Below are 224562 nucleotides of genomic sequence, written 5' to 3' on the forward strand. Positions count from 1 at the left end.
GGCTTGTAGACCCCTGGCACCCTAGATATAGTGTCCTCCGTCCGGTCAACAACGCCGGCGCGGCGCCCAGCCAAGGCGTCGCCACCCAACAAGAATTGCCAACCGAGAGGAAGCGAATGCAAACTGCCCTGAACACCCCATCGACCCCGCGTGCCGTTCCCTCCACGCCACCCCAACAGCAGCGAGACACGGCCGGCTCCCCCGCCGGCCAGAACCTTGCGCACTACCAGATCATCCGCCGCAACGGCGCCGTCGTTCCCTTCGAGCCGAACAAGATCGCCATCGCGATGATGAAGGCCTTCCTGGCCGTGCACGGCACCCAGGGCGCGGCTTCGGCCAGCGTGCGCGAGACGGTCGACGTGCTCACGCAAGGCGTGATCCGCGCCATGGTGCGTTCGCGTCCGGGCGGCGGCACCTTCCACATCGAAGACGTGCAGGACCAGGTCGAGCTCGGCCTGATGCGCGGCGGCCATCATGAGATCGCACGCGCCTACGTGCTGTACCGCGAACGCCGCACGCAGGAGCGTTCCAAGCAGGTCGAGCAGGAAGCGCCGGCCACGCCGACGCTGCACGTGCTGGACAACGGCGAACGCGTCGCGCTGGACCTGAACCAGCTCAAGGGCCTGATCGAATCGGCCTGCGAGAACCTGGGCGACAGCATCACCGCCCAGCCGATCGTCGCCGAGACGATGCGCAACCTCTACGACGGCGTGCCGCTCGACGAGGTGTACAAGGCCTCGATCCTGGCGGCCCGCACGCTGATCGAGAAAGACCCCGACTACACCTTCGCCACCGCGCGCCTCCTGCTGCACACGATCTTCAAGGAGATCGTCGGCCGCGAAGTGATGCCGGTGGACCGCGCCACCGCCTACGCCGACTACTTCCCGCAGTTCATCAAGAAGGGCGTGGAGAACGACCTGCTCGACGAGAAGCTGCTGCAGTACGACCTGCCCCGCCTGGGTGCGGCCCTGAAGGCCGAGCGCGACAACCAGTTCGACTACCTGGGCCTGCAGACGCTGTACGACCGCTACTTCCTGCACGTGCGCAAGACCCGCATCGAACTGCCGCAGGCTTTCTTCATGCGCGTGGCCATGGGCCTGTCGCTCGGCGAAATCGACCGCGAAGCGCGCGCCATCGAGTTCTACGAAGTGCTGTCGTCGTTCGATTTCATGTCCAGCACGCCGACGCTCTTCAACGCCGGCACGCTGCGCTCGCAGCTCTCGAGCTGCTACCTCACCACCGTGCCCGACGACCTGGACGGCATCTACGAATCGATCAAGGAAAACGCGCTGCTCTCCAAGTTCGCGGGCGGCCTGGGCAACGACTGGACCCGCGTGCGCGCGCTCGGCAGCCACATCAAGGGCACGAACGGCGAATCGCAGGGCGTGGTGCCGTTCCTGAAGGTGGTGAACGACACGGCCGTGGCCGTGAACCAGGGCGGCAAGCGCAAGGGCGCCGTCTGCACGTACCTGGAATCGTGGCACCTGGACATCGAGGAGTTCCTGGAACTGCGCAAGAACACCGGCGACGACCGCCGCCGCACGCACGACATGAACACGGCCAACTGGATCCCCGACCTCTTCATGCGCCGAGTGATGGAAAAGGGCACCTGGACGCTGTTCTCGCCCTCCAACGTGCCTGACCTGCACGACCTGTTCGGCGCCGACTTCGAAAAGGCCTACGTGGCCTACGAAGAGAAGGCCGCCCGCGGCGACATCAAGCCCAGCCGCACCGTCCAGGCGTCGGACCTCTGGCGCAAGATGCTCACGATGCTGTTTGAGACCGGCCATCCCTGGATCACGTTCAAGGACGCCTGCAACGTGCGCTCGCCGCAGCAGCACGCCGGCGTCGTGCACTCGTCGAACCTCTGCACCGAGATCACGCTGAACACCAGCGACACCGAAACGGCCGTCTGCAACCTGGGTTCGGTGAACCTGCTGCAGCATCTGAAGGATGGCAAGGTCGACCAGGAGAAGCTCAAGCGGACGATCTCCACCGCGATGCGCATGCTCGACAACGTGATCGACATCAACTACTACGCCGTGAAGAAGGCGCGCGACTCGAACCTGCGCCACCGTCCGGTGGGCCTGGGCCTCATGGGCTTCCAGGACGCGCTGTACGAACTGCGCATTCCCTACGCCTCGCAGGAAGCCGTGCAGTTCGCCGACGAGTCGATGGAAGCCATCTGCTACCACGCCTACTGGGCATCGACCGAGCTCGCCAAGGAACGCGGCAAATACTCCAGCTACAAGGGCTCGCTGTGGGACAAGGGCATCTTGCCGATCGACACGCTCGACCTGCTGGAGCAGGCACGCGGCGGCTACGTCGAAGTGGACCGCTCGGCCACGCTCGACTGGGACGCGCTGCGTTCCAAGATCAAAGCCGACGGCATGCGCAATTCGAACTGCGTGGCCATCGCACCGACGGCGACCATCTCGAACATCATCGGCGTGGACGCCTCGATCGAGCCGTGCTTCGGCAACCTCTCGGTCAAGTCGAACCTGTCGGGCGAGTTCACCGTGATCAACCACTACCTGGTGCGTGACCTGAAGCGCCTGGGCCTGTGGGACGACGTGATGGTGATGGACCTGAAGCACTTCGACGGATCGCTGCGTCCCATCGACCGCGTGCCGCAGGACGTGAAGGCGCTCTACGCCACCGCGTTCGAAGTGGAAACCACGTGGCTCGTCGAAGCCGCTTCGCGTCGCCAGAAGTGGATCGACCAGGCGCAGTCGCTCAACATCTACATGGCCGGCGCATCGGGCAAGAAGCTGGACGACACCTACAAGCTCGCATGGCTGCGCGGCTTGAAGACGACCTACTACCTGCGCACGCAGAGCGCGACGCACGCAGAAAAGTCGACGGTGCAATCGGGCCGTCTCAACGCGGTGTCGTCGGGCAACGACGCACCCTCGGGCATGAGCGCACTCGAAGCCGCCGCTGCTGCAGCGAAGGCACAGATGAGCGCGATGCCCGCCACCGACATCGCGTTCTGCGGTGTGGACGATCCGACCTGCGAAGCGTGCCAGTGACAACCGGTGCAACGCGCCGATGCTCGCGACAAGACAGAGTCAGTTGAGTCAGTGAGGTGCATGCGAAAGTCGTGCGACGTTCAAGCAATGAAGCCATTGACTGACATCGCGCGATGCATGCGAGCAACATAACAACCACATAAATGGAGCGCGATGTGAACGAGCACTTTGCAACTCACATCGTTACTCCGATAATTTGAGCATTGGATTTTTCTATGTTGACCTGGGACGAAGAAGTCAAGCCCTCCTTACCAAAGGATATGCAACAAGGATTGCAGCACCACAACGCATCGACCAGCGGCTTGCCCGCAGGCCGTTCGGTGGACGCTCCGACTTCGTCGATTGCACAACCCGCATCGTCTGCCGCGCGCACGCTCGATGACGGCGCCGCCGCACCGCTGCGTCAGGTTGCTCCCGCTTCGGTTCCCGTCGTGGCGCAACGCGTCAAGGCCTCCGACAAGCGCATCATCAACGGCCAGACCGACGTCAACCAGCTGGTGCCGTTCAAGTACAAGTGGGCCTGGGAAAAGTACCTCGCCACCTGCGCCAACCACTGGATGCCGCAGGAAGTGAACATGACGCGCGACATCGCGTTGTGGAAAGACCCGAATGGCCTGACCGAAGACGAACGCCGCATCGTCAAGCGCAACCTCGGCTTCTTCGTGACCGCCGATTCGCTGGCCGCCAACAACATCGTGCTGGGCACCTACCGCCACATCACGGCCCCCGAGTGCCGCCAGTTCCTGCTGCGCCAGGCGTTCGAGGAAGCGATCCACACGCACGCGTACCAGTACATCGTCGAGTCGCTCGGCCTGGACGAGAGCGAGATCTTCAACGCGTACAACGAAGTGCAGTCGATCCGCGAGAAGGACCAGTTCCTGCTCCCGTTCATCGAGGCCATCAGCGATCCGCACTTCAAGACCGGCACGCACGAGACCGACCAGACGCTGCTCAAGTCGCTCATCGTGTTCGCCTGCCTGATGGAAGGCCTCTTCTTCTACGTCGGCTTCACGCAGATCCTTGCGCTCGGCCGCCAGAACAAGATGACCGGCGCCGCCGAGCAGTACCAGTACATCCTGCGCGACGAGTCGATGCACTGCAATTTCGGCATCGACCTGATCAACCAGCTCAAGCTCGAGAATCCCGGCCTCTGGACCCCCGAGTTCAAGGCCGAGATCAAGGACCTCTTCATGAAGGCCGTCGAGCTCGAATACAAATACGCCGAAGACACCATGCCGCGCGGCGTGCTCGGCATGAACGCCTCCATGTTCAAGGGCTACCTGCGGTACATCGCCAACCGGCGCGCACAGCAGATCGGCCTCGAAACGCTCTTCCCGAACGAAGAAAACCCGTTCCCCTGGATGAGCGAAATGATTGACCTGAAGAAAGAGCGCAACTTTTTCGAAACCCGCGTGATCGAGTACCAGTCGGGTGGTGCGCTCTCCTGGGATTGAATCTTTCCGATAAGAATTAATGAATTCAAGAATTGCCTTTGCCACCGATCGCGCCAAAGAGCGCGGCATGGACGAGGGCTCAGGTGTTCATGGTGCTGGGGCTCAGATTCCAACGCCATGAATCGCTTCACGCTCCCAACGTGCGTGGAGTGCTTCAATAGGTTGATTTTTTCAACTTGATCAAGGAGAAATAGAAATGGCAACTGCAAAGAAAGCGCCGGCTAAGAAAGCCGCTGCAAAGAAGGCTCCGGCAAAGAAGGTCGCGGCCAAGAAGGCTCCGGCAAAGAAGGTAGCAGCGAAGAAGGCTCCGGCCAAGAAGGTTGCTGCTAAGAAGGTCGCCGCCAAGAAGGCTCCTGCCAAGAAGGTAGCAGCGAAGAAGGCAGCACCGGCCAAGAAGGCTGCTGCGAAGAAGGCTCCGGCGAAGAAGGCCGCTGCCAAGAAGGCGCCTGCGAAGAAGGCTGCGGCGAAGAAGGCTCCTGCCAAGAAGGCAGCTGCCAAGAAGGCCCCTGCAAAGAAGGCCGCCGCCAAGAAGGCTCCTGCGAAAAAGGCTGCGGCCAAGAAAGCCGCGAAAAAGCCCGCTGCCAAGCCTGCCGCTGCTGCCAAGAAGCCTGCTGCGAAGAAGGCTGCCAAGGCACCCGCCAAGGCTGCTGTAGCACCTGCCCCTGCCGCGCAAACGACGCTGAATCCCCAGGCAGCCTGGCCGTTTCCCACGGCCAGCAAGCCCTGAGCTTCAAAGCGCCCTTGACGGCAAAAAACCCGGCACCTCACGGTGTCGGGTTTTTTTATGGGCGCTCGAAAAAGCGGCTTCTTAGAGGCCCAGCGCCTTGCGGTCGACCTGGTAGTTCTGCGGTCCGCGCTGCGCGATCTTGAGCGCGCCGATGCGATTGCCCAGCGCTGCGCATTGCGCGAGCGGCCATTCCTTTTCCAGACCGAACAACAGCGCGCCGCGCCATGCGTCGCCGCAACCCGTGGGCTCGACCACGGCGGTGGGCGTCACGCCCGGCACATGCTCGCGCTCGCCATCGGTCCAGACCTCGCAGCCCTCGGCCGCCAGCGTGACCACCAGGCCGCGCACGCGCTTGGAGATCTCGGCCAGGCTCCAGCCGGTGCGCTGCGACAGCATCTTTCCTTCGTAGTCGTTGACCACGACCCAGCTCGCGAGCTCGACGAAGTGCTTGAGCGCATCGCCGTCGAACATCGGCAGGCCCTGACCCGGATCGAACACGAACGGAATGCCGGCGGCGGCGAATTGCTCGGCGTGCTGCAGCATCGCCTCGCGGCCATCGGGCGCGATGATGCCGACCTTGATGTCGTCCCGCGCGGCCACCTTGGTGATGTGCGCCTGCTGCATCGCGCCGGGATGGAACGCGGTGATCTGGTTGTTGTCGACGTCGTTCATGATCATCGCCTGCGCGGTGAAGGTGTCGTCGAGCTGGCGCACGAACTCGGTGTCGATGCCCAGCGAGCGCATGCGTTCCAGGTAGTCGGCGCCGTCGCTGCCGAGCGTGGCCATCGGCAGCGCCGTGCCGCCCAGCGCGTTGAGGCTGTAGGCAATGTTGCCGGCGCAGCCGCCGAAGTCGCGGCGCAGCCCGGGCACGAGGAACGACACGTTCAGGATGTGCAGCTGGTCCGGAAGGATCTGATCGGCGAACCGTCCCTCGAAAGTCATGATGGTGTCGAACGCGAGGGAACCGCAAATCACTGCTGCCATGGGTGGACCGTTTTCGTTGAAAGAAGATGAATGGAAGAAGGACGCTTGCGTGCAGGCGCCCGGCTAGGGATAGAAGGCTTCCACGCGGTAGCCCGCGATCGGCGGCAGCGCGGCCGCTTCGTTCGGCGACAGCGTCAGCGGCAATGAAGCGGCGCGGTCGGCGCGCGCCGCGAGCACCGACGGCGCGCCGTAGTCCGCGGGCGTCAGCACACGCCGCACCACCGCGCGCTCCTGCGTGTCGAGCAGCGAGAGCTCCACGGCCGGCATCGCGAGCGGCACGGTCGCGCCGTTGCGCAAGGTGAAGCTGAGGCGATAGTCGTTGCCGCCGCTCTTCTCGCGCGCGAAGGCGGCGCCCTCGATCATGATGTCGCCGATCTGGCGCAGCGCCGAGAGCTCGCAGTCGGTGTACTGGCACAGCGCCGCAAGCGCCGGACGCAGGCCCGGCTGGCGCGCGACGATGCCGTCGCGCTCATGGCGAACGATCTGCACGATAAGCAGAAGTGCGGCCAGCACCGCCAGCAGGACCAGCAAGCGCCGAACGCCCTTGCGCTGCCAGAAGCCGGGCGCGTGGGCGTCGTGCTCTTCGTCGTCGCCGAAGGCGTGCTCCTCCTCGCGCTCCGCGAACATCGGCGGCAGCGAGGCGGCGCTCTCCGGCTCGCTCGCCTCCCGGACCATCGACGACGACGCGGCCTTGGCGGCGGCCCTGGCTTCGCGCGACTTGTTGGCGCTCGCGATCTTGGCCGACTTGATGCGTGCCCGGCGCAGCGCCTTCTGCATCTGCACCTGGTCGTGGTCCTTCTCGTCGCCTTCTTCTTTTTCCTCGGCGTCTTCGTCCAGGGTCGGCTCGACCAGTCCATGCGTCTTGGCGCGAGACACCGGCAACGGAGGGGCCGGCGGAGGCGGCGATGGCGGCGGGGCCGCAAGATTCAGATCGATGTTCGGGAACGGCGGCAGGGAGCTCGCCGGCGGCCGCCATGCGGGCTCGCTGACATCCAGGTCGGACCACGGCTCGTCCGCGACGATGCCGTGCGCGGGCAGCGCGAGCGCCGGGGCCGGCGGGGATGGAGCGGGTGGCTGCGGTTCAGGCGGCTCGACCGTGACTTGCGCAGCGGGCTCGGGCTCTTCCGGCGCTGGCGGCGGATGCGCCACCTCGGCATGGGCATGCGCTTCGGGCTCGTCATCGAAGAAGTCCGCATCTTCAGAGGCGTGGGAAGGCTGCGATGACGCAGGCGGCGTGTCGGCCCGGCGCTCGGAGGACGGTTCGACCAGCGCGGGCGAATAGCCTGCCGCCGGCGGCGGTGCGGCTGCCCCATCGGTCGATTCGTGCAGGTCGAGCGTCGCGTCGAACACGTGGCTGCAGCGGCCGCAGCGCACCCACCCGTCGGAGATGCGAAGCTGGTCGCGCACCACCTTGAAGGTGGTGGTGCAGGCGGGGCAGCGCGTGACGAGGCTCATGACCGGGCGATTGTAGGGTTGGGCCCCCGTCGCATGAATGGCGCGAACGGTGCGCGGTGGCGCGACAACCCGGCCGCGCTGCTCAGCAGCGCGCCGTCATCAGGATCCAGCCGTCCTCGCTGTCGCTGACTTCGAGGGCCGCATACGGCGCATAGGCCTCCTTCAGCTCGTCGGCCTGGCGCTCGAGGATGCCGGCCATCACCAGCGATCCGCCCGGCGCCACGTGGTTGCGCAGCAGCGGTGCAAGCAACTTGAGCGGCGTGGCCAGGATGTTGGCGAGCACGGTGTCGTAGGCGCCCTTGGCCACGTCCGGCAGGCCCGCGTTCAGGCTGACGCCATTGGCCTCGGCATTGAGCAGCGTCGAGGAGACCGCAGCCTCGTCGATGTCGACGGCATCGATGTCGAGCGCGCCGAACTTCGCAGCGCCGATCGCCAGGATGCCGGAGCCGCAGCCGTAGTCGAGCACGCGCTGCGTGCCGAAGGCGCCTTGGCCCTGCCTGGCGATCCAGCGCAGGCACATGCGGGTGGTGGGATGGGTGCCGGTGCCGAAGGCCAGGCCCGGGTCCAGCCGGATCACCTGCTTGGCCCCTGCGGGCGGCTCGTGCCAGGTCGGCACGATCCAGAACTCGGGCGTGATCTCGACCGGCGTGAACTGCGATTGCGTGAGGCGCACCCAGTCCTGCTCGGGCACCGGCGCAACACCGAGCACCGCGCAGCCGTCGAAGAAGTCCTGCAGCGCGAGCAGCGATGCGGCCTCGTTCGCGAGCGCCTCGTCGGCGAACAGCGCGATCACGCGCGAGCGCTGCCAGCCCTCCTTGGGCGGCGGCATGCCGGGCTCGCCGAACAGCGCCTGCTCGGCATCGGTCTGCGCGTCGGCGTCCTCGACCGAAACGCTCAGCGCGTCGAGTGCATCGAGCGCGTCGCTGAGCATTTCGACCCGGTCTTCCGGTGCCATCAGGCGAAGTTCGAACATGGCGTCGTCTCGTGGATCAGCGCTTGTGCGCCGCGAGCCACTCTTCCAGGTAATGGATGTTCGTGCCGCCGCTCATGAACTTGGCATCGACCATCAGCTCGCGGTGCAGCGGGATGTTGGTCTGGATGCCTTCGATCACGGTTTCGTTCAGCGCCGTGCGCATGCGGGCCATGGCCTGCTCGCGCGTGTCGCCGTACACGATGATCTTGCCGATCATCGAGTCGTAGTTCGGGGGCACGAAGTAGTTGGTGTAAGCGTGCGAATCGACGCGAACGCCCGGGCCGCCCGGCGGGTGCCACATGGTGATACGGCCCGGCGATGGCGTGAACTTCCAGGCGTCTTCGGCGTTGATGCGCACCTCGATGGCGTGGCCGCGCATCTCGATCTGGCGCTGGGTGAACGGCAGCTTCTCGCCGGCGGCCACCATGATCTGCGTCTTCACGATGTCGATGCCGGTGGTGAACTCGGTCACCGGGTGCTCCACCTGCACGCGCGTGTTCATCTCGATGAAGTAGAACTCGCCGTTCTCATAGAGGAACTCGAAGGTGCCGGCGCCGCGGTAGCCGATCTTCTTGCAGGCGGCAGCGCAACGCTCGCCGATCTTCTCGATCAGCTTGCGCGGAATGCCGGGGGCCGGCGATTCCTCGATCACCTTCTGGTGGCGGCGCTGCATGGAGCAGTCGCGCTCGCCCAGGTAGACCGCGTTCTTGTGCTTGTCGGCGAGGATCTGGATCTCGATGTGGCGCGGGTTCTGAAGAAACTTCTCCATGTACACGGCCGGATTGCTGAAGGCCGCGCCGGCTTCCGCCTTTGTCATCTGGATCGCGTTGACCAGCGCCGCCTCGGTGTGCACCACGCGCATGCCGCGGCCACCGCCGCCGCCCGCCGCCTTGATGATGACCGGGTAGCCGATCGCACGGGCGATGCGCTTGTTGGTGGCGGCGTCGTCCGAGAGCTCGCCCTCGGAGCCGGGAACGCAAGGCACGCCGGCCTTGATCATGGCCTGCTTGGCCGAGACCTTGTCGCCCATCGTGCGGATGTTGTCCGGCGTCGGGCCGATGAACTGGAAACCGCTCTGCTCCACGCGTTCGGCGAAGTTGGCGTTTTCGCTCAGGAAACCGTAGCCGGGGTGAATGGCTTCGGCGTCCGTCACTTCGGCCGCCGAAATGATCGCCGGCATGTTGAGATAGCTCAGCGCCGAAGGGGCCGGGCCGATGCAGACGGCTTCCTGCGCCAGCTTGACGTATTTGGCGTCGCGATCGGCTTCGGAATAGACCATCACGGCCTTGATGCCCATCTCGCTGCAGGCGCGCTGAATCCGGAGGGCAATCTCCCCCCGGTTTGCAACCAGGATCTTCTTGAACATGGTCACTCGATGATGAACAGCGGCTGGCCGTATTCGACCGCCTGCCCGTTTTCGCCGAGGATCTGGGTGATCGTGCCGGACTTGTCGGCTTCGATTTCGTTGAGGATCTTCATCGCTTCGATGATGCAGATCGTGTCGCCTTCGTTCACCTTGCTGCCGATTTCGACGAAAGCAGCGGCGCCCGGGCTGGACGAGCGATAGAACGTGCCCACCATCGGCGACTTGACCGCGTGGCCGGCCGGTGCGGCTTCGACCGCGGGGGCGCTGGCGGCGGCCGTAGCGGCAGGCGCACCTGCGGCCGGGACTGCGGCGGGCGGCGCGGCCAGTGTTTGCACATACTGCACCGGGGCGGCACCGCCGCCCTTGACGATGCGAACCTTGCCTTCGGTTTCGGTGATTTCCAGTTCGGAAATATTCGATTCGGACACCAGATCGATCAGTGTCTTGAGTTTGCGCAGATCCATGGGACTCCAGTGCCGGCTTTGCCGGTCATTCGGATATAACTGAGCTGAAAATCGGCGATTTTCAGCGTTTGGTGGCTAACGCCAGCTTGGGCGGCCGATTCTAACCATGAACAAGTTCACGCCGCCATGTCTCCAGATCGGCGGTTTCGAGCTTGCCCATTTTACGAGCTGCAACCGAACCGTTACCGTTGACAACCAATGTGAACGGTAGACCGCCTCCCGTATTGCCCAAGTTCTTGACGAGTTCCGTGCCTTGCAGGCCCGCCAGACCGGTCGGATAGGTTACCGGGGTACGCTGCAGGAACTTGCGCACCGCGCTGGGCTGATCGATGGCCAATCCAACCACTTGCCAGCCATTGGCGCCGTTTTGACGAAAAAAAGCGTCGATCATCGGCATTTCTTCGACGCACGGTGGGCACCAGGTGGCCCAGAAGTTGAGCAGCAGCGGCTTGCCGCGCAGGCTCGACAGGACGAGGTCACCACCCTCCGGCCGTTCGAATTTCTGGGCCCAGAAGGTCGCGTCCAGTTGCTCGCCACCCCCCGCATTGCTGCCGGCGCTGCGTTCCCGCCACCAGGCGCCACCCACCCCGGCAGCGGCGGCCACCGCCGCCACGCCGCCATAGAGCATGCCGCGTCGTGTCGGCGAAGAAGTCATTCACTTGTCCTTTTCTCTTTCAATCAGCCGGCGCAAGGCAGGCAGGTCGCCGCGCGGCGTACGACCCTGGGCATCGGGCTTCAAGGCGCCGCGCAGGTCGTCCAGGTCGTAGACCAAGAGGTGCACGCCGATTTCCTCGCCGAGCGCGCGGCTGGGCGCATGCACGCTCAAGGCCTCGACCTGCTCGCCGTGAAAGCCGGTGACCATGCGCGGCTCGTAGTCCACGTGGTGGTCGATGAGGGCGATCTCGGCGGACTTGGAATCATCGCAGAACATCTGTATGTAAATGTCCGACAGCCGGGTGGCCGTGCCGTGCCACACGGCGCCGCCGATGTGCGGCCGGAAGGCCGCCATGCGCTCCATCCATTCCAGCGCCAGCAGGCGCAGCGCACGCAGTTCCTGGGGCTGGGTGTCGGCGCAGAAAAGCGCAATGTAGTCGCGCACCTCGGCCTCGACTTCGTCGTTGTTCGGCAGCGAAGTGCGCGCCGACAGGCCCAGGTCACGCACGGCCCTGCGTTTGGCGGGGCCGTATTCCAGCCCTTCCTCGACGACAAGGCGGGCTGCGGTGGCGGCGATTTCGCGCTTGGACGTGTCCATCGGGGCATTTTGCCCGCAGTAGGCGTCACGCACACGAAATCAACACGAAGCTCGGGGCGAAGGCCGGGCTCGCCTGCCGAGCCCCGCATTCCGCCTCCCTAGAATCGCCCGATGCACATTCATATTCTGGGTATCTGCGGCACGTTCATGGGTGGCGTGGCCGCCCTGGCGCGCGAAGCGGGCCACCGGGTCACGGGCTGCGATGCCGGCGTGTACCCGCCGATGAGCGACCAGTTGCGCGCCCTCGGCATCGATCTCATCGAAGGTTTCGGCGCCGACCAACTCGCCCTCGCGCCCGACATGTTCGTGGTGGGCAACGTGGTTTCGAGGGCTCGCCTGCCCGACGGCAGCCCGAAGTTCCCGCTGATGGAAGCCATCCTCGACGCCGGCAAGCCCTACACGAGCGGCCCGCAGTGGCTGGCCGAGCACGTGCTGCTGGGCCGCCACGTGCTGGCGGTGGCCGGCACGCACGGCAAGACGACCACCACCTCGATGCTGGCCTGGGCGCTCGAGCAAGGCGGCAAGGCGCCGGGCTTCCTGGTGGGTGGCGTGCCGCTGGACTTTGGCGTGTCGGCCCGGCTGGGCGACGGCGCCGCCTTCGTCATCGAGGCCGACGAATACGACACCGCCTTCTTCGACAAGCGCAGCAAGTTCGTGCACTACCGGCCGCGCACCGCGGTGCTCAACAACCTCGAGTTCGACCACGCGGACATCTTCGACGACCTTTCCGACATCGAGCGCCAGTTCCATCACCTCGTGCGCACCGTGCCCGGCACCGGGCGGCTGGTGGTAAATGCCACCGAGGAAAGCCTGCAGCGCGTGCTGGCGCAGGGTTGCTGGAGCGAGCTTGCGCGATTCGGCGCGGGCGGCCCGGACAGCGAATGGCTGGCGGTGGGCTCGCACGACGCCTTCGATGTGCTCAGGCGAGGCGAAAAAGTCGGCCGGGTCGAGTGGGAACTCTCTGGCCTGCACAACCAGATGAATGCGCTGGCCGCCATCGCCGCCGCCGACCACGTGGGCGTTTCGCCGGCCGACGCGGCGCGCGCGCTCGGCAGCTTTCGCAACGTGCGCCGGCGCATGGAACTGCGCGGCACGGTCGAGCGAAGCGGCGGCGCGATCACGGTCTACGACGACTTCGCGCACCACCCCACCGCCATCCGCACCACGCTGGAGGGCCTGCGCAAGAAGCTCGACGACGCCGGCAAGCAAAGTGAGCGCATCCTCGCGGCCTTCGAGCCGCGCAGCAACACGATGAAGCTGGGCGTCATGGCCGCGCAGCTGCCGTGGAGCCTGGAATCCGCCGACCTCTCGTTCTGCCACACGGCCGGGCTCGACTGGGATGCCGCCGCAGCCCTGGCGCCGATGGGCGACCGCGCGCAGGTCGCAGGGGCCGTGGAGCCGCTGGTCGCGCAGATCGTCGCGGCCGCGCGGCCGGGCGATCACATCGTCTGCATGAGCAACGGCGGCTTCGGCGGCGTGCACGACAAACTGCTTGCGGCGCTCCGCGCGGCAGCCGCATCATGACCGCCATGCCCCTTACACGTGCCCGCGAACTGGTCGAAACCCTGCGGCTGCAGCCGCATCCCGAAGGCGGCTGGTACAGCGAGGTGTTTCGCTCTACGGCCAGCGTGCTGCCGACCGATGGCCGGGATGCGCGCAGCGCGCTCACCAGCATCTACTTCCTGCTCGAAGCGGGCCAGCATTCGCGCTGGCACCGGGTGCTGTCCGACGAAGTCTGGGTGCACCTGGAAGGCGTGCCGCTGGCGCTCTGGACCTGCGATGCCGCGATGCGCACGGCGCCGGCCCATGTGCGACTGGGCCCGGTCGACGCGCACGGCACGCGCCCCCAGCATGTGGTGCCGGCCGGCCAGTGGCAGGCGGCCCGGCCGATCCAGGGCCATTCGTCAGGCGACTACACGCTGGTCGCCTGCATGGTCGGCCCGGGCTTCGACTTCGCCGACTTCTCGATGGTGCCGCCCGACAGCGACGAGGCGGCGTCGATGCGGCACCACTGGCCCGACCTGGCCGGGATGCTCTAGCCCCCGGCCCTTTCCCCTTCGCTTCAGCCGCGGCGGGCCTTGACGGCCTGCGACAGCGTCTCGAGCACCTGTACCGAATCGTCCCAGCCGATGCAGGCATCGGTGATGCTCTTGCCGTATTCGAGGCCCGAGAGCTGGTCCTTGCCCGGCGTGAACTTCTGGGCGCCGGCCTGCAGGTGGCTCTCGACCATCACGCCGAACACGCGGTTGGAGCCGCCGGCGATCTGGGCTGCGATGTCCTTGGCCACGTCGATCTGCTTCTGGTGCTGCTTGGAGCTGTTGGCGTGGCTGCAGTCGACCATCAGCGTGGGCGGCAGCTTGGCGGCTTCCAGGTCCTTGCAGGCGGCTTCGACGCTGGCCGCGTCGTAGTTCGGCGCCTTGCCGCCGCGCAGGATCACGTGGCAGTCGCGGTTGCCGTTGGTCTGCACGATCGCGACCTGGCCGTTCTTGTGCACCGAGAGAAAGTGATGACCGCGCGCGGCCGCCTGGATGGCGTCGGTCGCGATGCGGATGTTGCCGTCGGTGCCGTTCTTGAAGCCGATGGGCGCCGAAAGACCGGAGGCCAGTTCGCGGTGCACCTGGCTTTCGGTGGTGCGCGCGCCGATGGCACCCCAGGCGATCAGGTCACCGATGTACTGGGGCGAGATCACGTCCAGGAACTCGCTGCCCGCCGGCAGGCCGATGCGGTTGATGTCGATCAGCAGCTGGCGCGCGATGCGCAGGCCCTCGTCGATGCGGAAGCTCTCGTCCAGGTACGGGTCGTTGATAAGGCCCTTCCAGCCGACGGTGGTACGCGGCTTCTCGAAGTACACGCGCATCACGATCTCGAGCGTGCCGGCGTATTTTTCGCGCTCGACCTTCAGGCGCCTGGCGTATTCGACGGCGGCGGCCGGGTCGTGGATCGAACAGGGGCCCATGATCACCAGCAGCCGGTCGTCCTTGCCGGCCATGATGTTGTGGATGTTGCGGCGGGTGCCCTCGATCAGCGTTTCGACCGGCGTGCCGCGGATCGGGAAGAAGCGGATCAGATGTTCGGGAGGGGGCAGCACGTTGATGTCCTTGATGCGTTCGTCGTCGGTCTTGCTGGTTTTTTCGACGCTCGCATACCAGCTGTCGCTGGCCGGGGCAGTGTTCGTGCTCATGGTGCTCTTCCTTGTTGGAGTGAAATCGTCAGGGCATAAAAAAACCGCCGGGGCTGGAGGCGCCGGCGGTTTTGGGAGGGTGTTCGTTTGCTTTACGCGCTCGCCTCTCGTCCGCCGGAAACCGGGAACCAAAAGTAGGCAAAAAAGTAAGCGCGGAGGGCGGACATAGGGGCGGAATGTAGCACGGAAAATAAAGACCCGGTCAAGCGGCCGGGTCCGGGGGATGGTTTACCGGTAGCCCGATTCGTTGGCGTTGTGGATGATCCAGATCAGGTTGCCGCTGGTGTATTCACCCATGCCGCCGCCCGCGAAAATCAGCCGTCCCTGGCCCTTGTAGGTCATTTCGAACCGGTGGCGGTCGCTGCCGAAATAGAAGGGAATGAAGGCCTTGCCCGTCACGTAGGCGCCCTGGTCGGTTGGCGCGCCGGCGATGTCGGTGACCTGCTTGGCGCTCATGCCGATCTGCAGGCGGGTGAACTTGCTGTTGCGCGCCGGATTGCCGGTGATCTCGCCTTCGTAGCCGTTCAGGCCCTTGACGGTGCGGCCGCTGCCGGCCTCGACCTTGGAGGAATCGGTCACGTTGCCGCGGGCGTCCATGCCGGCGCCCGGACCGCTGCGCGCCGGTGCCGCGGGAGCGGCGGCGGGTGCCGCTCCAGGCTGGCTGGCGCCCGAGCCGCCGCGCGATGCGCAGCCGGCGCTCGCCAGCACGACCACGGCAGCCGCAGCCCACAGGGCCGCAGACGTGTTGATTCTGTTGTTCCTCATCGAATGCTCCTTCCTTCGGTTTGTAAAGGAGCGCAGCTTAACAAGCCTTCAGGCCGTTCCACCCACAGTCAGCCCGTCGATCCGAAGGGTCGGCTGGCCGACGCCCACGGGCACGCTCTGGCCTTCCTTGCCGCAGGTGCCCACGCCCGAATCGAGCTTCATGTCGTTGCCGATCATGGTCACGCGGGTGAGCGCGTCGGGGCCGTTGCCCACGATGGTCGCGCCCTTGACCGGGTACTGGATCTTGCCGTTCTCGACCCAGAAGGCCTCGCTGGCCGAAAACACGAACTTGCCGCTCGTGATGTCGACCTGCCCGCCGCCGAAGTTGGTGGCGTAAAGGCCCTTCTTGATGCTGGCCACGATTTCCTGGGGGTCCTTGTCGCCGCCCAACATGTAGGTGTTGGTCATGCGCGGCATCGGCACGTGGGCGTAGCTCTCGCGGCGGCCGTTGCCCGTGGGCTTGACCTTCATGAGGCGGGCGTTCATCGAGTCCTGGATGTAGCCCTTGAGGATGCCGTCCTCGATCAGCACGTTGCGCTGGCTGGCGTTGCCCTCGTCGTCGACGTTGAGCGAGCCGCGGCGGTCGGCGATCGTGCCGTCGTCCAGCACCGTGACGCCCTTGGCCGCCACGCGCTGGCCGATGCGGCCCGAGAACGCGCTGGAGCCCTTGCGGTTGAAGTCGCCTTCCAGTCCGTGGCCGATGGCCTCGTGCAGCAGGATGCCGGGCCATCCGGAGCCGAGCACCACCGTCATTTCGCCGGCCGGCGCGGGGCGGGCGTCCAGGTTGGTCAGCGCGGCCTTCACGGCCTGGTCGACGTATTCGGCGATCTGCTCGTCGTCGAAATAGGCGAGGCCAAAACGCCCGCCGCCGCCGCCGGAGCCGACTTCGCGGCGGCCGTTCTGCTCGGCGATCACCGTGACCGACAGGCGCACGAGCGGCCGCACGTCGGCGGCCAGCGTGCCGTCGGCGCGTGCCACGAGCACCACGTCGTATTCGCTCGCCAGGCCCGCCATGACCTGCGCCACGCGCGGATCGCGCGAGCGCGCCAGCTTTTCGGTCTTCTCGAGCAGCTTGACCTTGGCCGTGCTGTCGAGCGTGGAGATGGGATCGACGCCGTTGTAGAGCGAGCGGCTCGAGGCGATCTTGCGGGTGGGCGTCTTCACGCGGCCGGTGCGGCCGGCGGAGGAAATCGAGCGGACCGTGCGGGCCGCGTCGAGGAGCGAGGCTTCGGAGATGTCGTCCGAATAGGCGAAGGCGGTTTTCTCGCCGCTGACCGCGCGCACGCCGACGCCCTGGTCGATGCTGAAGCTGCCGGTCTTCACGATGCCCTCTTCGAGGCTCCAGCCTTCGCTGCGCGTGTACTGGAAGTAGAGGTCGGCGTCGTCCACCTTGTGCGAGGCGATCTCGGCCAGGGCCTTGCTCAGGTGCGATTCGTCCAGGCCGAACGGCGTGAGCAAGAGTTGTTGGGCTGTTGCCAGGCGCTCGATGGTGGGTTCGCGAGAGATCATGACCACCATTCTAGGCAGCCACCCTGCTCCGCGCCGCCGCCAAGGGCACTAGTTCTGCGCCAGCTTCCTCGCCCGGGCGATCGACATCAGGATGCCCAGCCCCAGCCCCAGCGTCACCATCGCCGTCCCGCCGTAGCTGATGAACGGCAACGGCACCCCCACCACCGGCAGGATGCCGCTCACCATGCCCATGTTCACGAAGGCGTAGGTGAAGAAAATCATCGTGACCGCCCCCGCCAGGAGGCGCGAGAACAACGTCGCCGCACTGGTCGCGATGGCCAGCCCGCGGAAGATCAGCAGGATGAAGGCCGAGATCAGCGCCAGGTTGCCCACCAGTCCGAATTCCTCGGAATAGGCGGCGAAGATGAAGTCGGTGGTGCGCTCGGGAATGAATTCCAGGTGCGTCTGGGTGCCTTGCATGAAGCCCTTGCCGCCGACGCCGCCCGAGCCGATGGCGATCATCCCCTGGATGATGTGGAAGCCCTTGCCCAGCGGGTCCTTGCTCGGGTCGAGCAGCGTGCACACGCGCTGCTTCTGGTAGTCGTGCAGCACGCGCCAGTCGACGCCGTCGGCGCACAGCTTCGACTCGAACCCCACGATCAGCGTGACCGCCACCGCGCCGATCAGCACCGGCGGCACGATCAGCTTCCAGGGCAGCCCGGCGAAGAAGATCACCGCCATGCCCGCAGCCAGCACCAGGAGCGACGTGCCCAGGTCGGGCTGCTTCATGATGAGCCCGACCGGCACCGCCAAGAGCACCGTGGCCACCACGAAGTCGAGCGGCCGCAACTGGCCTTCGCGCCGCTGGAACCACCAGGCCAGCATCAGCGGCATGGCGATCTTGAGAATTTCGCTCGGCTGGATCACCACGCCGACGTTGATCCAGCGCTGCGCGCCCTTCTTGGTGATGCCGAAGAGCGCCACCGCGATCAGCAGCGCCACCCCGGCCGCGTAGAGCGGCACCGCGAACATCATCAGCCGCTGCGGCGGCACCTGCGCCACCACGAACATGATGAAGCCGGCCAGCAGCATGTTGCGGCCATGGTCCACGAAGCGCGAGCCGTGGTCGTAGCCCGAGGAATACATGGTCAGCAGCCCGGCGAAGGCCAGCAGCAGCACGGCGAAGGCCAGAAAGCCGTCGAAGCCCTGGAAGATGGGCGCGATGCGGCGCGCCAGGGAGGGCTGATTGAACACGGCGGACATGGGGGCGGATTATCCGCGCCCCGAAACCCGTTTCAGCCAAAAGCCAGTTGAACGACCGTGCGCCCCGCTCGGCTTTCGACCGCCAGCACCGCGCCGATCGCGCCGGCCCGCTCCAGGAGCGCCCTCGGGACCTGCGAGGCGTCGAAGCCCCGGCCGTTGTCGATCACCCGCAGCCGCACGGTGTCGCCCTGCATGTCGGCCTCGATCCGCAGCACGCTCGCCTGGGCGTGCTGCAGCACGTTGGAGATGGCCTCGAAGAGCAGGAACTGCAGTTGCCGCATGGCGTGCGCGTCGAGCAGTTGCACCGGCGCGACCTCGTCCACCGCCCATTCGAATTCGATGCCCGCCGCCGCCAGCCGGGGCTCCAGCCGGTAGCGCAGCGCCGCCAGCAGCGCCCCGACGTCGCCCGGCGGCAGGTGGATCGAGTCGATCGACAGCTTGAGCTGGTCGAGCGAGTCGCGCAGCGTGCGCAGCAGTTCCTCGGAACTGGTCTGGCCCGACTGCAGTTGCCGGATCGCCGAGCTGATGTGCGAGCCCACGCCGTCGTGCATGTCGCGCAGGATGCGCTCGCGCTCGTGGGTGCGGGCCTGGTCGCGCGCCACCTGTTCGAGCTCGGCATAGGTGAGCGCCAGTTCGCGCTCGCGCTGCGCGACCCGGTCGGCCAGCGCAGCGACCCAGCCGCGCGCCTGCGTGCTCACGGCGTGGAAGCGCCGCAGCACGATCAGGAGCAGCGCGATGCCGAAGAAGATCGACGAATAGCGCACCCAGGTGGTCTCCCCGTAGGCGTCGCTCAGACGTATCACCAGCCAGTCGCGCATGCCGAAGGTCACCGTGACGAGCGCCGCGATGGCCACCAGCATCCGCTCGGTGCTCGGGTGCCGCACGGTCGCCACCACGAAGCCGCCGACGAAGACGCCGATGACCACGATCTCGATGGCGAGCCAGCCGGTGAGCCACACCGGTTGCTCGCGCTGCAGCGCCAGCGTGCTCGCCACGACCGTTCCGGCGACGACCGCGGCCAGCGGCCAGCGCAGCCACTGCAGGCGCGGATTGCGGGCCCACCCCGCGAGGTGGTAGCAGAACATCATGGCCGACGCCGCCCAGCCCGCATAGCAGGCCGCCATCAGCACGCCCCACGGAACCCAGGGCAGTGGCGGCTCGGCGATCACGCCGTCGGCCACCCGGATCGCCCAGCAGAACTCGGCGAGCGCCGCCCACAGATAGATGCCGTCGCGCCGGTGGCGGCCCACGGCGCCGGTGTCCACCTGCGTGAGCCAGAGCGCCAGCGCAATGCTGCCGACGATCAGGCTGAAGGCCGTGAGCAGCACCGATCCGGTGAAGCGCCAGGCATAGGCGCTCTCGAAGAGCTCGGTGCGCACCGGCGTCGCCGGGCCGACGACGACGCGCGAAAGCCCTGCGCGCCGGGCGCTGTCGGCGCGCAGGCGGATCTGCAGGTGGTTCTCGCCGGCGGTCAGCAGGCGCCCGGGCACCGGCACGTAGATGGGCGCCTTGGCGTAGTCGGCCTCGTTGCCCACGCTCATGTCGCCGTAGACCTGCAGCAGCGCCCCGTTCAGCTGCACCTCGAAGACATTGCCGACACGGGGAATGAAGATGCCCCAGGGCGTGTCCGGCGCGGCCGTAAGCGTGAACGGCAGGTCGAAGCTCGCAAGGCCGGGGCGGCCCCGGTGCTGGCGGTCCCAGTGGTAGGAGAGCTCGACCGGCCCGGTGCGGGTGATGCCGTCGACCGACGTCGTGATGGTGCCGCGGCGCAGTTCGATGGAGCCATCGGCCGCCTGGAGCGGCTCCGCCGCCGCGGCTGCGAAACCCGCGGCGCCCGCCAACAGCACGGCCAGCCACAGCGAGACAAGCGAGCGCACAGACACCAGCCTCGCCAGCATCCGTCCTCAGCCCGGGTGAGGCAGCAGGCCCAGGCGCGTGGCCTCGAAGACCGCCTCGCTCTTGGAATGCACCGCGAGCTTGCCGTAGAGGTTCTTGATGTGGGTCTGCACCGTGTGCACGCTCAGGCCCTTGAGCCGCGCAATTTCCGCATACGAGAAGCCGCGCGCGATCAGCGTCAGCACCTCGTGCTCGCGCGCGGAAAGAAGGCCCCGCTCGTTCTCGTCGAAGGCGGCCTCGGGTGCGGCGGCGCCCAAGCCGAGGATGCTGGCCGATTGCAGGCTGCGGTACTTGGCCAGCACGCGGCGCGCGATCATGGGCGAGATCGGCGATGCGCCGGCCTTCATCTCCACGATGGTCTGCGCGATGTCCTCGGGCGCGGCGTCCTTGTGGATGTAGCCCACGGCGCCGGCCTCGATGCTGGCGAGCACGTTCTCTTCATCGCCGAAGACCGACACCACCAACGGCTCGCAGCCGGGAAAGCGCGCGACGGCATCGCGGATCACGTCCAGGCCCGTGCCGTCGGGCATGCCCAGGTCGACCAGCAGCACGTCGGGGATCGTCGCGGTGCGCGCCAGCCAGCCGAGCGCCTCCTGCACCGTGCCCGCGCTCCCGAGCCAGAAAAGGTGCGGGCTGCGCTGCACGCTCGCCTCGAAGAAAGCGCGCGCGCGACTGTCGTCCTCGACCACGAGCACGCCCCATCGGCGCAGCGTCCCGTCATCCAGTGCCTCTGTGTTCATGGGCAGAAGCATAAGCCTCGATGCTCCGCCGAATGGCGTACATGCATACCCGTTTCATGGGATGCGCAGTGCCAATCGCCTCCCGAGAATCGGGCGTTTTCATTTTTTCTTCTGCAGCTGGTCCACCGCCGCGCGTGCGACGGCGGCAACGAGGAGCAGACCATGAATACTTTCGAATTCCAGCCGGACGGCCGACGCCGGGCCCAGGCCGGCGAGGTGTTCATGCGATGTAAGTCGTTATGAGTTATCGCTTTCCCCAAGAGCCACTTGCTGCAGGGTTTTTGAATCCCGCAAGCCGTTTTGCGGGCACGGACCTCATGCAAAATCACCGCGCTTCGGCCAGCCAGGTGCGGCGTTCGCACCTTCCCGCTCTTCCCGTCCTTCCCCCCATGGACCCGCAAACCACCCATCTGCTGTACCTGCACGGCTTCCGTTCCTCGCCCCGTTCGACCAAGGCGAGGCTCGTGGCGCAGCGCGTGGCCAAGGCGCATCCGAACCTGCAGTGGTGGTGCCCGCAGTTGCCGCCGTCGCCGCACGACGCCATCGACATGGTGATGAAGGGCATCGCGGACTGGCCGCGCAAGTCGATGGCCGTGATCGGCTCGTCGCTGGGCGGCTTCTATGCCACCTACGTCGCGGGCATGACGCGCTGCCGCGCGGTGCTGCTCAACCCGGCCGTGCATCCGGCGCGCGACCTCACGCGCTACATCGGCGACCAGACCGTCTGGCACGACCCGGCCGAGCATTTCTATTTCCGGCCCGAATACATCCACGAACTGCGCGCCATGGAAGTCGGCTCGCTCACGCGGCCAGAGCGCGTCTTCGCCGTCATCGCCAAGGGCGACGAGGCGCTCGACTGGCACGAGATGTCGGCCCGCTATCCGGACAGCAACATCAAGCTGCTGGAAGGCAGCGACCATGCGCTGTCGGATTTCGAGACGGCACACCTCGATGACGTGATGGCGTTCATCAACCCGGTATAGAGCACACCCCCAGGCTGCGCGCACTTCGTGTCGCTGCGCCAACCCCCTTGCAGGGGGCGATGCCTGCGGCCCGGCAAAGCCGGTTCCGCGGCATCCCTGGAATGGAATCCCCTTCGATTCCGCGTGGGACAATCGCTTCATGTTTGTATTGTTTGAAGAAGCCGGCAAGTACCTCGGCGGCCGTGTCCTGTCGGAGGCCGAAGCCTCCGCGCAGGTCGAGCTCGAGACCGGCAAGCGCGTCAAGGTCAAGGGCGCCAACATCGTTCTGCGTTTCGAGAAACCGTCCCCGGCCGAGTTGATCGCCGAGGCGCGCACGCTCGCCGCCGCGATGGACCTGGACCTGGCCTGGGAGTTCGCCGCCGAAGGCGAATTCGGCTTTGCCGACCTGGCGGCCGACTATTTCAGCGACAAGCCATCGCTCGCCCAGCAGGCGGCCGCGCTGTTCGCGCTCTTCGAGGCGCCGCACTACTTCCGCCGCGCGGGCAAGGGGCGCTTCAAGAAGGCGCCGGCCGAGATCGTGCAGCAGGCGCTCGCCGCCATCGAGAAGAAGAAGGCCGTCCAGGCGCAGATCGTCGAATGGGCCGGGCAACTGGCCGAGGGCGTGTGCCCGCCGCCGATCCGCGAGCAGCTCTACAAGATCCTGTTCAAGCCCGACAAGAACGCCCCCGAATACAAGGCCGTGGTCGATGCCTCGCGCGCCACGCAGCGTCCGCCGCTCGACCTCCTGGAGCGAGCCGGCGCGATCGACTCGCCCTACCAGTTCCACTGGCGCCGCTTCCTCTTTGAGAACTTCCCCAAGGGCACCGGCTTTCCCGCGCTCGCGGCACCGGCCATCGCGGACGAATTGCCCGTCGCCACCGGCGTTGCGGCTTTCTCGATCGACGATTCGCAGACCACCGAAATCGACGACGCGCTCTCGGTGCAGGGCCTGGGCAGCGGCACCGTCACGGTCGGCGTGCACATCGCGGCGCCGGCCCTGGCGCTCACGCCCGGCAGCGCCATCGACAACGTGGCGCGCGCGCGCATGTCGACGGTCTACATGCCGGGCTACAAGATCACGATGCTGCCCGACGAGGTGGTCAACACCTACACGCTGCTCGAAGGCGCCGACCGCCCGGCCGTGTCGCTCTACGCGCGCTTCGACGAAGCCACGCTCGAGCTGCAAGGCACCGAGACCAAGCTCGAACGCGTGCCGATCGTCGCCAACCTGCGCCATGACCAGCTCGACAGCGTCGTCACGCAGCCCTGGCTCGAAGACGCCGCGGTCACGAGCGAGAACACGCCCGACGCCGCCGCGAACCTGCGCGCCCCGCTCTCCTTCCTGTTCCGCCTTGCCAAGCAACTGAAGGCGCAGCGCGAAGTGGTGCGCGGCAAGCCCGAGAACTTCAACCGGCCCGACTACAACTTCCGCCTCGTCGGCAACGACGGCAACGAGCCCACCGGCAACGAGCAGGTGCAGATCACCACGCGCCAGCGCGGCGCGCCGCTCGACCTGATCGTCTCCGAAGCGATGATCCTGGCCAACAGCAGCTGGGGCGGCTGGCTCGGCGAACTCGGCGTGCCCGGGCTCTACCGCAGCCAAGCGAGCCTGGCGCCCGGCATCAAGGTGCGCATGGGCACGCGCGCGCTGCCGCACGCGGGCCTGGGCGTGAAGAGCTATGCATGGAGCACCTCGCCGCTGCGCCGCTACACCGACCTGGTGAACCAGTGGCAGATCATCGCGGCCGCCCGCCATGGCAAGACCGCCGCGCTGGCCGCGCCCTTCAAGCCGAAGGACGCCGACCTGTTCTCGATCCTCTCGGGCTTCGACGCCGCCTATGCCACGTACAACGGCTACCAGGGCGGCATGGAACGCTTCTGGACGCTCAAGTACCTGCAGCAGCAGGGCATCACCGAGCTCGAAGCGACGGTCATCAAGGACATCCCCAACGGCGCGCTGGTGCGTGCCGATGCGCTGCCGCTGGTGTTCCCGGTCGCCGGCCAGCAGGAGCGCGGTGCGCGCCTGCGCGTGAAGCTCGGCGAGATCGACGAGATCGCGCTGGACGTGAGCGGCACCGTGCTCGAGCGCCTGGACGCACCGAAGGCCGATGCCTCGGCCGAGGACGAGAGCGGCGAGGACGAAGAAGAAGTCGCCGGCCCGATCGCCATTGCCGTCGACCTGAGCGACAGCGAAGCCGCGCCGGAGAACACACCCACACCTGCATGAACTTCGGCCAGACGTCCGGAGAAGTGCGCCCCCTGGAGGAGTTTCGAGAATGAACTTCAAGGACCTCAGCACGCTGCAGATTGCGCTGGGCGTGTCGGTCATTGCGCATGCCGCGCTGCTGGCGGTGCGCTTCGTCGATCCCGAGTCGTTCAACCGTGCGTTCACCGACACGCCGCTGGAGGTGATCCTGGTCAACAGCAAGACCAAAGAGCGGCCCGATGCGAACGCCAAGCTGATGGCGCAGACCTCGCTCGCGGGCGGCGGCGACCTCGACAAGGGCCGCGCGACCAGCCCGCTGCCGCCATCGAGCTTCACCGCCGTGGGCGATTCGTTCGAAGACGCACGCAAACAGGTCGACGCCCTGCAGGCCGAGCAGATGCAGATGATCACGCAGCTGCGGCGCGACATCGCCGCCATGCCGGTGCGCGATCCGCGCAATGCGGGCGAGCCGACCGAAGCCGCCGCGCAGGAAGAAAAGCGCCGCCAGATGGTCGAGCTGCTGGCTCAGATCGAGCGCCGCGTGAACGAGGAAAACTCGCGTCCCAAGAAGCGCTACATCAGCCCCTCCACGCGCGAGGCCGCCTTCGCGGTGTATGTGGACACCATGCTGCGCCGCGTCGAGGCGCGCGCCGCCGAAAACTTCCCCGAACTGGCCGGCAAGAAGCTGTACGGCGAGCTCAAGATGACGCTGACCGTCAACTTCGACGGCAACGTGCTCGCCACCGTGGTCGACCAGAGCTCGGGCAACATCGCGCTCGACCGCCGCGCGCAGGCCATCGTCCGCAGCACCGGCAATTTCGGCAAGTTCACGACCGCGATGCGCCAGGAGCAGGCCGACCAGATGGTGATCCAGGGCACGTTCCGCTTCGCGCGCGACGGCACGATGGAAATCTCTCAATAAGCAGAAGCAGCGAGACCGCAGCAATGGACCTGTACTGCGTCATGGGCAACCCCGTCGAGCACAGCCGCTCGCCGCGCATCCATGCCCGCTTCGCCGAACTCTGCGGCCAGCAGATGGACTATGGCCGCCGGCTGATTCCGCTGGGCGCCTTCGCCGAAGGCATCGCCGCATTCCGCCGCGAAGCCGCCGAGCGCGGCGACAGCGCGCGCGGCTGCAACATCACCGTGCCCTTCAAGTTCGAGGCCGCCGCGTTGGCCGAGCACACGAGCGCGCGCGCCACGCTCGCGCAGGCGGTCAACACGCTGCGCTTCGAGGCCGACGGCAGCATCCACGCGGACAACACCGACGGCATCGGCCTGGTCAACGACATCGTGCGCAATGCGGGCGTGCCGCTCGCAGGCAAGGAACTGCTGCTGATCGGTGCCGGTGGCGCGGCGGCCGGCGTGCTCGGCCCGCTGCTCGATGCGGGCGCCTCGCGCATCGTGGTGGCCAACCGCACCGTGGACAAGGCGATCGCGGTGGTCCAGCGCCATGCGGCGCTCGCGCTCGGCCACGGCGCCACGCTCGAAGCCTGGGCGCTCGACGAAGTGCCGGGCGCCTTCGACGTGGTGGTCAACGCCACCGCCTCCAGCCTCGCCGGCGATGCGGTGCCCGTGAGCGCCAAGGTGCTGCGCCCCGGCGCGCTCGCGGTCGACATGATGTACGGCCCCGCGGCCGCGGGCTTCATGGCCTGGGCCGAGGCGCATGGCGCGGTGCCGCGCGACGGGCTCGGCATGCTGGTCGAGCAGGCGGCCGAATCGTTCGAGATCTGGCGCGGCGTGCGCCCGCCGTCGGCCCAGGTGCTGGCCGAGCTGCGCGCGTCGCTCGCCGCCGGTCACTGAACCCATGAAGGCCGTGCTGCGCCTCATTGCCTGCCTCGCGGTGGCGGGCATCGCGCTCGAGTTGTTCTTCGTCGTGCGCATCGCGGCCATGGCGGTGATCGATCCGCAGAGCACCGCGTTCCAGCGCTCCGCGGCCTGGCAGGTCGCGCTCCAGAAGGGCAGCGAGGGCGGCTGGCGCCAGGAGTGGGTGCCGTATGCGCAGATCAACGACACGCTCAAGCGCGCCGTCATCGCGAGCGAAGACGCCGGCTTCGTCGATCACAACGGCGTGGAGTGGGAAGCCATCGAGCGCGCACGCCAGCGCAACGCCAAGGCCGAGGAATTGGCCGCCAAGCGCGCCGCCCGCGCCGCGGCGCGCGGCAAGCCGGTGCAGCCGGTGCGCCTGCGCGGCGGCTCCACCATCACGCAGCAACTGGCGAAGAACCTGCTGCTTTCAGGCGAGCGCACGATGCTGCGCAAGGGCCAGGAGCTGGTGCTCGCGACGCTGCTGGAGGTGTTTCTCGACAAGCGCCGCATCCTGGAGATCTACCTGAACAACGTCGAGTGGGGCGAAGGCGTGTTCGGGGCCGAGGCCGCGTCGCAGTACTACTTCCGGAAGCCCGCCTCGCGCCTGGGCGCCAACGAGGCCGCGCGGCTCGCGGTGATGCTGCCGAGCCCGAAGTTCTTCGAGCGCCGCCCCGGCTCGCCGTACCTCAGCGGGCGGGCGTCGACGGTCGTGGCGCGGATGCCGTCGGCCGAGCTGCCTTGACCTTGCCGAGCTTCGCACGCAGCGCTTCGAGTGCCAGCACGGCCGCGAAGCCGATCGTGTAGGCCACCACATCCCACCAATCCGCAGTGCTGCCGAGCACGATGCGCAGGGCCCGGTTCGGAATGTGCAGGTGCCAGGCCGATGCGAGGAACTGGCCCAGTTCCACCGCGTAGCCCACGCCGAGCGCGGCCAATGCGAGCGGCAGCACGCGCGCGGCGATGAAGGTCCTGAAGACGAAATACACCCACACCACGGCCAGCACATCGCCGAAGAAACTTCGCAGCCACCCCCAACGCGCGCCGACGGTGGCCAGCAGCGCAAGAACAATGAACAGGGCCACCGCCCACGCCAGTGAAAGAGGATCGAAACGCCATCGCATGGCCCGTATCATCGCGCCCATATGCTGGCAAAGCTCACAGGTTGGTTGTTGTTGGGAATCGTCCGGTTGCTCACCGGCGCGCAGGCGCGCTGGTACGGCTGCCCACCGAAGGCCGAGCAGCGCATCTATTTCGCCAACCACCAGAGCCACGCCGACCTCGTGATGATCTGGGCGGCCCTGCCCGAGGAACTGCGCAGCATCACGCGGCCGATCGCGGCGCGCGACTACTGGGCCAACACGCCGGTCAAGCGGTGGATCACGACCGAGGTGTTCAACGCGGTGTATGTGGAGCGCGCGGCCACGGCGCCTGCTGCTGCGGCAGCCGTTGTGCCCGAACCGGCACCTGAATCCGCTGTGGTTGCGGCGCCTGCCGAACGCATCGAGCCGTCGATGGAGCCGCTGCTGCCGGTCGCGCCGCCGGTCGCCGAAGCCGTGAACGAACTGCAAGGCGAACTCGATCTGCCAGCGCCACCGCCGCCGCCCCCATCCATCGCGCCGCCGCCGTTCGTTGCGGAACCGGCGCCACAAGCCGAACCCGCATCGCCGCCCGCCGACCCTCTCGCGCCGCTCGTCGAGGCCTTGCGCAGCGGCGACTCGATCATCATCTTTCCCGAGGGCACGCGCGGCCACACGGGCGAGCCGCAGAAGTTCAAGTCCGGCCTCTACACGCTCGCGACGATGTTCCCCGACGTGGTGCTCGTGCCGGCCTGGATCGACAACGTGCAGCGCGTCATGCCCAAGGGCGAGATCGTGCCGGTGCCCATCCTTTGCTCGGTCACCTTCGGCGCGCCGCTGCGTGTCGAAGAGGGCGAAGAGCGCCGCCCTTTCCTCGACCGCGCGCGGGCCGCGGTGATCGCCCTGCGCGACGTTTGACGACATGAACCAGTTCCTGCGCAGCCTCTCCCCGACCCAGCAGGTCGCGGCGCTCTTTCTCATCGTCTTCGGCGTGCTGGTGATCATCAGCACCGCGGCCTTCTTCCTGAGCTTTCGGGAGAAGCGCAACCCGGTGCACGACGCCACCTGGCAGGCCGAGCTCGCGCACTACCGCGCGCTCCTGGGCACCACCTGGTTCATGGTGATCGTGTTCTGGATCGGCTGGGCGCTCGGCGAAACGGTGGCCACGGTGCTCTTCGCGCTGATCTCGTTCTTCGCGCTGCGCGAGTTCATCACGCTCTCGCCCACGCGGCGCGGCGACCACCGCAGCCTGATCCTCGCGTTCTTCGTGGTGCTGCCGATCCAGTTCTGGCTGGTGGCGACGGCGCGCTTCGATCTCTTCACCGTGTTCATCCCGGTGTACGTGTTCCTCGCGATTCCGGTGGCGAGCGCGCTGGCCAACGACCCGAGCCATTTCCTGGAGCGCAACGCCAAGCTGCAGTGGGGCATCATGGTCTGCGTCTACGGCATGAGCCATGTGCCGGCGCTGCTCTTGCTGAGCTTTCCGGGCTACGAGGGCAAGAGCGCGTTCCTCGTGTTCTTCCTGGTGTTCGTGGTGCAGACCTCGGTGCTGGTACAGCACGTGATCTCGCGCCGCACGCAGCGCACGCCGTTCGCGCCCAATGTGAGCCGCAGCTTCAACTGGACCAGCTGGGCCATCGGCATCGTGGTGGCGAGCCTGGTGGGCGCGCTCTTCTCGTTCATCACGCCGTTCAAGTTCGGGCAGGCGCTCGCGGTGTCGGTCATCGCCTGCATCGCCGGCTCGATGGGTCACCTGGTGATGAAGGCGCTCAAGCGCGACCGCGGCATTCCGAACTGGGGCAAGAAGGGCGTGGGCGTGACCGGCGCGAACGGCCTGCTGGATCGCGTCGATGCGCTGTGCTTCGCGGCGCCGATCTTCTTTCACTCGATCCGCTGGTACTTCAACGCCTGACAGACATGCGCATCCTCGGCATCGACCCCGGCCTTCTCACCACCGGCTTCGGCGTGGTGGATGCGGACGGCCATGCGCTGCGCTACGTCGCGAGCGGCACCATCAGCACGCGGCACCTGGGCAGCGGCAACCTGCCCGCGCGCCTGAAGGTGCTGTTCGACGGCATCGCCGAAATCGCGCAGCGCTACCAGCCCGATGCCTCGGCGGTGGAAATCATCTTCGTGAACGTCAACCCGCAGTCGACGCTGCTGCTGGGGCAGGCGCGCGGCGCGTGCGTGACCTCGCTGGTGAACAACAACCTCACGGTGGCCGAGTACACCGCGCTGCAAATGAAGAAGGCGGTGGCGGGCCACGGCCAGGCCGCCAAGGCGCAGGTGCAGGAGATGGTCAAACGGCTGCTCGACCTGCCCGGCCTGCCCGGCGCCGACGCGGCCGACGCGCTGGGCATCGCGATCACGCATGCGCAGGTGGGGCGGTCGATGGCGCGGCTGGCCCAGGCCGCGGAGTTGTCCAAGACCCATGCCGGCACGTACCGGCAAGGGCGCTCGCGCTGACTACCTGCGGAAGTCCAGGCGCCCGTTCGTCCAGCGCCCGTCGATGCGCCGGTTGTCCACGATCAGGCCGACCCACGGGCGCGTGATGTCCGGGCTGCTCAGGTTGATGTAGCGGCCCACCAGCGTGTCGGGTGCGATGTAGCGGACATCGAGCAGGGCATGGCGTTCGCCGTTGCCCCAGTCGAACATCAGGTAGAAGCGGCCGCCGGCCACCTTGGCCATCGCCTTGCCTTCCTTCCAGGCCTCTGCGCTGTCGCCGGGAACGGCCGGGTCCGCGCCGCCGTTCCATCGGCTGGACCATGCGCCCGCGATCGAGTCCGGAACCTCATCGACCACCGCGCCCCATGGCTGCGCATTCGGATCGTCGCTGTCGCCGCGCAGTTCGACGCTGTCGGCGAACGCGTCCACATCGAGGCCGTCCGGGTCCGGGGCATCCTGCACGCCGAACGGATTCCTCGTGGGGTGTTCAGGGTGTGTGTTCATGGCGCCATCGTGCGCCCGCGCAGCTCGCCCCGCATGCCGTTTCCGGACATGCGAACGGAGAAGAAAAAAAACTAGGCCACGCGCTCGGCGATCAGCACCGCGAAGAAGCCGAACGCGGCGAGCAGCGTCCACTTGAGCACGATCCAGCCGACGCGCCGGTACTTGGCCTGCCCGGTGCCCGCATAGAACGCGAACGACACGCCGGCCACCAGCAGAAGCAGCAGGATGGCCCAGCGGAAGAGCAGCATCGAGCGAAGGGCTGCCTTACCAGGCCCGCGCCACTTCGCCGAAGCCGCGCGGTGCGCGCTTCTCGTCGTCGAAGGTCACGACCTCGTAGGCATCACTGTGCGAGAGCAGCTCGCGCAGCAGCTTGTTGTTGAGCGCATGGCCCGAGCGGAACGCGGTGTAGGCCGCGAGCAGCGGCTTGCCGATGATGTACAGGTCGCCCATCGCATCGAGGATCTTGTGCTTCACGAACTCGTCGTCATAGCGCAGGCCGCCGGCATTGAGCACCTTGGTGTCGTCCATCACGACCGCGTTATCGAGTCCGCCACCGAGCGCCAGGCCCTTTGTGCGCATGTACTCGACATCCTTCGTGAAGCCGAAGGTGCGCGCGCGCGCGATGTCGCGGCTGTACGAATCGGTGCCCAGGTCGAACTCCACGCGCTGGCCGGTGGAGTTGACCACGCGGTGATCGAAGTCGATCTCGAAGCTCAGCTTGTAGCCGTGGTACGGCTCCAGGCTCGCCCATTTCTCGTTGGCGCCCTCGCCTTCGCGCACCTCGACCTTGCGGGTCACGCGGATGAAGCGGCGCGGCGCCTTCTGCAATTCGATGCCCGCGCTTTGCAACAGGAACACGAAGGACGAAGCCGAGCCGTCCAGGATCGGCACTTCGTCGGCCGTGATGTCGATGTAGAGGTTGTCGATCCCCAGGCCCGCACAGGCCGACATCAGGTGCTCGACCGTCTGCACCTTCGCGCCGCCGGTGGAGACCGTGGAAGCCAGGCGCGTGTCGGTGACCGCTTCGGCGGTCATGCGGATTTCAGCCGGCTCGGGCAGATCGACGCGGCGGAACACGATGCCCGTGTCGGCCGGAGCCGGTCGCAGGGTCAGTTCCACGCGTTGCCCGCTGTGGAGCCCCACGCCCACGGCGCGGCTGATCGACTTGAGGGTTCGTTGTTGCAGCACGCCGGGGATTTTAGGCGCGCCACGGGCGTGGCGGCCTAATCCCCTCGCTATGGCAGCGATAGACATCGGTTCTATGCAATCCCGGCGATGGACGCAAAGGGCACGAAGTGAACGCAGCGCCTAGAGCCAGCGGAAGTCCCTTTCAGGTCTTCCCTGTACCCCTTGCGAACCTTCGTGCCCTGAGCGTTCGGTTGCCTTCCGTCAGTCAGTCAGCTTGACGGCGCAGGAATGCGGGAATTTCGAAGTCGTCCATGCCACCCGACGACAGCGCATCCACCTTGGCCGCGGCCATCGTGCGGTTGGTGCGCCACACGCTGGGGACCGCCATGCCGTCGTAGTTCGGCTGGCTGCCGCCGCCGCTGTGACCGCCGGCGTGACCGACGCCACCCATGGTCGGCACGTTGAACGGGATGTTGTCGGTGCCGGTGCGAATGACTTCCAGCGTCGGCGCCTGGCGGCGTGCGTCCGCGCGCGAGAGGCCCGTGGCCACCACGGTCACGCGCATCTCGTCGCCCAGGGCCTCGTCGTAAGCAGCGCCGTAGATCACGTGCGCATCGGGCGAGGCGTAGGCGCGGATGGTGTTCATCGCGAGCTTCGACTCGTTCAGCTTGAGCGAACCCTTCGATGCCGTCACCAGCACCAGCACGCCCTTGGCACCCGAGAGGTCGATGCCTTCGAGCAGCGGGCAGGCCACGGCCTGCTCGGCGGCGATGCGCGCGCGGTCCGGGCCCGCGGCCGCGGCCGTGCCCATCATGGCCTTGCCCGGCTCGCCCATCACGGTGCGCACGTCTTCGAAGTCGACGTTCACGCCGCCGTACTCGTTGATGATTTCCGAGATGCCGCCCACGGCGTTCTTGAGCACGTCGTTGGCGTGCGCGAAGGCCTCGTCCTGGGTGATGTCCTCTCCCAGCACGTCGAGCAGCTTCTCGTTGAGGACAACGATCAGCGAATCGACATTGGCTTCGAGTTCGGCCAGGCCGTCGTCCGCATTCTTCATGCGGCGACCGCCCTCCCAGTCGAAGGGCTTGGTCACCACGCCCACGGTGAGGATGCCCATTTCCTTGGCAACGCGCGCGATCACCGGCGCGGCGCCGGTGCCCGTGCCGCCGCCCATGCCGGCGGTGATGAACAGCATGTGCGCGCCGTCGATGGCCGCGCGGATTTCGTCCACCGCGGCTTCGGCCGCTTCACGGCCCTTGTCGGGCTTGCTGCCGGCGCCCAGGCCGCTGGTGCCCAGCTGGATGATCTTGTTCGCATTGCTGCGGGTGAGCGCCTGTGCGTCGGTGTTGGCGCAGACGAACTGCACGCCCTGCACACCACGCTCCATCATGTGGGCGACTGCATTGCCGCCACCGCCGCCCACACCGATCACCTTGATCTGCGTGCCTTGGTTGAATTCTTCGACTTCGATCATTTCGATGGTCATTTCTAACTCCTTGAATATTGCAGTTGCCGTTTTGTATCTATGAATAATTCTTTTGCCGTGACGTGTTCAACGAGAGCGTCGCCGCGATGGTGGACCGGTTCGTCGCCATCGCTCGTTGAAATGCAACGGGGGACTGCCGCGTGCGAGCCAGAGTGGGGAGTGGTTCATGGTCAGAAGTTCCCCACGATGAAGTCCTTGAAACGTCCGAACGCAGTCTTTACCGACCCGTTCTTCTGCGCGACCTTGAAGCCGCGCATGCGTGCGAAGCGCGCTTCTTCGAGCAGACCCATCACGGTCGCCGCGCGGGGCTGCGCCACCATGTCGGACAACGCGCTCGAATACTTCGGAATGCCCCGGCGCACGGGCTTCAGGAAGATGTCTTCCCCCAGCTCCACCATGCCCGGCATCACCGCGCTGCCGCCGGTGAGCACCACGCCCGAAGAGAGCACCTCTTCGTAGCCCGATTCGCGCACCACCTGCTGCACGAGCGAGAAGATCTCCTCGATGCGCGGCTCGATCACGCCCGCCAGCGCCTGCTTGCTCAGCATGCGCGGGCCGCGGTCGCCAAGACCGGGCACCTCGACCTGTTGGTCGGGATCGGCCAGCAATTGCTTGGCATAGCCGCTCTCCACCTTGATGTCTTCCGCGTCCTTGGTGGGCGTGCGCAGCGCCATCGCGATGTCGCTGGTGATGAGGTCGCCCGCGATCGGGATCACAGCGGTGTGGCGGATCGCGCCGTTGGTGAAGATCGCCACGTCGGTCGTGCCCGCGCCGATATCGACCAGCACCACGCCCAGTTCGCGCTCGTCTTCCGTCAGCACCGCCTGGCTCGAGGCCAGCGGGTTCAGCATCAGCTGGTCGACTTCCAGGCCGCAGCGGCGCACGCACTTGATGATGTTCTCGGCCGCGCTCTGCGCGCCGGTCACGATGTGCACCTTGGCCTCCAGCCGCATGCCGCTCATGCCGATCGGCTCCTTCACGTCCTGGCCGTCGATCACGAACTCCTGCGGCTCCACCAGCAGGAGGCGCTGGTCGCTCGAGATGTTGATCGCGCGCGCGGTCTCCACCACGCGGGCCACGTCGGCGGGCGTCACCTCCTTGTCCTTCACCGCCACCATGCCGCTCGAATTGATGCCGCGGATGTGGCTGCCGGTGATGCCGGTGTAGACGCGGCTGATCTTGCAGTCGGCCATCAGCTCGGCCTCCTTGAGCGCCTGCTGGATGCTCTGCACCGTGGCGTCGATGTTCACCACCACGCCGCGCTTCAAGCCATTGCTCGGCGCGATGCCCAGGCCCGCGAGCTTGAGCTCGCCGCCGGGCAGCACCTCGGCCACGACCACCATCACCTTGGCGGTACCGATGTCCAGGCCTACGACCAGGTCTTTGTATTCTTTGGGCATTGAAATATGTCCTCGATATTCGCTACTTGATTCTTCTTGGGGTCTCGGGCGAGACCGTGGTGACGCCGCGCAGCCGCAATGCATACGCGTCGTTGTGGCGCAGGTCGGCGCCTTCGACGTCGGCCACCGTGCGGTGGTACTGGCCCGCGACCTGGGTCACGGTCTTCAAAAAGCGCTGCAGCCGGGCCGACACCTCTTCGCTCTGCCCGCGGCCCAGTTCGATCTGCGCGCCGCTGTCCAGCACCACCTTCCAGCTGCCGCGGCTGGACAGCGTGAGCTCGTCGATGCCGAAGTCGTAGGGCTGGAACTGCGGCGCGAGCACGCGGTACATGCCCAGCACCTGCCCGGCCTGCTCGATCGGACCGTCCAGGCGCGGCAGGTTCTCGTCCACCTCGGCCACGTTGGCCTCGAACACGTCGCCGAAACCGTTGATGAGCTTGGAGCCCGCCTCGTCGCCCCAGCTGGCCACGGGCACCTGCTCGGTCAGCGTCACGCGCAGCTTGTTCGGGAACTCGCGCCGCACCACCGCGCTGCGCACCCACGGCACCGCCTCGAAAGCGGTGCGCGCACGCGCCAAGTCGATGGTGAAGAAGTTGCCCGACAGCTGCGGCGCCACGTTGGCGCGCAGCGTGACCGCGTTGTTGTGCGTCACCTCGCCGTCCACCTTGATCCCCGCGAGCGGAAAGAAAGGCTGGCGCAGCACCCACCAGGCGCCCGCCGCCAGCAGCATGAACGCCACCGCCACGAACGCGAGGTTCGCCACGATGTTCATGAGCTTGACGTCGAAGGGCGCGGGGATGCTGTCGGCCATGGCTATTGCGCGCCTCCCTTGGAGTCCAGCGAGGCGGAGGCCAGCACACGCAGGCACAGCTCTTCATAAGGAATGCCGGCCGCGCGCGCGGACATCGGCACCAGCGAATGGCTGGTCATGCCGGGCGAGGTGTTCATCTCCAGCAGGAAGGGCTTGCGGTCGCTGGCGCGGATCATCACGTCGGCGCGGCCCCAGCCGCGGCAGCCGAGCGTGTGGTACGCGGCCAGCGTGATGCGCTGGATCTCGTGTTCCTCGGCCGCCGCGAGGCCGCTCGGGCACTGGTACTTCACGTCGTCGGTGAAGTACTTGTTCTGGTAGTCGTAGGCGCCTTCGGGCGCGGCGATGCGCACCACCGGGAGCGCGCGCGCGTCGAGCCCCTGGCCGAGCACGGCGCAGGTGACTTCCTCGCCTTCGATGAACTCCTCGCAGAGCACGTCGGCGTCGTATCTGGCAGAGAGCGTCACCGCGTCCTGCATCTGCGAATACCCCTCGACCTTGGTTACGCCGATGGAGGAGCCCTCGCGCGGCGGCTTCACGATCAACGGCAGGCCGAGCACGTCGGGCACGGCGCGAATCTGCTCGCGGCTTTGCTGGTCGAAGGCCAGGCGCACGTACTTGGGCGTGGGCAAGCCGTCGGCCTGCCAGATGCGCTTGGTCATGACCTTGTCCATCGCCACGCTCGAGGCCATCACGCCCGAGCCGGTGTAGGGAATGCCGAGGAGCTCGAGCGCGCCCTGCACCGTGCCGTCTTCGCCATGGCGGCCATGCAGCGCGACGAAACAGCGCGCGAAGCCTTCACGCTTGAGCTCGACCAGCTCGCGCTCGGACGGATCGAAGGCATGCGCATCCACGCCGCGCGAGCGCAGCGCCTCGAGCACGCCGGTGCCCGACATCAGCGAGACCTCGCGTTCCGCGGAGCTGCCGCCGAACAGCACGGCGACCTTGCCGAAAAGTGTTGGATCCTGAAGGCTCACGATGCCCTCCCCTTGCGCGCGGTGCGCTCCGATGTTGTTGACGATGGCGCTGCTGCCGCTGCAGGTGCGGCCGCACCGCCGAGCTCGACCACCTTGCCCGGCACCGCGCCGATGGAGCCTGCGCCCATGGACAGCACGACATCGCCCGCGCGGGCGTTGTCCAGCACCGCCTGCGGCATGGCCGCGATGTCGTCCACGAACACCGGCTCCACCTTGCCGGCCACGCGCAGCGCGCGCGCCAGCGTGCGGCCGTCGGCCGCCACGATGGGCGCCTCGCCGGCGGCATAGACCTCGCCGAGCAGCACCGAATCGGCCGTGCCGATGACCTTCACGAAATCCTCGAAGCAGTCGCGCGTGCGGGTGTAGCGGTGCGGCTGGAAGGCCAGCACCAGCCGGCGGCCCGGGAACGCGCCGCGCGCGGCGGCGATCGTGGCCGCCATCTCGACCGGGTGGTGGCCGTAGTCGTCGATCACGGTGAAGCTGCCCGCGCCGCCCGGCACGCGCACCTCGCCGTAGCTCTGGAAGCGGCGGCCCACGCCCTTGAAGCCGGCGAGGCCGCGCTGCACCGCCTCGTCGGGAATGCCCAGCTCGACGGCCACCGCGATCACCGACAGCGCATTGCGCACGTTGTGCTCGCCCGGCAGGTTCAGCACGATGGGCAGGTCGGGCAGCGTCACGCCGTTGCGGCGCTGCGCGGTGAAGTGCATCTGGCCGCCGACGGCGCGCACGTCGATCGCGCGCACCTGCGCGTCCTCGCCGAAACCGTAGCTGGTGACCGGGCAGGTGACGTCGGCCACGATGTCGCGCACCGCCGGATCGTCGGTGCACAGGATCGCCACGCCGTAGAACGGCATGCGGTGCAGGAAGTCGACGAAGGCCTTCTTGAGCTTCGCGAAGTCGTGCCCGTAGGTCTCCATGTGGTCGGCGTCGATGTTCGTGACCACCGCCATCACCGGCAGCAGGTTCAGGAACGAGGCGTCCGATTCGTCGGCCTCCACCACGATGTAGTCGCCGCTGCCCAGCTGCGCATTCGCGCCGGCGCTGTTCAGGCGACCGCCAATGACGAAGGTCGGATCGAGCCCGGCGGCGTCGAGCACGCTCGCCACGAGGCTGGTGGTGGTGGTCTTGCCGTGCGTGCCGGCGATCGCGATGCCCTGCTTCAGGCGCATCAGTTCGGCCAGCATCAGCGCGCGCGGCACGACCGGAATGCGCTTTTCGCGCGCGGCCAGCACCTCGGCGTTGTCCGGCTGCACGGCGGTGGAAGTGACGACTGCGTCCGCGCCGTCGATGTGCGCGGCCGCATGGCCCACGAAGGTGCCGATGCCCAGGCCCGCGAGCCGGCGCAGCGTGGCGCTGTCCGAGAGGTCCGAGCCGGTGATCTTGTAGCCCAGGTTCAGCAGCACCTCGGCGATGCCGCTCATGCCCGAGCCGCCGACACCGACGAAATGGATGTGGCGAATCGCGTGCTTCATTTGGCAAGCTCCTCGCAGGCGCGGACGACGGCCTCGACGGCTTCGGTCTTCTGCATGGTCTTGGCCTTGGCGGCCTTCTCGATCAGCGCGGTGCGCTCGGTTTTCTGTAGCAAATCAGCCAGCAATTCAGGAGTGAGGTCGGCCTGCTGCACCAGCCAGCCGCCGCCCGCGTCCACGAGGAAGCGCGCGTTGGTGGTCTGGTGGTCGTCGACCGCCGAGGGGAAAGGCACGAACAGCGCTGCTGCGCCGACGGCCGCGATTTCTGTGACGGTGCTGGCGCCGGCGCGCGCGACGATGATGTCGGCGTCCGCATAGGCCTGCGCCGTGTCTTCGATGAACGGCGTGAGTTCGCCCTCGACGCCCGCGGCCGCGTAGTTGGCGCGCAACTCGTCGATCTGCTTGGTGCCGCTCTGGTGCAGCACCTGCGGGCGCGTGGAAGGTTCGATGCGCGCCAGCGCTTGCGGCACCACGGTGTTGAGGCCGCGCGCGCCGAGGCTGCCGCCCACGACCAGCAATTTGAGCGGACCGGTGCGGCCCGCGAAGCGCGAAGCCGGATCGGGCTGCGAAGTGAATGCCGCGCGCAGCGGGTTGCCCACCCACTGCGCTTTCTTCAGCACATTGGGGAAGGCGGTGAACACGCGGTCGGCCACGCCCGCCAACACCTTGTTGGCCAGGCCCGCGACCGAGTTCTGCTCGTGCAGCACCAGCGGCTTGTTGAGCAGCACGCCCATCATGCCGCCCGGAAAGGTGATGTAGCCGCCCAGGCCCACCAGCACATCGGGCTTCACGCGGCGCACCACGCGAAAGCTCTGCCAGAAGGCGCGCAGCAGCTTCAACGGCAGCAGGAACAGCGTGAGCGGTCCCTTGCCGCGGACGCCGCCGAACTGCACCGGCTCGAACGCGAAGCCGCGCGGCGGCACGAGCTTTTCTTCCATGCTGCCGGGCGCGCCCAGCCAGTGCACGCGCCAGCCGCGCTCGCGCAAGGCCTCCGCCACCGCGAGGCCCGGGAAGATGTGGCCGCCGGTGCCGCCGGCCATGACGAGTGCGGTGCGCCCGGTCATACGCGGCCTCCGCGCATGAGAACCCGGTTCTCGTAGTCGATGCGCAGCACGATGGCCAGCGCGATCATGTTCATCAGGATGGCCGAGCCCCCGAAGCTCATCAGCGGCAGCGTCAGGCCCTTGGTCGGCAGCGCGCCCAGGTTCACGCCCATGTTGATGAAGGTCTGGAAACCGATCCACACGCCCACGCCTTGAGCGACAAGGCCCGAGAACACACGATCGAGCGCAATCGCCTGGCGGCCGATGTGCATGACGCGGCGGGTCAGCCAGAGGAAGAGACCGATGATCAGCAGCACGCCGATCAGGCCGAACTCCTCGCCGATCACGGCGAGCAAGAAGTCAGTGTGCGCCTCGGGCAGCCAGTGCAGCTTCTCGACGCTGCCGCCCAGGCCCACGCCGAAGATCTCGCCGCGCCCGATGGCGATCAGCGAGTGCGACAGCTGGTAGCCCTTGCCGAGCGCATGCTCCTCGCTCCACGGATCCAGGTACGCGAAGATCCGCTCGCGGCGCCACGGGCTGCTCGCCACGATGGTGCCGAAGGCCACCACCACGAGCGCGGCGATCACGAAGAACATGCGCGCGTTCACGCCGCCCAGGAAGAGGATGCCCATCGCGATCACCGCGATCACCATGAACGCGCCCATGTCGGGCTCGGCCATCACCAGCATGCCGACCACCACCACCGCGATGCCCATCGGCAGCACGGCGCGGAAGAACCGCTCCTTGATCTCCATCTTGCGCACCATGTAGCTGGCGGCGTAGAGCACCATCGCGAGCTTGGCCAGCTCCGAGGGCTGGAAGCGCATGAAGCCCATCGGCAGCCAGCGGCGCGCGCCGTTCACGTTGATGCCGATGTGCGGAATGAGCACCGCCACCAGCAGCAGCAGCGAGGCCACGAAAAGCCAGGGCGCGGCGCGCTCCCAGGTCTTCATCGGGATCTGGAAGGCCAGCAGCGCCGCGATGAACGCGAACGCCACCGAGGCCGCGTGCCGCGTGAGGAAGAACGAGGCGCTGTAGCCGGCGCGCGCGAAGCGCGGGTTGTCGGGCAGCGCGATGGAGGCCGAATACACCATCACCAGGCCCCAGGTCAGGAGCGCCACGGTGACCCACACCAGCGCCTGGTCGAAGCCCAGCACGCGCATCGGCGTGGCCTTGGTCTGCGCGATGCCGGCGCCGCCCAGGCGCACCGGGAGGTGCACGGGCAGCGAATCGATGCCGCTGCGGGCGCGCCTGAACCAGCCACCGAAGCGGCTGGTGCGGGTGTCGGGCGTCGAGGCGCCTGCAGCAGCGGAGTTCACAGTGTTTCCTCCGGGGACGAACCGTCGGCCGACATGCCGCGCGGGTTGTCCGCGAGCGCCTGCACGGCCTCGCGGAACACCTCGGCGCGGTGCCCGTAGTTCTTGAACATGTCGAAGCTCGCACAGGCCGGTGACAGCAGCACGGCATCGCCGGGGTTGGCGCGCGCGGCCGCGAGCTTCACGGCCTCGTCCATCGAGGCGGCATGCATCAGCGAGACGCCGGTGTTGGCGAGCACGGCTTCGATCAGCGGCGCATCGCGGCCGATCAGCACCACGGCGCGCGCGTGCTGCGCCACGGGGGCGGCGAGCGGTTCGAAGTCCTGCCCCTTGCCCTCGCCGCCGAGGATCACGACCACGCGGCGGTCTTCGCCCAGGCCGTTCAGCGCGGCGACCGTCGCGCCGACGTTGGTGCCCTTGCTGTCGTCGAAGTACTCCACGTCGTCGATCAGCGCGATCGGCTCCACGCGATGCGGCTCGCCGCGGTATTCGCGCAGGCCGTAGAGCATCGGGCCGAGCGGGCAGTCGGCGGCGGTGGCGAGCGCGAGCGCGGCCAGCGCGTTCATGGCGTTGTGGCCACCGCGGATGCGCAGCGCGTCGGCGGGCATCAGGCGCTGGAAGAAGATTTCTTCTTCCACCACCGCGCCGCGCTTGCGCTTCTGCGTTTCGTCGGCCTCCAGTGCGCGCACCAGCCAGGCGATGCCGTTGATGCGCTCGATGCCGTAGTCGCCCGGGCGCAGCGGCATCGTGCCGCCGAAGGTGACGTGCGTGCGGATCTGCGGACGCTGCAGCTTCACCCGCACGGGCGGCGGCAGCATGGCCATCACGCCCGCGTCGTCGCGGCTCAGGATCATCAGGCCCTGCGCGCCGAAGATGCGCGCCTTGGCCGCCGCGTAGGCCGGCATGTCGCCGTGCCAATCGAGGTGGTCCTGCGTGAGGTTGAGCACGGTGGCCGCCGTGGGCTCGAAGCCCTGCACGCCATCGAGCTGGAAGCTGGAGAGTTCGAGCACCCAGACATCGGGCAGCGTCTCGGCATCGATGTGCGCGGCCAGGGTGTCCAGCAGCGTCGGGCCGATGTTGCCGGCGACAGCGACGCTCTTGCCCGCGCGCTCGACCAGCTGGCCGGTGAGCGCGGTGACGGTGGTCTTGCCGTTGGTGCCGGTGATGGCGAGCACCGCGGGGGTGTAGCCCTTGGGGGCCCGGGGCTCTTCGATCGGCACCAGCGGCAGTTGGGCCGTGGGCTCTTCTTCCACCGCGGCGGAGGCCGGGTTGGTGGCGGAGAGTTCGGCGATCTTGGCGACGAACTCGGCGGCCTCGCGGGCGGCCGTGGGGACGTAGGGCTTGCCGGTGGCGGGGAGGCGGGAGCCGGTGGCGGGCGCGGCTGCCGGCACCGTCGATTCGGGTGCGGCGTCGGTCGTTGCTGCGGCTTCTGCAACCGGTGCGCCTTCTTCCGCAGGCGGCGAAACCGGAACGCTCAGCGAGGGATCGCGCGGCATGGCCTCGGCCATCGCGGAGGTTGCGGATTCGGGTGCTGTTTCGACCGGCTCGGCAGCTTCCGTGTTTGCGGTCGATGCAACAGGCGCGGCAGTCTGCGCAGGCACTTCAGCCGTCTCGACGGTTTCGGGGACTTCGGGAACTTCGGTCGTCTCGGCAGACGCGGGCGCTTCGGCTTCGACCTGTTCAGTCGCCGCGGGGACTTCCGGTGCGACGGGCACTTCGACCGCTTCGACAGGCGCAGCTTCGGTCGGCTCGACGGTCAAGGCCAGCTCGGCCTGAGCGTCGGGCAGCACGGGTTCGGCAGGCACTTCGGCTGCTGGTTCGACCACGGCCTCCGGTTCGGCCTCGGCGGCTTCCACCGCCGGCACTACGACCGTTCGCAGATCCAGCAGCGCGCGCGCAAAGAGATCCAGCTCGCCGCCGACCGTCAGGCCCACGGCCCGCGCCGCGTCGACAACGGGCGCAATGGTCTCGGGCGACAGCCCCGGCGAGCGGTACACCGCGCGAATCGGCGTGCCCTCGATCAGCGCGGCCGAGAACGGCCCGCCGATGAACGTCACCCCCGGCAACTCCGCCTGCAGCGTCGCAAGCGCGGCAGGCGCCTCGCGCGTGTCCGCCACGGTCACGACCGCACCGTGGCGCGCGCACCAGCGCGCCATCGCCAGCCCGGACGCACCGAGGCCCAGGACGAGGACGGGGAGGTCTTTCAGATGGCGCATCGGTTCTTTCTCACCGCAGCTTCAACGTCGAAAGACCCACGAGGCACAAGAGCATCGTGATGATCCAGAAGCGCACCACGACCTGCGTCTCGCGCCAGCCGCTCTTCTCGAAGTGGTGGTGCAGCGGCGCCATCTTGAGCACGCGGCGGCCCTCGCCGTAGCGCTTCTTCGTGTACTTGAAGTACATGACCTGCGCCATCACCGAGATCGCCTCGACCACGAAGATGCCGCCCATGATGAAGAACACGATCTCCTGGCGCACGATGACCGCGATGGTGCCCAGCGCGCCGCCGAGCGCGAGCGCGCCCACGTCGCCCATGAAGACCTGCGCCGGGTGCGTGTTGAACCAGAGGAACGCCAGACCCGCGCCGGCCATCGCCGAGCAGAACACCAGCAGTTCGCCCGAGCCCGGGATGTTGGGGAACAGGAGGTACTTGGAATACACCGCGCTCCCCGTGACATAGGCGAACACGCCCAGCGCCGAGCCCACCATCACCACCGGCATGATCGCCAGGCCATCGAGCCCGTCGGTGAGGTTGACCGCGTTGCTCGCGCCCACGATCACCAGGTACGTGAGGATCACGAAGCCGATGCCGCCCAGCGGATAGCTCACTTCCTTGAAGAAGGGCACCAGGAGGTTGATCTTGGGCGGAAAGTCCAGATCGAACCCCGACTGCACCCACGCGAAGAACAGCTGCAGCACGCGCCAGTTGGAGCTCTCGGAAATGCTGAAAAGCAGGTAGAAGCCCGCAAGCAGGCCGACCACCGACTGCCAGAAATACTTCTCGCGCGAGCGCATGCCCTCGGGGTCCTTGCGCACCACCTTGCGCCAGTCGTCGACCCAGCCGATGGCGCCGAAGCCCATCGTCACCCACAGCACGATCCACACGAAGCGGTTCGAAATATCGAACCACAGGAGCGTGGCGAAGGCGATGGCGAACAGCACCAGCACGCCGCCCATGGTGGGCGTGCCGCTCTTGGTGAGGTGCGTTTCCATGCCGTAGCCGCGCACCGGCTGGCCGATCTTGAGCGCGGCGAGGCGGCGGATCACGTACGGGCCGGCCACCAGGCCGACCACGAGCGCGGTCACCGCGGCCATCAGCGCGCGGAAGGTGAGGTACTGGAAGACGCGCAAGAACCCGAACTCGGGCGAGAGCGTCTGCAACCATTGGGCAAGGGTCAGCAGCATGGTGTATCGCGCGGCTCATGCGTCATGACCGGCCTCCTTTTGTTGTTGTTTTGGGTTGCGACTGCGCAAGGCCACCGATGGCTTGCACCACGCGTTCCATCTTCATGAAGCGCGAGCCCTTCACGAGCACGCTGCCGACCAGCGGCAGGCGCGCGAGCACGGCGGCATGCAGCGCTTCGTAATCGCCGAAATGGCGGCCGTTGTCCGCGCCCTGGAAGGCCGCGACGGTGTGCGCGGTCTCGGTGCCGAGCGTGTAGACGGCCTCGATGCCGCGCTGCCTGGCCCAGGCGCCGACCTCGGCGTGGAACTCGGGCGCGCGGTTGCCCACCTCGCCCATGTCGCCGAGCACCAGCAGGCGCGGACCGGGCAGGCCCGCGAGCACGTCGATGGCGGCGATCACCGAATCGGGGTTGGCGTTGTAGCTGTCGTCCACCAGCGTGAGCGTGTGCTTGTTCGACAGCACCACTTCGCTGGCCTTGGAGCGGCCCTTGACCGGCTCGAAGGCCGACAGGCCCTCGGCGATGCGATCGATCGGCACGCCCGCGGCCAGCGCGCAGGCGGTGGCGGCCAGCGCATTGCCCACGTTGTGGCGGCCGGCGATGTGCAGCTGCGCGTCGAAGGCGCCCAGCGGCGTACGGATGCGCACGGCCCAGGCGCCCTGCTTCCATTCAGCGCTGTCGAGCGAGATGTCGGCATCCGCGTCTTCGCCGAACGTGAGGCAGCGGCGCGCGCCGCCGTCGTGCGCGATGTCGGTCCACAGCGACGTGAAGGTGTCGCCATAAGGGAAGACGGCCGTGCCGTCGTCGGGCAGCACTGCGAACACCGCTGCGTTTTCGATGGCCACGGCCTCGACGGTGGCCATGAATTCCTGGTGCTCGCGCTGGGCGTTGTTGACCAGCGCAATGGTCGGGCGCGAGATGGCGGCCAGCCGCGCGATTTCGCCCGGGTGGTTCATGCCCAACTCCAGCACCGCGTGCTGGTGGCGCGCGCGCAGGCGCAGCAGCGTGAGCGGCACGCCGATCTCGTTGTTGAAGTTGCCGGCGGTTGCGAGCGCGCGGTCGGCGCGGAAGGCGACGAGGATGGCCGCGATCATCTGCGTGACGGTCGTCTTGCCGTTGCTGCCGGTGACGGCGATCAGCGGCAGCTCGAACTGCGCGCGCCAGCCCGCGCCGAGGGCGCCGAGCGCGGCCAGCGAGTCGGGCACTTCGAGGCCCGCGAGGCCGGCGGCTTCGAGGCCGTGGTGGGCGATGGCCGCGACCGCGCCCTGCTCCCGGGCCTGCGCCAGGAAATCGTTGGCGTCGAAGCGCTCGCCCTTGAGCGCGACGAACAGGTCGCCCTGCGCCAGCGTGCGCGTGTCGGTGTGCACGCGCGCGATGACCGTCGCCGGGTCGCCCACGAGGCGCGCGCCGGGAATCCATTGCTGCGCCTGGGCGAGCGTCAAGTTCAGCGGCGTCATATCGCTCATGCCGCACCCCGCTTCGTCAGGGCGTCCAGCGCGTGGGCCCTGTCGGAGAACGGCAGGCGCTGGCCCGCGATCTCCTGCCAGGCCTCGTGGCCCTTGCCGGCGATCAGCACCACGTCTTGCGGCGCGGCCTGCGCGATCGCATCGGCGATGGCGGCGGCGCGGTCGGGCTGCACCTGGGCGGCGTCCGAGCGCGAGAAGCCGCGCAGCACCTGGCTGATGATCGCGTCGGGCTTTTCGCTGCGCGGGTTGTCGCTGGTCACGATGACATGGTCGGCCTGGCGCTCGGCGACGGCGGCCATCATCGGGCGCTTGATCGGGTCGCGGTCGCCGCCGCAGCCGAACAGGCACCAGAGCGCGCCGCCGCGCTGCTGCGCCAGCGGGCGCAGGCCGGCGAGCGCCTTGTCGAGCGCGTCGGGCGTGTGGGCGTAATCGACCACGGCCAGCGGTGCAGCGCCGCCAACGCTCACGCGTTCCATGCGGCCGGGCACGCTCGTGAGATTGGCGCAAGCCGCCACCGCCCGCGACAGCGAAAGCCCCAGCGCGCGCAGCGTGCCGAGCACGCCGAGCAGGTTCGCCACGTTGTATTGCCCGATGAGGCCGGTGGAGAGCCGCTCGACCGACGCGGTGCCGTGCTCGGCCACCGAGAACTGCAGGCCCTGCGCGTCGTAGCCGATGTCGCGCGCCGCGAGGCGCGCCGCCTTGCCGCCGGCCGACACCGTCCAGACGTCGAGCGCGCCGATGCCGGCGTCCACGAGGTTCGCGCACAGGCTCGCGCCGTGCATGTCGTCGATGTTGATCACCGCGGCGCGCAGGCCGGGCCAGCGGAAGAGCTCGGCCTTGGCCGCCCAGTAGGCGTCCATGCTGCCGTGGTAGTCGAGGTGGTCCTGCGTGAAATTGGTGAACACCGCGACCGCGATCTGCGCGCCGTCGAGCCGGCGCTCGGCGATGCCGATGGACGAGGCTTCGATGGCGCAGGCGCCGAAGCCGTGCGCGACCATGTCGCGCAGCGCGCCCTGCATCATCACGGGGTCGGGCGTGGTGAGGCCGGTGTAGGTGAGCTCGGGCGGCACGCCGATGCCCAGCGTACCCATCACGGCGCAGGGCGACGGCGCGCCGCGCTCCATGGTGCCGTCGGGCCGCATCGCGCGAACGCCGCCGGCTGCGCGCAGCGAGGAAAGCGATTCGGCCAGCCACCAGGCGGTGGAGGTCTTGCCGTTGGTGCCGGTCACGGCCAGCACGTCGAGCAGCGCCGAGGGGTTGTCGTGAAAGGCCGAGGCGATCGGGCCGGTGGCCGCCTTCAGGCCCGGGTAGGCCGCGATGCGGTCGCTGTATTCACCTTGATCGAAGCCGAAGGCATCGACGCCCTCGTACTCGACCAGGCAGGCCGCGGCGCCTTGCGCCAGCGCAGCGGCCACGTGCTTGCGCCCGTCGGTCGCGGCGCCGGGCCAGGCGATGAAGCCGTCGCCCGCGCCCACCGGCCGGCTGTCGGCATGCAGCGCACCCTGCACGCGCTCCTTGAGCCAGAGCGCGGCCAGTTGGGGGGATGTGAGTGTCAGCATGCTCAGAAGCTCTCGTCGACGCCCTGCGTCATCACAAGGGGTTTGACTGCGAGGTCGGGCGCGACGTTCATCATGCGCAGCGTCTGCTGCACGACTTCGCTGAACACGGGCGCTGCCGCGACGCCGCCGAAATACTGGCCGTCGCTGGGCTCGTCGATCATCACCGCGACGATGATGCGCGGCTTCTCGATGGGCGCCATGCCGGTGAACCAGGCGCGGTACTTGTTGCTCGCGTAGCCCTTGCCGACCTGCTTGTGGGCCGTGCCCGACTTGCCGCCGACCGAGTAGCCGACCGTCTGCGCGCGCGTGCCGGTGCCGCCGGGGCCGGCGGCCATCTGCAGCATCTTGCGCACGGCCAGCGCGTTGGAGGGCGAGAACACGCGCACGCCGACCGGCGCCTCGGTGGTCTTGAGGATGGTGACGGGAATGATCGAGCCGTCGTGCGCGAACGAGGTGTACGAATGCGCCATCTGGAACAGCGACGCCGACAGGCCGTAGCCGTAGGCCATGGTGGCCTGCTCGACCGGCTTCCAAGTCTTCCACGGGCGCAGCCGCCCGGTGACCGCGCCGGGGAACTGGATCTGCGGCTTCTGGCCGTAGCCGAGCGCGGTGTAGGTGTCCCACATCTCGTGCGGGGTCATCTTCTGCGCGATCTTGAGCGCGCCGACGTTGCTCGACTTCTGGATCACGCCCTCGACCGTCAGCGTGCCGTAGTTGTGGGTGTCGCTGATGGTGAAGCCGCCGATCTGGTAGCGGCCGGGGCCGGTTTCGATCAGCGTGGAGGGCTTCACGCGGCCGGCTTCCAGCGCCATGCCGACGGTGATGGGCTTCATCGTCGAGCCGGGCTCGAAGGTGTCGGTGACGGCGCGGTTGCGCAGCTGCTCGCCGGTGAGGTTCTGGCGCTTGTCGGGCACGTAGCTCGGGTAGTTGGCCAGCGCCAGCACCTCGCCCGTGATGGAGTCGAGCACTACCACGCTGCCGGCCTTGGCCTTGCGGGCCGTCACCGCGTCGCGCAGCTTCTGGTAGGCGAAGAACTGCACCTTGCTGTCCACGCTCAGCTGGATGTCCTTGCCGTCCAGCGGCGGCACGATGTCGCCCACGCCCTCGACCACGCGGCCGAGGCGATCCTTGATGACGCGGCGGGAACCCGCCTTGCCGGCCAGGTCGCCGTTGAACGCGAGCTCGATGCCTTCCTGGCCGCTGTCTTCCACGTTGGTGAAGCCGACCACGTGCGCGGCGGCTTCGCCCTCGGGGTACTGGCGCTTGTATTCCTTGCGCTGGTAGATGCCCTTCAAGTTCATCGCGGCGATCTGCTTGGCGACGGGCTCGTCGACTTGGCGCTTGATCCAGACGAAGGTCTTGTCCTCGTCCTGCAGCTTCTTGTCGAAGTCCTTCTGCGGCATCTCCAGCAGCTTGGCCACCAGCTTGAGCTTGGCGCGCACCTCGGGGTCGTCGCGCTCGATGTCTTCGGGAATGGCCCAGATGCTGGGCGCCACCACGCTGGAGGCCAGGATGAGGCCGTTGCGGTCCAGGATGCGGCCGCGGTTGGCCGGCAGCTCCAGCGTGCGCGCAAAGCGCACTTCGCCCTGCCGCTGGAAGAAGCTGTTGTTGAAGACCTGCACGTACGCGGCGCGCCCGGCCAGCATGACGAAGCCGAAGGCGATGCCCGCGACGATGAACTTGCTGCGCCACACCGGCGTCTTGCTCGCGAGCAAGGGGCTGGTGGTGTAGCGCACGCTGCGGTCGCGGCGGCTCATCGCGCAGCCCCCCTGGCGGTGGTGGCGGCGGGCTTGGGAGGGGTCACGGGCGGCAGCGGCGCGACGGCCGGGATCACCGTGCCGTCCGGGCGCACGTACTGCGTGATGGCCGGCGTGGTGGTGCGCATCTGCAGCTGCTCCTTGGCGAGCTTCTCCACGCGCAGCGGCGTGGCCTGGGCGCGCTTTTCGACCTGCAGGCGGTCGTGGTCGGTTTCCAGGCGGCGCGCCTCCTGCTGCACGCGATCGAGCTCGGTGTAGAGCTGGCGCGAGCGGTACTGCGTATGGACGAGATAGAGCGACGTCGCGATGACGGCCAGAAGCAGGAGCAGGTTCAGGCGGGCCATGTCAGTTGGCCTCGGTGCGTTCGGCGACCCGCAGGATCGCGCTGCGCGAGCGCGGATTGCCGCGCACTTCGTCTTCGGACGGCTTGATGCGCTCGAGCGCGTTGAGCTTCATCACCTTGGGCGCGGCGAAAGGCGCCCGGCGGTCGTAGACCTCCTTGGAATGCTTGGCGATGAACTGCTTGACGATGCGGTCTTCCAGCGAGTGAAAGCTGATCACCGCGAGCCGGCCGCCGGGCTGCAACACGGACAGGCTCGCCTCTAGCGCCTGTTGCAGCTCTTCAAGCTCGGCGTTGATGAAAATCCGAAAAGCCTGAAATGTGCGCGTTGCAGGGTTCTGGCCCTGCTCGCGGGTTTTGACCGTGCCAGCCACGAGCTCGGCCAGTTCGGTGGTGGTTGAAATTGCGCCCCGTTCTTGTCGGCGAGCAACAATCGCCTTTGCAATCTGAACAGCAAACCGTTCTTCGCCATAGTCACGGATCACCTCTGCAATCTGCTGAAGTTCGGCCGTTGCCAGCCACTCGGCCACGCTCTCGCCGCGCGTGGTGTCCATGCGCATGTCGAGCGGGCCGTCGAATCGAAAACTGAAGCCGCGCACCGGGTTGTCGATCTGCGGCGAACTCACGCCCAGGTCCATCAGCACGCCCGCGATGCTGGCGTCGGGCAGCTCGCCCAGCGAGCGGAATCCCTGGTGGCGGATGGAAAAACGCGCATCCGAGATGCGCGCTGCTTCGGCCACCGCTTCCGCATCCTTGTCGAACGCGATCAGCCTGCCTTCCGGCGCGAGCCGCGCGAGGATCGCCCGCGCGTGTCCTCCCCGGCCGAACGTTGCATCGACATAGGTGCCGGCGGCCGCCGCGCTGCCGGAAAGAAGGGCTTCCACCGCTTCGTTCAGCAAGACGGTCGTATGGGTCCATGGGGTGTTCACGTGGGTCCTCAGAACGCGAAGTCCTGAAACACATCCGGCATCTCGCCCTGGGTGGCCTCGGCCTCCTTGGCCTCGTAGGTGGCCTTGTCCCAGAGTTCGAAGTGGTTGCCCATACCGAGGAGCAGCGTGTCGCGCGCGATGCCGGTGGCGGCGCGCAGCTCGGGCGAGACCAGGACGCGGCCGGTGCCGTCCATCTCCACGTCCATCGCGTTGCCCAGGAACACGCGCTTCCACCACTGCGCCGACATCGGCAGCGCGGCGATGCGCTCGCGGAATTTTTCCCATTCGGGACGGGGGAACACCATCAGGCACCCGTGCGGATGCTTGGTGATCGTGAGCTGGCCGCCTGCCGTCGCGCTCAGGACGTCACGGTGCCGGGTCGGCACGGAGAGCCGCCCCTTGGCATCCAGACTGAGCGATGAAGCGCCTTGAAACACGACCACGAACCCCTGTGTTGGGAGGTGCTGCAATGCCCGAAAGAGGCACTATCCGCACTTTTTCCCACTTAACTGCACTTTTTTGCACTGTAGCAGGAAACACTTGGGGCGCAACTGGCCGTTGGTGGTATTTTTTGTAATGGAATCAACGACTTAGCGCCGATTCCAAAACCTCGGAATCGGCGAATTTCGTTGAAAATTAAGTACTTAGCTCACGCAATGAAAGTAATGCGTGAAGCATTCCCCCGTTACAGGGGGAAGAGAAGCAGCTTCAGAGGATGAAGCGCGAAAGGTCTTCGTCGTGACTTAGTGCCGCAAGGCGCTCGTCGACGTAAGCGGCATCGATGCGGATCGTCTGACCTTCGATGCGGGCCGCGTCGAAGCTTACCTCATCGAGCAGGCGCTCCATCACGGTGGACAAACGGCGCGCGCCGATGTTCTCGGTGCGCTCGTTCACCTCGAACGCGATGCTCGCCAGGCGCGTCACGCCGTCGGGCTGGAAATCGAGCGTCACGCCCTCGGTCGCGAGCAGCGCCTGGTACTGCTTCACGAGCGATGCGCGGGTCTGCGTGAGGATGCTCTCGAAGTCCGACACCGAGAGCGACTGCAGCTCCACGCGGATCGGAAAGCGCCCCTGCAGCTCGGGGATCAGGTCGCTCGGCTTGCTCAGGTGGAACGCGCCGCTCGCGATGAACAGCATGTGGTCGGTGCGCACCACACCGTACTTGGTGGTCACGGCCGTGCCCTCCACCAGCGGCAGCAGGTCGCGCTGCACGCCCTGGCGCGACACGTCGGAGCCCTGCGCTTCGCTGCGCGTGGCGACCTTGTCGATCTCGTCGATGAAAACGATGCCGTTCTGCTCGGCGTTGGTGATCGCCTGCGCGCGGATCTCGTCCTCGTTGACGAGCTTCGCAGCCTCTTCGTCGATCAACAGGCGCAGCGCCTCGGCGATCTTGAGCTTGCGCGTCTTGCGCTTGCCGCCGCCCATCTGGCCGAACATGCCGCGCAATTGCTCGGTCATCTCTTCCATGCCGGCGGGGCCCATGATCTCGAGCGGGGCACGCGTTTCGGCCAGGTCGAGCTCGATCTCCTTGTCGTCCAGCTGGTGCTCGCGCAGCTTCTTGCGGAAAGCCTGGCGCGTCGGGTTGGGTCCGTCGATTGCAGGCGTCGAGCCGTCGGCGCCGCGCGCCGGGGGCAGCAGCACGTCGAGGATGCGGTCCTCGGCGGCGTCCTCGGCCCGCGCGCGCACCTTGGCGCTTTCGGATTCGCGGGTCTGCTTGACGGCGATTTCGGCGAGATCGCGAATGATCGAATCGACGTCTTTCCCGACATAGCCCACCTCGGTGAACTTGGTCGCCTCGACCTTGATGAAGGGCGCGTCCGCCAGGCGCGCGAGGCGGCGGGCGATCTCGGTCTTGCCCACGCCCGTCGGGCCGATCATGAGGATGTTCTTCGGGGTGATCTCGCTGCGCAGCTTCTCCTCGACCTGCTGGCGGCGCCAGCGGTTGCGCAGAGCTATGGCCACGGCGCGCTTGGCGGCCGGCTGGCCGACGATGTGGTTGTCCAGCTCGGAGACGATTTCCTGGGGGGTCATGGACATGGTCAGAGCGCTTCCACCGTGTGGTTCATGTTCGTGTAAATGCAGATTTCTCCGGCGATCGCCAGTGATTTGCGAACGATCTGCTCGGCCGAGAGGTCGGTGTTGTCGATCAGCGCCTTGGCCGCCGACTGCGCGTACGCGCCGCCCGAACCGATGGCGATCACGCCGTCTTCGGGCTCCAGCACGTCGCCGTTGCCGGTGATGATGAGCGAGGTGGTGGCGTCCGCCACGGCCAGCATGGCCTCGAGCTTGCGCAGCACGCGGTCGGTGCGCCAATCCTTGGTGAGCTCGACCGCCGCGCGGGTGAGGTGCCCCTGGTGCTTCTCGAGCTTGGCCTCGAAGCGCTCGAAGAGCGTGAAGGCGTCGGCGGTGGCGCCGGCAAAGCCGGCCAGCACCTTGCCGTGATAGAGGCGGCGCACTTTGCGCGCCGTGCCCTTGATGACGATATTTCCGAGAGTGACCTGCCCGTCCCCGCCGATGGCGACCTGGTCGCCTTGGGGGGTCTTGCGGCGCACGCTCACGATGGTGGTGCCGTGAAACTGTTCCATCGAAGCCATCTGGGGATGGCCGATGGCAATGCAACCCCGGAACAGGGCCGGTTTCAGTTCTTTCGAACGGCTACGGTCGCGTGATCGGCAATGCCCACGAGACCGAACAGCGCGGCGATCAGCCGGTGCGCATCGACGAACTGCACCCGCTCGCCATTGGCGTCCCGCGCCCGCACCCAGCTGAGCAGCGTGCCGGCCGCGGCCAGGTCCATGCGCAGCAGCGCCGCGCACGAAATGACGGGTGCCGTGGTGTGCCGGAGGTCCGTGTCCAGCCGCTGCCAGGACGACAGCGATTCGCCCCGCAGGTCGCCCGCCAGCGCGGCAAAGCCGGTGTCGTGCGAAGGGAAGCTCTCCGATTCGGCGCTCGACAGCAGCGACCACACCGAACTGCCCTTGCTCGGCGGCGGCGCGGCGAGCGCGGTGCATTCGCCCTGCGGGTCTTGCCAGGACGGCGGCGACACCTCGTAGGTGATGCAGTAGTTCAGCGCCACCAGCTCGAAGTCGTCGGGCAGGTGCATCACGCGCAGCGCGGCCAGGTGCAGCTGCCACCAGACGTCGTCCGTGCCGCGCTCGTTGTTGGGCGCCGCCTCGGCCAGCACGGCCAGGAGTTGCGCGGAGCCGATGAAGCGCAGCTTGACCGGTGAATCGGCCCAGTGCGTCAGCAGCACGCGCATCGGCGCAGCGGCTTCCAGCTCGATGGCCGTGAGCGAGCGCCAGTCCAGCGTCCAGACCGAACCGGCCTGCGACAGCGCGCGCGTGAGGCTCATCAGCCCGTCGCGGGCCAGGCGCGCGGGGCTGTTCCAGTCGGCCATGGCGCCGCTGTCGCCGCCCTGCTCGGCGTCTTCGCTGGCGGTCACCGCCTTCACGCTGCGGGCCAGCTCTTCGAGCGAGACCCAATCGGGGCCCATGCGCTTCATGCGCGACGCGTAGCGCATGCGGGCGGCCGCGAACTTGGCGGCGTCGCCGGTGGCGCGGTACAGGTCGAACAGGGTGCGCCAGCGGCTGTCGTCGCGCTCGGACGCGGCGTCGTTCTCCGCGTCGGTGCCCGGCGGGGTGTCGGACGCCAGCGCCTGCAGCAGGATGGCCTCGGCGCCGGCATCGTCGCCGTGCGCGAAGCGGATCACCGCCTCTTCCATCGCGCCGTCGTGCGCGAGCCGGGAAGACAAGAGCGGCGGCGCACCGCTGGCGCCGGCAACACCGGCGGTGGCACCCGCGACTTCGACGGGTGCCACGGCCGCCACGGCGCGATGCACGGGAGGCGGCTGGAGCAGGTCGTCCACATGCACGGGCGGCAGCGTCTCGGCGCCGGCATCGGGCGGCGGGTTGACCAGCGTTTCGCCGTTCGGGCCGCGCCCCTTCCACCACTGCTGCGACATCTGCTCTTCGATCTCGTCGATCTTCTTGAGCGTGAGCGCGCGCCCCTCGGACTTTTCCGAAGAGCTGTTGATGTTGAACGACGAGGGCGTGACCGTTGCCTCGAAGGCGTGGGCGGCGGCCTCGCGCTGGCGCAGCTTTCGCAGCATGTCGAACTCGCGCCGGCGCACGAAGTCGTTGCGCTGGCGCCGCTCGATCATTTCCTTGAGCATCTCCCGGCTGTAGGTCTGATCGGGCAGCGAGGAGTCCGACGTCGCGGCGGAAGGCGCATCCAGCTCCGACCAATCCTTGAGCGGATTGCGGACAAACTTGGCCACCTTCGAAAAAAGGCGGCCCGATTCTTCCTTTGGCATTCGGCGAAGACTATCGAGCGGGCTGGTTTTTATCTACCGTGACCCGGTTCAATCCCCGAACATTTTCTGCTTGAGCTCGCGGCGCTGTTGCGCCTCGAGCGACAGCGTGGCGGTCGGGCGGGCCAGCAGGCGGCCGACGCCGATCGGCTCGCCGGTCTCGTCGCAATAGCCGTAGTCGCCGCCATCGATGCGCTGGATCGACTGCTCGATCTTTTTGAGCAGCTTGCGTTCGCGGTCGCGCGTGCGCAGTTCGAGGGCGTGTTCTTCCTCGATGGTGGCGCGGTCGGCCGGATCGGGCACGACCACCGTGTCTTCACGCAGGTGCTCGGTGGTCTCGCCGGCGTTCTCCAGGATGCCGCGCTTGAGTTCTTCGAGCTTCAGGCGGAAGAACGCCATCTGCTTTTCGTTCATGTACTCGGTGTCGGGCATCGCGATGACTTCGGCATCGGTCAGCTCGGCGGGCGACTTGGTCTTCCAGTTGTTCGCGAGCTTGGGGTCTTTCTTGACGGCCAGCGGCGGCGGCGGCACCAGCGCGGTGGACGGCGCCTGCGAGAAGCTGGACTTGGCGGCGGTCGACGCCACGGACTGCGGCATCGAGGGAACGGTCAGTTGCGACAGCCGGGACACGCGGCCCCCACGCGCGGCGGGTGCGGGCGTGGCGGTTTGAGCGGGCATCGAGGGTGTCGCCGGGGCGGAAGAGGAGGCGGCAGCCGTTTTTTTCATGGGGATCGGGGGAGCGGAAGGAACGGCAGCAGGGCGGCCGACGGGTTTGGATGACGATGGACCCGTGCCTGCGGTCTTGGTTGCGGTTGCAGGCTTGGCGGGCTGGACGGACTTCTTTGTCGCAGCAGTGGCAACGGCCTTGGCCGGTGGTGCTGCGGGCTTTTTGGACGCGCTTTTCTCCTTCGTAGCAGGCGCTTTCGCGGTGGCGGAAACCTTTTTCGCCGCGGGTACAGCCTTCGCAGCCGGCGCCTTCTTTGCGGCGGGCTTGGATGCTGGCGTGGCCTTGGCGGCGGGTTTCTTCACGGTGACTGGCTCCTTGGACGAACTGGAACGCGCTTTCACTGGGTGTCTCCTCCCATGGGAGCCACTCGCAGCTTTCGTGCCGCGCGGGCTCCACGTTGTCGGGCTGCTCGCGGTTTGCGAACCCCGGGGTTATACCCCCGAAAGCCCTGCAGAAACGTGCGGCGCCCCGTGCCGGAAGTCACATCCCGTCCATCGAACGAGGTATGCCTTGCGGAACAGGCGCGCGATTGTATAGAGAACTCGAATACGCGGGCGATGTGTCTGCGTGACGTTCGCGTCCGTTAGCATCGGCCGGCGTCGCCGGAGGGGGTGACGCGAGGCCCGCCTTGCCCCTGGGCGCCGCGGGCCCATCCGATCATTCGATAAAAGAAAGCAAGCCTTGAGCAAGAAAGCAGTTCTGGGAGCCGTGGCCGCGGCCATCGTCGTCGCCTACGGAGGGAGCACCTGGTGGACCGGATCGAAGGTCCGCTCGATCTACGAGACCGCACTCGACGAGATGCCCAAGCAGACCGCGCTGGTCCGCGTGACCGAGCGCAAGTACGAGCGCAGTTTCTTCGGTGCCGTGAGCACCGTCACGCTGGAGATCGGCTGCGCGGCCGATGCCGCCACCGCTCCCGCCGTGGCGCAGGCGCCCGCCAAGCCCGCTGAAGGCGAGGAGCCGGAGGAAGAAGAAGACCGCGGCGAGACCGAAGCCAAGCCGTCCAAGCCGCTGCGCATCACCATCCGCGACACCATCCGCCACGGCCCGATCGCCGGCGGCACGCTCGCGGCCGCCACCATCGACAGCGAACTGGTGCTCGACATCAAGGCACAGGCCGAGGCCGAGAAGCTCTTCGGCAAGGCCAAGCCGCTCACGGCATTCACCAAGGTCAACTTCGACGGCAGCTATGCCATCGACATGGCGGTCGCGCCCGCCAAGTTCACCGAAGAAGGCAAGGGCCAGCTCGCCTGGCAGGGCGCGCAGGCGCACATCGAGGTGAACTCCGGACGCACCAAGGCGCGCTACGACATGACGATGCCCGGCCTGGACTTCAACGATGCGGCCAAGGGCGTGCAGATGAAGATGGGCAAGCTCACCGCCAAGGCCGACATGGACAACAGCGCGGGCTGGTTCCTGGCCACCGGCAAGACCGAAGGGCGCCTGGAAGCCTTCGAGCTCTCCGCCACCAAGGGTCTCGCGGGCGGCGCCGATGCCGATGCGCCGGCCGGCGCGCACAAGCCCGTGAAGGTGCTGCTGCAGAACATCGACTTGACGGGCGAAGCCAGCATCAAGGACGGCCTCTACGCCTCCGACGCCACCCTCAAGGGCCAGGGCAAGATCGGCGAGACCAGCATCGACAAGTTCGAGATGGCGAGCGGCGCCCGCCGCATCCACGCCGCCGGCTACAAGAAGCTGGCCGACGCCTACCTGCAGTCCAGCGCCGCCGCCGGCTGCGGCAAGAGCAGCAAGGCCACGCAGGCCGCGATGAAGGCGCTGGCCGACCAGCTCGCCCCGGACCTGAAGGCCATGGCCAAGTACAGCCCCGAGTTCGGGCTGGACAAGATGGTGGTCGAGATCGGCGGCAAGCGCGGCGAAATCAGCTATACGGCCGGCATGGTCGGCGTGACCGACGAAGACCTGCAGGCCCCGGGCATGGCGCTCCTCATGAAGCGCGGCGTGCTCAAGGCCAACGCGCGGCTGCCGGTGCAATGGCTCGAGCAGATCGCCGCGACCGGCGCCGAAAGCGGCCAGACGCCGCCGCCCGAAATGGTGGCGGGCCTGGTCGAGCAAGGCGAGGAAAAGGGCTTCGTCAAGCGCGACGGCGAGCATGTCACCGGGCAGATCGAATTCAGCGAAGGCAGCCTGAAGGTCAATGGCAAGCCGCTGACCGAACTGGGCAAGTAAGCCCCGGCCGAAGCCACGAAAAGGCCACGAAAAAGGCGCTGACCCTCGCGGGGCAGCGCCTTTTTTTGTGGATCAGCAGGCCGTCGTCAGACCAGGCACTGCTCGAGCCCCTGCTCGAGAATTTCGCGCGGCAGCTCGATGCCGATGAACACCATGCGGCTCTGGCGGTTCTCGTCCTTGCCCCACTCCGGGCCCAGGTCGCTGCCCATCAGCTGGTGCACGCCCTGGAAGATCACCTTGCGCTCGGTGCCCTTCATGTTCAGCACGCCCTTGTAGCGCAGCATGCGCGGGCCGTAGATGTTGACGATGGCGCCCAGGAAGTCTTCCAGCTTGGCCGGATCGAACGCGCGGTCGGCCTTGTAGACGAAGCTCTTGACGTCGTCGTCGGTGTGATGGTGGTGGCCGTGGCCTTCGTGCTTGTGCGAGGGGTGGTCGCACGCCTCGCCATGCGCGTGGTCATGATCGTGATGGTCATGATCGTGGTCGTCTTCCTTCAGGAAGTCCGGGTCGATGTCCAGCTTGGCGTTCAGGTTGAAGCCGCGCAGGTCGAAGATGTCCTTGAGCGGCACGTCGCCGAAATGCGCCTTCTGCTGCGGCGCGCGCGGGTTCATGTGCTTCAGGCGATGAATCAGCGCCTCGGTTTCCTCGGCCGACACCAGCTCGCTCTTGCTGATGAAGATCTGGTCGGCAAAGCCCACCTGGCGGCGCGCTTCCTGGCGGTCGTTGAGCTGCTGCGGCGCGTGCTTGGCGTCCACCAGCGTGAGGATCGAATCGAGCAGGTAGCTCTCGGCGATCTCGTCGTCCATGAAGAAGGTCTGCGCCACGGGGCCGGGGTCTGCAAGGCCCGTGGTCTCGATCACCACGCGGTCGAAATCCAGCAGGCCCTGGCGCTTCTTGGCGGCCAGCATCTGCAGCGCTTCGCGCAGGTCTTCGCGGATGGTGCAGCAGACGCAGCCGTTGCTCATCTGCACGATCTGCTCCTTCGATTCGGTCACCAGGATGTCGCTGTCGATGTTCTCTTCGCCGAACTCGTTCTCGATGACCGCGATCTTCTGGCCATGGGCCTCGGTCAGGATGCGCTTGAGCAGCGTGGTTTTGCCCGAGCCGAGAAAGCCGGTGAGGATGGTCGCGGGAATGAGGGCCATGAGGAAAGCTCCGAGCGAAAAACGAAAAAAACGGGGGGTGGCGGGCAGTTTAGCCAATGCCACTGAGTTGCGTTGGCGAAGGGGTCAAGCGGGTTTTCTCACCACCACCAGCCCCTTGAGGTACTCCCCTTCCGGGAATTCGATGGTCATCGGATGGTCCGGCGCTGCTCCAAGACGTTCGCTGATGTAACCGTCCACGTTCGCGTCCAGTCCGGCCGACGCCACGATCTTGTGGAACAGGTCGGCGCCAATGCCGCCCGAGCACGAGAACGTCAGCAGCACGCCGCCCGGCTCCAGGAGCTTGAGCGCGAGGCGGTTGATGTCCTTGTAGGCCCGCGCCGCGCGTTCGGCGTGCGCCGCCGTGGGCGCGAATTTCGGCGGGTCGAGCACGATCGCGTCGAAGGTGCGGCCCTGGTCGATGAACTCGCGCAGCACGGTGTTCACGTTGGCGTCGAGAAACTCGGTCTTCACGCCCGAACCCTCGCCGCCGAAGCCATTGAGCGCGATGTTGGCGCGCGCGAAATTCAGCGCCGGCTGCGACGAATCGACCGACACCAGCTCGGCACCTTCGAGCGCGCCCGCGGCCTTCAGCCCCGCGAGCGCCGCGACGGTGAAGCCGCCCGTGTAGCAAAAGCAGTTGAGCACGCGGCGGAAACGGCGGTGCTTGGCGAGCTCCGCAAAACGCTGGCGGCTGTCGCGCTGGTCGAGGTAGAAGCCGGTCTTGTGGCCGGTCGCGATGTCGAGCGACAGTTGCCAGTCGTGCTCGCGAATCGTGATCGCGGTGGCGCCCTCCCCGCGCAGCCAGCCCGTGACGGGCTTGAGCCCTTCGCGCTCGCGGCCGCTCGCGTCGGAGCGCTCGTAGAGTTTCGCGAGGCCCGTGGCCTTGAGCAGTGCATCGGCCAGCACGTCCTTCCAGCGCTCGACGCCGGCCGAGAGGAACTGCGCGACCAGCGTATCGCCGTAGCGGTCGACGATCAGCCCCGGCAGCCCATCGGCCTCGCCATGCACCAGCCGCACGCCGTCGCTCTGCAGGTCGAAGAGGCCCCGCGCACGCACTGCGCGCTCGCACACCGATGCGAGAAACGCCGCGTCGATGCGCTGCGTTTCGACAAAGCTCCAGGCCCGCGCGCGGATCTTGGAGATCGGGCTGAACGCCGCCCACGCGAGGAACGCGCCGTCGTGGGATTCCACGCGCACCGTCTCGCCCGAGTCGGCACCGCCGCGCGCGATGGCGGATTCGAAGACCCAGGGGTGGCGGCGCTGCATCGAGCGCTCTTTGCCGGGTTTGAGGCGGAGGGTTTTCATGTTTTTTGTTGCTTACTTGTCGTGCTCGGGCTTGGCCTTCGCGCGCGGATGCGCGGCGTCATAGACCTTCGCCAGATGCTGGAAATCCAGCCGCGTATAGATCTGCGTCGTCGCGATGCTCGCGTGCCCCAGCAGCTCCTGCACCGCGCGCAGGTCGCTGCTCGATTGCAGCACGTGGCTCGCGAACGAGTGCCGCAGCATGTGCGGATGCACAGGCGCGGCGAGCCCCGCCTTCAGGCTGCGTTCGCGCAAGAGCTTCCACACCGCATGCGACGACATCCGCGCGCCCTTGGCGCTGATGAAGAGCGCCGACGCGGGCCGGTCGCCGCGCACGTCGAGCCATTCCTGCAGCGCCTCGGCCGCCTTGCCGCCCACCGGCACGATGCGGCGCTTGCTGCCCTTGCCGAGCACGTTGGCTTCCTTCGCATCGAGATCGACCCAGCCCAGCGCCGTGTTGCTCGCCTGCGCGTCGAGCCCCGTGAGCTCGCTCACGCGCAGGCCGCAGCCGTAGAGCAGCTCGACGATGGCGCGGTCGCGCGCTTCGATCCACGGGTCGGCCTCTTCGTCGTGCAGCTCGGCCAGCTGCACCGCGTCGTCCACGCCCAGCGCCTTGGGCAGCGGGCGGCCGGCCTTGGGCGCATGCACGTCCTGCACCGGGTTGAAGCCGATCAAGCCTTCATGCCCGAGCCAGCGGTAGAAGCTGCGCCAGCACGACAGCACCAGCGCGATGCCGCGCGGCTCGCGGCCGGCGCTGTGCAGTTTCGCCATCCAGCGGCGGATGTGGGCGGTCTGCACGCGATCGAGCGGCAAGTTGGCCTCGGCGGCGTTTTCCTTCAGCGCCTGCAGATGAAAGGCGTAGAGCTCGACCGTGCGCGCCGCGAGCCGGCGCTCCACGCGCACATGCGCGAGGTACTTGTCGATCCAGCCCGCGGAGGCCGGATCCCCATGGGATTCAGAAGAGGAGGCCACGGAAGGCATTGTTCACGATCGCCGCGGGCTCGCGCAATGCGCCCTTGGACAACGGGCCGAGCGCGCGCCAGCACGAGGTGGCCGCCCCGGCGTACTGCACGTCGAAGCTCTGGTCGAAACCGCTCATGCGCACCAGCCGCTCGATGCGCCAGAGGTGATAGGGCTCCGACACGATCACCACGCGACGCACCCCCGCCGCCAGCAGCAGCGGCCGCGAGAGCGAGAGATTGAGCCGCGTGGAAGTCGATGCCGACTCCAGCACCATCGGCCCCGCGAAGCCCGCCGCCTGCGCATGCTGCTGCATCACGAAGGCCTCGGTGCGGCCGTCCTCGGAATCCACGCCGCCGGAAAACACGAACTGCTTCACCAGCCCGGCCTGCGCCAGCGCGAGCGCGGTATCGACCCGCCCGGTGAGGCAGGGATGCGGCTTGCCGTCGAGAAAGGCGCGGCTTCCGAGCACCAGCGCCGCATCGGCCGGGCGCTGCGGCGCATGCGCGAGCACCGCTTCGCCATGCCACCAGATCAGCACGCCGATGGCCACGTAGGCCACCCCGGTGACGACCGCCAAGGCCAGCACCGCACCGAAAAGCGCGGCCTGCCAGGGCCGCCGCAGCCAGCGCGGGCGAATCAAGGACGCAGCCGCGAGAGGCCGCCCGAGGCCAGCTCGGCGATGCGCTCGAGAAAGTCGGTGCCCATCTCGGCGTTGAAGCGCTGCGCGTCGGGCGATGCCAGCACCAGGAGGCCGAAGGCCGGCGATTCGGCATCGGCGCGCAGCGGAATCAGCGCGATCGACATGGCCGCCTGCGGCTCGGGCAGCCAGTTGGCCGCCTCGAAGCCCGAGTTCAGGCCGCAGTACGGCGAGGTGAGCGAGGTGGCCAGCGCCTTCACGTCGTCGCTCACCCACTGAGCATAGGCTTCGTTCAGGTAGTCGCTCGTGCAGTCCCACACCTTGATGGCCGTCTGCGGCACCAGGAACAGCGACTGCAGATCGACCGCGATGCGGTACGGCAGGCTGCGCGGATCGCGCGTGGTCAGCAGGCCATTGGTCCAGCGCTGCAGGCGGTCGGCGATGACGACGTTCTCGGTGCCGTGGCGCACCATGTCCATCAGGCGATGCTCCAGCGCCTTGATCTTCTCGCGCAGCATCTCGGCCTGGCGCTCCTGCAGGCTCACGGCGCGGTTGCCGTGCGGGCTGGTGAGCTGCACCTGCGCGAGCAACTGGGCATGGCGCTCGAAGAAGTCGGGCGTGTTCGCCAGGTAATTGGCGATGTCGTCTTCGGTGATCGGGTTCATGGCGTCGTTGTCGTGGGTGGGATGGGTCATGGTTGTTCCGCAATGTCAGGTACGTCGGGCACGTCGGGTACTTCGATGTCGCCCTCGAACACCGTCGTGGCCGGGCCCGTCATGAGCACCGGCTGGCCCTCGCCCTGCCATTCGATCGTGAGGATGCCGCCGTGCGTCTGCACGTCGACGCGCTGATCCAGCAGCCCGAGCCGGATGCCCGCCACCACCGCCGCGCAGGCGCCCGTGCCGCAGGCCAGCGTTTCGCCGGCACCGCGCTCGAACACGCGCAGCCTGATGTGCGTGCGGTCCACCACCTGCATGAAGCCCGCATTCACCCGCTGCGGAAAGCGCGGGTGGTGCTCGATCTGCGGGCCCTGCTCGGCCACGGGGGCGGTATCGACATCGTCGACCACCTGCACCGCGTGCGGGTTGCCCATCGAGAGCACCGCGACCGAAACGATGGCGCTGCCGGCGCGGGTGCCCAGCGCGAGGTGCCACTTTTCCCACGAACCGTCGGGCTGCGCATCGAGCCCGGCGGTGTCGAAGGGCACGCGCGCGGCCTCGAAGATGGGGGCGCCCATGTCGACCGTCACGCGGCCGTCGGCGCCCATGCGCGGCGCGATCACGCCGGCCAGCGTCAGCACACGCACTTCGTTCTTGTCGGTGAGCTTGTGCTCCTTGACGAAGCGCATGAAGCAGCGCGCGCCGTTGCCGCACTGCTCGACCTCACCGCCGTCGGCGTTGTGGATCACGTACTGGAAGTCGATGTCCTCGGCCGCGTCCTTGGGTGGGGGCCGCACGGTGAGGATCTGGTCGGCGCCGACGCCGAAATGGCGGTCGGCCAGGAAGCGGTATTGCGCGGCCGTGAGGCCCAGCGTGCCGCGCGTTTCGTCCAGCACGACGAAATCGTTGCCGGCTCCCTGCATCTTGGTAAAGCGGATTCGCATCGGGGGATTATCGCCACCGGCACCGCCGACGACGACCCCACGCTGGTAAACCCGCCAAACTCTCTACAGCGCCAGGAAGTGATGCACCTCGGGCTTCCCGGGCCCGATGTGAAAGCGCAGCGCCTCGGCCTGCAGGTCGGCATCGGCGTGCGACACGCGGTGGTGCTGGCGCAGGTGCTCGGCCCACGACTCCACGAGGAACCACTCCATCACCCGTTCCGCATCGGCCGTGTGCTCGTGCACGCCCCAGGCGTAGGCCCCGTCGCGGCGGCGCTCCAGCGAGAGCTTCTTCATCGCCTCCAGGAACGCGGGCCGGTCGTCCTTGCGGATGCGGTACTCCACCTGGATCATCACCGGCCCGCGGTCGTGCGCCACGGGTTCGGCCAGCAGCGGCTCGGGCCAGTGGTTGGAGGCCTGCAGGTCGGCCTCGCCGGCGGGCAGGCGCACCCGATGGAAGACGAGCCCCGTCACCACCAGCCCGACCGCACCCGCCACCAGCGTGAACGGCACGCCGATCTGCTGCGCGATGAGCCCCCAGCCCAGGCTCCCGGCCGCCATCGCGCCGTTGAACACCGTGAGGTACACCGCGAGCCCGCGCCCGCGCACCCAGTTCGGCAGGATCGACTGCGCCACCCCGTTGAGCGTGGTGAGCGCGATGATCCAGCCCAGCCCGAGGAGCAGCAGCAAGGCCACCGCCAGCCACTGCGGCGGCGCGAAGACCAGCGCGCCCATCACGCCCGCGGTCAAGAGCGCCGCCAGGAGCAGCATGCCGTCGGCGTCGAGCCGCGCACGCAGCCGCGGCATCACCAGCGCGCCGCCGATGGCGCCCGCGCCCACCGCGCCGAGCAGGATGCCGTAGAAGCTCGCCGTGCCGCCGAGCATCTGGCGCGCCACCAGCGGCAGCAGCGCCCACACCGAGCTCGCGAAGAGAAAGAACACCGCCGCGCGCAGCAGCACCACGTGCAACTCCTTGCTGGCCCGCGTGTAGCGGATGCCCGCGCGGAAGGCGCCGAGAAAGTTCTCGGAGAGACCGCTGTCCACCGCCGCCGGCCGCTTCCACCACAAGAGCGCCGCGATCACGAACACATAGCTCAGCACATCCAGCCCGTAGGTGGCCGCCGCACCGAAGCTCGCGAGGATCAGCCCGCCGGCCGCCGGCCCGATGGCGCGCGAGATGTTGATGCCCAGCGAGTTCAGCGCCACCGCGTTTTTGAGGTCGCCGCGCGGCACCAGCTCCGGCACGATCGACTGCCAGGTCGGCCCCATCAGCGCCGCGCCGATGCCGCCCACGAAGGTCAGCGCGACCAGGTACTCCACCGTGAGCGCGCCGTTCTGCGAGAGCACCAGCAGCGTGCCGCTCACGGCCGCCAGCATCACCTGCACGAAGATGAGAAAGCGCCGCCGGTCGAGGATGTCCGAGAGCACCCCCGCCGGAATCGCCAGCAGGAAGATCGGCAGCGTGGCCGCCGTCTGGATCAGCGCCACCGCCGTCGGGCTGGCCGAGAGGTCGGTCACCAGCCACGAGCTGGCCACGTCGCGCATGAAGCTGCCGATGTTGCCGAGCACGGTGGCGGCCCACAGCACGGCGAAGACCGGCTGGCGCAGCGGCGCGAAGGCGCCGGCGGTTTTTTGGGGCTCAGTTTTCTGCGGTTCAGACATGGGCACGCTCTTTCAGGTCGAGCCAGGCGACGAGCAAGAAGCCGCCGACCAGGCCCAGGTGTTCGAAGAAGGAGTTGGCCGCCATGAAGCGCTCCTGCCCCACCGGCATCTCCCAGAAACGCAGCGCCACGAAGGTAGCCATCAGCGTGAAGGCCCCGAGCGCCAGCGCGCCAAGCCAGCGCCAGAAGCCGGTGAGTATGAGCGCCGCGGCGCCCAGTTCCAGCGCGATCACCGCCGCCGCGAACGGCGCGGCCGGCGACAGGCCGAAATGGTTCATCTCGCCGATGGCGGCGCCGAAGTCCATCGCCTTGTTCAGCCCGCCCTGCAGGTAGGCCGCGCAGAGCAACAGCAAGGCAACCCAGCGCACGGCGGGTGAAAGGGTCCAGTGCATCGTCTTCATGATCACACCGCCCAGCAGGCGCAGCCGAGCGCGCCCCAGAAGCTCTTGAGGTCGGCAATGGGGAGCTTGCTGCTCCAGGCCGTCGCGTGCTGGTGGCCGTGCACGTTGCAGTCGTTGGCGCAGGCGCACGACATGGCGGCGTTGCGCATCACCTTCTGCAGCGGTGCGCCTTCTGCCGTGTCAGCCCAGCCCGCATAGCCGCCGAAGGTGCGCACGGGCGACCAGTCGGGCATGGCCGGCGGCGGCGCGCCTTCGTCGTGCGCGGCGAACGGGCCCACGCCATAGACCACCTTGCCGCCCACCATCGTGAGCAGCGCCGTGGTGTCGGCGATCTCCGATTCGGCGCACGCGAAATAGTCGCGGTCGGGCACCACCAGGTCGGCGAGCTGGCCGGCCTGGATGCGGCCCTTCTTGCCCTCCTCGTTCGAGAACCAGGTGACGTTCTCGGTCCACATGCGAAGCGCGCCTTCGCGGTCCAGGCAATTGCGCTGCGGGTAGAGCTGCATGCCGCCCACCGTCTTGCCCGTGACCAGCCACGCGAGCGACACCCACGGGTTGTACGAGGCCACGCGCGTCGCGTCGGTGCCGGCCGAGACCTTCAGGCCGCGCTCGAGCATGCGCTTGACCGGCGGCGTGGCCTCGGCCGCGCCGGCGCCGTAGCGCTCCACGAAATACTCGCCCTGGTAGGCCATGCGGTGCTGCACCGCCACGCCGCCGCCCAGCGCGGCGATGCGGTCCATCGACTTCTCGGAGATCGTCTCGGCGTGGTCGAAGAACCAGTTCAGGCCCGCGAGCGGCGTGTCCTTGTTCACCTTCTCGAACACGTCCAGCGAGCGGCTGATGGTCTCGTCGTAGGTCGCGTGCATGCGCCAGGGCCAGCGGTTCTGGGCGAGGATGCGCACCACGCCTTCGAGGTCGCCCTCCATCTCGGGCGCCATGTCGGGGCGCGGCTGGCGGAAGTCCTCGAAGTCGGCCGCCGAGAACACCAGCATCTCGCCCGCGCCGTTGTGCCGGAAGTAGTCGTCGCCCTGCTTGTACGTCGAGTTCGCCGTCCAGTTGAGGAAGTCTTCCTTCTCGGCCTTGGGCTTTTGCGTGAAGAGGTTGTAGGCCAGGCGAATGGTGAGCTGCCCGTCGTCGTGGAGCTTGCGGATCACTTCGTAGTCGTCCGGGAAATTCTGGTTGCCGCCGCCCGCGTCGATGGCGCCGGTCACGCCCAGGCGGTTGAGCTCGCGCATGAAATGGCGCGTCGAATTGAGCTGGTAGTCGAACGGCAGCTTCGGGCCTCTGGCGAGCGTGGCGTAGAGGATCGCTGCGTTCGGCTTGGCCAGCAGCAGGCCCGTGGGGTTGCCGGCGCTGTCGCGCACGATCTCGCCGCCGGGGGGCGCGGGCGTTTCCTTGGTATAGCCCACGGCGCGCAGCGCGGCGCCGTTGAGCAGCGCGCGGTCGTACAGGTGCAGGATGAACACCGGCGTATCGGGCGCGACCGCGTTCAGCTCGGCGATGGTGGGCAGGCGCTTCTCGGCGAACTGGTGCTCGGTGAAGCCGCCCACCACCCGCACCCACTGCGGCGCGGGCGTGATCGCCACTTGCCGCCGCAGCATCGACATCGCATCGGCCAGGCTCCGCACGCCGTCCCAGCGCAACTCCATGTTGTAGTTCAGGCCGCCGCGGATGATGTGCAGGTGGTTGTCGATGAGGCCCGGCAGCACGCGCTTGCCCCCGAGGTCGATGACGCGGGTGCGGCTGCCGGCGAGCGCCATCACCTCTTCGGCGCGGCCCACGCGGGTGAAGCGGCCCTCCTTGATGGCCACGGCGTCGGCCGTGGGATTGGCACGGTCCAGCGTGGTGAAGCGGCCGTTGTGCAGGATGAGGTCGGGGGTCGGATTCAGGGTGTCGGCCATGGTCGTTGCGGGTAGGAGTGAGGTGGCGGCGAAGGCGCCGAGGGCGCCCACGAAGTGGCGGCGTTGCGGATCGGTAGCGCTCATGCGTCGCTCCTGTCGGACGGGCGGCTCGCGGCAGTCTTCACCGCCTCGGGCTTCACGCATTTCGGCAACTCGCCGAACACGTGCGGCTTGACCTGGTGGTGCAGCCACGAGGTGGCCGCCCGACGGTCCAGCACCTGGCGCACCAGCGGCGGCAGCTGCTCGCCGAGCAGGATGCCCAGCAGGCCCACCAGGGCGATCACCGGCGGCGCCGGCGAGCGCACCTGGAAGAGCGCGTAGATCACGCCGACCAGAAGGCCCAGCGCAAGGGAGACGACATAAGGCTTCATGGCCGGCGCTCTCTTTCGTTCTTCGTCCGCTCAGCCTTCGTGGGCGCCGAACATGCTTTTTGCGTAGTTGATGCCGATGCCGTAGGCGCCGCCCACCTTCTTCGCGATGCCGGTCGTGAGCTCGTAGGTGTCGCCGCGGGCCCAGTCGCGCTGCAGCTCCAGCAGGTATTGCAGCGAGGTCATCGGCCGCGCGCCGGCCTGCACCATGCGGTCCATCGCGCGGTTGTGCGCCTCGGCGGACACGTCGCCGCAGGCATCGGCGATCACGTACACCTCGAAGCCCTGCTCCAGCGCCGAGAGCGCCGGGCCCACGATGCACACGCTGGTCCACAGGCCCGCCAGAACGATGCGCGGCTTGCCGATGGCGTTCACGCGCTCGATGACGGCCGCGTCTTCCCAGGTGTTCATCGAGGTGCGGTCCAGCATCTTCTGGCCCGGGAAGGCGTCGGTGATCTCGCTGAACATCGGGCCCGAGAAGCTCTTCTCGGCCACCGTCGTGAGGATCGTGGACACCTTGAAGCCGGCCGCCGCCTGCGCCACCAGCGCGGCGTTGTTGCGCAGGTTCACCGCGTCGATCGAGTGCGTGGCGAAGGCCATCTGCGACTGGAAGTCGATCATCACCAGCGTGTGGTCGGCGGGGGTGAGCAGCTTGGAACCCGCGGTGGCGGTGGCGACGGGGGTGGTGGCTTGGATGGACATGAAAGGCTCCTCGGGGTTGAATGAATGATCGATTCGTTTCACAATCGCTTTCGGAGCGAATCTCCTAGGCATGGGCTGAATCATCGCGGCCCACGCCCCAGGCATTGACGAAACTTTTCAGCCTTGACGATCGAAGTTTTCGATCATTGGCTTCCACCCTCTTTCCCGCCCCCTTTCCCGCCTTCTTTTCTTCAAGGACCGCCGCGTGCTCAAACTCAGCCTGGAAGCCATCGAGGTCGTCGACGCCATCGCGCGCCACGGCTCCTTCGCCGCCGCCGCCACGCGCCTGAACAAGGTGCCCTCCACCATCTCGTACGCGGTCGGCAAGCTCGAGGAGCAGCTGGGCATGCTGCTGTTCGAGCGCAACGGCCCGCGCGTGACGCTCACCCCCGTCGGCGAGGAAATGCTGAAAGAAGGCCGCTGGCTGCTGAGTGCCGCGAGCGACCTGGAATCGCGCATGCGGCAGATCGCCACCGGCTACGAGTCGGAGCTGCGCCTGGTGCACGACTCGATCATTCCGACCGAGGCGCTCATCGACGACATCCGCGCCTTCGAGGACCTGCGCTGCGGCACGCGGCTGCGCGTGGGCTGCGAGGCGCTCACCGGCAGCTGGGAGGCGCTGCGCGAGGGGCGCGCGGACATCGTCATCGCCGCGGGCGAGGGGCCCGCCGGCGGCGGCTACCAGGCCGTGACCGTGGGGAGCCTGGCGTTCGCGTTCTGCGTGGCGGCCACGCACCCGCTCACGCGCCTGGCGCGCCCGCTGCAACGCGGCGACCTGCTCGACTGCAACGCCATCGTGGTGGGCGACAGCGCCCGCACGCTGTCGGACCGCACCGTGGGCCTCCTGGCGGGCCAGCCGCGCATCACCGTGCCGTCGATGGCCGCGAAAGTGGCCTGCCAGGTGGCGGGCCTGGGCCACGGCTTCTTGCCGCGCGCGTGCATCGCGAACGAGCTCAAGCGCGGCACGCTGGTCGAGCTCCCCACCGAGGAGCCGCGCGCGCCCGAGGCGTTCTGGCTCGCGTGGAAGACCGGTGCGAAGGGGCAGGCGCTGCGCTGGTGGCGCGAGCGGATGAACCGCACGCTGGTGCCGGCGCTGTTGCCGCGGTCGTTTCTCTGAAAGCGTGAAGCGATGGGCCCGGCGCTCAGCGGCCGGCGCGCAGCTTGTCCAGCGCCCGGTCGAGAAACGCCAACCGGTCCTGCCCCCAGAAGCGCTCGCCGTTCAGGATGAACGTCGGCGCGCCGAAGACGCCCGCCTCCACGGCCTCCGCGCTGTTCGCGCGGTACACCGCCAGCGTTTCGGCCCCCTGCTCCAGCGCCTGCAGCGAAGCGCCGTCGTAGCCGTTCTCGTCGGCGACCGCGATGCGCACTTCGGCCTGCGCGGTGTCGCGCTCCTCGGCCCAGAGCGCGCGCAGCAGCGCGTGCGAAAGCGGCTGCGCATCGAGCCCCTGCAGCTGGGCGGCGATCACCATCCAGCCGGCGTACTTGTTCCAGTTCGGATCGGTCGGCGCGCCCTTCGGGTAGTACGCGGGCGCGAGGTTCATCGGCATGCCGAGGTACTCGCTCCAGCGCGCGAGTTCGAGCGCGTGGTACGTGCGGCGCGGCTCGGGGCGCGTCTTCAGCGGAATGCCGCCAGTCTGCGGCACCACGGCCTGGAAGTCGTAGGGCTTGAGCGTGAGCTGCACATGGTGGCGGCGCACGATGTCCTGCAGTTGCGGCCCACCGAGGTAGGCCCAGGGGGAAGAAAGGCTGTAGTAGCAGTCGAGGGCGATCATGGCCCGATTATCTTCAGCGCCAATGACCACGACCGCCACTCCCTCGTGGCGATGCGATCCGCCCGCTCAGCCGGGCCTGCCGGATGGCGGCAGAGACCGCCTGATGGCATCGATGCGCTCCAGGATCGTGGCGATCTGGTTGGACAACAGCGCGCCTTGCCGCGCGTAGCGATCCCTGCATTCATCGAGCTTCTTCGTGAGCACCGCGACCTGCGCCTGGTGCGCGACCTGCTGCGACTGCAGCTTGGCGGCCAGCCTGCGCACGGTCATTTCGTTCGCGTCGGAGGGGGTCGTGGAGGTGGTGAGGGCGGGAACTTGTGCCTTCGAGGGCTGTGGTTTCGGTGTGTCGGTCATGGGATGGATTCGGGCGATCCGGGAATCGAAAAAACCATGAACGCACGCGATGCGAAGACTGCGAGGCGATGTCCATGGGGCTGCTTGTGACGTCGCTTCCAGTATCTGTGCGCCGATGGCCCGCAACCGCCTGCGCCCGCCGGTCGATCGGCGCTGCGCCGTTAAATTCTTCGCAGCTTGCGCGCCTCAATTGCAAGCCAGTTGCAAACTGGCTTTTCGCGCCGAATCGGACTTCGCCCTACATCACCTTGACCGCGCGCCCGATGAACTGGATCGGCCCCGTCGGGCGGTCGATCGGCGAGCCGTTCTCCGGCTCCAGCGTGAGCTCGAAGAGCTGGTTGGGCTCCAGCGGCGGCAGCTTGTCGATGGGGATGCGCAGCGTCTGGCCCTGTTGCTTCACGAGGCCGAGCGACACCGGCCCGCGCCACTGGTCGGCCTTGGTCCAGAACTGCAGCGTCTTCTGCGGCGGCACCTCGAAGGTGCCCAGCGGCACGAGGTTCAGTTGCCGCGACGAGTTGGCCTGGATCACCCAGCCGGGCGATTTGTTCTCGGGCGCGACCAGCACCACCATGTACTGCGTGGCCGGCGGCGCCGCGACGCGCGTGACCACCACAGCGAGCAGCAGCGCCGCCGTGGCGAAACCGCCCGCGGCCAGCCCGCGCCAGAGCTTGAGGTTGTTCCACCAACTGATCGCGCCAGCGGCTTGCGCCTTCGACGCCTTGCCCAGCCCATCGACGCTGCGTTCGATGCGCGTCCACAGCGACGGCGACGGCTCGGCCGGCTCCGCCAGTGCCGTGAGCGGTTGCAGCCGCGCCTCCCAGGCACGCGCGGCTTCTTGCAGCGCCGGTTCGCTCCGCAGGCGCACCTCGACCGCCGCGCGCGCGCTGGCCGAGAGCGTGCCCAGCACGTACTCGCCGGCGAGCCCGTCGATGTCGTTGATGTCGTCGGTGTCTCTGTCTTCAGCGGTGCTCATCCCATGCACTCCCGCAGCGCGCGCATGCCGCGCTGGATCCAGGCCTTCACGGTGCCCAGCGGCGTGTGCAGCCGCTCGGCGATTTCGCCATGCGAGCAGCCTTCGACGTACGCATAGAGGATGCAGTCGCGCCGCGCCGGCTCCAGCCCCGAGAGGCAGCCGTGCAGCCGGCCCAGGTCCGCGCGCAGCTCGAACGGATCGCCCGCGGCCGCGTACGCCGCGAGCGAGGCCTGATCGTCGACCGCAACGGCTGCGTCTTCGTCCAGGCTCACCTGCCGCGCGCCGCTGCGCACCATGTTCAGCGCCGCGTGGCGCACCACGCTGTAGACCCAGCCCCGGCCTTCGCCGAGCGCGGGGTTGAAGCTCGCCGCGCGCTGCCAGATGCTGATGAAGGCATCGTGCAGCACGTCTTCGGCCTGCTGGCGCTGGCGCACGATGCGCAGCGCCACCCCCATCAGGTACCGGCTTTCGCGCTGGTAGAGCTGCTGCAACGCCTGACGGTCGCCGCGGGCGCAGGCCATGAGCGCGGCGTCGTAGTCGAAGGGGGCGGTGGATGTGGGGGGCGGCAAGGTCGGCGGCGGGTGGTGAATGGCGCCATCGTAGTGGCACCGGCACACGCCGCCGCAGATTCACCCCCGGATCATCAGGACGCCTTGTAGAAGATGTAGTCGGCCTGGTACTTCACGACCTGCCGCTGGCCCTTGGTGGCGGGCGTGCACGGCACGGCCGCCGGTGCCACGCCGCCTTGCAGCGCCACGCGCTGGATGTAGGTGACGCCCGTCATCGCGCCCGAGCCCACGGCCGGGTTGGCCTTCACGAGCTGGAACGGCAGGCTGGTCGCGCCCGAGGGTGCGACGGCCAGTTGCGTGGCGGTGAGCTTGGAGCCGTCCATCGACTCCCAGGTGGCCGGCGGGCCGTAGTACTTGCCCACCTGCTTGCCGCTGCGGTCCATGAGCTTGGCGTCGGGGCCGACGAACACCCACTCGGTCGCACCGGGCGTGTTGGCCTTGTCGCGGCATTCGTAGGTGATGTCGCCCATGCCGACGGTTTCCATGGCGACCTTGTTGCCGGCGGGGACCTGGATGGTGGGGGGAGGCTGGACTGGTTGAACGCGGGGGCCATCGACATCGAGCCGCAGGCGGTGAGGACGGCGGCTGCGGAGATGGCGCCGAGGACGGCGATCGAACGGGAGGTGTGCATGGAATTGCTCCTGGGTTGTAGAGGGTCAGCAGCTCCTCGCTGCTGAAGGGTCTACACGCCAGATGCGCGTTTGGATGCAGGGGGTGCGAAATATTTTCCGGGCGCGGATTCCACGGGACCTTCTGCAACAAGCCGCCGCGAAATTCGAAACCGGCGATCAGCGTGACAAATTCCGAGCCGGTTCACACTAGTCCACAGTGTCATCGGCCGCATCCCTCTAGAACTCCCAGACCACAACCGGGAGCTCTGAAGATGATGCGAAAAATTCTCGTGGTCGGCGATCCGCCGGCCCCTGGCGGCCGCGTGCTGCCCTATGGCGGACCGATGTATGAACTGCATGGCCATCGGGTCGCGTTGATCGGCAGCAGGGCGTATTGCGAGGGGTGCCACAGCGTCGGCATCATCGCGAAGGCCGGCGGGCCGCGGAGGCCGCAGTTCATATCCGAGGCAGCGCTGGAGGGGGATGTGGTGGTTTGCCACTGCCCTGTGCCGCAGATGCTGCTGTCTGTGCTGCAGCAATCGGCGAGTTATGACGATGCGGACACGTGGGCAGCCGAAGGCACGACGAGCGCAGCCAATGCCGCCGAATCCGAGATGGCGGCCTTCAAGAAGACAGTGGACGACACGGTCACGCATCCGCCCGAGGCCGAACAGATCGAGAGGATCTGCCCGAACATGACCAACAAGGAATTCACCACCCTGGCGCTGAGGCTGCGCGATATAGCGATCGACTACATCACGAGAAAACGGCTTCCCGAGTTGGAACGCTGGGACGAAGAAGCCCAGGCCCGCGTGAGGACATGGTTTGCCGTCGCCGACCAGCGCACGCGCGAGCATCTGCACAAGGGCTTGGCCGCATGCGTGCGCGTGCTGAGAGATCTGGAAGCCAGGAATTTCGTCCGCTTCATCGAAGGCGGAAAACTGGCGACTTGCGTCATGGGCAGCGTACGAGGGACCGATGCCGCCGCATGCAAGACGGACACCACGATGCACACGATTGCGATCGGCCTTCCTTTTTGTGGCTACAGCGACAACAAGACCAACTTCGACACCGGCGAAGCCATCGATGGCGACTCGCAGCTTCTGGTCTTGATTCACGAGGTCACGCACTTCGACGACACCTTCAGCTCGAACGACACGTGGTACGGCACCATCGACGCGAGAAGACAAGTGCGCAGAGAGAACCACGCCGCTCTTCTGGCCAACGCGGACAGCATCTGCGCCTACATTCTTGGCGTCGCATGAGAAGTCGCAGCGCAACCCTGTGCGGATTGGCCGCCACCCTTGCAGTGCTGGCCGCTCCCGCCGCACACGCATGCAGCCCGATCAAGGTGATCGGCCTCTACTTCGAGCGCGACTCTTCGACGGTAGCGGCCGCACAGGTGTCGAGGCTGGCGAACTGGATGGCCGATCTTCGCGAGCGGTATGCGAACCATCAAGCCATCTACATCGGGGCGTCCACGGAGCCCGGGGAGCACGCGCCTGGCGGTCTGGGCATGGAGCGCGCTCGCAACGTCGCACGCGTGCTCCAGAAGAACCTGCAGTTTCCTGCTGCGAAGATTGAATTGCCGAGCCGCAGCCATGTCGAGGAGCCCGCGCCTGCGTCTATGAAGAAGTGGGACAAGAGCCAAGGCGTCAGAGGCGTGCAACTCGACTTTCTGCCTGCTTGCCCGCATGAGTGTCCGTGCCAGATGGGCGACCCGCTCTACAACCCCCAGGAGCAGCGGCGATGAAAGGCCCGGCAGAAAGAGGAAGGCCTGCGAGTGAGCCCGGGACGCGCGCGGTGGGTGCGCGATGCACCCGTGGCAGGCGTGTGAGTGGCCGGGCGCTGGCGGCGCAAGACAGCTTGCAAGCGCTGGCGAAAAGAGAGGGGGGACGGAAAGCGCGAATAGACAAAAAAGGCCGCCGGGCTCACCGACGGCCCGGCGCTTTCTTGCTTACGCCGCCGAGGGCAGGAGGCTGTTGCTGCTGCCGATGCCGATGGTGCCGCCTTGCAGCGCCCGGCGAACGTCGCCAGCCGCTGCGTTGACGGCGCCGATGCGCGCCACGAGCGCTTCGTTGATGAGGCCCAGCAAGGCGCTCAGTTCGCTGCGGGTGGGGGCGAGCGCCTCGCTGTCGTTCGGGGCGCCGGTTTCGATGAGCTTTTCGAACGCGGTGTAGGCGCGCAGGACCTCGTTGAGGTTTTCGGCGTCGTCGCAGGTTTGGAGGGCGAGGGTGTCGAGGGTGAGAGGTTGAGGTTCGGAAATTTCTGTAGAGATACGGGATTGCGCGCTGGCGCAAACAGATTCAGCCATGAGATGGTCTCCAAGTTTTGCCAAGAGTTTCATCAGGCTTCCAAACCCGGTCGCGCCACCTAGCGCGACAGGCGAAAGTATATCCATGACGCGCTACAGCCAAAAAATAAATTCAATTGTTGCGACAAGGATAGTCTACGCATTCAATTATTAATCAACATATATTCACGTTTAGTTTTCAATAATCGGCAACTCGACAACAAATATTGAGATTAGAAAAATGAAAACCAAAGATTTTTTTGCCGCAGACTTCGCGTCTACGCTTTTTCCTTTGCAGACAACCGCATTACTCATCGCCAACCATAGCGCTGAGTTATCTAGCTATATCTATAAAAAAATTCTCTCCAACGCTCCAGAAAATGAGGGGCATTGCTTCCTGCCTCAACAAAGAGTATTCGCAGCAAAGCCGCGAAATCATTTAAGGCGAACCGTCAGCCTCGACCCGGTTGCCACGTATTATCTTTACGATTTGGTTTATCGAAATAGAAATTCATTTCGCAAACCCGTAAGCGAAAAAAGAAAAAGCTACGGCTATCGATTCGAAAATGGAACGCCGATCCCCGTTCATGTAGCTTACACGGAGTTTCTTGATGACATCGATGGCGGCTACATATTTAACAAGCACTCGCTAAAATTCTACATCGCCTCATACTTCAATTCAATATATCACCATGATTTGACGCATTGGTTTGAGTCTCTTCAGGGAACGTCCATCGAAGACAATGAGGGATTTGGCAAGTTCCTAAGAGAGATAAACTCAGGCCGATCGATAGATTTATTACCTCACGGTCTTTATCCAAGCAAAATGATTGGCAGCGAATTTTTAAAATTCGTCGACATGACAAAAGAAATAAAATCGAGCCAGATGTGTCGTTTCATGGACGATTTCTACTTATTCGACAACAACGAAACAACCATCGCGATGGATTTTCTCAGAATTCAAGAGTTACTTGGCTCCAAGGCCTTGAATATCAATCCATCAAAAACGGCTGCGGGGGCAGGCGCATCTACGGTGAAAGACGAAGTTTCCGAAATTAAAGCGGAGCTCATTGAATTCGTCGAAATTCCAACTTTTCAGGGCGTTTCTTCTTTCGGAGTCGAAGAACATCAAATAATAGCAAACTTAAGTGATGAGCAAATTTCGCGTTTACTCGATCTACTGATTGACGAAAGAGCTGAAGAATCTGATGTGGAACTAATTCTGACGATCTTAAAAGACCATTCGGATAGCTTGAGCGGCGTTATCGGTCAACTGCTCCAGCGCTTTCCCAGTGTCGCGAAGCAAATCAACATTATCTGCGCCGGGATATCTGACACCGAAGCGCTTGCCAGCGAGATATTCACCTTAGTTTCGAGTCCAACTCATCTAATCGAATTTCAGCTCTTCTGGATTGCCGTTTTATGCGAAGAACGACTTATGAAATCAAAGAAGTATGGAGACATCATGAACCGCCTATACGAAAGAGCGAACAATTTTCCAATAGCCAAAGCCAAAATATTAGAAATACCAGATCAAAATCATGGTTTCAAAGAAATCCGGGATGGCCATCTCAAATCCGGGGGATCCCACTGGCTAACCTGGGCATCAGCAGCAGGAGCCAGAACATTAAAAAAATCGGAGCGAAATTATCTCTTGGACTATTTTTCCAAAGGATCCCCATTAAATCATCTGGTAGCGGGCTGCATTAAATCGCTTTAACCTCTGACTGCCGATTTGAGACGCCTTGCCTATTTACTTCGCGAGCGTTCGATTTTCTTTTCGGGCAGCAGTATTAACCTGCTCATCGAATTCAAGTCGAACGATATTTTTTTATAAAGCCTAAAAGAATCCGGTTATTTTTGCTCCATGCACTCTTTTCTCTTTAAATTGAACAAGGCATGCGTGTTTAATTTAATACTACCCTCAATTTTCAAGCGCGCCAAAAATACCCATAACTCGCGCAAAGCAGCGGGATCGACTTCCATTAACGCGGACGCGAGTGTAAGGAAAATCATCTTGGATGAGCATGCGCTTCACGGATCTGGAATTCCAACCTGTTTCTTCTACCTATTAAGCTAATTGACTAGTTAGGCTAAAAAGAATCGGCGGCCCATTCATTGACTCAGGCGCAACTATCTTCTGCCCAGCACCCCATTTATCTGCAAAGGTATCCCCAAGACACTCCTCCTAACCCCTCAAGGAGTGCCTCATGCCCATCGCCCTACTCGCGCTGACCCTCAGCGCCTTCGCCATCGGGACGACCGAGTTCGTCATCGTTGGCCTCATCCCCACCGTCGCTGCTGACCTGGCCATCGGCCTGCCCTCGGCGGGCTTGCTGGTCAGCCTCTACGCGCTGGGCGTCGCCATCGGCGCGCCGGTGCTCACCGCCCTCACGGGCAAGCTGCCGCGCAAGGCGCTGCTGCTCGGGCTGATGGCGCTGTTCACGCTCGGCAATCTGCTGGCGTGGCAGGCGCCCAGCTATGAATCGCTGGTGGCCGCGCGCATCCTCACGGGCCTCGCGCACGGGGTGTTCTTCTCGATCGGCTCGACCATCGCCACGGGCCTCGTGCCCAAGGAGAAGGCGGCCAGCGCCATCGCGATCATGTTCACCGGGCTCACGGTGGCGCTCGTTACCGGCGTGCCGCTGGGCACGTTCATCGGGCAGCATTTCGGCTGGCGCGAGACGTTCCTGGCCGTGTCGGCGCTGGGCGTGGTCGCCTTCATCGGCAGCTGGGTCTTCGTGCCCAACAACATCCGCCACACGGCGCCGGCCTCGCTCGCGCAGCAGGCAAAAGTGCTGGCCGAGCCGCGGCTTCTGCTGGTGTATGCCAAGACGGCGATCGGCTACGGCGGCTCGTTCATTCCGTTCACGTTTCTCGCGCCGATCCTTACCGACGTGTCGGGCTTCAGCGCGGGCGCGGTGGGCTGGGTGATGCTGGTGTACGGTGTGTCGGTGGCGGTGGGCAACATCTGGGGCGGCAAGCTGGCCGACCGCCTGGGGCCGATTCCGGCGCTCAAGATCATCTTCGCGCTGCTGGCCGCCGTGCTGCTGGTCTTCAACTTCGCGGCGCCGCACAAGTGGCTGGCGCTGGTGGCGGTGCTGATGTGGGGCGCGGTCGCGTTCGGCAACGTGCCGGGGCTGCAGGTGTATGTGGTCAAGCAGGCGGAGCGCTTCACGCCGCAAGCAGTGGACGTGGCCTCGGGCCTGAACATCGCGGCCTTCAACCTGGGCATTGCGCTGGCAGCCTGGGCCGGCGGCCTGATCGTGACGCACCTGGGCCTCATGCACACGCCCTGGATCGGCGCGCTGGTGGTGCTGGTGTCGCTGGCCCTCACGCAGTGGAGCGGCGCGCTGGACCGCCGCGCCGGGATTCCGGTTCGCGCCTCGGGGCCGGTGCCGGTTGGTCACTGACCCGATTCGTTTCTCTTTTCTTCTCTTCTCTTTTTTTTCAACGCACAAGGACAACACGACCATGACAACGACGAACAGCAACAGCAACGCACCCGTCCCCGCCTTCGGCCTCGGCACCTTTCGCCTGAAGGGCCAGGTGGTGATCGATTCGGTGAAGAACGGCCTGGACGTGGGCTACCGCGCGATCGACACCGCGCAGATCTACGGCAACGAAGCCGAGGTGGGCCAGGCGATTGCCGAGAGCGGCGTGGCGCGCGATGCGCTCTTCATCACCACCAAGATCTGGACCGACAACTACGCCAAGGCCAAGCTCGTGCCCAGCCTGAAAGAGAGCCTGGCCAAGCTGCGCACCGATCACGTCGACCTCACGCTCATCCACTGGCCCTCGCCCGGCAACGCGGTGCCTGTCGCCGAGTTCATGGGCGCGCTGGCCGAGGCCAAGGCGCAGGGGCTCACGAAGCGCATCGGCGTGTCGAACTTCAACATCGCGCTCATGAAGGAAGCGATTGCGGCCGTGGGCGCGGAGAACATCGCCACCAACCAGATCGAGCTGCACCCGTACCTGCAGAACCGCAAGGTGGCGGAGTTCGCAAAGAGCCAGGGCATCCACATCACCTCGTACATGACGCTCGCGTACGGCAAGGTCATCGCCGATCCGGTGATCGAGGCGATCGCCAAGGCGCACGGCGCGACGACCGCGCAGGTCACGCTCGCGTGGGCGATGCAGCTGGGCTACGCGGTGATTCCGTCGTCCACCAAGCGCGCGAACCTCGAAGGCAATCTGAAGGCGCAGCAGTTGAAGCTCACCGATGCGGAGATGGCGCAGATGGCGGCGCTGGACCGTGGCGAACGGCTCACCGATCCGGCCGGCCTCTCGCCGGCTTGGGACTGATCGATCACGCGGGGTGCGCGTTTGTCAGCACCCCGCATCGGACTTCTCGACCGCCTCGACCGTGAACAGCCGCCGCACACCGTCGAGCGTGTCGAAGTAGCCCTTGCTGGAGCGGCGCAGCGGCGTGCCGTCGCGAAGCCGGTAGCTCACCGGGCCGCGCGTCACCGGGTAGCGCTTGGTCACGCTCACGCGGTAGAGGCACTCGGTGTATTCGAGCACCTCGTCCGGGCGCTCGTGCGCATCGACGACCTCGAAGCGGCCGGTGACGTGGAGGATGGACTCGTAGGTGGCCATGGCGCGGTTTTTGCGCCGCACACGATGCGGCGCTGCCGCCCGAATTCCAGAGCGCGAGTAGGACAACGGATCGCACGTGCGCGCTGTGGGCCTTTATGGCTTTGCGGGCAGCCGCTGTGGCACGCTCGTGCACTTCGATCGCGGGCGTTTTATGCGGCGATGCTGCGCTGCTCCAACGGTCATCCGTCTGGCGATCTTTTCAAAAACTCAAGCGCTGACGCGGCTGGGGAAACCTCTTGAATCTCGACTCGATCAATCCGACTGTTCTGGGCTGGATCGCCGGCCTTTGCGTACTTGGCCTCGTCCGCTACTGGCTGAACCGGCGCAAGTAAATGCGCGGTCGGCGGAACGGAAAAACGGTACTTCCGCCGAGCGCTTAGAGGCTCGCCAGCAAACCGGTCGAAGATGCCTCGGCCGCCAGCTTGCCGTCGGCGTTGTAGAGCGCAGCCTCGAGAAAGGCGATGCGCTTTCCCCGCTTGATCACCCGCGCTTCCACGCGCCCCTCGCCAGGGCCGACCTTCTCGTAGAAGCTCACCTTGATCTCCAGGCTGAACACGGTCTGCTGCTGCGCCGTGTCGTGCATCACGGCATGGGCCATGGCCGCATCGAGCCACGCGGTGATGAAGCCGCCCTGGGCGATGGTGCCGTTGGTGTGGCAGTACTCGCGCCGCACGGTGAAGGCGGCCTGCAGCGTCTTGCTCTCGGGCGCCCACCCGGTCACGTGGAAATTGCCCATCGATTCGCTCAGTGCCTGGCCCGAGCGGATGCGGGCCTCCAGATCGTCGTTCATTGGTTGGTGCGGTTGGTGCCGTTGGTGAGGTGTCGGGCATTTTCATGCGAAGCCGGGTGCGCCGTGGCGCCGGGCGGGCCGCGACGGTCACTCGCGGGACGCAGGGGCCGACAGCAGGGCGTCCAGGTGGGCAATGGTTTTTTGCAGGCCTTCGACCAAGCCCACGCGGGCCTCCCAGCCGAACATCTGCTCGGCCAGGCGCACGTCGGGCCGGCGCTGCGTCGGATCGTCGCTCGGCAGGGGCGCGAAGACGAGCTTCGACGAGGAGCCGGTGAGTTCGATGACCAGCCGGGCGAGATCGCGCACGGTGAACTCTTGCGGATTGCCGATGTTCACCGGCCCGGCGCCGCCCGCCTCGGCCTCCATGAACCGGTGCAGGCCGGCGACCATGTCGTCGACAAAGCAGAAGCTGCGGGTCTGCAGGCCATCGCCGTAGACCGTGAGCGGCTCCGCGCGCAGGGCTTGCACGATGAAGTTGGAGACGACGCGCCCGTCCTGCGGATGCATGCGCGGGCCGTAGGTATTGAAGATGCGCGCGACGCGCACCTGCACGCCGTGCTGGCGGTGATAGTCGAAGAACAGCGACTCGGCGCAGCGCTTGCCTTCGTCGTAGCAGCTGCGCACGCCGACAGGATTGACGTTGCCCCAGTAGCTCTCGCGCTGCGGATGCACCTGCGGGTCGCCGTAGATTTCGCTGGTCGATGCCTGCAGGATGCGCGCGCCTTCGCGCTGGGCCAGCGCCAGCATGTTCAGCGCGCCGAGCACGCAGGTCCTGGTGGTCTGCACCGGGTCGCGCTGGTAATGCACGGGCGAGGCCGGACAGGCGAGGTTGTAGATGCGGTCGACGTGCGCACCGAGCGGCGTGGCAAGGTCGCGAGTGACGTCGTGGGTGACATGGCGGGTGATGTCATGAGTGACATCGTGGGTGACGAGCGTGAACCGCGGGTGCCCCAGCAGATGCGCCACATTGCGCCGGGCGCCGGTGGAGAAGTCGTCCACGCACAGCACGTCGCAGCCCTCGGAGAGCAGCAGTTCGCACAGATGGCTGCCGAGAAAGCCGGCGCCGCCGGTCACGAGCGTTCGCAGGGGTGCGTTGTCGTCATGCATGCAAGGACCTCGGGCGTTCTTCAGCGGCCGACCGCCCGGTAGTCGATGCCCTGGTCGCGTATCGACGGATCGTAGAGGTTGCGGCCGTCGAAGATCAGCGGCTGCCTGAGCGCGATTTTCAGCGCGTCGAAATCCGGATTCTTGAACTCGTTCCAGTCGGTGAGGATCACCAGCGCATCGCAGTCCTCCGCCGCCTGCAGGGCCTGGTCGTTGAAGCTCAGGCGGGCGGCCTCGTCGGCGCGGCCTTGCAGGTCTTTGGCGAGCGTCTTGCGCGCCTCCTCGATGGCCACCGGATCGTGCGCAACCACCTGCGCACCGCGCATCAGCAGCGCCTGGATGATGACGCGGCTCGGCGCCTCGCGCATGTCGTCGGTGCCGGGCTTGAAGGCCAATCCCCACACGCCGAAACGGCGCCCGCGCAGGTCGGGGCCGAAGTGCCGCACGATCTTGTCGACCAGCCGCAACTTCTGCGCGTCGTTGACGGCACGCACGGCCTCCAGCAGTTGCAGGCGCTGTCCGTGGCCGGCCGCGGTGTGGACCAGCGCCTGCAGGTCTTTCGGAAAGCAGCTGCCGCCGTAGCCGGCGCCGGCCTGCAGAAAGCTGTTGCCGATGCGTGGGTCGGCCACCAGCCCGCAGCGCACCTGCTCGATGTCCACGCCCACGTTCTCCGCGAGGTTCGCGAGCTCGTTCATGAAGCTGATCCGCGTGGCGAGCATCGCGTTGGCTGCGTACTTGGTGAATTCGGCCGCCTCCAGGCTCATGTGGATGGTGCGGTCGCGGTCGCGGTTGAAGGGCGCATACATGCGGCGCATGAGGTCACGCGCATGCTGGCCCGCGGCGCCGGGCTCGCTGCCGACCACGATGCGATCGGGCTGCATGAAGTCGGCGATGCCGGTGCCCTGCTTGAGGAACTCGGGGTTCGAGACGATCGACAGGCGGGCGTCCGACGCAAGGTCGCGCCTGCGACGCGCGGCGAGCTCCTCTTCAATGACGGCGCGCAGCTGCGCGCTCGTGCCGACCGGCACGGTGGATTTGGCCACCACCACCTTGGAATCTTGCATGTGGCGGCCGATGTCGCGCGCCGCGGCCAGCACGTGCTGCAGGTCGGCGCGTCCATCTTCGCCGGCGGGCGTTCCGACGGCGATGAAGATCAACTCTCCGTGGTGGATGGCGTGCGCGACGTCGTTGGTGAACGCCAGGCGCGCGGCGAGCACGTTGCGCGCAATGAGCTGCGGCAGCCCTTCCTCGTGGATCGGCACGTCGCCCGAAAGCAATCGCTGCACCTTGCGTTCGTCGATATCGAAGCAGACGACATCGTTGCCGGTCTCCGCAAGGCAAGTGCCGGTGACGAGGCCGACATAGCCGGCGCCGAGGATGGAGATCTTCATGGGTTGCGCGAGGACAGCGGCAAGGGCGCCGAGCGGGCCGGCTGGGCACAGACGCGGAACCACAGCAGGTACCCCAGTGCCTTGACCCCGTCGCGCCAGTTGATCTTCTTGCCCTCGTCGAAACCACGGCCGCGGTAGCTCACGGGCAGCTCGCTGATCCGCCATCGGCCGGGCCGCACGATCTGGGCGCTGATCTGGATCTCGCAACCGAAGTCGGGGCAGGTCACATTCAGGGTGTCGTTCACCTCTTTGGTAAACATCTTGTAGCAGACCTCGATGTCGGAGAAGCGCTTGCCGTACAGGATGCCGAAGAGCCTGGAGATCAGCCAGTTGGCCGAGACCTGCGACAGCGAAATGAACTTGGCGCTGCCGTTTCGCTGTCCCTCGAAGCGCGAGCCGTACACCACATCGGCGACCTTGCGGTGCGCGATCAGGTCGTACATGGGGGTCCAGTCGGCGGGGTCGTATTCGAGGTCGGCATCCTGGATGACGACGACATTGCCGGTGGCCGCGGCCAGGCCGGTCGCAACGCCGGCGCCCTTGCCCCGATTGCATGCGTGATACAGCGCCCGCACGGTGAGGCGCGAAGCCGCGGGCTCGTCGGCCCAGGTGAGCGTTCCGTCGCTGCCGCCGACCGGGTGCGCCCCGGTGCGCAGCCCCTGGGGCACCTGGGCCTGGATCCATTCGCGGGTTCCATCGGTGGAGCCGTCGTCCACCAGGATGATTTCCTTGTCGACTTCCGGGAGCACGCGGGACACGGCAACGAGCACGCGAGGCAGGGTGCGGACTTCGTTGAGCACGGGAATCACGATGGAGAGCATGGGCGGCTTGATGAGGGTGCGGGAAAAAAACCGGTGCGAGCGGTCGAACTACCAGGGCGCGACGGTGGCCAGCATGGCCAGGCCGATCAGCACGTGAATGTTTCTGTAGACGGTCTGCAGCCGGCGAACGCTCGCGTAGGTCAGCCCGTCGCGCAGTGCCCGGCATGCCGCGCGCAGGTGCACCGCATACAACACCGCGGCCAGCGACAGGACGGGGGGAACGACCCCGCGCAGCGCGAGCACGGTCAGCGTGAGGTAGGCGATGCTGAAGAGCACTTGCCCCGCGAGAAACGATGCCTTCTTGCCGAACGCGACGGCGTTGGTGCGGATGCCGTTTCGCGCGTCGCTGTCGTGGTCGCGCGTTTCGTGGACCAGGTGCCCCGCGGCAAAGACGAGCCCGAAATAGCCGGCAAGGACCACCATCTGCGGCGTCACGGGCGACAGCGCGACATACCCCAGAAGAAAGTGCAGCGTGCCGCCGACCATGTGCAGCAGGGAGTTGAGCACCGGCACGCCCTTGCCTTGCGCGCCGGGGAACGAGTAGATGGCGCTGAGCGCGGCGATGCACAGCGCGATCGCGAACGGCGCCTGGCCCACCAGGGCGAAGACCAGCAACGCGAGCGCGAGCAGCGCGCAGGCCAGCCCCGCCATCCTGGAGGCGTTTTCTCCCTTGGCCAGGAAGGTGGCGCCCACGCGCGTCGGGTCGTTGAGATCGCCTTGCGCGCCGGCCCAGTCGTTGAGCACGAACACATGCGCCACGAGCAGGAGGTTGCCGGCGACCAGCGCGGCGATGGAGAGCAACGTCGCCACGCGGAAATCGGCCATCGCGAAGCAGGCGCCGATCAGCGGCGCGCCCTGCAGCACGCAGACCTCGTCCAGGCGGATGCACGACACCAGGCGCCCGAGCGAGGCGGGGCGTTGCGGCGCGATGGCCGTCTTGGCTTCGGGCCGCGTCATGAAGCGCTCCTCGGCGAAGCGGCATGGGCTGGGTCCGGCGGAAGCTGCGCGCCGCGCGTGGCGTGGTAGAGCCGCAACCAGAGCGCATAGCCCACTTCCTGCGACCAGTAGAAGCGCCGCACGGTGGCGCTCATGTCGTTGTGATACAGCAGGGGCGGATTGCCGGCCAGCGCAGCGAATTCATGCGAGGCGAGAGCCTGCAGCAGCCGCGTCGCTTCGGCTTTCTGCGCGGCGGTGGGCGCCGTGTCCTGCAGCCGGGCCACGAGCGAGGCGACCTGCGCCCACACGGCCTGGGCGGGCACCGCCGGTTGCAGGCGCGATGCCGGCACCTCGAGCGCGCAGCCGGCGCGCTGCACCTCCGCCAGCCGCAGGCTCATCACCGGCGGCGCGCCGGCGTAGTAGACCCAGAGGCTGTCGTCGTCGGCGCGCCGCTTGAGCGTTGCGCAGAGCGCGCGCGCGGCGGGCGGGTCCTCCTGGGCGAGCAGCAGGTAGATGTGCATCTGGATGCCGATGTCCGCCGGATTCGGGTCCGCCCCCGGATCGAGGCAGCGGTAGTCCGCCCGCGGCGCGAGCCAGGTGCGGTAGAGCCCGTCGCCGGTGGTGAAGCGCCGCAGGGTCCGCATTGCCGCGGCGAGCTTCGCGCGGTCTGCTGCCGGCGCCACGCGCCACACCAGCGCGGTGTCGTCCGAATCGGGCGTGATCGCGCATCCGAGCACGCCGATGGTCGATGCGTCGGGCCTGCCGTGATAGCGCACCAGCCCGTCGTCCTCGATCTGGCTGGCAAGAAAGCCTTGCGCGCGCGCCAGCATCGGATCCATCCGTGGAACATGCGCGATCGGCCCCACCAGGTCGATCATGATCGCGTTCAGGTAGGTATTGAGTTCGGGCTGCGGCTGCTCGAAGCGCGTGCCGCTGGTGAACGAAGTGAGCCAGTACCCGGGCGCCTGCTGGGCTTGCGCGATGCGCTCGACGGCCTGGCGCGATGCGTACTGCAGGAAGCGCTCTGCAGCATCGCCCGGTCCTGCCGGCGGCAACTCGAAGAACCGCTCGCGCAGCAGCCGCACCTCGCCGCCCGCATAGGGACGCACGAGCACCGAGAGCTTGTGGCGCCCGGCCTGCAGGTCCCCGAGGGGCACATGCAGACGCCATCCGGCCGGGCTCTTTTCGGCCAGCGTCTGGGCCACGTCGGGGCGATCGAAGAAGTGGTTCGTGCCCGCGACCTCGCGCCCGTCGATCAGCACCGCGATGTCCTGGGGCGACGAGGAATCCACGAGCGCCCATCCGGCCACATCGAGCTGGCGTTCCAGGCGATCGCCCGCTGCCGCGTCGTGCACCGGCACGTCGAGCGGCTGGATCAGGTCGATGTTCCCGCGCAGGTCCGCCAGCAGATCGGGTTGCACGCGGGGATGCGAGAGCTCCGCCACGAAGGCCGCATTGCGCCACGCCCACATGGGGCGCATCCGGTCGTCGGTCTTCATGGTCAGCACGGCCGTGTCGACCGCGCCGGTGTACCAGAAGGCGCCGATCGCCTGGATGGCGACGGACGCGACGCATGCGGCGGCGAACAGCACGCGCGCAGGGCGCGACAGGCGCGCCACGATGGGCGGAAGCATCCACACGAGCAGCGGCACCATGTCGGTGAGCCAGCGCGGACCCCAGGCAATGCCTTGCCGCCAGTCGACCCTCGCATAGCCCAGGACCTGCACCGCGATGGCCACGGCCAGGGCCAGCGTGAGTCCGCGCGTGTCGCGGTCCCGCAGCGCCAGGAGAAACAGGCACGGCACGAACAGCAGGAAGGGCGAAAAGACGAACAGCCCGCGCGTCGGGCTGAACAGCAGGCCGGCGATGCCTTCCAGCACGTTGTCGTTGAAATCGCTGGCATGCACGCTCAGGGCATAGGCCCCGGCCACATGCCCGACCGCGCCCAGGTTGTAGGCCAGCGTGAGGGCAACCGGGACGCCGCCGGCCACGATGAGCCAGGGCCAGCGGCTCCCGGCCCAGCGCAAACCCCACAGGCCCAGCGCGGCGGCCAGGAGCGCATCGGGCGGGCGGTTCGCCGCGATCAGCGCGCAGAGGAAGCCGGCCATCGCCACGCGCGCCAGCGTCGCCGGGCCGGTGACCAGCCACAGCGTCGCAACGATGAGCAGTTGCGCCAGGCCGTGCATCCACAACGCCTGGCTGCTGATCACCCAGGTGGTCGTGCCGAACGCGTAGGCGAGGCTGAGCACGCCGGCGGTGCGCGCATCGCAGCGCCGGCGCAACAGCATGAACACGAGGGCGACGGAGGCCGCAGCGATCAGGGAGGCGCACAGCTTCTCCATCGCGCGCGCCACCTTGTCGGCGATGTGCGGGTCCCAGCCGACGCTGTCCAGGTAATGCAGCGCGGGGAGGTACAGCGGCGCGACGACCAGCGGCACGACCAGGGGGTACTTGGAGACCAGGTGTGCGTCGCGTCCTTGCTGTATCCAGAAGGCGGTGCCGTTGTGGCCGGCGTTCGGCGCAGAACGTCCGAGAGCGACCGCATCGGCGATCGGATCGAGCAGAACGGTGTGGTTGCGCAGGATGGAGAACGGCAGATGGCGCGCAGCGAAGGTGTCGGCGGCCGCAATCAGGCGGCCGTTGGCGTTGAAGACGAGGAAAGCGGCCAATGCCAGCACACACGCGATCGCCACATCGTGAAGTGGAAGCTTCGCTCGCGGTCTTCGCTCCGTGCTGCTGCCCGACGGTGCGGGCCCGTTTCCACTCATCGCCATGCTTTCTCGGTGCCAATTGCCGTGCGTCGGCGGAGGTTCTGTGGGGCGGAATTATGCCTTTTGTAAACTATAGTAACGAGTTCTCGCCGCAAAGCGGCTGGGGTTGCCATGCTGCGCCGTCCTTTCCTCGATCGGTCTTCGACACCGACCGATCTCGCCGTCTTCACCATCTGCGCGAGCAACTATCTTGCGCACGCCTGTGTGCTGGGCGCCTCGCTGCGAAAGCATCAGCCTGGCGCGACGCTGCTCGTTTTTCTGCTCGACGAGCCCCCCGAAGGCACGCAGTTGCCGGACCACGTGGTCCTGCTGGCGGCCGAGATGGCATTCGAACTCAAGGAATGGAACCACCGCCGCAGCCACTACAGCCTGCTGGAGTTCGCCACGAGCGTGAAGCCGGCCTGCTTTCGCTACCTGCTCGACCAGGGCGCGACGCGCGCGGTCTATCTGGACCCTGACATCCGCGTGTTCCAGCGCGTGGATCTGTTCTGGGAGGGCGGCGCGAACGATCCCGAACTGGTGCTCACGCCCCATGCCCTGTCGCCGCTGCCTGACGATGGATGCATGCCGGACGATCTCGTCATCCTGCGCGCGGGCCTCTACAACCTCGGCTTCGCGGCGCTGCGGGACACACCGCGGGTGCGCAACCTCTTGCAGTGGTGGGACCACAAGCTGCGCACGCTCTGCCTGGAGGACGTGCATACCGGCGTCTTCACCGACCAGAAATGGATGGACTACGCGCCGCTGCTGGTGCCGGGTGCGCTGGTGCTGCGGCACAAGGGCTTCAATGCGGCGTATTGGAATCTCCACGAGCGCACGCCCAGATGGCTGGGCGAGCGCTGGCGGATGCAGGGCGACGCGGGCGACAGCGGCGACAGCGGCGACACGGGCGATACGCAGGACCTGGTCCTCTTTCATTTCAGCGGCTTCAACCCCGACCTGAAGCAGCTCTCGCGCTACGAGAACCGCTTCGGCTGGAACCTGCCGGGCGACGCGCAGCGGCTGTTCGGCGAATACGCGCAATCGCTGCTGGACGCCGGCTTCCGCAGATTTCGCGCGCTCGGCCTTCCGCACGTGGCCTTTGCAGACGGCACCGGGTGGGACCGGGCATGCCGCGCGGTCTACCGCCAGGCGCTGGCCGAGAGCGTCGAGCTGCGCGACCCACTGGAAGACCCGGACTTTCTTCAATGGGCGGGCGCCGAAGCGCCGGGCGATCACCTCACGCGATACCTGCGCGCGGTACTGCACATGCGCGGCGACCTCGTGGCCGCCTTCGCCGACGGCCGGGACACCGTGGGCCTGATGGCCTGGATGCGGACCTCGGGCGTGCGCGAACTCGGTCTTGAGCCCAAGCTCGTGGAGCGCCTCGGCATGGCCGGCAAGGCGCAGCGCACAAACGTGAACTACGTGGGCTACCTCCATGCGCATCTGGGTGTCGGGGAGGCCGCGCGCAACAGCGTCGCGGCGCTGGATGCGGCGGGCGTGGCGGTGCATTGCCACGACATCTCGTTCGACACCTCGGCGCCGACGGGCAGCTACGCCCTCCCCGCCGCCCGCTGGGCAGCCGGGCCTCCCACGGCGACCATCCTGGGCTGCAATGCGGACATGCTGCCCGACGTGCTGTCGAAGCTTCCGGCCGAGCTCCTGGGTCCCTACCGCATCGGCTGCTGGTACTGGGAAACGCCCGACTTCCCCAGCGACTGGGCCGATCGTTTCGAACTGGTCGACGAGATCTGGGCCGGCACGCAATTCATCGCCGATGCCATTCGCCGCAAGACGAGCCTGCCGGTCCATGTGATGCCGCCGATGGTGATGCCCCCGCCCATGCAGCGCGACCGCCAATGGCTTGCCGCCATGCTGCCGGAGGCCACGCCCGACGAGTTCGTCTTCCTGTTCCAGTTCGATGTCGCTTCGGTCCCGTTCCGCAAGAACCCCGAAGGGGTCGTGGCCGCGTTCGTGCGCGCGTTCGCGCCATCCGCTGCGGTGCGTTTGATCGTCAAGGCGCTGAATGCGCAAGCGGCGCCGTCGTTGGTGCAGTCGCTGCGCGATTCGGCCGCAGGCCACCGCGTGTCGTTCCTCACCGCAGCGATGGAAAGCGACGATCGTTTCCGGCTGCTGGCCTCGGTGGACAGCTTCGTCTCGCTGCACCGCGCCGAAGGCTTCGGTCTCTCGATTGCAGAAGCGATGGCCTACGGCCTGCCGGTGGTGGCGACCGGTTGGAGCGGCAACGTCGATTTCACGCACGCCGGCAACGCCGCGCTCGTGCCTTTCGATCTCGTGCCCAGCGCCGTTGCCCATGGGCCCTATCCGGCGGGCACGCTGTGGGCTGAGCCCAGGCTCGACGCCGCAGCCGGGCTGTTGCGGCGCGTGTGGCTGGACGCGGCATGGCGCGCACAGATCGCGCTGGCCGGCCAGCGGACCATGGCGGCGAACTTTTCCGCCAGCGTCGTCGGACCCGCCATGCGGGATCGCCTCGATCAGGTGTCGGGTCTGCGCCGAGGCCAGACTGCTGCGCAGCAACGGCAATCGCCCGGGCGCGACCACAAGGCGGCAGGTGCACGCAACGCATCGCTATGGACCCGGGTGCTGCGGGACGTGCTGCGCTATCCCGGCTATTACTTCGTGCGGCTGCCACGGGTGCCCGTGCTCCTTTGGCGCTACGGGATTTCCGGCGTGGTGACCAGGGCTGAACTGGTCGCGAGCGCGGCCGTGGACGTCAAGGGCCAGTACCTCGTGACGCGCATGCTCACGCGCTTGCGACAGCGCATCCAGCGCTGGCGCTACGGCGACGAGTTTCGCCATGACAAGCCCTAGCGCAGCGCACCCACAGGTCACTTCGCGCTGGCATTGACCGCCGCGATGATCACGGCGGCAACGTCCTTCGGCCGCGACTGCTGCGGCACGTGGCTCGTCGGCAAGGTCGTCGTGGTCGCGCCGATCTTCTTGGCCATGGCGCGCTCCAGGTCGGGCGAGATGATGCGGTCGTTGGCGCTCACGATGAACCAGGAGGGGCGCGTCTTCCACGCGGCCACGGTCGTCTTGTCTTCGAGGGCCTTGGCCTGGAGCGGGCCCTGCGTGACGGCCATGACGGCGGCCTGCGCGGGCGGCACGTCCTGCGCGAAGTCTTGCGCAATGGCATTGGGCGGCAGCGTCAGCCAGCCGTTCTTGTCGGCCACCAGTTGCTTGATGCCGGGCGACGGCGGGTAGTCCTTGCCCAGTTCGGCGGAGGTTTGTCCCGCATCGGGCGCGAAGGCCGCGACGTAGACGAGCGCGGCGACCTTGTCGTTCTCGCCAGCCTCGGTGATCACCGTGCCGCCCCAGGAGTGGCCCACCAGCACGACCTTGCCCTTCTGGTTGTCGATGGCGCGGCGGGTGGCGTCGACGTCGCCGGCGAGCGACGCGAGGCCGTTCTGCACCGCGGTCACGTGGATGCCCTTGGCCTGCAGCAGCGGGATCACCTTGGCCCAGTCGGAGCCGTCGGCGAATGCGCCGTGCACGAGAACGACCGAAGGCAAGTCGGCTGCGAAGGCATTGCCGCCGAGCAAGGCTGCGGTGGCGAGGGCGACGGAAGAGAGAACGGTGCGGATTTTCATGAGGGATCTCCAGTGAATGTGAGGTTGGGTCGGATCGGTTGGCGAGCGGTTTACCGGCTGGCGTCGGCGGGATTTGCGAAGTGCGCCAGCAGCGCGGTGGCGGCAGAGGCGGAGGACGCGGGGTTCTGTCCCGTGATGAGCAGTCCGTCTTCGACGACGTAGGGCGCCCAGTCCTCGCCCTTGGAATACACGCCGCCCTTGGCCTTGAGTTCGTCTTCCACGAGGAAGGGCACGACGTTCGTCAGGCCCACGCCCTCTTCTTCGGAATTGGTGAATCCGGCCACGCGCTTGCCTTCGACAAGCGGCCTTCCGTCGGCGCGCTTCACATGGCGCAGCACACCGGGCGCGTGGCACACGAGGGCCACGTACTTGCCCGCCGCGATGAACGATTCGATGAGGGCGATCGAGTGCTGGTCTTCGGCGAGGTCCCACAGCGGACCGTGGCCGCCCGGGTAGAAGACGGTGTCGAAATCGGCTTGGGAAACGCTGTCCAGGCGCACGGTGCTTGCCAGTTGCGCCGAGGCCTCGGCATCGGCTTCGAAGCGCCGGGTCAGGTCGGTCTGGAACGACGGCTCGTTGCTCTTGGGGTCCAGCGGCGGCTGGCCGCCCTTGGGCGAGGCCAGCACGATGTCTGCGCCGGCTGCCTTGAACGCGTAATAGGGCGCGGCGAGCTCTTCGAGCCAGAAGCCGGTCTTGCGGCCGGTGTTGCCGAGTTCGTCGTGCGAGGTGAGGACCATCAGGACTTTCATTTGCTTCTCCAAAAAAACGTTGACTACTAACAATAGACCGGTCTACTAGTGACACGGCGAGAAAAAAGCACTTCGGCTTGAAGTGCATCCGAGGGCCTGTCCGTTCAGGGGGACAGGTGAAGGATCCGGCGTGTGGTTTTGAGGGCGGTTTCGAAGGGGTCGCCATGGCGCGCGATCTTGACCATCACGCTCGCGCCCATCCAGAGTTGATAGAGGCTTTGTGCCGTCTCTTCGGCGCTTTCGTCGACCGAGAGGGAGCCTTCGGCAACGCCGGCTTCGATCGCCTTGGCCAGTCGTTCGACGATGCCGGAGGTGCCCTGCTTCATGGCCAGCCGCATGGGTTCGGACATGTCCGCCACTTCGGCGCCGAGCTTCACGGCCAGGCACTTGCCCTGGCAGTCGAGGAACGACTGCGTGTCGCGCCAGCTGGCGAAGTAGTTCATCAGGCGCTGCGCCATGGTCTGCTCCGGCGCTGCGAGGGTCTTGTCGATGTCGGCAAGGTACTCATCGAAGTAGCCGTGGAGAACGGCCTCGCCGTAGGCTTCCTTCGAGCTGAAGTAGTGATAGAACGACCCTTTGGGTACGCCCGACGTGGTCAGGATTTCGTTCAGGCCGACGGCCGTGAATCCTTTGGCCGCCATCATCCGTTGACCCGCCGCGAGGATGTTGTCGCGGGTGTCGGTGGATTCGGATGCGATTGCTTTGGGCATGGCGCAAGTCTATGCGAGAAATAGACCGGTCGTCTAGTGCCCATCGAAAGAATTTTTCGCATCTCTTTTCAGGCCGCGCGGCAGGCCGTGATGAAGCTGTTCAGCTCGGCGTCGCGGTCGTGCTCCGCCCCGCTCACATAGCGCGGCTCGGGGTACACGGCCAGGTTCACGACCACCAGGCGCTCTTCCCGATGCACATAGATGCGCTGGCCCGAATGGCCCAGCGCCAGCATGGCGCCGTCGTCGGTCAGCCACCAGCCGTAGCCATACCCGGTCACGCCCAGGGAGAGCCGCGACGGATGGAATTCCGCGGGAATCGAAAACGCGCGCTGCGACGCCGACTCGACCCAGCCCGCTGGCAACACTTGCGCCCCATCGAGCACGCCGTCCGCGGCCACCAGCATCGCGAAGCGGCCCAGGTCGCGCAGCGACATGCCCGCGCGGCTGCCCGCGATTTCCTGTCCGCCTTCGGATTCGAGCGTGTAGTAGCCCTCGTCTTCCATGCCGCAGGGCTTCCAGACCGTCTCGGCCATGAAGTCGGCCAGCGTGCGGCCGGTGGCCGCGCACAGCACGCATCCGAGCAGGAAGGTGTCGCCGGTGTTGTAGTGCCAGTGCGTGCCGGGCTCGTGCAATGCGGGCACCTCGCGCAGCATTTGCAGCACGCCGCCGGGCACCTTGTCCGCCAGCGACTTGCTGTAGCGGTTCACGTCGGAGTTCTTGTCGGCGTAGACCTCGGACCAGCCCACGCCCGACGACATGGTCATCAGGTGACGGACCGTGGCGCGCGCATAGCCCGAGCCCGCGAGTTGCGGCAGGTAGCGCACGACCGGATCGTCGATGGACCCGATGGCGCCACCCCGTACCGCCGCGCCGACCAGCATGCCCGTCATCGACTTGACGGTCGACATGGTGCTCCAGCGCTCGCCGGGCGCGAGCCCGAGGCCATAGCGTTCGAGCAGCACCTTGCCGTCGCGCGCCACCAGAAGGCCGGCCACGCTGTTGCGGTCCATGAAGTCTTCGACGGTGCGCGCCTCGCCGTCGTGGCGGTAATTCAGTTGCAGTTCACGGCCGCGAACCAAAGGGCGCGCGACGCCGCGCTGGATGGTGCGTGTCGCAAAAAGCCGGTCGACGATGCGGTAGCCGTACGACTGCAGGCATGGCGACCAGAGCAAGAAATCTTCGCCGCGCGGCAGATGGGTGCGGGGCAAGGCGAGGCCGGGTTCGTTCATCGCGTGAGCCATCCTTCAATCGTTCTGGATGCCAAGGCGCGTGATCACAGGCCCCCACACCGCGGCCTCTTTCTTCATGGTCTGCGTCACCGCATCGGGGCCGAGCGCGCTGGGCGGGTCCATGTAGAGCGCGTCCATGCGCTGCTTCACGCCGGTGTCGGCCCAGAACTTCGCGGTCTCGCCGTTCAGGCGCGCGACCACTTCCTTGGGCGTTCCCCTGGGCACCATCAGTCCGTACCAGCCGCCGGCGGGATAGTCCTTGAGCCCGGCCTCGAACACCGTGGGCACGTCGGGAAAAGCCTTCGAGCGCTGGCTGCCGAAGATCAGCAGCGGCACCACGCGCCCGCCCTTCACCTGAGGCACCACGCTGACGACGGCGTCGGCGACCAGTTGCGTCTCGCCGCCGATCAGGCCGACCATCGCGGGCGCGGCGCCCTTGTAGGGCACGTGGGTCATCTTCAGGCCGTAGTGCTGCGCGACGAACTCGACATTGAGGTGGGTCGAATTGCCTTTGCCCGCAGAGCCGAAATCGAGCCCGCCCGATTTGGTCTTCGCGGCCTTGACCAGGTCGTCGAGAGAACGGATGCCTGTCGCCGTGCTGGTCACGAGCACCTGCGATGTGCCCGCGAGCATCGAGACGGGATCGAAGTCCTTCACCGGGTCGTACGACAGCGACTTGTACGAGAACGGATTGAGCGACATGTTCGACGTGCTCGCGAACAGGACGGTGTAGCCATTGGGGGCCTGCTTGGCCACATAGCTCGCCGCCACGCTGCCGTTCGCGCCGGGGCGGTTGTCGACCACCACGGGCTGCCCCAGCGCAGCGCCGACGTGCTCGGCCCAGGACCGCGCCAGTGCATCGGCGGCGCCGCCCGCGGCCACCGGGACCACGAGCGTGATCGCGCGGGAGGGGTACGCGGGCTGGGCCCACGCGGCTACGCCGGACGAGGCCATCGCGCACGCCACGACAACGGTGGAACAGAGGGCTCTGCAGTTCATGGGCCGCTTTCGATGAGTGAAATCGCTGGCGATGCTAGGCCTCGTGCCACAGAACGTCCAATGCATACTCAGTCAAATCGGCATTACCTGAACTCATGCCACCAGAAGGGCCGCGCGATGAACCTGCAGCATTTCGAACACCTCCTCGCCGTGATCGACACGGGCTCTTTCAGCCGCGCCGCCGAGCGGCTGCACCTCACGCAGCCCGCGTTGAGCCGCAGCATCCAGGCGATGGAAGAAGAGCTGGGCGGCGCGCTCATCGACCGCGCGGGCAAGCGCAAGGGATTGACGCCGCTGGGCGCGCTGGTCGCTTCGCGGGCGCGCCGCGTGACGATCGAAGTCTCGGAAATGAAGCGCAGCGCGGCACTGCTCGCCGACCTCGCGGTGGGCGCGGTGCGGCTGGCGCTCGGCTCGGCGCCCACCGCGGTGCTGGCGCTGCCGCTGCTGCGGCACGTCGCCGAGACCTATCCGCGCCTGAAGGTCCAGCTGGTCGGGGGGCCCGCGGAGCAGCAGCTGGCGGCGCTGCGCGATCGCGCGGTCGATGCGATGGTGGTGCACAAGCGGCTGCTGCCGCCGGCCGACGATCTCGACGTGAGGCTGCTGCCCGAAATGCGCATCGGCTTCGTGTGCCGCCGCGATCACCCGCTGTGCGGTGCCAACGCCGTGTCGCTGTCCCGGTTGCGCGACTATCCGCTGGCTGCGAGCGGCATCGGGCTGAGCCGCGAGGCCACGCAAAGCCTCGACGCGTACTTCGGCAAGGCAATGCACATCAGCGACGCGGTGCGTTTCCAATCGGACGAGGCGTGGTGCCTGCTCGAGCTCGTGCGAAGCAGCGATGCGATCTTTCTCGGGGCTGTCGAGACCGCGCGCACGCTGATCGATGCGCGCGAGCTCGTGGAACTGCGCATGCCCAAGCCGCTGCGGCTGACTTCGCAGTTCGCCTTCATCACGCTGGAAGGCGTGACGGAGGCACCGGCCCTTGAAATCGTGCATGCCTTCTGCGCCGAGCACATGCGCGATCGCTGAATCCCGGGCGTTGATATCCGCTGGCGGGCTTCGCGTGCGGCCTTACTGCGGACTCGGCGTTTGTGCTTGTCCGGTGCCTTGCGTGTTGCCGGCCGCGCCCCTCTTGTCTGACTTTCGCTCCGACTTCATCGCGCCGCCAGACGACTTGGCCCTGCCCGACAGGTTGCCCTCCGCGCTCGAATTGCCCTGAGCCGAAGGCGCGGTCATCGTGCCGTTCGGGTTCGTCGGCCCGGTGCCACCGGTCGCGGGCTTTTGCTGCATGGCGCTGCTGTCCGGGCTGTTCAGGCCCGGGCCGCCGCCGCCGCTGCCACTGCCGCCTCCCCCTCCCCCGCCTGCTTGTGCCATGGCGGACGCAGCGCCCAGGGCGATGCAACTTGCAAGGAATGTGGTCGCGATTCGGTTCATGTCTGAAGCCTCTGAAAAGAAGTGGTTGAAGACTTCAATAGAGGGGCTTCGCCTTGCCAGCCGGGTCGGGCCGCGTCGCGGTTCCGTGTCAGTGAAGGCCCACCTTACCCAAGGGGTGCGTCGCTTATCCGGCAACCACCGGGCCCGCCTTCTTCTGCGCGGAGATGGCGGCGGGCTTGATGTGCAGCGCGTTCAGCGCATCGCACTCGGTCTTCAACTCGGCCGCGACCTTCTCGGGCGCCACGCGCAGTTCCACGATGTCGCGCTCGCCGACGCAATGGCCATCGAGCCGCACGTAGATGCGCCTGAAGTTGCCGCCCAGCGCCTTGGCCACGTCGCGCAGGCACTCGGGCAGGGTGGCGAAGCCGCCGTTCTTGTAGGAGCTCGGGGGGATCACGCCCTTGGAGCGCGGCGCGCGCACGGCGTACGCAAACGTCGCGCCCTCGCCCCGCAGTTCCACGACGGGCTGGAGGGGCTGGGCTTCGCTGGGGCGCTGCATGGGCTCAGTTTAAGTGCGGCGCTTGCGGCCGCTGCAACCAGCGCGGCCCCTCAGCGGCCGGCCGCCTTCTTGCGCGCCGGCGCGGCGGCCGCAGGCTTGTCGCGGCGGGCGTGCAGCAGCATGTCGTGAAAGAGTCGCGCGGCGGGCATCAGCTCGCGGCCGCGCCGCTTGATGAGGCCGATCACGCGCGTGACCTTGGGGTCTTCGAGCGGAATGCTGATGAGCCCCGAATGCCCCTTGGGCGGCATCGCCAAACGCGGCACCACGCCGAGGCCAAGGCCCGCTTCCACCAGGCTCACCAATGCCGGCACATGGCGCACTTCGCAGATCCATTGCGGCTTGTTCTCCACGTGGCTGAGCGCCTGGTCGATGAGAAAGCGATTGCCGCTGCCTTGCGCGATGGTGACGTACTCGTGCGCCGAGAGCTCCGCCCACGTCACGCGCTTGTGCCTGGCGAGCGGATGGCCCGCGGGGCAGGCGACGACGAAGCGCTCTTCGAGCAGCGGCTCGAAGTCGATGTCCGACTCCTGCGTGCCGATGTAGGTGAGGCCGAAGTCGGCATCGCCCCGCGCCACGGCCACGAGGATTTCCGCGGACGACTCGTCGATGAGGCGGATGCGCACCCGCGGGTACGCGGCGTGAAAGCGCTTGATGGCCACCGGCAGGAAGTAGCCGACCGCCGAGGGCACGCAGGCGATGGTCACCTGGCCCGAGATGCGCTCGGTCGTGTCCTTGATGCCGACGAGCGCGTCTTCGAGCTCGCGCATCACGTTGCGCGCCCGGGGCACGAACGCGCGCCCGACGGTGGTGAGCTCGACCTTGCGCGTGGTGCGGCTGAAGAGCTTCACGCCCAGCGCCGCTTCGAGCTTGTCGATGCGGCGGGACAGCGCCGACTGCGACAGGTGCAGGTTGTCGGAGGCCGCGCGAAAGCTCGCGAAGTCGGCCACCGACAGGAAGGCGCGGAGGTCCGCGAGATCGAAATTCATGCGTCGGCTGCAAGAGTAGAGCGAATATTTGCAATTTACACCGGGAGCGGTCGTCACGATCATTCAGTCTTCGATCGCACAAGCAGATGCAGCGCCATGAAGCGCTGCATGAACGACAAGGAGACATGAATGCGTATTTCGACCCGCGCGGGCCTTCGCCATCGGCGCCCGCTTCTCTCGCCCATCGCGCGCCGCGTGATCGGGCTGGCATCGATCGCCGTGATGACGGCCATCGCGCCCCTGGCCCACGCCGCATGGCCCGAGCGGCCCGTGCGCCTGGTGGTGCCCTACGGCCCCGGCGGCAGCTCCGACGTGATCGCGCGGCTGCTGGCCAACGAAATGGGCAAGACGCTCGGGCAGGCCGTGATCATCGACAACAAGGCAGGCGCCTCGGGAATCATCGCCATGCAGGAGGTCGCGCGCGCCGCGCCCGATGGCTACAACGTGGTGCTGGGCCACGTGGGCACGCTGGCGGTCAACCCGGCGATGTTCGCCAAGCTGCCCTACCGCGACGAAGACTTCGCGCCCGTCGTGCTGCTGGCCAAGGTGCCGATGGTGTTCGCGGTCGGCGCCAAGGTTCCGGCGCAGACGCTGGCCGAATTCGTCGCGCTGGCCAAGGCGCAGCCCGGCAAGCTGAACTACGGCTCCGCGGGCAACGGCAGCGCGGGGCACCTGGCGTTCGAGATGCTGAAGGTGACCACCGGCATCGACGTGACGCACGTGCCCTACAAGGGCACCGGCGCGCAGCTGAACGACCTGCTGGCCGGCAGCACCGATGCGGCCTCCGCGGGGCCGCCGGGTTTCGTCGCGCAGGCCAAGGCGGGCAAGCTCAAGATCATCGCGAGCGGTTCGCCGCAGCGGCTCGCGGCGCTGCCCAACGTGCCCACGGTGGCCGAGCTCGGCTATCCGGGGTTCGACAGCTCGCAGTGGTTCGGCATCCTCGCGCCGGCCAACACGCCGCCCGACGTCGTCGCGCGGCTGCACGACGCGGCCGTCAAGGCGCTGAACGTGCCCGCGGTGCGCGCGCGCCTGGAAGAAGACGGCAGCACCGCTTCGCCAATGGGCCCCGCGGAGTTCGCGAAGTTCATCAAGGCAGAGCGCGAGCGGTGGAGCGCCGTGGTGCGCAAGGCCGGCCTGAAGGCCGAGTGACCCGAATTTCAAATCGACATCAACGCAATCACCCAATGAACACCCTCACCGCAGAAAAAACCACGCTCAGCGAATCCGAGCTCATGGCGCTCGGCACCCGCGCCTTCACCGGCCTGGGCCTCGAAGAGAACGATGCGCGCGACGTGGCGCGCATCCTGGTCACGGCCGATCTCTTCGGCCTCTCCACCCATGGCTTGAGCCGCATCGAGTCGTATGGCGAGCGGCTGGCCGTCAAGGGCATCAAGGCGCGGCCGCACATCACGGTCGAGCAGGTGGCACCCGCGCTGGTGCGCGTGGATGGCGACAACGGCGTGGGCCCGCTGGTGGGCATGCGCGCGCTCCAAGCGGCCATGGCCACCGCGAAGCAGACGGGCGTGGGCGTGGCCTTCGCACGCGGCAGCAACCATTTCGGGCCCGTGTCGCCCTACTCGCTCATCGCGGCGGAGGCGGGCTTCGCGAGCATCATCGGCAGCAACGCCACCACGACGATCGCGCCCTGGGGCGGCAGCGATGCGCGCCTGGGAAACAGCCCCGTCGGCTTCGGCGTGCCGAACCCGGGCGGGCGGCCCTTCATGCTGGACATGGCCATCAGCGTGGTGGCGCGCGCGAAGATCCGCAACGCGCTCAAGCGCGGCGAGGCGATCCCCGACACCTGGGCCACCGACAAGGCCGGCCGCCCGACGACGGACCCGGCCGCGGCGCTCGACGGTTTCCTGCTGCCCATCGGCGGACACAAGGGCTACGGCCTCGCACTGATCGTGGACATGTTCGCGGGCCTGCTCTCGGGCGCGGCGTACCTCACGCATGTGAAGTCGTGGGTCGATGCGCCCGACGAGCCGCAGAACCTGGGGCACTTCTTCATCCTCATCGACACGCGGCACCTGGGCTCCACCGCGTGGCTGGCCGAGCGCATGAACGACTTCGCGGCGATCCTGCACGACAGTCCGCCGGCGGATGCATCGCGCCCGGTGCTGGTGCCCGGCGAGATCGAGCTGGACAACCTCGCGCGCCACCGTCGCGACGGCCTCGCGCTGGACCCGGCCGTGCGCGCATTGCTCGAACAGCACGCGGCCCACGCATGAGCACGGCGATGGCTGTCGACAACGCCCTCCGCGCCGCGCTCATGCCCACCGGCGTGCTGCGCGCATCGATCAATCTCGGCAACCCGATCCTTGCGAACTGGGATGCCAAGAACAACCGGGCGCGCGGCGTCTCGGTCGATCTCGCGAACGAGCTGGCCCGCCGGCTCGGCGCCGAGTTGCAGCCCGTGGTGTTCGATGCCGCGGGCAAATCGGTCGCGGCCGTGACCGGCGAAGAGGCCGACGTGGGCTTCTTCGCGGTCGATCCGCTGCGCGGCGAAGGGCTGCTGTTCACGGCGCCGTACATCCTGATCGAAGGGGCTTATCTCGTGCGCGAGGGCTCGGCCCTCAAGGCCAACGAAGAGGTCGATGCCGAGGGCGTGCGCGTCATGGTCGGCAAGGGCAGCGCCTACGACCTGTACCTGACCCGCGAATTGAAGCGCGCCGCGATCGTGCGTGCGAACACATCGCCAGCGGTGGTGGACGAGTTCATCGCGCAAGGCGTCGAAGTGGCCGCGGGCGTGCGCCAGCAACTGGCCGCGGATGCGGCGCGGCTGCCGGGGCTGCGATTGCTGCCGGGGCGGTTCATGGTGATCCAGCAGGCAATGGGGCTGCCGCGCAGCCGGGGTGTGGAGGCGGCGAATTTCCTCAGCGGCTTCGTGGAGGAAATGAAGGCGACGGGGTTCGTCGCCGATGCGATGGCGCGGCATGGCATCGAGGGGGCGCTGGTCGCACCCGCCAGGGAAAGCTCGGCCGGCTGAAACAGCGCACCGAAGTCACCGGGCCTCGCCCAGCCCGGCCACCTCGACCTGGTTGCGCGGCGCGTGCGGCTTCGCGCGGTAGCTACCGCTCAGACAACGAGCCCGGGCCGGGCATTGACGAAGCCAGCTTCGCCGTGGAACTCCAGCCAGTACTGTCCCTTGTGCTGCATGCGCTCCAGCTCCAGGATGGGCTTTTCATGCACGTACTTGTCCGGGCTCGAATACCTGTCGCCCTTGTCGATGCTGTAGTGCCATGCGCGGTCGGCCTTGATTCGCTCGATGGGGTGGTCGACGGCGCGGCGTGCGTTCTTGTCGACCCGATGGGTGTATTCGGCAGTTTTCTCGTAGCCGCCGCGCGCACCCGCGTCTCGCGTCGCGATGTCGAGCGACCTTTGCATCGGCGAGATCGAGAACCGTTCGATCAAGGATTTTCCGCGCGCCTGCGCCTGCTTGAGGACCGCCGCTCGTCGCGCTTCGTAAAAGCTGATGAACCACTTGTCCTGCTTGGCAACCAGGGAGGCAACGTTGTTCGCGGATCGCAGCGTCAATTTCGTCAGCGCGTTGGCGGTCGGATGCGATTTCAGACGCGCATCCAGCTCCTGGGGATGCGGGGGCTGGGCCTGCTTCTTCGACCAGGTGTTGATGGCCGACGTCAAGCCGGCCGGGTTGTCGAACCAGTCCTGCCAGCGCGTGCAATCGACAAGGTATTCCCACAGCGGTGAGCGGCGATAGGCGATGCCGTCGTTGTCCTTCGTGAACAAGGGAACCTTGGACATGCGCCCGGCCACGTTGGCGTAGTGCTGCCCGGTCGCGGGCCCCCAATTGAAGGCCAGGCCCGCGACCAGCCATTGGTAGGAATGCGAGAACTCGCCATGCCCGAGCGCGAACGAGTCCTTCCACAGCACCTTGGCACGCACTCTCTTGCCGAAGGCTGCGCCGCCCAGAGGTCCTGCGAAGACGACGTTGTCCTGCGTTGAGAAACCCATCTCGCGATTGGCCAGGTTGATGATGGATCGCGAGTAGCGATTGGACCGGTCTGCCATGCCCGGCTTTCGGTACTCCGCCCACAGCAGGACCGAGAGCTTCTCCAGTTCCCTGGCGAAGTTCGGATAGCCCTCGAAGCCGCACAGCAAGCCCAGCAGCTGCACATAAGGCGCCGCGTCGTGGCCCTCGAGCCCGTAGAAGTCCCGCAGGCGCTGCCGCGCATCGGCTTCGTCTCTCATTTCCATGATCGTCATGATCTGCTCCCGTTGGCGCGAAGGCGTGCGCGTCTCGCGTCACGCCCCATGCAACACCAGAAGGTTCACGCGCGCGCCCTGAGCTTTCGCGCGCGTGAACGCCGGCACCTCCTCTTTTTTTTTCGGCGGGGCTACGACCCGGGCGCGAAGCCCCAGGCCTGTTGCTCGAACTCGGAAAAGCTGATCGCGCTGGCCACGGCGGGGGCCGCGGACTGCTCGCCCGCCACCCCGATGACCCGCGGCGCCTGCGAATTGCTCGCGCCGAACTTGCTCTGGATGTACCAGTAGCCGAGCTTCTCGGTGGACTGCAGGCACCACAGCTGCTCGGGGGGCTCGGCCAGGTCCTTGGCCATCATGACGACGCGCGTGGGCTCGTCTTGGGCGTAGGGCCGCAGCGTCATGACGAAGCCGGTACCCATCATCGACTTGAGGAACCACCACCCGGGATTCAGGGGGCCCGCCGGAACGAACTGCCACAGCTGGTTGCCCGTGCCCGAGGTCTTGCGCGGATACGCGATGACCTGGGTGCCCGAACTGGTGCTGCCGCTGTCCACGTCGAGCACGTAGTGGCTTCCGAGCATGCGCTGGATGAAGTACGGGCCCAGGTTCAGTTCGTCGGTCAGCGGCGGCGTGAGCGGCGGCGGTGAGATGACTTTTTCAGCGGTCGACATCGTTGCTCCTTTCGAGGGAATGTGTTCGTGAGGATGCGTTCGTGGAAAGGCGCCGCTCAGCGGCGGGCGGCGGCGTTGCGGCTCTCGCCCTCGAAGGGACCGTCCGGCAGGTGGTTCCACCAGTAGGCGTCGATCAGCGCCTCCGCGTGGGCGGTGTCGGCTTTCTCGCCCTTGTCCTGCAGCAGCTGGATGGCCTGCGCATAGGTGGTGTTCTCCGGAATGAAGAACGGCAGCGTCGGGTTGATGTTGGCGTAGCGATCGCCCAGCAGAAAGCCGGCCAGCGTGGGCATGAGCTCGGTGGAGGTGCCGTTCAGGCACATGTCCAGGATGGGCCCGGGCTTGCTCTGGTTCATGAGGAACGGCGGCGTGCTGTTGAACGGGTTGGCATCGCCGTTCATCCACTGGTTGGCGCCCCACTCGCTGGTGTCGCTGGCGATCCAGTCGTGCATCATCCCGGTGCCGATGGTGATGGCGCAGATGTCCTCCAGTTTGTGCCCTGCCCGCACGGCCAGCGCGATGGCGGCCACGGTCGGGTCGTGGTTGAAGAACGCCCCATCGACATTGCCCAGGTACGAGCCCAGTTGCCCCGGCATCGCGCCGCTGGAGGTGGCGGCCTCGGCGATGGACACGTTGCCATGGGCCGGGATCATGTTCGTGTACATGATCGGCTTCCACGGAATGGGCGTCTGCACACCTTCCAAGGTTTCGAGTCCGCCGACATTGAAGGTCACGAAGAGAACCTTGCGCGCGAGGTCGGAGACCAGCTTGTCTCCGTGCAGCGCGTGCTGCGACTTGTAGACCTTCTGGATGTCGTACGCGGGCGTGTCCGGGTCCGTGTCCATGTTGTCGTAGAACTCGATCTCGCCGTTCTTGAAGAAATCGATGATCTCCGTGGTCGGCAGCCCCGCGACGAGTTCGCTCGTGATGATCGACCCCGTCGAGCACCCCGCGATCAGGTCGGTGTGCCGAACGAGATCCGGAAAGTGCGCCTGCAACTTCTTGAGGACCGTGACGGACATCAGCCCGCGTATGCCGCCTCCGACGAACGAGAGGATGGTGAATTTTTTTCCAGGCTCTGCCATGACCAGCTCCTTTCAAATCATTGAATCCCCGGGTTGGGGAAGCGAAGTCTCGGCCTTGGGCGCATGCATCGTCTACGCGTGAAATCCCGTTCAATCCATCTGCGTAATTCCGAATGCCGCGGAAGATATCGGTCCCTCCGAAGCATCGTCATACGGGCGCGTGCAGCGCATCGAGCGAGGTCCTAAGTTCGCGCGCTTGCGCATGATCGAGCGATCGCGCGATGCGGTGGAATCCGGCCTCGTAGCACGGAAGCATCAGTGCAGCGGTGAGTGCATGAACGCCGTCGCCGCGCGCGATGTGCGCATGGCATGCGGCGATGCTTCGATGGATGGCGAATGCGCGCTCGACAGGTGTTTGCGCCGTCGCTTGGTCGTCATTTCTCGTGATGGTCATTGCAGGCTCCTCGTGGCGCACTGCAGATGGCGCCGCATCACGACTCTAGGGATGTGGGCGCGCGGCAGGGAGTAACAACATCGTCGTGAATCGGCTGCGATCGGCGATGACGAGGTGCTGGGACAATGGGTGACTCCCTGCAAACGAATGCATCCATGTCGACCGAACCCCGCACGCCTTCTTCTTCCCCCACCGATCAACCGCCAGCCGATGCATCCGCGCCGGCCGCTCCGACGCGCGCCGTGCAGAGCGCGGGCAAGGCACGGCGCCTGCGCACCGAGGCCGACAAGCTCGAAGCGTTCTGCATCATCGTTCGCGCGGCTTCGTCGGCGGCGGACCACGCCGCGTTCGCCGAGGTGAGCCGCGCGGCATCGAAGGCGCTGAAGGCCAGGTTCGGCGGGGGATCGATCATCTCGGTGTTCGCGTGGCTCACGAGCGGTGCGGGCAAGGACGCGCTGGACGGCGTGCTCGCCGGCGAGGTCGAACTGACCGGGCCGCTCTCCACCGAGGAGATCGTCGAGGCCGTGGCACTGGCGCAGAAGGCGGAGCTGCTGCGCACCAAGGAAGGCTGAGACCGCTTCGGCTCAGCCGGCCGCGCGCCACGCGCCCGTGTCGGGGCACACGCTGGCGCGCGCGCCGTTCAGCCAGACCTGCTCTTCGTTCAGTTGCGATGCGGTCGAGGGGTCGGTGTCGAAGCCGATGCGCAGTGCGCGTGCGACGTCGGCGTTCTCGATGGGGAGCTCCCATGTGAGGAAGAGCTGGCTGCAGTCGACGTCGGGCGCGAAGTGGGCCGCATCGAAGCCCGCACTGCCACGACGGATCACGGCATGCGGCTGGGCGGTGTCGAACATCAGCACCGTGCCCCGCGCCAACGGGATGCGGTCGCCCGTCGATGGGAAGTGCACATCGAGCCCCTTGTCCTCGCTCACGAAGAGATTGCAGAAGGCCGCGCTGCCGTATTGCTCGCCGTCGTGGTGGTAGCGCGCGCCGCGGCAGGCCATGAGGGCGATGTCGCTTGACGCGATCACATCCTTGAGGCCGAGCGTTCGCGTCCACTCGGCCATCGCCCGCACGCACTGCTTGTAGTCGGGCCAGCGCATGCGGGCGCGGGCCAGCGGCAAGGGCTCGACGTCGCCCGGTTCCAGGAAGAGCGTCGATGCGATGTCGCGCTCCCAATCGGCCACGAGCCGCGCGGGCGGCGCGGGCACATCGACCGTGCCCGACAGCACGACGCCGCCCACGCTGCGGCTGCGCAGGGTGGTGCCGCTCCAGAAGTAGGACGTGTGGCGTTGGCTCATCGGAGCCAGTGTAGTGAGCGCCCTAGTGGATCTCGATCGACAGGTGCTCGGGGCCGAGCGATGCGAGGAAGTCGCGTGCATCGAAGGCTTCGCCGGCCGTCAGCACGCCGGGCGTCCTGACCTGCCCGCCGAGGACGCGCGCCAGCGCTTCGACGACGAGCGGCGCGGAGACGGCGTAGATGTCGCGCCCGCGCGCGACCGCCCTGCGCTCTTCGCCGCCCTTGCGCGCGATCACTTCGACGACGAAGGTCTGCGACGAGCGGCCGCTTTCGTCGCTGGCCACGGGCGCCGTCGGGCTCGGATCGATCAGGTCCTTGACGGCGGCGAGCGTCATGTACGAGCGGATCTCGGGCACATCGATGTGGCGCGCGATCGTCACCGTGTCGGCCATGGTGAATTCCGAGACGGCCTGCTGCGTGCCCAGGGGCGCGGGAAATTCCCATTCGACGACCGGCGCGGCGCCCGTCGCGTGCGTGATCTTTCCGTTCGTAAAGACAACGCGGCGGCCGTCGCGCCGCTGCCGGGAGACCTGGCCTGCGGCCAAGGTGCCGGCGGTCGGGAGCCAGCTATCGAGGCCGTAGGCGATGGAGATTTCATCGGCCGATGCCCAGTCGCCCATGGCCGCGGTCGCCAGCAGGTCGCCGAGGCCCCCGTAGAACGCCATCGCGTGCACGACGACGATGCCGGCCTCGCGTGCGCGGTCGGCGTACTGCGTGAAGGTGTCGATGTTGGCCTCCACTTCGGCGGCGACGTCGAGGTACGGAATGCGTGTGCGCAATGCCGCTTCGATGACTGGTCCGGCCGTGCTGGCGAAGGGGCCGGCGCAGTTGATGACCGCCGCTGCGCCCTGTAGCGCGCGGTCGAGCGACGCAGGTTCATCGACCGATGCGGACCGCACCACGAGCCCTGGATATTCGGTGGCCAGCGCGGCGAGCTTGCGTGCATCGCGCCCCGAAAGCACGGGCGCCCACCCGCGCTTGCGCAGTTCCGAAACGACGAAGCGGCCGGTGTGGCCATAGGCGCCATAGACGACGACGGATTGATTGGATGTGACCACGGAATTCCTCTGATGCAGAGCCATCCGCGGCACAACGCTACAGATCTGTACTCCTCGGCGCGGAGCTTAGAGTACAGATCTGTAGCGTGTCAAGGTAAACTGCCGGCATGAACAAACGCACGGTCGCGACCACCGAAGCAGTCGCCAGCGAACGCAGCCCCTCCGTTGCGCGGGCGCGCATCCTCGAAACGGCGGCGGCGCTGTTCTATCGGGAGGGTGTGCGGGCCGTCGGCGTGGACCTGGTGGTGGAGCGCTCGGGCGTCGCGAAGACCAGCCTCTACCGGCACTTCACGACGAAGGACGACCTGGTCGTGGCGTTCCTCGAGCAGGAAGACGCCGAGTACTGGCGCGATTGGGACGACGTGGCCGAAAAGGCGAAGGGCGACGCAGCGGCGGAACTCGAAGCGCACATCCGCTGGATCGCCAATCACATCCTCAAGCCCACGTACCGCGGTTGCCCGTTCCTCAACGTGGCCACGGAGTTTCCGGATGCCGCGCACCCTGCGCGCGCCATCACCACGCGGCACAAGCTCGAACTGCACCGCCGCCTCGCCGCGCTGGCGAAGAAGGCGGGCGTGCGCAAGCCCGAAGAGTTGGCGGACCAGCTGGGGCTGCTTTTCGATGGGGCCTACATGAACGGCCACCTCACGGGCAAGAAGGGACCCGTGCGCTCCTTCGTCACGGCCGGGCTCGCGCTGATGCAGCTGGCCCGGGAGCGGAAATAACGCGCGGCTTCTTGATCAGCCCGCGTTCTTCAGCGACTGCTTGGCCTTGTCGGCCGAGCTCTTGGAGCGGTTCTTGTGATAGCCCGACTTGACGTTGTTCACCGCCTTGCCGACCGGGCCGCTCTTCTTGGCCTTGCTGTCGGCTTGCTTCTCGTCGATCTTGTGCTGCGCGGCATCGGTCGCCTCGGAAGCGGCCTTGCCGATCTGCGCATTGGCCGTGCCGGCTGCGAGCAGGGTGAGCGAAGTGGCGAGTGCGATCAGGGTCTTGTTCATGGGGTTTCCTCCGGCTATTGAAATGAGACCCGATGGTTGCATCCGGGGCCGCTCCACCTTGTCAGCCGCAGCCCCGCGTGCCGTGAGGACCAAGCCTCGCGATGGCGACGTTCACAACGCCGCCACCTCCGCCAGCAACGCCCCATCGCGCGCCACGACCCGCCCACCCGCCACCACCAGCTTTCGCACCGGCCGCGCCACCACCGCATGCGCCAGCGTCTGTGCATCGACCAGCACCAGGTCCGCGCGGTTGCCCGGCACGAGCCCATAGGCCTCGAAGCCGCAGCCGTGCGCGGCCGAATGGGTGACGGTGTCCAGCGACTTCGACCTCGTCGTCGCGGCGCAGGTTGTAGCGCAGGCCGATGAGCATCGCGCGCTCCAGCATGTCGGGGTTGCCGTAGGGCGTCCACGCATCGCGGATGCCGTCGTTGCCGCCGACCACCGTCACGCCCGCCTGCCGGCAAGCCAGGAGCGGGGGCACGCTGCGGGACGGCGGTGCGCTGGTGACGAGCACCACGCCGAGCCGGGCCATGCGCGCGAGCAGCGTCTCGCGCTCGCGTTCGGCCACGTCGCCAAGGCAAAAGGCGTGGCTCACGGCGACCTTGCCCTGCATGCCCAGCGCTTCGGTGCGCTGCAGGATGAGGTCGAGCGAGAACGCGCCCATCGCGCCCGGCTCGTGCAAGTGAATGTCGATGGGTCGCCGGTGTTTGTCGGCAATGCCGAAGAGCACATCGAGCGACTTCACCGGGTCGCCGTCGATGGCGCAGGGGTCGAGGCCGCCGAGCACGTCGGCGCCGAGTGCGAGCGATTGATCGAGCAGCTCGGCGGTGCCGGGGCGGCCGAGCAAGCCCGATTGCGGGAATGCGACGACCTGGATCTGCTGCACCTCGCGCAGCGCCTCGCGCGTGCGCAGCATGCCTTCGAGGTGGCGCAGGCCCGCCTGCGTATCGACATCGACATGCGTGCGAAGCCGCGTGGTGCCCAGCGCGAGAAAGGCCTTGGCGAGCGCGAGCGACTGCGCGGCGGCGTCGTGCCCGCTCGCGTGGCGGAAGGCGCGTTCGTTCTCGATCTTGTCGACGAGGTTGGTGCCGACTTCGTTGCGGTACCAGTCCATGCCCCACATCGTCTTGTCCAGGTGCGTGTGGCCTTCGACGAGGCCGGGGAGCAGCAAGGCGCCACCGCCCTCTTCGATCGTCGCATCGGCGGGCGCGGACAGCGCGGCGCCGATCTCTGCGATGCGTCCGTCGCGCACCAGCACGTCGATGGGGGAAGCGCCCATGGGGCGAACGTTGCGAATGAGGAGCGTGGACATGGTTCTTCTCTGGAAGGCTCGGGCGGATGTCATGAACAGCGTACCGCACAGTTCGCTCCAGGCCGAAGTGTTGCCCGCGCGCTCTCTCGATGATCGGCGCACCATGCAAATCACCGCACTCGATACCGCCGGCAAGGCCGCGCCCCACCTCGCCTTCGAATGGGCGCTGCTCGCGGTGCTCGCGACCTGCTGGGGCGCCTCGTACACCTTCATCAAGATCGGCGTTGCAACGCTGCCGCCCATCACGCTGATCGCCGCGCGCACGCTGGTCGCCGGCCTGCTGCTGCTCGCGGTGCTGCGCATGCGCGGCGTGAAGCTGCCGACGGCACCCGCGATGTGGGGGTGCTTCGCGCTGCAGGCGTGCCTGAACAGCGTGCTGCCGTTCACGCTCATCGCGTGGGCCGAGCGCAGCGTGGACGCCGGGCTCGCGACCATCCTCAATTCGACCTCGCCGATCTTCATCTTCCTGCTGGGCCTTGGCATGGGCGGTGCCGACAGGCCCACGCTGCGCCGCCTCTTCGGCGTGGGCGCGGGCCTCGCGGGCATCTGCCTGATCGTGGGCTTCGAGGCGCTGCACGGCCTCGGGCATTCGCTGCTCGCGCAGATCGCGCTGGTGACGGCGGCTGTCTGCTACGGCTGCGCCGCAATGTTCGGCCGCGTGTTCAAGGGGCTGGACCCGATGGTGCCGGCCGCCGGGTCGCTCCTGAGCGGCGCGGCGATGCTGCTGCCCGCGAGCCTCGCGATCGACAGGCCGTGGACCCTCGCGCCCTCGGCCGCATCGGTGATGGCGGTGCTGGCGCTGGCCGTGCTTTCGACGGCGCTCGCCTTCACCCTCTACTTCCGACTCATCAAGACCCTCGGGCCGATGTCCACCGCCGCGCAGGCCTACCTGCGCGTGCCCATCGGCGTCGCGATCGGCGTGGTGTTCCTCGGCGAAGCGCTCTCGCCCACCGCATGGATCGGGCTCGCATGCATCGTGGCCGGCGTGATCGCGATGACGATGCCCGCGCGCCGCTGCCGCTGACCGGACCGCGAAGCTGACGCACCGCGCCGCGACAAAACTTTTGCGCCCCGGGCCTCATTTTTTACGGGGCCTTTAGACGGGCGCTCCTACGCTTTCGGCTTCTCCATCCGTTAGCGATTTCCTTCGATGAAACACCTTCTCCGCATCGCCCTGCCGATGCTCGTCCTCCCCACCCTCGCCGCCTTGCCGATGCTCGCGAGCGCGCAACTCAGCGGCAACGTCGCCCTCACCAGCAACTACAAGTTCCGCGGGCAGGACCAGGACATGCTGGGCCGCAACGACTACGCCAAGACCAGCGGCTTCAAGCCCGCGATCCAGGGCGGCCTGGACTACGCCTTCGGCGACAGCGGCTTCTACGTGGGCAACTGGAATTCGAGCGTCAACTGGCTCAAGGGCAACAGCCTGGAGAGCGATTTCTACGGCGGCTACAAGTTCAAGGCCGGCCCGCTCGACATGGATGTGGGTGCGCTCACCTACGTCTACCCCGGCAACTCGTCGGGCAACACGACCGAGCTCTACGGCAGCGCGGGCTACACGAACGAGGCGATCGGCTCCTTCACGCTGAAGTACTCGCACACCGTGTCGAAGGACTACTTCGGCTACGCGGGCAACAAGGCCGGCTCGGGCCTGAAGGGCACCAACACCGGCTACCTGAATCTTGCGTACAGCAAGGAGATCGCGCCCAAGCTCACGCTGAAGGCGGCCGTGGGCTACACGAACATGTCGAGCGACATCCGAAGCCTCGGCTACAGGAACTACGTCGACTACAACGTGGGCGCCTCGTACGACTTTGGCAACGGCCTCTCGCTGGCCGGCTCGGTGCAGGGCGCGAACCAGAAGAGCGCATACACCGCGGTAAGCAACCCCGGCGTGGACTTCGGCTTCGGCACCTTCGGCCAGACGACCTACTCGCCCAACAAGGCACGCTTCATCGTCACGCTGACCAAGACGCTGTAGGACCAGCAGCAATCAGAGCGCTCGTTGATCGCCGCACCCCCAGAGCGTGCCCCTGTGCGCAGGGCGTCGGGTGCTCCCCGCAGCGAAATCAAGGAGGAGGCGAAGCCGGGGGACATTCGCGGAGGGGAGCACCCGGCGCCCTGCGCACGCGCCCCGAACGCAAGCTGCATCAATCAGTCGATGCTGATATTCGCAGCCTTCGCCACCTCGGCCCACTTCACGCGGTTCTCATGCACCGTCTTCTTGAACTGCGCAGGCGACTCGATGCGGATGGTGTTCCCCTGCGCCTCGAATTTCTCGCGAATGTCCGGCTGCTCGAGCACCGCCTTCACCGCGGCGTTGAGCTTGTCCACGATCTGCGCATCCGTGCCCTTGGGCGCGAAGATGCCGAACCAGATCGAGCTGTCGAAGCCCTTGGTGCCCGGCACACCGCTGGAGGCGATGGTGGGCACCTCCTTCACCGCGGCCACCGGCGTGGCCGTCGTCACGCCCAGCAACCGCACCTTGCCCGCCTTGTAGTGCGGCAGCACCGTCTGCACCTGGTTCATGATGCAGCAGGTCTCCCCGCGCACCACCGAGGTGATGGCCTCGGGCCCGCCCTTGTAGGGCACGTGCACCATATTCAGCCCCAGGCGCGAATTGAACTCGGCGAACGCCATGTGCGTGCCCGCGCCGTTGCCTGTAGACGCATAGTTGTACTTGCCCGGGTTGGCCTTGACGAGATCGACGAACTCCTTCAAGGTCTTCACGTCGATCACGCCCGAATTGATGGTGAGCACGTTCGACACGTCGAGCACCGGCGCCACCGGCACGAAGTCCGCCTCCACGTCGAACGGCAGTTTCTTGTAGAGCGCCGCATTGCTGCCATGCGTAGCCGCGGTGCCGAACGAAAGCGTGTAGCCATCGGGTTTCGAATGCGCCACGTATTCGCTGGCGATGTTGCCGGCAGCGCCCGAGCGGTAGTCGATGATGACCGGCCGGCCCAGTTGCTTTGCGAGCGGCTCCTGGATGGTGCGGGCGACCACGTCGACGCCCGAGCCGGCCGGAAAGCCCATGATCAGCGTGACGGGCTGCTGCGGCCAGTCGTGCTGGGCGAAGGCGGCCGGCGAGGCGGCGGCGCAGAGGGCCGCGGCCAGGAGCAGCGAACGACGTGAAAACGAGGAGAAGGGAGAGGACGGAGAATGGGCCATGACTGTCTTTCTTCGGGATCGACGGTACAGACGATACAGACGGTGCAAAAAGTGGATTGTGGCGCGCGGCTCATGCCCGTTTCCCCATGAGCTTATGCACCGCGACACACGTGCACCGCACCCGCTCCCCATAATCACCCCATGGTCCGCTTCTCCCAACTGATCCACCCCGCACGCGAGCCCGCGCCCGTGCGCGCCGCCGCCACCGTGCTGCTGCTGCGCGACACGCCCGCCGGCATCGAGGTGCTGATGACCCGCCGCTCGGCCACCGCGAGCTTCGCGCCGGGCGCCTATGTGTTCCCCGGCGGCCACATCGATGCGGCCGACGAGGCCGCCAAGCGCATCGCCACCCGCCGCGCCACCCAGAGCCGCGCCCAGCGCACCCAGGCCATCGCGGCGATCCGCGAGGCTTTCGAGGAACTGGGCGTGCTGCTCGCCCACCGCGCCGACGGCAGCCCCGTGAGCGCCGAAGACATCGCCGCGATGGACCGCAACGCCACCGCGGGCACCGGCTTCGCCGACCAGTGCGCCGCGCGCGGGCTGGTGCTGGCCTCGGACCAGGTGTTCACCTTTGCGCACTGGATCACCGACCGCGACCTCCCCAAGCGCTTCGACGTGCCCTTTCTCGTGGCACGCATGCCCGAGGGCCAGGTGCCCACAGCCGACGAGAGCGAGCAGTTCGAGCCCAGCTGGGTGCGCCCCGCCGATGCGCTCGCGCGGCATGCGGCGGGCAACTTCTTCATGATCTTCCCGACCGTGCGCACGCTGCAGCGCATGGCCGCCTATGCAACGGTCGATGCGGTGCTGGCGGCCTGCGCGCCCGGCGGCAATGGCGGAACCGCCGAGGCCCCGCTCTGGACCAGCTGCCCCCGCGCCGGCCTCCTCAAGGGCGAGGACGTGCGCTACATGGAAAGCGATGCGCCCTACGGCGAGCTCGCGCTGGTGTGCCCCGACGGCCAGGTGGTGCATGCGCTCGACTGGCAGAGCGAGCAGCCGGTGGCGCTTTTGAAGAACGTGCAGCGCCTCACCGCGCCCAACCCGAGCGCCATGACCGGCCCGGGCACCAACACCTACATCGTGGGCGACGCGGCCACGGGCTACCTGGTGATCGACCCGGGCCCGAACGACTTCGACCACATCGGCCGCCTCTGGCGCGCGACGCGCGGCGACATCCGCATGATCGTCTGCACGCACTCGCATGCCGACCATTCGCCCGGCGCCGCGCCGCTGCAGGCGCTGTGCAAGGCGAAGAAACCGCCGATCCTCGGGCTGCCCTCGGCGCCGACCGCGCGCGCCACGGCGCGCTTCACGCCCGAGCGCTCGCTGGAGAACGGCGAGCGCCTCACGCTCTCGGGCACCACCGCCGAGGGCGAGCCCATCGCCCACACGCTGCGCGTGATCCACACGCCCGGCCACGCGGCCAACCACCTGTGCCTGGTGCTCGAAGAGGACGGCCTCCTCTTCTCGGGCGACCACATCCTGAACGGCAGCACGACGGTGGTCGATCCGCCCGACGGCGACATGACGGCCTACCTCGATTCGCTGGACACGCTCGACGTGGCGTGCGCCGCGGGCGTCGTCGAATTCATCCTGCCGGCGCATGGCTACGTGATCGGCTTCGCGCGCAACGCCATCGCGCACCTGAAGGCGCACCGCCTGAAGCGCGAGGCCAAGATCGTCGCGGCCATGCAGAGGCTCCCCGACGGCACGCCCGAGCAATGGCTGCCGCTCGCCTACGACGACGTGCCCGAGCGCATGTGGCCGGTGGCCGCGCGTTCGCTGGCCGCGCATGTGGCGCGCATCCAGCAAAAGCAGCAGCAACAACAGGCGGGCGCCCGATGAGGAACAACGCTCCGGAAGACGAAGGCATCCGCCTCGCCAAGCGCGTGGCGGCCCTGGCGGGCGTGTCGCGGCGCGAGGCCGAACTGCTGATCGAGAACGGCGCGGTGCGCGTCGACGGCGTGCCAGCCGTGCTGCCGCAGTCGCGCGTGCAGGCGCACCAGCAGGTCGAGATCGCGGCCGGCGCGAAGCCCGAGCCGATCGTGCCCGTCACGATGCTCTTGTACAAACCGGCCGGCATGCCGACCGACAACGCCTTCAAGCTGCTGGTGGCCGCGAACCATCACGAGCCCGAACGTGCCGGCCAGCGCTTCCTGCCCGCGCACGTGAAGGGGCAGCACTGCATGACGCCGCTGGAGACCGGAGCGAGCGGCCTCGTGGCGTACACGCAGGAGTTCCGCATCGAGCGCAAGCTCCAGGAAGATGCGGGCATCCTCGAGCACGAGGTGATGGTCGACGTGGCCGGCACGGTGGCCCCCGAGGTGCTCGCGCGCTTCGAGCGTTCGCCCGCGCGCGTGAGCATCGGCCGGCAGGCCGAGGACGGCCAGCAGACGGGCCTGCGCTTCGCGCTCAAGGGCGCGCGGCCCGGGCAGATCGCGCACCTGTGCGACCAGATTGGCCTGACCATCGTCGCGATGCGGCGCATCCGCATCGGGCGCGTGCCGCTCGCGGGGTTGCAGCCCGGCCAGTGGCGCTACCTGGCGCCGCACGAGCGTTTCTGATCGAAGAGCAAGAGAGAGAAAAAGAGAAAAAGAGAGAAGACGACGCGCCGCATGCCTCGTGCGTGCGGCCTGCCATTTCAGCAAGCGGCCCGAGCCGCCGAGAGGGAGACCGAGCCATGAACTTCAAAAGAACCAGAACCACGGCCGCCGCATTGGCCTCGACCGTCCCCCTGGCACTGCTCGCGGGCTGTAGTTTCTTCGCATCGCTGCAGCCGGCGCCCGAGCCCGCCGCGGGGTCCACCCCGCCCGCGCCGCTGCCCGCCGTGGTGTCCAGGGACGGCCTCGCGCCGATCACCGGCGAGCAGGTCGAGCGCATCCGCGAAGCCATCGGCGGCAAGACGCCCAGCCCGGCCGTGACCAAGGTGGTGCGCGGCGCGGCGCCCACCATCGAGTCGTTCGTGCGGACCGAAGGCTGCATCACCGCGCGCAACGGCGCGGTGCTCAACCCGTTCGCCGCGCCAGGGCGGCTGTTCGACGGCACGGGCTTCCAGGGCGGGCCGATGCTGCAGATGCAGTACCACGACAGGACGGCCTGCGTGACCGTCAAGCGCATCCAGAACTGGAAGATGGTGTCGCCGAAGCTGCTGCGCTTCGAAGTGGTCTACGTGGGCGACGACGGCGAGGAGCACTCGATCCGCCGCCACGAGCTGATGCGCCAGCCCAAGGGCGGGTGGCTCTTCACGCGCTGAGCGTTCTTCTTCAGGGCGCGGTCGTTGTGGTCGTCGCGCCGGCCAGCTTCTTCTGGTGGCGCAGCGCCACCGCGAACGACAACTGCGCCACGATGCCCGCCCCGGCCAGCACGAGCGCCGCGGCCAGCGCCGGGTTCGTGTGCCCCATGCCGGCGAGCGCCGTGCACAGCGCGCCCACCGCCATCTGCGTCGATCCATAGAGGCCCGAGGCCGAGCCGATGACCTGCGGGTTCACGCTGATCGCCTGCGTGAGCGCCGCCGGCGAGGCCATGCCCGCGCCGACGGTGAAGAGGAACATGGTGCCCACCGCCAGCGCCACCGAGAGGTGCCCCGCGAGCACCCCGCCCAGCAGCACGAAGGCCGCGAGCACGCTGAGCGCGTTCGAGCGGATCATGAGGCGGTCCACGCGCACGCGCTGGATCAGGTGGCTCGTGAGAAAGCTGCCGAGCCACACGCCCGACACCAGGATCGCGAGATAGATGCCCGCCTCGTGAGCCGGCCGGTGCAGCTGGTCCACGAAGATGAACGGCGCCGATGCGATGAACGCGTACATCGAGGTGGTCGCGCAACCGCCGCCGATGGAGAAGCCGAGGAACGCGGGCGAGCCGAGCAGTTGCTTGTAGTTGCGCGCGAGCGCCGAGGCATCGAGCCGCGTGCCCGGCGTGCCGGTCTCGGGCAGGAGGCGCCAGGTGAAGAGCAGCCCGACGATGCCGAGCGCGAAGAGCGCGTAGAAAATCGAGCGCCAGCCGAGCGCGGTGGCCAGCGCACCGCCCACCAGCGGCGCGATGCTCGGCCCCACCGTGACCATGAGGTTCATGAGCGCGAGGCGCCGCGTGGCCTCCTGCGGCCCGGCTGTGTCGCGCACGATGCTGCGGCCCAGCACGAGGCCGGCGCAGCCACCGATCGCCTGGAACAGCCGCGCGGTGATGAGCGAGTGCACGTCGGGCGCGAGCGCGGCGACCAGCCCCGCGGCCGAATAGAGGCCCAGGCCGAACAGCAGCACGGGGCGCCGCCCGAACCGGTCGGCCATCGGCCCGTACAGCAACTGCCCCACCGCGAGGCCGAAGATGTAGAGGCTCACCGTCATCTGCATCGCGCCCATGCCGGCGCCGAGGTTCTTCGCGGCGATGGGCAAGGCGGGCACGAAGATGTGCATGGCCAGCGTGCCGCTGAAGGTGACCAGCGCGAGCAGCCAGAGCGGCGCGTGCAGGCGTGGCGACGGCGCTTCTGTAGAGCTCATTGCTTCACGGTGGTTGTGTTCTTGTCGAGCGCGACGGCGCTGGATGCATCGGGCTCCCAGCCGCCGCCGAGCGCCATGAAGAGCATCACCTGGTCGTCGGCCAATTGCGCCTCGCTGGCCGCCAACGCCGCATCGCTTGCCGCAAGCGAACGCTCGGCATCGAGCGCGTCGAGGTATGCGGTGCGGCCGTTCTGGTAGAGCTGGCGCGCCTGCGCCGCGACCTTCGCGCTTTCGTCGCGCGAAGCCTGCAATGCGGCGCGGCGGTCGAGTTCGCGGGCGTAGGTGCCGAGCGCGGTTTCGGTTTCGCGCAGGGCGGTGAGCACGGTGCCGTCGAACCTGGCGAGCGCGCCGCGCGTGCCGGCCTCGGCCTCGGCGATGCGGGCCTGCGCGATGCCGGTGTTGGGAAGGGTCCAGGAGATCAGCGGGCCCATGCTGAAGCTCATCGTGTCCTTGCGGCCGAAGTCGGCGGCCGTGCCGGCGGACGACGCCGAGAGGCCGAGCGTGACCTTCGGATAGAGATCGGCCGTGGCCACGCCGATGCGCGCGGTCGAGGCGGCCAGGCTGCGTTCGGCCTGGCGGATGTCGGGGCGGCGGCGCAGCAGCGCCGCGCCATCGCCCACGGGCAGCGTGCCGGCCACGCGCGGGGGCACGGTGCAGTCGGCCACCTCGCGTGGAAAGTCCTGCGGCAGTGCGCCGGTCAGCGTGGCGAGGCGGTAGAGCGCGCCCTGGCGCTCGGCCTTCAGCGGCGGCACGGTGGCGTTCAACTGCTGCAGTTGCGCGCGTGCGCGGCCCGTGTCGATGGCGCCCGCGCGGCCTGCGCGTTGCAGGCGGTCGGTGACGTTCACCGCGTCTTGCTGCAGGGCGATCGACTTCTGCGCGATCTGCAGGCGAAGGCCCGTGGAGCAGGCCTCGGCATAGGCGCGCGCGGTGCCGGCGGCGACGTTCACGCGCACGAGGTCGAGCGCGGCGGCGGCGGCTTCGGTGCTGGCGCCGGCCGCTTCGATGCTGCGGCGGATCTGGCCGAACAGGTCGACCTGGTAGGAGAGCGATGCGCCCGCGCTGTAGTTGAAGCGGCTCGGCGGCTCGTAGCCCTTCTGCAGCAGCGAGAGGCCCGACACATGGCCGAACGACGGGCCGCCGCTCACGCCCAGCGTGGGGCGCTCGGCACCGGCCACTTCGGATTCGATGGCGCGTTCGCGTTCGAGGTTCGCGACGGCCTGGCGCAGGTCGGTGTTGTGCGCGAGGGCCTGCGTGACGAGCTTGTCGAGCAGCGGGTCGTGGTACAGGCGCCACCAGTGCAGGGGCAGCGGCGCGGCGTTCGCGGGCGCCTCGGCGAAGGGCTTGGCGGCGGCGGGCTGGCTGGCGAGCGCGTCGGCGGGCTGCTTGTAGTCGGGGCCGACCGCCGCGCACGCGGCGAGCCCGGCAGCCACGGCCAACGAGGCCAGGCGAAAAGCGAAGCGGGTCGTCATGGCGTCATCCCTTCTGCGGTGCGGCGGCAGCGCGGGCGGCGACACGGTCCAGCACCTGCACGGTCACGGTCTGGCCCGCCACGAGCCGCGCGCCTTCGGGCAGCGGATCGAGCTTCACGCGCACCGGAATGCGCTGCGCGAGCCGCACCCAGTTGAAGGTCGGGTTCACGCTGGGCAGCAGGTTGGCGCTGGTGGAGCGGTCGCGGTCGGCGATGCCCGCGGCCACGCTGTCGACTGCGCCTTCGAGCACCGCGCCGCCGCCCATCGGCGTGACGCGCACGCGGTCGCCCAGGTGGATGCGCGGCAGCTTGGTTTCTTCGAAATAGCCTTCGACGTAGAACGACTGCGCATCGACCAGCGCGAGCACCGGCCGGCCGGCCGCGGCGTAGCTGCCCTGGCGCAGATCGAGGTTGGTGACCAGGCCCGCGGCCGGCGCGCGCACCTGGGCGCGCTGCAGATTGAGGCGCGCCGAATCGAGCGCCACCTCGGCCTGCGCGACGGCGGCCTGCATCTGCTCGACGCGGGAGCGCGTCTGTTCGCGCGCTTCCTTGGAGACCAGTTCGTCCAGGCCGGTGTTGCGCGCGTTCTCGCGCTGCACCTGCGCGCTCATCGCGCGCTGCGCCGAGAGCGCGGCCTGCGCCTGGCGCACCGCGAGGTCGTAGCGCGCGCGGTCCACCTCGAACAGCAGCGTGCCGGCGGCGACCGACTGGTTGTCCTGGATCGGCACGGCGGTGACCAGGCCCGACACGTCGGGCGCGATCTGGACCACGTTGGCGCGCACGCGGCCGTCGCGCGTCCATGGCGCGAGCTCGTAGTGGTCCCAGAGCCGGAAGCCGGCCCAGACGGCCGCGGCCACCACGGCCACGGTGAGGAGGACGCGCACCAGGCGCTGTACCCGGGGGTTGTCTGCGGAAGAAGAACTGGCTGTCATGGGAATCTCTTCGTCATTGAAGGTGGGAGGTGAGGCGGCTGAGCGCATAGAGCAGCAGCAGGTAGAGCGCCATGTCGAACAGCGCCGGGTGCCACACCCAGCGGTACAGGCCCGTGGCCGCGAGCAGGCGGCGCACGCCCCAGAGCGCGACGAGCGCGCCAGCGGCCAGCACCATGAGCCATGGCACGTAGAGGCCGTAGAAACTGGCTTCGCCGATCATGCGGAAGCTCCTTGAAGCACTTGGGGAGGGACAGCGGGAGGGACCGCGGCCAGCGAAGGCGGCGCGTCGGGGAACAGGTTGCGGCGCAGGCCCACCAGCGCGGTGACGGCGGCGCGCGATGCCAGGGAGGTGTCGCGCGCGGCGAGCACCGCGTGGAGCGCCTCGTCGATCTGCGGCAAGAGGCCTTGCGGGCGCGGCGTCATGCGGCCCTCGCCGCGCTGGCGGAAGAAGCGCGCGATGCCGCCCAGCAGCGCGGCCGAGGTGGCCAGCGGCAACTGCGCGCGCACGCGCTGCAGCACCGCGATGTCGGCGCCCATGCGCAGGTCGCGCAGCGCATCGTCGGCGGCCACGCCCTCGACGCTGCCGCCGGCCTGCGCGATGCGCGGCGCGAGCAGGCCGATGCGGTCGAGCATGCGCACGGCGTAGGCGTCGCTCTGCGCGTACTGCGGTTGCGACGACGCGGCCATTTCGCCGAGCTCGCGCCAGGTCGCGCGCTGGATGCGGCGCGCGCTCCAGTCGGCGCCCACCGAGCGCACAAGGCGCGTGACGCGCGCCGCGACCACCACGCCGACGACCTGGCCGATCATGCTGTTGATGAAGCTCACGAGGTCGGCGCTGGCGGTGTCGTGCATGGCGAGCGTGCCGGCCACGCCGAAGACCATCGCCATCGCGGGCATGAAGTGCGTCGGCCGCGGCAGGTACAGGCCCAGCAGCAGGAAGAGCGGCGCGCAGATCGCGACCAGCATGCCGAAGTCCTGCACCGTGGGCATGAGCACCAGCACGTAGACCGCGGAGATCGGGATGGACCACAGCGTCCACTTCAGGAAGCCGTGGATCGCCGGCACCGGGTCGTCCATGGTCGCGAAGAAGCAGCAGAAGACCGCGGCCATCATGGTGGCGGCCGAGCCCATGGTCCATCCGGTGACGATCCAGAACGCGCCGCACAGGCAGATGGCGATGACGGCCGCGAGCGCGGAGAGCAACGCCATGCCGTAGTCGCGGTGCAGCGCGCGGCTGCCGAGCGCGGCGGTGCGGCGCAGCGGGGCAGCGCCCTTCAAGCCTTCGTCGATATCGAGGCGCAACTGGGCGCAGGCGGTCCAGCCGTCGACCAGTTCTTCGAGGCGGCCGGCCAGGCCGATGCGCAGCGCGCGGCCCCAGGCGGTGGGTGGTGCGCCGGTGTCGGATGGCGGTGTGGCGCTCAGTGCGGCGACCGCGTTGCGCAAGGCCTGCAGGCGTTCGGCGCGCGGGATGCCCTCGCTCGTGGGCTCGGCTTCTTCGCGCAGCCATTGCGCGGCCTGCGCGAGCACGGCGGCCACGTCGGGTGCGAGCGCGCCTTCGGCCTGTTCGAGCGCGAGCAGCCGGTCTTCGACGGCCGAGAACGCGGGCGTGAGCGCGGCGACGCGGTCCTGCATCGCGCGGATCGCGCCGGCCGTCCAGCGCAGGTGCGTGGTGTCGAAGGGCACGTGGGTGGAGAGCAGGCGCAGCTGCGTGATGTCGCCCGCGAGGCGGCGGCGGTCGGCATCCAGGCGCCTGGGCTCGGCATCGCTCTTGCGGCCGACGGGCTGCAGCAGGTCGCCGAGCCACTTGCGCGCGTCCGCCAGCGTGCGGTCGAGCAGGCCCAGCACCGTGGGCGCGAGGCCCGTGGGCAGCACGAGGCTGTGGACCAGCGTCGCGCAGAAGATGCCCAGGCCGATTTCCTCGACACGCGCGACGGCCGTGTCGAACAGCACGAGCGGTGTCTGCACCGACGGAAAGCCGATGAGCGCGGCCGTGTAGCCCGCGAGCATGAAGACGTAGGAGCGCGGCGTGCGGTCGAACAGCGAGATGCACAGGCACAGGCCCACCCACAGCGCGAGCACCAGCGTCAGGAGTTCGGGCGCGTTGGAGAGCGCGGGCACGAGCAGCACCGTCGCCGTGCTGCCGATCAGCGTGCCGACGAAGCGGTACACGGCCTTGGAACGCACCGCGCCTGCGAGCGGATGCGCGACGACGTAGGTGGTCATCAAGGCCCAGAACGGGCGCGGCAGCCCGGCGCGGCTCGCCAGGTACATCGCGAGCATCGCGGCGGCGAAGCTCTTGACGGAGAACAGAAGCTCCGCGCGGCTGAAGCGCGGCAGGCGGAGCGCGGTCATCTACTTGCGCCCTTCCTGCGTTGCCGGGGCGTTGCGGCCGAGGCGCTCCTGCAGCGTGGCGAAGACGCGCAGGCACGCGGCGATGTCGTCGTCGCCGATGCCTTCGAACAGCGTGCCGCGCATCTCGCTCAGTGCGGCTTCGATGGTGGCGCAGGCGGTCACGCCCGTCGGGGTGAGGTGCAACGTCTTGGCGCGGCGATCGGCCGGGTCTTCCAGGCGCTGCACGAAGCCCGCCTCGACCAGCTGATCGACCGAGCGCACCAGCGACGGCCCTTCGATGCCGAGCACCTCGGCCAGCACGCCCTGGCGCATGCCGTTGCCCATGCGGCCGATCATCACGATCGGCCAGGCCAGGGTCTGCGACACGCCGACGTGGGCCACCGCCTTGTCGGCCGCTGCACGGTAGGCGCGCTGCAACGTGGACAGCGACATGCCCAGGTGCATGAGCGCGTGTTCGCGGGTCTGGGTGTTTCTGGAGGCGGGCACTTTGGATAGCAATTAGTTAGCTTGCTATCGATTATACGGGTTAATACCGATCCGTGCAGCGGCCACGCTGGCGCCCGCCTCGGGCGCCGGAAAACCGGTCAAAGAAAAAACGGGGGAAAGAAGAAAAGTGTGAAGCCCGCCGATAAGCCGGATTCTGTGCACCGAAGGCCTCTTGCGAAGCCCTCGGCGTGACCGCCATTACTCTGGGCCGTTTGTCGCCAAACGGCTCGATGCCACCTACCCGCCAGCTCAGCGGAACCACCTCGATACTGGCCTACTTGGTGTTGCTGCGCGCAGAGATTGCCCGTTTCACCCGAACTCAATCGGCTCGTCTCTGTTGCTCTGATCCTCACCTCACGGTGGAGAGTCGTTAACTCCTGCGCTGTCCTGTGCAGTCCGGACGTTCCTCCAGTGCGGTCTTTCGACACGATGCCCGAAGGCAGATCGTCCCTTTCGGGCTTGCACCAGCGGCGGTCTGGCGTGCTTCACAGGGCGATTATCGCCCGGCGCGCCGATGGCCCGGCGCAGCGCTACGGCGTGCCCGCGGCGAACACCTCGATGGCGATGAGGTTCGACACCGAGCGCCCCTGCTTCACCTCGCCCGGCACCACCAGGCGCGCCACGCCGTTCGCGCCCAGCGGCGCGGCGTTCATCTCGTAGGCGATGAGCGCGGTCTTGTTGCCGAAGCCCGGATCGATTTCGCCCAGCGACACCGCGGCCCTGTAGCCGTCGCTGCCGGTGGCCACCGCGTACATGCCGAGCGATGCGTTCTTCCCCGCCGGCAGGCGCAGGCCGATGCCGTTCAGCAGCGTCCAGAGCGTGACGCCCTTGTAGCTGTTGGGCCCGACGGTGACGCTCGTGGCCGGGAGGCCCTGCAGCGCGGTGATGTCGAAGCTCATCGGCGTGTTCACCTGGCCCGAGACCGCGAAGCCCGAGGACACGCCGCCGCCGACACCGGCCGTCGCCGCCGGCGAGGCGCTCACGTCCAGCCGCGTCATGTTCGAGACGTAGCGCCCGCCCTTGATGTCGCCCGGCGCAGTCACGCGGAACGGGCCGTCGGTGGCGTTCAGCGGCGCGGAGGTGCCCGCGGTCGTTTCCGCGTACGCGACCACGCTCTGCTTGTTGCCGAAATCCGGACTCAGCTCGCCCAGCGTGAAGACCACCTTGTAGCCATCGGCGCCGGTGGCCAGCACGTAGCGGTTGAGGATGTCGTTCTTCGGCGTGGCATTGGTCTGGATGCCCGCATCGCCGAGCAGCGACCAGAGATCGGCGCCCGTGTAGGTGTGCGTCTGCGCGCCGCTGCCGCCGCTGGTGAAGGTCACCGTCTGGGTGACGGCCGCGCGCGCCGCGAGGTCGGCCACGGTGAAGCCCGCCGGGCGGTCGAGGGCGCCGCCCACCTGGAGCGCGGGCGCCGGCGGCGGTGCAGGAGGTGGGGGAGGCGGTGGTGGTGGCGGCGCGGGCGCCGGTGCGGGCGGCGGCACGATCGGAAAGAACGTGCCCCCGTTGTCGCCTCCGCCACCGCAGCCCGCCAGCGCGAGCGCGGCAACCCCCGAAACAAGTCCTGTTGACCAGCGCATAGCTCGAATCTCCATATCGATATATTTATTCAGACACAGCGAAATTCGTGCGCCGGCCCTGTAACCCGCCGGCCTTGCCGGACGAACTAAAGACGTAAACGCCGAAATCGCCGGAGCGAATGTACATCGCTATGTTCCAACGGATACATCGAAAGTGCGTTTCCGCCAACTTTCCATGAAAGGGCTGTCATGACGCAAACCACGGGACGCCGCTTCGCCATCGCCGCCGGCGCATCGACGCTGGGCCTGGCCATCGCCCACGCATTCGGCTGGGGCACGCGCCCGGCCGAGGCGGCCGAGACTGCGGAAGCGGCGAAATTCGAAGTCACTCATACAGACGCCGAATGGCGCAAGCTGCTCGATGCCAACGCCTACGCCGTGCTGCGCAAGGAAGGCACCGAGCGGCCCTACACGAGTCCGCTCAACGACGAGCACCGCGCCGGCAAGTTCGCCTGCGCCGGCTGTGCGCTGGACCTGTTTTCCTCCAAGACCAAGTTCGACAGCCGCACCGGCTGGCCCAGCTTCTGGCAGCCGCTGGACAACGCCGTGGGCCAGACCGAGGACCGCACCTTCGGCATGCTTCGCACGGAGGTGCACTGCCGCCGCTGCGGCGGGCACCTGGGCCACGTGTTCGACGACGGCCCCAAGCCCACGGGCCTGCGCTACTGCATGAACGGCGTGGCGATGAAGTTCACGCCGGGCGCGGCCTGATCAGGCGGTTGCCACATCGTTCGAGGAACGCCGGAAACGCCCCGGCGTGATGCCCGCGTGCCGCGCGAACGCGCGGTTGAACGCGGCCTCCGAGCGGTAGCCGACTGCCTCGCCGATGCTGGCCATGTCCTGTGCGCCCTGCCCGCCCTGCCCGCCTTGCGCGAGCAGGCGCGACGCCAGCTCCATGCGCAGCGTCGTCAGGAATTCGAGCGGCCCGGTGCCCACGCGCCGCGTGAATTCGCGCGCGAAGGTGGCGCGCGAAAGATGGCAGCGCGCGGCCAGCGACGCCACGGTCCAGGGCGCCTCCGGCTGCGCGAGCATCGCCTGCAGGCCTGGCGCCAGGCGCGGGCTGGCCATGAGGCCGAGCACGCCGGTGAGCTCGGGCCGCGTCTCCAGGTGCGCGCGCACCGCCAGTGTGAACAGCGTGCCCGACAGCTGCGCCACGATGGCCGCGGCGCCGGCGCGCTGCTGCGCGATCTCCTCTGCCATGAGTCGCACCAACCCTTCGAGCCACGCGAACCCGGGGCGGTCGGCGAAGGCGATCACCATGGGTTCGGGCAGCGCCTCGAGCAGCACGCTGCGCCGCCGGCCGGGGAATTCGAACTCGCCGCAGAGGATGTCGGTGTCCGCCTTCTCGGGGCGCCGCAGATTGGTCTTGAGATCGATCAGCTCGCCCGTCCGCAGCCGGATCGCGCGGCCCTCGCCTTGCAGCCCGGCGGTGCGCAGCACGTGCGCCGGCCCGCGCGGCAGGATGACGAGGCTGCCCGCCTCCAGCGGCACCAGCGTGCGGCTCTCGGGCAGCCAGAGCTCGCAGCGCCCGCGCAGCACGATGTGAAAGGGCGCGCGCCACGGGCCGATGGCCGCGTGCGGCGCCGCCCAGTCCTCGCCGAACAGGCAGTGCAGGTCCATGCGGCCGCGCAGGCCCAGCCAGTCGACCAGTTCGCTCAAAGGATCGGCGTGCGGGTTCATTTGAGACGATGGAGCAATTTCCAGAGGCTGTGGAGCATTCAAAATCTTACCTCCGGCGCCCAGAATGCATTCAACGATCTCCCGATCCTCCTTTCAGGTGAAAAGAATGACTTCCGCGCGTGCCCCCATTCCCGTTTCCTATTTCGGCATTGCCGTCGGTGCGCTGGCGCTGGGCGGTGCCTGGCGCGTCGCGGTGCCGCTGTGGCATCTGCCGCAGGACATCGCCCATGTCGCGACATGGAGCAGCCTTGCGGTATGGCTCGCGCTGCTGGCGCTCTACGCCCACAAGTGGCTGCGCCACGGCGACGCCGCGCGCGCCGAGATGAACCACCCGGTGCAGTCGTCGTTCGCCTCGCTGGTCCCGCTGGCCAGCATGCTCGCGGCGATGGCACTGCTGCCCTACGCGCGGGCCGTGGCGATGGCCGTGTTCGTGGTGTCCATCGCCGCGTCGCTCGCGCTCGGCTTGTGGCTCTACGGGCGCTCATGGCAGGGAGGGCAGGGCGGACTTGCGCCCGAACTCGTCACGCCGGCTTTCTATCTGCCGGCAGTCGGGCAGAACTTCGTGGCCGGCACCGCCGCGGCCGCTTTCGGCTGGCCGCAACTGGGCATGTGGTTCTTCGGCGCGGGGCTTTTCTCGTGGCTGGCCATCGAATCGCTGATCCTGGGCCGCGCGGCGACGCAGGCGCCGCTGCCCGAGGCGCTGCGCCCCGTGCTGGGAATCCAGCTCGCACCGCCGGTGGTGGGCGGCGTCACGTACATGAGCCTGAACCACGGCGCGCCCGACCTGTTCGCGCAGGTGCTGCTGGGCTACGGCCTCTTCCAGGCGCTGCTGCTCCTGCGCCTCTTGCCGTGGATCGCCAGGCAGCCCTTCACGCCGTCGTACTGGGCCTTCACCTTCGGCGTGGCGGCGCTGCCGACGCTGGCCATGCGCCTGGTCGCGGCGGGCGCCACGGGGCCTGTCGAATGGGTCGCGCCGGTGGCCTTCGCGGCGGCCAACGTGATCATCGGATTCCTGGCGTTCAAGACGCTCGCGCTGCTGCTGCAGGGGCGCCTGTTGCCGGCTGCAACACCCTTGCGCTGAACGGGTCACGGGCTGGTCTCACAATGCGCGCTGTCCGCCTGAACAACCGCATAAGGAGATCCATTCCATGAAGGCCCAGAACATCCTCCAGACCATCGGCAACACGCCGCACATCCGCATCAACCGGCTGTTCGGCAATGCGAAGCAGCAGGTCTGGATCAAGTCCGAGCGCGCCAACCCCGGCGGCTCGATCAAGGACCGCATTGCGCTGTCGATGGTGGAGGACGCCGAGAAGTCCGGCGCGCTCAAGCCCGGCGGCACGATCGTGGAGCCCACCTCGGGCAACACCGGCATTGGCCTCGCGATGGTGGCGGCCGTCAAGGGCTACAAGCTGATTTTGGTGATGCCCGACAGCATGTCGATCGAGCGCCGCCGCCTGATGCTGGCCTACGGCGCCACCTTCGACCTGACGCCGCGCGCCGGCGGCATGAAGGCCTCCATCGCCCGCGCCGAGGAAATCGTGGCCGGCACGCCCGGCGCGTGGATGCCGCAGCAGTTCAACAACCCCGCCAACGTCGAGGTGCATGTGCGCACCACGGCCGAGGAAATCGCGGCCGATTTCCCCGACGGCATCGACGTGATCATCACCGGCGTGGGCACGGGCGGCCACATCACCGGCGTGGCGCGGGTGCTCAAGAAGAAGTGGCCCAAGCTCCAGGTGTTCGCGGTGGAGCCGGTGGCCTCGCCCGTCATCTCCGGCGGCGCGCCGTCGCCGCACCCGATCCAGGGCATCGGCGCGGGCTTCATTCCGAAGAACCTGGACACCTCGCTGCTCGACGGCGTGCTGCAGGTCGATGCCGAGCCGGCGCGCGAAATGGCCCGCCGCTGCGCGCAGGAAGAAGGCATCCTCGTGGGCATCTCCTCGGGCGCGACGCTCGCGGCCATCGCGCAGAAGCTGCCCTCGCTCGCGCCCGATGCGGTGGTGCTGGGCTTCAACTACGACACCGGCGAGCGGTACCTGTCGGTCGAAGGCTTCCTGCCGGCCTGAGTCCGGGCCCGATTCGGGCCTGAATTTCGGTGTCACGCCAGCTATCGCTTTCATAGCGCCCCGGCGCGTAAAATCCCCGGTCTGCTTGATAAACACAAGCCACCGCCATGCTGAGAATCTCCGAACTCAAACTCCCGCTCGACCACGCGCCTGAAGCGCTGGTCACCCTGATCGCCCGGACGCTGGACGTCCCGCTCGAAGCGATCGCTTCCCACACCGTCTTCAAGCGCAGCTTCGACGCGCGCAAGGTCGACCTGCTCACGGTCTACATCTGCGATGTGCAGCTGGCCAATGCGAAGCTGGAAGCCGCATTGCTCGCCAAGCACGCCGGCCATCCGCACATCCAGCCCGCACCCGACATGCGCTACACGCCGCCGGCCGATGCGCCCGAGGGCACGAGCCGTCCGGTGGTGATCGGCTTCGGCCCCTGCGGCATCTTCGCGGCGCTGATGCTCGCGAAGATGGGCTTCAAGCCCATCGTGCTCGAACGCGGCAAGACCGTGCGCCAGCGCACCCGCGACACTTGGGGCCTGTGGCGCAAGAGCGTGCTCAACCCCGAGTCGAACGTGCAGTTCGGCGAAGGCGGCGCGGGCACGTTTTCCGACGGCAAGCTCTACAGCCAGATCAAGGACCCGCGCTTCCTCGGCCGCAAGGTGATGGAAGAGTTCGTGAAGGCCGGCGCGCCGCCCGAAATCCTTTACGTCGCGCATCCGCACATCGGCACCTTCAAGCTGGTGAAGGTGGTGGAGAACATCCGCGAGCAGATCGTCGCGCTCGGCGGCGAGATCCGCTTCGAGCAGCGCGTGACCGACGTGCGGATCGAAGACGGCCAGCTGCGCGGCCTCACGGTGCTCGACCAGACCACCGGCCAGTCGAGCGAACTGCGCGCCGACCACGTCGTGATGGCCCTGGGCCACAGCTCGCGCGACACCTTCGCGATGCTGCATGAACGCGGCGTGTACATCGAGGCCAAGCCCTTCTCCATCGGCTTTCGCGTGGAGCACCCGCAGGGCCTCATCGACCGCGCGCGCTGGGGCCGCCATGCGGGCCACCCGCTGCTCGGCGCGGCCGACTACAAGCTGGTGCATCACGCGAGCAACGGCCGCTCGGTCTACAGCTTCTGCATGTGCCCGGGCGGCACGGTGGTCGCGGCCACCAGCGAGCCGGGCCGCGTGGTCACCAACGGCATGAGCCAGTACTCGCGCAACGAGCGCAACGCCAATGCGGGCATCGTGGTGGGCATCGATCCGAAGGACTTCCCCGGCGATGCGCTCGCGGGCATCGCGCTGCAGCGCGAGCTCGAATCGAACGCCTACGTGCTCGGCGGCAGCAACTACCACGCGCCGGGCCAACTGGTCGGCGATTTCGTAGCCGGCAGGCCCTCCACGGCGCTCGGCAGCGTCGCGCCCTCGTACAAGCCCGGCGTGACGCCGACCGACCTGCGCGAAGCGCTGCCCGCCTACGCCATCGAGGCGATGCGCGAGGCCTTCCCCGCCTTCGGCCGCAAGATCAAGGGCTTCGATACGCACGACGCCGTGCTCACCGGCGTGGAGACGCGCACCTCGTCGCCGATCCGCATCACGCGCGGCGACGATTTCCAGAGCCTCAACGTGCGCGGCCTCTACCCCGCGGGCGAAGGCGCGAGCTACGCGGGCGGCATTCTCTCGGCAGGCGTCGATGGCATCAAGGTGGCCGAGGCGGTGGCGCGCAACGTGCTCGCCGCGGCCGAACGCGAGCGCACGGCGAACGCCTGATGCAGCCCACCTCTTTCGCGCGCCCCACCGCCGGCCAGTTCGCCGTCGCCACGCTGGCGATGGCCGCGGTCGTGCTCGCCTCCAACATCCTGGTGCAGTTCGCGCTCAACGACTGGCTCACCTGGGGCGCCTTCACCTACCCGGTGGCGTACCTCGTGAGCGACCTGGTCAACCGGCGCTTCGGCCCCGGCATGGCGCGCCGCGTGGCGTGGGTCGGTTTCGCGGTGGCCATCGTGGCTTCGCTGCTGCTCGCGCCGGTGCGCATCGCACTCGCTTCGGGCCTGGCCTTCATCGCTTCGCAGCTGCTCGACATCCGCGTGTTCGACCGCCTGCGCCGCGGCCTCTGGTGGCGCGCGCCGCTGGTGGCCACCGTGATCGCGGCGGTGCTCGACAGCGTCGTGTTCTGGGGCATCGCGTTCGCGGGCACCGATGGGCCCTGGCTCACCTGGGCCGCGGGCGATCTCGCGGTGAAGCTGGGCGTGGGCGTGCTGATGCTGCTGCCGTTCCGGCTGCTGATCGGCCGGCAGGCCGCGCGCACCTCGGCCCTGAGTCACTGAGAGCCATGATGAGCGACGATTTCCACTACTACGAACCGGCCAAGGGCCACGGCCTGCCGCACGACCCGTTCAACGCGATGGTCGGCCCGCGCCCCATCGGCTGGATCTCGTCGCAGGACGAGCACGGCGTGCTCAACCTCGCGCCCTACAGCTTCTTCAACGCTTTCAACTACACGCCGCCGATCGTCGGCTTCGCGAGCATCGGCGCGAAGGACAGCCTGCACAACATCCGCCAGACGCGCGAGTTCGGCTGGAACCTCGCCACGCGCCCGCTGGCCGAGCGCATGAACCAGTCGTGCGCGATGGTGCCGCCCGAGGTGAACGAGTTCGAGCTCGCCGGCCTCACGCCCGTGGCTTCCAGGCAGATCGCCGTGCCGCGCGTGGCCGAGAGCCCCGTGTCCTTCGAATGCCGTCTCACGCAATTGATCCAGCTCGAAGGCGTCGACGGCGTGCCGGTGCAGACCTGGCTCATCCTGGGCGAAGTGGTGGGTGTGCACATCGCGCGCCACCTGCTCAGGAATGGCATCTACGACACCGCGGCGGCGCAGCCCATCCTGCGCGGCGGCGGTCCGGCCGATTATTTCGAGATCAGCCCCGACAATATGTTCAGGATGTTCCGGCCGCGCTGACCGCGCGCCACCGGCTTCCTGTTGTTCCTCTTTCCATCCATCGCGCCCACCGCCGATCCCACGTATGACCGACGCATCCACCGCCGCCCCGAACACGAACGCGCCGAACGCGCGCAACGCACGGCGCCAGCGCCCGGACCTCGCCGAGCAGTTGCAGCAGCTCAAGGCCGGCGCCAGTGCCGACACCGGGGCCGGCGCTGAATCGCCCGCCGGGCAGCCGCCGCGGCAGCAGCAAGACCAGCGCCCGCCGCGCGAGAAGAAGCCGCGTCCGCAACAGGGACGGGGAGAGGGGCAAGGCCAGGGGCAGCAGCCCCGGCAACAGCAGCAGGCCCGCAAGCCCCAGGCGCAAGCACAGCAGCAACCGCAGCGCGCGCCGCGCAAGGTCAACCCGGTGCTCGAGCGCCTGTTCGAGCTGTACCCGCAGCTGTTCGGCGCGCGCTTCGTGCCGCTCAAGCTCGGCGTGTACGAGGAGCTGATCGCGCGCCATCCCGAAGACTTCAAGGCCGAAGACCTGAAGATCGCGATGGGCCAGCACGCACGCTCCACGCGCTACCTGGAAAGCGTGGCCGCGGGCCTCGCGCGCCATGACCTCGACGGCAATGCGCTCGACCCGGTCGCGCCCGAGCATGTGCACCACGCCATCCTCGAGCTGCACCGCCGCCGCATGCACCGCAACCCCGGCGAGGACCTGCGCCCGCAGCTCGTCGCGCGCATCGCCAAGGCGATCGAAGCCTCGGGCCTGGACCGCGAAGCCTATGCCGTGCTCGTGCGCTCGCGCGACGCGAACACCAACGCGGTGGTCGACGAGGCACTGGCCGAACTCGCCCAGCAGGCCGCCAAGCGCGAAGCGCTGCTGCGCGCCTTCGAGGCCAGCGGCCGCACCGAGCAAGAGTTCGCCGAGATGTACGGCATGAAGCCGGGCGAGGTGGCGCGCACGCTGCAGCACGCGCGCGCCGAGCGGCAGGCACCGGCTGCTGCCGTTGCTGCCGTTGCTGAAGCGTCTGAATCGGTTGAACCGGCTGCACCGGTCGAGCCCACCGAACCCACCGCCGACTGACACGCCGGGCGCCCCCGGGCCGCAACGGCCCATAAAAAAACCGCCACGCAAAGCTGGCGGTCTTTTTCGTCCGGCGGCAGTGCCGCGGCCGTGTCAGCGCGCGTTCTGCAGCGCGGCGATGCGCTCTTCGATCGGCGGGTGCGTCGCGAACAGCTTGCCGATGCTGCCGGTGATGCCCATGGCTTCCACCGCCTTGGGCAGTTCGCCGGCGGGCAGGCCGCCCAGGCGCGCGAGCGCGTTCATCATCGGCTGCTTCTGGCCCATGAGCGCGGCGGCGCCGGCATCGGCGCGGAATTCGCGCTGGCGCGAGAACCAGGCCACCACCATCGCGGCGGCAAAGCCCAGCACGATGTCCAGCACGATGGTGCTCACGTAGTAGCCGATGCCCGGGCCCGAGGAGCGGTCGTCGCCGCGGCGCAGGAAGCTGTCCACTGCATAGCCGATCACGCGCGAGAGGAACACGACGAAGGTGTTCATCACGCCCTGGATCAGCGTCATCGTGACCATGTCGCCGTTGGCGATGTGCGCCACCTCGTGGCCGATGACGGCCTCGACCTCTTCGCGCGTCATGTTCTGCAGGAGGCCCGTGGACACGGCCACGAGCGAGGAGTTCTTGAAGGCGCCGGTGGCGAAGGCATTGGGCTCGCCCTCGAAGATCGCGACCTCGGGCATGCCCACGCCCGCCTTGTCGGCGAACTTGCGCACGGTGGCCACGATCCAGGCCTCATCGGGCGACTGGGGGTTGTCGATCATGCGCAGGCCCGCGGTCCACTTGGCCATCGGCTTGCTGATGAGCAGCGAGATGAACGCGCCGCCGAAGCCCATGATGAGCGCGAATCCGAGCAGCGCCGTCAGGTTCAGGCCGTTGGCCGTGAGGAAGCGGTTGACGCCGAGCAGGCTCGCGACGATGCCGAGCACTGCGACGACCATCACGTTGGTCAAAACGAACAGAAGGATACGTTTCAAGTTGAATTCTCCGTGGGGGAACTGCCGCTCAGATGAGGGCCGGCGGGCCCTCTTCAAGCCATGCGGTGTGCGGGCGCTTCTTTGTTGTTGGAATACTGACGCGGCCCCGGCATGGCGGCTGCGGGTAGAGCAATGATAGGAGCAAAAGTTCTACGGACGGGGCCGGAAGACCTTCGGATCGTCGTAGTACTCGGCCGACACATTTTCTGCACACCACCCCGGTACGCCCAGCACTGGAAGCGGCACGAAGGGCTTCTGCGCGAGCCATTCCGGGTCGAGGCGCCGCGCCAGCGCGGCATCGTCGAGGGCGTTCGAGCGCGCCGCATCCGGCAGCAGCACGTGCGCCGTCGCAGCCTTGCGGGGCGCGACGAGCTTTTCGAGCAGCGCGTGGCCGAAGACGAGCAGCCGCGCCTCGGACCACAAGGCGCGCCGCGTCACGAACAGCGCCTGCCAGTCGCGCGCCGCGAGCGCCTCCCACAGCGCGGTCGGCGCATCGAGCACCGCGCCGTTCTCGTCGAACAGCGTGAGCGCGTCGCGCAGCGGGCCGCGCGTGGCGCCGACGCCGGTGCGGGCGATCTCGGCGGCCTGCAGTTCGTTCAGGCGCCGCTTGGCTTGCGGAAAGGCGAGCCAGACGAGGCCGTTGAAGAAGTCGTGCAGGTTGTCGCGCGTCGGCACGGTGCGGGTCTGGAAGATATGCGCTTCGTAGGCCTGGCCGGCGGGCAGATGGTCCTGGTGCACGAAGTCGGGCGCCGGGGACGGCTTGAGGGCCTGCAGCGCCGAGGCGACCGATGCGCCGCTCGCGGCCCGCGCCGCCGCTTCGCCGTGGGCGCGATAGGGCGCGAGCCAGGGCTGCGCCCAGTCGACCGCCGGCAGCATCGGATCAGGCGGCGGGCGCACCCGTCCAGCGGATGCGGTCCGGGTGCTGCAGCACGGCGAACTCCGCGGTGAGCTTGTCGAAGAGCTTGAGCGAGCTGCCGCTCTTGCTCAGGAGGCCCGCGGTGCGCAGGGCTTTGGCCACGTCGTTGAGCGGCACGTCCTTGCCGCTGCGCAGCGCCGGCGCGGCCGCGAGGATGAACTCGGCGGCTTCCGAGACCGGCTGCTGAGCCGGTTCTGCGGCGGCCCGCGCCGTCTTGCGCGCAGCGGTCTTCGTCGCCGTCTTCTTTGCGGGCGCCGCTGTGCTCCTGGCGCGCGCAGTCTTCGCCGCAGGCACCTTTGCCGCCACCTTCTTTGCGGCCGTGGTGCGGGCCGCCGGCTTCGCGCTGTGGTGCGCCAGATCGATGAAGGTGTCGTAGATGCCCACCGTCTCGTCGCCCGTCTTGCCCTGCTGGCCGATGCCGCAGACGCGGCAGCCCTTCTCGCGCAGCCGGCTCACGAGCGGCGCGAAGTCGGAGTCCGAGGACACCAGCACCACCACGTCGGGCCGCTCGGCGATCACCAGGTCGATCGCATCGACCGCGAGCGCGATGTCGGTGCTGTTCTTGCCAGCCGACAGATTGACCATCGGCCGCACCGAAAGCTGCTTGAAGAGCCCCTGCCGGTTGACCGCCATCTCGGCATTGCAATAAGCGCGGCGCACGTGGATGGCGCCGTACTCGTCCATCGTGCGCTGCACGGCCTGCTCGATCACGTCGGCCGAGACGTTGTCGGCATCGATCAGGAGCATCACGCGCAGCGTCGGTGTCATACGAGTTTCCAGTGGATGGTTTCGCCGCCGCGCAGGGGCTTGAGCGTGGCTTCGCCGTAGGGCACGGTCTCCGGCACGGTCCAGGTTTCGCGCTTCAGGGTGACGGTGTCGGTGTGGCGCGGCAGGCCGTAGAAGTCGGGGCCGTGAAAGCTCGCGAAGCCTTCGAGCTTGTCGAGGGCGTTCACGCTGTCGAAGGCCTCGGCGTAGAGCTCGATGGCCGTGAGCGCGGTGTAGCAGCCCGCGCAGCCGAGCGCGTGCTCCTTCAGGTGCGCGGGGTGCGGCGCGCTGTCGGTGCCGAGGAAGAAGCGGTCGCTGCCGCTCGCGGCCGCTTCGACCAGCGCCACGCGGTGCGTCTCGCGCTTGAGCACCGGCAGGCAGTAATAGTGCGGGCGGATGCCGCCCGTGAAGATGGCGTTGCGGTTGTAGAGCAGGTGGTGCGCGGTGATGGTGGCGGCCGTGAAGCGGTCGGCATCGCGCACGTAGTGGGCGCCCTCCTTGGTGGTGAGGTGCTCGAACACCACCTTGAGCTCGGGGAAGTCGCGGCGCAGCGGAATCATCACGCGGTCGACGAAGACCGCTTCGCGGTCGAACAGGTCGATGGCCGGGTCGGTCACCTCGCCGTGCACCAGCAGCAGCAGGCCGTGCTTTTGCATCGCTTCGAGCGTCTTGTAAGTCTTGCGGATGTCGGTCACGCCGGCATCGCTGTTGGTGGTGGCGCCGGCCGGGTAGAGCTTGAGCGCGCGCACGCCGGCTTCGGCGGCGAGGGCGATTTCCTCGGGCGGCAGCTTGTCGGTGAGGTACAGCGACATCACCGGCTCGAAGGCGCTGCCTTCGGGCACGGCGGCAAGGATGCGGTCGCGGTAGGCCAGGGCCTGCGCGGCGGTGGTCACGGGGGGACGCAGGTTGGGCATGATCAGCGCGCGGCCGAACTGGCGCGCGCTGTGGGGTACGACGGCTTCGAGCGCGGCGCCATCGCGCACATGCAGGTGCCAGTCGTCGGGGCGGGTGATCGTGAGGGTGTCTGTCATGGCGCGGGGATTGTCGCACCGCCTCCCCGGGGCGCTGCCCGCATCCCGCACCGGGCTACGCGTGCAGGAACACCCGGCAGATGGCGCCGTCCGCCTGCCGGCGCCACTTCGCATGGTTCACCGAGCACCGCGCGCCCTTGTTCGGCGGCCAGGGATCGAAGATGCGCAGCGTGGTGCCGGCGTCGCCATCGCCGCGGATGCCGGCCACGACCACCATGTGTCCCGGGCTGCCGACGCGCTCGACGCAGGCCTTGGCGCCCCAGCGCAGGTCGAACATCAGTAGCCCGTGCTGCAGCACCGCGCGCATCGCGCCGACCGTCCACGGCGCCGCCGGCGCCGTCGGTTGCAGCGCCAGGCCGTGCGCGGACGCGAAGAGCGCATCGGCCGTCATCGCGTCGTCGGTGTCCGCAAAGGTGCGCAGCCCGCCGTCCTCGGCGACGAGCTCGGGCGGCGTGCGCGCGACCACGGCCTGCACGGTGGAGCGGGTGACCATCGCGGTGGCAGCGGCCCAGCACAGCGCCGGCCCGGGTTGCGGGATCAGCGCGACGGGATGCAGGATCGGCGCGCAGCCCTCGCTGCCGAACGCGACGCGCTGCGTGCAGGGGCCGGCCTCGCCGTCCTCGACGAGCCAGTTCACGGCCTGCAGACGGCGCACGGCCATCCGGGTGAACGGACCGTAGTCGCCGTCGATCACGAGCCCGGGCGCCGGCTGGAGTTTCCTGTTCAGGGCCTCCTGCAGCCTGCGTACATCGGCCCCGCGCGAGCCTTGCCTCAGTGTTGTCATCGGTTCTTGCCCCCTCGCCCACGCGGCGCTGGCTTTCGAAGCGGGGCGTGGCTGCATTGTGGAAACCGGCGCCGCGCCGCGTCTATCGGTCGGACGGCATAGCCGGGATGGCGACGTCGCAACGCGCCGCAATGACCAGCGCATGCCTGGGGACTCTGTGCCGGTTGGCACATGTCGTGCTTGAGCGCTTCCTTCGCCTTTCCGTCATCCCCCAACCGGAGTTCCATGTGAAGCGTGCCGCCCCCGCCCTGTCCCTGAAACGCCTGAAACGCCTGAACCCCCTGGCCGCCTGCGCGGCGCTCGCCGTTCTGGTGCTCACGTCGCCCGCCGCGCTGGCGCAGGAAAAAACGCTGCGCATCGCGATGACCGCGGCCGACATTCCGCGCACCCTCGGCCAGCCCGACCAGGGCTTCGAAGGCAACCGCTTCACCGGCATCCCGATCTACGACGCGCTCACGCAGTGGGACCTGTCCAAGGCCGACGCGCCCAGCGTGCTCATTCCCGGCGTCGCCACTTCGTGGGCGGTCGATGCGAAGGACAAGACCCATTGGGTCTTCAAGCTGCGCCCCGGCGTCAAGTTCCACGACGGCTCGGCCTTCAATGCCGATGCGGTGGTGTGGAACGTGCAGAAGGTGCTCGACAAGGACGCGCCGCAGTTCGACGCGAGCCAGGTCGGCGTGACGGCCTCGCGCATGCCCACGCTCAAGTCGGCCCGCAAGATCGACGACATGACAGTGGAGCTCGTCACCAGCGAGCCCGATGCGTTCCTGCCGATCAACCTGTCGAACCTGTTCATGGCCTCGCCGGCGCACTGGCAGAAGAAATTCGACGCCGCCGCCGGCGCCACGCCCGCCGACAAGGCCAAGGCCGCCTGGACCGCGTTCGCCGCCGACCCGGCCGGCTCGGGCCCGTTCAAGGTCACGCGCTTCGTGGCGCGGGAGCGCCTGGAGCTGGCCGCCAACAAGACGTACTGGGACGCCAAGCGCGTGCCGAAGATCGACAAGGTCGTGATGATCCCCATGCCCGAGGCCAACGCGCGCACCGCCGCGCTGCTGGGCGGACAGGTCGACTGGATCGAGGCGCCCTCGCCCGACGCCATGGCGCAGATCACGCAGCGCGGCTTCAAGATCTATTCGAACGCGCAGCCGCACGTGTGGCCCTGGCAGCTGTCGTTCGCCGAGGGCTCGCCCTGGCTGGACAAGCGCGTGCGCCAGGCGGCCAACCTGTGCATCGACCGCGGCGGCATGAAGCAACTGCTGGGCGGCATGATGGCCGAGCCCAAGGGCACGGTGCCGCCGGGCCACCCGTGGTTCGGCAAGCCCGCCTTCGACATCCGCTACGACGTGAAGGCCGCGCAGGCCCTCATGACGCAGGCCGGCTACTCGGCGGCCAAGCCGATCAAGGTGAAGGTGCAGATCTCTGCCTCGGGCTCGGGCCAGATGCAGCCGCTGCCGATGAACGAATTCGCGCAGCAGTCGCTCAAGCAGTGCTTCTTCGACGTGCAGTTCGACGTGATCGAATGGAACACGCTCTTCACCAACTGGCGCAAGGGCGCCAAGGACCCCTCGGCCAACGGCGCCAACGCGGTCAACATCAGCTTCGCGGCGATGGACCCGTTCTTCGCGATGGTGCGCTTCGTGAGCACCAAGGCCTTTCCGCCGGTGTCGAACAACTGGGGCTACTACGGCAGCCCCGAGGTCGACAAGCTGGTGGCCGATGCGCGCACCAGCTTCGACGACAAGGCGCGCGATGCCGCGCTGGCCAGGCTGCACACGCACATCGTGGACGACGCGCCTTTCGTGTGGATCGCGCACGACGTGGGCCCGCGCGCCATGTCGGCCAAGGTGAAGAACGTGGTGCAGCCCCGCAGTTGGTTCATCGACATCGCGACGATGACCATGGACTGATGCCCGAGATGCGCTCAAAGAGCTGAAACCCGAACCGTTCACGCTGAGCCTGTCGAAGCGCTGCGCGAGGCTTCGACAAGCTCAGCCCGAACGGTTCCCGATCGATTGCCTGCCAAACCCCACGACGTACCCACGACGAACCCACGATGCTCACCTACCTCCTGCGCCGCGTGATCTACGCCGTGCCGATCATGATCGGCGTGGCCCTCGTGTGTTTCCTGCTCGTGCACATCGCGCCCGGCGATCCGCTGGTGTCGATCCTGCCGCCCGACGCTTCGGCGGACCTGCAGGCGCAGCTGCGCGAGCTCTACGGCTTCAACCGCTCGCTGCCCGAGCAGTTCGCCATGTGGGTCTGGCGCGCGGTGCACGGCGACCTGGGCGTGTCCATCGCGAGCAACCGCGCGGTGGCCGGCGAGGTGTTCACCGCCGTGGGCAACACGCTGCGGCTGGCGGTGGTGGCCACCTTCATCGGCTTCGTGCTGGGCTGCCTCTTCGGTTTCGTGGCGGGGTATTTCCGCAACTCGTGGATCGACCGCCTCGCCTCGATGTTCTCGGTGCTCGGCGTGAGCGTGCCGCACTACTGGCTGGGCATGGTGATGGTGATCGTGTTCTCCTCGCAGCTCATGTGGCTGCCGGCCACGGGCGCGGGCCCGAGCGGCTCGAGCGACTGGGCCTGGGACTGGGAGCACCTGCAGTTCCTGCTGCTCCCGGCGCTCACCATGTCGGTGATTCCGATGGGCATCATCGCGCGCACGGTGCGCGCGCTGGTGGCCGACATCCTCGAGCAGGAGTTCATCGTGGGCCTGCGCGCCAAGGGGCTCACGCACTTCGGCGTGTTCCGCCACATGGTGAAGAACGCGGCGCCCACGGCGCTCGCCGTGATGGGCCTGCAGCTGGGCTACCTGCTGGGCGGCTCGATCCTGATCGAGACGGTGTTCTCGTGGCCGGGCACCGGCTTCCTCTTGAACTCGGCCATCTTCCAGCGCGACCTGCCGCTGCTGCAGGGAACGATCCTGGTGCTGGCGATGTTCTTCGTGGTGCTGAACCTCTTGGTCGATGTGCTGCAGACGCTGCTCGATCCGCGCATCGCGCGCGCCTGAAGAAAGAGAACCGCCACGCCATGTCCACCGTGCTCGCCTCTTCTTCCTCCTCCTCTCCATCCTCCGCCGCTGCCGCCGTCGAGCCGCTGCCGGCGCAGCGCTCCCGCGGCTACTGGGCCTCGGTCTGGCTGCGCTTTCGCCGCGACCCTGTGGCCGTGGGCGCGGCCATCGTCGTCCTGCTGCTGATCGCGCTTGCGGTGTTCGGTCCATGGCTCGCGCCGTCCGACCCGTACCAGTCGTCGATGCTCAAGCGCCTGAAGCCCATCGGCACCGAGGGCCTGCCCCTGGGCAGCGACGAGCTGGGCCGCGACATGCTCTCGCGGCTGATCGTCGGGGCGCGGCTGTCGCTCTTCATCGGCATCACGCCGGTGCTCTGCGCGTTTGCGCTGGGCACGGTGATCGGCATCGTCGCGGGCTACGCGGGCGGCATCGCCAACACGCTGATCATGCGCACCATCGATGTGTTCTACGCGTTCCCCTCGGTGCTGCTGGCCATCGCGCTGTCGGGCACGCTGGGCGCGGGGGTGGTCAATTCGCTGATCTCGCTGACCATCGTGTTCATTCCGCAGATCGCGCGCGTGGCCGAGAGCGTGACCACGCAGGTGCGCACCCGCGACTACGTGGAAGCGGCGCGCGCCTCGGGCGCGAGCCCCTTCACCATCGTGCGGGTGCATGTGCTGGGCAACGTGCTCGGGCCGATCTTCGTCTACGCCACCGGCCTCATCGCGGTGTCGATGATCCTGGCCTCGGGCCTGTCGTTCCTCGGCCTGGGCGTGAAGCCGCCGGAACCCGAATGGGGCCTGATGCTCAACACGCTGCGCACCGCGATCTACGTGCAGCCCTGGGTGGCGGCGCTGCCGGGGGCGATGATCTTCATCACCTCGATTTCCTTCAACCTCCTGTCCGACGGCCTTCGCTCGGCCATGGACAACAAGGGCTGAGACGATGCAAGCTCTGAAAGACATCGGCGGCCCCGCGCAGCCGCTGCTCACTATCACCGGGCTGGTCAAGCACTTCCCGCTCAAGAAAGACCCGCTGGGCCGCGGCGGCGGCGTGGTGCGCGCCGTGGACGGCGTGGACTTCGACGTCATGAAGGGCGAGACGCTCGGCGTGGTCGGCGAATCGGGCTGCGGCAAGTCGACCACCGCGCGCCTCCTGATGCAGCTCATCGAGCCGACGCGCGGCGAGGTGATCTTCGACGGCCGCGAAGTCGGCAGCCGCGACCTGCCCCTGAAGGAATTCCGCCGCCAGGTGCAGATGGTGTTCCAGGACAGCTACGCCTCGCTCAACCCGCGCCTGACGATCGAGGACTCGGTCGCCTTCGGGCCGCAGGTGCATGGCCTCTCGCGGCGCGAATCGGTGGCGCGGGCGCGCGACCTGCTGGCGCGCGTGGGCCTTGCGCCGCAGCGCTTTGCCGAGCGCTATCCGCACGAGCTGTCGGGCGGCCAGCGGCAGCGCGTGAACATCGCGCGGGCGCTCGCGTTGCAGCCGCGCATGGTGATCCTGGACGAAGCCGTCTCGGCGCTCGACAAATCGGTGGAGGCGCAGGTCATCAACCTGCTGCTCGATTTGAAGACCGAGTTCGGCCTCACCTACGTGTTCATCAGCCACGACCTGAACGTGGTGCGCTACGTGAGCGACCGCGTGATGGTGATGTACCTCGGGCAGGTGGCCGAGATCGGCCCGGCCGATGCGCTGTACGAGACACCCGCGCATCCCTACACGCGCGCACTGCTGTCCTCGATGCCCTCCATGGACCCGGACCACCGCACCGAAGTGGCGGCGCTCGCGGGCGATCCGCCGAACCCGATCGACCCGCCGACCGGCTGCCGCTTCCACCCGCGCTGCTCCATCGCGGCGCCGGTGTGCAGCCAGGTCGTGCCCGAGCGCATCGCGATGAATTCGCAGCATGCGGTGAGCTGCCTGGTGCACGAGCCGGGCAGCGGGCATCCGATGGCACAGCCGCAACCCTTTCAAAGGCAGGCCGCATGAGCGCAGCAGCGACGACGCAAACCCCCGGCCCCAGCCCCATGGTGCGGCTGCGCGACCTCAGCGTCACGTTCAGCGGCGGCCGCAAGCCCGTGCATGCGGTCAGCGGCGTGAGCCTGGAAGTGCAGCGCGGCGAAGTGGTCGCGCTGATCGGCGAATCGGGCTCGGGCAAGAGCGTGACGCTGCGCACGCTCCTGCGCCTGCACCCCGAGCGCCGCACGCGCATGGGCGGGCAGGTGGAAGTGGCGGGCCGCGACGTGCTCGCGATGCCGCAGCGCGAGCTGGCCGGCTTCCGCGGCAAGGTCGCCTCGATGATCTTCCAGGAGCCGCTGCTCGCGCTCGACCCGGTGTACTCGGTGGGCGCGCAGATCGTCGAGTCGATCCGGCGCCACGAGTCCGTGCGCCAGGCCGAGGCGCAAGCGCGTGCGCTGGCCCTCTTCGAGCGCGTTCGCATTCCGAGCCCCGAGCGACGGCTTGCGGCCTATCCGCACGAGATGTCGGGCGGCATGCGCCAGCGCGCGATGATCGCGCTCGCCCTGGCCTGCAAGCCGCAGTTGCTGCTGGCCGACGAGCCGACCACCGCGCTCGATGCCACGGTGCAGATCCAGATCCTCCTGCTGCTGCGCGAGCTGCAGCGCGACCTCGGCCTCTCGGTGATCTTCGTCACGCACGACATCGGCGCGGCCGTCGAGGTGGCCGACCGCATCGCGGTGATGTATGCGGGGCGCATCGTCGAGGAGGGCACGGCGCGCGAGCTGATCCGCTCGCCCCGGCATCCGTACACCATCGCACTGCTCAAGAGCCGGGCGCACGGGGCGCTGGCGCGCGGCACGCGGCTGGAGACCATCGGCGGTGCGCCGCCCGATCTTTCGGCCTTGCCGCCGGGCTGCGCCTTTGCCGACCGCTGCGCGCTCGCGAGCGATGCCTGCCGCGCCGCGCAGCCGCCGGTGATCGAACTGGCGCCGAACCACCGTGTACGCTGCATCCACACGGCGGCCGCCGCGGCCCTTGCGCCCGTGCTGGTTGCCTGAATTTCTCCTTCTCATTCATCGCCATCGCCATCGCCATCGCCATGCCATTGCACGACCCCGCCCACGCCTTCGTTCCCTACCCCGATGCGCCGGTGCCGCGCGCGGGCACCGGCCCTTTGTCGGACCTGAGCTTCGCGGCCAAGGACCTGTTCGACGTGGCCGGCTACCCCACCGGCGGCGGCAACCCGATCGTGCTGGCGATGTCGGGCATCAAGACCCGCACCGCGCCCACGGTGCAGAAGCTGCTCGATGCCGGTGCGCGCTTCGCCGGCAAGACCGTGACCGACGAGCTCGCGTTCTCGATGAACGGCAACAACGCGCACTTCGGCGCGCCGCTCAACGGCGCGGCGCCGCTGCGCATCACGGGCGGCTCGTCGTCGGGCTCGGCCTCGGCGGTGTCTTCGAATCTGTGCGACTTCGCGCTCGGCACCGACACCGGCGGCTCGGTGCGCGCGCCGGCCAACCACTGCGGCCTGTACGGCCTGCGCCCGACGCACGGCCGCGTGAGCCTGGAAGGCGCGCTCGACCTCGCGCCGAGCTTCGACACCTGCGGCTGGTTCGCGCGCGATGTCGGCACCTTCGCGCGCGTGGCCGACGTGCTGCTGGGCGCCGACGCGGCCCCCTTGGCCGCCCTGCCCGAGCGCGTGCGGCTGCTGCGGCCCGACGACGTGTGGGCGCTGGCTGCGCCCGCCGCGACGGATGCGCTCCAGGCTGCGGCCGACCGCGTGCAAAGCCTGCTCGGCCCCGCGCAGGGCACGACGGTGGCGATGGAATCCTTCGACGCGATGTACTGGCACTTTCGCTACCTGCAATCGCGCGAGGCCTGGCTCACCGACGGCCCGCTGATCGAGCGCTACGCGCCGCCGCTCGGCCCCGGCGTGGCCGAGCGCTTCGCGTGGTCGCGCGAAGTGACCGATGCGCAGGTGGCGACGGCACGCGTCTTCCGCACGGCCTTTCGCGCGCACCTGAGCGACCTGCTCGGCACCGACGGCGTGCTGCTCCTGCCGACCATGCCCGACATCGCGCCGCTGCGCAGCGACAGCGAGGCCTCGCTGGAGGACTACCGCAACCGCGCGATCCGCATGCTGTGCATCGCGGGGCTGGCGGGCTTTCCGCAGCTCTCGATGCCACTGGCCACGCGCGAGGGCGCGCCGCTGGGCCTTTCGCTGCTCGGGCCGGCGGGGTCGGACCGGTCGCTGGTCGCGTTGGCCGAGCGCATCGCCGGGTAGCGGAGGGTAGTGCAGGGTCGTCCAGCCTGGGTTAGCCTGACGCTCCCACGTCCTGCACAAAAGCCCCATGCCGAACACCACCCAGACCACTCAGGTCACCACCCCCAAGGAAATCGCCGCCTCGCTCACCGAATTCTGGTCGCCGCGCGTCGTCGCCGAAGTCGACGATGCGTACATCAAGGTCGCCAAGGTCCACGGCTCGCTCGCGTGGCACAGCCATGACGACGAAGACGAGCTGTTCATGGTGCTCAAGGGGCACCTGCGCATCGAGATGGAAGCCGGCCCCGTCGAACTCGGCGAGGGCGAGATGTTCGTCGTGCCCAAGGGCGTGCGGCACAACCCGGTCGCCGACGAGGAATGCCACCTGATGCTGATCGAGCGCAAGACCACGCTGCACACCGGCAGCACGGTCACCGAGAAGACGCGCTCGCTGGCCGAGCAGTTGCGTCCGGTCTGAGCTCTAGCTGGTCATGACGCGGGCGGGCTCCCGCAGCCGGCAGACCTCGCAATCGACACCCGCCGCAGCCCGCTCGATCACCACGAAGTCCCCCGCATCGACCGCGAGCAGCGCGTGGTGCCAGGTGCCGGGCGCGAGCACCACGCCTTGATGCCCGTCGGTGACGAAGGCCGCGAGGTCGCTGTGCGACACAGGCGCATCGCCGGCCCGGGCCACCACGATCACGAAGCGGCGCTCGCCCAAGGGCACGAAGGTCTGGCTGCCCAGCGCATGCCGTTCCATCTCCGTGACCTCGTGCGGAAAGCTGCGCGCCTGGGCGCGGAACAGCGCGAGCAGCGGCCGGCCGCCTTCGGCATCGAGTTGCAGATCGCCGAGCAAATCGAACCGCCGTGCGTTGCCGCCGTTGATCGGACGGCCTTCGCCGGCCGGCGCGCCGATCACGGTGCCGTAGGGCGCGAAGGCCTTCGGTGTCAGCGGCTGCGCAACGCGCAGCGCGGCGGCGGGTGATTCGTCGTTCATGGCGCAGTTGCAGCAGAAACCGTGCCGCGCGCGCGTTCGAGGTCATCCAGCCAGCGGGCATAGGCTTCGGCGCGCTCGCCGTCCGCGAGGCGCAGCAACGCGGAAGGATGCAGGGTCACGAACACGGGCCGGCCATCGCGGCGCTCATGCAGCCACGCCCCGCGCTCGGCCTGCACCGCCACCGGCCGGCCCAGCAACGCGCGCGCCGCGGTCGCGCCGAGCGCCACCAGTCCCTGGGGCCTCACGAGCGAGATCTCGCTGTCGAGCCAGTGCGCGCAGGCGTCGGCCTCGCGCTGCGCCGCGGTCTTGTGGATGCGGCGCTTGCCGCGCAGCTCGTACTTGAAATGCTTGACGGCATTGGCCAGGTAAACGCTCTCGCGCGCCCAGCCCAACTGCGCCATCGCGCGGTCGAGCAGTTGGCCGGCCGGGCCGACGAAGGGGCGGCCGGCCAGGTCTTCTTGGTCGCCGGGTTGTTCGCCGACCAGCATGTGCTGCGGCGCCAGCGGGCCTTCGCCGCACACGGCCTGCGTGGCGAGCGCGCCGATCGGGCAATCGCGGCAGGCGTGCGCGGCGGCGCGCAGTTCGGCCAGGTCGGCGGGCGCCACGCCATCGGCCGGCCGCAGGTGCAGCGGCATCGGCGCGCGGATGCGCCGCGCCGCCGTGGGCGGCGCATCGATCATCGACTGGCTGCGCGCCTGGGCCGCGTCCGTGAGCGGCTGGATCAGCGCGGCCTCGGGCAGGTTGTGCCAGTAGCGGCGCGGCATCTCGCGCCGCATCATCGCGACCTTCAACCGCGCCGGGTTGAAGATGTGCTCGTAGTAGGTGAGCCAGAGCTGCTCGCCCGCATCGGGCGGCGGCTTCTCTCGGCGGTCGGCGCCCTCGCCGAAAGCCAGCGCCTGGCCGTCCCACTCGACGCAGCGCTCGGGCGTGAGGATGGCCCAGCGCATCTGCGCAAAGCGGCGCGCGAAGAACGGCGCGTTAGCCTCCACGATGTGGTGGTCGGGCTCGAACCACGCGACGTGGCGCTCCAGGCCGTCTTCGCCCATGACCTTGGTGAAGCGCACGAAGGCGCGCATCTTGTGGATGTCGCGGTGCACGGCCTTGGCCATCTGCTGCGCCTGCAGCATGTCGGCATCGAGCGGGTCGTGTCGCAACGCGGGCTCGTGCGCGAGGCGCCAGAGCAGGCGGTACATCAGCGCGAAACGCTGCGGGTCGCGGTGCAGGATGACGTCGCCGCACAGCGCGACGAAGGAGGCGGGCACGGCGTGCGGCGCGCCAACGATGGGTGGTGCCGGCGCGGCGTCGTTCGCTTCGTCGAACAGTCCGGCACCCCGCTCCCCGTTCCATTCGACACGGTCCGGCGGCACGCCCTCGGTCAGCAACTGCCGCGCATGCCGACGGAAGGCGTCGAGATCGATCGGGTCATCGAGCCGCACGTGCATGGCGTCGCATTCAGAACAGCGACGCCTGCGCCGCTGGCGGCTGCGCAACAGGCGCCGCTGCAGCCATCGCGCCCGCCGCGGGCCGGTGCCCGTCGGCCACCACGAACGGCAGCACCTTGCGTGCCGGCACATGCAGCCGCCGCAGGTCGTCCGCGCGCACCCGGCGCACGCGCCGCGCCTGCAGCAGCCGCTCTACGGCTTTCACGCCGAGCCCCGGCACGCGCAGCAGCATCTCGCGCGGCGCGTGGTTCAAATCGACCGGAAAGCGCTCGGCATGCGCGAGCGCCCAGGCGAGCTTGGGATCGACATCCAGCCGCAGCAGGCCGTCGGGCGCGGCGACGATTTCCTGGTGCTCGAAGCCGTAGAAGCGCATGAGCCAGTCGGCCTGGTAGAGCCGGTGCTCGCGCATCAGCGGCGGCGCGACCAGCGGCAGCGCGCGCGCCGCATCGGGGATCGGGCTGAAGGCCGAGTAATAGACGCGCTTCAACTTGTAGGCACCGTAGAGCGTGGCGCTGGAGGCCAGGATGTGCCGGTCGTCGGTGGCGTCGGCGCCCACGATCATCTGCGTGCTCTGGCCCGCGGGCGCGAAGGGCGGCGGCTTCGCGGCAACGGGCGCCGCGCCGGGGAGCGCGCGGATCGGCACCACGCGGCGCGCCTCCTCGCGCGTGTCGTCGATGCGCAGGCGCAGCCGCGCCATCGAGCGGCGGATCGCGCTCTCGTCCTTCTCGGGCGCGAGCGCCTGCAGGCCCTCGGTGGTGGGCATCTCGACGTTGATGCTGAGCCGGTCGGCATAGCGGCCAGCGCGCGCGATGAGTTCGTCGCTCGCGTCGGGAATGGTCTTCAGGTGGATGTAGCCGCGAAAGTCGTGGTCCTCGCGCAGCTGGCGCGCCACCTCGACCACCTGCTCCATCGTGTGGTCGGGCGACTTGATGATGCCGCTCGAAAGAAACAGCCCCTCGATGCAGTTGCGGCGGTAGAAATCGAGCGTGAGCTGCACCACCTCCTCGACGCGGAACCGCGCGCGCGGCACGTTGCTCGATGCGCGGTTGACGCAGTAGAGGCAGTCGTACTGGCAGTGGTTGGTGAGCAGCACCTTCAGCAGCGAGATGCAGCGGCCGTCGGGCGCGTAGCTGTGGCAGATGCCGGCGCCCTCGGTCGATCCGATGCCGCGCCCGCCCAGCGAATCGCGCGGCTGCGAGCCACTGGACGCGCACGAGGCGTCGTATTTGGCGGCGTCCGCAAGGATGGCGAGTTTGCGCTGGAGGTCCACGGGAGGTTCGAGCTGGAAAATACTGTATGAATATACAGTTTTCAAATCCCCATGTCGGAAGAAGGCGCAAGCTGGCCGCGTTGCATTGCGCAGGGGCCGACCCCTCGGCTACCCTCGGCGGCAGATGACGTCACCTGCCCCCAGCGATACCGCAACCCCCCGCCTGATTTCCCCGAGCCTCGCCGACGGCGGCCTCGCGGCCACATTCACGACGCCCGACGGCGCGCCGGCCTTCGCAGTGCGCTGGCACGGCACCGTCTACGGCTACCTCAACCAATGCCCGCACGCCGGCGGCCCGCTCGATTTCGAAGGCCAGGTCCTCGAAAGCTCCGGCCGCTTCCTGATGTGCGCGCGGCACGGCGCGATCTTCGAGCCGGACACCGGCAAGTGCGTCGGCGGCCCCTGCCGCGGCGCGCGGCTCGCACCGCTCGCGGTCCGCGAAGAAGCGGACGGCAGCGTGTGGCTCACCGATTGACAACAACCACCCCTGGAAAACACATGCGTACCCTCTCCCTTTCGACCCTCGCCGTCGCAGCCCTCCTCTCCGGCTGCGGCGCCATGGCGCCGGCCACCGGCGGCAAGACCCCGACCGGCCTGAAGGTCACCTCGACCGCCTTCGCCGACAACACCGTCATCCCGGCCGAACATGCGGGCGTGGGCGACTGCGGCGGCAAGAACGTCTCGATGCCCGTGGCATGGACGCAGTTGCCCGCCAAGGCGAAATCGGTCGCCGTGCTGCTGTCGGACCCGGACGGCGCGCTGGGCCTGGGCGTCTCGCACTGGGTGGCCTACAACATCCCGGCCGAGCGCGGCCAGTTGAAGGCGAACGAGACGGGCGGCTTCACCGTGGGCCCGAACGTGGCGGGCGCGGCGGCCTACCGCGGCATGTGCCCGCCCGTCGGCGACCATCCGCACCACTACGTGCTGACCGTGGTGGCCTCCGACCTCGCGCCGGGCGCGCTGCCGGCGGGGCTCACGCGCGATGCGCTGCTCGCGGCGCTCAAGGGGCACGCGCTGGGCGGGCAGAGCGTGGTCGGGCTCTACAGCCGCTAAAGTCGCAGGCTCCTTTCACGTCACACATGCGCAGCGATGCGCATCCACCGATGCGCCGCTTCACCGCACTCCTGGCTCTTCTTCCCATCGCGCTCATCGCCGCCGGCTGCGCCTCCTCGCGGCCCGCGCCGCGCGTCAGCTTCCTGGGCGATGGCGTCTTCAAGTCGCCCACCGCACAAGACGCCGAGGCCTACTGCCGCAACTTCGGCGCGCCGCTGCGCTACCTCGACCCGAAGGCGGCGCGCCTGGCGCCCGACAGCGAAGTCACCTACCGCTGCGACTGAGCGACTGACTGACCGCCCGGCTGCGCGCCGGCCGCCCGCACCCGCTCCAGGATGAAGTCGATGAAGGTGCGGATTGCGCGCGTGTGCTGCCGGTTGGGCATGTAGAGCATGAACATCTGCGTGCCGAAGATGGACAGGCGCCAGTCGTCCAGCGTGGTCAGCACCTCGCCCTTGCGCACGTCTTCCTGCACCACGTAGTCGGGCACGAGGCCGATGCCCAGGCCCGCGAGGATCGCCTGGCGCAGGAACAAAAAGTTTTCCGAGATCAGCGTCGGCTCCAGGATCACCTCGCGCCGCGTTTCGCCCTGGTAGGCGGACACGCGCAACTGCCGGCCGATGACCGCGGCGGTGACCACGGGCGCGCCCTGCAGTTCGTCCAGCTGCACGGGCAGCGGATGTTTTTCCGCATAGGCGCGTGAGGCGCACGCCACGTAGCGCACCGGCCCCAGGTCGCGCGCCACGAGGTTCTGCGGCGGCTCGGGAATCACGCGCACCGCGATGTCCACCTCGTCGCGCAGCAGGTCCTCGATGCGGTTCTCGAACACCACGTCCAGCACGATGCCGGGGTACTGGCGCTTGAAGTCGATGAGCCAGTCGGCCATCACCAGCTGCCCGTAGCCGCTGGGCACGCTCAGCCGCACGCGGCCCTGCAGGCCTTCGCCCAGCGTGGTGACCGACTCGCGCGCGGCGATCAATTCGGTCTGGATGGCCACGCCGTGCTGGTACAGGCGCAGGCCGATCTCGGTCGGCTCGGCGCGCCGCGTGGTGCGCCGCACGAGTTGCGCGCCGACCGAGCGCTCCAGCTGGTTCAGGTGGTAGCTGACGTTGGCGCGGCTCATCTTGAGCCGGCGGGCGGCGGCGCTCAGGTTGCCGGCGTCAAGGATTTCCACCAGCAGGGTGAGCGATTGGAGGTCCATGTGACGATTGTGTCAAAAATCCTTTGACAGTCTGTCAACCGTCTATGCAATTGTCAAAGCGCCGATGCGGGCCAAGAATGCGGGGTTCACCCCAGAGCCTCGGGCCCCTCACGCAGCAGGGCCCGCCAACGCAAGAGACAAGCACATGGCCACCACCACCCCGAGCACCCCCACGTCTTCCGGTCCCGTCACCTTTCAGCGTCATGGCGACGTGTTCGTGGTGACCATCGACAACCCGCCCGTCAACGCCCTGGGCGTGGATGTGCGCCGCGGCCTCGTGGCCGCCATCGCGGCGGCCGAGGGCGACAGCGGCGCGAAGGCGGTGCTGATCGTCGGCGCGGGCCGCAACTTCATCGCGGGCGCGGACATCCGAGAATTCGGCAAGCCGCCGCAGTCGCCCTCGCTGCCCGAGGTGTGCCTCGCGATCGAGAACTGCGCGAAGCCGGTGATCGCCGCCATCCATGGCGCGGCGCTCGGCGGCGGGCTCGAGGTGGCGCTCTCGGCGCACTACCGCATCGCCTCGCCCACGGCCAAGCTGGGCCTGCCCGAAGTGGCGCTGGGCCTCTTGCCCGGCTCGGGCGGCACGCAGCGCGCGCCGCGCCTCATCGGCGTGAAGCCCGCGCTCGAGCTGATGCTCAGCGGCCGCCACGCGGGCGCGAAGGAAGCGCTGTCGCTCGGCCTCGTCGATCGCCTTGGCACCGACGCCGACGCACGCGCCGAAGGCCTCGCCTACGCGCAGGAACTCATCGCCGGCAACGCCCCGGTGCGCCGCACGCGCGAAGCCGCGGGCCTGGCCGACCAGGACGCCGCCCGCGCCGCGCTCGACGCCGCGCGCGCCGACACCGCCAAGAAGAGCCGCGGCCTCTTCTCGCCGATGAAGATCATCGAAGCCGTCGAGGGCGCGCTCACGCTGCCCTTCGACGAAGGCATGGCGCTGGAGCGCAAGCTCTTCTTGCAGTGCATCGACAGCCCGCAGCGCGCGGGCCTCATCCACGCCTTCTTCGCCGAGCGCGAAGTGCTCAAGGCGCCCGAGACCCGGTCCGCGAGCCCGCGCAAGCTCGAGTCGGCCGGCATCGTGGGCGGCGGCACCATGGGCGCGGGCATCGCGGTGGCGATGCTCGACGCGGGCCTGCCGGTGACCATGATCGAGCGCGACGAACCCAGCCTCGCGCGCGGCCGCCAGCACGTCGAGAAGGTGTACGACGGCCTCATCGCCAAGGGCCGCATGACGCCCGAGACCAAGGCCGCCGTCATGGCGCGCTTCAGCGGCTCCACGTCGTACGACGCGCTGGCCGGCGTCGACATCGTGGTCGAAGCCGTGTTCGAAGAGATGGGCGTGAAGAAGGCCGTGTTCGCCGAGCTCGACCGCGTGTGCAAGAGCGGCGCGGTGCTCGCCACCAACACCTCGTACCTGGACATCGACGAGATCGCCGCGAGCATCAAGCGCCCGCAGGACGTGGTGGGCCTGCACTTCTTCTCGCCGGCCAACATCATGAAGCTGCTGGAGATCGTGGTGCCCGCCAAGGTGAGCGCCGACGTGGTGGCCACCGGCTTCGAGCTCGCCAAGAAATTGAAGAAGGTGCCGGTGCGCGCGGGCGTGTGCGACGGCTTCATCGGCAACCGCATCCTCGCGGTGTACCGCCAGGCGGCCGACCACATGATGGAAGACGGCGCCTCGCCCTACCAGATCGACGAGGCGGTGCGCGAGTTCGGCTACCCGATGGGCCCGTTCCAGGTGTCGGACCTCGCGGGCGGCGACATCGGCTGGGCCACGCGCAAGCGCAAGGCCGCCACGCGCGACCCGCAGGCGCGCTACGTGCAGATCGCCGACCGCATCTGCGAGCGCGGCTGGTTCGGCCAGAAGACCCAGCGCGGCTACTACCTGTACCCCGAGGGCGCGCGCACCGGCTCGCCCGACCCGGCGGTGCTGGCCATCATCGATGCCGAGCGCGAGCGCGCGGGCATCGTGCGGCGCAGCTTCACGAACGAGGAAATCATCCGCCGCTACATGGCCGCGATGGTCAACGAGGGCGCCAACGTCGTGCTCCAGCGCATCGCGCTGCGCCCGCTCGACGTGGACGTGACCTTCCTCTACGGCTACGGCTTTCCGCGCCACCGCGGCGGCCCGATGAAGTACGCGGACACCGTGGGCCTGGCCAAGGTGCTGGCCGACATCCGCGAGTTCGCCAAGGAAGACCCGATCTTCTGGAAGCCGTCGCCGCTGCTGGTCGAACTGGTCGAACGCGGCGCTGATTTCTCGAGCCTCAATCAATCCGAATAAACAGGAGCACATCCATGCGCGAAGCCGTCATCGTTTCCACCGCCCGCACCCCGCTCACCAAGGCGCACCGCGGCGAATTCAACATCACCCCCGGCCCCACGCTGGCGGCCTTCGCGGTGAAGGCCGCGGTCGAGCGCTCGGGGCTGGACCCGGCGCTCATCGAGGACGCGATCCTGGGCTGCGGCTACCCCGAAGGCACGACCGGCCGCAACGTCGGGCGCCAGGCGGTCATCCGCGCGGGCCTGCCGATCAGCATCGCCGGCACCACCGTGAACCGCTTCTGCGCCTCGGGCCTGCAGGCGATCGCGATGGCCGCGGGCCGCATCGTGGTGGACGGCGCGCCGGCCATGATCGCGGGAGGCGTCGAAAGCATCTCGCAGATCCGCAGCCGCAGCGTCACCGACAGTGGCGACAGCGGCATGGACCCGTGGATCGTCCAGCACAAGCCCGACCTCTACATGGCGATGATCGAGACCGCCGACATCGTGGCCAAGCGCTACGGCATCAGCCGCGAGGCGCAGGACCGCTTCTCCGCCGAGAGCCAGCGCCGGACCGAAGAGGCCCAGCTCGCCGGCCGCTACAAGGACGAGATCGTCGCCTGCACCACCACGATGGCCGTGACCGACAAGGAGACCAAGGAGGTCACCTACCGCGAAGTCACCGCCACCGAAGACAACTGCAACCGCCGCGGCACCACCTACGAGGCGCTCGCCAAGCTCAAGCCGGTGATGGGCGAGGACAAGTTCGTCACCGCCGGCAACGCCTCGCAGCTTTCCGATGGCGCCTCGGCTTGCGTGCTGATGGAAGCCAAGGATGCCGAGCGCGCCAACATTCAGCCGCTGGGCGCGTTCCGCGGCCTCGCGCTGGCCGGCTGCGAACCCGACGAAATGGGCATCGGCCCGGTGTTCGCGGTGCCCAAGCTGCTCGCGCGCCACGGCCTGAAGGTCGAGGACATCGGTCTCTGGGAACTCAACGAGGCCTTCGCCTCGCAGTCGATCTACTGCCAGGACACGCTGGGCATTCCGTCGGAGCTGCTCAACGTGAACGGCGGCGCGATCTCCATCGGCCATCCGTTCGGCATGACCGGCGCGCGCCTGACGGGCCATGCGCTCATCGAAGGCAAGCGCCGCGGCGCGAAGTACGCGGTGGTCACGATGTGCATCGCCGGCGGCATGGGCGCGGCGGGCCTGTTCGAAATCTATTGAGGAGCCAGCGATGGACCTGAACTTCACCCCCGAAGAAGAAGCCTTCCGTGCGCAAGTGCGCGCCTTCCTGGCCGACAAGCTGCCCGCCCGCCTTTCGGCGAAAGTCAGCGGCGGCCAGATCCTCAGCAAGGCCGACATGCAGGAATGGCACGCCATCCTCAATGCGCGCGGCTGGCTCGCCAATCATTGGCCCGAGCAGTACGGCGGCCCGGGCTGGACGGCGGTGGAGAAGTTCATCTTCGAGAACGAATGCGCAGTGGCCTTCGCGCCGCGCATCGTGCCCTTCGGCGTGAACATGCTCGGGCCGGTGCTCATCAAGTACGGCAACGAGGCGCAGAAAGCGCGCTGGCTGCCGCGCATCCTCGACGGCTCGGACTGGTGGTGCCAGGGCTACTCGGAGCCCGGCGCGGGCTCCGACCTCGCGGCGGTGAAGACCTCGGCCGTGCGCGGCATCGACGCGCAGGGCGACCACTACATCGTGAACGGCCAGAAGACCTGGACCACGCTCGGCCAGCACGCCAACATGATCTTCTGCCTGGTGCGCACCAACCGCGAGGCCAAGAAGCAGGAAGGCATCAGCTTCCTCTTGATCGACATGACTTCGCCCGGCGTGGAAGTGCGCCCGATCATCACGCTCGACGGCGAGCATGAAGTGAACGAAGTGTTCTTCTCCGACGTGCGCGTGCCGGCCGAGAACCTCGTGGGCGAAGAGAACAAGGGCTGGACCTGCGCCAAGTACCTCTTGACCTACGAGCGCACCAACATCGCGGGCGTGGGCTTCTCGGTAGCGGCGCTCGAACAGCTCAAGGGCATCGCTGCGACGCAGACCAAGAACGGCAAGCCGCTCGCCGAAGACCCGTCGTTCGCCGCACGCATGGCGCGCGTGGAAATCGACCTGGAGAACATGAAGACGACGAACCTGCGCGTGATCGCGGCCGTGGCCGGCGGCGGCGTGCCGGGCGCGGAGAGCTCGATGCTGAAGATCCGCGGCACGGAAATCCGTCAGGAGATTTCTTCTCTCGCGCGCCGTGCGATGGGCGTCTATGGCCGGCCCTTCGTCGAGGAAGCGCTGCACGACGGCTTCGACGGCCAGACCTTCGGCCCCGCCTACGCAAAGGCCGCCGCCGCGCGCTACTTCAACAACCGCAAGCTGTCGATCTTCGGCGGCTCCAATGAAATCCAGAAGAACATCATCTCCAAGATGATCCTGGGCCTGTAAGGAGACATGCAGTGAACTTCGAACACACCGAAGACCGGCGCATGCTCGCCGACAGCCTGAACCGCTTCATCGCCGAGCAGTACGCCTTCGACGCGCGCGACCGCATCGCGAAGTCCGCGCACGGGTTCAGCAAGGAGATCTTCCAGCAGTTCGCCGAACTGGGCGTGATCGGCGCGCTCTTCAGCGAAGCCGATGGCGGCTTCGGCGGCGGCGGTTTCGACATCGCCGTGGTCTTCGAGGCGCTGGGCCGCGGGCTCGTGGTCGAGCCGTTGCTGGGCGCCGTGATGGTCGGTGAAGCGCTCGTTGCAGCCGGCAGCGATGCGCAGAAGGAAAAGCTCGGCGACATCATCAACGGCGTCGCCGTCGCGGCCTTTGCGCACGACGAAGCCGACACGCACTACGAACGCACGCATGTGGCGACCCGCGCCGAGCGCAGCGGCGATGGCTGGGTGCTGAACGGTGCCAAGGCCGTCGTGCCGCAAGGCGAGCAGGCCGACCTGTTCCTGGTCTCGGCCCGCACCTCGGACAACGTGGACGACGAAGCCGGCATCTCGCTGTTCCTCGTGCCCGCGAAGGCTGCCGGCCTCACGGTGCGCGGCTGCCCCGCCATCGACGGCGGCCGCGTCGCGGAACTCGCATTCGACGGCGTGAAGCTCGGCGCCGACGCATTGCTCGGCGCCGAAGGCCAAGGTGCCGCGACACTCGAACGCGCCATCGGCCGCGGCGTGCTCGCGCTGTGCGCCGAGGCCCTGGGCGCGATGGAAGCCGCCAAGACCGCGACGCTGGAGTACCTGCGCACGCGCAAGCAATTCGGCATCCTCATCGGCAGCTTCCAGGCGCTGCAGCACCGCATGGCCGACCTGCTGCTGGAGATCGAGCAAGCGCGCTCGGCGGTCATCAACGCAGCGGCCGCCATCGACGGCACCGACCGCGTGGCGCGCGAGCGTGCGCTGTCGGCCGCCAAGTTCAGCATCGGCCGCATCGGCGCGCTGGTGGCCGAAGAGAGCATCCAGATGCACGGCGGCATCGGCATGACGTGGGAGCTGCCGCTGCCGCACTACGCCAAGCGGCTCGTGATGATCGACCACCAGCTGGGCGACGAAGACCATCACCTGCAGCGCTACATTGCCCTGAGCAAAGAGTCCGCCAAGGAGGTTGCGGCATGACGGACAAGACCGTCCTGATCTCGCAGGAAGGCGCCGTGCGCATCCTGACCAACAGCAACCCCGCCGCGCGCAACGCGATCACGCCGACGCTGTATGCCGAACTCTCGGCCGCGCTCGCCGATGCGCAGAACGATCCCGAAGTGGGCGCCATCGTCTTCACCGGCGCCGACGATTTCTTCTGCGCCGGCGGCGACTTGAACCTGCTGGCCAAGCGCCGCGAGCTGCCCGCCTCGGAGCGCCGCGAAAAGCTCGAAGGCCTGCACGACCTGATCCGCGCGATCCGCGATTGCGGCAAGCCGGTGATCGCGGCCGTCGAAGGCGGCGCGGCCGGCGCGGGCCTCTCGATGGCGCTGGCTTGCGACATGCTCGTGTCGGCGCGCGATGCGTTCTACACGGTGGCCTACGTCAAGGTCGGCCTCACGCCGGACGGCGGCGCGACCGCGTTCCTCGCGGAGTTCGTCTCGCGCCAGGTGCTCACCGAGATGTGCCTCACCGGCGACCGCATGCCGGCCGAGCGCCTGCACGCGCTGGGCGCGGTCAACCGCCTGACCGACAAGGGCGCGGCGCTGGCCGAAGCCATCGCGCTCGCGGCCAAGGTGGCGAGCGGCCCGCAGCGCGCGAGCGCGCGCATCAAGACGCTGTGCCGCCAGGCGCACAGTGCCACCCTCGAGGAACAGCTCGACGCCGAGGCCGTCTTCATGGTCGAGTCGCAAGCCGATACCGAAGCGGCCGAAGGCATCGGCGCCTTCCTCGGCAAGCGCAAGGCGGACTTCAGCGCGCTGCGTCACAACAAGCAGGACGCGCCCTGACGCCTCTGCCTGATTCACTCCGAACAAGAACCGTTCGGGCTGAGCTTGTCGAAGCCTCGCGCGGCGCTTCGACAAGCTCGGCGTGAACGGTTCTGGCGCATTTCATGGAACCCATTCGCTCTCACGTTTTCCTGGAGCCCTCATGCCACTGCTGAATTCCTCGCTGCCGCTCGCCGGCGTGCGCGTCCTCGACTTGTCCCGCATCCTCGCGGGCCCCTGGTGCGGCATGGTGCTGGCCGACATGGGCGCCGAAGTCATCAAGGTCGAGCACCCGGGCCGCGGCGACGACACGCGCGACTGGGGCCTGCGCGTGGGCAAGACCGAGACCGCCTACTTCAACAGCGTGAACCGCAACAAGCGCTCGGTCACGCTCGACCTGCAGACGCCCGAAGGCCAGCAGATCGCGCGCGATCTGGCCAAGCAGTGCGACGTGGTGATCCAGAACTTCAAGTTCGGCGGCATCGACAAGCTGGGCCTGGGCTACGCGCAGCTGCGCAAGGAAAACCCCGGCCTCATCTACTGCTCGATCTCGGGCTACGACCGCACCGGCCCCGAGGCCGCGCGCCCGGGCTACGACCTCGTCGTTCAAGGCGAGGCGGGCCTCATGGCGCTCAACGGCGAAGCGAACCAGCCGCCCCTGAAGTTCGGCGTGGCGGCGGTGGACCTGTTCACCGGCATGTACTCGGCGCAGGCCGTGCTCGCCGCGCTCTACCAGCGCGAGAAGACCGGCAAGGGCCGGCATGTGGAGATGGCGCTCTTCGACTGCGGCCTGATGATCACCGCCTACTACGGCCTCGAAGCGCTGCTGATGGGCGAAGACCCGCCGCGCTACGGCAACTCGCACCCGTCGATCGTGCCCTACGGCGTGTTCGATGCGGCCGACGGCCCGCTGGTGATCACCGTGGGCAACAACGCGCAGTTCGCGCGCTTTTGCACCGAGGTGATCGAGCGGCCCGACCTCGCGGCCGACGAGCGCTTCAAGACCAACATCCTGCGTTCGGCCAACCGCGCGGTGCTGCTGCCCGAGCTGCACGCCGAGCTGGCCAAGCGCCAGCGCGCGGACCTGCTCGCCAAGCTCACCGCCTCGGGCATTCCGTGCGGCGAGGTGCTGGGCCTGCTCGAAGCGCTGCAGTCGAAGCGCGCGACCGATGCGGGCCTCGTGACCGAGCAGCCGCACCCGGTGGCCGGCACGGTCAACGTGCTTGCGCCGCCCTACCGTTTCGATGGCGAGCGCCTGCCGGTGCGCAGCGCGCCGCCCACCCTGGGCGAAGGCACGCACGACGTGCTCAAGTCCCTGCTCGGCCTGTCAGATGAGAAGCTGGCCGCGCTGAAAACAAGCGGCGTCGTCTGAAGAAGACGCCTGTGCATTTCCTGATCCCCTGAAGAAGTAGCAACTGAAGTCCATGGCCTCCCTCGTTTCCCGTTCCCTCCGCAATCCCGTTCGCCGTGCACTCCTCGCCCTGGCCCTTCCCCTCATCGCCGGCAGCGCCTTCGCGCAGGCCTGGCCCGCCAAGCCGATCACGCTGATCGTGCCCTTCCCGCCCGGCGGCCCGACCGACGTGGCCTCGCGCATCGTGGCGCAGAAGATGTCCGCCGCGCTCAAGCAGAACATCGTCATCGACAACCGCAGCGGCGCCTCGGGCACCGTGGGCGCCGCCGCCGCGGCACGCGCGGCACCCGACGGCTACACCTTCGTGATGCTGGCCACGCCCACGCTGCTGGCCTCGCACCTCTACGGCCCCACGAGCTACGACATCTTCAAGAACTTCACGCCCGTGGGCTCGGTGTACGACCTGCCGATCGTGCTGGTGGTGAACCCGAAATCGCTGCCCGAGGTGACCACCCTGCAAGGCCTCATTGCCAAGGCCAAGGCCGAGGGCGGCAAGCTCAACTACACGACGGCCGGCGCCGGCAGCTTCGGCCACCTGACGACCGAGCAGCTGAAAACCATCGGCAAGTTCGACATGCAGCACGTGCCCTACCGCGGCAGCGCGCCGGCCGTGACCGACCTCATCGGCGGCCAGGTGCCCGCGATGTTCTCGGACCTCGTGGCCGTGCTGCCGCACATCCGCGCCGAGAAGCTGCGCGCCATCGCCGTGGGTTCGGGCCAGCGCGTGAGCCTGTTGCCCGATGTGAAGACGGTGGCCGAGCAGGGCTTTCCCGGCTTCGACGCGACCTCGTGGGGCGGCCTGCTCGCGCCGACCGGCACGCCCAAGGACGTGATCGACCGCATGAGCGCAGAACTGAAGACCGCGCTGGCCGACAAGCAGGTGCAGGAAAAGCTCGAGAGCGTCGGCTCCTTCGCGGCCTACCGCACGCCCGAGCAGACCGGCGTTCGCATGCGGCAGGACTTCGAACGCTGGGGCAAGGTCATTCGCGACAACAAGATCACGAACCAGTAAAACAGGGCGCTTCGCGCGCGGCCCGCAAGACGACATCAAGGAGACAACATGACAGGCAATGACAAGAAGAATGCGGCCGGTGCGCCGTTCCGCCCCCTGTTCCCGGTGCGCGGCCTCGCCGACATCCGGCGGCTGGAAGAAACGCCGCTCGAAGAAGCGCTCACGGTGCGCAGCACCTATGAGCTCTTTTGCAATTCCGGCGCGGCCTTCGGCGACAAGACGGCGCTGACCTTTCTGCGCAGCGGCAATCCGGCCGATGAGCCGATCCGCTGGTCGTATGCCCAGCTGCTCGCGGGCATCCACCAGACCGCGAATCTGCTGCACACGCTGGGCGTGGGGCCTCAGGACGCGGTCGCGGTGCTGCTACCCGGCTGCCTCGAATACCACCTGGCGCTCTGGGGCGGCGAAGCGGCCGGCATCGTGCAGCCGCTCAACCCTTTGTTGACCGACGAGAAGCTGGTCGCGCTGATGACCGCGGCGCGCGCGAAGGTGCTGATCGCCTACGGCTCGGACGCGGAATCGGGCATGTGGTCCAAGGCGATGCGCCTGCGCGGCCAGGTGCCGACGCTCACGACCGTGCTGCGCGTGGCGCCGCACGACGAAGCACCCGGCGCCGCGGGCGCATTGCCCGAAGGCGTGGCCGAGTTCGACGTGCTGCGCGCGGCGCAACCGAACGATCGCCTCGTGAGCGGCCGCGACATCGCGCCCTCCGACATCGCCGCCTACTTTCACACCGGCGGCACCACCGGCGCGCCCAAGCTCGCGCGCCACAGCCACGGCGCGCAGGTGTTCACCGCGTGGGCCAGCGTGCAGCTGGCGGGCATGAACGAACACGGCATCTCGATCAACGGCTATCCGCTCTTCCATGTGGCGGGCGTGCTGCCGGCCTCGCTCTCGTCGCTGTCGGCGGGCGTGGAGGTGATCATTCCGACGCCCTCGCTGCTGCGCAACAAGGAGGTGCTGGCCAACTACTGGAAGCTGGTCGCCAAATACCGGCCGACCTCGCTCTCCGCCGTGCCCACGGTGCTCGCGGCGCTCGCGAACGTGCCGCTCGATGGCGCGGACATCTCATCGATCACCTACTGCCGCACCGGCGCCGCGGTGCTCGCGCCCGAGCTGGCCGCGCGCTTCGAGCGCCTGTTCGGCCTGCATGTGCACGAGAGCCTGGGCATGACGGAGATGGCCGGCATCTCGACCATCACGCCGCCCGGCGTGAACGGGCCGGCGGGATGCGTGGGCTTTCGCCTGCCGTATTCGCAGGTCCGCATCGTCGCGCTGGACGAGAGCGGCAATGCGAGCGACCGCGACGTGGCGCCCGGCGAACAGGGCATGGTGCTGTTCAAGTCGCCCAACGTGTTCTCGGGCTTCGTCGATCCGGCGGACAACGCCAAGGCCTTCACCGCCGACGGCTGGCTCGCGACCGGCGACCTGGGCTGGATGGACAGCGAGGAGCGGCTGAACCTCACGGGCCGCTCGAAGGACCTGATCATCCGCAGCGGCCACAACATCGATCCGAAGACCATCGAGGACGCGCTCGGCGCGCACCCGGCGGTGCAGCTGTGCGCGGCGGTCGGCGCGCCCGATGCGTATGCGGGCGAGCTGCCCGTGATCTTCGCCACGCTGGTGCCCGGCGCCTCGGCGACCGAGGAAGAACTGCTCGCCTTCACCGCCGCGCGCGTGGACGAAGCGCCCGCCAAGCCCAAGTGGGTGTCGGTGATCGGCGCGATGCCGATGACCAACGTCGGCAAGATCTACAAGCCCGAGCTGCGCGCGATGGCCGCGCGGCAGGTGGTGGCCGCAACGGTCGCCGAGCTGTGCGCCGAACTCGGCGCGAACGATGCGGCGCGGCCCGCGGTGACCACCGAAGGCGAAAGCCTCGTGCATGTGCAGATCGATGCCGCCGCGGCAGGTGCGCTCGCCGCGACGCTGCAGGAGCGGCTGCAGAAGGCGCTGGCACCACTGCCTTTCAAGACGCGCATTGCGCTGAAGTGAATCGCTGCCTCTTCAAGAATTTCTGAAACGCAAGGGAGACAAAACCATGGCCCATTCACGTCGCGCATTGCTGTGCGCTGCCGCATCGACCGCCGCGCTGTTCGCACTGGCACCCGCGCATGCGCATGCGCAGGCGCCCTACCCCAACAAGCCGATCCGCATGGTCGTGCCCTTCCAGGCCGGCGGCGCGACCGACGTGCTCGCGCGCGTGCTGGGCCAGAAGATGTCGGCCGGCTTCGGCCAGCCGGTCGTCATCGACAACAAGCCCGGCGCGGCCGGCATCATCGGCACCGATGCGGTCGCCAAGTCGGCGCCCGATGGCTACACGCTCGTCTTCTCGCTGAGCAACGCGCTGCTGACCAACGAATTCCTCTACGAGAAGCTGCCCTACGACACGCAGCGCGACCTCACGCTGGTCTACCAGGTGGCGATGGGGCCGCTGGTGCTGGTGGTGCATCCGAGCGTGCCGGTGAAGACCGCGCCGGAGCTCTTGAAGTACGTCGCCGCGAACAAGGGCAAGGTCGCCTACGGCTCCTACGGCGTGGGCGCCTACCCGCACCTGGCCGGCGCGCACATGAGCCTCACGCAGCAGGCCGACATGAACCACGTCGCCTACAAGGGCGAGGCGCCGATGATGCAGGACCTGATCGGCGGGCAGATCCAGATGGCCTATGCGAGCGCGCTCGTGGCCAAGCCGCACATCGACGCGGGCAAGGTGCGGGCCATCGGCGTGAGCGGCGAGCGCCGCATGGCCGCGCTGCCCAACGTGCCGACGATGGCCGAGCAGGGCCTGAAGGACGAGGCCTACCGCGTGACCGGCTGGCTCGCCTTCGCGGTGCCCGCGAAAACGCCCAAGCCCATCGTGGACCGCATCGCCGAGGAAGTGCGCAAGGCCACGCAACAGCCCGACGTGCGCGAGCGCGTGGCGGCCATGGGCTTCGAGCTGAAGGACAGCTCGCCCGAACTCTTCGCCGCCGCGTGGAAGCAGGAGCGGCCGGTGTGGGAGCGGCTCATCAAGCAATCGGGCGCGAAGCTCGAGTGAACCTCATCTCTCGTAATTTTTTGAAGGAACAACCATGAAGATTCTTGTACCTGTCAAACGGGTCGTCGATTACAACGTGAAGGTGCGCGTCAAGAGCGACGGCACCGGGGTGGACATTGCCAACGTCAAGATGAGCATGAACCCGTTCGACGAGATCGCTGTCGAAGAAGCGGTTCGCCTGAAAGAGAAGGGCGTGGTTACCGAGGTGATCGCTGTCTCGTGCGGCGATGCCAAGTGCCAGGAAACCCTGCGCACCGCGATGGCCATCGGCGCCGACCGCGGCATCCTCGTGGAGACGACCGAAGAGCTGCAGCCGTTGGCCGTGGCCAAGCTGCTCAAGGCGCTGGTCGACAAGGAACAGCCCCAGCTCATCATCCTCGGCAAGCAAGCCATCGATGACGACGCCAATCAAACGGGCCAGATGCTGGCTGCACTGGCCGACCTGCCCCAAGCCACCTTCGCCTCCAAGGTCGAAGTCGCCGGCGACAAGGCCACGGTCACGCGCGAAGTCGACGGCGGCCTGGAAACCATCTCCCTCACGCTGCCGGCCGTCATCACGACCGACCTGCGCCTGAACGAGCCGCGCTACGTCACGCTGCCCAACATCATGAAGGCCAAGAAGAAGACGCTCGATGTCTTCAAGCCCGAAGACCTGGGTGTGGACGTCAAGCCCCGCCTGAAGACCCTGAAGGTCAGCGAACCGCCCAAGCGCGGCGCCGGCGTCAAGGTGCCGGACGTTGCAACGCTGGTGGACAAACTGAAGAACGAAGCGAAAGTGATCTGAACATGACCGCACTTGTTATTGCCGAACACGACCACGCCAGCATCAAGCCGGCAACCTTGAACACCGTGACCGCAGCCCTCGCTTGCGGTGGCGAAGTGCACGTGCTGGTGGCTGGCGCCAACGCCGCTGAAGCCGCCAAGGCTGCCGCCCAGATCGTGGGCGTCACCAAGGTCATCGCCGCCGACAGCCCGAGCCTGGCCGAGAACCTCGCCGAGAACGTCGCCGCCCAAGTCCTCGCGATCGCAGCCAACTACAGCCACATCCTGTTCCCCTCGACCGCCAACGGCAAGAACGTCGCCCCGCGCGTGGCCGCCAAGCTCGATGTGGCGCAGATCAGCGACATCACCAAGGTCGACAGCCCCGACACCTTCGAGCGCCCGATCTACGCCGGCAACGCGATCGCCACGGTGCAGAGCAGCGATGCCACCAAGGTGATCACCGTGCGCACGACCGGCTTCGACGCCGCAGCCGCAACGGGCGGCAGCGCAACGGTCGAAACCGCTGAAGGCGTCGCAGACAGCGGCAAATCGACCTTCGTCGGCCGCGAGGTCACCAAGAGCGAACGCCCTGAACTGACCGCCGCCAAGATCATCGTCTCCGGCGGCCGAGCCTTGGGCAGCGCCGAGAAGTTCACCGAAGTGATGGCGCCTCTTGCCGACAAGCTCAACGCGGGCCTGGGCGCCAGCCGCGCTGCCGTCGATGCGGGCTACGCCCCCAACGACTGGCAAGTGGGCCAGACCGGCAAGATCGTCGCACCGCAGCTGTACATCGCAGCGGGCATCTCGGGTGCGATCCAGCACTTGGCCGGCATGAAGGACTCCAAGGTGATCGTGGCGATCAACAAGGACGAAGAGGCGCCGATCTTCTCGGTGGCCGACTACGGCCTCGTCGCCGACCTGTTCACGGCGGTGCCCGAGTTGGTGAAGGCGCTCTGAGCCGATGAAGACCCGCATCACCGAACTGCTCGGCATCCGCTACCCCATCATTCAGGGCGGCATGCAGTGGGTGGGCCGCGCCGAGCTGGCGGCGGCCGTGTCGAACGCCGGCGGCCTGGGCATCGTGACGGCGCTCACGCAGCCCACGCCCGACGATCTGCGTCATGAAATCGCGCGCACCCGCACGCTGACCGACAAGCCCTTCGGCGTGAACCTCACGATCCTTCCGGCGGTGAAGCCGCCGCCGTATGCGCAGTACGTGCAGGCCATCATCGACAGCGGCGTGAAGATCGTGGAGACCGCGGGCAACAGCCCGAAGGATTTCATCGAAGCGTTGAAGCGCCACGACGTGAAGATCGTGCACAAGTGCACCTCGGTGCGCCATGCGCTCTCGGCCGAGCGCAACGGTGTCGATGCGGTGTCGGTCGACGGCTTCGAGTGCGCGGGCCATCCGGGCGAGGACGACGTGCCCGGCCTCGTGCTGCTGCCCATCGCGGCGCGGAAGCTCCGCATTCCGATCATCGCCTCGGGCGGCATCGCCGACGGGCGCGGCATGGCGGCTGCGCTCGCGCTGGGCGCCGAGGGCGTGAACATGGGCACGCGCTTCTGCGTGACGCAGGAGGCGCCGATCCATCCGAACATCAAGGAGGCGCTGGTCAACGCGACCGAGCGCGACACGAAGCTGATGTTCCGCACCATGCGCAACACCGCGCGCGTGTTCCGCAACGCGATCTCCGAAGAGGTGGTGGCTACCGAGAGCCGACCCGGCGGTTGCGAGTTCGAGGAGGTGCGCCCGCTGGTGGCCGGCGCGCGCGGCCGCGCGGCGCTGGAGTCGGGCGAGGTGCAGAACGGCGTGGTCTCGGCCGGCCAGTGCATCGGACTGATCGACGATATTCCCACCTGCGCGGAGCTGATCGAGCGCATGGTGCGCGAATGCCGCGAGCATCTGGAGCGGGCGCGCGGCTGGATGGGCTGAGTCTTTCTGCTCGCATCCGGGGGGCGCTCAGGCCGACGGGGCACCTTGCTCCGCGAATGTCCCCCGGCCTTCGGCCTCCTCCTTTATTTCGCTGCGCAAGGCACCCCATCGGCCTGAGCGTTCAGCGCAGTTGCGCACTGAGACCGCACGGCCCCTGAGGCACGCGCGCGGCGCACTGCGGAAGCTGCATTTGTTGGCGATTGCCGAGACTTCGTGCGGCATGGAACGGCCACTTCGCCGGGCTCTTCTCTAAAGTGGATGCCCCTGTCACTCGATATCCCACCAAGGGAAGAAGAAAGGCGCAACACACCCACCACCCAGATGTTTGAAGGCTGCTTGCCTCGCGGCAGGTTGTCGGTGCGAAAGCAGCGATGCAAATGCGAGGTATCAAAAGGCGACGGCCAGGGTGTTAGAGCACCCCAGCCGTCTAACCAAGTTCGTGCAACACCCTAGAAAGGACCGCACAAAAATGGCTACCAAGACTATAGCCCGGCGTCGCACGCCGGTAGCTTCCGAAGACAACGCCCAAGACCCGGCGGATCGTCTCGAAAACACCCTCTCGCAACTCGAAGCTCTCCTGTGGATCTGCCACGGTGAAGAGATCAACTGGTGCAGCGGTGACGGGCCTCGACAACTGGACAACCTGCTCTGGCTTGCGGCCGACCTTGCTCGCAAGGCTGGGGAGCTGTTTCAGTTGAGCGAGAAGGCGCGACGTGGGGCGCCTGAGACTGGCGGTTAGTAGCTGGTCTGCGGGCTGCGGTTTTGCAGCCCGCCTGAAGCCTTCGTGGTGAAGGGGATTCGGTTCTGTTGAGGTTTGTGGGGTGAGCCTCAGTGACAGCTATGTGTTCCATTCTGATCGTCGGCAGGCAATGCGGGCTTCCGCTTTGCTGCGATTGCTGCCATTCACGATCTGCGTTCGGATGGATGCTCGCTGCCAGAAGCAGTCATCCGACGTCAAGGCGCAAATGCGATACAACTGGCTTGCGGTCGAGCTTCTGTCCGAGGGGCAAATGGAACAAATCGCCGACTTCCCCGAACGAGCTTTGCTTGTGTTCTCCCTGCTTTTCTGCATGCCCAACGCGGCCGGGCGCTGCCATGTCATCATTCCGCAAACAGCGGAAGAGAGAAGATGGGCGCTTCACCGTGGACATACATCATTGGCCCGTTCGTGGGTGCGTGCTTGGCATTCGCGCTTGCGCGCCTGTACGACGCGAACAAGCGCTTCAACGAACGGCTCTCGGCAGGCAACCTCGCGTTGCTTTCCATTAAGAACCAGCTGAACGACTTCCTGCTGTTCAGGCTCGGCTTCCACCAAGACTGTCGGCGAATCGGGTTGCAGGGCGACGAGCCCGTGTGGGCACTGGTCCGACCGAGCTTCATGCGGTACGGCGACTACGAATTCGACTACAAAGAAGTGGCGTTCCTCTTTGAGGGCGGCGCTCGGCCTGCGGCCTTCGACGACATCGAGCACACGCAGATCCTGCACCACGACCTCATCAAGATGGACGAGCACCGGACCGGCACCGCACGTGAAACGCAACGGCTCGCAGCGAAGGAGGGGAAGGTCGGCGCGACGTTCACGGAAGTCGAGGCCATCCTCGGCAAGGCGTACATCGCCGAACTGCACATGCTGGCAGAGGGCCTGGCTTTGCGAGCCGCCGAGAACGAAGCGGTGTACCTGAAGGCGTTCACCTCGCTTCGGGATGCCCTCCGCGACCACTTTAAGCAGACATGGCGCTACCGCGTCGGCTACGCCTACCGTATGCGACACGACGCGACCATTGAGGACATGCTCTCGAAGCTGCGGCCTAGACGAGAGCCCGGCTACAACGCCGACGAGCTACCGCCACTCCCCAAAGACCTGCAAACGTCCGTCGACGAAACTCTGGCACACCGCAAAGCGCACAAGACTGAGGCACAGAAGCGCGGCTAGTCGTCTTCCTCCTCAGTTGCTTCCGGCCAATCTTTCGTCGCCTCGCGTAGGTAGTTAGCAAGCTGGAGGGTCTGCACGTGGCCGAGAACGGCGTGCCAGTACAACTGCTTGCTGTCGTCCTGCGCCAGGATGTCGTACGTGAAGAACAGCTCGCTGTTGCGCAGTTCGTCTTTGTCCTCTTCCGTCAGCGTGTAGAAAGCTTCCGCGGCAAGCAAGCATTTGAAGATTCGCGAAGTAAACCAACTCGTGAACATGAGGTGGTTGCTGAGCGACCAAACGGCCGGCTCATACGTCTGCGTCCCTCCCGTGCCGTGCGCGCCCTCGTTGCGCGAGTGGCAGAAGTCATCAATCCACGCCTCGAATGGGCGCGTCGGCTTGTACTTCTTCCAGCGCTCCCGCCACTTCTCAGGCGCGATGTGCACGTCATGCCACTCTGCGGGTCCGAGGTGCGGAGCCATCAGCGCCATCAGCTTCTGCTTGAGGTCGGCAGTCTGGTGCGTGGCGTTTACCAACGTCTCAAGGGCGGCCCGCGTGAAGACAATTTCGGCGGACTCAGGCACTTCATTGGCGTCGGTGTTGGCGCGAATGAACATCGTGACAGCGTCCCTAATCCTGCTTCGAAGCGGTCCGGCCGGCACATTCAATAGGGCAAGAGCGAGTTCTCCGTCTAGGTCGAAGCAGTACCTGTTCGACACATGCAGCGGACGCAAGAACACAGGCCTCCCTTGCGTGCCGGTCATGTAGTTGATGCCGCCGCCGTCGCGCCGCCGTGTCCGGATCGCTGTCGAAGCAGGGTTGTCTTCATGGTAGTGCTGCGCTGTGACAAGCAAGCCGTCTGAGTTGCAGTAATCCAAGAACCAGCCGTACCGCCGCTTGGAAATAGCAGCGAAAACGAGCAACTGGGTCTGCTCAAGCCGCTCCTGCACCTCGTCATCGGCGAGGATGGTCTCGCGCTCGTCATCACCCGGCCAGCGCAGAATAACGGCCCTCTTCACGGGCACAGTCGAGTCTCCGTCGTGCACGAAAGCACGGTCAGCGTAGTTTCCAATGATGGCATCAAGGCCCTCCTGGCTGGTCTTGCCGAGCGTTCCAGGCGCAGAGCCGCGCGTGTATGGGACCAGCGAGATTGGGCCGATGTGGCCTGGTCCATTCATGGCGGTCCATGGCATGAAGAAAAGAGTGGGCATGCAGTTATCTCCAAAATTTCATCTTGAGTTTTTTACGGAAGCCTAGACCGCGCCGATGACATCGCCAACAGCTTTGAAGGCTGCGCTGTGCCACATTACTTCTCGTGGAATTAGACCTTCTGCGAGAAATGGCAGATGCTGTGCGGCATCGCGGAGAGCCAAGCCGACCTTGCCAGGTGGGCAACGCTTCTGTACCGCGAGCATGCGACCGAGACCCCCCGCCATGTGGCCCGCGAAGAGTTCTTGATCTCGCAGTCAACGAACCCGAACTAACCACGGCTCTTTTCGGGTTTTTGCCAGCGATCTTCAGGGCCGCTCGCCGCCGGCCAGAATTCTCGGGAGGCGCCCCGTAGGCACAGGTCGCTCATTCGTACCTCTATCACCCGACGTACTAAGGGTCAGGCTCTTTTGGCATGCGTGTGCCGCGCCCCGCTTCAGTTTCCAGTTCAAACGGTCAGTCAATGGAAAAACTGACGGGCGGAATCAGTCTGAAGCGAACATTGAACGTAGTCGTGCCAATGTCGATCGCAACCCACACCAACCCTTCGGACTTCTGCTTGTTCACCGCCCGTCTCTCACGAACGCTCAGTAGTACGCCCCCGCACGTCCGCCTGCAATCCGCCAAAGCGGTCGAACCGCCAACCCCACAGCCGCACTCATCGTGCACAGGGCGCCGGGTGCTCCCCTCCGCGAAATAAAGGAGGAGCCCGAAGGGCGGGGGACATTCGCGGAGGGGAGTACCCGGCGCCCTGTGCACGCGCCCCTAATGCGCCTTCGCGCAAGCCCCAAAAGGGAGAGCCCAGCTAAGGAAACCCCCGATACATGAATGGTCATCGACCCTCTAGCATCGGCGGCTGCTCCCCCTTGTCGAGGTGTACGGACCGCGTCCCGGCGTCCGCCCGGTGACATGGCGCCTGCCTCACCTGCCCTTCCTGCGATGACAACTCCTCCCGAGTCCGGCCCCACGCTGGACGCCGCCAGCCCCCTCCCCCCGACATCGAAGCCGCCGACGAACCCACCAAGGTGCCGCTCGCCATCGAAGACTGGCTCACCGTCATCATCATGGGCGCGCTGGCGCTCATCACCTTCGCCAACGTGCTGGTGCGCTACTTCACCAGCTCATCGTTCGCGTGGACCGAGGAGTTCTCGGTGTTCCTCATGATCATGCTGGCGCTGGTGGCCGGCTCGGCAGCGGTGGCGCGCGACCGGCACATCCGCATCGAATATTTCTCCGAGAGCGGCTCGATGGCGCGGCGCAAGCGCCTCGCGCAATTCGGCGCGCTGATGATCGCGATCCTCTTCGGCCTGATCGGCGCGCTGAGCATCCGCATGGTGTGGGACGACTACCGCTTCGAGGAGACCACGCCGGGCATCGGGCTGCCGGCCTGGTGGTATTCGATGTGGCTGCCGATCGTGTCCTTCGCCATCGCGGGGCGGGCCATCGGGCTCATGGTCCGGCGCGGGCGCAAGACGAACTACGCGTCCGACGACAGCAGCAACAACAAAAAAGGCGACGCCAAGTGATCGCCACCCTGCTCTTCGTCGCCTTCGTGCTGATGATGCTGGTGGGCGTGCCCATCGGCGCCGCGCTCGGCCTGGCGGGCGCCGCCTGCATCGCGCTGGCCAACAGCGACGCGCAGTGGTTCGGCCTGCTGGCCGTGCCGCAGAACTTCTATGCGGGTCTGGGCAAATACCCGCTGCTGGCCATTCCGATGTTCGTGCTGGTCGGCTCCATCTTCGACCGCTCGGGCGTGGCGCTGCGGCTGGTGAACTTCGCGGTCGCCATCGTCGGGCGCGGCCCCGGCATGCTGCCGCTGGTGGCGATCGCCGTGGCGATGTTCCTCGGCGGCATCTCGGGCTCGGGCCCGGCCAACGCCGCCGCGGTGGGCGCGGTGATGATCGCGGCCATGTCGCGCGCCGGCTACCCGGCCGCGTTCTCGGCGAGCGTGGTGGGCGCAGCTGCGGCCACCGACATCCTGATTCCGCCTTCGGTCGCGTTCATCGTCTACTCGGTGCTGGTGCCCGGCGCCTCGGTGCCGGCGCTGTTCGCGGCCGGCATGATCCCCGGCATCATGGCCGGCCTCGCGCTGATGATTCCGGCCGTGTGGCTGGCCCGCACGCACAAGATGGGCGCGCTCGAAGCGACGCTGCCGCGCCCGCCGTTCTGGAAGAGTTTTCGCGAAGCGATCTGGGGGCTCGCCGCGCCGGTGCTGATCCTGGGCGGCATGCGCGCAGGCTGGTTCACGCCGACCGAAGCGGCGGTGGTGGCAGTGTTCTACGGGCTCTTCGTGGGCATGTGCATCCACCGGACCATCAAGGTGCGCGACCTCTTCGTGATCCTGCGCGAGTCGGGCGAGCTCTCGGCGGTGATCCTGCTGGTGGTGTCGCTCGCGGGCATCTTCGCGTACTCGCTCTCGACGCTGGGCATCATCGATCCGGTGACGCGGGCCATCGTGAATTCGGGCCTCGGCGAATACGGCATCCTGGCGTTGCTGATCCTCTTGCTCATCACCGTGGGCATGTTCCTCGACGGCGTGTCGATCTTCCTCATCTTCGTGCCGCTCCTGCTGCCCATCGTGCAGCACTACAAGTGGGACCCGGTGTGGTTCGGCGTGATCCTCACGCTCAAGGTCGCGCTCGGCCAGTTCACGCCGCCGCTGGCCGTGAACCTCATGGTCTCGTGCCGCATCGCCAAGGTGCGCATGGAAGAGACCGTGCGCTGGGTCGGCTGGATGCTGTTCTCGATGTTCGTGGTGATGGTGCTGGTCATCGCATTCCCCGAGCTGGCGCTCTGGCTGCCGCGCAAGCTCGGCTACTGATTTTTTCGTTCCATCTACAAAGAGGAGACCTTCCATGAAATTCCGCCGCACCCTGCTGGGCCTCGCCGCCGTGGCCACCGCCCTGGGCATGTTCTCCACCGGCGCCATGGCGCAGGCCGCCTACAAGCCCGAGTACAAGATGTCGCTGGTGCTCGGCCCGCCGACGCCCTGGGGCCAGGCCGGAAAGATCTGGGCCGACCTCGTGAAGGAGCGCACGCAGGGGCGCATCAACATCAAGCTGTACCCGGGCGTCTCGCTCATCCAGGGCGACCAGACGCGCGAGTTCAGCGCGCTGCGCCAGGGCGTGATCGACATGGCCGTGGGCTCGACCATCAACTGGTCGCCGCAGGTCAAGCAGCTGAACCTCTTCTCGATGCCTTTCCTCATGCCCGACTACGCGGCCATCGACGCGCTCACGCAGGGCGACGTGGGCAAGGAAATGTTCAAGACCCTGGACAAGGCCGGCGTGGTGCCGCTCGCCTGGGGCGAGAACGGCTACCGCGAGATCACCAACTCCAAGAAGCCGATCAAGTCGCCCGAGGACATGAAGGGCATGAAGATCCGCGTGGTCGGCTCGCCGATCTATTCGGACATGTTCACCGCGCTCGGCGCCAACCCCACGCAGATGAGCTGGGCCGATGCGCAGCCGGCGCTCGCGAGCGGCGCGGTGGACGGGCAGGAGAACCCGCTCTTCCTCTTCACCGTGCTCAAGATGCACACCGTGGGCCAGAAGTTCGTGACCACCTGGGGCTACGTGGCCGACCCGCTCGTGTTCGTGGTGAACAAGGAGATCTGGGCCTCGTGGACGCCGGCCGACCAGGCCATCGTGCGCCAGGCCGCCGTCGATGCGGGCAAGCAGGAAATCGCGATCGCGCGCAAGGGCCTCGTGGAAGCCGACAAGCCGGTGCTGAAAGACATCGCAGGCATGGGCGTGACGGTGACCAGCCTCACGCCGGCCGAGCGCGATGCCTTCGTGAAGGCGACGCGTCCGGTGTACGACAAGTGGAAGTCGACGGTGGGCGCGGACCTGGTGGCGCAGGCCGAGAAGGCGATCGCCGCGCGCAAGAAGTAAGCGGCGTTTTCACAACACTGCGCGGCCTTCGATGGCCGCGCCGAAGCCCCGCTTGCGGGGCTTTTTCTTTGCCGGTTGCGCACTTCCGACTGCAACGAAAATGGCGGGCGAAATCCTTGGTTTGCGGACCGCCCGATGCCCTCTGGCTGCGGCGAAAAACACGCCCTCGATTTCATGCCGCCGACGCGAATTGCTCTGGCAGACTGGTTTTCACCGCGCGTTTTTCGCGCTTCAAGGAAACCATTCATGCCCGTCTCTTCGCGCTGGAAAGCCGATCTTTTCTCGTTCCTTCTCGCGGGATTCGCCCTCTTGATGACCACCAGCATCGCCCCGACCGCAGCGCACGCCGCCGACGCCACCACGGTGCACACGCTCATCATCGACACCGACCCCGGCGCCGACGACGTGATCGCGCTGCTGTTCGCCATGGCATCGCCCGAGCGGCTCAAGATCCAGGCGCTGACCACGGTGGCCGGCAACGTGCCGCTCGCGAAGACCTCGCGCAATGCACGCCTCGCACGCGAGTGGGCGAAGCGCCCCGATATTCCGGTCTACGCCGGCGCGCCGCGTCCCCTGCTGCGCACGCCGATCTACGCGGCCGACGTGCACGGCAGCGAAGGCATCACGGGCGTGCAGGTGTTCGAGCCGAAGCAGCCGCTGGCCGAGGGCAACGCGGTCGACTACCTCATCCGCACGTTGCGTGCCGCGCCCGAGAAAAGCGTGACGCTCGCGATGCTCGGGCCCGAGACCAACCTCGCGCTCGCGCTCACGCAGGCCCCGGACATCGTGCGCGGCCTGCGCGAACTGGTGCTCATGGGCGGCGCGCACTTCAACGGCGGCAACATCACGCCGACGGCCGAGTTCAACGTGTTCGCCGATCCGCATGCAGCCGAGATCGTGCTGAAAAGCGGCGTGCCGATCACCATGCTGCCGCTGGACGTGACGCACAAGATCCTCACGAGCCCCGAGCGCATCGCCAAGCTGCGGGGCCTGGGCAACCAGGCGGGCAAGACGGTGGCCGACATCCTCGACGCCTATGTGCAGCACGACATGCAGTACTACGGCCTGCCCGGCGGGCCGGTGCACGACGCCACGGTGATCGCCTATTTGCTGCAGCCCTCGCTCTTCAAGGGCAGGCGGGTGAACGTGGAAGTCGACAGCCGCGAAGGCGTCGGCTTCGGGCAGACGGCGGTCGACTGGTACGGGGGCCTCAAGCGCCCGGCCAACGTGAACTGGATCGCCGAGGGCGATGCGCAGGGGTTCTTCGATCTGCTGACGCAGCGGATCTCGCGGCTGCCCTGATGCCCTGATGCCCTGATGCCCTGATGCCCTGATGCCCTGATGCCCTGATGCCCTGATGCCCAGACTGCGCGCGCCGCCATGAAAAAAGCCACGCTGCAGAACAGCGTGGCTTTTGTCTTTGCGCCGCATCGAATCGATCAGTGCTGCAGGATCTTGTTCAGGAAATCCTTGGTGCGCGGCTGACGGTTCTCGGGGTGGTTGAAGAACTCGTCCTTCGGGCAGTCTTCCAGGATCTTGCCGCCCACGTCGATGAAGATCACGCGGCTGGCGACCTTGCGGGCGAAGGCCATTTCGTGCGTGACCACCATCATGGTCATGCCTTCCTTGGCGAGGGCCACCATCACGTCGAGCACTTCGCCGACCATCTCGGGGTCCAGCGCCGAGGTGGGTTCGTCGAACAGCATCACGATCGGGTCCATCGACAGCGCACGGGCGATCGCCACGCGCTGCTGCTGGCCGCCCGAGAGCTGGCCGGGGAACTTGTCCTTGTGCGCCATGAGGCCCACGCGGTCGAGCATCTTCAGGCCCCGGGTCTTGGCCTCGTCGGCCGTGCGGCCCAGCACCTTGATCTGCGCGATCGTGAGGTTCTCGGTCACCGACAGGTGCGGGAACAGCTCGAAGTGCTGGAACACCATGCCCACCTTGGAGCGCAGCTTGGGCAGGTTGGTCTTGGGGTCGTGCAGCGGGATGCCGTTGACGGTGATCTCGCCCTTCTGGAAGGGTTCGAGCGCGTTCACGGTCTTGATGAGCGTGGACTTGCCGGAACCCGAGGGGCCGCACACCACCACCACGTCGCCCTTGGAGATGTTCACCGAGCAGTCGTTGAGCACCTGCACCGGGCCATACCACTTGGAGACGTTCTTGATTTCGATCATTTTTTCGGACATTTCTTTCTCTCCGGTTCAGCCACTCAGCGAATGATGGCGATCTTCTTGTGCAGGCGCTTCACGAGCCACGACAAGGCATAACACATGACGAAGTACACGACGGCTGCGAGCAGGTACGCCTCGATCGGGCGGCCGAAATTCTTGCCCGCCGTCTCGAAGCCCTTGAGCATGTCGTAGGCACCGATGGCGTAGACCAGCGAGGTGTCCTGGAACAGGATGATGGTCTGCGTGAGCAGCACCGGCAGCATGTTGCGGAACGCCTGCGGCAGCACCACCAGGCGCATGTTCTGGCCGTAGGTCATGCCCACCGCCTGGCCCGCATTCACCTGGCCGCGCGGAATCGACTGGATGCCCGCACGCATGATCTCGGAGAAGTACGCCGCCTCGAACGCGACGAAGGTGATCACGGCCGAGATTTCGGAGCGGTAGTTCGAGCCGAGCGAGCCGAACAGCGAATAGAACGACGCCGGCACCAGGAGGAAGAACCACAGGATCACCATCACCAGCGGAATGCTGCGCATGCCGTTGACGTAGATGGCGGCCGGCGTGTCCAGCCACTTCTTGCCCGACAGGCGCATGAGCGCGAGGATGGTGCCGAAGATCACGCCGCCGATCGTGGCCACCACCGTCAGCATGATGCTGAAGTAGAAGCCCTTGACGACGAAGTTGCTGATGACGTCCCAGTTGTAGAAGGACAGGTCGAGATTCATCATGTCAGTGACCTCCGCCGCCGGCGCTGGCCGAGACGATGAAGCCCGGCACGCGGGTCTTCTTCTCGATGAATGCCATGAGCCGGTTGATGGCCAGGGCCGAGACCACGTAGCACGCCGTCACCGCCAGGTAGACCTCGATGCCGCGCGAGGTTTCTTCCTGCGCCTGCATGGCGAACATGGTGAGCTCGGTGACCGAGACGGCGAACGCGACGGACGAGTTCTTGAAGATGTTCATCGTCTCGCTCGTGAGCGGCGGGATGATGATGCGGTAGGCCATCGGCAGGATCACGTAGCGGTAGTACTGCACCGTGGTGAAGCCCACCGCCATGCCCGCGTAGCGCTGGCCCTTGGGCAGCGCCTGGATGCCCGAGCGCACCTGCTCGGCGATCCGCGCGGAGGTGAAGAAGCCCAGCGCCAGCACCACCAGGATGAAGCTCGGGACGCCCTTCATCACCGGGATCAGCGCCGGAATGACGTGGTACCAGAGGAAGATCTGCACCAGCAGCGGGATGTTGCGAAACAGCTCCACCCATGCATTGCCGAACCGCACCAGCCAGGGGCTGTCGGGCAGCGTGCGGATGATGCCGATCAGCGAGCCCAGCACCAACGCCACGACCAGCGCCAGCAGCGCCACGGACACCGTCCAGCCCCAGGCCGAGAGCATCCACTGCCAGTAGGTCGGATAGTCCCCCCCGGGTCCTGCAGGAACACCTGCCAATCCCAGTTTCCCATTTCTTACTCCTTCACCGTCGTCGACAAAACCGTCCCTTGAAAAGAAACGCCCACCGCGAAAGGTGGGCGTCATTCACGCAGCGACGCGCGCTTATTCCTTGGTGACGTACTCTTCCGCGGGCTTGTCGTTCGGGTTGGCCCACGCGTTCTTGGTGGCTTCGCCCAGCGGCAGGTTGATCACGACGTTGGCCGGGGGAATCGGCTTCAGGAACCACTTGTCGTAGAGCTTGGCGAGCTCGCCCGACTTGGCCTGTGCCTTGATGCTGTCGTCCACGGCCTTCTTGAAGGCCGGGTCGTCCTTGCGGATCATGATGCCGATGGGCTCCACGGCCAGCACGTCGTTCAGGATCTTGTAGTCCTTGGGCGCCTTGGACTTGGCGGCGAGCGCGGCCAGGATCGAGCCGTCCATCACGAACGCGTCGGCACGGCCGGTTTCCAGCAGCAGGAAGCTGTCGGAGTGGTCCTTGCCGTAGACCTCCTTGAAGGTCAGGTTCTCGGCGCGCTTTTGCTTGCGCACGGTCTGCAGCGGCGTGGTGCCGGTGGTGGTGGCGACCGTCTTGTCCTTCAGGTCGGCCAGCGAGTTGATGCCCGAGTTCGCCTTCACGACGATCTTGGTTTCTTCCACGTAGGTGGTCACGCCGAAGGCCACGTCCTTCTGGCGGGTGGCGTTGTTGGTGGTCGAGCCGCACTCGATGTCCACGGTGCCGTTCTGCACGAGGGGGATGCGGTTCTGCGAGGTGACCGGCTGGTACTTGACTTCGAGCTTCTTGCCGGCGGCCTTCTCCAGGTCCTTGATGATGTTGGCGCAGACGTCGTAGTGGAAGCCGGTGTACTGGCCGTTGCCCAAGGTGTACGACAGGCCCGACGATTCGCGCACGCCTTCGGTGATGGTGCCCGAAGCCTTGATCTTGGCCAGGGTGTCATTGGCCTGTGCGAAGGCGCCGCTGGTGGCGAGCGCCGCGATTGCCAATGCCATTGCTTGTTTTTTCATGCAGAAAACTCCTGAGGGTGACTGAAACAGATACAACGAAATTCTAGACATTCATATTTTGCGTGATACCCGGACCAACCCGGTGCATCCGGGGGGCATCCCGCCGTGCGTTGCACCGGCCGCGCGCATTGCAGCGCCAGCCTGGTGCGATCCTGCCTCCTGGCATTGTCCGACTTTCACTAAGCAGCCTTTGTGCCCGAAGGCTCGGCGGCGGGCGGAACCGGCGCGGCCGACAGGCGCACCGGCTGCGTGAGGTTCTCGGGCACGAGCAGCGCCTCCATCTCGGCGCGCGTCATGATCCCGAGCGATTCGGCCACCAGATCGATGGGGCCGCCGGTGGCCAGCGCGGTCTTGGCGATGAGCGCGGCCTTCTCGTAGCCGATGAGCGGATTGAGCGCCGTGACCAGCGTGACCGACTCGCGCACCCGCTTGGCCAGGAATTCGCGGTTGGCCTCGATGCCGTCGATGCAATTGAGCTGCAGCGTGTTGCAGGCGTTGCCCAGGTGCTTGATGCTCTTGAACAGGCTCCAGCCCATGATCGGCTCGAAGGCGTTGAGTTGCAGCTGGCCGGCCTCGGACGCCATGGTCACGGTGATGTCGTTGCCGATCACCTCGAAGGCCACCTGGTTCATGACTTCCGGGATCACCGGGTTGACCTTGCCCGGCATGATCGAGGAGCCCGCCTGCCGCGCGGGGAGGCGAATCTCGCCGAAGCCGGCCTGCGGCCCGCTGGAGAGCAGGCGCAGGTCGTTGCAGGTCTTGCTCAGCTTGGTGGCCACGCGCTTGAGCACGCCCGACAGCTGCACGAAGGCGCCCGTGTCCTGCGTGGCCTCGATGAGGTTGGCCGCCTGCTTGAGCGGCACGCCGGTCTGCTCGGCCAGGTACTGGCAGGCGAGGTTGGCGTAGCCGTGCGGCGCGTTGATGCCGGTGCCGATGGCAGTGGCGCCCAGGTTGATTTCCTCGATGAGCGCGCGCGCCTCGCCCAGGCGCGCCTCGTCCTCGCCGATCATGATCGCGTAGGTCAAAAACTCCTGGCCCAGCGTCATCGGCACCGCGTCCTGCAGCTGGGTGCGGCCGATCTTCAGGATGTCCTTGAACTCGAGCGCCTTGGCTTCGAAGCTGCGGCGCAGCGCGGCCATGGCTTCGAGCAGCTTGCCGATGGCGAACCACAGCGCCAGGCGCACCGCCGTCGGGTACACGTCGTTGGTGCTCTGCGAGGCGTTGACGTGGTCGTTGGGGTGCAGCACGTCGTAGCGCGCCTTCTCGTGGCCGAGCTTTTCGAGCGCGAGGTTGCAGATCACCTCGTTGGCGTTCATGTTGGTGGAGGTGCCCGCGCCGCCCTGGATCACGTCGACCACGAATTCGTCGAGCAGCTTGCCTTCGATGAGGTCCTCGCAGGCCAGGATGATCGCGGCGGCGCGGTCGCGGTCGATGGCGCCCAGGTCGGCATTGGCGCGGGTGGCGGCCTTCTTCACGAAGGCCAGCGCGCGAATGAGGTCGGGCATGGCCGAGATGCGGGTGCCGGAGATCGCGAAGTTCTCGACGGCGCGCGCGGTGTGCACGCCCCAGTAGGCGGCGGCGGGAATCTGCTTCTCGCCGAGGAAGTCGTGTTCGGTCCGGAAATTGGAGCTCATACGGGGTTCCTCGGCTTAAAAAAAAGCACGCGAGTGGCGCGTGCCCGGAAGGATGCTGTGACAGCGGTGAAAAACTGCCGCGACTGTAGTACCGCCGTGCTCATGACGCCAATGCTGAAAGCGGGGTGCCTCATGCGCGACATTTATAGATTGTGCGGCGCACAAATCCGCATCAAAGGGACGCAGGCTGGGTGCCGACGAGGTACGACCAGAGCGCATCGGCCGTGCGCTTGGGCTGGATGCCCTCGGACACCGCCGCGATCTTGGCGGAGCGGCCGTTGCCGGTCTTCACCGGCGCCGGCGCGCTCGGGCGCTCGCGGTAGGCGCGAATTTCCATCGTCGCCTCCAGGCTGTCGATCTCGGGCGGCAGCGCGCTCACGAGCTTGCGCGCCTTGATCTCCTTGCGCACCGCGCTCTGCGGCAGGAAGGCGATGCCGTGGCCTTCGAGCGCCATCACCTTCAGGCCCTCGGCCATGTCGGTCTCGTAGACACGGTCCAGGTGGATGGCCGTGCCCGATTCCTTCAACAGCTGGTCGACCACGCGGCCCAGGTAGGCGCCGGGCGCATAGCCCAGGTAGGGCAGCGGCTGGCCCGGGCGGCCCGGCAGCCGGAAGCGCGGCGCGCCGTCGGCATCGGCCTTGACCCAGGGGGCGACGGTTTCTTCGCCCAGGCTCACCATCTCGTACTTGTTGTTGTCCAGCTGCAGCGGCTGCGAGGGGTGGTGGTAGGCGATCAGCAGGTCGCAGCTGCCTTCGACCAGCCGCAGCACCGCATCGTGCACGTTGAGCGCGATGAGCCGGCTCTTGATCGGCCCGAAGTGCTCGCGCAGGCTGGTCACCCACGAGGGGAAGAAGGTGAAGGCGAGCGTGTGCGGCACGGCGATCTCGATCACGTCCTGCCCGGCGGCCGAGTGGCCGCGCAGCATGGCCCGGGTGCTCTGCAGCGACTGCAGCATCTCGATGGCCTGGCTGTAGAGCGTCTGGCCCGCGGGCGTGAGGCGCGTGGGGTAGGAGCTGCGATCGACGAGGTCGGTGCCGGCCCAGCCTTCCAGCGCCTGGATGCGGCGGGAGAACGCCGGCTGCGTCACGTGCCTCAACTGGGCCGAGCGGCTGAAGCTGCGGGTCTCTGCCAAACTGATGAAGTCTTCAAGCCACTTTGTTTCCATACGCGGCGATTATGCGAGCGCCGCGCCATACTGGGCGCCCCCTCCTTTTCCCGCATCCGCCATGCCTTCAGACGACCTGCTCGCCCTCAGCGCTACCGCGCTCTCGCGCCGCATTGCGGCCCGCGACGTGTCCTGCCGCGAACTGATGCAGGCCTCGCTCGCCCGCATCGAGGCGCTGAACCCGCGCTTCAACGCGATCGTCTCGCTGCGCGAGCCCGAGCAGCTGCTGGCCGAAGCGGACGAGCGCGATGCAGACCTGGCGCGCGGCGAACGGCGCGGCTGGATGCACGGCTTTCCGCTCGCGGTGAAGGACCTGAGCCACGCCGCGGGCCTTGCGACCTCGATGGGTTCGCCCCTGTCGCCGCGCTCGCCCGCGCGCACCGACAGCCTCCACGTCGCCCGCATGCGCGCGGCCGGCGCCCTGGTCATCGGCAAGACCAACACGCCCGAGTTCGGCCTCGGCTCGCACACCTACAACACCGTCTTCGGCATCACCCGCAACGCCTACGCGCCCGAGCGCATCGCGGGCGGCAGCAGCGGCGGCGCGGCCGTGGCGCTGGCCCTGGGCATGCTGCCGGTGGCCGACGGCAGCGACATGATGGGGTCTCTCCGCAACCCCGCCGCCTTCAACAACGTGATCGGCATGCGGCCCTCGCGCGGCCGCGTGCCCGGCGACCCGGAGCAGGAGCTGTTCTTCCAGCAACTGGGTTGCGAAGGCCCGATGGCGCGCACGGTGGAAGACACGGCGCGCCTCCTCGCGGTGCAATCGGGCTTCGACGGGCGCGTGCCGCTCTCGTCGCCGCACGCCCTGCCCTCGCCCGACGACATCGCGCTCGAAGGCGACGGCAAGGGCCTTCGCATCGGCTGGCTCGGCAGCATCTGGCCCGACCTGCCGCTCGCGCACGGCATCCGCGAACTCGGCGAGAAAGCGCTCGACACCTTCCGCGCCATCGGCTGCGAGGTCGAGCCCTGCACGCTCGACGTGCCGCGCGCGCACAACTGGAGCGCGTGGCTGCGGCTGCGGCAGTTGCTGGTGGGCGGCAAGCTCGGCGCGTACCTGAGCGATCCGAAGCTGTTCGCGCAATTGAAGCCCGAGGCGCAGTGGGAAATCGAGCAGAGCCGGCACCTGGACGCGGCCTCGCTGTACCAGGCCTCGCTCTACCGCTCGAACGTGTACCGCGCGTTCCTCAAGCTCTTCGAGCGCTTCGACTTCGTCGTCGCGCCGACCGCGCAGGTCTTTCCGTTCGATGCCGAACTGCACTGGCCGGCCGAGGTGGATGGGGTGAAGAGCGACACCTACCACCGCTGGATGGAGATCGTCACGCCGTTCACGCTGGCCGGTTTGCCGACATTGAATGTGCGCGCCGGCTTCGGTGAAGGCGGCCTGCCCATGGGCCTGCAGCTCGCCGGGCCGATCCATGCGGACCTGGACGTGCTGCGGCTCGGGCATGCGTACGACCAGGCCTGCGGCTGGGGCGCGCACCGTCCTTCGGCCTTGGCTTGACTCCCTCCCCCGCTGGGGGAGGGCTGGGGTGGGGGCAAGCGGCCGTCGATCGCGCGCTGCCTGCATGCAAGCGCCGTCTGCCCCCATCCCGACCTTCCCCCAGAGGGGGAAGGAGCAAGACCTTCAGATCGGCGTCAAGACACCGCGCCCTGCGAAGTGCCCTTGGGCATTCGCAAGGAAATGGTCCACCGACTTCTGCGTCGCCTCGGGCGACCAGCCGGCCATGTGCGGCGTGAGCAGCACGTTGTCCAGGCCGACGAGCGGCTCGGGGCGCTTGGGTTCGCTCTCGTAGACATCCACACCCGCGCCCGCGATGCGGTGCTCGCGCAACGCGGCGCCCAGCGCCTCGGTGTCGACCACGCTGCCGCGGCCGATGCTCACGAGGTAGCCCTGCGGCCCGAGCGCATCGAGCACTTCGGCGTTGACCAGGTGTTTCGTCGCCGGCCCGCCCGGCGCGGCGAGCACCAGGAAGTCGGCCCATGCGGCGAGCGACTTCAGGTCGTCGAAGTAGCGGTGCGCGGCGCCCTCGCGCGGCTTCCTGTTGTGATAGCCGATCTCCATGTCGAACGCCGCCGCGCGCTTGGCGATCTTCTGGCCGATGGTGCCCAGGCCCAGGATGCCCAGCTTCTTGCCCGACACGTTGGCCGGCTGCGGAATGGCCTCGCGCCACACGCCTTCGCGGCACAACCGGTCGAGCTTGCGGAACTCGCGCACGATGCCGATGAGCAAGCCGAAGGCGTGGTCGGCCACGCAGTCGTCGTTGGTGCCGGCGCCGTTGGCGGTCACGATGCCGCGGGCGCGCGTCACCTCGAGCGGCACGCCTTCGTAGCCGGCGCCCAGGCAGCAGATCAGCTCGACGGCCGGCATGGCCGCAATCTCTTCGGGCGTGATGCCGATCACGCCGATGGTCAGCACCGCGCGGAATGCCTTGCCGCGCTCGGCAATGGCGGCCGCGCGCGCGGCGGGGTCGAAGGCGTAGGTCACGTCGTAGACGTCGGCAATCTGGGCCTGGTGGGCGCTCGAGAGGCTGTTGAGCACCAGCAGGGGAATCTTGGTCGACACGTCTGAACTCCTGGATCGAGAGGGAAAGGGTTGAATGATCGGGCTAGAGCAAAGGCGCTGCTTCGCTCTTCTGCAAAGCCCACATCTGGGCGTAGCGGCCCTGCTTGGCGAGCAGTTCACCATGCGTGCCGCGTTCGACGATCACGCCGGATTCGAGCACCAGGATCTCGTGCGCGTCGACCACAGTCGACAGGCGGTGCGCGATCACCAGCGTGGTCTTGTCCTGCGCGGCGCTCTTGAGCTCCGATTGAATGGCGCGCTCGTTGGCCGAGTCGAGCGCCGAGGTGGCCTCGTCGAAGATCACGATCGGCGGGTTCTTCAGGAGCGTGCGCGCAATGGCCACGCGCTGCTTCTCGCCGCCCGAGAGCTTCAGGCCGCGCTCGCCCACGGTCGTTTCGTAGCCCAGGGGCGTGGCCGAGATGAAGTCGTGGATGCGCGCGGCCCGCGCGGCGCCTTCCACCTCTTCGCGGCTTGCGCCGGGGCGCCCGTACGCGATGTTGTATTCGACCGTGTCGTTGAAGAGCACCGTGTCCTGCGGCACGATGCCGATGGCGCGCCGCACGCTCGACTGCGTGACCTCGCGGATGTCTTCGCCGCCGATGGTGATGCGGCCTTGCTGCACGTCGTAGAACCGATAGAGCAGCCGCGCCAGCGTGGACTTGCCCGAGCCCGAAGGCCCGACCACGGCCACCGTCTTGCCGGCCGGGATCTCGAAGCTCACGTGCTTGAGGATGGGGCGCGCGGGCTCGTAGGCGAAGCTCACATCCTCGAAGCGGATGGTGGAATCGGCGCCGGCCAAGGGCTGCGCCGTGGGCGCATCGCGCACCTCGCGCTCCTTCTCCATCAGCACGAACATCTTGTCCAGGTCGGTCAGGCTCTGCTTGATCTCGCGGTAGATCACGCCCAGGAAGTTGAGCGGTATGTAGAGCTGGATCATGAAGGCGTTGACCATCACCAGGTCGCCCAGCGTCATGCGCCCTTCGACCACGCCCGAGGTCGCGCGCCACAGCATCAGCACCAGGCTCACGGCAATCAGGAGCTGCTGCCCGGTGTTGAGCATGCTCAGCGTGCGCTGGCTCTTGATGGCGGCCTTGCGGTAGCGGTCCAGGCTCGCGTCGTAGCGCTTGGCCTCGAACTCCTCGTTGTTGAAGTACTTGACCGTCTCGTAGTTCAGGAGCGAATCGACCGCGCGGCTCTGGGCCGTCGAGTCGAGCTCGTTCATGGTCTTGCGGAACTGGGTGCGCCACTCGGTCACCGTGACGGTGAAGGTGATGTAGAGCACGAGCGCAGCGGCGGTGATCCACACGAACAGCGAGTCGAACTTCACGCCCAGGATGGTGAGCACCAGCACCAGCTCGATGATGGTGGGCACGATGCTGTAGAGCGACATCGAGATGAGCGAATGCACGCCGCGCGTGCCGCGCTCGATGTCGCGCGTCATGCCGCCGGTCTGGCGCTCCAGGTGAAAGCGCAGGCTCAGCGCGTGCAGGTGGCCGAACACCTCCAGCGCGATCTGCCGCGCCGTGCCCTCGGTGGCCTTGGCGAAGATCAGCTCGCGCAGCTCGCCGAAGAGCGCGGTCGAGAAGCGCAGGAGCCCATAGGCCAGCAGGAGGCCGATGGGCACGATGAGCAGTGCCTGCGCCACGTCGGGCTTGGGCGTCATCGTGTCCACGAGGTTCTTCAGCAGCACCGGCACGCCCACGTTGGCCACCTTGGCGCCCACCATGAACGCGAGCGCGGCCATCACGCGCCACTTGTACTGCCAGAGGTAGGGAAAGAGCCGGCGCAGCGTCGCCCAGTCGGAGCGGTCGCTTTTCGCCGGCGGATGGCCGGAGACGGTGAGGGAGGGAGAGGAGGGAGAAATGGCTTCACCACTGCGGCGCATGAGGGACAATCGTGGTTGCTTGTTTGTTGCAGATTGTGCCCATGTCAGATACTTCCAGTGCTGCCGTCGCAGCGACCCTCAAAAGCCTGCCCACCGACATGGAGCTGGTGCTCAAGGTCATTCCGATGCCCGCGGACTGCAACGCCAACGGCGACATCTTCGGCGGCTGGGTCATGGCGCAGTGCGACCTGGCCGGCTCGGTGATTCCGGCGCGCTACGCCAAGGGCCGGCAGGCCACGGTGGCGGTCAACGAGTTCATCTTCAAGCAGCCGGTGCGCCTGGGCGACATCCTCTCGTTCTATTCGAAGCTGGTGCGCATCGGGCGCACCTCGGTCACGGTGACCGTCGAGGTGTTCGCCGAACGCTTCCGGGCGCAGGGCGAATACATCAAGGTGACGCAGGCCACGTTCACCTACGTGGCGATCGACGACAACGGCCGGCCGCGCGTGATCGAACAGCCCGCCTGAGAACCCAAACGGTTCGGGCTGAGCTTGCCGAAACCGTTCGGGCTGAGCTTGTCGAAGCCTTGCGCCCACACTTCGACAAGCTCAGTGCGAACGGCTCTGCGGCATCCCATCAGACCCCCGGGTCGCGCACCCGCTCGAAGCGCTCGAACTCGCGGTTGACCCAGCGCCCCTCGCGCCGCTCGGTGCGGCGGATGTAGACGGTCTGCACGATGTCGCGGGTGTGGGCATCGATCTCGATCGGGCCGCGCGGGCTCTCGAACTTCAGGCCCCGGAAGGCGTCGACCAGCCGCTCTCCACCCGCGTTGCCGCGCAATGACGGCGAGCTCATCGCCGCATCGATGGCCGCGAGCGCATCGTGCGCCGCCACCGCGAAATAGCCCGGCCGCAGATGGCTGCCGTACTCCGTCTCGAACACGCCCGTAAAGCGGAGATTGGCCGGCGAATCGTGGTCGAACGAGTAGTGGTGGCTGGTCACCAGCCCATCGGCCAGCTCGCCGATGCCTTCGAGGTAATGGTCGTCGGTGGCGTCGCCGGTCGCGAGCAGCCGGATGCCGGTGTCGGCCATGCCGCGGTCGCGCCAGAACTTCAGGAACGTCGCGGGCATCTGCCCCGAGGGCAGGAAGAAGAACACCGCCTGGGGCTTCAGCTCGCGCAGCCGCAGCATGTAGGCCGAGTAATCGAGCGTGTTGAGCGGCACCCGCAGCATCGCGCCGACCTGCCCGCCCCCGGCGGTGATGCCCGCGACGAAGGCGCTTTCGGCATCGACGCCCGAGGCGTAGTCGGCCACCACGGTGCACACGTCGCGCAGGCCCTGCTGCAGCGCCCAGCGCGCGAGCGGCAGCGTGACCTGGGCGATGGTGAACGACAGCCGCACCGCATAAGGGCAGCGCGCCGTGATGCCCGAAGAGGCCGCGTTCATCACCACCAGCGGCAGCTTCGCCTGCGCGGCGATGGTGCCGACGGCGTAGGCGTTGGAGCTGAAGTCCAGGCCCGCGAGCAGATCGACGCGCTCGTTCTCCACGAGGTCCTGCGCCTGGCGGCGCGCATGCTCGGGCGCGCTGCCCGGCACGTCGCGGCGCAGCAGTTCGACCGGCCGCCCCGCGATCTGCTGGTTGTGCGCGGCCAGCCAGACCGACATGCCCGCATCGAACTGCCGCCCGCCGCCCGCATACGGGCCGGACCAGGAACCGATGACGCCGATGCGCAACGGGCGAATGCGCGCGAGGACCACCGAAGGGGCCGCCAAAGTGCCCGCAAGCAAGCCCAAAGTACGCCTGCGCGCGGGGTCGACTGCTACTTTTTCAGTAGCATCGCATGCCCACTGGCCGGGCGTTTCAAGCGGTCTTGTCTCGGAAACTTGCACGGCGGACAGTGTAAGGGGGCACTGTCCGCGGGCCAACGCGGGAGGAACCCTCAGAGCTTGGAGAAATCGGGCTTGCGCTTCTCCATGAAGGCGCCGAACGCTTCCTTGGCGGCGGGCTCGCGCAGCATGCGGCCGAAGCTCGCACCCTCTTCGCCCATGCGTTCGAGCACGGCGGGCAGTTGCGCCTTCTTCAGCAGGCGCTTGGTCTCGACCAGCGCGCTCAGCGGCTTGGCCGCGAGCTTGCGGGCCTGCGTTTGCGCGATGCCGTTGGCTTCGGTCGGAGGGACGACGCGGTTGACCAGGCCCACTTCGAGCGCGGCCTCGGCCATGAAGGGCTCGCCCAGCAGCAGCGCCTCGGCCGCGCGGTGGTAGCCGAGCATCTGCGGCACCAAGAGGCTCGACGCCGCCTCGGGGCACAGGCCCAGGTTCACGAAAGGCATCGAGAACGCCGCGTTGTCGCCCGCATAGACCAGGTCGCAATGGAACAGCATCGTGGTGCCGATGCCCACGGCCGGGCCGCAGACGGCCGCGACGATGGGCTTGGGAAAGGTGGCGATGCCGCGCAGGAACCGGAACACCGGCGACTCCTGGGTGGCGGGCGGCGCGTTGAGGAAGTCGCCGATGTCGTTGCCCGCGCTGAAGATCGTCGGGTCGCCCTGGATCAGCACGCAGCGCACGGCCGCTTCGCTCTCGGCCGTGGCCAGCGCATCGGCCAGCTCGGCGTACATGGCGCTGGTGATCGAGTTCTTCTTGTCGACGCGGTTGAAGGTGATGGTCATCACACCGGCTTCGGTGTGCACGAGGATGTCGCTCATGGGAATGGTCCTTGGGTAAAAACGGTGGCTGCTGGCGATGCGCTCAGGCGTCGAGGGCTTCGCGCACGAAATCCAGGCGGTCCTGGCCCCAGAACATCTGGTCGCCAACGAACATGGTGGGGGCGCCGAACACGCCGCGCTCCACGGCCTCCTGCGTGACGGCCTTCAAGCGGTCCTTCGTCTCCTGCGCGCCGGCCAATGCGAGCAGGCCCGCAGCGTCGAAGCCCGCATTCTGAAGCACCGCGCCGACCGTCGCCGGGTCGTTGAGGTTCCGCGGCTCGATCCACATCGCGTGGAAGATCGCATCGACATACGCGCTGAAGCGTTCGGGCTCCTTCATCTGCAGGCCGGTCGCGCCGCGCATCAGCAGCAGCGTGTTGATCGGGAAGTGCGGGTTGTGCACGAACGGCACGCCGTAGCGCCTGGCGAAGCGCTTGAGGTCGATGTTCATGTACGGGCCCTTTGGCTTGATCTCCGCGGGCGAATGGTTGCCGGTGGCCTGGAACACGCCGCCCAGCAGCATGGGCTTCCACACCAACTCGGCGCCGGTGTCGGCGCACACGTGCGGCAACTGCGTGGCGGCCAGGTAGGCGGCGGGGCTGCCGAAGTCGAAATAGAACTCGACGGTCTTGGTCATGGGTGTCTCCACATCTCGATGTCTTTGGAATTCTTCAGAATTTCTCGGACCACGGCCGCAGATCGAGCTCGTGCGTCCACGCGTCGCGCGGCTGCGAATGCAGCATCCAGTAGCTGTCGGCGATGTGGTCCGGATTCAGGATGCCGTCGCTCTCCTTCAACGCATAGCGCTCGGGAAAATTGCTGCGGATGAACTCGGTGTCGATGGCACCGTCGACCACCACGTGCGCGACGTGAATGCCCTGCGGCCCCAGCTCGCGCGCCATCGATTGGGCCAGCGCGCGCAAAGCCATCTTCGCGCCCGAGAACGCGCCGAAGTTCGCGGCGCCGCGCAGCGATGCGGTGGCGCCGGTGAAGATGATCGTGCCGCGATGCGCGCCCTCGGGCACCTCGCGCGCCACCATGCGCTTGGCCACTTCGCGCCCGTTGAGAAAACCCGAAAAGCACGCCATCTCCCACACCTTGAAGTACTTGCGCGCGGTCTCCGTGAGGATGCTCTCGGGCACGTTGGCGCCGATGTTGAACACCATCACCTCGATCGGGCCGACCGTGGATTCGATCTCCTCGATGAGCGCGACGACCTCTTCCTCTTTTCGCGCATCGCAAGCGAACGCATGGGCGCGGCCGCCATCGGCCTCGATCTGCGCGACCAGCGGTTGCAGCTTGTCGAGGCTGCGCCGCGTGACGCAGGCGGCGTAGCCTTCGCGCGCGAAACGGCGGGCGATGGCACCGCCAGTCGCGTCGCCCGCGCCGACGATGAGTGCGGCCTTGGTGAGCGCCATGGTGTTATTCCTTGTAGTAGACGATCTGGTTGGAGGTGGCGAGCAGCACGCCCTTCTCGCTCCACAGATGCGCCGTCTGGTCGAAGAATCCGTTGAAGAACTGCTGTCCCGCCGCGCGGCCCAGCAGGTAGCCCGTGCCGACTTCGGCCAGTTGCTGCGGCCCGGCGTGGAAGTAGGTGGTGATCGACACGGTGCCGGCCGGCACGTGCTTGGCGCGGCGCAGCCACACGCGCGGATAGAACATGTCGCTCATCGCGGCGAGCGAAGGAAAGTCCAGGGGCCGCGGTTGCGCATCGCGCAGCCAGATGCGGGTCTCGCTGTGCTGCAGGCTGCCATCCCACTTCGCGGGAATGCCGCCGCTGCACGGACGCATCTCGTACTGGTTGATCCACGCCACGCCCGAGGGGCCGATGCTCATGCGATCGACCGTTTCCGGGGCGGGCGCCTCGGGCATCGGCATGTCGCTCTCGCCCCAGGTGTCGCGGCGCGCGGCGGTCACCACGGTGGCGGTTGTTGTCATGTTGGGCGCGCCGCTCGCGCCGGCCTGCGTGATCTGCACGGTCCAGTGCTGCGTCGAGCGATTGGTGCGCACGGCCGTGGCCTGGATGTCGAACGCGCCGGCCTCGATTGCGGCCGCGTAGTTGACGGTGAGTGCGATCGGCGTGCCGAGCAGGTCCGGATGCCGCAGCACCGCCTGCAGCGCGAGGGCCGCCGTGGTGCCGCCGAACGGTCCGACCATGTTCCAGTAGTCGGGGCTGGTGCTGCCGGTGAAGTGGCCCGCGCGGATGTCGCTGTGCTGCAGGGCCAGGGCTTTGTCGAAGGGGTGTTGCGTGCTGCTCATGGTGCTTGCAGTGTGCCTCCGGAGGATGGCGTCACGCAGTCGTGTGCGGGACGTTGGCGTGCTGCACCGCGGCAGGCGCGGCAAGTGCAACAGGTGCGGTAAGTGCGGCCAGCCGGTGCAGCTTGTCCACCATGCTCGGCCAGAGGCTCTGGCTGAACTGCTCGCGGAAGAAGCCGAAGTGGCCGATGCGCCGCGCCTGCACGTCGGCCGGCGCGATGCGCTCGACCGCGCTCGGCGCGCCCGCGTAGAAGCTCAGCAGGCTCTCGGTGCCCGCGAGCGTCATGAGTTCGTCGTCGGTGATCGACAGCGCGAGCACCGGGAAGCGCACGCGCCCGTAGCTGCGCGCGGCCATGTCGCCTTCGGCGCCCAGGCTGTAGCGCGGGTTCAGGCACCAGCGCCGCCATTGCAGGATCACGCCGCGCGGCAGGTCGCCCACCTTCTTCAACTTGCGGCCCGGGAAGTAGCCGCACAACCGCGTGACCAGCGGCACCAGCACGAACCAGAAGTAGAGGATGCTGCGCCGCAGCTTCGGCGCGTTCTCGCGCCAGTAGCCGCTGCCGGCCGCGATGCTCACGAGGCCCGCGACCTGCTCGGGACGCTGCAGGAAGCCCGGCAGTTGCGCGCCGAGGCTGTGGCCCAGCAGGTAGAGCGGTTCAGCGGGCAGCGCGGCCTTGGCGGTGTCGATCACCGCTTCGTAGTCGCGCGCCCAGTCGAAGAGGTCGGCTTTGAAGCCGCGCAGCGGCGCACCGCCGCGCGAATCGCCCGAGCCCCGGTAATCGAAGGTCCAGACGCGCAGGCCCTGCTGGGCGAGCCACTGCGCGAAGGGTTCGTAGAACGACTGGCGCACGCCCATCGCGCCGCCGATCACGATGCTGGCGCGCGGTGCGCCGGCGGGCTCGTAGCGGCGCACCGCGAGTTGCTGCGCGCCGCCATCGACCGGGAGTTGTTGCGCTTGCATGCGTTTGCCTCTTTCTTCGTTGATCGACCACCGCCCCGCGGCGCAGCGAGCGGGAATGAGATGCAAGGCGCGGGTGGCGGGAAACCGGAGCGACCCGAAGGCCGTGAGAATTTCCCGACGGGTCCCGCAACGCCGCAGATCGCCCGCGCAGTAGCCGCTAGACCCGCTCGAAGATGCCTGCGGCGCCCTGGCCCATGCCCACGCACATCGTGACCATGCCGTACTTCAGGTTCTCGCGGCGCAGCGCATGCACCACGGTCGCCGCGCGGATCGCGCCGGTCGCGCCGAGCGGATGGCCCAGCGCGATCGCGCCGCCCATCGGGTTGACCTTGGACGGATCGAGCCCCAGCGTGTTGATCACCGCGAGCGATTGCGCGGCGAAGGCTTCGTTGAGCTCGAACCAGTCGATGTCCTCGTGCTTCAGGCCCGCATAGCGCAGCGCGGCCGGAATCGCCTCGATCGGGCCGATGCCCATGATGTGCGGGGGCACGCCCTTGCTCGCGAAGCTCACGAAGCGCGCGAGCGGCGTGAGGCCGTACTGCTTGACCGCCTTCTCGCTCGCCAGGATCAGCGCGCCGGCGCCGTCGGAGGTCTGCGAGCTGTTGCCGGCCGTCACCGTGCCACGTGCGGCGAACACGGTGCGCAGCTTGGCCAGGCCTTCGAGGCTGGTGTCGGGGCGCGCGCCTTCGTCCAGGCTCACGGTGCGGGTCTTGGCGATCGATTCGCCGGTTTCCAGGTCGGGCGAGCGGTCGGTCACTTCGATGGGCGTGATCTCGTCGGCGAACTTGCCGGCCTTCTGCGCGGCCAGTGCCTTCCGGTGCGAGGCGAGCGCGAATTCGTCTTGCGCCTGGCGGCTCACCTTCCACTGCTGCGCGACCTTCTCGGCCGTGAGGCCCATGCCGTAGGCGATGCCCACGTCGCCTTCGCGCTCGAAGATCGAAGGCGACAGCGACGGCGAGTTGCCCATCATCGGCACCATGCTCATGCTCTCGACGCCGGCCGCGATCATCACGTCGGCCTCGCCCACGCGAATGCGGTCCGCCGCCATCTGCACGGCCGACAGGCCCGAGGCGCAGAAGCGGTTGACGGTGATGCCGCCGATGCTGGTGGGCAGGCCCGCGAGCACCGCGCCGATGCGCGCGACGTTCAGGCCCTGCTGCGATTCGGGAATCGCGCAGCCGCAGATGATGTCTTCGATGGCCTTCGGATCGAGCCCCGGCACGGCGGCCAGCGCCGCCTTCAGCGTGGTCGCGAGCAGGTCGTCGGGACGGTAGTTGCGAAAGTACCCGCGGTGCGATTTGCCGATGGGCGTGCGGGTGGCGGAGACGATGTAGGCGTCTTGTACTTGCTTGCTGCTCATGAAATCTGTCCTTAGTTGCGCACGGGCTTGCCGGTGCTGAGCATGCCCATGATGCGTTCCTGCGTCTTGGGGTGCACGATGAGCGAGCAGAACGCCTTGCGCTCCAGCGTCATCAGGTATTCCTCGGTCACGAGCGAGCCCGCGTCCACGTCGCCGCCGGTGACCACGTTCGCGATCAGGCTGGCGATGTGGAAGTCGTGCGCGCTGATGAAGCCGCCGTCGCGCATGTTCACCAGCTGGCCCTTGATCGTCGCGGCGCCGCTGCGGCCGGCCACGCGGAAGGTGCGGCGCAGCGGTGCGCGGTAGCCGGCGTCGGCCATGGCCCTGGCCTGCTGCAGCGCGACGTAGAGCAGCTCGTCCTTGTTCGGCACGATCACGTCGCTCTCGAGCAGGTAGCCCAGCTTCTTCGAATCGAGCGCGCCGGTGCCGACCTTGGCCATCGCCGCGGCGGTGAAGCCTTCAGTGAGGAAAGGCAGCAGGTCGGTGCCCGTGGAGGCCGATGCGTTCTCGGCCGCGCGGCGTGCGATGTACGTCAGCCCGCCCGCTCCGGGGATCAGGCCCACGCCCACTTCGACCAGGCCGATGTAGCTTTCCATCGCGGCCACGCGCTTGGCCGAATACACGGCCAGCTCGCAACCGCCGCCCAGCGCCATGCCGCGCACGGCCGAGACGACCGGCACGCTGGCGTAGCGGATCTTGAGCATCACGTTCTGCAGCTCTTCTTCCGCGCCCTCGACCGCGCCGATGCCCGCGACCACGAAGGCCGGCAGCATCGCCTGCAGGTCGGCGCCGACCGAGAACATCTCGTCGGGCGACCAGATCACCAGGCCCTTGTATTCGGCCTCCGCCAGCTCGACCGCGGCGCCCAGCGCCTCGGCCACGTCGGGGCTGATGGCGTGCATCTTCGAATGGATGCTCGCGATGAGCACATCGCCATCGAGCGTCCACACGCGCACATCGCCTTCGTCGCTGATCGTGGTGCCGGCGGTGTTGGCATCGGGCGCGTTCGCGCCGAGCACGCTCTCGGGGAACAGCTGGCGGTCGTGCACCGGGAGCTTGCGCTGCGGCACGAACTGGCCCTGCGAGGCGCTCCACGAGCCTTCGGGCGTGTGCACGCCACCGGCCTTGGCCACGGCGCCTTCGAACACCCACTTGGGCAGCGGCACGGTGCTCAGTGCCTTGCCTGCGTCGATGTCTTCCTGCACCCACTGGGCGACCTGCGCCCATCCTGCTTCCTGCCAGAGCTCGAACGGCCCTTGCTTCATGCCGAAGCCCCAGCGCATCGCGAAGTCGATGTCGCGCGCACTCTCGGCGATGTCGGCCAGGTGCACCGCGGCGTAGTGGAAACCGTCGCGCAGGATCGCCCAGAGGAACTGGCCCTGCGGCCCTTCGCTCTCGCGCAGCAGCTTCAGGCGCTCGCCCGCGGGCTTCTTGAGCATGCGGCCGTACACCTCGTCGGCCTTCGCGCCGGCGGGCACGTACTCGCCGCTCTCCAGGTCGAAGCGCAGGATGTCGCGGCCGACCTTCTTGAAGAAACCGGCCTTCGTCTTCTGGCCCAGGTTGCCCAGCTCGAGCAGCTTGGCGAGCACCGGCGGCGTCGAGAAGTTCGCGTAGAACGGATCGCTCTCGGCGTTCAGGTTGTCCTGCAGCGTCTTCACGACGTGGGCCATCGTGTCCAGGCCCACCACGTCGGCGGTGCGGAAGGTGCCCGAGCTCGCGCGGCCCAGCTTCTTGCCGGTGAGGTCGTCCACCACGTCGGGCGTCAGGCCGAACTTCTCCACTTCCTTCAGCGTGGCCAGCATGCCGGCGATGCCGACGCGGTTGGCGATGAAGTTGGGCGTGTCGTGCGCGCGCACCACGCCCTTGCCGAGCGTGCTGGTGACGAAGGCCTCCAGGTCATCGAGCACCTGAGGCTGCGTGGTGGGCGTATTGATCAGCTCCACCAGGAACATGTAGCGCGGCGGATTGAAGAAGTGGATGCCGCAAAAGCGCGGCTTCAACGCTTCGGGCAATGCTTCGCTCAGCTTGGTGATCGACAGGCCCGAGGTGTTGGAGGCCAGGATCGAATGCTTGGCCACGTGCGGCGCGATCTTCTTGTAGAGATCGAGCTTCCAGTCCATGCGCTCGGCAATCGCTTCGATGATGAGATCGCACTCGCCGAGCTTGGCGAGGTCGTCGTCGTAGTTGGCCTGCTCGATCAGGCCCGCATCGGCCACGTCGCCGAGCGGCGCGGGCTTGAGCTTCTTGAGGTTGTCGATGGCGCGCGTGACGATGCCGTTCTTCGCTGCACCTTGCGCGACAGCGCCGGTCGCGTCTTTGGCGGCCAGGTCGAACAGCACGACGGGCACGCGCACGTTGACGAGGTGGGCCGCAATCTGCGCGCCCATCACGCCGGCGCCGAGCACGGCGACCTTCTTCACTTGAAATCGGGGATTTGTCATTGAGTTACTCGTTGTCTAACAGCCGACCGTTCGGGCTGAGCCTGTCGAAGCCTTTCACGCTCTGCCCGGCCCTTCGACAAGCTCAGGGCGAACGGGTTGTGGTTACTGTGCGCGGGTCCAGGTTTGGGTGCGCCAGAAAGGCCCCAAATAGCCGCGCACTTCGAGCTTCTTGCCGCCGTCGATCGGCGTGAAGCTCGCGCGGTATTCCTTGCCGTTCTCGGGGTCGAGGATCTTGCCGCCTTCCCAGACGTCCTTGCCCTCGGCCTTCTTGCCGCCGCGGATGATCTCCAGGCCCGTGATGGGCTTGCCCTTGCGGTCATCGGCGCACTCGTCGCAGGTCGCGTCGGGCTTGGTGTCTTTCTTCAGCGACTTCTCGATGCGGCCGGTGAGCGCACCGTTGGTCTCGGCGATGCGGATCTCGGCCTTGACCTCGCCGGTCTTGTCGTCGGCGTTGCGCCACAGGCCCACCGGGGTGGTCTGGGCCATGGCCGTGAAAGAAGTGGCGGCGAGGACGATGGCTGCAAGCGTCGATTTCATGAGCGGCTCCCGGTGAGAACGAAGAAGAAAGACAGTCGGTTCTTTTCAGGCCAGCGCTGCGTCGGTGTCCATCAGCACCTTGCTGCCGGCGCGCGCGGTGCGCATCAGCGTCGCGGTCTCCGGGAAGAGCTTGGCGAAGTAGAAGCGCGCGGTCTGCAGCTTGGCGACGTAGAACGGGTCGGTGTTGCCGGCGGCGATCTCGCGCAGCGCCACTTGCGCCATGCGGGCGAAGAGGTAGCCGAACACGAAGTGGCCGGCCACGCGCAGGTAGTCCACCGCGGCGGCGCCCACTTCGTCGGGGTTCTGGAAGCCCTTGAAGCCGATCTCGGTCGTGAACTTGGTCAGCTGGTCGCCCAGCATCGCGATCGGGTTGATGAACTCGGCCATCTTCTCGTTCACGCCTTCTTCTTCCACCAGCCTGGCCACGAGCTTGCCGAACTTCTTGAGCGAGGCGCCGTTGTTGCCCAGCACCTTGCGGCCCAGCAGGTCCAGCGACTGGATCGTGTTGGTGCCCTCGTAGATCATGTTGATGCGGTTGTCGCGCACGAACTGCTCCATGCCCCATTCCTTGATGAAGCCGTGGCCGCCGAACACCTGCATGCACGAATTGGTCGCGATATGGCCGTTGTCGGTGATGAAGGCCTTGACGATGGGCGTGAGCAGCGCGACCAGTTCGCCCGAGTCCTTGCGCACCTTCTCGTCCGGATGGTTGTGCTCCTTGTCCAGCAGCAGCGTGCAGAAGATCTGCAGCGCGCGGCCGCCTTCGGCATACGCCTTGGCCGTGAGCAGCATCTTGCGCACGTCGGGGTGCACGATGATCGGATCGGCTTCCTTGTCCTTGGCCTTCACGCCCGAGAGCGAGCGCATCTGGATGCGGTCCTTCGCGTAGGCCAATGCATTCTGGTATGCCACTTCGGTCAGGCCGAGCGACTGGTTGCCCACGCCCAGGCGCGCGGCGTTCATCATCACGAACATCGCGGCCAGGCCCTTGTTGGGCTCGCCCACCAGCGTGCCGGTGGCGCCTTCGATCACGATCTGCGCGGTGGCGTTGCCGTGGATGCCCATCTTGTGCTCCAGGCCCGCGCAGAAGATCGGGTTGCGTCCGCCGAGCGAGCCGTCGGCCTTGACGTGGAACTTGGGCACCACGAACAGGCTGATGCCCTTGCTGCCCTTGGGCGCGTCCGGCAGGCGGGCCAGCACCAGGTGAATGATGTTGTCCGTCATGTCGTGCTCGCCGGCCGAGATGAAGATCTTGCTGCCGGTGATGCGGTAGGTGCCGTCGGGCTGCGGTTCGGCCTTGGTGCGCAGGAGCCCCAGGTCGGTGCCGCAGTGCGGCTCGGTCAGGCACATGGTGCCGGTCCATTCGCCGCTCGTGAGCTTGGGCAGGTAGGTCTTCTTCTGATCGTCGGTGCCGTGCGCCACGAGCGCTTCGTACGCGCCGTGCGAGAGGCCCGGGTACATGGTCCAGGCCTGGTTGGCGCTGTTGAGCATTTCGAAGAGGCACTGGTTCACCACGAACGGCAGGCCCTGGCCGCCGAAGGCCGGGTCGCACGAGAGCGCCGGCCAGCCGCCTTCGACGTACTTGGCGTAGGCGTCCTTGAAGCCCTTGGGCGTCTTGACTTCGTGCGTGGTCTTGTCGAGCACGCAGCCCTCTTCGTCGCCGCTGATGTTCAGCGGGAAGGTCACTTCGGCGGCGAACTTGCCGGCCTCCTCGATCACCGCGTTGATGGTGTCGGCGTCGGTTTCGGCGTGGGCCGGCAGGGCCTTGAGTTCGTCTGCGACGTGGAGCACTTCGTGCAGCACGAACTGCATGTCACGCACGGGTGGGTTGTAGGTAGGCATCCGGGACTCTCCTGGTCGAAGCTAGATAGAAAGAAAGAAAAAAGGGGGGAATCGAAAAAACGAAAACAGTGCCGCGCGCTCAGCGCACGGGCTTCAGGCGCCGGCCGGCCGGTGCGGGCGCAGCGTTCTCGTCAGCGGGCGCCTCCGGCGTGGCGCTGCGCGCGAGGATGTTGTTGAAGCCGACGGTCGCGCGGCCGATGGAGCCGGGCACCTGCAGGAAGCGCGCTTCGTAGTGCAGCGCGAGGATGAGGCCGTGGATCTCGAACGCGACCTGGCGCTCGTCGGCGTCGGCGCGCAGGTGGCCTTCGGTCTGCGACTGCACGATGGCGCGCAGCACGGCGGCCTGCCAGATGCTGACCGACTCGACCAGCGCATCGCGCACGGGGCCGGGGCGATCGTCGAATTCGGAGGCGCCGCTGATGTAGATGCAGCCCGAGTCGATTTCGGTCGAGGTGCGCTTCATCCAGTTGGCAAACATGGCGCGAAGGCGCGGGAGGCCGCGCGGCGCCGAGAGCGCAGGAAAGAACACTTCCTGCTCGAAACGTGCGTGATACTCGCGCACCACGGAAATCTGCAGTTCCTCGCGCGAGCCGAAGTGGGCGAAGACGCCCGACTTGCTCATCTTGGTGATCTCGGCCACGGCGCCGATCGACAGGCCTTCGAGCCCGATCTGCGCGGCCAGCGCCAGCGCGGCGTCGACGATCACGGCCTTGGTCTGCTGGCCTTTCTGGGCGGCGCGGGCCGGCTTGGCGGGAACGGCATTGACAGACATCGTGGAGCTCCGAATAAAACGAACGGTCGTTCTATTTTGCGGGAGCTTTGCACTTTTGGCCGCAAATGACCTTCTATTCCTGAAGGTTAAATGATGCGAAGCGGGGCTGTGCTGGCCCCGCCCCGATCAGAAGTCCTGCGACACGGGCCGCACGACCACTTCGTTGATGTCCACGTTCGCCGGCTGCTCCACGGCGTAGACCACCGCACGGGCGATCGCATCGGCCGGAATCTGGTTGGCGTCGTAGAACGCCTTCACGCCGGCCGCGGCATCGGCGTCGGTGCTGCCGAACTTCAGTTCCGACTCGACCGCGCCCGGAGACACGACCGTCACCCGCACGCCGCTGTTGCCCATCTCCACGCGCAGGCCTTCGGAGATGGCGCGCACCGCATGCTTGGTGGCGCTGTAGACCGTGCCGATCGGCGTGAACACCTTGATGCCGGCGATCGACGCGACGTTCAGGATGTGCCCGCTGCCCTGCGCCTGCATGCGCGGCAGCACTGCGGCGATGCCGTAGAGCACCCCCTTGATGTTGACGTCGATGGTGCGGTCCCACTCGTCCACCTTGAGCTTCTCGATGGGCGACAGCGGCATCACGCCCGCGTTGTTGACCAGCACGTCGATGCGGCCGAAGGCTTCGACGGTCGCGGCGGCGAGCTTTTCCAGGTCGGCGCGCTTGGACACGTCAGTGGCGATGGCGACCGCTTCGCCACCGGCTTCGCGGATTTCAGCAACGACCTTCTCGAGCCGGTCAGTGCGGCGTGCCGCGAGCACCACCTTGGCGCCGCGCGCGGCCAGGTGGCGCGCCATGGATTCGCCGATGCCGCTGCTCGCGCCGGTGACGATGGCGACCTTGCCCTTGATGTTGTCTTGAACGGATGTCATGGGAAATTCCTTTCGGTTGTGTTGAAGAAGTGCATGCAGTGTGGAAAATCCAGGCGTTCCAGTAAATGAAACTCTGGCGACTTCAGAATTCCGCATCCAGGAACAAAGGAAACACTCCATGTCCAACCGCCTCGAGGCTCTCCGCGTGTTCTTCACCGCCGCCGATGCCGCCAACTTCCGCGAGGCGGCCGTGCGGCTTTCCGTGTCACCGCAGGTGGTGACGCGCGCGGTGCGCGAACTCGAAGAAGAGCTGGGCGAGCCGCTGTTTCACCGCAGCACGCGCGGCGTGCAGCTCACGGACTTCGGAAGGCAACTCGCCGAGCGCGCCCGCATCGCGGTGGGCGGCGTCGACGAGCTCTTTCACCGCATCGATCGGCGCACGCTGTCGCAGCACGCAGGCACGGTGCGGGTCACGGCGCCGCACATGTACGGCCGGCTCATTCCGCAGGCGCTCGCGCCGCTGCTGGCGAGTCACCCGGGTCTCGTGCTAGATCTGCGGCTGTCGGAGCAGCATGCCGACGTGGTCGACCAGCAGATCGACGTCGGCGTGCGCGTCGGGCCGATGCGCGATGCGCGTTTCGTCGCGCGCGGCGTGGGCAAGATGCCGCTGCGCGTGGTGGGTTCGCCGGCGCTCATCGACCGGGTCGGCGCGCCGAGCAGCATCGATGCGCTGTCCTCGCTGCCGGTGACCGCGCTCATCGATCGCAGCTCGGGCCGTCCCTGGCCCTGGGCGTTCAGCAAGAAGCGCGTCTTCACCGTGTCGTCGCCCGCGTTCGTGACGGACAACATCGATGCCGAATGCGCCGCGGTGCTCGCGGGTGTCGGCTTCGGCCAGCTCATCGGGCCGCTGGCAGACCCATGGCTGCAATCGGGCGCGATGGTGGAGGTGCTGGAGGCCGATGCGCCCGAGCCCTGGCCGATCAGCGTCTACCGCCCGCAGCGCGCGCCCGTGCCGGCACGCGTGCGGCTGGTGTACGACGAACTGATCCGCGTGCTGCGCTGAAGACGCGGCGCGTCAGTCGTACTTCTGGCCGGTGCGCATCAGCTCGGGCGTGCCGATCACGTCGTTGAGCGCATCGAAGTCCAGCATCTGCGGCCGCCACGGCTGCGTGGTGCGGTGCTTGTGCAGGCTCGCGTAGTAGCCCTGCAGCGTGTGCACCACCGCGCGCGCCGTGCCGCCCGGGAAGATCGCGATGCGAAAGCCGTGCTTGTGCAACGCGTCCGCATCCTGGATCGGCGTCTTGCCGCCTTCGACCATGTTGGCCAGCAGCGGCACGCGGTCGCCGAAGCGCCGGCAGGCCGCATCCATCTGCTCGGGCGAGCGCAGCGCCTCGATGAAGAGCGCATCCACGCCGCAGGCGAGGTATGCCTCGGCGCGGTCGAGCGCAGCCTCCAGCCCTTCGACCGCCACCGCATCGGTGCGCGCGAGGATCAGCGTGTCGCTCGAGGCGCGCGCGTCCAGCGCGGCCTTGAGCTTGCCGACCATCTCGCGCTCGGGCACCACGGCTTTTCCATCGAGGTGGCCGCAGCGCTTGGGAAAGGTCTGGTCCTCGATCTGCACCATCGCCGCGCCCGCGCGCTCGAAGCCGCGCACGGTGCGCTGCGTGTTCAGCGCATTGCCGAAGCCGGTGTCGGCATCGACGATCACCGGCAGGCTCACGCGCTCGGTGATGCGCGCGAGCGTGTCGGCCACCTCGGTGAAGGTGGTCAGGCCCACGTCGGAGCGGCCCAGCCGCGTGTAGGCGATGGAGGCGCCCGAGAGATACAGCGCCTCGAAGCCGGCCTGCTCGGCCACGAGGGCGCTGAGCGCGTCGTACACGCCGGGCGCAAGCACGATGTCGTTGCGCGCGAGCCGGGTCTTGAAGGAAGTGTTCGTCATGGGGACGCTTTCGTCGAATGGATCAATGCAGCGGCGGTGCGCGCCGCGATGTAGCCGCCGGCCACGGCGCTCAGCAGGCCGTTGCCGGAGAGATAGCCCCACACCGCATCGCCCGAGACGCCACCCGCCGCACCGCCGGCGGCGAGCAGGTTGGCGAAAGGTGTGCCGTCGTGACGCAGCACGCGCATGTCGGGCGCGGTGTCGAGGCCGCCTTGGGTGTGGAAGAGCGCGCCCGTCACCTTCACGGCGAAGTACGGGGCGTCGAGTCCGCGTGCGAAGACGCGGCCATCGGAAGATGCCGCGTTGCCACGCATGGCATCGAGCGTGGCCTGCAGAACGGTTTGCTCGCAGCCGATGCAGTCCGCCAGCGCCGCGACCGATTCGCAGCGGCGCAACGCACCCGCCGCTTCGGCCTCGTAGAAATCCGGAAAGACGCGTGCCAACGCAAGCAACGGCGCATCGAACACATTCCACGCGATGCCGCCCGGCTGCGCGAGCACATGCACCGCGGCTTCCGAGTAGCCCAGCGTCTCGTCATGGAAGCGCCGGCCCTCGCAGTTGATCTGCACGCCGCCTTCCATCATCACGGCCCACGACATCAGCGCCCCTTGCGGCGTGACCCACGAGCCGTGCCCTTGGTAGCCGCCGAGGTCGCGCAGCCGCGCACCCAGCGATTCGCCCCAGAGGATCGCGCTGCCGTCATTGCCTGTGTGGCCGCCGAAGGTGGCCTCGGCCATCTCGGGCAGCAACGCGCGGACCATCTGCGTGTTGCCGCCGAAGCCGTTGCAGGCGAGCAGCAGCGCGTCGCAGGCCAGCGTCTCGCGGCTGCCGTCGGGCCGGGCGTAGTCGATGCCGAGCACGCTGTCTTCGGCATCGAGCACCAGCGTGTCGACCAGCGCCTGCGTCAGCACGGGAATGCCTGCGGCCTCGACCGCCGACTGCAGCGCGGCCATCAGCGATGCACCGGTCTTCTGCGGCAGCGCGTGCATGCGATGCACGCTGTGCCCCGGATAGAGAAAGCCGTCGAGCAGCATCCACTGCAGCCCGTGCCGCTCCTGCAGCGCATCGAGCGCCGGCCCGATGGCGCCCGCATAGGCCTCGACCAGCGCAGGCGCCGCGCGCCCGTGGGCCTTGGCCTGGATGTCGGCGGCGAAGCGTCCGGCGCTGTCGTCGTGCACGCCGTGGACGCCGTGGGCGCGCTGCGTGCGGGTGCCCGGCGCGGGGATGAAGCCCGATGACAGCGCGGTCGATCCGCTCGGCAACGCGTCGCGCTCCAGCACCACGCACTCCACACCTGCATCGGCCAGCATCAGCGCGGCCGTGAGCCCGCAGGCGCCGCCGCCGACGATGGCGACCGGTACGTGCGCATCGGCCTCGCCCTGTGCCGCGCGGCGGATGAGACGCGAAGGGCTTGCCGTCATGCGAGCGATGCGGTGAAGGCCGCGCAGTCCGTCACCTCGGCCACGTTGCGCATGTCGGCCAGCGAGGTCTGGTGGCGCTCCTCGCCGAAGGCGGCGCATCCATCGGCGAGCACCAGCGTGCGGTAGTCGCGCATGTGCGCATCGCGCACCGTGCTGGCGACGCCGCCGTTGGTGACGATGCCGCACACCGCGACGGTGTCGACGCCCGCGCGCCGCAGCACCCAGTCCAGCTGCGTGTTGAAGAAGGCCGAGTAAGCGACCTTGCTGACCGTCACGTCGATGAGCCCGGCCAGCGCATCGACATTCGCCTGGCCCCAGCTGCCAGGCGCGAAGTCGCCCTTCTTCAGGTACGGGCGCAATGCCTTTAGGTGCGGCGAGACCATCGGCTCGCCGCCCGCATCGGGCCACAGCGTGAACTGGCTCGCGACCACGAGGCCGCCTGCCGCCTTGAGGGCGCGCGCCACTCCGGCCACGTGCGCCGGCAGCAGCAGCGCCGGCGGGTTGGTGTCGCCGCCGCGCGCATAGGCGCCGTTGGCATCGAGAAAATCGTTTTGCAGGTCGATGACGACCAGCGCCGTCTTTGCTGCAATGGGTTTCGCCGCTTCGCTCATGACAGCCTCACCAGCAGGTTGCCGTGCGCATCGACCTCGGCATGGAAGCCGGGTTCGAGCCACACGGTGGTGTCGGCCTGCTCCAGGATCGCGGGGCCTTCGATGCGCGCGGCCACCGGCAACGCGAGCCGCGCATAGCGCACGGCCTCGTGCCACTGGCCGTGGTGGAACACGCGCTGCGTGCCCAGCGGCGCGGTGCTGCCCTCCCCTTCGGGCGCGAGCACCTTCAGGTCGAACTTGGGCCGCACGCCGATGCGCGCGTAGCGCAGGTTCATCACGCGGATCGGAATGCCTTCGAGCACGCGGCCGAAGGCGGCGGTGTAGCTCGCCTCGAATGCGGCGCGAATCGACTCGGCCGTGATCGGCGCCTTGCCTGCGTCGGCCAGCACCACGGGCAGCGTGTGCGTCTGGCCCGCGTAGAGCATGTCGAGCGCGATCACTTCGCGCACTTCGTCGAAGCGCACGCCGGAGGAATCGAGGCGCTGCTGGCAGCTCGCCGCCAGTTCGTCGATGCGGCGCTGCACGTCGCCCACGTCCAGTTCCGTCAGCGGCTTGTTGAGCGTCTGCACCGCGTCGTGGCGCATGTCGGCGATCACGCAGCCGAGCGCCGAGGTCACGCCGGGGTAGCGCGGCACGATGCCCGTGGCGACGCCCACCTCGCGCATCATCGCGCACACATGCAACGCACCACCACCGCCGAAGGGCATGTAGGCGAAGCGGCGCGGGTCGTGGCCGCGCTCGATGGAAACGAGGCGGATCGCACCCGCCATGCGCGCATTCGCCACCGTGAGGATCGCCTCGGCCGCGGCGTGCACATCCAGGCCCAGCGGGCGCGCGACGTGCGCCTCGATCGCCTGGCGCGACTTCTCCGCATCCAGTGCCGCGAGCAGGCCGCCACCGAGCGGACGGTCCGCCGCGATGCGTCCCAGCAGCACGTTCGCATCGGTCACCGTCGGGCGCATGTTGCCGCGCCCGTAGCACGCCGGGCCCGGCACGCTGCCGGCCGACTCGGGGCCCACCTGCAGCATGCCGCTCGCATCGACCGAGGCGATGGAGCCGCCGCCCGCGCCGATGGTCTCGATCTGGATCATCGGCGAGCGGATCACCATGCCGAATTCGATGGCGGTCTGCGCGGCCAGTGCGGCCTCGCCGTTCGCCACCAGCGAGACGTCGAACGAGGTGCCGCCCATGTCGCCGGTGATCGCGTTCGGAAAGCCCGCCGCGCGCGCGATGGCCGCGCAGGCGATCACGCCGGCCGCCGGGCCCGAGAGCGCCGTGCGCACCGGCAGGTCGCTCGCGGTCTGGCGCGACATCACGCCGCCGTTGCTCTGCACCACCAGCAGTTCGCCCGCGAAGCCCTGGCCGCGCAGGTCGGACTCGAGCCGGCCGAGGTAGCTGCCCACCACGGGCTGCAGCGCGGCGTTGAGCGTGGCGGTCGAGCAGCGCTCGAACTCGCGAATCTCGGGCAGCACTTCGCTGGCCGAGGTGACGTGCGGGTTGGGCCAGAGCTCCCGCACCGCGGCGACGGCCAGGCGCTCGTTCTCGGGGTTCGCGTAGGTGTTGATGAAGAACACGCACACGGCCTCGCAGCCGGCTTCGAGCAACGAGCGCGCCTCGGCGCGCACCTGTTCGAGGTCGACCGCGGTGTGCAGCGTGCCGTCGGCCAGCACGCGCTCGTCCACCTCGCGGCGCAGGTCGCGCGGCACCACGGGCGTGAAGCTGCCGCGCAGGCCCCAGGTCTCGGGGCGGTCGCGGCGGCGCATCTCCAGCACGTCGCGGAAACCGCGCGTGGTGATGATGCCGGTGCGTGCCACCTTGCGTTCGAGCAGCGCATTGGTGCCGACCGTGGTGCCGTGCACGATGGTGGAAATGTCGGCGGCCGAATCGGCCACGCGCGCCACGCCGTTCATGAAGCCGCGCGCTTCCTCGCCGCGCGTGGAGGGCACCTTGACGATGCGCGCGGTGCCGTTCGCTTCGTCGAGCACGAAGAGGTCGGTGAAGGTGCCGCCGACATCGACGCCGACGACAAGGGATTTACCAGTGGAAGTCATTCGGAGGCTTTCTTGTCGCTGCTGCCGGCGGGGGTGCCGGTCGTCACATAACCCATCGCGCTGTCGGCGTCGCGCTGCGGCGCGGGCCGCTCGGCCGCATGGCCCCAGCCGCCGCCGCCGGGCGTCTCGAGCCGCACGCGTTCGCCGCGCGCGAGCTGGATGCCGCGCATCTTCGAGACCATGGGCGGCGTGTGCCACGTGCCGTCGTTCTCGTAGCTGAACCTGTTGACCGCGCCTTCGCCGCCGCCCGCGATGCCCTTGGGCGGCGAGGTGCCGCGCTCGCCGAAGACGAACACCTCGGCGTCCTTCTCCAGCAGTTCGATTTCATACACGGCACCCAGGCCACCGCGGTGCCGGCCGTCGCCACCCGAATCGGCGCGCAACGACCACTCGGTGAAGCGCACCGGGTAAGCGGCTTCGAGGATCTCCAGCGGCGGAATCGTCGCGGTCGAGATCGGCGCGTTGCCGTGCGAGAGCCCGTCGCCGCCCGAGTGCCCACCATGCCCGCCGCCGAAGAAGCTGAACATCACCCAGCGCTGGCCTTCGCGGCCCTTGTCGCTGCGGTGGCCCGCGATCGACAGCGCATTGATCGTGCCGTAGGCCTGCGCCACCGCGCGCGTCGGGTCGGCCTGCGCGGCGGCGCTGAAGATCACGTCGATCATGCGCAGGATGGTCTCGGTGTAGCCGCCGACCGGGCGCGGGCGCTCGCAGCTGATCACCAGCTTGTCGGGAATATTGAAGTCCACCGCGTCGAGCACGCCGGCGTTGGCGGGCACATCGGGGAACAGGTGCTTGAGCGCGACGTAGCACGCGGCCACCGCGGTGGCGCGCGAGATGTTCACCGGCCCCGCGCATTGCGGCGAGGTGCGCGAAAAGTCGAGCAGGAGTCGGTCGCCCGCCACCGTCATGTCCAGCGCGATGGTGAGCGGCTCGTTGGTGATGCCGTCGTTGTCCAGCACGTCCTCGAAGCTGTAGCGCCCGTCGGGCAGCGACGCGATGTGCGAGCGCATGAGTCGCAGCGCGCGGCCGCGCAGTTCGCCCAGCGCGTTCAGCACGAGGTCGTCGCCGTATTCGTCGAGCAGGCCGTTCAGGCGCTTCTCGCCGAGCTCCAGCGCCGCGAGCTGGCCGTTCAGGTCGCCCCAGAGGCTGTCGGGCAGGCGCGTGTTGGCCTGCAGGATGGCGAGCACGTCCGCATCGAGCACGCCGTCACGCACGATGCGCACCGGCGGAATCTGCACCGCCTCCTGCCAGCACTCGGTGGCGGCCGGGTTGTAGTTGCCGGGCACCGCGCCGCCCACGTCGTGCCAGTGCGCGGCCGAAGCCATGTAGCAATAGAGCTTGCCGTTGCGGAAGAACGGCTTGACCAGCTTGAAGTCGTTGGCGTGCGTGCCGCCGTCGTAGGCGTCGTTGCTGATCCAGATGTCGCCGTCCTTCATGCCGCCGCGCGGCCCGGCCGCCTTGGCGGTCGCGCGCACGGCGAAGGCCATGGCGCCCACGAACACCGGCAGGCCCGACTTGCCCTGCACCAGCGTGTCGCCGCTCACCGCGTCGTACAGGCCGTGGCAGGCGTCGTGCGCCTCGGCAATGATGGGGTTGAACGCGCTGCGGTAGAGCGTCGCGTCCATCTCGTCGGCCACCTGTTCGAGGCGGCCGCGCAGCACGGCGAGCGTGACGGGGTCCAGGGTGTTGTTCATGTTCAGTCCACTTTCGCGCCGCTGGCCTTGACGACCTTGGCCCATTTGTCGATCTCACGTTTGACGTGAGCGGTGAATTCGGCCTGCGTGGAGCCGACGGGCTCGGCGCCAAGCGCGGCCAGCTTCTCGCGCACGTCGGGCAGTTTCAGGATGCGCTGCACCTCGGCCGAGAGCTTGTCCACCACTGGCTGCGGCGTGCCTTTGGGCGCGAAGAGGCCCGACCACGCGTCGGCATAAAAGCCCGGGTAGGTTTCCGCGATGGTCGGCAGATCGGGCAGCGACGGCGAGCGGCGCAGGCTCGTGAGCGCAATGGCGCGCAGCTTGCCGGCCTTGACGTGCGGCAGCGCCGACGGGAGCCCGTCCACCATCATCTGCACCTGCCCCGCGAGCAGGTCGGACACGGCCGGCGCGCTGCCCTTGTAGGGCACGTGCGTGATGTCCACGCCGGCATCGGCCTTGAGCATCTCCATGCCCAGGTGCGCGGCCGTGCCGTTGCCCAGCGACGCGTAGTTGAGCTTGCCGGGCTCCTTCTTCGCGAGCGCCACGAGCTCGGCCAGGTTCTTCGCCGGCACCGACGGATGCACCACCAGCACGTTGGGCACGACGGCCACCTGGCTCACGGCGACGAAGTCGGCCACCGGGTCGTAGGGCATCTTGCTGTAGAGCGAGGTGTTGATGGCGTGCGAGCCGGTCACGCCCATCACCAGCGTGTAGCCGTCGGCCGGCGACTTGGCGACGATGTCGGAGCCCACATTGCCGCCCGCGCCCGCGCGGTTGTCGACCAGCACGGGCTGGCCCCAGTGCTCGCTCATCTTCACCGCCACCAGGCGCGCCGCCGCATCGGTGGCGCCGCCCGGCGGGAACGGCACGACGAGGCGGATCGCCTTGGTCGGGAAATCGCCCGCCTGGGCGACCGCGGCGAGCGGCAGGCAGACGAGGAGCGTGCTCGCGAGATAGCGCAGGAGTTTCATGATGGGGGTGGGCTGCAAGAGTGGGAAGAGGGTCAGGCCGCGAGCGCTTGCCAGAGCGCGCGCAGGGCGGTGCCGGCGGGCGCATCGAGCGCGGTGTCGCAAAAGCGCGCGGCCCTCGGGCCCGCGACGCTGTGCGCGGCGTAGTGCGTGAACTTGGCGGCAAGCGCCGCGCGGTCGAGCGGTTGCGCCGCATCGCCTGCGATGGTGCCCACGGTGTGCTGCAGCGTGCCGCCCGCGCGTGTCACGGCGAGCGTGGCGCCGCGGTGCTTTCGCGCTGTCAGGTCCGCATCGGTTTGGAGCACGACCAGCGCTTCGAGCCGCCGCAGCTCGGCGTCGTCGAAGCGCGGTGCGGCATAGACCGAGGGATCGACATCGCCGAAGCGCAGCATCGCCGCGACGCCGAACGACAGGCTGAACTGCGCCTGGATCGGCGTGCGCGGTGCGCGGTTGCCGCAGTAGACGATCGCTTCGTCGTACACGGTGAGCACGATGGCTTCGATGCCCGCGGTGTCGCCGCCCAGTTGTTCGCGGATCTCGCGCGCCGCCGTCGCGCCGTAGTGCACATGGCGCACGGCCGCGAAGGGCTTGATGTAGGCGTCCTGCAGCAGCGACGTTGCCGCATCGGGCAACGGCTGCGCGGTCGCGGCCGAGTGCGTTTGCGCGTAGTGGGCCAGCGCGCCTTCGGGGGCATCGATGCCGGCCGCGCTCGCGAACGCCGCTTGCAGTCCCAGCGATGCGCTGTGGCCGAGGTAGGTGTTGCGCGCGGTGCGGCCTTCGCGCACCGGCAGATAGAGGCTGGTTGCGAGCTGGCACGCGGCGATGTCGATGGCCTGCACGATGCCCGCCGGCGCGAGGCCGAGCAGGCGCGCGACACCCGCCGCCACGCCCAGCGCGGGCCAGTTCGCATCGACATGCATGCCGGGCCGGATGCGCAGCCACGCGCCGCAGCGCGCGCCGACCTCGTAGCCGAGCACGAAGGCATCGACGAAATCGCCGAGGCGCGCACCGCGCCGCAGCGCCAGCGGCAGCAGCGCCGCCACCAGCGGCACGCCGGGGCGGCCGTGCGCGAGCGCGTGGCCTTCGCAGGCCTCGTCCCAGGTCGCGGCCATGGCCAGCACCTGCGCCGCCGCCTGCACGCCCATCGCGGCGCCGCCGGGGAAAGCGAAGTCGCCGGGCTCGCAGGCCGCGAGCGCCGCTTCGAGCCGCCGCACTTCGTCCGCATGCCGGCCCGCGAGCGCGCAGCCGACCGTGTCGACCAGCAGTCGCCGCGCCTGCAACGCAGCGTCGGCCGACGCAGGCTGTGCCGCGTGCAGCGCCACCACGGCCTGCAGCACCGCGCGTTGTGCGTCGGCTTCAGGCTGCATCGGTTTCTTTCTTCGCGGCCATGCGCTGGCGCAGGAGGCGCAGCAGCCCGCCCGCATCGACCATGTCCATGAGGAAACCCGGCACGGGCTCGCACGCGAGCGTGCGCCCTTCGGCATTGCGCACGGCGGGGGTGCGGATGTCGAGTGCGATGCGTTCTCCATCGACCAGCGATTCGGCTTCTGCGCAGGTCAGCAGCAGCAGGCCGACGTTGAAGGCATTGCGGAAATAGAGCCCGCTGTACGACGGCGCGATCACCGCCGCCACGCCCAGCTGCACGAGCACGGCCGCGGCCTGCTCGCGCGAGGAGCCGATGCCGAAGTTGGGGCCGGCCACGATCACGTCGCCCGGCTGCACCTCGCTGGCGAACTCGGGGCGGATGGCTTCGAGGCAGTGCTTCGCGATGATGTCGATGCCGTGCTTCATCGCATGGCCGGGCGCGAGCGCGTCGGTGTCGATGTCGGCGCCCAGGCGCCACACCCGGTGCAGGGTCTGATCGTTCATGCGAGCACCTCGCGCGGATCGGTCACGCAGCCGCGCAATGCAGCCGCCGCCACCGTGTAGGGCGACCCCAGGTAGACCTGCGCGCTCGGCGAGCCCATGCGGCCCTTGAAGTTGCGCGCGGTGGTGGAGATGACGGTCACGTCGTCGCCCATCGGGTCGCCGTAGCCGGAGCAGGCGCCGCATGCGGTCGGAAAGAGCTCGGCGCCGGCGTCCATCAGCGCCTGCAGAACGCCCTCCTCGCGCGCCGCTTCCTGGTCGCGGATGCTGGCGGGCGCCACGATCAGGCGGATGCCGCTCGCCACCTTGTGGCCGCGCAGCACCTGCGCGGCGGCACGCAGGTCGTCGAGCTTGGCGCCGGTGCACGCGCCGATGTAGGCCACGTCGACCGGCGTGCCCACGTAGCGGCTCACGCCGTGCGCGTTGGCCGGACTGTGCGGCGCGGCGACGTAGGGCTCGAGCGTGGAGGCATCGAAGCGATGGTCCGAGAGCGCCGCGCCTTCGTCGGTGAACCAGGGCGCCATGTCGACGGGCGGCGCGCCGGCGCCGGCCAGGAATTCGGCGGTGGTTGCATCGGGCGCGATCAGCCCGGCCTGCGCGCCCAGCTCGGCGCTCATGTTCGAGAGCGTCATGCGCTCCTGCATCGACAGCGCGACGACCGCCGGCCCCGCGAACTCGACCGCCTGGTAGCGCCCACCGTTCATGCCGAAGCGGCCGATCATGTGCAGCATCATGTCCTTGGCGGTCACGCCCGCGGGGAGCGCGCCGTCCCACCACATGCGGATGGTCTCGGGCACGCGCAGCCAGATCTCGCCGGTCACCATCACGCCCAGCATCTCGGTGCTGCCGATGCCGAACATGTAGGCGCCGAACGCGCCGCCCGTGGGCGAGTGCGAATCGCCGCCCACGCACAGCATGCCGGGGCGGATGTGGCCGTGCTGCGGCACCACCACGTGGCAGATGCCCTGGCTGTCGTACACGTGCGGCAGCTGCTGGTCGCGCGCCCAGTCGCGCGCGATGCGCACGATGCGGCGCGAGTCGTCGTCGCGCTCGGGCACGTAGTGGTCCATGACCAGCACCACGCGCGAGCGGTCCCAGATCTGCGCGCCCAGTTCCTCGAGCATGGGTTTGAGGCGCCGCGGGCCCGAGGAGTCGTGGAACATCGCCAGGTCGACGCCGCAGGTCACGATCTCGCCCACCGACACCCGCTCGCGTCCGCTCGCGCGTGCGATGAGCTTCTGCGCCAGCGTCTGCTTCTGCGCGTGCGCCGGCGCGCGGGTTGGAGCCATCGATGTCATTCCGGCTTGGCTCCCGAGAACTTGACCACCTTCGCCCAGCGCGTGATCTCGCTCTGCACGAAGGCGGAGAACTGTTCGGTCGAATTGCCGACGGGAATCGCGCCTTCGGTGTCCAAGCGCTGGCGCATGTCGGCCTGCTGCAGCGCGTGGCGCGCGGCATCGCCGATCTGCTTCACGCGATCCGCGGGCATGTGCGCGGGGCCGAAGAGGCCGAACCACGCGCTCGATTCGTAGCCGGGCAGCGCCTCGGCAATCGCCGGCACGTTGGGAAAGGCCGGCAGCCGCTTGGCCGTGGTCACGCCCAGCGCCTTGAGCTTGCCGGCCTGGATGTGCGCCTTCACGTTGCCCACGGCCGCGAACATCAGCTGCACCTGGCCCGCGAGCACGTCCTGCACGGCGGGCGAGGTGCCCTTGTAGGGGATGTTCACGATGTCCACGCCCGACTGCATCTTGAAGGCCTCGCCGGCCATGTGCAGCGAGGAGCCCACCGCGCCGATCGCGAAGTTCAGCTGCCCGGGCTTGGCCTTGGCGAGCGCGATGAGTTCGCGCACGTCCTTGGCGGGCAACGACGGATGCGCCACGAGGATCGAGGGCGAGGTCGCCACGCAGGTGAGCGCGGTGAAGTCCTTCACCGGGTCGAAGGGCAGCGTCGGGTAGAGCGTGGCGTTGATCGCGTGGCTGGTGAAGCTCATCAGGAGCGTGTTGCCATCGGGCGCGGCCTTGGCGACCGCATCGGCGGCGATGTTGCCGCCCGCGCCGGGCCGGTTCTCGACGATGACCGTGCGGCCGAGCGCCGGGCCCATGCTCACGGCGAGCGAGCGCGCCAGCGTGTCGGTCGAGCCGCCCGCGGGCGCGCCCACCAGGATGCGCACCGGCGCATTGCCGATCTGCGCGAAGGCGCCGCCGGCCCATGCCGCGGCCAGCGACGAGAGGAGGATGTCGCGTCTTTTCATGTGTTGTTCTCCGGGGAAATCGGGGGTAGTTCGCAGGGGTCAGAGCCCCAGGTAGGCGCGCCGCAGTTCGTCGCTGCCGAGCAGTTCGCCCGGCAGACCCGAGAAGCGCACGCTGCCGTTCTCCAGCACATAGGCGCGGTCGGCGATCTCCAGCGACTGGCCCACGTTCTGCTCGACCAGCATCACGGCGAGGCCGCCGTCGCGCAAGTTGCGGATCAGCGAGAACATCTCTTCGACCAGCAACGGCGAAAGGCCGAGCGAAGGCTCGTCCAGGATCAGCAGCACCGGCTCGGCCATGAGCCCGCGCGCGATGGCCAGCATCTGCTGCTCGCCGCCGCTCATCGTGCCGGCGTGCTGCGCCATGCGCTCGCGCAGCCGCGGGAAGATGTGGAACATCTTCTCGACGTTGGCCGCGCGCCGCTCGCGGGCGCGGGTGAAGGAGCCCAGCTCCAGGTTCTCCAGCACGCTCAGGTTGGGAAACACCTTGCGGCCTTCGGGCACCTGGATGAGGCCGGCCTTGACCACGTCGCGGTAGTGCGCGCCGCTCAGGTCCTTGCCGTCGAAGCGCACCGCGCCGCCCCAGGCGGGACACAGGCCACAGACCATCTTGTTGAGCGTGGACTTGCCCGCGCCGTTGCTGCCGAGCAGCGCGACCATCTCGCCCGCGTTCACAGTGAGATCGACGCCGCGCAGCACCTCGACGCGGCCGTAGCCGCCGCGCAAGCCTTGAATCTCCAGAAGTGCGCTCATGCCGTGGCTCCCGATGCGGCCTTGCGCAACCGTGCCGCGGTGCCATGCCCCAGATAGGCTTCGACGACCTTGTCGTCGGAGGTCACTTGCGCCGGGCTGCCCTCGGCGATCAGCTGGCCCTGCGCGAGCACCCACACGTGCTCGGCCAGGTGCATCACGGCCTGCATGACGTGCTCGATCATCAGCACGGTGACGCCGCTGTCGGCGATGCCGCGCACCACCGGCATCATCTCGGCGATCTCCTGCGGGTTCAGGCCCGCGAGCACTTCGTCGAGCAGCAGGAGGCGCGGCTTGGTGGCGAGCGCGCGCGCCAGCTCGAGGCGCTTGCGGCCGGCCACGGTGAGGTCGGATGCGGGCTTGTCCAGCTGCGGCGCGAGGCCCACGCGCAACGCGACGGCCTCGGCGTTTCGCAGCGCTTCGGCGCGGCCGCGCACATGCAGGTGCGCGCCGACGGCGATGTTCTCGCGCACGGTCTGCGCGGCGAAGGGCTTCACGATCTGGAAGGTGCGGGTCATGCCGAGCGCGGCGTTGCGGTGCGGCTCGCGGCCGGTGATGTCCTCGCCCGCGAAGCGCACGGTGCCGGTGTCGGGCTTCAAGAACCCCGACATCAGCGCGAACAGCGTGGTCTTGCCCGCGCCGTTAGGGCCGATCAGCGCGCTCAGGCTGCCCTCGCGCACCGAGAGGCTCACGTTCTGCACGGCTTTGAGGCCGCCGAAGGAGCGCGAGAGGCCGTCGATGGCCAGCAGGGCGTCAGTCATGGCGGCCTCCCTTCGGCTTCCACAGCTGCCGCACCGACAGCCCGATGCCCGCGATGCCGCGCGGCACGAAGATGACGATGAGCACGAGCACCGTGCCGTAGATCACCATGTTGATGCCCGGCAGTTCGCCGAAGAGGTTGCGCGTGAGGTCCGACAGCAGGTGCAGCACGACCGCGCCGAGCACCGGGCCCCACATCGTTCCCATGCCGCCGACGATGGCCGCGACCAGCGCCTCGATCGACACGGCCGGGCCGTAGGCGATGCCCGCGTCGATGTACTGGAACACCTGCACGTAGAACGCGCCCGCCGCGCCCATGAACGCCGCCGACAGGCCGATGGCCCCGAGCTTCACGCGGAACGGATTGACGCCGACGGCGCGCGCCGCATCTTCGTTGTCGCGCACCGCCTGCAGGTAGGCGCCGAAGCGGCCGTTGCGCAGCCACCAGGTGACCAGCAGCGCCGCGACCACCATCGCGAGCACGACCCACAGATAGCCCGCACGCGAGGAGAACTGCAGGTTGCCCACCGATTCGCGCAACGGCACCATGAGCCCGACACCGCCGCCGGTGAAATCCACTGACAGCGCGAGGATGCGGAACACCTCGGCGAAGGCCAGCGTGACGAGCGCGAAGTACGAGCCCTTCAGGCCATAGCGGAAGGTGAGCGCGCCCATGAAGAGCCCCACCAGTGCCGCGCCGACGATGGCCAGCGGCAGCGCGACCCAGGCGTTGATGCCGCCCTGCAGCTGCGCGATCGCCTGGATGTATGCGCCAGTGCCGAAGAACAGCGCATGCCCGAACGAGAACTGCCCGCCGAAGCCGCCCAGGATGTTCCAGGCCTGCGCGATGAGCGTGGCATAGAGCGCCATCATCACGAAGTTGAGCGTGACGCCCGACTTGGTGACGAACGGCACGCACGCGACCAGCACCGCGAAGAGCGCGATGCCAGCGAGTTGCTTTGCGCCCGCGTTCATGCCTTGGCTCCGAACATGCCCTGCGGCCTGAAGAGCACCACGCCGATGAAGATCGCGAAGATGCCGATCTGCCCGAGCGATTCACCGAGGTACAGGCCGCCGAGCGATTCGACGATGCCCACAAGGAAGCCGCCGATCAGCGCCCCCACGAAGCTGCCCATGCCGCCGAGCACGACGATGGTGAAGGCCACCAGCACGAAGCCGCCGCCCACCTGCGGGTTGACGTAGTACGCCGGCAGCAGGAAGCACGCGGCCGCGCCCAGGCACGCGAGGCCGATGCCGAAGCTCATCGCGTAGACGTGGTCCACGTCGATGCCCATGAGCTTGGCGCCCTCCTTCTCCTTGGCCACCGCGCGGATCGCGCGGCCCAGGTCGGTGCGGCCCATGATCCAGAACAGGATGCCCGAGACCACCAGCGCGCCCGCGAAGGCCACGAGCTTGGGCACCGCGATCATCGCCGGGCCGATGGCGACGGTGGTGAGCGAATAGGCCGTGTCGATGTTGCGCGTGTCGGACTTGAAGAACAGCAGCGCGAGGTTCTCCATGACGATCGCGATGCCCAGCGTCGCGAGCAGGATGTTCTCGTCCTTGCCGTGGCCCGCGCGGTTGATGACCACGCGTTGCAGCGCATAGCCGAGCGCGAACATGCCCAGCACGACGATGGGCAGCGCCAGGTACGGATCGATGCCCAGCTTCTCTTTCAGGAAGTACACCGCGTACAGCGCCAGCATCAGGCTGGCGCCGTGCGCGAAGTTGATGATGTGCAGGACGCCGTAGATCAGCGTGAGCCCCAGCGCGATCAGTGCGTACACCGCGCCCGTCGTCAGCCCGTTCAGGACCGACGGGAAAAGAATGCCGAAATCGAACATCCCGCCTTCCGCCTCAGGCCGCGCGCAGCGGGAACACCGGGTCCACTTCGCGGTAGTCGCGCGGGATGATGACCTTGATGTCGTTCTTGACCACCTGCGTCATGAGCGGCTGCGCGCCTTCGTTCTGGCCGTTGACGAACTTGGTCGGGCCGTAGGGCATGAAGTGGTTCGAGAAGGTGCTCTTCTCCAGCGCATCGACGATGGCCGCGCGCTCGGTGGACTTGGCGCGCTCCAGCGCATCGGCCAGGAGCCACATCGACGCATAGGTCATGAAGACCTCGTAGCTGAAGAACTGGCCCTTGGCCTCCACGCGCTTGCGCAGGTCCTGCGCGCGCTTGTCCTTCGGGTTGAACCAGTGGTTGCAATCAATGATGCCGTTGGCCGCGTCCGGAAATTCCTTCACGAACTTGTAGCTGGACGCCGCGCCGCCCAGCACCGAGAAGATCGCCTTGGGCACCACCTTCTGCTGCTGCATGGTGCGCACGAGCAGCGCGTACTCGTTGTAGTAGTTGGCCGGGATCACGATGTCGGGGTTGATCGACTTCATGCGCAGCACGATGTTGTTGAAGTCGCGCGTGGGGTTCGCGTGCTTGACCACTTCCTTCACCTCGAAGCCGTAGCCCGGCAGTTCGCGCGAGAGCAGTTGTGCGGTGCCGGCGCCGAAGAGCGACTCCTCGTGGATGATCATCACGGTCTTGGCCGGGTTGCCCGCGGCCTTGTTGAGCACCAGCAGGTTGGCCATGGCCACCTCGGTCGATTTCTTGTAGCCCGGGCCGAAGCGGAAGGTGTTCTTCAGGCCGCGCTCCACGATCTGGTCGGCCACGCCCACGTCCACCACGTGCGGCAGGTTGTATTTGGCCGCGGCCTGCGTGGTTGCAAGGCAAATGGCCGAGGCGTAAGCGCCCACGATGGCCGAGACACCGGCCTCGTTCATCTTCTCGACCTCGGCGGCGCCCGCCTGCGGCTGCGACTGCGCATCGCCCAGCAGGGCTTCGAGCTTCGCGCCGCCGAGCGACTTGATGCCGCCGGCCGCGTTGATGTCCTCGATGGCCATGAGCGCGCCGAGGCGGCACTGCTGGCCCGAATAGGCGAGCGCACCGGTGACCGGGTGCAGCACGCCGACCTTGACGGCCTTGGGCTGCGCGCCGGCCACGAGCGGGAAGGCAACGGCGGTCGCCAGGGCGGCGGACTGCGACACGAAACTGCGGCGGTTCTGCATGGTGGGCTTTCCTTTTTCTCTTCAGTTGAACTGGGCTGACACGTCTTTGCTGACCCACACCTTCGCGTCGATGCTGCCCACGCGGGAGAGCTGCATTTCGTAGGTGTAGCGGTCGGGGCGGTAGAGGCCGTGCAGCCACTGCACGGGCCGCTCGTCTTCGTCGTAGATGAGGCGGCGCACCGCGAGCAGGGCCGAGCCGACCGAGACATCCAGGTGCTGCGCGATCACGTTGTCGGCCAGGCGCGCGGAGATCGTCTGATGCGCGCGGCCCACCTTGACGCCCGACTCCTCCAGCAGCACGAGGATCGGCTTCTTGGAGAGCTCGCGGCGGCCGAAGCGGCGCGCGATGGTGTCGGGCACGTAGGTGGTGATGTGGGAGAGCGGCCCCTCCTTGGTGGCACGCACGCGCACCGCCTTCTGCACCGCATCGCCCAGCTGCAATTGCAGCGCCTCGGCCACCTGCGTGGAGGCGGTGATGGTCGCGACCTCGATCACCTTCACCGAGGTGTGCAGGCCCATGGTGACCAGGTTCTCCAGCAGGCCGCGCAGGTTGGCGCGCTCCAGGTTCTTCGCGCCCGGCTGTTCACCGGCGGCCGGTGGCGGCAATGCGCGCGTGCGGCGGCCAGGGTTGCGTGCGATCAGCCCTTCGGAGGAGAGCTGCTCGAGCGCGCGGCGCACCGTGACGCGCGCCACGCCGAACTGCGCCATGAGCGCCAGTTCGCCGGGCAGGCCCTCCGCAAAACGCCCCTCGTGCAACTGCTCACGCAGGACCAGATAGATCTGGTGGTATTTCGGCAAAGGCATTTGCGACATGCCTTTGATGTTTTTGCAGTTTCAATGTTCTGTCAATGGGACATTTAAAACCGAAGGCCGCGCTGCCAGGCGCCGGGGGTGAAGCCGAACTGGCGCGTGAAGATGCGCGTCATGTGGCTTTGGTCGGCGAAGCCGCTGGCCGCCGCGGCCTCCGCAAGACCGGCGCCGTGGCGGATCAGGTGGCGCGCGCGTTCGCTGCGCTGCAGCACGAGCCATGCGTGCGGGGGCACGCCGTAGGTTTTCTCGAAGCGCCGCAGCACCTGGTAGGTGCTCAGGCCCGTCATCGCGGCGAGTTCGGCGAGCGTGGGCGGCGCGAGCAGTTCGTCGGCGAGGCGCTCGCGCACCTGGCGCACGTCGGCGGATGCTTCGCGCGAAGGCGCGGCGGTGGAATGGTTGTCTCGCAGCAGGCCGCAGACTTCGGCCAACGATTCCTCGCAGGCGAGCGATTCGGCGCGGTGCGCGTCAGGCGATGCGGCGCGCCAATCGTCGAGCCGGGTGAACAGGCGGCGCAATGTGTCGCCGAGCCTTGCGTCCTGGATGACGGGACGCGTCAACGCCACATCGGCGCCGACATCGCCATTCATCGCGGCCATGACGCCGGCATCGAAATACACCATGCGCCAACGGCGCGACGGCCCGCCGAGCGGCTGGCCGTCATGCACTTCACCGGGGTTGGTGGCGATCAGGTCGCCGGCATGCGCATCGACCTTGCCGCGCCCGCTGGCCGAGCGCTGCGCGCCCTGCTCCAGCAGGCCCAGGCCATAGGTGGCATGCCAGTGCCGGCCGTAGTGGCGGGCACTTTCGATCGCGGTGCCGTGCACGCCCTCCCAGGGCGTGCCGAACACCTGCGATCGATGGTCCGGCGGCGTCTTCATCCGCCGGATGATCGCAGAGGATCAGAGCTTGAAGGGAACTACTTCCTGGCGTTGTTCGCCCAGGCCCTCGATGCCCAGCGTCATCACGTCGCCCTTCTTCAGGAACAGCGGCGGCTTCATGCCCATGCCGACGCCGGGCGGCGTGCCGGTGGTGATCACGTCGCCGGGCATCAGCGTCATGAACTGGCTCACGTAGCTCACGATTTTCGCGACCGTGAAGATCATGGTCTTGGTGCTGCCCGTTTGCACGCGCTGGCCGTTCAGGTCGAGCCACATCGAGAGCTTCTGCGGGTTCTCGATTTCGTCGCGCGTCACCAGCCACGGGCCGAGCGGGCCGAAGGTGTCGCAGCCCTTGCCCTTGTCCCAGGTGCCGCCGCGCTCGATCTGGAATTCGCGCTCGCTCACGTCGTTGATCGTGCAGTAGCCGGCCACGTAGTCGAGCGCGCTCTTTTGCGAGACGTAGCGCGCCTGGGTGCCGATGACCACGCCGAGCTCGACTTCCCAGTCGGACTTGACCGAGCCCTTGGGCAGCATCACCGGGTCGTTCGGGCCCTGGATGCAGCTGGTGGCCTTCATGAAGACCACGGGTTCCTTGGGCACCGGCAGGCCCGATTCGGCCGCGTGGTCCGCATAGTTCAGGCCGATGGCGATGAACTTGCCGACGTTGGCCACGGGGCTGCCCAGGCGCGGCTTGCCCTTGACCAGCGGCAGCTTGTCCAGCTTGGTCTTGCGCAGCTTGGCGATGGCGGCATCGCCGAGCTGGTCGGGACCGATGTCCTTGACGATGGCGCTCAGGTCGCGCAGCTTGCCGTCTGCGTCGATGAGGCCGGGCTTCTCCTTGCCGGGGTTGCCGTAACGGACGAGTTTCATGCTTTCCTTTCAGTGCATTGAATGATCAATAAGTGGAGCGGCCACCCGACAGGTCGAAGACCGCGCCGGTGGAGAACGAGCAATCCTCGGTGCAGAGCCAGCCGACCATCGCGGCCACCTCCTCCACCGCGCCGAAACGGCCCATGGGTATTTTCGACAGCATGAACGCGATGTGCTCGGGCGTCATCTGGTCGAAGATCGCGGTCTTCACCGCCGCGGGCGTCACGCAGTTCACGCGGATGCCGGTGTCGGCCAGTTCCTTGCCGAGCGACTTGGTGATGCCGATGACGGCGGCCTTGCTCGCGCTGTAGGCGCTGGCGTTGGGGTTGCCCTCCTTGCCTGCCACCGAGGCGATGTTGACGATGCGCCCGTAGCCTTGCTTTCGCATCTGCCCGACCACCTCGCGGCAGCAGAGGAACACGCCGTTGATGTTGACCTCCATCACCTGGCGCCAGTCGTCCACCGGGTAGTCCCACAGCTTGACGTTGGGACCGGTGATGCCGGCGCTGTTGACCAGCGCATCGATGCGCCCCGCGTGCGCGAGCGTCGCGGCCACGGCCTTGGCGACCGAGGGCTGCTGCGACACGTCGACCTTCAGCGCGAAGGCCTTGTCGCCGAGCGCCTCGGCGGCCTGGTTGGCTGCCGCCTCGTCGCGGTCCCACAGCGTGACGCTGCCGCCCGAGGCCACCAGCCGCTGCGCGATGCCCAAACCCAGGCCGGTGGCGCCGCCGGTGATGACCGCGTGCCGGCCGGTGAAATCGAGCTGGTTCATATCGTGATGCCGCCGTCGACGGTGAAGAACTGGCCGGTCGCGAAGATCGATTCGTCGCTCGCGAGGAACACGACCACGGGCGCGATTTCTTCGGCCTGCGCGAGCCGGCCCATCGGCTGGCGCGCGATGAAGGCCTTGCGGGCTTCCTCGGGGTCGGCGTTGGCGTTGATGCGGTCGCCCAACGACGGCGTATCGACCGTGCCCGGGCACACCGCATTGCAGCGGATGCCCTTGGTCACGTAGTCGGCCGCCACGCTCTTGGTGAGGCCGAGCACCGCGGCCTTGGTCGTGCCGTAGACGAAGCGGTTGGGCAGGCCCTTCATGCTGGAGCACACGCTCGCCATGTTGATGATGCTGCCGCGCCCGGCCTTGAGCATGCCGGGCAGCACGGCCTGGATGGTCCACATCTGCGCGCGCACGTTGAGCGCGAAGGCGAAGGCCAGGTCGTCGTCGCTCGCCTGCTCGATGGTGCCGTTGTGCACCACGCCCGCGCAGTTGAAGAGCACGTCCAGCGCGGGAAGCTTTGCGAACAGCGCGCCGATGGCAGCCTTGTCGAGCACGTCGAGCTTCACGGCCGTGACGTTCGCTACGCCGGCGTAGCGCTCCAGCAGCTTCTCGTTGACGTCGGTGGCCCAGACCTGGGCGCCCTCGGCGGCGAGCGCCAGCACGCTCGCGTGGCCGATGCCCTGGCCGGCCGCAGTGACGAGCGCGGTCTTTCCCTTCAATCGCATGGTGTCTGTCTCCAATTCGGGTTTGGCCCGATGGGTGACACGGGCGACACATCGTATTCTGAATTGGCCTTACCACTTGTCCAATTCAGGACAACCCTTAACCCTGTTCGTTCACCCGCCCCCTCGCGCCTCCTCGTGCCCCTCCAGACCGTCGAACCCCAGCGCCTCTATCGCCAGATCGCCGACCAGCTGCGCGCGCTGATCGCCAAGGGCGAGTTCGCCGTGGGCGCGCGCCTGTCGGCCGAGCGCGACCTGGCCAAGCAGCTGGGCGTGAGCCGCCCCTCGGTGCGCGAGGCGCTGATCGCGCTCGAAGTCGAGGGCTGGGTCGAGGTGCGCACGGGCTCGGGCGTGTACGTGCTCGACCGCTCGCACCGGGCCGCCGCGCCGGTCGCGCCCACCGAATGGGGGCCGCTGGAGCTGATCCGCGCGCGCCGCGTGATCGAGGGCGAGACGGCCGCCATCGCCGCCCTCGCCGGCAAGCGCAAGGACGTCGATGCGATGACGCGCGCCATCGAAGTGATGCGCGAGATGGCCGACCGCAAGGTGATGCCGCTGGAGGGCGATCGCGCCTTCCACCTGTCCATCGTCAACGCCAGCGGCAACGCGGTGCTGGTGGAGACGGTGCAGAACTTCTGGGACTCGCGCAAGGGCCCGATCTTCACGCGCCTGGGCGGCTACTTCGAGAACGTTTCTTCCTGGCGCTCGGCCATCTTCGAGCACGAGGCCATCCGCGATGCGGTGGCCGCCCGCGACGCCGAGGGGGCGCGTGCCGCGATGCACGCGCACATGGACAAGTCGCACCAGCGATTCAGCGCGAGCTGGCGACGCGCGAAGCCTTCCTGATTTTTTCGCCAGCGGTTTACCTGAATTTTTTCTGCCATGACTACAACGGAGACAAGCCACATGACCAGCAACAGCAGCAAGAACAGCAAACGCACCGCCCTCAAGGCCCTGGCCGCCTGCGCCCTCGCGGCCGGCGCACTGGGCGTTTCGGGCATCGCCTCGGCTCAGACCAAGCTCAAGTGGGCCCACGTCTACGAGACCTCGGAACCCTTCCACAAGTACTCGGTGTGGGCGGCCGAGGAGATCAAGAAACGCACCAACGGCAAGTACGACATCCAGGTGTTCCCGGCCTCCACGCTCGGCAAGGAAGCCGACATCAACCAGGGCCTGACACTGGGCACGGTGGACATCATCCTGTCGGGCGCGAGCTTCGCGGGGCGCACCTACACGCCGCTGGCGATCTCGTACTTTCCCTTCATCTTCCGCGATGCCGAGCACCAGCTGAAGTACGCCAAGAGCGACGTGTTCAACGAGCTCGCCAAGGGCTACGACGACAAGAGCGGCAACCACATCACCGCACTGAGCTACTACGGCGCGCGCCACGTGACATCGAGCGCCGCGCGGCCGGTGAGCAAGCCCGAGGACATGAAGGGCCTGAAGATCCGCGTGCCCGACGCGCCGGCGTACCTCGCCTTCCCGAAGGCGCTGGGCGCCAACCCGACGCCGATCGCCTTCGCCGAGGTGTACCTGGCCCTGCAGAACAACACGGTCGATGCGCAGGAGAACCCGCTGCCCACCATCGAGGCCAAGAAGTTCTTCGAGGTGCAGAAGAACATTTCGCTCACCGGCCACATCGTCGATTCGCTGCTCACGATCTGCTCGGGGCAGCTGTGGGCGAAGCTCTCGGCGGATGAAAAGAAGATCTTCACCGACGTGATGCAGGAGGCCGCCGAGAAGACCGGCCGCGAAATCATCGCCTCCGAGGCGCGCCTGGTGGAAGAGTTCAAGAAGAAGGGCAACAACGTGATCACGGTCGACAAGAACGCGTTCCGCGAAGCGGTGCTGAAAGCCACCAAGCCCACCGACCAAGGCTACCGCCAGCAAGACTACGACCGCATCCTCGCCATCAAGTGAGCTAACCCCCTTGCAGGGGGCGATACCTGAGGCCCGGCAAAGCCGGTTCCTCGGTATCCCCATGAAACACCCATCGCACCATCTGGATCTGTATGACTGAACAAAAGATCATCGACGACGAAGGCCACTTCCATGCGCAGGACGAGGTGGTCGACCTGTCGGACACCATCGCCGAGAGCTGGATCTCGCTGGCCATCTTCTGGCTCCTGGGCCTCACGGTGTTCTACCAGTTCGTCACGCGCTACGTGATGAACGACTCGGCCGCCTGGACCGAGGAAGTGGCGCGCTACATGCTCATCGGCGTGGTCTTCATCGGCGCGGCGGTGGGGGTGGCGAAGAACAACCAGATCCAGGTCGACTTCTTCTACCGCCACATGCCGCGCGCCATGGGGCGCGTGCTCTCGATGGTGGTGGACGTGCTGCGCACCGCCTTCTTCGTGGCGGCCGTGGTGATGACCATCCAGATGATGATGAAGATCGGCAACCAGACGCGCATGACCATCGTGGACCTGCCGATGAACGTGGTGTACGCGCTGTGCGTCTTCGGCTTCGCCGCCATGGCGTGGCGCTCGCTGCAGGTGCTGCGCATCCACTGGAAGCGCGGCTACAGCGTGCTGGAGCGCCCCGAGTCGACGCTGTCCGATCGCTGACCGCGACCGCTGACCACGCACTGCAACGCCAAGAAAAAGACCCATGCTGAAAATCATCTTCCTGTTCTTCATGGCCGGCGGCATCCCCGTGGCCATCGCCATGGCCGGCGCCTCGCTGGTCTACATCCTGGTGAGCGACAGCACGTTGCCGCCCTTCGTGGTGATCCACCGGATGGTGAGCGGCATCGACAGCTTTCCGCTGCTCGCGGTGCCCTTCTTCATCCTGGCCGGCAACCTGATGAACAACGCCGGCATCACCACCCGCATCTACAACTTCGCGCTCGCGCTGGTGGGCTGGCTCAAGGGGGGCCTGGGCCACGTGAACGTGCTGGGCTCGGTGATCTTCGCGGGCATGAGCGGCACGGCCATCGCCGATGCCGCGGGCCTGGGGACCATCGAGATCAAGGCGATGAAGGAGCACGGCTATTCGACCGAGTTCGCCGTGGGCGTGACGGCCGCTTCGGCCACGCTGGGCCCGATCATTCCGCCGAGCCTGCCCTTCGTGATCTACGGGATGATGGCCAACGTGTCGGTGGGCGCACTGTTCCTGGCGGGCATCCTGCCCGGCGCGATGCTGGCCGTCCTCATGATGCTCACGGTGGCCTACTACGCGCACAAGAACAAGTGGGGCGCGGACGTGAAGTTCTCGCGCACCCGGCTCTTCAAGGCGCTGATGGAACTGGCCGTGGTGATCGGCTGGCCCATGCTGCTGTGGGTGCTGGTGGTCAAGCTGGGCACGCCGCCGCAGCTCACGGTGTTCGCGGGGCTGGCATCGCTCTTCGTGCTGGACAAGATCTTCAACTTCGAGGCGCTGCTGCCCATCATGACGCCGGTGCTGCTGATCGGCGGCATGACCACGGGCCTCTTCACGCCCACCGAGGGCGCCATCGCGGCCTGCGTGTGGGCCATGATCCTCGGGTTCGCGTGGTACCGCACGCTCTCGTGGAAGATGTTCGTGAAGGTGTGCCTGGACACCATCGAGACCACGAGCACGGTGCTCTTCATCGTGGCGGCGGCATCGATCTTCGGCTGGATGCTCACGGCCACGGGCGTGACCACCGACATCGCCGCGTGGGTGCTGGGCTTCACCAAGGAAGCCTGGGTGTTCCTGCTGCTGGCCAACCTGCTGATGCTCTTCGTGGGGTGCTTCCTGGAGCCGACCGCGGCCATCACGATCCTCGTGCCCATCCTCTTGCCCATTGCCACGCAGCTGGGCGTGGACCCGATCCACTTCGGCCTGGTGATGGTGCTCAACCTCATGATCGGCCTCTTGCACCCGCCCATGGGCATGGTGCTGTTCGTGCTGGCGCGCGTGGCGGGCCTGAGCTTCGAGCGCACGACGATGGCGATTCTTCCGTGGCTGGTGCCGCTCTTGCTGAGCCTGGGCGTGATCACCTACATGCCCAAGCTCGTGCTGTGGCTGCCCAAGATGTTCTTCTGACCATGACCCCCTACATCCGACTCCATCCCGCCGACGACGTCGTCATCGCGCGCGCTCAATTGCTCGGCGGCACGCTCGTCGAGGACGTGGCCGTGCGCGGCCTGATACCGCCGGGCCACAAGGTCGCGATGCGCGCGATTGCGCAGGGCGAACCGGTGCGGCGCTACAACCAGATCATCGGCTTCGCGAGCAAGCCGATCGCGCCCGGCGAACACGTGCATACGCAGAACCTGGACATGGGGCCGGACAAGGGGGACTTTGCGCGCGACTACGCCTTCGGCGCCGACGTGAAGCCCGCGCCCGCCCAACGCGAGGCGACGTTCATGGGCATCAAGCGCGCCGACGGCCGCGTGGCCACGCGCAACTACATCGGCGTGCTGACCAGCGTGAATTGCTCGGCCACGGCCGCGCGCGCCATTGCCGATCACTTCTCGCGCCGGACCAATCCTTCCGCGCTCGCAGCATTCCCCAACGTGGACGGCATCGTCGCGCTGACGCACGGCACTGGCTGCGGCATGGACACCGAGGGCATGGGCATGCAGGTGCTCTCGCGCACGCTCACGGGCTACGCCACGCACCCGAACTTCGCGGGCGTGCTGGTGGTCGGGCTCGGCTGCGAGGCCAACCAGATCAACGCGTGGCTTGCGACCGGCCACTTGGCCGAAGGCGAGAACTTCCGCACCTTCAACATCCAGGACACGGGCGGCACACGCAAGACGGTGGAGAAGGGCGTGGCGCTCATCAACGAGATGCTGCCGCGCGCCAATGCAGTCAAGCGCGAGCCGTGCAGCGCGGCGCATATCACCATCGGGCTGCAGTGCGGCGGCTCGGACGGCTACTCGGGCATCAGCGCGAACCCGGCGCTCGGCGCCGCGGTCGACCTGCTGGTGGCGCACGGCGGCACGGCGATCCTGAGCGAAACGCCCGAGGTGTACGGCGCGGAGCACTTGCTCACGCGCCGCGCGGTGAGGCGCGAAGTGGGCCAGAAGCTCGTGGACCGCATCAAGTGGTGGGAGCACTACACCGAGATCAACGAAGGCGAGATGAACAACAACCCCTCGCCGGGCAACAAGGCGGGCGGGCTCACCACGATCCTGGAGAAGTCGCTGGGAGCGGTCGCCAAGGGCGGCACCAGCAACCTGGAGGCGGTGTACGAATACGCGGAGCCCGTGACCGCGCACGGCTTCGTCTACATGGACACGCCCGGCTACGACCCGGTGAGCGCGACGGGCCAGGTGGCCGGCGGCGCGAACCTGATCTGCTTCACCACCGGCCGCGGCTCGGCCTACGGCTGCGCGCCCTCGCCTTCGCTCAAGCTCGCGACCAACTCGGCGCTGTGGCAGCGGCAGGAAGAGGACATGGACATCAACTGCGGCGAGATCGTCGACGGCACGGCCTCGATCCAGGAGATGGGGCAGCGCATCTTCGAGCTGGTGCTGGCCACCGCTTCGGGCACGCAGTCCAAGAGCGAGCAGCACGGCTACGGGCAGAACGAATTCGTGCCGTGGCAGGTCGGCGCCGTCATGTAACCCCACACCGCCTTGATGCCGCGCTCTGGCCGGCGCGTCATCGCACCACGGGCATCCGCAGGAGACAACTGGAGTCGGGACAGCGGCTTCAGCCAAAGAAGGACAACCCCATGAACAAGATCCGACTCTCATCCACCGCACTGGCCGCCGCGCTCGTGCTGGGCGCCGCCGCACTGCACCTGCCGGCCAGCGCAGCCGACACCAAGGCCAGGAAGATCGCGCTGTCGAACAACTTCGCGGGCAACTCGTGGCGACAGGCCATGCTCAAGAGCTGGGACAAGGTCACCAAGGACGCGGTCGCCAAGGGCGTGGTGGCCCAGGCGCCCAGCTTCACCACCTCGGAGAACCAGGCCACCGAGCAGGCCGCGCAGATCCAGAACATGATCCTGCAAGGCTTCGACGCCATCGTGATCAATGCGGCATCGCCCACCGCCCTGAACGGCGCGGTCAAGCAGGCCTGCGACGCGGGCATCGTGGTGGTGTCGTTCGACGGCATCGTGACCGAGCCCTGCGCCTACCGCATCGCGGTGGACTTCAAGCAACTGGGCCAGATGCAGATCGACTACTTCGCCAGCCGCGGGCTCAAGGGCAACCTGCTGGAGGTGCGGGGCCTGGCGGGCGTGTTCGTGGACGACGAGATCCACCAGGGCATCACCGCGGCCGTGGCCAAGCGGCCCGAGTACAAGATCGTCGGCTCGGTGCACGGCAACTGGACGCAGACCGTGGCGCAGAAGGAGGTGTCGGCCATCCTCTCGACGCTGCCGCAGGTGACGGCGGTGGCCACGCAGGGCGGCGACGGCTACGGCGTGGCGCAGGCCTTCAAGGCCGCGGGCCGGCCCACGCCGGTGATCTTCATGGGCAACCGGCAGGACGAGCTTGCGTGGTGGAAGGAGCAGCGCGACGCCAACAAGTACCAGACCATGTCGGCCAGCATCGCGCCGGGCGCCTCGACCTTCGCCTTCTGGGTGGCGCAGCAGATCCTCTCGGGCGCCAAGGTGCCCAAGGACATGAAACTGCCGATCAGCGTGGTGACGCAAGAGACGCTGGACGATGCGGTCAAGAAGACCGAAGTCGGCAGCGTGGTGAACGTCGAGTACTCGCAGAAGGAAGTCATCGACTTCATTGCCAAGGCCAAGTAAGCCGCGATGCAAGTCTCATCGCAAGCTTTCGCGGGCTCGGTGCTGGCCGATGTCCGCGGCGCCGCGCGCGCCTTCGGCGCCGTTCAGGCGCTGCGCGGTGTCGACCTGCAACTGCGGCGCGGCGAATGCGTGGGCCTGGTCGGACACAACGGCGCGGGCAAGTCCACGCTGGTCAACATCCTGTGCGGCGCGCTGGCACCGGACCGTGGCGAGCTGCACTTTGCCGGCCGGCCGGCGGACGGCGCCGCGTGGAGCCTGCGCGAGGCGCGGCGCTGGGGGCTGCGCTGCGTGTTCCAGGAACTGTCGCTGTGCGACAACCTCACGCTCGCGGAGAACATGCGAATCGCGCAGCCGCAGTCGGCCGAGTGGGCCTGGCGCAAGCGCGCGGGCGCGCAGTTGATGGCCACGCTGGAGCGCATCTTCCCGGGCCACGGCCTGCGGCCCGACGACGTGGTGGGCGAGCTGCCGATCGGCAAGCGCCAGATCGTGGAGGTGGCGCGCGCATTCACGCCGGGCGCGCAGCCGCTCGAATTGATGATCCTGGACGAGCCGACCTCCTCGCTCGACGGGCAGGCCGCCGCGCAGTTGCTGGCCTACATCCGCAGCTTCGTGGCCGAGGGCAAGACCTGCGTGCTGATCACGCACAAGCTGCGCGAGATCTTCGCGGTGACCGACAGGCTGGTCGTGATGCGCGACGGACAGGTGGTGCAGGCCACGCCGACCGCCGAGACCGACCGCGAGCGGCTGGTTTCGGCGATGGGGCAGGCGGTGGTCAACGACGTGCCACAGGCCGCGGCGGCTCGCACGCGCACGGGCGGAGGCCACGCGCAAACCGTGCAGGACGCGGTGCAGAACGTGGTGCAGGTGCGAGCCTCCCCGCAGCGCGGCATCGCCCTGCGCGCGGCGCGCGGCGAGGTGATCGGCCTGGCGGGGCTGGCCGGGCACGGGCAGACCGAGATGCTGCTCGCGCTGCAGGAAACCTCGCAGCACAGGAACACGGACGCGATGCGCGTCCAGGGCGGCACCGCCTTCGTGGCCGGCGACCGGCAGACCGACGGCGTGTTCGCGCTCTGGTCCATCGCCCGCAACATGACGGTGGGCTGGCTCGCGCAACTGCGCGCCCGCAGCCCGCTGATCGACCTGAAGCAGGAGCTGCAGCAGGCCCAGCAATGGCGCCAGCGCCTGGGCCTGGTCACGCCCGACATGGACCTGCCCATCGGCTCGCTCTCGGGCGGCAACCAGCAGAAGGTGCTGTTCGCGCGGGCGCTGGGCTCCCGGGCGCCGGTGATCTTGATGGACGACCCGATGCGCGGCGTCGATGTGGGCACCAAGCGCGACGTGTACGCGCTCATCCGCCAGGAGGCCCGGGGCGGGCGCACCTTCGTCTGGTACACGACCGAATTCGACGAGCTGCACCATTGCGACCGCGTCTATGTGTTCAGCAACGGGCGCGTGGTTGGCGAACTGGCCGGCGACGACATCAGCGAGGAGCGCGTGGTGGCACTTTCCTTCGAGGAGGCCGCGGCGTGAGCGCGGTTCCGGCAGTCCCCACGGTTGCCGCGGTTGCTCCGCGCAACGGCCGCCATCCCGCGCGCCGCGTGGCGATCCTGCATGCGCTGCTGCCGGCCGTGGCGCTCGCGCTGCTGCTCGCGGCGGTGTTCCTGAAGCAGCCGCGCGCGATGTCCTACTTCGGCATCAACCTGCTGCTGAACCTGGCGATCCCGGTGATGTTCGCCACGCTCGCGCAGATGATGATCCTGGCGGTGAGCGACCTGGACCTGTCCATCGGCCCGTTCGTGTCGCTGGTGGCCTGCATCGGCGCCACGCTGATGCCCGCGCAGCCGGCGCTCGCGGTGCTGGCACTGGTCGCGGCGGTAGGCGTCTATGCGCTCGCGGGCGCGGTGATCCAGGCCAGGCAACTGCCGTCCATCGTGGTCACGCTCGGGCTCTCGTTCGTATGGCTGGGCTGCGCCGTGCTGCTGCTGCCCACGCCCGGCGGCACGGCACCCGAGTGGCTGCGCGCCGCGATG

210 protein-coding genes, 1 other RNA gene and 3 pseudogenes (1 of these 214 running past the window's edge) are annotated in these 224562 nt (G+C 67.7%); 78 read left to right on the forward strand and 136 right to left on the reverse strand.

The window, feature by feature from the left end; translation table 11 throughout:
• The first annotated feature begins 116 nt into the window (after window positions 1-116).
• From ACZYRS_RS28150 to ACZYRS_RS28160, 3 genes are all read left to right on the forward strand, one after another.
• Window positions 117-3032, forward strand: coding sequence for a ribonucleoside-diphosphate reductase subunit alpha (locus ACZYRS_RS28150; protein ID WP_198788001.1), 2916 nt, complete (start codon window positions 117-119; stop codon window positions 3030-3032).
• A gap of 215 nt (window positions 3033-3247) precedes the next feature.
• Window positions 3248-4486, forward strand: coding sequence for a ribonucleotide-diphosphate reductase subunit beta (locus ACZYRS_RS28155; RefSeq protein ID WP_463421841.1), 1239 nt, complete (start codon window positions 3248-3250; stop codon window positions 4484-4486).
• Window positions 4487-4682: 196 nt separating this feature from the next.
• Window positions 4683-5213, forward strand: a complete 531-nt coding sequence (locus ACZYRS_RS28160; protein WP_042578341.1) for a histone H1-like DNA-binding protein — start codon at window positions 4683-4685, stop codon at window positions 5211-5213.
• A gap of 81 nt (window positions 5214-5294) precedes the next feature.
• Here the strand turns inward: ACZYRS_RS28160 and ACZYRS_RS28165 are convergent, their stop codons facing one another.
• The 7 genes from ACZYRS_RS28165 to ACZYRS_RS28195 all read right to left on the reverse strand — a co-directional run bounded on the left by ACZYRS_RS28165 (window position 5295) and on the right by ACZYRS_RS28195 (window position 11707).
• Window positions 5295-6197 carry a carbohydrate kinase family protein gene (locus ACZYRS_RS28165; RefSeq protein WP_198788003.1) on the reverse strand — a complete coding sequence of 301 codons (903 nt, stop codon included), beginning with the start codon at window positions 6195-6197 and terminating at the stop codon, window positions 5295-5297.
• Between the two features lie 63 nt (window positions 6198-6260).
• Window positions 6261-7652 carry a zinc-ribbon and DUF3426 domain-containing protein gene (locus ACZYRS_RS28170; RefSeq protein ID WP_463421842.1) on the reverse strand — a complete coding sequence of 464 codons (1392 nt, stop codon included), beginning with the start codon at window positions 7650-7652 and terminating at the stop codon, window positions 6261-6263.
• Window positions 7653-7734: 82 nt separating this feature from the next.
• Window positions 7735-8625: a 50S ribosomal protein L11 methyltransferase gene (prmA, locus tag ACZYRS_RS28175; RefSeq protein WP_463421843.1), complete on the reverse strand. Its 891-nt coding sequence runs from the start codon at window positions 8623-8625 to the stop codon at window positions 7735-7737.
• 16 nt (window positions 8626-8641) lie between these two features.
• The gene (accC, locus tag ACZYRS_RS28180; protein WP_013539470.1) at window positions 8642-9991 is read right to left on the reverse strand and encodes an acetyl-CoA carboxylase biotin carboxylase subunit; all 1350 of its coding nucleotides are present in this window, start codon (window positions 9989-9991) and stop codon (window positions 8642-8644) included.
• 2 nt (window positions 9992-9993) lie between these two features.
• A complete protein-coding gene (gene accB / locus ACZYRS_RS28185) occupies window positions 9994-10455 on the reverse strand; it encodes an acetyl-CoA carboxylase biotin carboxyl carrier protein (protein ID WP_463421844.1) in 462 nt (153 codons plus the stop codon).
• A gap of 100 nt (window positions 10456-10555) precedes the next feature.
• Window positions 10556-11110 (reverse strand): TlpA family protein disulfide reductase, encoded by a 555-nt coding sequence (locus ACZYRS_RS28190; RefSeq protein WP_463421845.1) that lies wholly within the window; start codon window positions 11108-11110, stop codon window positions 10556-10558.
• Window positions 11111-11707, reverse strand: coding sequence for a hypothetical protein (locus ACZYRS_RS28195; RefSeq protein ID WP_463421846.1), 597 nt, complete (start codon window positions 11705-11707; stop codon window positions 11111-11113).
• 111 nt (window positions 11708-11818) lie between these two features.
• On the opposite strand from ACZYRS_RS28195, the gene mpl reads away from it, so the two are divergent.
• Both mpl and ACZYRS_RS28205 read left to right on the forward strand, forming a co-directional pair.
• The gene (mpl, locus tag ACZYRS_RS28200) at window positions 11819-13231 is read left to right on the forward strand and encodes a UDP-N-acetylmuramate:L-alanyl-gamma-D-glutamyl-meso-diaminopimelate ligase (protein WP_463421847.1); all 1413 of its coding nucleotides are present in this window, start codon (window positions 11819-11821) and stop codon (window positions 13229-13231) included.
• Complete coding sequence (locus ACZYRS_RS28205) at window positions 13228-13746, forward strand: cupin domain-containing protein (RefSeq protein ID WP_306880376.1); 519 nt, start codon at window positions 13228-13230, stop codon at window positions 13744-13746. The genes mpl and ACZYRS_RS28205 overlap by 4 nt, the downstream gene beginning before the upstream one ends.
• 23 nt (window positions 13747-13769) lie before the next feature.
• Here the strand turns inward: ACZYRS_RS28205 and ACZYRS_RS28210 are convergent, their stop codons facing one another.
• The 6 genes from ACZYRS_RS28210 to ACZYRS_RS28235 form a co-directional block, all read right to left on the reverse strand.
• Window positions 13770-14888 carry a 3-deoxy-7-phosphoheptulonate synthase gene (locus ACZYRS_RS28210; protein WP_463421848.1) on the reverse strand — a complete coding sequence of 373 codons (1119 nt, stop codon included), beginning with the start codon at window positions 14886-14888 and terminating at the stop codon, window positions 13770-13772.
• Window positions 14889-15116: 228 nt separating this feature from the next.
• Window positions 15117-15653 (reverse strand): hypothetical protein, encoded by a 537-nt coding sequence (locus ACZYRS_RS28215; protein ID WP_463421849.1) that lies wholly within the window; start codon window positions 15651-15653, stop codon window positions 15117-15119.
• A 48-nt stretch (window positions 15654-15701) separates the two neighbouring features.
• Complete coding sequence (gene tldD / locus ACZYRS_RS28220; protein ID WP_463421850.1) at window positions 15702-17162, reverse strand: metalloprotease TldD; 1461 nt, start codon at window positions 17160-17162, stop codon at window positions 15702-15704.
• A gap of 48 nt (window positions 17163-17210) precedes the next feature.
• The gene (rodA, locus tag ACZYRS_RS28225; protein ID WP_198788013.1) at window positions 17211-18365 is read right to left on the reverse strand and encodes a rod shape-determining protein RodA; all 1155 of its coding nucleotides are present in this window, start codon (window positions 18363-18365) and stop codon (window positions 17211-17213) included.
• Between the two features lie 32 nt (window positions 18366-18397).
• Window positions 18398-20242 (reverse strand): sensor histidine kinase, encoded by a 1845-nt coding sequence (locus ACZYRS_RS28230; RefSeq protein WP_463421851.1) that lies wholly within the window; start codon window positions 20240-20242, stop codon window positions 18398-18400.
• Between the two features lie 27 nt (window positions 20243-20269).
• A complete protein-coding gene (locus tag ACZYRS_RS28235; protein ID WP_198788015.1) occupies window positions 20270-21013 on the reverse strand; it encodes a response regulator transcription factor in 744 nt (247 codons plus the stop codon).
• A 377-nt stretch (window positions 21014-21390) separates the two neighbouring features.
• On the opposite strand from ACZYRS_RS28235, the gene ACZYRS_RS28240 reads away from it, so the two are divergent.
• From ACZYRS_RS28240 to ACZYRS_RS28260, 5 genes are all read left to right on the forward strand, one after another.
• The gene (locus tag ACZYRS_RS28240; protein WP_463421852.1) at window positions 21391-21984 is read left to right on the forward strand and encodes a YqiA/YcfP family alpha/beta fold hydrolase; all 594 of its coding nucleotides are present in this window, start codon (window positions 21391-21393) and stop codon (window positions 21982-21984) included.
• A 139-nt stretch (window positions 21985-22123) separates the two neighbouring features.
• Entirely contained in the window at window positions 22124-24190 is a 2067-nt protein-coding gene (locus ACZYRS_RS28245) for a ribonuclease catalytic domain-containing protein (RefSeq protein ID WP_463421853.1), read from the forward strand.
• A 49-nt stretch (window positions 24191-24239) separates the two neighbouring features.
• Window positions 24240-25091, forward strand: a complete 852-nt coding sequence (locus ACZYRS_RS28250; protein ID WP_198788019.1) for an energy transducer TonB — start codon at window positions 24240-24242, stop codon at window positions 25089-25091.
• Between the two features lie 23 nt (window positions 25092-25114).
• On the forward strand, window positions 25115-25972 hold the full coding sequence (gene aroE / locus ACZYRS_RS28255) for a shikimate dehydrogenase (protein WP_463421854.1): 858 nt from the start codon (window positions 25115-25117) through the stop codon (window positions 25970-25972).
• Window positions 25973-25976: 4 nt separating this feature from the next.
• Window positions 25977-26720, forward strand: a complete 744-nt coding sequence (locus tag ACZYRS_RS28260; RefSeq protein ID WP_463421855.1) for a transglycosylase domain-containing protein — start codon at window positions 25977-25979, stop codon at window positions 26718-26720.
• On the opposite strand, the gene ACZYRS_RS28265 is transcribed toward ACZYRS_RS28260, so the two are convergent.
• Window positions 26665-27111, reverse strand: a complete 447-nt coding sequence (locus ACZYRS_RS28265) for a ribosomal maturation YjgA family protein (protein ID WP_463421856.1) — start codon at window positions 27109-27111, stop codon at window positions 26665-26667. The two genes, ACZYRS_RS28260 and ACZYRS_RS28265, sit on opposite strands and share 56 nt — an antisense overlap.
• A 9-nt stretch (window positions 27112-27120) precedes the next feature.
• On the opposite strand from ACZYRS_RS28265, the gene ACZYRS_RS28270 reads away from it, so the two are divergent.
• The 3 genes from ACZYRS_RS28270 to ruvC are packed head-to-tail and all read left to right on the forward strand — an operon-like array spanning window position 27121 to window position 29520.
• Window positions 27121-27972 carry a lysophospholipid acyltransferase family protein gene (locus ACZYRS_RS28270; protein ID WP_463421857.1) on the forward strand — a complete coding sequence of 284 codons (852 nt, stop codon included), beginning with the start codon at window positions 27121-27123 and terminating at the stop codon, window positions 27970-27972.
• A gap of 4 nt (window positions 27973-27976) precedes the next feature.
• The gene (locus ACZYRS_RS28275; RefSeq protein WP_463421858.1) at window positions 27977-28966 is read left to right on the forward strand and encodes a phosphatidate cytidylyltransferase; all 990 of its coding nucleotides are present in this window, start codon (window positions 27977-27979) and stop codon (window positions 28964-28966) included.
• A 5-nt stretch (window positions 28967-28971) separates the two neighbouring features.
• Complete coding sequence (ruvC, locus tag ACZYRS_RS28280; RefSeq protein WP_198788029.1) at window positions 28972-29520, forward strand: crossover junction endodeoxyribonuclease RuvC; 549 nt, start codon at window positions 28972-28974, stop codon at window positions 29518-29520.
• Here ruvC and ACZYRS_RS28285 read toward each other — a convergent pair whose 3' ends face one another.
• From ACZYRS_RS28285 to dksA, 22 genes are all read right to left on the reverse strand, one after another.
• Window positions 29521-30003: a hypothetical protein gene (locus tag ACZYRS_RS28285; protein WP_463421859.1), complete on the reverse strand. Its 483-nt coding sequence runs from the start codon at window positions 30001-30003 to the stop codon at window positions 29521-29523.
• 71 nt (window positions 30004-30074) lie between these two features.
• Window positions 30075-30251 (reverse strand): hypothetical protein, encoded by a 177-nt coding sequence (locus tag ACZYRS_RS28290; RefSeq protein WP_172672175.1) that lies wholly within the window; start codon window positions 30249-30251, stop codon window positions 30075-30077.
• Between the two features lie 16 nt (window positions 30252-30267).
• Complete coding sequence (lpxC, locus tag ACZYRS_RS28295) at window positions 30268-31191, reverse strand: UDP-3-O-acyl-N-acetylglucosamine deacetylase (protein WP_198786172.1); 924 nt, start codon at window positions 31189-31191, stop codon at window positions 30268-30270.
• A gap of 205 nt (window positions 31192-31396) precedes the next feature.
• Window positions 31397-32617: a cell division protein FtsZ gene (gene ftsZ, locus ACZYRS_RS28300; protein ID WP_198786173.1), complete on the reverse strand. Its 1221-nt coding sequence runs from the start codon at window positions 32615-32617 to the stop codon at window positions 31397-31399.
• A 170-nt stretch (window positions 32618-32787) separates the two neighbouring features.
• Window positions 32788-34017, reverse strand: a complete 1230-nt coding sequence (gene ftsA, locus ACZYRS_RS28305) for a cell division protein FtsA (RefSeq protein WP_013539446.1) — start codon at window positions 34015-34017, stop codon at window positions 32788-32790.
• Window positions 34018-34039: 22 nt separating this feature from the next.
• A complete protein-coding gene (locus ACZYRS_RS28310; RefSeq protein WP_042578366.1) occupies window positions 34040-34828 on the reverse strand; it encodes a cell division protein FtsQ/DivIB in 789 nt (262 codons plus the stop codon).
• A gap of 2 nt (window positions 34829-34830) precedes the next feature.
• Entirely contained in the window at window positions 34831-35802 is a 972-nt protein-coding gene (locus tag ACZYRS_RS28315; RefSeq protein WP_463421860.1) for a D-alanine--D-alanine ligase, read from the reverse strand.
• Window positions 35799-37274, reverse strand: a complete 1476-nt coding sequence (gene murC, locus ACZYRS_RS28320; protein WP_463421861.1) for a UDP-N-acetylmuramate--L-alanine ligase — start codon at window positions 37272-37274, stop codon at window positions 35799-35801. The genes ACZYRS_RS28315 and murC overlap by 4 nt, the downstream gene beginning before the upstream one ends.
• Window positions 37271-38335 carry an undecaprenyldiphospho-muramoylpentapeptide beta-N-acetylglucosaminyltransferase gene (murG, locus tag ACZYRS_RS28325; protein WP_463421862.1) on the reverse strand — a complete coding sequence of 355 codons (1065 nt, stop codon included), beginning with the start codon at window positions 38333-38335 and terminating at the stop codon, window positions 37271-37273. The genes murC and murG overlap by 4 nt, the downstream gene beginning before the upstream one ends.
• Entirely contained in the window at window positions 38332-39633 is a 1302-nt protein-coding gene (gene ftsW, locus ACZYRS_RS28330; RefSeq protein ID WP_463421863.1) for a putative lipid II flippase FtsW, read from the reverse strand. The genes murG and ftsW overlap by 4 nt, the downstream gene beginning before the upstream one ends.
• Window positions 39630-41846 (reverse strand): UDP-N-acetylmuramoyl-L-alanine--D-glutamate ligase, encoded by a 2217-nt coding sequence (gene murD / locus ACZYRS_RS28335; RefSeq protein WP_463421864.1) that lies wholly within the window; start codon window positions 41844-41846, stop codon window positions 39630-39632. The genes ftsW and murD overlap by 4 nt, the downstream gene beginning before the upstream one ends.
• 10 nt (window positions 41847-41856) lie before the next feature.
• Window positions 41857-43035: a phospho-N-acetylmuramoyl-pentapeptide-transferase gene (gene mraY, locus ACZYRS_RS28340; protein WP_198786180.1), complete on the reverse strand. Its 1179-nt coding sequence runs from the start codon at window positions 43033-43035 to the stop codon at window positions 41857-41859.
• 22 nt (window positions 43036-43057) lie between these two features.
• Window positions 43058-44500: a UDP-N-acetylmuramoyl-tripeptide--D-alanyl-D-alanine ligase gene (locus tag ACZYRS_RS28345; RefSeq protein WP_463421865.1), complete on the reverse strand. Its 1443-nt coding sequence runs from the start codon at window positions 44498-44500 to the stop codon at window positions 43058-43060.
• Complete coding sequence (locus tag ACZYRS_RS28350; RefSeq protein ID WP_463421866.1) at window positions 44497-46059, reverse strand: UDP-N-acetylmuramoyl-L-alanyl-D-glutamate--2,6-diaminopimelate ligase; 1563 nt, start codon at window positions 46057-46059, stop codon at window positions 44497-44499. Before ACZYRS_RS28350 ends, ACZYRS_RS28345 begins: the two co-directional genes overlap by 4 nt.
• A gap of 2 nt (window positions 46060-46061) precedes the next feature.
• On the reverse strand, window positions 46062-47816 hold the full coding sequence (locus tag ACZYRS_RS28355) for a peptidoglycan D,D-transpeptidase FtsI family protein (protein ID WP_463421867.1): 1755 nt from the start codon (window positions 47814-47816) through the stop codon (window positions 46062-46064).
• On the reverse strand, window positions 47813-48160 hold the full coding sequence (gene ftsL, locus ACZYRS_RS28360) for a cell division protein FtsL (protein WP_198786184.1): 348 nt from the start codon (window positions 48158-48160) through the stop codon (window positions 47813-47815). The genes ACZYRS_RS28355 and ftsL overlap by 4 nt, the downstream gene beginning before the upstream one ends.
• A 1-nt stretch (window position 48161) precedes the next feature.
• Window positions 48162-49085, reverse strand: coding sequence for a 16S rRNA (cytosine(1402)-N(4))-methyltransferase RsmH (gene rsmH, locus ACZYRS_RS28365; RefSeq protein WP_198786185.1), 924 nt, complete (start codon window positions 49083-49085; stop codon window positions 48162-48164).
• An 8-nt stretch (window positions 49086-49093) separates the two neighbouring features.
• Complete coding sequence (mraZ, locus tag ACZYRS_RS28370) at window positions 49094-49522, reverse strand: division/cell wall cluster transcriptional repressor MraZ (protein WP_198786427.1); 429 nt, start codon at window positions 49520-49522, stop codon at window positions 49094-49096.
• Between the two features lie 271 nt (window positions 49523-49793).
• On the reverse strand, window positions 49794-51122 hold the full coding sequence (hslU, locus tag ACZYRS_RS28375) for an ATP-dependent protease ATPase subunit HslU (protein ID WP_198786186.1): 1329 nt from the start codon (window positions 51120-51122) through the stop codon (window positions 49794-49796).
• 2 nt (window positions 51123-51124) lie between these two features.
• Complete coding sequence (hslV, locus tag ACZYRS_RS28380) at window positions 51125-51670, reverse strand: ATP-dependent protease subunit HslV (protein ID WP_042578379.1); 546 nt, start codon at window positions 51668-51670, stop codon at window positions 51125-51127.
• 53 nt (window positions 51671-51723) lie between these two features.
• Window positions 51724-53397, reverse strand: a complete 1674-nt coding sequence (locus tag ACZYRS_RS28385) for an STAS domain-containing protein (protein ID WP_463421868.1) — start codon at window positions 53395-53397, stop codon at window positions 51724-51726.
• A gap of 48 nt (window positions 53398-53445) precedes the next feature.
• Window positions 53446-54423, reverse strand: coding sequence for an RNA polymerase-binding protein DksA (gene dksA / locus ACZYRS_RS28390; RefSeq protein WP_332875241.1), 978 nt, complete (start codon window positions 54421-54423; stop codon window positions 53446-53448).
• 379 nt (window positions 54424-54802) lie between these two features.
• Here dksA and ACZYRS_RS28395 point away from each other — a divergent pair, with 379 nt between their 5' ends.
• On the forward strand, window positions 54803-56308 hold the full coding sequence (locus tag ACZYRS_RS28395; RefSeq protein ID WP_463421869.1) for a YdgA family protein: 1506 nt from the start codon (window positions 54803-54805) through the stop codon (window positions 56306-56308).
• A gap of 86 nt (window positions 56309-56394) precedes the next feature.
• Here ACZYRS_RS28395 and ACZYRS_RS28400 read toward each other — a convergent pair whose 3' ends face one another.
• The 11 genes from ACZYRS_RS28400 to ACZYRS_RS28450 all read right to left on the reverse strand — a co-directional run bounded on the left by ACZYRS_RS28400 (window position 56395) and on the right by ACZYRS_RS28450 (window position 66988).
• Window positions 56395-57453 carry a CobW family GTP-binding protein gene (locus tag ACZYRS_RS28400; protein ID WP_463421870.1) on the reverse strand — a complete coding sequence of 353 codons (1059 nt, stop codon included), beginning with the start codon at window positions 57451-57453 and terminating at the stop codon, window positions 56395-56397.
• 84 nt (window positions 57454-57537) lie between these two features.
• Window positions 57538-58758: a class I SAM-dependent rRNA methyltransferase gene (locus tag ACZYRS_RS28405; protein WP_463421871.1), complete on the reverse strand. Its 1221-nt coding sequence runs from the start codon at window positions 58756-58758 to the stop codon at window positions 57538-57540.
• 12 nt (window positions 58759-58770) lie between these two features.
• Window positions 58771-59736: a tyrosine recombinase XerC gene (locus tag ACZYRS_RS28410; protein WP_463421872.1), complete on the reverse strand. Its 966-nt coding sequence runs from the start codon at window positions 59734-59736 to the stop codon at window positions 58771-58773.
• Entirely contained in the window at window positions 59711-60358 is a 648-nt protein-coding gene (locus ACZYRS_RS28415; RefSeq protein WP_463421873.1) for a YdcF family protein, read from the reverse strand. The genes ACZYRS_RS28410 and ACZYRS_RS28415 overlap by 26 nt, the downstream gene beginning before the upstream one ends.
• Window positions 60355-61050 (reverse strand): DUF484 family protein, encoded by a 696-nt coding sequence (locus ACZYRS_RS28420; RefSeq protein ID WP_198786193.1) that lies wholly within the window; start codon window positions 61048-61050, stop codon window positions 60355-60357. The genes ACZYRS_RS28415 and ACZYRS_RS28420 overlap by 4 nt, the downstream gene beginning before the upstream one ends.
• Window positions 61047-61958, reverse strand: coding sequence for a diaminopimelate epimerase (gene dapF / locus ACZYRS_RS28425; RefSeq protein ID WP_463421874.1), 912 nt, complete (start codon window positions 61956-61958; stop codon window positions 61047-61049). Before dapF ends, ACZYRS_RS28420 begins: the two co-directional genes overlap by 4 nt.
• Window positions 61959-62021: 63 nt before the next feature.
• Window positions 62022-63617 (reverse strand): MFS transporter, encoded by a 1596-nt coding sequence (locus tag ACZYRS_RS28430; protein WP_463421875.1) that lies wholly within the window; start codon window positions 63615-63617, stop codon window positions 62022-62024.
• Complete coding sequence (locus ACZYRS_RS28435; RefSeq protein ID WP_463421876.1) at window positions 63610-64017, reverse strand: DoxX family protein; 408 nt, start codon at window positions 64015-64017, stop codon at window positions 63610-63612. Before ACZYRS_RS28435 ends, ACZYRS_RS28430 begins: the two co-directional genes overlap by 8 nt.
• Window positions 64018-64019: 2 nt before the next feature.
• On the reverse strand, window positions 64020-65918 hold the full coding sequence (locus tag ACZYRS_RS28440) for an amidohydrolase (protein ID WP_463422551.1): 1899 nt from the start codon (window positions 65916-65918) through the stop codon (window positions 64020-64022).
• A gap of 80 nt (window positions 65919-65998) precedes the next feature.
• Entirely contained in the window at window positions 65999-66289 is a 291-nt protein-coding gene (locus ACZYRS_RS28445) for a DUF1427 family protein (protein WP_463421877.1), read from the reverse strand.
• 30 nt (window positions 66290-66319) lie between these two features.
• Complete coding sequence (locus tag ACZYRS_RS28450; RefSeq protein WP_463421878.1) at window positions 66320-66988, reverse strand: hydrolase; 669 nt, start codon at window positions 66986-66988, stop codon at window positions 66320-66322.
• 205 nt (window positions 66989-67193) lie between these two features.
• On the opposite strand from ACZYRS_RS28450, the gene ACZYRS_RS28455 reads away from it, so the two are divergent.
• On the forward strand, window positions 67194-68105 hold the full coding sequence (locus tag ACZYRS_RS28455; RefSeq protein WP_198786198.1) for a LysR family transcriptional regulator: 912 nt from the start codon (window positions 67194-67196) through the stop codon (window positions 68103-68105).
• A 25-nt stretch (window positions 68106-68130) separates the two neighbouring features.
• Here the strand turns inward: ACZYRS_RS28455 and ACZYRS_RS28460 are convergent, their stop codons facing one another.
• The 5 genes and pseudogenes from ACZYRS_RS28460 to ACZYRS_RS28480 all read right to left on the reverse strand — a co-directional run bounded on the left by ACZYRS_RS28460 (window position 68131) and on the right by ACZYRS_RS28480 (window position 71287).
• Window positions 68131-68760: a DsbA family protein gene (locus ACZYRS_RS28460; RefSeq protein WP_463421879.1), complete on the reverse strand. Its 630-nt coding sequence runs from the start codon at window positions 68758-68760 to the stop codon at window positions 68131-68133.
• Between the two features lie 66 nt (window positions 68761-68826).
• Window positions 68827-69114, reverse strand: coding sequence for a hypothetical protein (locus ACZYRS_RS28465; protein ID WP_463421880.1), 288 nt, complete (start codon window positions 69112-69114; stop codon window positions 68827-68829).
• Window positions 69115-69352: 238 nt separating this feature from the next.
• A complete protein-coding gene (locus ACZYRS_RS28470; RefSeq protein ID WP_463421881.1) occupies window positions 69353-70087 on the reverse strand; it encodes an anti-sigma factor in 735 nt (244 codons plus the stop codon).
• A complete protein-coding gene (locus ACZYRS_RS28475; RefSeq protein ID WP_463421882.1) occupies window positions 70084-70656 on the reverse strand; it encodes a sigma-70 family RNA polymerase sigma factor in 573 nt (190 codons plus the stop codon). The genes ACZYRS_RS28470 and ACZYRS_RS28475 overlap by 4 nt, the downstream gene beginning before the upstream one ends.
• Before the next feature lie 74 nt (window positions 70657-70730).
• A pseudogene (locus tag ACZYRS_RS28480) lies at window positions 70731-71287 on the reverse strand (DUF3455 domain-containing protein).
• Window positions 71288-71539: 252 nt separating this feature from the next.
• Here ACZYRS_RS28480 and ACZYRS_RS28485 point away from each other — a divergent pair.
• Together ACZYRS_RS28485 and ACZYRS_RS28490 are read left to right on the forward strand one after the other, a co-directional pair.
• The gene (locus ACZYRS_RS28485; RefSeq protein WP_463421883.1) at window positions 71540-72532 is read left to right on the forward strand and encodes a M35 family metalloendopeptidase; all 993 of its coding nucleotides are present in this window, start codon (window positions 71540-71542) and stop codon (window positions 72530-72532) included.
• The gene (locus ACZYRS_RS28490) at window positions 72529-73020 is read left to right on the forward strand and encodes a hypothetical protein (protein WP_463421884.1); all 492 of its coding nucleotides are present in this window, start codon (window positions 72529-72531) and stop codon (window positions 73018-73020) included. The genes ACZYRS_RS28485 and ACZYRS_RS28490 overlap by 4 nt, the downstream gene beginning before the upstream one ends.
• A 204-nt stretch (window positions 73021-73224) precedes the next feature.
• Here ACZYRS_RS28490 and ACZYRS_RS28495 read toward each other — a convergent pair whose 3' ends face one another.
• Entirely contained in the window at window positions 73225-73614 is a 390-nt protein-coding gene (locus tag ACZYRS_RS28495) for a hypothetical protein (protein WP_463421885.1), read from the reverse strand.
• A gap of 187 nt (window positions 73615-73801) precedes the next feature.
• On the opposite strand from ACZYRS_RS28495, the gene drt5 reads away from it, so the two are divergent.
• From drt5 to dkgB, 3 genes are all read left to right on the forward strand, one after another.
• Window positions 73802-75280 (forward strand): antiviral reverse transcriptase Drt5, encoded by a 1479-nt coding sequence (drt5, locus tag ACZYRS_RS28500; RefSeq protein ID WP_463421886.1) that lies wholly within the window; start codon window positions 73802-73804, stop codon window positions 75278-75280.
• 490 nt (window positions 75281-75770) lie between these two features.
• A complete protein-coding gene (locus ACZYRS_RS28505) occupies window positions 75771-76973 on the forward strand; it encodes an MFS transporter (protein WP_463421887.1) in 1203 nt (400 codons plus the stop codon).
• A gap of 61 nt (window positions 76974-77034) precedes the next feature.
• Window positions 77035-77865 (forward strand): 2,5-didehydrogluconate reductase DkgB, encoded by an 831-nt coding sequence (gene dkgB, locus ACZYRS_RS28510; RefSeq protein ID WP_463421888.1) that lies wholly within the window; start codon window positions 77035-77037, stop codon window positions 77863-77865.
• Window positions 77866-77889: 24 nt separating this feature from the next.
• Here dkgB and ACZYRS_RS28515 read toward each other — a convergent pair whose 3' ends face one another.
• The 7 genes from ACZYRS_RS28515 to ACZYRS_RS28545 form a co-directional block, all read right to left on the reverse strand.
• The gene (locus ACZYRS_RS28515) at window positions 77890-78159 is read right to left on the reverse strand and encodes a hypothetical protein (protein ID WP_463421889.1); all 270 of its coding nucleotides are present in this window, start codon (window positions 78157-78159) and stop codon (window positions 77890-77892) included.
• 376 nt (window positions 78160-78535) lie between these two features.
• Window positions 78536-78949, reverse strand: a complete 414-nt coding sequence (locus tag ACZYRS_RS28520; protein ID WP_463421890.1) for a PaaI family thioesterase — start codon at window positions 78947-78949, stop codon at window positions 78536-78538.
• Between the two features lie 87 nt (window positions 78950-79036).
• Window positions 79037-80056 (reverse strand): UDP-glucuronic acid decarboxylase family protein, encoded by a 1020-nt coding sequence (locus ACZYRS_RS28525; RefSeq protein ID WP_463421891.1) that lies wholly within the window; start codon window positions 80054-80056, stop codon window positions 79037-79039.
• A gap of 20 nt (window positions 80057-80076) precedes the next feature.
• Window positions 80077-81444 carry a UDP-glucose dehydrogenase family protein gene (locus ACZYRS_RS28530; protein WP_463421892.1) on the reverse strand — a complete coding sequence of 456 codons (1368 nt, stop codon included), beginning with the start codon at window positions 81442-81444 and terminating at the stop codon, window positions 80077-80079.
• A complete protein-coding gene (locus tag ACZYRS_RS28535; protein ID WP_463421893.1) occupies window positions 81441-82265 on the reverse strand; it encodes a glycosyltransferase family 2 protein in 825 nt (274 codons plus the stop codon). Before ACZYRS_RS28535 ends, ACZYRS_RS28530 begins: the two co-directional genes overlap by 4 nt.
• A 48-nt stretch (window positions 82266-82313) precedes the next feature.
• On the reverse strand, window positions 82314-83222 hold the full coding sequence (locus ACZYRS_RS28540; RefSeq protein WP_463421894.1) for a UbiA family prenyltransferase: 909 nt from the start codon (window positions 83220-83222) through the stop codon (window positions 82314-82316).
• Window positions 83219-85894 (reverse strand): hypothetical protein, encoded by a 2676-nt coding sequence (locus ACZYRS_RS28545; protein ID WP_463421895.1) that lies wholly within the window; start codon window positions 85892-85894, stop codon window positions 83219-83221. Before ACZYRS_RS28545 ends, ACZYRS_RS28540 begins: the two co-directional genes overlap by 4 nt.
• A 189-nt stretch (window positions 85895-86083) precedes the next feature.
• On the opposite strand from ACZYRS_RS28545, the gene ACZYRS_RS28550 reads away from it, so the two are divergent.
• On the forward strand, window positions 86084-88786 hold the full coding sequence (locus ACZYRS_RS28550; RefSeq protein WP_463421896.1) for a glycosyltransferase: 2703 nt from the start codon (window positions 86084-86086) through the stop codon (window positions 88784-88786).
• 17 nt (window positions 88787-88803) lie between these two features.
• Here ACZYRS_RS28550 and ACZYRS_RS28555 read toward each other — a convergent pair whose 3' ends face one another.
• The 5 genes from ACZYRS_RS28555 to ACZYRS_RS28575 all read right to left on the reverse strand — a co-directional run bounded on the left by ACZYRS_RS28555 (window position 88804) and on the right by ACZYRS_RS28575 (window position 93252).
• The gene (locus ACZYRS_RS28555) at window positions 88804-89565 is read right to left on the reverse strand and encodes an alpha/beta fold hydrolase (protein WP_463421897.1); all 762 of its coding nucleotides are present in this window, start codon (window positions 89563-89565) and stop codon (window positions 88804-88806) included.
• A 50-nt stretch (window positions 89566-89615) separates the two neighbouring features.
• Window positions 89616-90314, reverse strand: coding sequence for a type 1 glutamine amidotransferase domain-containing protein (locus ACZYRS_RS28560; protein ID WP_463421898.1), 699 nt, complete (start codon window positions 90312-90314; stop codon window positions 89616-89618).
• A gap of 104 nt (window positions 90315-90418) precedes the next feature.
• Window positions 90419-91024, reverse strand: a complete 606-nt coding sequence (locus tag ACZYRS_RS28565; protein WP_463421899.1) for a TetR/AcrR family transcriptional regulator — start codon at window positions 91022-91024, stop codon at window positions 90419-90421.
• Window positions 91025-91092: 68 nt separating this feature from the next.
• Window positions 91093-92253 carry a serine hydrolase domain-containing protein gene (locus ACZYRS_RS28570; RefSeq protein ID WP_463421900.1) on the reverse strand — a complete coding sequence of 387 codons (1161 nt, stop codon included), beginning with the start codon at window positions 92251-92253 and terminating at the stop codon, window positions 91093-91095.
• 15 nt (window positions 92254-92268) lie between these two features.
• The gene (locus tag ACZYRS_RS28575; RefSeq protein WP_463421901.1) at window positions 92269-93252 is read right to left on the reverse strand and encodes a Bug family tripartite tricarboxylate transporter substrate binding protein; all 984 of its coding nucleotides are present in this window, start codon (window positions 93250-93252) and stop codon (window positions 92269-92271) included.
• Window positions 93253-93369: 117 nt separating this feature from the next.
• Here ACZYRS_RS28575 and ACZYRS_RS28580 point away from each other — a divergent pair, with 117 nt between their 5' ends.
• A complete protein-coding gene (locus ACZYRS_RS28580; protein WP_463421902.1) occupies window positions 93370-94278 on the forward strand; it encodes a LysR family transcriptional regulator in 909 nt (302 codons plus the stop codon).
• A gap of 42 nt (window positions 94279-94320) precedes the next feature.
• Here ACZYRS_RS28580 and ACZYRS_RS28585 read toward each other — a convergent pair whose 3' ends face one another.
• The 3 genes from ACZYRS_RS28585 to ACZYRS_RS28595 all read right to left on the reverse strand — a co-directional run bounded on the left by ACZYRS_RS28585 (window position 94321) and on the right by ACZYRS_RS28595 (window position 96168).
• Window positions 94321-94683 carry a hypothetical protein gene (locus ACZYRS_RS28585; RefSeq protein ID WP_463421903.1) on the reverse strand — a complete coding sequence of 121 codons (363 nt, stop codon included), beginning with the start codon at window positions 94681-94683 and terminating at the stop codon, window positions 94321-94323.
• Window positions 94684-94807: 124 nt separating this feature from the next.
• The gene (locus ACZYRS_RS28590) at window positions 94808-95182 is read right to left on the reverse strand and encodes a hypothetical protein (protein WP_463421904.1); all 375 of its coding nucleotides are present in this window, start codon (window positions 95180-95182) and stop codon (window positions 94808-94810) included.
• Between the two features lie 50 nt (window positions 95183-95232).
• A complete protein-coding gene (locus ACZYRS_RS28595) occupies window positions 95233-96168 on the reverse strand; it encodes a LysR family transcriptional regulator (protein WP_463421905.1) in 936 nt (311 codons plus the stop codon).
• Between the two features lie 129 nt (window positions 96169-96297).
• Between ACZYRS_RS28595 and ACZYRS_RS28600 the strand changes: the two genes are divergently transcribed.
• From ACZYRS_RS28600 to ACZYRS_RS28610, 3 genes are read left to right on the forward strand one after another with little or no spacing between them, the layout of a single operon-like run.
• Window positions 96298-97317 carry a Bug family tripartite tricarboxylate transporter substrate binding protein gene (locus ACZYRS_RS28600; RefSeq protein WP_463421906.1) on the forward strand — a complete coding sequence of 340 codons (1020 nt, stop codon included), beginning with the start codon at window positions 96298-96300 and terminating at the stop codon, window positions 97315-97317.
• A 35-nt stretch (window positions 97318-97352) separates the two neighbouring features.
• Window positions 97353-98399 carry an Ldh family oxidoreductase gene (locus ACZYRS_RS28605; RefSeq protein ID WP_463421907.1) on the forward strand — a complete coding sequence of 349 codons (1047 nt, stop codon included), beginning with the start codon at window positions 97353-97355 and terminating at the stop codon, window positions 98397-98399.
• A complete protein-coding gene (locus ACZYRS_RS28610) occupies window positions 98396-99157 on the forward strand; it encodes an ABC transporter substrate-binding protein (RefSeq protein ID WP_463421908.1) in 762 nt (253 codons plus the stop codon). Before ACZYRS_RS28605 ends, ACZYRS_RS28610 begins: the two co-directional genes overlap by 4 nt.
• Before the next feature lie 89 nt (window positions 99158-99246).
• On the opposite strand, the gene ACZYRS_RS28615 is transcribed toward ACZYRS_RS28610, so the two are convergent.
• From ACZYRS_RS28615 to ACZYRS_RS28630, 4 genes are all read right to left on the reverse strand, one after another.
• Window positions 99247-100395, reverse strand: coding sequence for a hypothetical protein (locus ACZYRS_RS28615; protein WP_463421909.1), 1149 nt, complete (start codon window positions 100393-100395; stop codon window positions 99247-99249).
• 131 nt (window positions 100396-100526) lie between these two features.
• Window positions 100527-101066, reverse strand: coding sequence for an RICIN domain-containing protein (locus tag ACZYRS_RS28620; RefSeq protein ID WP_463421910.1), 540 nt, complete (start codon window positions 101064-101066; stop codon window positions 100527-100529).
• Window positions 101067-101122: 56 nt separating this feature from the next.
• Window positions 101123-102148, reverse strand: coding sequence for a patatin-like phospholipase family protein (locus ACZYRS_RS28625; protein ID WP_463421911.1), 1026 nt, complete (start codon window positions 102146-102148; stop codon window positions 101123-101125).
• Between the two features lie 148 nt (window positions 102149-102296).
• Window positions 102297-102542, reverse strand: coding sequence for a hypothetical protein (locus tag ACZYRS_RS28630; protein ID WP_463421912.1), 246 nt, complete (start codon window positions 102540-102542; stop codon window positions 102297-102299).
• A 155-nt stretch (window positions 102543-102697) separates the two neighbouring features.
• On the opposite strand from ACZYRS_RS28630, the gene ACZYRS_RS28635 reads away from it, so the two are divergent.
• Window positions 102698-103114 carry a hypothetical protein gene (locus tag ACZYRS_RS28635; protein ID WP_463421913.1) on the forward strand — a complete coding sequence of 139 codons (417 nt, stop codon included), beginning with the start codon at window positions 102698-102700 and terminating at the stop codon, window positions 103112-103114.
• A gap of 12 nt (window positions 103115-103126) precedes the next feature.
• Here the strand turns inward: ACZYRS_RS28635 and ACZYRS_RS28640 are convergent, their stop codons facing one another.
• Both ACZYRS_RS28640 and ACZYRS_RS28645 read right to left on the reverse strand, forming a co-directional pair.
• Window positions 103127-103840, reverse strand: coding sequence for a hypothetical protein (locus ACZYRS_RS28640; protein ID WP_463421914.1), 714 nt, complete (start codon window positions 103838-103840; stop codon window positions 103127-103129).
• 22 nt (window positions 103841-103862) lie between these two features.
• The gene (locus tag ACZYRS_RS28645) at window positions 103863-104897 is read right to left on the reverse strand and encodes a saccharopine dehydrogenase family protein (protein WP_463421915.1); all 1035 of its coding nucleotides are present in this window, start codon (window positions 104895-104897) and stop codon (window positions 103863-103865) included.
• Window positions 104898-105004: 107 nt separating this feature from the next.
• Here ACZYRS_RS28645 and ACZYRS_RS28650 point away from each other — a divergent pair, with 107 nt between their 5' ends.
• Entirely contained in the window at window positions 105005-105622 is a 618-nt protein-coding gene (locus tag ACZYRS_RS28650) for a TetR/AcrR family transcriptional regulator (RefSeq protein WP_463421916.1), read from the forward strand.
• Window positions 105623-105637: 15 nt separating this feature from the next.
• On the opposite strand, the gene ACZYRS_RS28655 is transcribed toward ACZYRS_RS28650, so the two are convergent.
• Window positions 105638-105895: a hypothetical protein gene (locus ACZYRS_RS28655; protein ID WP_013539384.1), complete on the reverse strand. Its 258-nt coding sequence runs from the start codon at window positions 105893-105895 to the stop codon at window positions 105638-105640.
• A 111-nt stretch (window positions 105896-106006) separates the two neighbouring features.
• A pseudogene (locus tag ACZYRS_RS28660) lies at window positions 106007-107207 on the reverse strand (amidohydrolase family protein).
• Between the two features lie 103 nt (window positions 107208-107310).
• On the opposite strand from ACZYRS_RS28660, the gene ACZYRS_RS28665 reads away from it, so the two are divergent.
• Window positions 107311-108231 carry a DMT family transporter gene (locus ACZYRS_RS28665; protein ID WP_463421917.1) on the forward strand — a complete coding sequence of 307 codons (921 nt, stop codon included), beginning with the start codon at window positions 107311-107313 and terminating at the stop codon, window positions 108229-108231.
• Window positions 108232-108357: 126 nt separating this feature from the next.
• Window positions 108358-109188, forward strand: coding sequence for a TorF family putative porin (locus ACZYRS_RS28670; RefSeq protein WP_463421918.1), 831 nt, complete (start codon window positions 108358-108360; stop codon window positions 109186-109188).
• A gap of 173 nt (window positions 109189-109361) precedes the next feature.
• Here the strand turns inward: ACZYRS_RS28670 and ACZYRS_RS28675 are convergent, their stop codons facing one another.
• Window positions 109362-110378 carry a Bug family tripartite tricarboxylate transporter substrate binding protein gene (locus tag ACZYRS_RS28675; protein ID WP_463421919.1) on the reverse strand — a complete coding sequence of 339 codons (1017 nt, stop codon included), beginning with the start codon at window positions 110376-110378 and terminating at the stop codon, window positions 109362-109364.
• Window positions 110379-110519: 141 nt separating this feature from the next.
• On the opposite strand from ACZYRS_RS28675, the gene ACZYRS_RS28680 reads away from it, so the two are divergent.
• The 3 genes from ACZYRS_RS28680 (at window position 110520) to ACZYRS_RS28690 (ending at window position 113628) form a co-directional block, all read left to right on the forward strand.
• Window positions 110520-112220, forward strand: coding sequence for an MBL fold metallo-hydrolase (locus ACZYRS_RS28680; RefSeq protein WP_463421920.1), 1701 nt, complete (start codon window positions 110520-110522; stop codon window positions 112218-112220).
• On the forward strand, window positions 112217-112939 hold the full coding sequence (locus ACZYRS_RS28685; protein WP_463421921.1) for an RNA pseudouridine synthase: 723 nt from the start codon (window positions 112217-112219) through the stop codon (window positions 112937-112939). The genes ACZYRS_RS28680 and ACZYRS_RS28685 overlap by 4 nt, the downstream gene beginning before the upstream one ends.
• A gap of 116 nt (window positions 112940-113055) precedes the next feature.
• Window positions 113056-113628 (forward strand): hypothetical protein, encoded by a 573-nt coding sequence (locus ACZYRS_RS28690; RefSeq protein ID WP_463421922.1) that lies wholly within the window; start codon window positions 113056-113058, stop codon window positions 113626-113628.
• A 10-nt stretch (window positions 113629-113638) separates the two neighbouring features.
• On the opposite strand, the gene ACZYRS_RS28695 is transcribed toward ACZYRS_RS28690, so the two are convergent.
• The 8 genes from ACZYRS_RS28695 to ACZYRS_RS28730 all read right to left on the reverse strand — a co-directional run bounded on the left by ACZYRS_RS28695 (window position 113639) and on the right by ACZYRS_RS28730 (window position 121683).
• Complete coding sequence (locus ACZYRS_RS28695) at window positions 113639-114868, reverse strand: multidrug effflux MFS transporter (RefSeq protein WP_463421923.1); 1230 nt, start codon at window positions 114866-114868, stop codon at window positions 113639-113641.
• The gene (locus ACZYRS_RS28700) at window positions 114865-116337 is read right to left on the reverse strand and encodes an efflux transporter outer membrane subunit (RefSeq protein ID WP_463421924.1); all 1473 of its coding nucleotides are present in this window, start codon (window positions 116335-116337) and stop codon (window positions 114865-114867) included. The genes ACZYRS_RS28695 and ACZYRS_RS28700 overlap by 4 nt, the downstream gene beginning before the upstream one ends.
• Before the next feature lie 4 nt (window positions 116338-116341).
• Window positions 116342-117268, reverse strand: a complete 927-nt coding sequence (locus ACZYRS_RS28705; RefSeq protein ID WP_463421925.1) for an efflux RND transporter periplasmic adaptor subunit — start codon at window positions 117266-117268, stop codon at window positions 116342-116344.
• A gap of 13 nt (window positions 117269-117281) precedes the next feature.
• The gene (locus ACZYRS_RS28710; protein ID WP_198786247.1) at window positions 117282-117488 is read right to left on the reverse strand and encodes a DUF1656 domain-containing protein; all 207 of its coding nucleotides are present in this window, start codon (window positions 117486-117488) and stop codon (window positions 117282-117284) included.
• A complete protein-coding gene (locus ACZYRS_RS28715; RefSeq protein WP_463421926.1) occupies window positions 117485-119620 on the reverse strand; it encodes an FUSC family protein in 2136 nt (711 codons plus the stop codon). Before ACZYRS_RS28715 ends, ACZYRS_RS28710 begins: the two co-directional genes overlap by 4 nt.
• The gene (locus tag ACZYRS_RS28720; RefSeq protein ID WP_463422552.1) at window positions 119621-120064 is read right to left on the reverse strand and encodes a MarR family winged helix-turn-helix transcriptional regulator; all 444 of its coding nucleotides are present in this window, start codon (window positions 120062-120064) and stop codon (window positions 119621-119623) included.
• 169 nt (window positions 120065-120233) lie between these two features.
• Window positions 120234-120593, reverse strand: an RNA gene (gene rnpB / locus ACZYRS_RS28725) — RNase P RNA component class A.
• Window positions 120594-120636: 43 nt separating this feature from the next.
• Window positions 120637-121683 (reverse strand): molybdopterin-binding oxidoreductase, encoded by a 1047-nt coding sequence (locus ACZYRS_RS28730; protein WP_463421927.1) that lies wholly within the window; start codon window positions 121681-121683, stop codon window positions 120637-120639.
• Window positions 121684-121872: 189 nt separating this feature from the next.
• Here ACZYRS_RS28730 and msrB point away from each other — a divergent pair, with 189 nt between their 5' ends.
• Window positions 121873-122394 (forward strand): peptide-methionine (R)-S-oxide reductase MsrB, encoded by a 522-nt coding sequence (gene msrB, locus ACZYRS_RS28735; protein WP_463421928.1) that lies wholly within the window; start codon window positions 121873-121875, stop codon window positions 122392-122394.
• Here the strand turns inward: msrB and ACZYRS_RS28740 are convergent, their stop codons facing one another.
• Window positions 122395-123342: a cupin domain-containing protein gene (locus tag ACZYRS_RS28740; RefSeq protein WP_463421929.1), complete on the reverse strand. Its 948-nt coding sequence runs from the start codon at window positions 123340-123342 to the stop codon at window positions 122395-122397.
• Between the two features lie 127 nt (window positions 123343-123469).
• On the opposite strand from ACZYRS_RS28740, the gene tehA reads away from it, so the two are divergent.
• The 6 genes from tehA (at window position 123470) to ACZYRS_RS28770 (ending at window position 129429) form a co-directional block, all read left to right on the forward strand.
• The gene (tehA, locus tag ACZYRS_RS28745) at window positions 123470-124444 is read left to right on the forward strand and encodes a dicarboxylate transporter/tellurite-resistance protein TehA (RefSeq protein WP_463421930.1); all 975 of its coding nucleotides are present in this window, start codon (window positions 123470-123472) and stop codon (window positions 124442-124444) included.
• A 67-nt stretch (window positions 124445-124511) separates the two neighbouring features.
• A complete protein-coding gene (cysK, locus tag ACZYRS_RS28750) occupies window positions 124512-125432 on the forward strand; it encodes a cysteine synthase A (RefSeq protein ID WP_042578971.1) in 921 nt (306 codons plus the stop codon).
• Window positions 125433-125539: 107 nt separating this feature from the next.
• Window positions 125540-127186: an NAD(P)/FAD-dependent oxidoreductase gene (locus ACZYRS_RS28755; RefSeq protein ID WP_463421931.1), complete on the forward strand. Its 1647-nt coding sequence runs from the start codon at window positions 125540-125542 to the stop codon at window positions 127184-127186.
• Window positions 127186-127743 carry a VUT family protein gene (locus ACZYRS_RS28760; protein ID WP_198786253.1) on the forward strand — a complete coding sequence of 186 codons (558 nt, stop codon included), beginning with the start codon at window positions 127186-127188 and terminating at the stop codon, window positions 127741-127743. The genes ACZYRS_RS28755 and ACZYRS_RS28760 overlap by 1 nt, the downstream gene beginning before the upstream one ends.
• 5 nt (window positions 127744-127748) lie before the next feature.
• A complete protein-coding gene (locus ACZYRS_RS28765) occupies window positions 127749-128372 on the forward strand; it encodes a flavin reductase family protein (RefSeq protein WP_463421932.1) in 624 nt (207 codons plus the stop codon).
• A 64-nt stretch (window positions 128373-128436) separates the two neighbouring features.
• Window positions 128437-129429 carry a ProQ/FinO family protein gene (locus tag ACZYRS_RS28770; protein ID WP_463421933.1) on the forward strand — a complete coding sequence of 331 codons (993 nt, stop codon included), beginning with the start codon at window positions 128437-128439 and terminating at the stop codon, window positions 129427-129429.
• A 93-nt stretch (window positions 129430-129522) separates the two neighbouring features.
• Here the strand turns inward: ACZYRS_RS28770 and htpX are convergent, their stop codons facing one another.
• The 5 genes from htpX to ACZYRS_RS28795 all read right to left on the reverse strand — a co-directional run bounded on the left by htpX (window position 129523) and on the right by ACZYRS_RS28795 (window position 133891).
• Window positions 129523-130395 (reverse strand): protease HtpX, encoded by an 873-nt coding sequence (gene htpX, locus ACZYRS_RS28775; protein WP_013539363.1) that lies wholly within the window; start codon window positions 130393-130395, stop codon window positions 129523-129525.
• Window positions 130396-130545: 150 nt separating this feature from the next.
• Entirely contained in the window at window positions 130546-131271 is a 726-nt protein-coding gene (locus ACZYRS_RS28780) for a DUF3025 domain-containing protein (RefSeq protein ID WP_463421934.1), read from the reverse strand.
• A gap of 4 nt (window positions 131272-131275) precedes the next feature.
• The gene (locus ACZYRS_RS28785; protein WP_463421935.1) at window positions 131276-132079 is read right to left on the reverse strand and encodes an NYN domain-containing protein; all 804 of its coding nucleotides are present in this window, start codon (window positions 132077-132079) and stop codon (window positions 131276-131278) included.
• Window positions 132076-133107, reverse strand: a complete 1032-nt coding sequence (pyrC, locus tag ACZYRS_RS28790) for a dihydroorotase (protein WP_463421936.1) — start codon at window positions 133105-133107, stop codon at window positions 132076-132078. The genes ACZYRS_RS28785 and pyrC overlap by 4 nt, the downstream gene beginning before the upstream one ends.
• Window positions 133108-133162: 55 nt before the next feature.
• Window positions 133163-133891 (reverse strand): peptidoglycan-binding protein, encoded by a 729-nt coding sequence (locus ACZYRS_RS28795; protein WP_463421937.1) that lies wholly within the window; start codon window positions 133889-133891, stop codon window positions 133163-133165.
• Window positions 133892-134118: 227 nt separating this feature from the next.
• Here ACZYRS_RS28795 and ACZYRS_RS28800 point away from each other — a divergent pair, with 227 nt between their 5' ends.
• From ACZYRS_RS28800 to ACZYRS_RS28830, 7 genes are all read left to right on the forward strand, one after another.
• Window positions 134119-135798, forward strand: coding sequence for an ABC transporter substrate-binding protein (locus ACZYRS_RS28800; protein ID WP_463421938.1), 1680 nt, complete (start codon window positions 134119-134121; stop codon window positions 135796-135798).
• Window positions 135799-135944: 146 nt separating this feature from the next.
• A complete protein-coding gene (locus ACZYRS_RS28805; protein WP_463421939.1) occupies window positions 135945-136898 on the forward strand; it encodes an ABC transporter permease in 954 nt (317 codons plus the stop codon).
• A 20-nt stretch (window positions 136899-136918) separates the two neighbouring features.
• Complete coding sequence (locus tag ACZYRS_RS28810) at window positions 136919-137839, forward strand: ABC transporter permease (protein ID WP_463421940.1); 921 nt, start codon at window positions 136919-136921, stop codon at window positions 137837-137839.
• A gap of 4 nt (window positions 137840-137843) precedes the next feature.
• Window positions 137844-138890, forward strand: coding sequence for an ABC transporter ATP-binding protein (locus ACZYRS_RS28815; protein ID WP_463421941.1), 1047 nt, complete (start codon window positions 137844-137846; stop codon window positions 138888-138890).
• A gap of 38 nt (window positions 138891-138928) precedes the next feature.
• On the forward strand, window positions 138929-139918 hold the full coding sequence (locus ACZYRS_RS28820) for an ABC transporter ATP-binding protein (protein ID WP_463422553.1): 990 nt from the start codon (window positions 138929-138931) through the stop codon (window positions 139916-139918).
• A 41-nt stretch (window positions 139919-139959) separates the two neighbouring features.
• On the forward strand, window positions 139960-141147 hold the full coding sequence (locus ACZYRS_RS28825) for an amidase (RefSeq protein WP_463421942.1): 1188 nt from the start codon (window positions 139960-139962) through the stop codon (window positions 141145-141147).
• Between the two features lie 67 nt (window positions 141148-141214).
• Window positions 141215-141604 carry a cupin domain-containing protein gene (locus ACZYRS_RS28830; protein ID WP_198786265.1) on the forward strand — a complete coding sequence of 130 codons (390 nt, stop codon included), beginning with the start codon at window positions 141215-141217 and terminating at the stop codon, window positions 141602-141604.
• Between the two features lie 3 nt (window positions 141605-141607).
• Here ACZYRS_RS28830 and ACZYRS_RS28835 read toward each other — a convergent pair whose 3' ends face one another.
• Genes ACZYRS_RS28835 through ACZYRS_RS28845 form a run of 3 tightly spaced genes read right to left on the reverse strand, consistent with a single transcriptional unit; the run spans window position 141608 to window position 144835 of the window.
• Entirely contained in the window at window positions 141608-142123 is a 516-nt protein-coding gene (locus tag ACZYRS_RS28835; RefSeq protein WP_463421943.1) for an ureidoglycolate lyase, read from the reverse strand.
• On the reverse strand, window positions 142120-143565 hold the full coding sequence (locus tag ACZYRS_RS28840) for a UdgX family uracil-DNA binding protein (RefSeq protein WP_463421944.1): 1446 nt from the start codon (window positions 143563-143565) through the stop codon (window positions 142120-142122). Before ACZYRS_RS28840 ends, ACZYRS_RS28835 begins: the two co-directional genes overlap by 4 nt.
• A gap of 10 nt (window positions 143566-143575) precedes the next feature.
• Window positions 143576-144835, reverse strand: a complete 1260-nt coding sequence (locus tag ACZYRS_RS28845) for a putative DNA modification/repair radical SAM protein (protein ID WP_463421945.1) — start codon at window positions 144833-144835, stop codon at window positions 143576-143578.
• 124 nt (window positions 144836-144959) lie between these two features.
• On the opposite strand from ACZYRS_RS28845, the gene ACZYRS_RS28850 reads away from it, so the two are divergent.
• Genes ACZYRS_RS28850 through ACZYRS_RS28860 form a run of 3 tightly spaced genes read left to right on the forward strand, consistent with a single transcriptional unit; the run spans window position 144960 to window position 146172 of the window.
• Window positions 144960-145310, forward strand: a complete 351-nt coding sequence (locus tag ACZYRS_RS28850) for a Rieske (2Fe-2S) protein (RefSeq protein ID WP_463421946.1) — start codon at window positions 144960-144962, stop codon at window positions 145308-145310.
• 23 nt (window positions 145311-145333) lie between these two features.
• Window positions 145334-145888, forward strand: coding sequence for a YbhB/YbcL family Raf kinase inhibitor-like protein (locus ACZYRS_RS28855; RefSeq protein ID WP_463421947.1), 555 nt, complete (start codon window positions 145334-145336; stop codon window positions 145886-145888).
• 50 nt (window positions 145889-145938) lie between these two features.
• Complete coding sequence (locus ACZYRS_RS28860) at window positions 145939-146172, forward strand: hypothetical protein (protein ID WP_463421948.1); 234 nt, start codon at window positions 145939-145941, stop codon at window positions 146170-146172.
• On the opposite strand, the gene ACZYRS_RS28865 is transcribed toward ACZYRS_RS28860, so the two are convergent.
• Window positions 146157-147089, reverse strand: a complete 933-nt coding sequence (locus ACZYRS_RS28865) for a LysR family transcriptional regulator (RefSeq protein WP_463421949.1) — start codon at window positions 147087-147089, stop codon at window positions 146157-146159. The genes ACZYRS_RS28860 and ACZYRS_RS28865 overlap by 16 nt on opposite strands.
• Window positions 147090-147234: 145 nt before the next feature.
• Here ACZYRS_RS28865 and ACZYRS_RS28870 point away from each other — a divergent pair, with 145 nt between their 5' ends.
• The 14 genes from ACZYRS_RS28870 (at window position 147235) to ACZYRS_RS28935 (ending at window position 163833) form a co-directional block, all read left to right on the forward strand.
• Window positions 147235-149370 (forward strand): 3-hydroxyacyl-CoA dehydrogenase NAD-binding domain-containing protein, encoded by a 2136-nt coding sequence (locus ACZYRS_RS28870; protein ID WP_463421950.1) that lies wholly within the window; start codon window positions 147235-147237, stop codon window positions 149368-149370.
• 14 nt (window positions 149371-149384) lie between these two features.
• Window positions 149385-150575 carry an acetyl-CoA C-acyltransferase gene (locus ACZYRS_RS28875; protein WP_463421951.1) on the forward strand — a complete coding sequence of 397 codons (1191 nt, stop codon included), beginning with the start codon at window positions 149385-149387 and terminating at the stop codon, window positions 150573-150575.
• Between the two features lie 10 nt (window positions 150576-150585).
• Complete coding sequence (locus ACZYRS_RS28880) at window positions 150586-151794, forward strand: acyl-CoA dehydrogenase family protein (RefSeq protein WP_463421952.1); 1209 nt, start codon at window positions 150586-150588, stop codon at window positions 151792-151794.
• An 11-nt stretch (window positions 151795-151805) separates the two neighbouring features.
• Window positions 151806-152960 carry an acyl-CoA dehydrogenase family protein gene (locus ACZYRS_RS28885; protein ID WP_463421953.1) on the forward strand — a complete coding sequence of 385 codons (1155 nt, stop codon included), beginning with the start codon at window positions 151806-151808 and terminating at the stop codon, window positions 152958-152960.
• Entirely contained in the window at window positions 152957-153769 is an 813-nt protein-coding gene (locus ACZYRS_RS28890; RefSeq protein WP_463421954.1) for an oxepin-CoA hydrolase, alternative type, read from the forward strand. Before ACZYRS_RS28885 ends, ACZYRS_RS28890 begins: the two co-directional genes overlap by 4 nt.
• A 142-nt stretch (window positions 153770-153911) precedes the next feature.
• Window positions 153912-155120: a CaiB/BaiF CoA transferase family protein gene (locus ACZYRS_RS28895; RefSeq protein WP_198786278.1), complete on the forward strand. Its 1209-nt coding sequence runs from the start codon at window positions 153912-153914 to the stop codon at window positions 155118-155120.
• 52 nt (window positions 155121-155172) lie between these two features.
• Window positions 155173-156171 (forward strand): Bug family tripartite tricarboxylate transporter substrate binding protein, encoded by a 999-nt coding sequence (locus ACZYRS_RS28900; RefSeq protein ID WP_463421955.1) that lies wholly within the window; start codon window positions 155173-155175, stop codon window positions 156169-156171.
• Between the two features lie 48 nt (window positions 156172-156219).
• Window positions 156220-158163: an acyl-CoA synthetase gene (locus ACZYRS_RS28905; protein ID WP_463421956.1), complete on the forward strand. Its 1944-nt coding sequence runs from the start codon at window positions 156220-156222 to the stop codon at window positions 158161-158163.
• Between the two features lie 46 nt (window positions 158164-158209).
• Window positions 158210-159205, forward strand: coding sequence for a Bug family tripartite tricarboxylate transporter substrate binding protein (locus ACZYRS_RS28910; protein WP_463421957.1), 996 nt, complete (start codon window positions 158210-158212; stop codon window positions 159203-159205).
• A gap of 34 nt (window positions 159206-159239) precedes the next feature.
• A complete protein-coding gene (locus ACZYRS_RS28915; RefSeq protein ID WP_463421958.1) occupies window positions 159240-159989 on the forward strand; it encodes an electron transfer flavoprotein subunit beta/FixA family protein in 750 nt (249 codons plus the stop codon).
• 2 nt (window positions 159990-159991) lie between these two features.
• A complete protein-coding gene (locus ACZYRS_RS28920; RefSeq protein ID WP_463421959.1) occupies window positions 159992-160924 on the forward strand; it encodes an electron transfer flavoprotein subunit alpha/FixB family protein in 933 nt (310 codons plus the stop codon).
• Window positions 160925-160928: 4 nt separating this feature from the next.
• A complete protein-coding gene (locus tag ACZYRS_RS28925) occupies window positions 160929-161900 on the forward strand; it encodes an NAD(P)H-dependent flavin oxidoreductase (protein WP_463421960.1) in 972 nt (323 codons plus the stop codon).
• A 469-nt stretch (window positions 161901-162369) separates the two neighbouring features.
• Window positions 162370-162639, forward strand: a complete 270-nt coding sequence (locus tag ACZYRS_RS28930; RefSeq protein WP_198786284.1) for a hypothetical protein — start codon at window positions 162370-162372, stop codon at window positions 162637-162639.
• 390 nt (window positions 162640-163029) lie between these two features.
• Window positions 163030-163833: a hypothetical protein gene (locus tag ACZYRS_RS28935; protein ID WP_463421961.1), complete on the forward strand. Its 804-nt coding sequence runs from the start codon at window positions 163030-163032 to the stop codon at window positions 163831-163833.
• Here the strand turns inward: ACZYRS_RS28935 and ACZYRS_RS28940 are convergent.
• On the reverse strand, window positions 163830-165020 hold the full coding sequence (locus ACZYRS_RS28940; RefSeq protein WP_463421962.1) for a hypothetical protein: 1191 nt from the start codon (window positions 165018-165020) through the stop codon (window positions 163830-163832). The genes ACZYRS_RS28935 and ACZYRS_RS28940 overlap by 4 nt on opposite strands.
• A gap of 1023 nt (window positions 165021-166043) precedes the next feature.
• Here ACZYRS_RS28940 and ACZYRS_RS28945 point away from each other — a divergent pair.
• The 4 genes from ACZYRS_RS28945 to ACZYRS_RS28960 all read left to right on the forward strand — a co-directional run bounded on the left by ACZYRS_RS28945 (window position 166044) and on the right by ACZYRS_RS28960 (window position 170213).
• Window positions 166044-166544 carry a TRAP transporter small permease gene (locus ACZYRS_RS28945; RefSeq protein WP_463421963.1) on the forward strand — a complete coding sequence of 167 codons (501 nt, stop codon included), beginning with the start codon at window positions 166044-166046 and terminating at the stop codon, window positions 166542-166544.
• Entirely contained in the window at window positions 166541-167839 is a 1299-nt protein-coding gene (locus ACZYRS_RS28950; protein ID WP_198786291.1) for a TRAP transporter large permease, read from the forward strand. The genes ACZYRS_RS28945 and ACZYRS_RS28950 overlap by 4 nt, the downstream gene beginning before the upstream one ends.
• A 34-nt stretch (window positions 167840-167873) precedes the next feature.
• A complete protein-coding gene (locus ACZYRS_RS28955) occupies window positions 167874-168911 on the forward strand; it encodes a DctP family TRAP transporter solute-binding subunit (RefSeq protein ID WP_198786292.1) in 1038 nt (345 codons plus the stop codon).
• 246 nt (window positions 168912-169157) lie between these two features.
• Window positions 169158-170213 (forward strand): nucleoside hydrolase, encoded by a 1056-nt coding sequence (locus tag ACZYRS_RS28960; protein ID WP_233101773.1) that lies wholly within the window; start codon window positions 169158-169160, stop codon window positions 170211-170213.
• Between the two features lie 137 nt (window positions 170214-170350).
• Here the strand turns inward: ACZYRS_RS28960 and ACZYRS_RS28965 are convergent, their stop codons facing one another.
• The 6 genes and pseudogenes from ACZYRS_RS28965 to ACZYRS_RS28990 all read right to left on the reverse strand — a co-directional run bounded on the left by ACZYRS_RS28965 (window position 170351) and on the right by ACZYRS_RS28990 (window position 176335).
• On the reverse strand, window positions 170351-171088 hold the full coding sequence (locus tag ACZYRS_RS28965) for an amino acid ABC transporter ATP-binding protein (protein ID WP_198786436.1): 738 nt from the start codon (window positions 171086-171088) through the stop codon (window positions 170351-170353).
• A 35-nt stretch (window positions 171089-171123) separates the two neighbouring features.
• Window positions 171124-171813 carry an amino acid ABC transporter permease gene (locus ACZYRS_RS28970; protein ID WP_198786293.1) on the reverse strand — a complete coding sequence of 230 codons (690 nt, stop codon included), beginning with the start codon at window positions 171811-171813 and terminating at the stop codon, window positions 171124-171126.
• A 1-nt stretch (window position 171814) separates the two neighbouring features.
• Window positions 171815-172545 (reverse strand): annotated as a pseudogene (locus ACZYRS_RS28975) (amino acid ABC transporter permease).
• Window positions 172546-172636: 91 nt separating this feature from the next.
• Window positions 172637-173536: an amino acid ABC transporter substrate-binding protein gene (locus ACZYRS_RS28980; RefSeq protein WP_463421964.1), complete on the reverse strand. Its 900-nt coding sequence runs from the start codon at window positions 173534-173536 to the stop codon at window positions 172637-172639.
• Between the two features lie 179 nt (window positions 173537-173715).
• Window positions 173716-175170 carry an aspartate ammonia-lyase gene (locus ACZYRS_RS28985; RefSeq protein ID WP_463421965.1) on the reverse strand — a complete coding sequence of 485 codons (1455 nt, stop codon included), beginning with the start codon at window positions 175168-175170 and terminating at the stop codon, window positions 173716-173718.
• Between the two features lie 172 nt (window positions 175171-175342).
• Entirely contained in the window at window positions 175343-176335 is a 993-nt protein-coding gene (locus tag ACZYRS_RS28990) for a LysR substrate-binding domain-containing protein (protein WP_198786297.1), read from the reverse strand.
• Window positions 176336-176396: 61 nt separating this feature from the next.
• On the opposite strand from ACZYRS_RS28990, the gene ACZYRS_RS28995 reads away from it, so the two are divergent.
• Entirely contained in the window at window positions 176397-177839 is a 1443-nt protein-coding gene (locus ACZYRS_RS28995) for an amidase (protein ID WP_463421966.1), read from the forward strand.
• A 123-nt stretch (window positions 177840-177962) separates the two neighbouring features.
• On the opposite strand, the gene ACZYRS_RS29000 is transcribed toward ACZYRS_RS28995, so the two are convergent.
• Together ACZYRS_RS29000 and ACZYRS_RS29005 are read right to left on the reverse strand one after the other, a co-directional pair.
• Window positions 177963-178901 (reverse strand): 2-hydroxyacid dehydrogenase, encoded by a 939-nt coding sequence (locus ACZYRS_RS29000; protein WP_463421967.1) that lies wholly within the window; start codon window positions 178899-178901, stop codon window positions 177963-177965.
• Between the two features lie 43 nt (window positions 178902-178944).
• Window positions 178945-180786 (reverse strand): ABCB family ABC transporter ATP-binding protein/permease, encoded by a 1842-nt coding sequence (locus tag ACZYRS_RS29005; RefSeq protein ID WP_463421968.1) that lies wholly within the window; start codon window positions 180784-180786, stop codon window positions 178945-178947.
• Window positions 180787-180827: 41 nt separating this feature from the next.
• Here ACZYRS_RS29005 and ACZYRS_RS29010 point away from each other — a divergent pair, with 41 nt between their 5' ends.
• Window positions 180828-181253: an acyl-CoA thioesterase gene (locus ACZYRS_RS29010; protein WP_463421969.1), complete on the forward strand. Its 426-nt coding sequence runs from the start codon at window positions 180828-180830 to the stop codon at window positions 181251-181253.
• Between the two features lie 109 nt (window positions 181254-181362).
• Here ACZYRS_RS29010 and ACZYRS_RS29015 read toward each other — a convergent pair whose 3' ends face one another.
• From ACZYRS_RS29015 to ACZYRS_RS29070, 12 genes are all read right to left on the reverse strand, one after another.
• Complete coding sequence (locus ACZYRS_RS29015; protein WP_463421970.1) at window positions 181363-182520, reverse strand: ABC transporter substrate-binding protein; 1158 nt, start codon at window positions 182518-182520, stop codon at window positions 181363-181365.
• Window positions 182521-182666: 146 nt separating this feature from the next.
• Entirely contained in the window at window positions 182667-183431 is a 765-nt protein-coding gene (locus ACZYRS_RS29020) for an enoyl-CoA hydratase (protein ID WP_463421971.1), read from the reverse strand.
• Between the two features lie 43 nt (window positions 183432-183474).
• Window positions 183475-184068 carry a 2-hydroxychromene-2-carboxylate isomerase gene (locus tag ACZYRS_RS29025; RefSeq protein WP_463421972.1) on the reverse strand — a complete coding sequence of 198 codons (594 nt, stop codon included), beginning with the start codon at window positions 184066-184068 and terminating at the stop codon, window positions 183475-183477.
• 34 nt (window positions 184069-184102) lie between these two features.
• Window positions 184103-184849 (reverse strand): SDR family oxidoreductase, encoded by a 747-nt coding sequence (locus ACZYRS_RS29030; RefSeq protein ID WP_463421973.1) that lies wholly within the window; start codon window positions 184847-184849, stop codon window positions 184103-184105.
• Between the two features lie 4 nt (window positions 184850-184853).
• Window positions 184854-185690, reverse strand: coding sequence for an acyl-CoA thioesterase (locus tag ACZYRS_RS29035; protein ID WP_463421974.1), 837 nt, complete (start codon window positions 185688-185690; stop codon window positions 184854-184856).
• A 31-nt stretch (window positions 185691-185721) separates the two neighbouring features.
• Window positions 185722-186648 (reverse strand): alpha/beta hydrolase family protein, encoded by a 927-nt coding sequence (locus tag ACZYRS_RS29040; RefSeq protein ID WP_463421975.1) that lies wholly within the window; start codon window positions 186646-186648, stop codon window positions 185722-185724.
• Window positions 186649-186805: 157 nt separating this feature from the next.
• A complete protein-coding gene (locus tag ACZYRS_RS29045) occupies window positions 186806-188008 on the reverse strand; it encodes an acetyl-CoA C-acyltransferase (RefSeq protein WP_463421976.1) in 1203 nt (400 codons plus the stop codon).
• 11 nt (window positions 188009-188019) lie between these two features.
• On the reverse strand, window positions 188020-190449 hold the full coding sequence (locus ACZYRS_RS29050; RefSeq protein WP_463421977.1) for a 3-hydroxyacyl-CoA dehydrogenase/enoyl-CoA hydratase family protein: 2430 nt from the start codon (window positions 190447-190449) through the stop codon (window positions 188020-188022).
• Window positions 190450-190551: 102 nt separating this feature from the next.
• Window positions 190552-190986, reverse strand: a complete 435-nt coding sequence (locus ACZYRS_RS29055) for a DUF2147 domain-containing protein (RefSeq protein WP_463421978.1) — start codon at window positions 190984-190986, stop codon at window positions 190552-190554.
• Window positions 190987-191031: 45 nt separating this feature from the next.
• The gene (locus ACZYRS_RS29060) at window positions 191032-192828 is read right to left on the reverse strand and encodes an acyl-CoA dehydrogenase C-terminal domain-containing protein (RefSeq protein WP_463421979.1); all 1797 of its coding nucleotides are present in this window, start codon (window positions 192826-192828) and stop codon (window positions 191032-191034) included.
• A gap of 79 nt (window positions 192829-192907) precedes the next feature.
• Window positions 192908-193600 (reverse strand): TetR/AcrR family transcriptional regulator, encoded by a 693-nt coding sequence (locus ACZYRS_RS29065; RefSeq protein ID WP_463421980.1) that lies wholly within the window; start codon window positions 193598-193600, stop codon window positions 192908-192910.
• A gap of 126 nt (window positions 193601-193726) precedes the next feature.
• The gene (locus ACZYRS_RS29070) at window positions 193727-194485 is read right to left on the reverse strand and encodes an SDR family oxidoreductase (RefSeq protein WP_463421981.1); all 759 of its coding nucleotides are present in this window, start codon (window positions 194483-194485) and stop codon (window positions 193727-193729) included.
• 118 nt (window positions 194486-194603) lie between these two features.
• Here ACZYRS_RS29070 and ACZYRS_RS29075 point away from each other — a divergent pair, with 118 nt between their 5' ends.
• Window positions 194604-195488 carry a LysR family transcriptional regulator gene (locus ACZYRS_RS29075; RefSeq protein ID WP_463421982.1) on the forward strand — a complete coding sequence of 295 codons (885 nt, stop codon included), beginning with the start codon at window positions 194604-194606 and terminating at the stop codon, window positions 195486-195488.
• Between the two features lie 12 nt (window positions 195489-195500).
• Here the strand turns inward: ACZYRS_RS29075 and ACZYRS_RS29080 are convergent, their stop codons facing one another.
• From ACZYRS_RS29080 to ACZYRS_RS29175, 20 genes are read right to left on the reverse strand one after another with little or no spacing between them, the layout of a single operon-like run.
• Window positions 195501-196364, reverse strand: a complete 864-nt coding sequence (locus ACZYRS_RS29080; RefSeq protein WP_198786314.1) for an isocitrate lyase/PEP mutase family protein — start codon at window positions 196362-196364, stop codon at window positions 195501-195503.
• Complete coding sequence (locus ACZYRS_RS29085) at window positions 196361-197785, reverse strand: FAD-dependent oxidoreductase (RefSeq protein ID WP_463421983.1); 1425 nt, start codon at window positions 197783-197785, stop codon at window positions 196361-196363. The genes ACZYRS_RS29080 and ACZYRS_RS29085 overlap by 4 nt, the downstream gene beginning before the upstream one ends.
• Window positions 197782-198396 carry a cysteine hydrolase family protein gene (locus ACZYRS_RS29090; RefSeq protein ID WP_463421984.1) on the reverse strand — a complete coding sequence of 205 codons (615 nt, stop codon included), beginning with the start codon at window positions 198394-198396 and terminating at the stop codon, window positions 197782-197784. The genes ACZYRS_RS29085 and ACZYRS_RS29090 overlap by 4 nt, the downstream gene beginning before the upstream one ends.
• Window positions 198393-200447, reverse strand: a complete 2055-nt coding sequence (locus ACZYRS_RS29095) for a hydantoinase/oxoprolinase family protein (RefSeq protein WP_463421985.1) — start codon at window positions 200445-200447, stop codon at window positions 198393-198395. The genes ACZYRS_RS29090 and ACZYRS_RS29095 overlap by 4 nt, the downstream gene beginning before the upstream one ends.
• Window positions 200444-202141, reverse strand: coding sequence for a hydantoinase B/oxoprolinase family protein (locus ACZYRS_RS29100; protein ID WP_463421986.1), 1698 nt, complete (start codon window positions 202139-202141; stop codon window positions 200444-200446). Before ACZYRS_RS29100 ends, ACZYRS_RS29095 begins: the two co-directional genes overlap by 4 nt.
• 2 nt (window positions 202142-202143) lie before the next feature.
• A complete protein-coding gene (locus ACZYRS_RS29105; RefSeq protein ID WP_463421987.1) occupies window positions 202144-203112 on the reverse strand; it encodes a tripartite tricarboxylate transporter substrate binding protein in 969 nt (322 codons plus the stop codon).
• Between the two features lie 32 nt (window positions 203113-203144).
• Window positions 203145-204476: an MmgE/PrpD family protein gene (locus tag ACZYRS_RS29110; RefSeq protein WP_463421988.1), complete on the reverse strand. Its 1332-nt coding sequence runs from the start codon at window positions 204474-204476 to the stop codon at window positions 203145-203147.
• A complete protein-coding gene (locus tag ACZYRS_RS29115) occupies window positions 204466-204978 on the reverse strand; it encodes a LeuD/DmdB family oxidoreductase small subunit (protein WP_463421989.1) in 513 nt (170 codons plus the stop codon). The genes ACZYRS_RS29110 and ACZYRS_RS29115 overlap by 11 nt, the downstream gene beginning before the upstream one ends.
• The gene (locus ACZYRS_RS29120; RefSeq protein WP_463421990.1) at window positions 204975-206273 is read right to left on the reverse strand and encodes a 3-isopropylmalate dehydratase large subunit; all 1299 of its coding nucleotides are present in this window, start codon (window positions 206271-206273) and stop codon (window positions 204975-204977) included. The genes ACZYRS_RS29115 and ACZYRS_RS29120 overlap by 4 nt, the downstream gene beginning before the upstream one ends.
• Window positions 206270-207226: a tripartite tricarboxylate transporter substrate binding protein gene (locus tag ACZYRS_RS29125; protein WP_042580266.1), complete on the reverse strand. Its 957-nt coding sequence runs from the start codon at window positions 207224-207226 to the stop codon at window positions 206270-206272. The genes ACZYRS_RS29120 and ACZYRS_RS29125 overlap by 4 nt, the downstream gene beginning before the upstream one ends.
• Window positions 207227-207265: 39 nt before the next feature.
• On the reverse strand, window positions 207266-207976 hold the full coding sequence (locus tag ACZYRS_RS29130) for an ABC transporter ATP-binding protein (protein WP_463421991.1): 711 nt from the start codon (window positions 207974-207976) through the stop codon (window positions 207266-207268).
• Window positions 207973-208734 carry an ABC transporter ATP-binding protein gene (locus tag ACZYRS_RS29135; RefSeq protein ID WP_463421992.1) on the reverse strand — a complete coding sequence of 254 codons (762 nt, stop codon included), beginning with the start codon at window positions 208732-208734 and terminating at the stop codon, window positions 207973-207975. Before ACZYRS_RS29135 ends, ACZYRS_RS29130 begins: the two co-directional genes overlap by 4 nt.
• Window positions 208727-209707, reverse strand: a complete 981-nt coding sequence (locus tag ACZYRS_RS29140) for a branched-chain amino acid ABC transporter permease (RefSeq protein WP_198786325.1) — start codon at window positions 209705-209707, stop codon at window positions 208727-208729. Before ACZYRS_RS29140 ends, ACZYRS_RS29135 begins: the two co-directional genes overlap by 8 nt.
• Complete coding sequence (locus ACZYRS_RS29145; protein ID WP_198786326.1) at window positions 209704-210576, reverse strand: branched-chain amino acid ABC transporter permease; 873 nt, start codon at window positions 210574-210576, stop codon at window positions 209704-209706. Before ACZYRS_RS29145 ends, ACZYRS_RS29140 begins: the two co-directional genes overlap by 4 nt.
• A 13-nt stretch (window positions 210577-210589) precedes the next feature.
• A complete protein-coding gene (locus ACZYRS_RS29150; RefSeq protein WP_198786327.1) occupies window positions 210590-211795 on the reverse strand; it encodes an ABC transporter substrate-binding protein in 1206 nt (401 codons plus the stop codon).
• A gap of 21 nt (window positions 211796-211816) precedes the next feature.
• Entirely contained in the window at window positions 211817-212599 is a 783-nt protein-coding gene (locus tag ACZYRS_RS29155; protein WP_463421993.1) for a GntR family transcriptional regulator, read from the reverse strand.
• 53 nt (window positions 212600-212652) lie between these two features.
• Entirely contained in the window at window positions 212653-213483 is an 831-nt protein-coding gene (locus tag ACZYRS_RS29160; RefSeq protein WP_463421994.1) for an AraC family transcriptional regulator, read from the reverse strand.
• A gap of 21 nt (window positions 213484-213504) precedes the next feature.
• Entirely contained in the window at window positions 213505-214353 is an 849-nt protein-coding gene (locus tag ACZYRS_RS29165; RefSeq protein ID WP_463421995.1) for a fumarylacetoacetate hydrolase family protein, read from the reverse strand.
• 25 nt (window positions 214354-214378) lie between these two features.
• Window positions 214379-215125, reverse strand: coding sequence for an SDR family NAD(P)-dependent oxidoreductase (locus tag ACZYRS_RS29170; RefSeq protein WP_463421996.1), 747 nt, complete (start codon window positions 215123-215125; stop codon window positions 214379-214381).
• Window positions 215122-215856 (reverse strand): SDR family oxidoreductase, encoded by a 735-nt coding sequence (locus tag ACZYRS_RS29175; RefSeq protein WP_176660030.1) that lies wholly within the window; start codon window positions 215854-215856, stop codon window positions 215122-215124. The genes ACZYRS_RS29170 and ACZYRS_RS29175 overlap by 4 nt, the downstream gene beginning before the upstream one ends.
• A 135-nt stretch (window positions 215857-215991) precedes the next feature.
• Between ACZYRS_RS29175 and ACZYRS_RS29180 the strand changes: the two genes are divergently transcribed.
• From ACZYRS_RS29180 to ACZYRS_RS29215, 8 genes are all read left to right on the forward strand, one after another.
• Entirely contained in the window at window positions 215992-216699 is a 708-nt protein-coding gene (locus ACZYRS_RS29180; RefSeq protein WP_463421997.1) for a FadR/GntR family transcriptional regulator, read from the forward strand.
• A 60-nt stretch (window positions 216700-216759) separates the two neighbouring features.
• A complete protein-coding gene (locus tag ACZYRS_RS29185; protein ID WP_198786334.1) occupies window positions 216760-217773 on the forward strand; it encodes a sialic acid TRAP transporter substrate-binding protein SiaP in 1014 nt (337 codons plus the stop codon).
• 92 nt (window positions 217774-217865) lie between these two features.
• Window positions 217866-218423: a TRAP transporter small permease gene (locus ACZYRS_RS29190; RefSeq protein WP_463421998.1), complete on the forward strand. Its 558-nt coding sequence runs from the start codon at window positions 217866-217868 to the stop codon at window positions 218421-218423.
• Between the two features lie 43 nt (window positions 218424-218466).
• The gene (locus tag ACZYRS_RS29195) at window positions 218467-219864 is read left to right on the forward strand and encodes a TRAP transporter large permease (RefSeq protein ID WP_198786336.1); all 1398 of its coding nucleotides are present in this window, start codon (window positions 218467-218469) and stop codon (window positions 219862-219864) included.
• A 2-nt stretch (window positions 219865-219866) separates the two neighbouring features.
• Complete coding sequence (locus ACZYRS_RS29200) at window positions 219867-221393, forward strand: UxaA family hydrolase (RefSeq protein ID WP_463421999.1); 1527 nt, start codon at window positions 219867-219869, stop codon at window positions 221391-221393.
• 110 nt (window positions 221394-221503) lie between these two features.
• On the forward strand, window positions 221504-222532 hold the full coding sequence (locus tag ACZYRS_RS29205) for an ABC transporter substrate-binding protein (protein ID WP_198786338.1): 1029 nt from the start codon (window positions 221504-221506) through the stop codon (window positions 222530-222532).
• Between the two features lie 6 nt (window positions 222533-222538).
• Window positions 222539-224062: a sugar ABC transporter ATP-binding protein gene (locus ACZYRS_RS29210; protein ID WP_463422000.1), complete on the forward strand. Its 1524-nt coding sequence runs from the start codon at window positions 222539-222541 to the stop codon at window positions 224060-224062.
• 74 nt (window positions 224063-224136) lie between these two features.
• Window positions 224137-224562 carry the beginning of an ABC transporter permease gene (locus ACZYRS_RS29215; protein ID WP_198786438.1) on the forward strand. The gene runs 489 nt beyond the window's last position, so 426 of the gene's 915 nt are visible here — the first part of the coding sequence; it begins with the start codon at window positions 224137-224139; the stop codon falls past the right edge of the window.

The organism is Variovorax sp. AC194, from assembly GCF_979257995.1.

Coding starts and splice junctions, on each gene's coding strand:
- ACZYRS_RS28905 (WP_463421956.1), top strand. CDS start 156,220: ATGACAGGCAATGACAAGAAGAATGCGGCCGGTGCGCCGTTCCGCCCC.
- ACZYRS_RS29175 (WP_176660030.1), bottom strand. CDS start 215,856: ATGCGATTGAAGGGAAAGACCGCGCTCGTCACTGCGGCCGGCCAGGGC.
- ACZYRS_RS29075 (WP_463421982.1), top strand. CDS start 194,604: ATGTCCAACCGCCTCGAGGCTCTCCGCGTGTTCTTCACCGCCGCCGAT.
- ACZYRS_RS28640 (WP_463421914.1), bottom strand. CDS start 103,840: ATGAGCCAACGCCACACGTCCTACTTCTGGAGCGGCACCACCCTGCGC.
- ACZYRS_RS28440 (WP_463422551.1), bottom strand. CDS start 65,918: ATGGCCGACACCCTGAATCCGACCCCCGACCTCATCCTGCACAACGGC.
- ACZYRS_RS28260 (WP_463421855.1), top strand. CDS start 25,977: ATGAAGGCCGTGCTGCGCCTCATTGCCTGCCTCGCGGTGGCGGGCATC.
- ACZYRS_RS29165 (WP_463421995.1), bottom strand. CDS start 214,353: ATGAAACTCGTCCGTTACGGCAACCCCGGCAAGGAGAAGCCCGGCCTC.
- ACZYRS_RS28825 (WP_463421942.1), top strand. CDS start 139,960: ATGCCATTGCACGACCCCGCCCACGCCTTCGTTCCCTACCCCGATGCG.
- ACZYRS_RS28910 (WP_463421957.1), top strand. CDS start 158,210: ATGGCCCATTCACGTCGCGCATTGCTGTGCGCTGCCGCATCGACCGCC.
- ACZYRS_RS28985 (WP_463421965.1), bottom strand. CDS start 175,170: ATGAGCTCCAATTTCCGGACCGAACACGACTTCCTCGGCGAGAAGCAG.
- ACZYRS_RS28730 (WP_463421927.1), bottom strand. CDS start 121,683: ATGCGCTGGTCAACAGGACTTGTTTCGGGGGTTGCCGCGCTCGCGCTG.
- msrB (WP_463421928.1), top strand. CDS start 121,873: ATGACGCAAACCACGGGACGCCGCTTCGCCATCGCCGCCGGCGCATCG.
- ACZYRS_RS28550 (WP_463421896.1), top strand. CDS start 86,084: ATGCTGCGCCGTCCTTTCCTCGATCGGTCTTCGACACCGACCGATCTC.
- ACZYRS_RS29150 (WP_198786327.1), bottom strand. CDS start 211,795: ATGCAGAACCGCCGCAGTTTCGTGTCGCAGTCCGCCGCCCTGGCGACC.
- ACZYRS_RS28445 (WP_463421877.1), bottom strand. CDS start 66,289: ATGAAGCCTTATGTCGTCTCCCTTGCGCTGGGCCTTCTGGTCGGCGTG.
- ACZYRS_RS29125 (WP_042580266.1), bottom strand. CDS start 207,226: ATGAAAAGACGCGACATCCTCCTCTCGTCGCTGGCCGCGGCATGGGCC.
- ACZYRS_RS28715 (WP_463421926.1), bottom strand. CDS start 119,620: ATGACCGCGCTCCGCCTGCCGCGCTTCAGCCGCGCGGAGCTTCTGTTC.
- ACZYRS_RS28245 (WP_463421853.1), top strand. CDS start 22,124: ATGTTTGTATTGTTTGAAGAAGCCGGCAAGTACCTCGGCGGCCGTGTC.
- ACZYRS_RS28675 (WP_463421919.1), bottom strand. CDS start 110,378: ATGGCCCATTCTCCGTCCTCTCCCTTCTCCTCGTTTTCACGTCGTTCG.
- ACZYRS_RS28505 (WP_463421887.1), top strand. CDS start 75,771: ATGCCCATCGCCCTACTCGCGCTGACCCTCAGCGCCTTCGCCATCGGG.
- ACZYRS_RS28150 (WP_198788001.1), top strand. CDS start 117: ATGCAAACTGCCCTGAACACCCCATCGACCCCGCGTGCCGTTCCCTCC.
- ACZYRS_RS28535 (WP_463421893.1), bottom strand. CDS start 82,265: ATGCTCTCCATCGTGATTCCCGTGCTCAACGAAGTCCGCACCCTGCCT.
- ACZYRS_RS28980 (WP_463421964.1), bottom strand. CDS start 173,536: ATGAAAAAACAAGCAATGGCATTGGCAATCGCGGCGCTCGCCACCAGC.
- ACZYRS_RS28575 (WP_463421901.1), bottom strand. CDS start 93,252: ATGAACTGCAGAGCCCTCTGTTCCACCGTTGTCGTGGCGTGCGCGATG.
- ACZYRS_RS28265 (WP_463421856.1), bottom strand. CDS start 27,111: ATGATACGGGCCATGCGATGGCGTTTCGATCCTCTTTCACTGGCGTGG.
- ACZYRS_RS28595 (WP_463421905.1), bottom strand. CDS start 96,168: ATGAATTTCGATCTCGCGGACCTCCGCGCCTTCCTGTCGGTGGCCGAC.
- ACZYRS_RS28275 (WP_463421858.1), top strand. CDS start 27,977: ATGAACCAGTTCCTGCGCAGCCTCTCCCCGACCCAGCAGGTCGCGGCG.
- ACZYRS_RS28855 (WP_463421947.1), top strand. CDS start 145,334: ATGCGTACCCTCTCCCTTTCGACCCTCGCCGTCGCAGCCCTCCTCTCC.
- dkgB (WP_463421888.1), top strand. CDS start 77,035: ATGACAACGACGAACAGCAACAGCAACGCACCCGTCCCCGCCTTCGGC.
- ACZYRS_RS28355 (WP_463421867.1), bottom strand. CDS start 47,816: ATGAGCCGCCGCGACCGCAGCGTGCGCTACACCACCAGCCCCTTGCTC.
- ACZYRS_RS28580 (WP_463421902.1), top strand. CDS start 93,370: ATGAACCTGCAGCATTTCGAACACCTCCTCGCCGTGATCGACACGGGC.
- murG (WP_463421862.1), bottom strand. CDS start 38,335: ATGACCGGGCGCACCGCACTCGTCATGGCCGGCGGCACCGGCGGCCAC.
- ACZYRS_RS29045 (WP_463421976.1), bottom strand. CDS start 188,008: ATGAGCAGCAAGCAAGTACAAGACGCCTACATCGTCTCCGCCACCCGC.
- ACZYRS_RS28400 (WP_463421870.1), bottom strand. CDS start 57,453: ATGGCCCTCATTCCCGCGACCATCCTCACCGGCTTTCTCGGCTCGGGC.
- ACZYRS_RS28345 (WP_463421865.1), bottom strand. CDS start 44,500: ATGAGCGATATGACGCCGCTGAACTTGACGCTCGCCCAGGCGCAGCAA.
- ACZYRS_RS29085 (WP_463421983.1), bottom strand. CDS start 197,785: ATGACGGCAAGCCCTTCGCGTCTCATCCGCCGCGCGGCACAGGGCGAG.
- cysK (WP_042578971.1), top strand. CDS start 124,512: ATGAAGGCCCAGAACATCCTCCAGACCATCGGCAACACGCCGCACATC.
- mpl (WP_463421847.1), top strand. CDS start 11,819: ATGCACATTCATATTCTGGGTATCTGCGGCACGTTCATGGGTGGCGTG.
- ACZYRS_RS28965 (WP_198786436.1), bottom strand. CDS start 171,088: ATGATCGAAATCAAGAACGTCTCCAAGTGGTATGGCCCGGTGCAGGTG.
- ACZYRS_RS28630 (WP_463421912.1), bottom strand. CDS start 102,542: ATGACCATCACGAGAAATGACGACCAAGCGACGGCGCAAACACCTGTC.
- ACZYRS_RS28620 (WP_463421910.1), bottom strand. CDS start 101,066: ATGTCGACCGCTGAAAAAGTCATCTCACCGCCGCCGCTCACGCCGCCG.
- ACZYRS_RS28900 (WP_463421955.1), top strand. CDS start 155,173: ATGGCCTCCCTCGTTTCCCGTTCCCTCCGCAATCCCGTTCGCCGTGCA.
- ACZYRS_RS29040 (WP_463421975.1), bottom strand. CDS start 186,648: ATGCAAGCGCAACAACTCCCGGTCGATGGCGGCGCGCAGCAACTCGCG.
- ACZYRS_RS28680 (WP_463421920.1), top strand. CDS start 110,520: ATGGTCCGCTTCTCCCAACTGATCCACCCCGCACGCGAGCCCGCGCCC.
- mraY (WP_198786180.1), bottom strand. CDS start 43,035: ATGCTGCTGACCCTTGCCCAATGGTTGCAGACGCTCTCGCCCGAGTTC.
- ACZYRS_RS29100 (WP_463421986.1), bottom strand. CDS start 202,141: ATGAACAACACCCTGGACCCCGTCACGCTCGCCGTGCTGCGCGGCCGC.
- ACZYRS_RS28190 (WP_463421845.1), bottom strand. CDS start 11,110: ATGACTTCTTCGCCGACACGACGCGGCATGCTCTATGGCGGCGTGGCG.
- ACZYRS_RS28565 (WP_463421899.1), bottom strand. CDS start 91,024: ATGCCCAAAGCAATCGCATCCGAATCCACCGACACCCGCGACAACATC.
- rodA (WP_198788013.1), bottom strand. CDS start 18,365: ATGTCCGCCGTGTTCAATCAGCCCTCCCTGGCGCGCCGCATCGCGCCC.
- ACZYRS_RS28610 (WP_463421908.1), top strand. CDS start 98,396: ATGAGCACGGCGATGGCTGTCGACAACGCCCTCCGCGCCGCGCTCATG.
- ACZYRS_RS28665 (WP_463421917.1), top strand. CDS start 107,311: ATGCAAATCACCGCACTCGATACCGCCGGCAAGGCCGCGCCCCACCTC.
- ACZYRS_RS29185 (WP_198786334.1), top strand. CDS start 216,760: ATGACCAGCAACAGCAGCAAGAACAGCAAACGCACCGCCCTCAAGGCC.
- ACZYRS_RS28615 (WP_463421909.1), bottom strand. CDS start 100,395: ATGACGATCATGGAAATGAGAGACGAAGCCGATGCGCGGCAGCGCCTG.
- ACZYRS_RS28785 (WP_463421935.1), bottom strand. CDS start 132,079: ATGACACCGACGCTGCGCGTGATGCTCCTGATCGATGCCGACAACGTC.
- ACZYRS_RS28405 (WP_463421871.1), bottom strand. CDS start 58,758: ATGAAAACCCTCCGCCTCAAACCCGGCAAAGAGCGCTCGATGCAGCGC.
- ACZYRS_RS29140 (WP_198786325.1), bottom strand. CDS start 209,707: ATGAACGCGGGCGCAAAGCAACTCGCTGGCATCGCGCTCTTCGCGGTG.
- ACZYRS_RS28485 (WP_463421883.1), top strand. CDS start 71,540: ATGATGCGAAAAATTCTCGTGGTCGGCGATCCGCCGGCCCCTGGCGGC.
- ACZYRS_RS28530 (WP_463421892.1), bottom strand. CDS start 81,444: ATGAAGATCTCCATCCTCGGCGCCGGCTATGTCGGCCTCGTCACCGGC.
- ACZYRS_RS28860 (WP_463421948.1), top strand. CDS start 145,939: ATGCGCCGCTTCACCGCACTCCTGGCTCTTCTTCCCATCGCGCTCATC.
- murC (WP_463421861.1), bottom strand. CDS start 37,274: ATGAAGCACGCGATTCGCCACATCCATTTCGTCGGTGTCGGCGGCTCG.
- ACZYRS_RS28210 (WP_463421848.1), bottom strand. CDS start 14,888: ATGAGCACGAACACTGCCCCGGCCAGCGACAGCTGGTATGCGAGCGTC.
- ACZYRS_RS28700 (WP_463421924.1), bottom strand. CDS start 116,337: ATGACGACCCGCTTCGCTTTTCGCCTGGCCTCGTTGGCCGTGGCTGCC.
- ACZYRS_RS28930 (WP_198786284.1), top strand. CDS start 162,370: ATGGCTACCAAGACTATAGCCCGGCGTCGCACGCCGGTAGCTTCCGAA.
- ACZYRS_RS28235 (WP_198788015.1), bottom strand. CDS start 21,013: ATGCTTCTGCCCATGAACACAGAGGCACTGGATGACGGGACGCTGCGC.
- ruvC (WP_198788029.1), top strand. CDS start 28,972: ATGCGCATCCTCGGCATCGACCCCGGCCTTCTCACCACCGGCTTCGGC.
- ACZYRS_RS28940 (WP_463421962.1), bottom strand. CDS start 165,020: ATGCCCACTCTTTTCTTCATGCCATGGACCGCCATGAATGGACCAGGC.
- ACZYRS_RS29195 (WP_198786336.1), top strand. CDS start 218,467: ATGCTGAAAATCATCTTCCTGTTCTTCATGGCCGGCGGCATCCCCGTG.
- ACZYRS_RS28865 (WP_463421949.1), bottom strand. CDS start 147,089: ATGGACCTCCAATCGCTCACCCTGCTGGTGGAAATCCTTGACGCCGGC.
- ACZYRS_RS28285 (WP_463421859.1), bottom strand. CDS start 30,003: ATGAACACACACCCTGAACACCCCACGAGGAATCCGTTCGGCGTGCAG.
- ACZYRS_RS28570 (WP_463421900.1), bottom strand. CDS start 92,253: ATGAACGAACCCGGCCTCGCCTTGCCCCGCACCCATCTGCCGCGCGGC.
- drt5 (WP_463421886.1), top strand. CDS start 73,802: ATGAAAACCAAAGATTTTTTTGCCGCAGACTTCGCGTCTACGCTTTTT.
- ACZYRS_RS29010 (WP_463421969.1), top strand. CDS start 180,828: ATGTCAGATACTTCCAGTGCTGCCGTCGCAGCGACCCTCAAAAGCCTG.
- ACZYRS_RS29190 (WP_463421998.1), top strand. CDS start 217,866: ATGACTGAACAAAAGATCATCGACGACGAAGGCCACTTCCATGCGCAG.
- ACZYRS_RS28850 (WP_463421946.1), top strand. CDS start 144,960: ATGACGTCACCTGCCCCCAGCGATACCGCAACCCCCCGCCTGATTTCC.
- ACZYRS_RS29110 (WP_463421988.1), bottom strand. CDS start 204,476: ATGCAGCCTGAAGCCGACGCACAACGCGCGGTGCTGCAGGCCGTGGTG.
- ACZYRS_RS28915 (WP_463421958.1), top strand. CDS start 159,240: ATGAAGATTCTTGTACCTGTCAAACGGGTCGTCGATTACAACGTGAAG.
- ACZYRS_RS29025 (WP_463421972.1), bottom strand. CDS start 184,068: ATGACCAAGACCGTCGAGTTCTATTTCGACTTCGGCAGCCCCGCCGCC.
- ACZYRS_RS28770 (WP_463421933.1), top strand. CDS start 128,437: ATGACCGACGCATCCACCGCCGCCCCGAACACGAACGCGCCGAACGCG.
- murD (WP_463421864.1), bottom strand. CDS start 41,846: ATGCGCCATCTGAAAGACCTCCCCGTCCTCGTCCTGGGCCTCGGTGCG.
- ACZYRS_RS29050 (WP_463421977.1), bottom strand. CDS start 190,449: ATGACAAATCCCCGATTTCAAGTGAAGAAGGTCGCCGTGCTCGGCGCC.
- ACZYRS_RS29080 (WP_198786314.1), bottom strand. CDS start 196,364: ATGACGAACACTTCCTTCAAGACCCGGCTCGCGCGCAACGACATCGTG.
- ACZYRS_RS28290 (WP_172672175.1), bottom strand. CDS start 30,251: ATGCTGCTCTTCCGCTGGGCCATCCTGCTGCTTCTGCTGGTGGCCGGC.
- ACZYRS_RS28460 (WP_463421879.1), bottom strand. CDS start 68,760: ATGATCGCCCTCGACTGCTACTACAGCCTTTCTTCCCCCTGGGCCTAC.
- ACZYRS_RS28805 (WP_463421939.1), top strand. CDS start 135,945: ATGCTCACCTACCTCCTGCGCCGCGTGATCTACGCCGTGCCGATCATG.
- accB (WP_463421844.1), bottom strand. CDS start 10,455: ATGGATCTGCGCAAACTCAAGACACTGATCGATCTGGTGTCCGAATCG.
- dapF (WP_463421874.1), bottom strand. CDS start 61,958: ATGCGAATCCGCTTTACCAAGATGCAGGGAGCCGGCAACGATTTCGTC.
- ACZYRS_RS29200 (WP_463421999.1), top strand. CDS start 219,867: ATGACCCCCTACATCCGACTCCATCCCGCCGACGACGTCGTCATCGCG.
- ACZYRS_RS28870 (WP_463421950.1), top strand. CDS start 147,235: ATGGCCACCACCACCCCGAGCACCCCCACGTCTTCCGGTCCCGTCACC.
- aroE (WP_463421854.1), top strand. CDS start 25,115: ATGGACCTGTACTGCGTCATGGGCAACCCCGTCGAGCACAGCCGCTCG.
- ACZYRS_RS29205 (WP_198786338.1), top strand. CDS start 221,504: ATGAACAAGATCCGACTCTCATCCACCGCACTGGCCGCCGCGCTCGTG.
- ACZYRS_RS28705 (WP_463421925.1), bottom strand. CDS start 117,268: ATGACAGCCAGTTCTTCTTCCGCAGACAACCCCCGGGTACAGCGCCTG.
- ACZYRS_RS28560 (WP_463421898.1), bottom strand. CDS start 90,314: ATGAAAGTCCTGATGGTCCTCACCTCGCACGACGAACTCGGCAACACC.
- ACZYRS_RS28385 (WP_463421868.1), bottom strand. CDS start 53,397: ATGCCAAAGGAAGAATCGGGCCGCCTTTTTTCGAAGGTGGCCAAGTTT.
- ACZYRS_RS28215 (WP_463421849.1), bottom strand. CDS start 15,653: ATGAGGAACAACAGAATCAACACGTCTGCGGCCCTGTGGGCTGCGGCT.
- ACZYRS_RS28920 (WP_463421959.1), top strand. CDS start 159,992: ATGACCGCACTTGTTATTGCCGAACACGACCACGCCAGCATCAAGCCG.
- ACZYRS_RS28605 (WP_463421907.1), top strand. CDS start 97,353: ATGAACACCCTCACCGCAGAAAAAACCACGCTCAGCGAATCCGAGCTC.
- ACZYRS_RS28765 (WP_463421932.1), top strand. CDS start 127,749: ATGATGAGCGACGATTTCCACTACTACGAACCGGCCAAGGGCCACGGC.
- ACZYRS_RS28755 (WP_463421931.1), top strand. CDS start 125,540: ATGCTGAGAATCTCCGAACTCAAACTCCCGCTCGACCACGCGCCTGAA.
- ACZYRS_RS28250 (WP_198788019.1), top strand. CDS start 24,240: ATGAACTTCAAGGACCTCAGCACGCTGCAGATTGCGCTGGGCGTGTCG.
- ACZYRS_RS28465 (WP_463421880.1), bottom strand. CDS start 69,114: ATGACCGACACACCGAAACCACAGCCCTCGAAGGCACAAGTTCCCGCC.
- ACZYRS_RS28810 (WP_463421940.1), top strand. CDS start 136,919: ATGTCCACCGTGCTCGCCTCTTCTTCCTCCTCCTCTCCATCCTCCGCC.
- ACZYRS_RS29070 (WP_463421981.1), bottom strand. CDS start 194,485: ATGACATCCGTTCAAGACAACATCAAGGGCAAGGTCGCCATCGTCACC.
- ACZYRS_RS28410 (WP_463421872.1), bottom strand. CDS start 59,736: ATGCCTTCCGTGGCCTCCTCTTCTGAATCCCATGGGGATCCGGCCTCC.
- ACZYRS_RS28650 (WP_463421916.1), top strand. CDS start 105,005: ATGAACAAACGCACGGTCGCGACCACCGAAGCAGTCGCCAGCGAACGC.
- ACZYRS_RS29005 (WP_463421968.1), bottom strand. CDS start 180,786: ATGCGCCGCAGTGGTGAAGCCATTTCTCCCTCCTCTCCCTCCCTCACC.
- ACZYRS_RS28995 (WP_463421966.1), top strand. CDS start 176,397: ATGCCTTCAGACGACCTGCTCGCCCTCAGCGCTACCGCGCTCTCGCGC.
- ACZYRS_RS28880 (WP_463421952.1), top strand. CDS start 150,586: ATGGACCTGAACTTCACCCCCGAAGAAGAAGCCTTCCGTGCGCAAGTG.
- ACZYRS_RS28195 (WP_463421846.1), bottom strand. CDS start 11,707: ATGGACACGTCCAAGCGCGAAATCGCCGCCACCGCAGCCCGCCTTGTC.
- ACZYRS_RS28685 (WP_463421921.1), top strand. CDS start 112,217: ATGAGGAACAACGCTCCGGAAGACGAAGGCATCCGCCTCGCCAAGCGC.
- ACZYRS_RS28240 (WP_463421852.1), top strand. CDS start 21,391: ATGGACCCGCAAACCACCCATCTGCTGTACCTGCACGGCTTCCGTTCC.
- ACZYRS_RS29065 (WP_463421980.1), bottom strand. CDS start 193,600: ATGTCTGTCAATGCCGTTCCCGCCAAGCCGGCCCGCGCCGCCCAGAAA.
- ACZYRS_RS28350 (WP_463421866.1), bottom strand. CDS start 46,059: ATGCTGACACTCACATCCCCCCAACTGGCCGCGCTCTGGCTCAAGGAG.
- ACZYRS_RS28935 (WP_463421961.1), top strand. CDS start 163,030: ATGGGCGCTTCACCGTGGACATACATCATTGGCCCGTTCGTGGGTGCG.
- ACZYRS_RS29095 (WP_463421985.1), bottom strand. CDS start 200,447: ATGACTTCCACTGGTAAATCCCTTGTCGTCGGCGTCGATGTCGGCGGC.
- ACZYRS_RS28960 (WP_233101773.1), top strand. CDS start 169,158: ATGCCCGTCTCTTCGCGCTGGAAAGCCGATCTTTTCTCGTTCCTTCTC.
- ACZYRS_RS28970 (WP_198786293.1), bottom strand. CDS start 171,813: ATGATGAATCTCGACCTGTCCTTCTACAACTGGGACGTCATCAGCAAC.
- ACZYRS_RS29115 (WP_463421989.1), bottom strand. CDS start 204,978: ATGAACGATCAGACCCTGCACCGGGTGTGGCGCCTGGGCGCCGACATC.
- ACZYRS_RS29145 (WP_198786326.1), bottom strand. CDS start 210,576: ATGTTCGATTTCGGCATTCTTTTCCCGTCGGTCCTGAACGGGCTGACG.
- ACZYRS_RS28590 (WP_463421904.1), bottom strand. CDS start 95,182: ATGCAGCGCCCCAGCGAAGCCCAGCCCCTCCAGCCCGTCGTGGAACTG.
- ACZYRS_RS28270 (WP_463421857.1), top strand. CDS start 27,121: ATGCTGGCAAAGCTCACAGGTTGGTTGTTGTTGGGAATCGTCCGGTTG.
- ACZYRS_RS29210 (WP_463422000.1), top strand. CDS start 222,539: ATGCAAGTCTCATCGCAAGCTTTCGCGGGCTCGGTGCTGGCCGATGTC.
- hslU (WP_198786186.1), bottom strand. CDS start 51,122: ATGTCCATGACCCCCCAGGAAATCGTCTCCGAGCTGGACAACCACATC.
- ACZYRS_RS28780 (WP_463421934.1), bottom strand. CDS start 131,271: ATGCTGCCGGCGGTCGACTGGGCGCAGCCCTGGCTCGCGCCCTATCGC.
- ACZYRS_RS28795 (WP_463421937.1), bottom strand. CDS start 133,891: ATGACAACACTGAGGCAAGGCTCGCGCGGGGCCGATGTACGCAGGCTG.
- ACZYRS_RS29060 (WP_463421979.1), bottom strand. CDS start 192,828: ATGCCTACCTACAACCCACCCGTGCGTGACATGCAGTTCGTGCTGCAC.
- ACZYRS_RS29105 (WP_463421987.1), bottom strand. CDS start 203,112: ATGAAACTCCTGCGCTATCTCGCGAGCACGCTCCTCGTCTGCCTGCCG.
- ACZYRS_RS29055 (WP_463421978.1), bottom strand. CDS start 190,986: ATGAAATCGACGCTTGCAGCCATCGTCCTCGCCGCCACTTCTTTCACG.
- ACZYRS_RS28430 (WP_463421875.1), bottom strand. CDS start 63,617: ATGTCTGAACCGCAGAAAACTGAGCCCCAAAAAACCGCCGGCGCCTTC.
- ACZYRS_RS28450 (WP_463421878.1), bottom strand. CDS start 66,988: ATGTCCATCCAAGCCACCACCCCCGTCGCCACCGCCACCGCGGGTTCC.
- ACZYRS_RS28600 (WP_463421906.1), top strand. CDS start 96,298: ATGCGTATTTCGACCCGCGCGGGCCTTCGCCATCGGCGCCCGCTTCTC.
- ACZYRS_RS28955 (WP_198786292.1), top strand. CDS start 167,874: ATGAAATTCCGCCGCACCCTGCTGGGCCTCGCCGCCGTGGCCACCGCC.
- ACZYRS_RS28625 (WP_463421911.1), bottom strand. CDS start 102,148: ATGGCAGAGCCTGGAAAAAAATTCACCATCCTCTCGTTCGTCGGAGGC.
- pyrC (WP_463421936.1), bottom strand. CDS start 133,107: ATGACAGACACCCTCACGATCACCCGCCCCGACGACTGGCACCTGCAT.
- ACZYRS_RS28710 (WP_198786247.1), bottom strand. CDS start 117,488: ATGATCGGCGAAGCCAGTTTCTACGGCCTCTACGTGCCATGGCTCATG.
- ACZYRS_RS28990 (WP_198786297.1), bottom strand. CDS start 176,335: ATGGAAACAAAGTGGCTTGAAGACTTCATCAGTTTGGCAGAGACCCGC.
- ACZYRS_RS28925 (WP_463421960.1), top strand. CDS start 160,929: ATGAAGACCCGCATCACCGAACTGCTCGGCATCCGCTACCCCATCATT.
- ACZYRS_RS28420 (WP_198786193.1), bottom strand. CDS start 61,050: ATGACCCATCCCACCCACGACAACGACGCCATGAACCCGATCACCGAA.
- ACZYRS_RS28830 (WP_198786265.1), top strand. CDS start 141,215: ATGCCGAACACCACCCAGACCACTCAGGTCACCACCCCCAAGGAAATC.
- hslV (WP_042578379.1), bottom strand. CDS start 51,670: ATGGAACAGTTTCACGGCACCACCATCGTGAGCGTGCGCCGCAAGACC.
- ACZYRS_RS29030 (WP_463421973.1), bottom strand. CDS start 184,849: ATGGCGCTCACCAAGGCCGCACTCATCGTCGGCGCGGGCGACGCGACT.
- ACZYRS_RS28835 (WP_463421943.1), bottom strand. CDS start 142,123: ATGAACGACGAATCACCCGCCGCCGCGCTGCGCGTTGCGCAGCCGCTG.
- accC (WP_013539470.1), bottom strand. CDS start 9,991: ATGTTCAAGAAGATCCTGGTTGCAAACCGGGGGGAGATTGCCCTCCGG.
- ACZYRS_RS28820 (WP_463422553.1), top strand. CDS start 138,929: ATGGTGCGGCTGCGCGACCTCAGCGTCACGTTCAGCGGCGGCCGCAAG.
- ACZYRS_RS29160 (WP_463421994.1), bottom strand. CDS start 213,483: ATGAAGACGCCGCCGGACCATCGATCGCAGGTGTTCGGCACGCCCTGG.
- ACZYRS_RS29120 (WP_463421990.1), bottom strand. CDS start 206,273: ATGACATCGATGGCTCCAACCCGCGCGCCGGCGCACGCGCAGAAGCAG.
- ACZYRS_RS28895 (WP_198786278.1), top strand. CDS start 153,912: ATGCCACTGCTGAATTCCTCGCTGCCGCTCGCCGGCGTGCGCGTCCTC.
- ACZYRS_RS28585 (WP_463421903.1), bottom strand. CDS start 94,683: ATGAACCGAATCGCGACCACATTCCTTGCAAGTTGCATCGCCCTGGGC.
- ACZYRS_RS28520 (WP_463421890.1), bottom strand. CDS start 78,949: ATGAACGACGATCTGGAGGCCCGCATCCGCTCGGGCCAGGCACTGAGC.
- ACZYRS_RS29090 (WP_463421984.1), bottom strand. CDS start 198,396: ATGAGCGAAGCGGCGAAACCCATTGCAGCAAAGACGGCGCTGGTCGTC.
- ACZYRS_RS28875 (WP_463421951.1), top strand. CDS start 149,385: ATGCGCGAAGCCGTCATCGTTTCCACCGCCCGCACCCCGCTCACCAAG.
- ACZYRS_RS28695 (WP_463421923.1), bottom strand. CDS start 114,868: ATGAGCTCTACAGAAGCGCCGTCGCCACGCCTGCACGCGCCGCTCTGG.
- prmA (WP_463421843.1), bottom strand. CDS start 8,625: ATGTTCGAACTTCGCCTGATGGCACCGGAAGACCGGGTCGAAATGCTC.
- ACZYRS_RS28470 (WP_463421881.1), bottom strand. CDS start 70,087: ATGAGCACCGCTGAAGACAGAGACACCGACGACATCAACGACATCGAC.
- ACZYRS_RS28540 (WP_463421894.1), bottom strand. CDS start 83,222: ATGACGCGGCCCGAAGCCAAGACGGCCATCGCGCCGCAACGCCCCGCC.
- ftsL (WP_198786184.1), bottom strand. CDS start 48,160: ATGGCCCGCCTGAACCTGCTCCTGCTTCTGGCCGTCATCGCGACGTCG.
- ACZYRS_RS28655 (WP_013539384.1), bottom strand. CDS start 105,895: ATGAACAAGACCCTGATCGCACTCGCCACTTCGCTCACCCTGCTCGCA.
- ACZYRS_RS28555 (WP_463421897.1), bottom strand. CDS start 89,565: ATGAAAATCCGCACCGTTCTCTCTTCCGTCGCCCTCGCCACCGCAGCC.
- ACZYRS_RS28670 (WP_463421918.1), top strand. CDS start 108,358: ATGAAACACCTTCTCCGCATCGCCCTGCCGATGCTCGTCCTCCCCACC.
- ACZYRS_RS28635 (WP_463421913.1), top strand. CDS start 102,698: ATGTCGACCGAACCCCGCACGCCTTCTTCTTCCCCCACCGATCAACCG.
- ACZYRS_RS28720 (WP_463422552.1), bottom strand. CDS start 120,064: ATGCACCTGGGCATGTCGCTGTCCACGTTGCAGCGCGCCTACCGTGCA.
- ACZYRS_RS28165 (WP_198788003.1), bottom strand. CDS start 6,197: ATGGCAGCAGTGATTTGCGGTTCCCTCGCGTTCGACACCATCATGACT.
- ACZYRS_RS28690 (WP_463421922.1), top strand. CDS start 113,056: ATGAACTTCAAAAGAACCAGAACCACGGCCGCCGCATTGGCCTCGACC.
- ACZYRS_RS29170 (WP_463421996.1), bottom strand. CDS start 215,125: ATGAACCAGCTCGATTTCACCGGCCGGCACGCGGTCATCACCGGCGGC.
- ACZYRS_RS28815 (WP_463421941.1), top strand. CDS start 137,844: ATGCAAGCTCTGAAAGACATCGGCGGCCCCGCGCAGCCGCTGCTCACT.
- ACZYRS_RS29155 (WP_463421993.1), bottom strand. CDS start 212,599: ATGCCTTTGCCGAAATACCACCAGATCTATCTGGTCCTGCGTGAGCAG.
- ACZYRS_RS28310 (WP_042578366.1), bottom strand. CDS start 34,828: ATGGCCGACAGCATCCCCGCGCCCTTCGACGTCAAGCTCATGAACATC.
- ACZYRS_RS28840 (WP_463421944.1), bottom strand. CDS start 143,565: ATGCACGTGCGGCTCGATGACCCGATCGATCTCGACGCCTTCCGTCGG.
- ACZYRS_RS29035 (WP_463421974.1), bottom strand. CDS start 185,690: ATGAGCAGCACGCAACACCCCTTCGACAAAGCCCTGGCCCTGCAGCAC.
- ACZYRS_RS28490 (WP_463421884.1), top strand. CDS start 72,529: ATGAGAAGTCGCAGCGCAACCCTGTGCGGATTGGCCGCCACCCTTGCA.
- ACZYRS_RS28155 (WP_463421841.1), top strand. CDS start 3,248: ATGTTGACCTGGGACGAAGAAGTCAAGCCCTCCTTACCAAAGGATATG.
- ACZYRS_RS28160 (WP_042578341.1), top strand. CDS start 4,683: ATGGCAACTGCAAAGAAAGCGCCGGCTAAGAAAGCCGCTGCAAAGAAG.
- ACZYRS_RS29130 (WP_463421991.1), bottom strand. CDS start 207,976: ATGAGCGCACTTCTGGAGATTCAAGGCTTGCGCGGCGGCTACGGCCGC.
- ACZYRS_RS29020 (WP_463421971.1), bottom strand. CDS start 183,431: ATGAGCGACATCCTCGTGCACACCGAAGCCGGTGTGATGACCATCACC.
- ACZYRS_RS28495 (WP_463421885.1), bottom strand. CDS start 73,614: ATGAAACTCTTGGCAAAACTTGGAGACCATCTCATGGCTGAATCTGTT.
- ftsZ (WP_198786173.1), bottom strand. CDS start 32,617: ATGACCATCGAAATGATCGAAGTCGAAGAATTCAACCAAGGCACGCAG.
- tehA (WP_463421930.1), top strand. CDS start 123,470: ATGACTTCCGCGCGTGCCCCCATTCCCGTTTCCTATTTCGGCATTGCC.
- ACZYRS_RS28760 (WP_198786253.1), top strand. CDS start 127,186: ATGCAGCCCACCTCTTTCGCGCGCCCCACCGCCGGCCAGTTCGCCGTC.
- ACZYRS_RS28890 (WP_463421954.1), top strand. CDS start 152,957: ATGACGGACAAGACCGTCCTGATCTCGCAGGAAGGCGCCGTGCGCATC.
- ACZYRS_RS28435 (WP_463421876.1), bottom strand. CDS start 64,017: ATGAAGACGATGCACTGGACCCTTTCACCCGCCGTGCGCTGGGTTGCC.
- ACZYRS_RS29135 (WP_463421992.1), bottom strand. CDS start 208,734: ATGACTGACGCCCTGCTGGCCATCGACGGCCTCTCGCGCTCCTTCGGC.
- ACZYRS_RS28205 (WP_306880376.1), top strand. CDS start 13,228: ATGACCGCCATGCCCCTTACACGTGCCCGCGAACTGGTCGAAACCCTG.
- ftsA (WP_013539446.1), bottom strand. CDS start 34,017: ATGCCCAAAGAATACAAAGACCTGGTCGTAGGCCTGGACATCGGTACC.
- ACZYRS_RS28525 (WP_463421891.1), bottom strand. CDS start 80,056: ATGCATGACGACAACGCACCCCTGCGAACGCTCGTGACCGGCGGCGCC.
- tldD (WP_463421850.1), bottom strand. CDS start 17,162: ATGATCTCTCGCGAACCCACCATCGAGCGCCTGGCAACAGCCCAACAA.
- ACZYRS_RS28170 (WP_463421842.1), bottom strand. CDS start 7,652: ATGAGCCTCGTCACGCGCTGCCCCGCCTGCACCACCACCTTCAAGGTG.
- ACZYRS_RS28515 (WP_463421889.1), bottom strand. CDS start 78,159: ATGGCCACCTACGAGTCCATCCTCCACGTCACCGGCCGCTTCGAGGTC.